This window comes from Streptomyces sp. NPDC040545 (assembly GCF_055595065.1).
On record NZ_JBVIWA010000019.1, the window covers coordinates 1 to 168,783 of the forward strand.

The window sequence follows — 168,783 nt, forward strand, 5'->3', positions numbered from 1 at the left end:
GTCCAGGCGATCGTCGCGGACCTGGAACAGGGGGGATACCTCACCCGGGTACGCCAAGGGCGCCGCAACCACTACCGCATCAGCCCCGGAGCCCAATTCCGCCACCCCGCCGAAGCGGGCCGCGACATCGCGGGACTCCTCGCCCTCTTCGCCGACGACCCGCCCACGACCCGCACACCACGGCAGAGCTGACCGGCCTCAGGGCAGCCCCGGGTCCGGACGGCGTCGGCCACAGCAACGGCGGGAGCGTTTCCGGACCCGTCGGCCGTACCGCCCGCAGGCGCCGGGAGGCGGCCCGGGCCACCCTCGCCGACGACGTGCGCTGTGCGTCACCGTGTGCAAGGGGCGGGCACATCAGCCATATGCCCTGGCGTCGGCAGGCGAGTGGATGACGCCTGTGCCGCCCTGGTTATGCGCCTTCCGCTTCGGAGCCACACCCGCTTGCTCGTACGGGCATTCAACGTTGGCAGAGCCGTGTTTCGGACATCTTCCGCGCGAAGGACGCGGAGAGGCCGTGTACGCGGCGATTGCGGGCAGGCGAAGGCTGACGACAGCCGTGCACCGCTTACGAGCCCGGCTCCGGCCGAACGCCCGGCCAAGCGGTGCTCTGTTCAAGGAGGTTTCACCATGCTGATCACCGTCACACGCACCGGCGGGTTTGCGGGCGGGGAGCAGACTGCTTCGCTCGAAACGGAGTGCCGCGGCGACAGGCTCGAGCTGGAGCAGCTGGCTGAGCGCGCGCTCAGCGGTGAGAGCCCTGCGGGGCAGGACCCCGTTCCGGACGGCTTCCGCTACGTGGTCCGCGTCGACAGCAAGCTGGTGGAGTTACAGGATCCGTACCTCACCGAGGACCAGCGGCAGCTGATCGACACCGTTCTGGCCGCTGCAGCCTGACCGTCCGCCCGAGAGAGCGTTCAGCGACCTCGTACGCAGTGACCGCCCCCTGCCGGACCCATCGGTCCGACAGGGGCTTCCCGCTCACCCCGCCCTGTACCCGCACGCCGGGACGCGAGCGCTTGATCCTTGCCGCCCTGCCCGTCACCACCACGCCCTCCCCCGCGAGACCGCCCTCACCACCGGCGCCCCGCACCCCTGGCCGGGGCGGCAGCCTGCCGGCGGGCGGGCACCACAGCGCCGGCCGGGGGCCGGGGGCCCGCCGGGAGACCGGACCGCGTACGGCCGCATGCCCGCCGACGCGGCCCGCGCTGTCGCGGGCCGCGGGTCTCCGGCGCGTTCCGGGCGTCGTACTGCGCGACCCGCTCCGCGACGGCGGAACAGTCCGCGGGCGGGAAGGCGACGTCGGGCACGTGGACCGGCGCCAGGGCCAAATCCCGGAACCGGTCCGGTGTCTTGGCCAGGCCGGCTGCTTCGTCCGTTCCGGCGCCGGGCCGGTGAGCGGCTTCTCGACGTGCTGTTGGCCACGGCGGCCGCCACGAAGATTTCCTGCTCGGTGTCGTTCCTGGGGACGTCCGGGAAGACGCTGGTGCAGAGCCGAAGTCCGCCGTCTTCACGGACCTGGAGCTCGATGGTGTGCTCGTCGCCCCGGGCGCGGCTCGGGCGTACTCGCGGCTGGGGCCGATGTCGGCTGTCGCGTTGGCTGCGCCGCGGGTACGCCGGTCGTGGGTGCCGCCGTGCACGGCCGGGGAGGGCACCGCCTGGTGCGGGTGGAGGGCGTCGTCGACCGCCGGGGTGCGGGCCCGCTCGACGAGCGGCCGTCGGCCCAGGGCTGCGGCCACGTCCTCGTCGTCGACGGCGGCCTCGCAGGCCACGCGTCGCTTCCCGCGGCGGAAGGCCCCGCCCCCGGCCGGCCGGCGGCCGTACTCCGTCTTCCTCGGTGCCCATGCCTGGCCGTCTGGGACGGTTGTCGCCGACCGCGCCGGCCGCGCGGTGTGTCCTTCGACCGGGGCAGGATCCGGCGCTGTTGAATCGAGGCATGACCAAGCGCGACGACTCGGCTCTGTTCGGTAACCGATTTCTGACGGTGCCCGCTCCCTCGGAGACCTTCCCGGAGGAAGGCATGGCCGCGACGGACGCGATGAGGCTCGTGGATGTGGATCTCGCCATGGAGGGCGACCCGCAGCGCAACCTCGCCACGTTTGTCACCACGTGGATGGAGCCGGAGGCCCAACGGCTGATCGCCGAGAACCTTCACCGCAATTTCATCGACCATGCGGAGTACCCCATTTCCGCCGAGATCGAGCAGCGCTGCGTGCGTATGCTCGCGGACCTCTTCCACGCGCCCGGCAGGACGACCGGATGCCGGACCCAGGGCTCGTCCGAGGCGATCATGCTCGGCGCGCTGTCGTTGAAGTGGAAGTGGCGCGAGCGCCGCCAGGCAGCCGGCCTTTCGACCGACCGGCCCAACCTGGTTTTCGGGGGTGACGTCCACGTCGTGTGGGAGAAGTTCTGCCGCTACTTCGACGTCGAGCCGCGGATCGTGCCGCTCGCCGAGGACAAGTACACGATCGGCCCGCAGGACGTGGAGCCCCATCTCGACGAGAACACGATCGGCGTCGTCGCCGTCCTCGGCACCACGTTCACCGGCCACAAGGACGATGTCGTCGGGATCGACGAGCTCCTGCGGGACGTCCGCAAGAAGCGGGACCTCGACATTCCGATCCATGTCGACGGCGCCAGCGGCGCATTCGTCTGGCCCTTCCTCTACCCGGACTCGAAATGGGACTTCCGGCTCGAGCAGGTCCGTTCGATCAACGTCTCGGGGCACAAATACGGGCTGGTCTACCCCGGCATCGGATGGCTGGTCTTCCGCGAAGAGGCCGACCTCGCCAAGGACCTCGTCTTCTACGAGAACTACCTGGGCAAGACCGACGCGACGTTCACGCTGAACTTCTCCACCGGCGCGTCGATGGTGCTCGCGCAGTACTACAACTTCGTGCGGCTCGGTCGCCAGGGGTACACCTACGTCATGAAGACGATGCAGGAGAACGCCCGCGCGCTGGCGGACAACCTGCGCGGCAGCGGCCGCTTCGAAGTGATCGGGAGCGACCTCGAGCAGCTGCCGCTGGTCGCTTTCCGTCTCGCCGGCCAGCACGCCTACGACGAGTCCGACATCGCCTGGCAGCTCTCGGCCGAGCGGGGCTGGATGGTGCCGGCGTACACCCTCCCGCCCAACGCGGAGCGGGTGAAGATCCTGCGCGCCCTGGTCAAGGAGACCCTGAGCCGCGAACAGATCGACCGCCTGACCCAGGACATCGCCGACGCGTGCCGCACGCTGGACGACAAGGGAGCGGCCCACGGGATCGAGCGGGCCCAGATCAAGCGCGGCACCGGCTACTGACGCACCGTTACGGAGTGGTCTTCCGGGCGACCGGCACATCGGCGGCCCGTGCCGTTACGTGTCCTGCGCGGTCAGGAGCAGGACCAGGGCCTTGGAGCGGGTGGTGCCGAGCGCGGTGGCGACCGCTTCGGCGGACATGCCGCTCGCCGCGCAGGGCGCCGGCGGTCCGCCGGCCCACCTCGTCGTGACCCTCACCTCTGACTTCCCGTGCGCCCGGACCGGCTGCGAGCAGGGGGCGGAGGTCTCCTGCGCCACCCGCCCGTACGGGCCGGCGATGATGGAGGTCATGCCCCCGAGCGCGCCCGCGCCGGGGAGCCTGTCCCCCACGATCCCGCCGGCGGAGCTTTCGGCTTTTCACGCCCGGGCGGGCGAGGCCTTCCTGGCCGCGGACAACCGCGACGGGTTCGCCTTCAAGGCGGCGCTGGGGGACACGACAGCCGACCATGCTCCGGAGGGGAAGGCGAGTTCGCGTTCGGGCAGCCGGCCCGCCATGGGGCGTCGTCCGTGCCGTGGTGCTTCGTACCCGGCCACCGGTGATCGCCGCAAAGGGAGTGCGGCAGGTTCCGGCCGGTGAATACGGCCGGCGGTCGCGAAGCGGCGCAAGATCGGCTTCCTGGCCGTGGGCCGCTCCGCGAGACTGGGGAGACGCGGTCCTCGAAGGAAAACTGAGGTGCAGGATGCCGGAATCGGAGGATGCCCTCGCCATCCGCCATGTGGCTGAGCGGCTGATGAAGGCGCACCCTCAACTCGACGCGGGCCTCGTACAGGACTCGGTACGGACGGCGTACGAAGAGCTCAGATACGCACGGGTGCGCACCTACCTGCCCGTCCTCATGGAACGCAGGGCCAAGGACTTGCTGCCCCCTGACGAGCAGACGCAGCGCAGTACCTGACCCTCGGCACGTGACCGCGTGCCGAGTCGTGCTGGTTCGGTCCGTCCGCGGCCGTGGCGAGGCGTTCGCATGCTCGGCGGCCGCCGCCCGGGTCGAACGGTGCTACCTCAACATCGCCACCGCCCTGGCCGGGGTCGGCGCTTCCTTCGACGACGTGGCGAAACCGACCGTCTGCGTCGTCGACCGGACCCCCGGCACGATGGCCTGCGGGCAGCCGGTCCCCGCGCCCCGGGAACGGACCTGGGCCTGCCAGGTACGTGCCGCGGGGCGGGGCGCCGGTCAGCGCGCTCGCGGCGTGGGGGCGGTCCGGCCGCTGCCCCGTCCGCGTGGGCCGAGGGAACGGACGTACTGGCGGTCAGTCCTCGATCGCCTGGTACAGGGTGGTCCAGAAGTCGTGCATCAGGTGGACCGAGTCGGGGACCGATGTGCCGACCTGGGTGAGGAGGATACCGACGACGTTGTTCACGGGGTCGGCGTAGGTGGAGGTGCCGGAGCCGCCGTCCCAGCCGAACTGGCCGACGGGAGCGTAGTCGCCGCGGTAGGTCCGCACCGCCATCCCGAAGCCCCAGCCGCCGTGCTGGCCCTGGCCGAAGGAGATGTGGACGTTGTTGGTGGCCAGCTCGGTGCGGGCGGCGTTCTGCGCGGGGGTGAGGCGGTTGGTGGTCATCAGCTCCACCGCCTGCCTGGACAGAACGCGCCCGCCGCCGTGCCTGCCGCCGTTCAGCAGCATCTTGAAGTAGGCGTGGTAGTCGTCCGCGGTGGAGACCAGGCCACCGCCACCGCCGTGGAACGCCGGAGGGATGTTCCAACGGCCGCCCTTGGACTCGTCCCATACGTGGAACTCGCCGGACTCCGGGTCGGGCGCGTAGAGGACCGGCAGCCGGTCGATCTTGTCGTCCGGGACGTGGAAGGCGGTGTCCTCCATCCCCAGCGGGCCGAAGACGTGTTCGCGCAGCGCCTCCTCGAAGGTCTTGCCGGTCACCCGGGAGACCAGTACGCCGGCCAGGTCGCTGGCGAGCTGGTACTGCCAGTGGTCTCCGGGCTGGTGCATCAGCGGCAGGGTGCCCAGGCGGCGCAGCCACTCGTCCTGCCCGGGCATCGGCGTGGGCAGGTTGGGCGTGAGCCCCTGTGCGAAGACCTCGTTCATGATCGGCGTACCGATGGAGGTCATGTCCATACCGAGGCCGAAGGTGGAGGTCAGCACGTCCCGGACGGTGATCGGACGGCGCGCGGGGACCGTGTCGTCGATCGGGCCGTCGAACGCCTTCAGCACCTGACGGTCGGCCAGCTCCGGCAGCCATCGGTCCACCGGGTCGTCCAGCCGCATCCGGCACTCGTCGAGCAGCACCATCGCCGCCGCTATCGAGACCGGCTTGGAGGTGGACGCCATCCGGAAGATGGTGTCCCGGCGCATCGGCGCACCGCCGTCGTGCTCCATCGTGCCCAGCGTCTCGACGTGTGTCTCGTCGTCCTTGCTGTACAGGGCGACGACGCCCGGGATCTTGCCGGAATCGACGTGGCGGGCCAGTACGTCGCGGATCTTGCGCTGCCCTGCGGCGGTGAACTGGGACATGGCGGGGTGCTCCTGGTCGGGTGGAGGTGACGGTTGAGGGGGTCAGAGGCTGCGGGCGGAGATGTCGCCGTTGCCGCTGGTGGCTCTGATCTTCAGCACGGGCGAACCGTTGTTCTTCAGGGCGTTGCTGACGCGGCCGTGCCGGGGGTCGGCGTCCAGCGTGGCGGAGGTGCCGGGGGCGGCGGCGATCGAGATGTCGCCGTACTGGGTGTGGAGCACCACCGTGCCGCGCACCGCCTCGCCGATGGTGATGCCGCCCCGCGCGATGGAGATGTCCGCGGGTCCGCCGAGGCGGCCGACGTGGACATCGCCGTCGACGGAGGTGAGGCGCAGGCCTTCCACGTCGGCGATCTCGATGCGCCGGTGGGCGCCGTGGACACTCACGTCGCCGAGCCGGCCCTCGGTGCGTACCTCTGCGGCGGCGGAGTTGGTTTCGACGCGGGAGCCGGTGGGGAGTTGAAGCGTCACCTCGACGGATCCGGGGCTGCTCAGCACCTGGTTCCTCGCCTCCGGTGCGATGACGCGCAGCACGCCGTCGGCGAATTCGACCGTGGTCCGCTCGGCGGCCTCCACATCGCGGCCCTTGCCGGCGTCCGCGGGACGTACCTCGACGGTGGTCTCGGCGCGGTCGGCAGCGAGGAGGCTGATGCGTCCGGCAGGTATCTCCACAACGGCCGCGATCGCGCCGGGGGTCTCGAACTTCTGCATCGGGCGTTCTCCTTGATGCGTGGTCAGGTGGTGGAACGGTCAGGTGGTGGGCACGGCCGGTCTCGGTCTCCGCGATTCCGGGGTGCTGGGCGCGCACGGGGTCACGGTCCGCGGTGTGGTGGCCCGGTCGGGCCGGGCGTACGTCACGGTCAGGTCGATGGCGTTGGCGTCGCTCGTCGGGCCGGACGAACGCGGCGTTCTTCACGGTTCTTCATGCGTGCGTGCATGCCTCAAACGATCTTGTGGTCCGCGCATATGATCAAGCCATACTTCTACGCGGTTCGATAACCGCTGAGTTATCGACACAGGAGGGGCGGGGCCGGTGGAGCTGCGGGACATCGAGATCTTCCTCGTACTGGCGGAGGAGCTGCATTTCGGCCGGACCGCACAGCGGCTGCACATCTCCCAGGCGCGCGTCAGCCAGGCCATCAAGAAGCAGGAACGGCGCATCGGCGCCGAGCTGTTCGCCCGTACCAGCCGCACGGTGCGCCTGACGGAGGTCGGCCGCCAGTTCCGCGACGATCTGCAGCCGGTCTACGCGGGCCTGCACGAATCCCTGGAACGCGCCCAGCTGGCGGCCCGCGGCATCACCGCACAGCTCCGCGTCAGCCTGATGCCCTTCAACGTCGCCGATCTGCACCCCTACTGGAAGGCGTTCCGCGCACGGTATCCGCACTGGGGCCTCCAGATCCGCCAGGCGACCTTCACCGATCCCTTCGGCCAGCTCCGCAGCGGCGCCATGGACGTCATGGTCGTCTGGCTGCCGGTGGAGGAGCCGGACTTCACCGTCGGGCCGACCTTGTGCACCGACCCGCGGATCCTCGCCGTGGCCGCCGACCACCGGCTCGCGGCACGGGACTCCGTACCGGTGGAGCTGCTCGCCGAGTTCCCGCACGGCACCGCCCTCGGTCTGCCGGACTACTGGGAGGACAGTTACCTGCCCTTCTCCACCCCGCGCGGCCGTTCGATCGAGCGGATCACGGCCGCGGCATCGGACAACGCCGATCAGCTGATCAGCCACGTCGGCATGGGCGACATCATCCACACCTTCCCCGGCCACGTCACCAGATACTGGGGCATGCCGAACATCCGGTTCCTCCCCGTCCCCGAGATGGGCATCCTGACCTTCGCCCTGGTCTGGCGGACCGAGGCCGAGAACGACCTCATCCGCGCCCTGGCCGGCACCGTGCGCGACCTGGGTGTGTTCCGCTTCTGACGCGGCCTGCCGACTCCACCACGCGTCGTGGGCGACGCAGCTTCGCGGATCGCTCACCAGGCTCGCTGCTCGTGGCGGGCGCCGTCGGCCCCGGGTGCGGCGCGGCGGGCAGGCTCCCGGCCCCGGCAAGCCCGGCCACCGCCGCGGCCGGCGCGGCCCGGCGCGGCTCGCCGGACTCGGCGTCGGCCGGGCGCGGCCGTGCCCGCCGGCGCACGGCGGGAAAGGATCAGATGGGGCGGACCTGCTGCGCCTGGGGACCCTTGGGGCCCTGGCCGGTGGTGAACTCCACCCGCTGGTTCTCCTCGAGCGACCTGAACCCGGACGCATCGATCTCGGAGAAATGCACGAACACGTCCGGAGTACCGTCATCCGGCGAAATGAACCCGAACCCCTTCTCCGCGTTGAACCACTTCACAGTCCCCTGAGCCATGACACGCCTTCCCTGTTCACCCCGGCCCGCGAACACCGCGGCCGGCAGCAACCCGTTACTCCCCCGCCCGGCACAGGCGAAACACCACGCGGGAGTGAAAGAGACGAGACCAGCCTGTGGTCGGACGCCCGCCCCGGGGGTGTCTCAGGCCAGGACGTTCACGGCTCTGGCGATGACGAGCCCGAGGATCATGAGGGAGAGGATGGACTGGAGGGTCATGACGCTCTTGGCCCAGGGGGCGAGTGGCATGACGTCGGTGGGGCTCAGCGCGGTGGAGTTGGTGAACCCGAGGTAGAGGTAGTCGACGTAGTGGGGGCGCCAGTGCGGGGCGTTCAGTTCGGGGCTGAGCTGTTGGGGGAAGGCGAGCGCCGGAGTGGGAGGCATGTGGTGGGCCCGGGCGGCCGGTCCGCCGCTGTCGAGTTCGAAGTACAGCAGGGAGAAGGCGAGAACGGTGGAGGCCCAGACGCTGCCGCCGGCCAGCAGAAGGGCGTTGGCGGAGCTGGTCTCCTGCCCGCCGTGGATGAGATCGTCGATCAGCCGGACGGTCGACCAGATGGCGCTGCCCGCGAGCACGACGACCAGGGCGATCGCCACCGAGCGCAGGACGGTGGAGCGGCGGCTGATCCGCCCGGGGTCTCCCGAGATCAGCGCCACGAGCAGGAGGCCTTCGGCGAGGGGAAGCGCCCATCGGGGTCCAAGACGCAGGTCGTCGGGCAGAAGCAGGGTGAGGACAGCGGATGCGATGACCGCTGCGGCCATCGGCCAGCGGCTCTCGGTGCGGACAGCAGTTCTCCTCCCCGGCTCGCGCGGGCTCGTACGACCGGTTTCGAAGGGGTTCCGCCGGGTCACGGCCGATCGCTTCCCGGGCCCGGTGGCAGCTCAGATCGCATGTGCCGCCGAGCTCATACGGCGCCGGCGTCGCGGATGCCGGCGGCCGTCCTCGGTGTCGGATTCATGTGCCGCTCCTCGCAGGTGAAGGCGTGCGGGGCGGCCGCCCCGGGCGGCCCCGGCGACCGCGCCCGGGACGCCGGCTCGGGATGACGTGGCGCCGGACCCCGGATCCACCCTAGACCGGGGTGATCAAGGCCTGGGGCCGACACGCTCCGCAGTGCCCCGCTCCTACCGGCAAGGCGGACGCCGGGCTGTCCCCGCGTAGGGACGACCCAGGGTGATACCGGCGTTGGGGACCAACGGGGCAGTGGTCGGCGGTAGCGGTGGTTCCAGTGACGACCGCTGTGACAGTGAGGAGCCGACGCACCGCCAGCTGACCGTTACCGCGACCCGTGGCGGGTAACGGCAGCTGTTTGAGTGACGGCTGCCGCTGGTGGAAGCGGACGACGCACCCAGCGTGCCCCGCCCCGCCGTCGTGACCGGGGGCGCCGCTACCGCTGGCGTAGCCCCCGGAGCCGGCGAGGCCGGCCGCGCCGCAGGAGGCGGGAGCCGGGCCGGCGGCGCTGCCCCCGGCGCCACCGCGGCCGCCAGCGCTGCCGGCGCCTTTGGTGCCGTTGCCGCCCGTGGCGCCCGGCTTGTATCCGCAGGGGCCTTCGCTGGGGCTTTGGCCGCCGGTGCCGGGTCGGCCGCTGATGGTGCCGAAGGTGGCGCCGCCACCGCCCCCCTTGCGGCCGTCATCCGAGCCACCTACGGAGGAGCTGACACCGCCGCCACCGCCGGCCGTCGATGAGGGTGACGGTGACCGTGAGTGCGCCGTCCGGCAGCTCGCAGGACGCAGCTCCTGCGGTCTTGAACGTGACGCCACTCACGCAGCGGGTTGCAGGGGACCTTCCTGAGGGTGGATTTCGCGGAGGACGCGTCCCGCGGACACGACACACCCGGCAGGGTTAAATCCAGCATGCGGGTGGGGTTAATTTTGCTACGGTTCGGGGTGGAGGTGGGCCATGCCGAGCCAGGAAGAGCTGTTCGATGCGGTGGACGCGCTGCTGGAGGGTGAGCCGCGGTTGCCGTCGCCGGCGGAGCGGGCGCGGCTGCGTGAGGCGGCCGGTGTCACGCAGGCCCGGCTCGCGGCCGCGTTGAAGTCGACTCCGCAGACGGTGAAGAACTGGGAGAACGGCCGCTCCGAGCCGAGGCCGCCGCGCCTGCAGGCCTATCTGCGGCTGCTGGAGGGCTGGGCCGAGCGGTACCCGGCGGCCGTAGCCGCTCCGGTGCCGGCGCCGGTGCCGGTGCCGGTGCCGCAGACCTTTCCCGGTACCGCCCCGCCGGCCCCGCCTGCCCCGGCCGTGTCCGCCGCCGCGCCCGTGACGGCCGCTGCCGCGGAGCCTGTGCCCGCGGCCAGGCCCTCGGCGGCGTCGCGCCGCCCGGCGAGGAAGACGGCCGCGCAGCCGGAGACCGACCCGCGGTTCCCGCACGGTCCGCTCGTGGTCCTGGACGGCGACGGGAGCGCGTACGGCGTGGACGGCATCGTGCTGGACTGCCCGGCCACCACCGTCCCGGAGTTGGCCGAGTGGACGCTGAAGGAGTCCGGGCTCGGTACGCCGCGCCTGAACCGCAACGGCAAGGACTCCGATCCCCTGGTCGTCCTCACCGCGGCGGCCGCCGTGAAGCTGGGGCTGCCCGAACGGCTGGAGGGCCCGGAGGCCCGCCGGACCCTGCGGCTGCCCGACGACCACCCGGTCCTGGCGCAGTTGGCCCGGGCGAAGTGGAAGCTGACGCAGCGCGGCTTCGGGCCGTGGGCACGCATCTACCGGCCGGCGCAGGCCGGGCAGCGCCAGTGCGTGCAGCTCGCGATCCTGCCCTGGGACGCGCTCGAGGCACGGTCCTGGCCGGGCGTCAGCGCGATGGAGCCGGCCGGCATCGCCCGTGTCCTCGGTACGTACGCGGCCCGGGTACTGACCCCGCGCGGCTCGACCGCCACCTGCGGGCTGGAGCTGATGACCGCGCTGCGGCCGCCGACCCGCGCCGTGAAGAACGAGCAGGGCGTATGGGAGTCCGGCTGCAACCCGGGTTCGCTCGGCACCGGGCCGATGGACCCCGCTCCGCCGGAAGCCCCGCAGGAGCATCCGGTCGCGCAGGGCTGGACCGGCGGGTTCCTCGACGAGGAGGCCTACCAGTGGGTGCGCGACCCTCAACTGCTGTCGGACGAGGAGTGCCTGCTCCCGTACGCGGTCGGGCTGGACATCAACACCGCGTTCCTCGCCGCCTCCGCGCGCCTGGTCGTCGGGCTGTCCGGCCCCGACCACTTCCACGGGCCGAAGTTCAGCAAGAAGATCCCCGGGTGCTGGCTGGTGGACCTGTCGGGGATCGAGCTGGACCCGCGTCTGCCGTCGCCGTTCACGCCGTCCGGCCGGCGGCCCGAGGGGCCGGCCTGGTACCAGACCCACACCCTCGCCTACGCCCAGGAACTCGGCTACGAGGTGCAGCCGGTGGAGGCGTTTCTGCGGCGGGAGACCGGAGCGTATCTGGATCCGTGGCACGACCGCCTCAAGACCGCGTACGTGGACACGCTCGCCGATCTGGGCGTGACCGCCGAGCTGGACGAGCGCCAGTTCCTGGCCGCGATGGAGCGGCACAAGCAGGCCGACCCGGGTCTGGCGGCCGTGCTCGCCGCGGTCAAGGCGACCGTCAAGGGCGGGGTCGGGAAGCTGCGCGAGCGCCCGCAGGGCCGGCACTACCGCGACGGCGAGCGGTGGCCGGCGCTGGAGCGCCCGACCTGGCGGCCCGACATCCGGGCGGCGGTCATCGCCAAGGCGCGGGTCAACATGCACCGCAAGATGGCCAACGTCGCCAGGGCCACCGGGCAGTACCCGCTCGGTGTGCTGTCCGACTGCGTCGTCTACGCGTCGTCCGGGCCGTCACCGCTCGACTTCCTGCCCTACACCGCCTCCGGCAAGCCGCTGCCCGGCTCGTTCCGGCTCGGGCCCACCCCGGGCGCGGCGAAGGTGGAGGGTGTGCAGGAGATGGCGTGGGCGGTGGACCTGATGGAGAAGGGCCTCAACCCGGCCCGGCACATCAAGGGCGGCGACGCGGTCCTGGACGAAGGGGAGTAGGCGGTGGGGGACATCGAGGAGGCTCTGCGGCGCGCGGACGGTGAGGCGTTCACGCGGGAGCCGCCCAAGACCCTCAAGGGCCGCGTCAACTTCCTGATGGGGAAGCTGAAGACGACCAGGGCCGTGGCGGCCGAGCTCGGGTTCAGTCAGCGCTCGGTCGAGCGCTACCGCACCGGGGAACGCAAGACCCCGCCGAAGGCGGTCACCGACCGGATCGACGCGGCCGTGCGCGCACGGTGGCAGCCTGTGGTGCGCGGTCGCCGGCACAAGCAGGCCGCGACCGCCACCGGCATCACCGTCGAGACCCGGGCCCGGTTCGGGTACACCGCGCCCGTGGGCACCACGGACGACGGCCGCATGCGGCGCCTCACCGTCCACCTCCCGCCCGCCTACGCCCACCGGCTGTTCGACGCCCAGCAGCGAGGCGCCCCCGACCGGGAACTGCGCGCGATCGTCGCCGAAGGCCTGCAGGAGGTGTACTTCAAGGACGGCGGAACCCGCGCCGACCGCCTCGAAGTCGAGCTCACCGGCATCGACTACATCGACGTCTCCTTCTGAGAAGGGGAGGCCGGGCGGCCTTCGGCCGGTCCCCTTCGGCCGTGTGGTCCGGTTCTGCCGGTGACGGCTAGCGGGCTTCGGGGCGAACGGGCCGGGGCGCCGACCACGTTCGTCGGCGCCCCGGCGAGGGGGTGGGTGGGGTCAGCCCGTGGCGGCGGCCAGGACGCGGGGGGCGGCCGCGTGGGCGGTGGGGGCCCAGCTGAGGACGGTGGAGCCCACCGACATGCCGCCGCCGAAGCCGGTCAGGAGCACCACGTCGTCCTCGGCGAGCAGGCCGCGGCGGTGGATCTCGTCGAGGGTGATGGCGATCGAGGCCGAGCCGGTGTTGCCGTACCGGGCCAGTTCCAGGTGGAGGGTGGCGTTGTCCAGGCCGAGGGCCGGCCATACCTCGCCGATCATGACGGCGTTGGCCTGGTGCGGGACGAAGTGGTCGACGGCGCCGGCCGGCAGGCCGGTGCGGGCCAGGAGTTCCGCGACGGCTCCGGGGAGGTTCTCCTGGACGAACGCGCGCACGCCGCGGCCGTCCATGCGGAAGTGGTGCGCGCCTTCCTGAAGGGTCCGTGCGGAGGCCGGGCGGCGGCTGCCGCCTGCCGGGACGCCGATCAGTTCGTGCTGGTCGCCCCGGGTCAGCAGGCTGGTGCCGAGCAGGCCGTGGCCGGAGGGCGAGGGGCCGAGGACGGCGGCGCCGGCTCCGTCGCCGAAGAGGATGGCGGTCTTGCGGTCGGTGTGGTCCAGGATGCGTGAGTAGATGTCCGCGCCGATGACCAGGCCGTGGACGTCGCCGGGTTCGGCCCGCAGGAGGCGTTCGGTGACGGTCAGTGCGCAGACGAAGCCGCTGCAGACGGAGTTGACGTCGAAGGCGGCGGCGCCCGCGGCGCCGAGGAGGTGCTGGACCACGGCGGCGGTGGCCGGCTGGGGCTGGTCGGGGGTGGAGGTGGCGACCACGATGTAGGAGAGGTCGTGCGGGCGGATGCCCGCCTGCTCCAGGGCCCGGCGGCCGGCGTGGGCGGCGAGGTCGGAGGTGGCCTCGTAGGGGGCGGCCCGGCGGCGTTCGCGGATGCCCGTCTTGCGTACGATCCACTCGTCGGTCACTCCGGTGGTGCTCGCCACCTCGTCGTTGCCGATGATCTGCTCGGGCAGGTAGGAGCCGGTGGCCAGGACTGCTATCGGGTTTCCTGTGGCGCTGGGTCTGTTCGTCACGTTCTCATCTCCTGGGGTCGGGGCTCGGCGGCCGCCCGGGTGCCGGGCAGCCGCTCCCATCCGGCCAGCTGCGCGTGCGCGGTGAGTACGGGGTCGGAGCCGACGACCACCGGGCGGCCGACGGCGCGGAGCAGGTCGAGGTCGCTGCTGTGGTCCCCGTAGGCCGAGCAGTGCGCGAGGTCGAGGCCGCGGACGGCGGCGACGGCGTGGGCGGTGCGGCCCTTGGCCGTGCCGATGAGCGGGGTGACCACCTCGCCGGTCAGGATGCCGCTGCGGATCACGGGCCGGGTGCCGAAGGCCCAGTCGGCGCCGAGGTGTTCGGCGAGGGGGTCCAGGCAGGCGAAGAAGGATCCGGAGACCAGGACGGTCAGGTCGCCGCGTTTGCGGTGTGCGGCGAAGCGGGCGGTGGGGCCCGGGATGAAGGGTCCGCCGGCCAGTTCGTGGGCGAACCAGGCCCGGCCGGAGGCCGCCAGGGCTGCCGCGCTCTCCCCCGCGTAGAGGCGGTAGTACCGGCGGTTGACCTCGGCGCGCGGGACGCCGTCGGCCGCGGCGCTGTGCAGCGTGCCGGAGAGGCGTTCGTAGGTGCCGGGGGCCGCTCCCCGGCGTTCCAGGTGGAACGCCAGGAAACGGAACATGCTCTTGAAGGCGATGAGTGTCTCGTCGACGTCGAAGAAGGCGGCGGTGCTCATCGCGGGGTCCGGACGCGGGCGAGGTTGAGTGTCAGCAGGCACAGGCTCTCGCCGTCCTGGTGGGCCTCGACGCGTACCGGCACGCGGTCGGTGTCCGGGGTGTGTTCGTCGCCGAACTCCACGATTCCGCCCTGGGTGTAGTAGACGGCGGGCCCGGCCGGGCGGTCGGTGTCGCGGTGTTCGCCGACGACGGCGGTGAGGGTGGCCGGGCTGTCCAGTTCGCCGAACCGGCTGAAGGTGACGGCGAGGTCGGTCGGGTAGGTGCGCGACGGTGACATGCCGCGTACGTCGAGGGCTCCGTAGAGGGCGATCTGGCGGGCGGCCTCGGCGATGACCATGCCGGGCAGGTGGTCCTGCGGGTGGTCGAACATGCTGGGGTGGCTGCCGGGGGTGCGGATCCCGGCGGTCAGGGTGTCTGCGGCGACCTCGATGCCGGTGAGGACGACGTTGTCGGCGTTGGCGCGGCCCACGCGGTACGGCTCGACCGGTGCGCCGGTGGCGGTGCCGGGTCCCGGGTGGTCGGCGGAGGAGGGCAGTGGTCTCTGGTCGCGGTTGCGCAGGCGCAGTGCGATGTAGGACTCGGGGGACTTGAAGCGCAGGCCGATGCCGGCGCGGCCGATGCTGATGTCGCCGACGCGCAGGTCCACGTCGTAGTCGAGGCCGTTGGTGCGGCCTTCGCGTACGTAGTGGTTGCTGGTGGTGACGTGCAGGGTCAGCTGGCAGGGGGAGGCGCCGACGGCTATGCGGTCGGGGCGGGAGAGGTGGACGCGCAGGTGGGTGAGGATGAATTTGTCGGTGCGGGGCACGGCGAAGTAGGCGTGGGCGCCGGCGAGTGCGGCCTGGCGGCAGGCCTCCAGCAGCAGGACCGGGTCGTAGACGTTGGGGTTGAGCAGGTGGTCGCCGTAGTAGGCGTGGGAGCGCGGCAGCTGGGCCGCGGCGACGTACGAGGCTCCGCCGAGGGGCTGGAGGTCGGTGAGGAAGACTTCGCCGAGCGAGTCCCGGTGGACCAGTGTGCGGTCGACGGTACGGCTGTAGCTCAGCTCAAGTGCGGCGAGGTCCTGTTCCAGCGGTGAGGGTGCGGTGGTCACGTGCGGAACCTGCTTTCTCGGGTGGTGTGCTGCTTCTGCTGGTGCTTCTTCGTCGTCGTCCGGGTGGTCAGCGGCGTTCCAGGAGCACTCCTGTCCAGGTGAAGCCGGCTCCCGCGCCGAGCAGGACGATCCGGTCGCCGGCGGCGAAGGTGTGGTGGCGTTCGAGGTGGTCGAGGCCGGCGATCTGGTCGCCGCTGCCGAGGTGGCCGACGGTGGCGCCGAAGTCCCACAGGGAGGTCTCGGCGCCGCCGGGGAATTCGGGGAAGTAGTTCTCCTGGAGCAGGGGCAGGCCCAGGTTGGGGTAGACGACGCGGCGCAGTTTCGGGTCCGTGCCGCAGGGCAGGAGGGCGCGGCGGATCTCGCGGACCGCTCGGCGGGTGGCTTCGCGGAGGCTGTCGGTGCCGTGGGTGGTGAGGTAGCGCTTCTTGGCGGCGCGTACGTCGTGTTCGGCGCCGAAGAGGGCGCGGGTCTCGGGGGCGGGCTCGTCGAGGCGGTGCAGTCCTTCGAGTTCGGGGTCGCTGACGCTGTGGATGGTCAGGACGTGCCAGCCGGGGGCCTGGGGGGCGGGGGTGTCGGCGGTCAGGACGGCGGCGGCCGCTCCGTCGCCGTAGACGATGCCGTAGTCGGCGGTGAAGCGGTCGAAGCCGGAGGCGGCGAAGCGGTCGGTGGCCACGATGAGGGCGTTGCGGCGGCCGCTGCCGGAGAGGAGGCCGGCGGCGAGGTCGAGGACGAGGAGCTGTGCGTTGCAGCCCTGGCTGACGGTGAAGGGCAGGGCGCGGGTGGCGCCGAGGCGGGACTGGAGCCAGGAGGCCGGGGACCACAGGCGCTGGTGGCCGTGGCGGTGGATGGCGGTGACCGCGATGAGGTCGATGTCCTGGGGCTTGGTTCCGGCGGCGGCCAGGGCGCGCTGGGCGGCGATGAGGGCCATGTCGCCGGGGTAGAGGCTCTGTTCGGTGGCGATGGTGCGGTAGCCGGTGGCGCGGATGCGTTCGGCGTCGGGGTCGGGGTGGCGGGCGGCCTCGGTGTTCAGGTCGAGGCGCTGTTCGGGGAGGTAGCTGCCGGTGCCGGCGATGCTGAGGCCGGTCGGGGGGCGGGGCGGGGTGGTGGTCATGCCGCCTCCTTCTCGGTTGGGGCGGGGGCGCCGGCGGTGGTGTCCGTGGTGGCGGGGGCGGTCCGGGCGACGTGGCCGTCGGGGCGTACGAGGACGGCGGTGGTGCCGGCCGGGAGCCAGGCGCGCTGTGCCGGGGAGAGTTCCGCGGTGTGGGTGAGCGGGGGCAGGTGGTTGTCGTCGGGCCGGGCGCCGGGCAGGTGCAGCCAGGTGTGGCGGCCGGGTTCGGGGCGGTGGCCGGGGACGCGGGCGCCGGGCTGCAGGCGGTGGCGGGCGCGGGGTGGCAGGACGAGGTGACCGGGTGTGGTGTCGGTGGGTTCGGTGGTGGGTGCGGGGGTCGCGCGGTAGTGGAGGTAGAGCTGGCTCCAGGCTTCGGCGTATCCGGTGAGCGCTTCCTGTACGGAGTTGCGCGCTTCTTGTGTGGTGGCCCGGCGCATGGCGTCGAGGAGTGCGAGGACGCTGGTGGAGCGGGCTACCTGGGCGGCTGCGGCGCGGCGTTCGCGGTCGTAGTCGGCGAGGAGGGGGGCTGGGGAGCCGTCCTGGAGGGCGGCGAAGCGCCAGGCGAGTGCCCAGGCGTCGCCGAAGCCGGTGTTCATGGCCTGGCCGCCGGCGGGTGCGTTGAGGTGGGCGGCGTCTCCGGCCAGGACGGTCCGGCCGTGGGTGAAGCGCTCGGCGAGCCGTTCGTGGACCTGGTAGTGGGCGATGCGGTCGACGCGTTCGAAGTGCAGGGCGGGGCCGAAGCCGAGGGTGTCGACGGTTTTCTGGAAGTGCTGGGTGCTCAGTTCGCTGTCGCGGTCGATGGATTCGGCCGAGACGGGTCCGGCGATGCGTACGGTGCCGTGCGGCAGTGGGAGCAGGGAGATCGCGCCGGCGGGGCCGATGTACATGGCGGAGGCGTGCGGGTCGGCGGGGAGGAGTGGGGCGCCTTCGGCGAGGAGGTAGCTCATGGGGTAGGTGATGCCGGGGAAGGCGATGTCCAGGGCGGTGCGGACGGCGCTGCCGGCGCCGTCGGCGCCTACGAGGTGGCGGGCGGTGATCGTGTGGGGGGTGCCGTCGGCGTCGGTCTCGGCGGTGATGCCGTGTTCGTCGTCCTGGTGGCGGGTGTAGCGCAGGCCGCGCAGGAGCCGGCCGCCGGCGGCGGTGAACCGTTCGGCGAGGACGGCTTCGACGTCGGGCTGCGGGACGTTCACGTAGTAGGGGAAGGCGGTGTCGAGTCCGCTGAAGTCCACGGTGAACAGGGCCTGGTGGTGGGTGTGGAAGTCGATGCGGGTGTGGCGTACGCCCTTGGCCTCGACGGCGGTGCGCAGGTCCAGGGTGTCCAGGATCTCGAGTCCGGCCGCGTGCACCATGATCGCGCGGGTGCGGGGGTCGATGTCGTGGCGCTGTTCGATGACGGTGCACTGGATGCCGTGGTGGCGCAGGAGGCAGCCGAGCATCAGTCCGGTGGGGCCGGCGCCGACGACCAGGATGTCGGTGGTGTGGTGGTCGGTCGCCCGGGCGCGCGGGGTGTTCCGGTTCATCGGTTCGTCGCTTTCTCTGCGTACGGGCGTGGCCGTCGCCGGGGGCGCGGGCGGGGGTGGGACCGGGCCCCCGGCGACGGTCGTTCGGTGCCGGGCGGGGGCGGTCAGTGCCGGCCGGCGGTGCGGCGGTTGCGGAGGAAGAGGGCGACCAGCAGGGCGACGGCGATGAGGATGAGGCCGTTGACGAGGATCGCGAGGTTGATGCCGGACAGGGTCGCTGTCTTGACCGGTTCGCTCGACAGGCTCCGGATCTGGGCGGTGGCGATGGCGCTCATGATCGGGATGCCGATGGTGATGCTGACCTGCTGGGTGAGGGTGGTGATGCCGGTGGCCAGGCCCTGCTGTTCGTTGGGCAGGCCCGAGGTGGCGGTGACCATGAAGCCGACGATGGCGGCGACGTGGGCGTAGCTGCTGAGGAAGGCGAGTCCCAGGACTCCGTAGAGCCAGCCGCGGGCGTCACCGGCGAAGTAGAGCGCGCCGACGGTGATGCCCTGGATGAGCAGGCCGGCGACGAGTACGGCCCGGCTGCTGCCGAGGACGCCGATCCAGCGGGGGGCGGTGACGCCTCCGAGGAAGGCGCCGACGCCGAGGACGCCGAAGGTCAGGCCGGTGGCGATGGCCGAGTAGCCGAGGACTTCCTGCAGGTAGAGGGTGAGCAGGAAGATCATGGCGGTGAAGCCGATGAAGGTGGCGGCGCCGCCGATGTTGCCCCAGGTGACGCTGCGGCGGCCGAGGATGCGCAGGGGTGCCAGCGGTTCGCTGGCGTTGAGCTCCACGAAGCCGAAGACGACGAGGAGGACGATGCCGACGGCGAGGGAGATCAGGGTGGTGGGGTCGCCCCAGCCGTACTGGCCTGCGGCGGAGATGCCGTAGACCAGGGCGATGAGGCCGGCGCTGACGGAGACGGCGCCGGGGATGTCGAGTTTGCCGCCGTGGGAGCGGGAGCCCTTGAGGAGCAGGGGGGTGACGACGATCAGGAGGATGCCGATCGGGATGTTGATGAAGAAGCCCCAGCGCCAGCTGAGGGTGTCGGTGAGCAGGCCGCCGACGATGGCGCCGCAGGTGAAGCCGGCGGAGAGCATCGCGCCGTTGAGTCCGAGTGCGCGGTCGCGCAGGGGTCCTTCGGGGAAGGAGGTGATGAGCAGGGCGAGGCCGGCGGGGGTGACCATGGCGGTCGCCAGGCCTTGTGCCACGCGGGCGGCGAGCAGGGGGCCTGCGGAGTCGACGAGGCCGCCCGCCAGGGAGGAGAGGGTGAGCAGGACGAGGCCGGTGAGGAAGACCTTGCGGGCCCCGATCAGGTCGGCGACGCGGCCGAAGAGGAGGCTGAACCCGGCGGCGCTGAGCGCGAAGGCCGTGGCGATCCACTGGAGGTTCTCGGTGGCGAAGTCGAGTTCGCGGCCGATGACCGGAACCGCCACGTTCATGATGGAGAAGTCCACCGCCAGGGTGAACTGCGCGCCGAGCAGCAGGAGCAGGATGAGCGTCTGCCGCTTCGTCATCCGCTCGGGCGCGGGGGCCGGGCCCGGCGAATGATCTGCCCGAGTCTCCTCGGGGCTGTTGACCGTTGACATGAGAGACCTTTCGCTTCCTGCCGGTTGGGGTGTTCCGAGCATCTGCGCGGTGTGGGGGGCTAGCCAGTACCCGCTGTTTCATAGGGCTGCGGTGGGTACCACTGGCTGGGTCTGTCTCATGGGGCCCGGCCGTGAATACGTTTCGGGGCATGACGAATTCCACACGCTCCGTAGTCGAAGAGTTCTTCGGCCGGCTCGGTGCAGGCGAGGCCGACCGGGCCCTCGAACTGCTCGCGGAGCCCCTCGACTGGTTCACTCCCGGTGACACCGCGCTGATTCCGTGGATGGGACGGCGTACCACCCGCGGCGAGGTCGCGGACTTCTTCAAGCAGGCGGGCGAGAACCTCACGCCGGAGGAGTTCGCCGTCGAGCGGATCCTGGCCGAGGAGGGCACGGCTGTTGCCCTGGGGCGTTTCCGCTACCGGGTGAACGCCACCGGCAAGGCGTTCGCCTCTGAGTTCGCGGTCGAGCTGCACGTCTCGGACGGGCTGATCACCCGCTACCGCATGCACGAGGACAGCTACGCCATCTCCCTGGCCTTCCTCTGAGCCGTCCGGCCCACTTCGATCCGGCTTCGGACGGCGAGCGCGAAAGAGGCTTCGATGACCACCCGGTACCCCATTGAAGAAGACACCGGCGCGGACGCGGCGCGGCCGGATGCCTATGACGTCCTCGTCGTAGGTGCCGGTCCGACCGGCCTGACCGCGGCGTGTGAACTGCTGCGCCGGGGGGTCCGCGTCAGAATCGTGGACGCGGCCCCCGGTCCCAGCGTCCATTCCAAGGCGATGCTGGTGTGGCCGCGCACCCTGGACATCCTGGAGGACCTCGGGCTCTCCGGGGGTGTCGGCCAGGTGGCGGTCAAGCTGCGGCAGATGACCTACTACTCGGAGAAGAAGCCGGTCACCCGTATGCGGATGGCCGATGACATGGCTCCCTACTGCCTGCCCCAGCGGCTCACCGAGGAGGTGCTGACCGAGGGTCTGCACCGGCTCGGCGGCCGTGTGGAGCGCGGTGTGCGGCTGGTGTCGCTGCAGGACGTGGACTTCAGCGGGGCGATACGCGAGGGCCGGCCGGTCACCGCGGTGCTGGAGCACGCCGGCGGGAGCGTCGAGCGGGCCACCGTGGCGTGGGTGATCGGTGCGGACGGTGCGACGAGTGCGGTGCGCCGGCAGCTGGGCATCGCCTACGAGGGCGCCACGTACGAGAACCGGTTCCTGATCACGGACGCGAAGGTGGCGGGCGACCCGCTGGAGCCCGACGAGATCCACTACTACCAGTCACGGATGGGTGTCCTGGCGATCGTGCCGCAGCCGTTCGGGCTGTTCCGTTTCTTCACCAACGCTCCCGCGGACATGGCGGACGGGACGCTGGCCGACATGCAGCGGCTGGTGGATCTGCGCGGGCCCGGCGGGCTGCGGCTGACGGATCCGGACTGGGTGACCACCTTCCGGGTGCACCGGCGCCGGGCCGCCTCGTTCCAGCTGGGCCGGGTCTTCCTGGCCGGGGACGCCGCGCACGCGCACAGTCCGATGGGCGGGCAGGGTCTGAACACCGGGATCCAGGATGCCCAGAACATCGCCTGGAAGCTGGCCTCGGTGGTGCGCGGTGAGGCGCGGACCGGGCTGCTGGAGAGCTATACGCCCGAGCGGGCCGCGGTGGCCGATGCCGTGGTGCGCGACACCGATCTGCAGACCCGGGCCGCGATGTGGACCCGGGGCAGTCAGGTCACGCTGCGGGACACGGCGATGCGGGCGCTGGACCGTACGGGGGTCCTGGACCGCTTCTACGTTCCGGTGGCCGCGGGCCGGCGCTGGGTCTACGGCCCGGTCGCGGAGGGGCCCAGGCGCGCGAGGGCCGTGCACTGGTGCTCGGCCCGGGCGGGTCTGCGCCGGCACGCCCGGGAGGGTGCGGCCCTGCCGCGGCCGCTGGCCGTGGCGCTGGGGGTGGCCGGGCCGGCTGCCGATCCGGTCCGGCTGCACCTGGTGGTGCTGCCGGGTGAGAAGGACCCGGACCGCGGCCTGGCGGATGCGGTGCGCCGGCTGGCCGGGCCGTGGGCCGGCCAGGTGCGGGTGGTGGACACCGCGGCTCTGCCCGGGCGGGGCCCGGCCGCGTCGGCCGCCCGTGAACTGCACTGCCGGCATGCCGGTTTCCATCTGGTGCGGCCGGACGGGCACATCGTCCTGCACGGGCACCGCGAGGAGCTGCGCGAGCTGTACGACACCCTCGACCGCCTTCTGGTCCCCGGGGCGGGCACCGTCCCGGAGGCCGGCCTTTCACCGACCGATGAACTCCCGCTGGAGGAAGAAGACATGTACCAGACCGCCGGATCCGTTCCCTTCGCCCACACCGTGGGCTCCGGCCCGCACAAGGTGATCGTGCTGCACTCCCTCTTCGGCGGGCACCAGTCGTTCTCGCCGCTGTGGCCGTACCTGGACGGGTCGCGTTTCACGTATGCGTTCATGGATGCCCGGGGCTTCGGGCGCAGCCTGGACGTGGCCGGTACGTACACGACGGACGAGATCGCCTCGGACGTGCTGACGCTGGCCGACGACATGGGCTGGCAGGACTTCTCGCTGATCGGGCACTCGCTGGGCGGGCAGCCGATCCAGCAGGTGCTGCTGAAGGCTCCGCAGCGGGTGCGGCGGATCGTGGGGCTGAGCCCGGTGCCGGCGGGCGGTATGCCGATCCCGGACTCGGACTTCCCGCTGTTCGCGGAGGCCGCGCACAAGGTGGAGAACCGTCGCATCGTCATCGATCTGACGACGGGGAACCGGCTGTCCCCGCACTGGGTGACCGCTTTCGCCGAGTCTTCGATGAAGGAGGTCGGGCCGGTCGCTTTCCGCAGCTACCTGGATTCCTTCCGCACCACCGATTTCGCCGACCGGGTGAGCGGTGCTCAGGTGCCGGCGCTGGTGGTGGTCGGTGAGCACGATCCGGCGGTGACGGCGGAGTCGATGCAGGAGACGTGGATGAAGCACTATCCGAACGGGCAGCTGGCGGTGGTCGGCAACGCCGGCCACTACCCGATGGTGGAGACCCCGGTCGCGCTGGCCACCTTGCTGGAGGAGTTCCTCTCCCAATAGTCCTGGCTGCCCCTCCCCCGTCCCCCGCGGGCGGGGCGCCGAGGAGGCGGAGGCGGATGTCCGGTGACTCTCCTGTCGGTTGCCCGGGCATCCGCCTTCTGCCTGTCCGGGACCGGTCCGCGGGCCGGTGCGAGAGCTTCAGGAGGGAGAGCGGATGTCCGAGGTGATGACGGCGGCGCCCGGGCCGGTGCGCGGGCCCGGGACGGGGCTGGTGGCGGTGGTGGCCGGGCATGAGCTGACCGCGTTCGTCAGCGCGGCCCTGGAGTCGGCGGGTGCCCGCCCGGCCGACGCGGATCTGACGGCCGAGGTGCTGGTGGCCGCGGATCTCGCGGGGGCGGCCCGGCACGGTGTGGTGCGGCTGCTCCCGTACGTGCAGGGGCTGCTGGGCGGGACGATCAACGGTGCGGCCCGGCCCGAGATCGTGCGCCGGTACGGGGATGTCACGGTGATCGACGCGCATCACGGGCTGGGGCAGCCCGCGCTGGCCTTCGCCGTGGACCAGGCGGTGGAGCAGGCCCGGGTGCACGGTTCGTCCGTGGTCTCGGTGCAGCATTCACGCCATGTCGGCATCACGGCCTGGTATTCCGGGCGGGCGGCGCGAGGCGGCGCCTTCGGTGTCATCACCACGCGTGCGGCCCGGTCGGGAGGGGGTTCGGGGGTGCTCCGGGAGGGGGCGGTAACAAGCCAGTTCCTGATGTGTCTGAGCGGAACGGCGGCGGGGGCCGCGCGGCCGGTCGCAATGGTCCCGCCGGCCGGCGCGGGGGCGGTGCGGCCGCGGTTGACCCTGCCGGTTCCGGTACTGGAGGAGCTCGTGCGGATCGCGGCTCTGGTCAAGGTGACGCCGGTACGGGCGCTGGACCGGCGGCGGCCCACCCGTTCCGAATACCCGTGAGTAAACACTCCGGACCTATTCTATTTACCGACCCCCCTGGAGAACGCTCCGGAAGCAGGCGGTACACACCCGGACCAAAAATCGTACACACCTCAACAACCGAGGTGGATTTACACGGTAAGTGACCAGTAACGCCGCCACCGGCAGCCCGCCCGGGAATACTGCGGCGCTGGCTGAATTGTCGTCGGTGTTCCCCCGCAGGAGGACTCGCCTGCCCCGCTCTGCTCGCCAAATCGCCTTGCTGCATGGGATCTTGGCCCCCAGTTATGGGGAGTGACGGACGTCACGGGCCGGAATTCGCCGTTCCGGGTTTCCTTTGTAAGGAGGCCCGCGTGGCGTGAATCAGCCGGGCCGCGGACGGCACTTCCCCACGTTTCCCATCGGCTAGTATTCGGCGGATGTTTCAGCGCAGTGCGCGGGCAGCGAAAGGCGAAAAAGAATGCAGCGGGCGACGGGAGTTCGAGATTCTGATCTTGGAAAGTTCCTTCAGGTACGGCGCAGCCTGCTGTCGCCGGACGACATCGGCCTGCCCAGCGACGGGAAGAGACGCCGGGTGCGGGGGCTGCGCAGGGAGGAGGTCGCCCATATCGCCCAGGTCAGCGTCAACTACTACACGCGCCTGGAGCAGGGGCAGAACCGCAGCGCATCGCCCGAGGTCCTGGACGCCATCGCCAACGCGCTGCGCCTGAACCCGGGCGAGCGGGCCCATCTGCACAACCTGTCCCGCGCCGCCGAGCTCGCGCGCCCGGCCAAGGCCGCCGAGGAAGTGCGGCCCGCGGTGGCCCGGATCTCCGCCTACCTCCAGGGGCCCGCGGTCGTGCTGGGCCGGCAGATGGACATCCTCGCCTGGAACGCCCTCGCCCGGACCATGTTCTCCGGACACATCGACATCGAGGAACTCCTCGCCCGGGACACACCGCCGAACCTGGCCGAGCTCGTCTTCCTCCACCCCGGCGCCCGCGCCCTCTACCCCCGCTGGAACGACGAGGCCGTCGAGATGGCGGGGTACCTGCGGATGATGGCCGGACGCTTCCCGGGCGACCCGGAACTGGTCGGGCTGATCGAACGTCTCTCCCACGCGAGCCCGGAGTTCACCGAGATCTGGTCGGGTCACGTGGTGTGGGACAAGACGTTCGGTACGCGCCATCTCCACCACCCGGCCGTCGGGGAACTGACCCTCTCCTTCGAGAGCCTGCGCCTTCCCGACTCCCCCGACCAGTGCATCGTTCTGTACCACGCGGAGCCCGCCTCCCTGGAGGAAGAGGCGCTGCGCATCCTCCTGGAAGGCCGCGGCGGCGGCTAGCGGCCCGCGCCGGCGGGACGCCGGTGCCGGTCCGCGGGGAGTCGAGAATCCGTCAATACCCGCTGAGGATGACCAGCAGGGGCAGGCGAGGGGATCAACGCCTCGCCGAGACTGGACCCATGGAATCCTTCGCCGACCTCAGCCACTTCCTGCGCTCCCACCGCCTGCGTACGGCCCCCGGGCGGACGGGGGTGCCGACGGGCGCGGGCCCCCGGACCGCGCCCTGTCTGCTGCCCGCCGAACTGGCCCGTGCGGCGGGGCTGGACGCCGACCGCTACACCGACATCGAGGACGGCCGGGCCGGCCGCGTGTCCCTGTCCGTGCTCCACGCGCTGGCATCGGCGCTGCACCTCGGGGCGGACGACCGGGCCGAACTGTTCCGGCTCGGGGCCTCCCCCGGCACGTCCCGGCTGCGGGGGCTCGGCCACCTGACCCGGGCCGTACCCATGCTGCCGGTCATCGCCTTCAACCACCGCTACGACATCACCGGCTGGAACCTGCCCGGGCAGGCGCTGCTCGCCTGGGACCTGGACTGGCCGGCCGGGCACGTGCGGCCCAACCTCGCCCGGATGCTCTTCCTCGGCGGGGCGACGCGGGCACTGTACGGGCCCGGGCAGCGGCAGGTCGCCGGGCTCGTCGGGGCCCTGCGGCGGGCGGTGGAGCAGCATCCGGACGAGGAGCTGACCCGCCTGGTGGTCGAACTGGCCGCCGGCAGCGGTGAGTTCGCGCAGCTGTGGTCGCGTCCGGCCGGGGAAAGGACGGACGAGGACGACTGCGGTGTCCTCTTCCGTTTCGAGCATCCCGCGGTGGGCTCCATGGAGCTCTCCCGGGTGGTGCTGGAGGAGGGGGCGCAGAACGGCGAGTGGGCCGTGGTGTTCAGCCCGGAACCCGGTTCCGCGTCCGCCGCCGCGCTGGACGATCTGCTCGCCCGGGTCGCCGGACGGTCCATCTGATGCACCACGGCCGGCCGGCGCGGCCGGGCCCGGCAGCCGCCGCTCCACAGGTGCAGGCGCCGGCGAGGGGCCCGGCCGGCTCAGGCGCGCGGCTGCGGCAGTCCCGGGTAGGCGCGGCCGGCGCGCGGGGGCACGGCGAAGGTGGCCCGGCTGCGGACGTCCATGAACGCGTTGATGCCGTTGTTGCGCCGTACGCCGATCCCGCCGTGGTGGGTGGACGCGTCGGCCGCGTTCATCATCGCCCGGGTGGCGTGGAAGTCCTCCATGGTGCGCTGCAGGGACACGAAGTGGGTGCCGGGCACCCCGTGGTCCATCGTCGCGAAGTCCCTGCGGTTGATCCGCGGACGGCCGGCGAGCCGGGCCCGCCCGGTCGCCTGGGCGTGGCCGACCCGTCCGTGGGCGGCGGCCACCGCCGCGAGCTCCGTACGGTCGCTCTCCGCGTCCTCGGCCAGGGCGTGCGCCTCCTTCGCGGTGGTCCGGGGCGAGTACATCAGGGCGGCGCGCTCGTCCTCGTGCTGCTCGTACCAGCTGTCGGTGTCCAGGACGATGTAGCTGACGTGCATGGTCGTGCCGCCGGCGAGCGGCCCCCCGGTGATCGAGACCTCCTCCTCGGTGGCCTGGTTGCGCCGCAGTCCCGAGTGGAAGCCCAGCAGCAGCGGGGCCTCGGCGGGGACGCCGGCCTGCGGCCGCCGCGCGGCCGGCAGGCCCTGCCCGACGAAGCCGCTGCGGGTCTCGCGCAGCACGAGGCGCCCGCGCTGGTCCTGCGGTCCCGGCCCGAAGAGCGAGGCGGCGGCCTCGGTGAGCGTCTCCTCCCGGTCGGAGGCCAGGTGGAGGCAGGCGTCGTACTCCTCCAGCACCGGGTTCTCCCAGCGGGCCATCGGGACGGGCCGGCCCACCGGGGAACGCAGCCGTGTGTGCCGCTCGAACCAGCCCGGGCCCCAGCCCATGCACATCAGGATGCCGTCGGGCCCGTGCCCGTAGCGCTCCTCCAGGGCGCCGAGCGCGGCCTCCAGGTGCCGGGCGTCCGCCCGTACGGGGGTGCCCGCGACGTCGAGCATGAGCAGCCGGTGGTGGCGGGGCGGCAGCGCGCGGCCGGCCTCGTCGGAGCGGAAGGTGTCCTCCCAGGCGTGCTGGGCGGCGGGGCGTACGGGCATCACAGCTCCTTCTGCGGCTCGTCGCGGCGCAGGGCCGCGAACGCCGCGGCCCAGTCGGCCACGGGGGTGCCGGGTTCGTTGAACAGGCTGAAGGTCGTGGACCGGCTGGCGGGCTGTTCGATGGCCGCGACGATCGCGGCGGCCATGTCGGAGCGGGCCACCATGCCGTCGCCGTGGGGGTGCTGGCTGAGGGTCAGGGCGTGGCTGCCGGGCGGGTCGTCGGTCATCCAGGTGGGCCGCACGATGGTGTAGGGCAGGCCGCTTGCGCGCACCAGCCGTTCGGCGGCGACCCGGGCCGGGAGCAGGGTGTCGTTGATCCGGTTGAGGGGGTGGGCGGGTCCGTGGCCGACCGCGAAGGAGCTGAACAGGACGAAGTGCGCGGCGGGCCGGTGGCGGCGTACCTGCTCCAGCAGTACGCGGGTGGCCCGTTCGGTGTGGATCCGGGCGTCGCCCCGCTTGGGGACGAGGACGACGGCTTCGGCGCCTTCCAGGACGGTAGCCGCGCCGGTCAGTTCACCGAGGTCGTCCGGCCGGGCCGGGTCGCCGAGGTCGCTGACGTAGCGGACCGTGTGGCCCCGTTCGGCGGCCGCCGAGGCGATGATCTTCCCGGTGCCGGCCCGGTAGGGCGAGCCGGCGACGACGATGCGTGCCACGCCCTCACGCCCCGTCGTGGACGAGGAGGGTGGCCTTGCCGGCGATCCGGCGCTCGCGCAGCGACTCCATCACCTCGGGGAGCCGTTCCCAGGTGTCCTGGTGGCCCAGGACCGGCCGCAGCCGGCCGAGGTCGATCAGGCGGACCAGCAGTTCCAGGTCCTCACCGACCGGCTCGCCGGACCCGAACACCCAGAAGGGGTGCAGGGTCTGGCGCACGTGGGGCACGAAGGAGGAGATGCTCAGGGAGGCCGTGCGGCCCGAGGAGGTGCCGAGGACCACGATGTGGCCGAGGGCCGACAGCCGCTTGAGGGCCGTGACCAGTACATCTCCGCCCACGGATTCGAGGATCACGTCGAAGTCGCCTTCCGCGTCGGCGAGTGAGGTGACCACGTGGTGCGCGCCCAGTGCCTTCAGGTCGAGGTCGCGGTGGGTGCCGGTCAGCGCCGTCACCTCGGCGCCCTCGGCGGCGGCCAGTTGCACGGCGAAGGAGCCGACGCCGCCGCTCGCCCCGGTGACCAGGACGCGGCGGCCCAGCAGCGGCCCGCCGCGGCGCAGGGCGCGCAGGGCGGTCAGTCCGGCGACGCCGAGGGTGGCCGCCTCGGTGAAGGCCACCGCGTCGGGGAGGACGGCGAGGCGGTCGACGGGGACGGCCGCGTACTGGGCCCAGCCGCCGAAGTCGTTCATCGCCGCGATGCGGGTCCCGGCGGCGGGGCCGCTGCCGTCGGCCGCGGCCCGGACGACGGTCCCGGCCAGGTCCTGGCCGGGCCGCCAGCCCTCGGCGCGGCGCCGGAACAGGTTGAGTTCGCCGCGGTTGACGGAGAAGGCGGCCACGCTCACCAGCGCCTGGTCCGGGGCCGGTTCGGGCAGGGCGGCGATGCGCAGGTCGGGGCCGTCGGGGGTGCCGATCCAGGCGCGCATCTGCCGGGGCAGGATCGGGGGCACGGGGTGGGCGGAGGCGGGAGAGGTGCGGGAGGAGGTCATGCACCGACCGTAGGCAGGGCCCTGGCCGGGAGGGAAAGACCAGCTCTGTCTCGGTTCATAACCCGCGGATATGAATGGGGCGGCGCCTCTACGATGGCGGGGTGACGATGCCCGAGGCGAGACTGCTGCGCTACTTCCTGGCCGTGGCCGAGGAGGGCAGTTTCACGCGGGCGGCGGCCCGGCTGCACATCGCGCAGCCGGCGCTGAGCACGCAGATCCGCCGGCTGGAGAGCCGGCTGGGTGTGCTGCTGCTGCACCGCACCACCCGCGTGGTGCGCCTGACGGAGGCCGGGCAGGCGGTGTACCAGCGTGGTGCGGGTGCGCTCGCCGCGCTGGAGGACGTGTGGGAGGCGGCCCGCCGGGCCGGGCGCGGTGAACTGGGGCGGCTGCGGCTGGTGTACAGCACCAGTACGGGGTACGGGACGGTGCCCGCTCTGGTGGAGGCGGTGCGGGCGCGGCTGCCGGACGTCCAGGTGGCCGCCGAGGTGCTGCGGACCCCCGACATCGCGCACGCGGTGCTGGACGGGCGGGCGGACGCGGGGATAGCGCGTTCGCCGGAGGCGGTGGCGGGGGTGCGGCTGCTGCTGGTGCGCAGCGAACCGCGCGGGGTGCTGCTGGCGGCCGCCCATCCGCTGGCCGGGCGGCGTGAGCTCACCTTGGCCGAGGTCGCGGCCTTCCCGCTGGTGCTGCACGAGCGGCAGGCCAACCCCGGTCACTACGACGAGGTGCTGGCCGTGTTCCAGGGGGCGGGGCTGGTACCGCGGCTGACGGAGCGTCCGATGGCTTTCGATCCCACGCAGAGCGTGCTGCGGGACGCCCGCACGGTGGGTCTGGTCGCCGCGTCGTCCGGCGAGCAGCTGCCGGGGTGGCTGCGCTGGGTGCCGCTCGCTGCGGGGACGCGGCCGCTCGCCACCCATCTGGTGCTGCCGGAGACCTCGCCGTCGCCGATCGTCACGCACTTCACGGATGCCGCGCTGGACGCGGCCCGGGAGGCGGGCTGGCTGGAGGACGGGGCCGCGGCGCCGCGGGGTCCGGGCGCGGGGCCGTGACCGGCGGACGGGTGGCGCGGCGGCCGCGGGAAACCCGCTTGGCGGACCCGGCGGGCACTGCTACGTTCCCTGAGGCCGTGCGAGAGAACGAGGAGGTGGTACCCGTGAACGCAGTATCGACATGGGTGCTCCCCCCCGGGGTCACGGTCGGACGGTAGGCAGGCTGTCCGGGAGCGCCGCTCGCGAGCACTCCCGAAAGGCACGACCATGCACTTCACTTCCGAACAGCGCCTCGACGACGGCGTCCTCGAACGCGAATTCACCCTCGGCGAGATCCCCGGCACCCTGTGGACGCCCGAATCCGCCGTACCGGTCCCGCTGATCCTGATGGCCCACAACAACGGCCTGCCCAGGGGGGCGGCCCGGCTGGTGGCCCGGGCGAGGCACTCGGCGGCGCAGGGCTACGCGGTGGCCGCCATCGACGCCGCCGGGTGCGGCGACCGGCCCCGTTCGGCTGCCGGCGAGCAGGCCCGCGGCGGGACGCAGAGCAGCAGGCGGGCCTGGGCGGCTCATCGGCCGTTCTCGGTGATCAGGTCGATCAGGCCCTGGGCCGTGTTGTGCTCGGAGTCGATCCCCGGGACCTCTCCCCCTTCGAAGGTGACCGGCTCGGCGCTGCGGGGGAACATGGCCTGCTCGTACTCGGTGAGCGCGGCCTCGACGTCGCCGGGGTGCGCGGCGAGGGCCCGGCCGAGTTCGGCGCCGTCGTACATGGCCAGGTTGGCGCCTTCGCCGTTCGGGGGCGTGAGGTGGGCGGCGTCGCCGAGCAGGGTGACCCCCGGCACCCGGTCCCAGCGGTGCCCGGTCGGCAGGGTGTACTGGGGGCGCAGGACCGGGGCCGTGTCGCCGTCGGTGATCAGCGCGGTGAGTTCCGGTGCCCAGCCGTCGAACTCGCGCGCGATCCGCGCGGTGGCCGCGGCTGCGTCGGTGAAGTCGATGGCGGCGAACCAGTCCTGCGGCCTGGTCAGCGCCACGTAGGTGTGCAGGGTGTCGCCGCTTTCCCGGTGGGCGAAGATCTCCCTGCCCGGTGAGGGCGCGATCATCATTCCGCCGCCGACCGCTTTCGCGGCGGCCGCATGGCGGGTGTCGGCGTGGAAGAGGTACGTCTCGACGAACGAGGTGCCGGCGTATTGGGGTGTGGCGGTGGAGAGCAGGGGCCGTACCTGTGACCAGGCGCCGTCCGCGCCGACCAGCAGGCCGGTGACGGCGGTGGCGCCGTCGGCGAACGTCACCTCGTGGCGGCCCGGGCCGGCGGTGCGGGTGCTGCTGACCTTGTGCCCCCACCGGACGGTGCCGGCCGGGAGCGAGTCGAGCAGGATCTGCCGTAACTCGCCGCGCTGGACCTCGGGGCGTGCGCCCGTGCCGTCGTCGGCCTTGTCGAACAGGACGGTCCCGTCCGGGTCGAGGACCCGCATGGCCTGGCGGCCCTCCAGGACGATGGCGTGGAACTCGTCCATCAGGCCGGCCGCCTTGAGGGCGAGCTGTCCGTTGTGGTCGTGGATGTCGAGCAGCCCGCCCTGCGTGCGCGCCGTCGGGGAGGACTCCGCCTCGTAGACGGTGACGGGGATTCCGTGGACGTGCAGGACGCGGGCCAGGGTGAGTCCGCCGAGTCCGGCGCCGATGACCGTGACGGGCATGTGCATGGTGGCTCCTGGGGATCGGGGCCGCCCGGTGTGCTCCGGCGGCCGTCCCTGGAAGGCTGGCGGGCCTCGCCGACAAGCCACCGACACCGGACCGGCGGCCGCCGATGGATGACCGACACCGCGTATCGGTCCCACGTGGCTGCTTGGGACTCGCCGGGTGGCGGAGCCCGGCCCGCCGACCGGCGATGATGGGCGGCGGCGGGCTCCGTGGCGGTGTCCGGCGGGTTCTCGGGGGTGGGCAGTGATCGAGGTCGGGCAGCAGGGCGCGTTCAGCGTGAACAGTGTCGGCATGGAGCGCCGGCCGTTCCCGTTGAGCTTCGGCGTGCGTGAGGCCGAGGGGGTGTGGCGGGTGACGGCCGGCGCGGCCCGGGCGGGTGAGCTGGCCGACCTGCTGGTGGCCGTGGCGGACGACACGGTCGCGGTGGTGTCGCTGGAGACCAACTCCTACCTGGACGAGGACTGGCAGCCGCTGCGGCCCTCGCTGATCGCGGCCGATCTGGGCGTGCCGTGCGCGGTCCACCCCGTCGGGTCCTGGGCGTCCGGCACGTGCGGACTCGCGGAGGAGATCCTGGTGATGGACCGCGGCCTCCTGCCGCGTTTCCTCGACGGCACCTGGTCGCCGTACGAACTGGCTCTGATCGGTGTGCCCGCCGGTGTGACTGCGGAGCGGCTCGACGAGATCGCCCTCGTGGTGGGCACGGCCGGCGCGGGCGAGCGGCTGCTGGACCGTCTGGGTGACTGCCGGGTCTGGTTCTCGGGTCACGACGACTGCTACGTGCTGCTGGAAGCCCGCGATCGCGGCCTGCCGGCCGCGGTCCTGGCCCGGCTGCTGGCCCTGCTGGCCGGCTCCGGCCTCGCCGGACTCACCGGGAGGCCCTCCGTGCGTGTTCCCGAGCCCGGGCTCTGGCTGCCCGAGCAGCTGATCGCCACCGCATCCCACTGGATCGGGGCCCTGGGCGAAGTCACCGAGGATCTGGTGACGGTCGCTCTGGCCGTCCTGCCGGGCCCGTGGCGGCTGGACGTCGCGTTCCCGCGGCGGGCCGACTTCACGGCGACGCTCGATGTCCGCGGCGGCACCTGGCGGATCACGCCCGCGCAGTAGCGCGAGGAGGCCGGCCGGGCACCGGGGCGGCGTCCTGGTCCGTGACGCGGCCCGGCTGCCGCGGCGTGAGGACGCGCGGGTCACCTGGACGGGACCCGGGGGCGGGCCGGCGGGGGGATCGGCCGTGCCGGCGTCGCGGACTTCCTGCGGTGCGCCGCGGCCGGCGGGCGGTGGGTCCGCCGGCGCGTCATCCTCACGCGCTGAGCCGTGCGGGCGGCGGGATGGCCCCGGGGCGTCAGGGGGCGGGGCAGGGCGGGTCGAAGTCGATCGCCGTGAAGTACCGGGCCCATTGGGTTCTGGTGATCCAGGGGTGGGCGCTGTCGCAGATGCGGGTGGTGACCCGGTCCAGGCCGGTGTCCCGCAGGCGGATCGTGAAGTCGTTGCCGCCGGTGGCCAGGGTGGTGCCGTCCGGGCTGAACGCCACGGCCGGTACGGGGTTGGCGTGGCCGGTGAGGATGGTGGGGGCGGGCGGGCCGCCCAGGTCCCACAGGAGGGCCTTGCCGTCCGCGGCGCCGGCTGCCAGCCGGCGGCCTTGCGCATCGAAGGCCAGCGTGTAGAGCCAGGAGCCGGAGGCCGGCAGCTGCGCCGTCTTCGCGGGGTGGTGGATGTCGCCGGCGTCGATCAGCCAGATGGTCCTGTCCGTCCGGTGGAAGGCGGCCAGTCGCCGGTTGTCGGGGCTGAACACGCCGCTGGTGAGGGGGTCGGACCGGAAGGGGGAGGGCAGTTCCCGGGGGGTGCGTGGCCGGGTGATGTCCCACAGCCGCAGTGAGCCGGACTCGCCCGTGCTGGTGACCAGGGTGTGGCCGTCCGGCCGGAACGAGGCCGTCGTGACGTTCGGCCCGTCCTCGGCGATCCGGCTCAGCGGCCGGGGGTCGGCGGGATCGGTCAGGTCCCACAGGCCGGCCGTGGCCTGGGCCCAGAGGGCCAGGAGGTGGCCGTCCGGGGCGAAGGCGGTGCCGGCGACTTCGCCGCCTTCGGGGGCGATGACCGATGTCAGGCGGGGCTTGCGGGGGTCGGTGACGTTCCAGACGCGGGCGGTGCCGTCCTCGCTGGCGGTGACGAGGGTGCGGCCGTCGGGGCTGAAGGTCACGCAGCGGACGAACCTGGTGTGTCCGTGCAGGGCCGACAGCGGCCACAGGGCGCGGCCGCCGGTGACCTGCCACAGGCGTGCGGTGCCGTCCCAGCTGGCGCTGGCGAGGAGGTGGCCGCCGGGTGCGAACGCGAGGGAGGTGACCACGTCGTCGTGGGTGGCGAGGGAGAGGTCCCGCAGGTCCAGGAGCCGGTCGGAGTTGGCGAGGACGTGGCCGTCGGGGCTGAACGCGGCTTGGTAGAAGCCGCCTTGGAGCGTGCTGGTCCGCTTCGGGTCCGCCGGGGCGGTGATGTCCCAGAACTGGGTGGAGCCGCCGACCGAGACGAGTGTGGTGCCGTCCGGGCTGAAGGCGAGCGACCAGACGATGGCGGGATGGCCGGGCAGGACGGCGGGCGGGCGGGCGGAGCGGCCGCCGGTGATGTCCCACAGGCGTGCGGTGCGGTCCCAGCTGCCGGTCGCCAGGGCCTTGCCGTCGGGGCTGAAGGCGGCTGCGGTCACGGTGTCGGTGTGTCCGCGCAGGACGTCGAGGAGGAGCGGATGCGCGGGGTCCGCGACGTCCCACAGTCGGGTGGTGGTGTCGCCGGTGGTCGCCACCGTGCGGTGGTCCGGGGCGAACGTCACCGAGGTGACGGTGCCGGAGTGACCGGGCAGGGTGGCCAGTTGCCGGGGGTGGCGGGGGTCGTGCACGTTCCACAGGCGTGCCGTGCCGTCGGTGTGGCCGGTGGCGATGAGGCCGTCCGGCCCGCAGGCCACCCATGTCGGTGCGGACCGCTGGTCCGCCAGGGTGCTCAGCTGGGCGGGCGCCCGCCGGTCGGTCACGTCCCAGAGCCGTACGGAGCGTTCGCTCGCCGTGGCCAGGATGCGGCCGCCGGGGCCGAAGGCCACCGACATCAGCCGCTCGGGCTGGGTCACGGCGGCGAGCTGTACGGGATGGTGGGGGTCGCGGGTGTCCCACAGCCGGACGGTGCGGTCCCAGCTCGCGGTGGCCAGGATGCGGCTGTCGGGGGCGAAGGAGATCGAGACCACGTCGGAGGTGTGGCCGGTGAGCCGGCTGGTGTAGGGCGTCGCGAAGGTGCTCATGAGCTGGTCGCGGACGTCGCCGGTGGCTGCCAGCCGGTAGGCGGCCAGGTTCAGCTGGGCGGCGAGCGCGGGGTCGTGGGGGCGTACCTCGGCCGCGTCGGCGGCGGCCTTGCGCGCGATGGCCACGTTGCGCTGGCGCAGGGCGGAGTCGCGCGAGCCGACGGCCAGTGCGCCCGCGGTCGCCGCGACGGCCACCAGCACGGTGAGCAGGGTGACCAGTTGCCGCAGGCGGACCGTCCGTCGCCGCACCGCCGCCGTCTCGCCGGCCTGTGCTTCCCGGCTCGCGTCGAGGAAGCGCCGTTCCTTCGAGGTCAGGCGGCTGGCGTCGGTGGCGGCCAGGTCCAGGGCGGCGGCCAGGCGGGCGCCCCGGTAGAGGGTGTGCGGGTCGTGGTCCTGCCGTTCCCAGCCGGCGGTCGCGTCGGTGAGCCGGCGGTGCAGGAGCAGCCGGTCGCGGTCTTCGGTGAGCCAGCCGCGCAGTCTCGGCCAGCACCGGATGATCGCCTCGTGGGTGATCTCGGCGCTTTCCTGGTCTAGTGTCACGAGCCTTTTGCGGGCGAGGGATTCGAGGACGTGGACGGTGTCGGGGTTCGGGTCCAGTTCGTCCCTGGTGATGCGGCGCCTGGTGTCCTCGGTGCCGTCGCCCAGGGCGGTCAGCCGCAGGAACAGCGACCTGGCGAGGTCCTGCTGCGGCGGTGAGAGTGCGGCGTAGGCGGCCTCCGCGGTGTGTGCGAGGGCGTGCTGGATTCCGCCGGCGGCGAGGTAGCCCTCCAGGGTCAGGCGGCTGCCGCTGCGCCGGCGCCAGGTCTCGACCATCGCGTGCGAGACCAGGGGCAGTGCGCCCGGCTGGCCGGTGGCGTCCGCGACGACGGCCGCGAGGAGCGGGCCGGTGACCGTGCAGTCGGCGAGGGCGGCGGGCCGGGTGATGGCCTCGCGCAGTTCCTGGCTGCTCATCGGGCCGACGGCGATCTGTGCGTCGCGGATCGCTTCGACCAGCCGGGGGTCCTGGACGCAGTGGCCGTAGAAGTCGGCGCGTACGCCGAGTACCACCCGGGTCCGGCTGGTGGCCGCCCCGGCGGCGGCGGTCAGCAGGGTGATGAACGCGCCGCGTTCGCCCGGGTCCTGGCAGAGGGTGAAGACCTCTTCGAACTGGTCGACGACGATCAGTGTGTCGGTGTCCGGGGGGTGGCCGGTCATGGTCTGCCGGATGCGCAGGTGCAGTGCCGCGGGATCGTCGTGCAGCTCGGTCAGGAGTGCGGCGGGGGCCTCGCCCGTGGCCGCGGCGAGGTGGATCGCGCATTCCTCCAGGGGGTGCGGGCCCGGGGTGAAGAGCATGACCGGCCGGCCCGCTGCCTGTGCGCGGGCGACGAGTCCGGCCCGCAGCAGAGAGGATTTCCCTGATCCGGAGGGCCCGAAGACGGCGAGGAAGCGGTGGCCGGCCACTTTCGCGAGGAGTTCGCCGGTCAGCCGCTCGCGTCCGAAGAAGCGGTCGGCGTCTTCGGGCTGGAAGGCCGACAGGCCGGCGTACGGGGCGTTCTGGCGGCCGGTCCGCGCGGGGGTCTCCGGTGGTGCGCTCGCGGCGATCTCGGCGGCGACGGCATGCCACCGGGTTTCCCATGTGCGGCGGTCGCCCTGGCAGGCGTCGACGTAGGCGAGGGTGACGGCAAGGCTCGGGAAGGTGTTGCCGCCCGCGGCGTCCGACAGTGTCGTGGACGAATAGTGTGCCTTTTTCGCCAGGGCCCGGTAGGGCGGGCGTCCCGCTGTCTCACGCAGTTTCCGCAGGTCGGCCGCGAACCGTGTCAGCGGACCGGAGTCCAGGTCGAGCGGGCGTTCGGGGCGTGGCATTGCCTTCCTTCCTGCGGATTTCCGCAGCCGTGTCGGGTGGTGTTTGTCCAGCTTTTGATGTCCGGAATCCTCGTTCCGGCGCCGGACATCGGCCGGGGGCTAGACAGGGGCCGGCGCAACCGCGCCTCGGTGATGGGAAGGGGAACTCATGAGGTCCGTACGACGACTGATGCTGCTGGCGGCGGTCACCGGGCTGCTGGCCGGCCCTGTCTTGACCGGCTCGCCTGCGTATGCCGCGGCACCGCTGCTCAAGTCCAACCTGAACGGGAGGTGCGCCGATATCTTCATGTTCCACAACGAGAACGGCGCTTCCACCGTGACGTGGGACTGTCACGGCGGGACCAACCAGCAGTGGTACTGGGACGGTGAGCAGATCCGTTCGAGCATGAACGGGAAGTGCCTGGAGATCTACGGCCCGCATCTGGGTGACCAGGGGTCGGTGAGCATGTGGGACTGCCACGGCGGTCTTCACCAGAAGTGGTACCGCAACGGCAGCGAGATCCGTAACCGGGTGAACGGGAAGTGCCTGGACATCCTGGCCGGGCGGCCCGAGAACGGCCAGCTCCTGGTGAGCTGGAGCTGCAACGGCGCGCGGAGCCAGAGCTGGGACTTCTGAGCGCGCCTGCCCGGCCCGGCACCCCGTGTGCCGGGCCGGGCCGGGGAGGGCGGGCGTCTGCTTGACGGCCGCCCTGCCCGGGATGCCGGTGTCCCTGGGCACCTGCGGCCGGGGCGCGGAGCACGCGGGCGCGGCCGGCCTTCCTGTCGGGTGCTGAATCGGTCCTGGGAGCGGTGCGCTTCTGTGCCAGCTCCCCCGCCCTGGCACCGGGTGCGGTCGGCGACGGGTCCTGAGTGCCGCGGTGCCGTACGGTCCCGTCACCTGCCGTGGGGGTGCGGGCGGCGGCCGAGGGGAAGGAGGTACTGGAGCGGCTGGTCGGGGTCGTGGAGTCCGAGCAGTTCGTGGGCCAGGTCGTCGTGGAAGCCGCCCAGCGGGGTCCCGCCCAGGCCCAGGGCCGACGCCGTGAGCAGCAGGGTCTGGGCCAGGTGGCCGGTCTCCAGCAGGGCCAGGCGCAGTGCGCGCAGTCCGTAGCGGCGGCGCAGCAGGCCGAGGTCGGCGTAGAGGGCCAGGAGTAGCGGTGCCTGCGCGATGCCGATCCAGTCCGGGTCGGCCGACGGGCGCGAGAGGTAGGTCGACAGGGCGGTGATGTCCTCCAGCGGCGCCGCCGGGCCGATGCGGCGCAGGGTCCGGCGTTCGGGGACGCAGTCGTAGGTGCCGGCGGGGAGACCGCTCACGTCGAGGACCAGGAGGCGGACGCGTGCCGTGTGGAGGGCGCCCGCGCTGGGGTAGGGGCGGTGGGCCAGGGTACGGGTCGTGCCGTCGGCGAGGTGCTGCTCGCTGCGGCCGCTCTCGGCGAGGGAGTGCCACAGCAGGGCGCCGAGCGTGCCGGTGTCGAGGGGGCCGGTGAGGGCGCCGCGCAGGGAGGAGCGTGCGGCGAGGACCTCGGCCAGGGGCACGGCGGGCAACGGGTCGGCGGGGAGCGGGATTTCGGCGGGCCCGGCCGGGCCGGCCACCGGGGCCGGGGCCGGGGTGGGGGCGGGGGCGGGCAGGGGGCGCAGTGCCGAGTCCTCGCCGCGGCCGATCTGGAACTTGCTGCGTTCCAGGTACTGCAGGTCGGGGGCGGTGTGGCCGGGCGGGAAGAAGCCCGCCGGTGTGTCCGTCTCCAGCAGGGTGCGCGCGGCCAGCCGGCACACGGCCCGTTCCTCGTCGGGGCTCACTCCCAGCCGGTTGAACAGCATGTGCAGCTGGGAGCCCCAGATCCCGGCCCGGGTCCGCTCGCCGGGGCCGTCGAGCATCGCGTCGGCCTCCCGGACCCGTTCGGCCCAGTGCGCGAGCCAGGGCGCCGCGGTGCCGGCCTCCAGGCGCTCGCGCAGGTCCGCGGCGCGCCCCGCGAGGGTCGTGCGCTGCGCGGCGTGGACGGTGTTGACCCGGGTGTGGACGGCGGCGGCGGGCAGCAGCGGCACCTCGGTGACCCAGCGCCAGCCCGCCGCGTGCGCGCGGAGCCAGCGTGCGGCGGCGAGCGGGTCCATGCCGAGCGCGTACGCCGTGGTGTGTGCCAGGTCCGCGGCCGCGGTGAGGCGGGATGCGGCCGTGGTCGTGTCGGGCAGGGCCCGCAGTACGTCGAGGGCGGTGCGGGTGGAGGCGGCGAAGAGCGCCTCGGCGACGGGCAGGGCCCGCGGTCCGCCGTAGCGCCGGGTCTCGGGTACGTAGGGCACGGCGCGGATCTCGGCGTGCCGGGAGGGCCAGGGGCCGGGGACGGCGGGTACCTGGCGGGCCCGCCGGGCCAGCAGGTCCGGCAGGTCCGGCAGGTCCGGGGGCCGGGGGAGGTCCGCGGCGGTCGCGGTCCCGGTGGTGCGGACACGGATGCGCAGGTGGGGGCCGTCCTGCCCGTAGCGGATGAAGAACCAGTCGGCGGCTTCGCCGGCGGCCACGAGGTCGTCGAGGAGGGGGGCCGCGTCCCGGGTCAGGAAGCGGTCGGTGTCCTCGGTGGTGGAGTGCAGGAAGAGGTGGTGGCTCTGCCAGGTGCCGGCGGCGGCCGTGCCGGTGCCGGTGCCGGTGTGGTTGTCGGTCGTCGTCACGTCGTGCGGTCCTCGCCTCGCGTGTCGGGTCAGGGGTCAGGGGAAGGGGTGCGGGTGCAGGGGCAGTTCGCCGTGGTGGACCGGCCGGCCGGTGCGGCCCAGGCGGTGGGGCACTTCCAGCAGCCGGGGCAGGCCGAGGGTGCGCCGGTTGACGTGTCCGAAGGTCATGGGGAGCGCGCCGGGGACGACGGCCTTCACGCAGTGCAGGCCGAACCGTTCGCGCAGCCCGGGCTCGCTCTGGTCGACGGTGATGACCTCCAGTCCGGCCCGGGCCAGCCGGGCGACGGTCCGTGTCAGGAGGCCGGAGAGGTCGGGCACCGGGGCGGGGGCGCCGGGCCAGGCCTCGGCGACCGTCGCGGCGGGGGTGTCGGCGAGGAGGAACTCCAGGCGCTGGGCGGCCTCGGGCAGGGTGTTCAGGCCGACGTGGTCGTCCAGGGTGCGGACGAGTTCGGGGTGCTCCAGCATGGGCCGCAGGCGTTCGGGGTCGCGTGGCCCTCCCTGGGCGGAGGAACGGTGCGGTGCCTCCAGCACGTTGGTGACGACCTCGGCGACGGCGGAGCGGATGGCGGCGCGCGGATCGTGGTGGGCGCCGGCCGCGAGGAACATCCGGGGTGCGTGGGGGTGGCTGCCCTCGTAGTGGCAGACCGCCAGGACGGCCGGGACGGCGAAGTCGTTGGTCGCGTCCAGGAGCAGGAGCCGGTAGCCGGCGGCGGCCGCCCGGTCCGCGAGCATCAGGGTGTCGGTGTCGCCGGCCGGCGGGTGGATGCGGCGCAGCGGGGTGGCGGTGTACCAGGCCATGAGGAAGGCGTCGCGTTCCGCGACCTCGAACAGTCCGTACAGGGCGGCTTCTTCGGGGCTGTTGCCGAGGCCGCAGCCGTTGGAGGACTCGTACACGACGCGCGGCCGGCCGGGTCCCGGCACGTCCCAGTAGGCGACGTGTTCGGGGACGGCGGTCGGCCTGCGGTGGGTGAGGGACCAGCCGTGTACCCAGTGGAGCGGCAGGTCCGGGGTGTAGGGGACGGTGGGTGAGGCGGGGTGGCCGTGGTGGGCGGGGTCGGGCAGGCCGAGCCGTGCGGGGTCCAGGGCGCGGCCCGGGCCCAGTTCGGCGAAGGAGGCCAGCAGGTCGGTGCGGCGGCCGGTGGGGCGCATGCCCGCGTACCGTTCGACGGCCTCGAAGAGGGCGATGCGTTCGCTGTCGGGGAAGGTGCGGGCCCGGCCGTGGCCGCCGTCGTCGAGGGACCTGCCGTCGGTGACGACCGCGCTGGTGAGGCTGTACGCCGAGTCCTCGAAGCGGCGCAGCAGCCGTACGGGGCCGAAGCGTTCGTCGTGCAGGGCGTCTCGCAGTGCGGCGGCGGTCGTACGGGGGTTGGGGCCGCGCAGGACGGCCGGGTCGGGCAGCGGGCGGGGTCGGCAGGGCAGGGGGTGGAGCGGTGTCTGTGTGTCGGAGGGCAGCGGGTGGCACACGTCGCAGCCGCCGACGGGGCGGACGTGGTGGGTGGACCAGGTGCCGCGGCCCTGGTGGACGACGTGGACGACGGCCGCGTCGGGGTCCGCGTCCGGGTCGGGGTGGGGGTCGGGGTCGAGGAGGTCGTGGACGAGGGCCTCCACGGCCGGGGTCAGGGCCGGTGAGGGTACTCCGGCCAGGGTCAGCTTCGGGGTCTGCCACGGGACCCGGCCGCCCGTGGTCGCCAGGCGCTGGTACTCGGTGCAGACGAGGCAGGCGGCGGCGCCCGGCCGGAGCACCGGTCCGATCACCGCCAGCGGCCCGTCGTAGCGCACCGGGACCAGGGTCACGGGCCGGTGCAGGGCGTGGCGGCTCAGTTCCCCGGCGAGGCCGAGTGTCCAGCGGGTCAGCAGGACCGCGGCCCGGCCGGTGGTGGCCGCCAGGGCTGCGGCGGCGTCCAGTACGGGGACGGGGCCCGGACCGGCCGCCGGTGCGGGGGCGGGGGCCGTGGCAGGTGCGGGTGCGGGGCGGGTCATCGGGTCTCCTCGGCAATGTGCAGCACGGTGAAGCCGAAGGAGCGCAGCAGGCCGGCGAGGGCCGAGTCCGGTGCGCGGCCGGGTGCGGGCGGTGTGGTCGCGGGGCCGGTTCCGGACAGCCGGTGCAGGGTGTCCTGGAGGGTGTCCTCGCGTCCGGCCAGGTCGGCGAGCCAGCCCCCGGTCCAGCCGGGGTCCTCCCAGGCGGCGGTGGGCACACCGGCCGCCGCCAGCGGGGCGGCCGCGCCCCCGGAGGGCGGTGGCGGGGCAGCGCCGGGTGTTCCGGCCGCGGCGGTGCAGACGGCGGTGACGGCGGCCAGCGCGGCGAAGGAGGCGGCGTCGCCGGGGGTGGCCTCGACGGCCTCGCCGAGCAGCGGGCCCGGCCCGTGCTCCGGCCCGGGCGGGGTGCGGCGGACCACGGCCCGGTACGCGTGTGCGTGGGGGGCCGCCCGGTGCACCTCCAGTTGTGCGGGGACGGCGAGCCGGCCGGTGAGGGCCGTCCACCAGTGGCGCAGCTGCGGGTGGCCGGACCAGCGGGCCGGGTCCAGCGGGGGGCGGCTGTGCGGGGCGGCGGCGAGACGGCGTGCGGCGGCGTGGCGCAGGGCGCGGCCGCGGGCGTGGCCGGGGTCGGCCCCGACGGTGAACGCGGTTTCCCCGAGGAGCAGTTCGGCGGCGCGGCAGAACAGTTCGAGGCGGGCGAGGTCGAGGCGGGGCCCGCCGCCGGTCAGGGTGCGGGGGGTGGTGGCGGGCCCGGTGGCGGGGGCGGGCAGTGTGCAGGTGGCGAGGGGGACCGGGAGTTGGGGCAGGTCCCCCGGCAGGGGTGCGGGCAGGGGTCCGCAGCGGTCCTCGCCGAGGGCGGCGATCCGCCGCAGGGCTTCGGCGAGCCCGGCCGGGGGCGCGAGGCGGACGCGGCGGTCCGCGTCGATCCGTGCGGGGCCGAGCCAGCTGTGGTGGTCGGCGCGGGCGGGGCGGGTGTCGGCGAGGAGGACGGCGGGGATGCCGGGGAGCAGCCGCGGGTCGTCGGCCTCGGTGGCCGGGTCGGGCATTCCGGCGGCCGCGCACAGCAGCCGGTGCGCGGCGGCGCCGGCCAGCAGGGCGGTGAACGTGCCCGGAAGTGTGTGGGGTTGCGGCGCGGCAGCGCCGGCAGCGCCGTGGGTGGCGTGGGTGAGCCGGGCTTCGAGGGCTGCTGCGTCGGCGCGTGCCTGGGCGGTGCTGCCGGGGGCGGTCACGTATCCGGTGGCGCCGCCCCGTCCGGCCGCGACCGCCCGGTCCGGGCCCGCGCCGCGGACGGTCAGCAGGACGCGGCCCGGGGGCAGGTCCGGGTCGGGGGTGAGGGTGACGGGCACGCCGCCGGCCGTCAGCGCCCGTACGGCGGCGGTGGCGGGCGGGGAGGCCGGGTCGCGGGCCAGGACCTCGGCCCGGGCGGTGGCGAGGAGGGCGGCCGCGGTGGCGGGGCGCGCGGCCGTGGCGTCGATCCACCGTGCGACGGCGGGGTCGGGGTGAGGGGCGGCGGATGGTGCGGGGAGGAGGAGGTCGTGGTCGGCGAGCCGGCCGAGGAGGGTGTCGGCGGCGGTACGGACGGCGGAGCCCGGCTCCAGGCCCTCCCGGAACCCGGCGAGGCCCCCGGTGCGCAGGGGTTCCTCCAGCAGGCCCCACACCACGGGAACGGCGGGGCTGCCTTCCAGCGTGAGGCTGCCGCGCCGCCCCCGCAGGTGCAGGCCGGCGCGCAGCGGTGTGACGGCGGTGCCGGGACGCAGCCGGCCGCCGCTCGCGCGGTCCCTGCCGGTGTCCTCGGTGCCCTCGGTGATTTCGGTGCCCTCGATGCCCTCGGTGTTTTCGGTGCCCTCGGTGTTTTCGGTGTCCTGGCCGGTGGGTTCGCCGGTCATGTCCGGGCCTCCACCGCGTCGATGACGGTGCCGATCTCGGTGCGCCAGTCGCAGCCGGTCAGGGCGGGCACGGCGCGGACGACGAGGTGCGCGGCGAGGTAGCGCTCCAGGGGGCGGACGTCGCAGACGGTCAGCAGCCGGTACAGGGCGTTGGTGCAGGCCCGGTGGATGAGGTAGTCGGGGCGGCTCCACATCGTGCCCTGCGGGTCGGCGCGGCGCAGCAGCCGGTGGAACTCGCTGTAGCGGGTGCGGATGTCCTGGTTCCAGCGTTCGTATGCGGCGGGGTCGCCGGTGGCGGCCGCCCGGGTCCGGTAGGCGAGGGGGTTTCCGTGGAGGTCGGCGCCGGCGGCGTGGCGGCGGGCCGTGAGCTGCCAGGCGTTGCGGGAGAAGCCGGCCCAGGCCTGTTCCCAGTCGTGCGCGTGGCCGTCGGCGATGCGTGCGACGAGGGCGGTGACGGTGTCCCCGGCGGCTTGGGCGTGCCGTTCGAAGGTGGTGCGGAGTTTTCCGTCGGGGTCGTCGTGGAGGAGGAAGTCCTCCAGGTGGGAGACGTAGGACCAGTGTCCGCCGGTCAGGCCGCCGGGGTGGGCGCAGGCGTGGGCGGCCAGGGCGGTGACCGCGAGGCGGAGCCGGGCCCGGTCGGTGTCCGCGTGCCGGCCGAGGAAGCCGGCGCCGGCCCGCAGGGCGTCCAGGCCCGAGTGCAGCAGGTCCTCGCGCAGGCGGGTCCCGTCCGCTCCGAGCAGGCCCCGTACCGGGGTCCGGTCGACGGGTTCGATCCGGGTGGTGTTGTCGGGGTGGATGGGCCCGTAGGGCGGGGGGATGAGTTCGGCGCGCCCGGCCTCGGCGGCCTGTTCGAGGAGTTGGGTGTCGGTGAGGTCGCTGTGGGAGGGGTGGGTGCGCAGCCAGGTGCGGATGTGTCGGGCGGCGGCCGCGGCGGTGTGCGCGACGGCGGCGGGGTCGGTGCCCTGCAGGCGCAGCCGCAGGTGCGGGCCGTGCAGCCAGTGCCGCTCCACGTGGGCGGTGGTGCCGTCGGCGGTGGCGGCGGTGGCCAGCGGCAGTATGACCTCGCGCAGCAGCGGGGCTTTGACCGGGTGGTGGTAGGAGACGGCGACGTCCAGCGCGCCGTGGTCGCGGGGGTCTGGTCCCGGGAGGGCTTCGGGGTCGGGGGACGGCATGTCCGGTGCGCTCCTGTCGTGGTGCTGCGGGCTGGGCGGGCGGGTCATCGCGGGCGTCCGTCCCGGTAGACCTCCAGGGCGAGTTCGACGGCCCGGGCGGGTGCGGCCAGGCCGCCGGGTGCGGGCAGGGCCTCCTCCAGGACGACGCCGTCGGTGTGCCGGGACAGCCATTTGGCCAGGCAGCGCAGGTGCAGGGCGTTGCCGAGGTCCGCGAGGTGCGGTTTGGGGCGGTTCAGGCGGTTGAGGAAGTCTTCGGTGGCGCGGCCGGTGGGGGCGGCGGCGGCCGGGTGGAGGAAGACCTGTTCGGGCAGGCCCAGGCGGGCGCGCCAGTCGGCGGTGGCGGCTGCGGGGACCCGGTGGGGGTGGGTGTCGGCGGCGAGGTCGGCGCGCAGGGCGGCCACGACGGGGGCGGCAGGAGCCAGCGGCGGCGCTGGAGGACCACGTGGCGGTGGCGGAGGCGGGAGCTGACGGTGACCGGGCCGCCGGGTGCGTCAAGGGTCCGGCGGGGGGCGAGGGGCCGGAAGTCGACGGCGCCGGCCGGGTGGTCGGCGAGGTGGGGTGCGATGCGGGCGGGCAGGAGCACGGGGGCGAGGAAGCCGGGGTAGAGCACGTCGAGCGGTTCGCCGGTGGTCCGCAGGCGGATGCGGACCTGGTCGGTGGCTTCGTCGTGGACGAGTTCGAGGTCGGCCTCGGCGATGGGGGTGCGGTCGCGGTCGGTGCCGATCTCGTCGGGGACGAGGAGGGGGTGGAGGTTGGCGTTGAACCCGCCGACGGGGCGGATCTGGGCGGGGCGGGCGCCGGGTCCCAGGCCGCGCCGGATCTGCCGGGACACCTCGGCGGTGGCGCTCGGGTGGAGGAAGTCCAGGAAGCGGCTGGTGAAGCGGCCCCAGCCGCCGTAGACGTGGTTGACGGCCAGCAGCCCGGCGGCGGGGTCGCGCTGGAGGAAGTAGGTGTAGCTGAGGGGGCGTTCGAGGCATGTGGCGGGGAGCCGTTCCCCGAGGGTTTTGAGGGTGTCCGCGGGCAGTACCGCCTCGTCGGCGGGAGCGGGGGTGTGGCTGTCTGCGGGGCTGTCGTGGCCGCGCAGGGCGGCGGTGATCTCGGCGCGCAGCCGGGCCAGGGGTTCGGTCGCGCTGGGGAACGCGTCGCGGTCGGCGGGGTCGAGCAGCGCGATGCGTCCGGCGGACTCCCAGGCGGCGGTGACGTCGGTGCCGAACTCCCAGGGGTGTGCGCAGCGTCCGCCGGGGCCGTAGCGCTCGACGAAGCGGTCCCGCAGGGCGCGGCGGACGAGATGGCCGAGGTCGAAGAGTTCGGCGAGGGCGGTGACCTCGGCGAGCGCCTCGTGGTCGGCGGCGCCGAGGAAGCCGTCGAGTGCCAGCGGGCGCGGGGCGATCACGTCCTCGGACAGGACGGTCAGCGGGGCGGAGCCGGTGGGGACGGGCCGGCCGGCGGCGGCCAGCTCGGCGGTCCAGCGCTGGGTGAGGGCGGTGAGCAGGCCGGGGCGGTCGGCGGCCGGGGCGGCGGCGAACCGGGCGGTCAGCGCGCCGAGTTCGGCGATCCGGTCGGCGCGGCGGGCGTCTTCGGGGTGGCCGGGTGCGAAGGAGCGCACCCAGGTGTCGAGGCGTTGCAGGGGGGCGGGGTCCTGCGGGGCGAGGGGGTGCTGCGGGACCAGCAGGTCCGCGCGGGTGAGCCGGTCGAGGAAGGCGGCGACCGCGGCCCGGCCGCCGCCGCCGCCGTCCCCGCCGCCGCTGCCGCTGCCGTCCCCGCCGCCGCTGCCGTCCTCGCCGTCCTCGCCGGCCGGGCAGAGCGCCGCGGCCAGGTGCCGTGTCAGGTCCGGGAGGGGTACGGGGTTCTCGGCGAGGCGGGTGAGCAGGCGCAGCGGTCCGCCGGAGGCCACCTCGGCCTGGTCCTCGCCGGGTACGAGGTAGCGGCCGCCGGCGAAGGAGGGCCGGTCGCGGGTGTAGGCGGTGCGCGGGCCGGCGGTCCGTGCGGTGCTGGTGATGCGGTGGGGAAGGGTGGTGCGCCGGTGCGGCGCGTCGAGGAGGGCGAGGGTCAGCGCGGTGGTCAGGGTGCGGTTGGCCCGTACGACGGATTGCAGGGGGCCGTCGAGGACGGGTGCGGTGCCCCAGGAGGTCACCGGGCGGGCGGGGCCGTCCGGGAGGTGACGGCCGGCCAGTGGGCCCCATCCGACCGCGGTGAACCATGACAGCGGGCTGGTCTTGGTGCTGGCCCGCAGGGCGTAGCGCAGCACGGTGGGTTCTTCCTTGCGGGCACGGCGGTCGGCCGTGCCGGTGGCGGCACGGTTCATGGCGCGCAGCAGGTCGGCACTGGTCAGGGCGGTGGCCTTGGCGAGGGCGGGTTCGCGGCAGAGGGCGGCGAGCGCGGCGCGTTCGGCGTCGAGGGCGGGGCCGCAGGCCGTGTCGAGGGCGGTGAGGAGGATGTCGCGGTCGGCGCGCAGGGCGAGCCAGGCCGCGAGGCGGGGCAGGCGGGCCGGCAGGTCGCCGAGGCGGGCGAGGAGGGCGGGGCGGGGTTCACGGCGGTTGTGCAGGGCCCGGCGCAGGGGCAGGACGGTGTCGCGGTGGAAGCCGGCGGGGTGGCAGTCGCGGGCGGCGTAGAGGTCGTCGCAGAGCGGTGCGGCGGTCAGGGCCAGTTCGGTGTCGAGCCGGTGGAGGCGGGTCAGCAGGTCCCGGAAGGCGGCCGCCGCGGGAGGCTGGGCCGGGTGGGCGAGCACGGTGGCGCGGGCCAGGGCGTAGGGCGCGGACCGTACCCGGTACCCGTCGGTGCCGGGGGCGGACTGCGGGCGCGGGCGCGGCTGCGGCATGGGTTCCCGTCCTGTGGGTGGGGGCGGCGCGCGGCTTCCCGCCGGGCGCGGGGGCGCGGCGGGAAGCGTCTGGCGAGCGGTCATGCGGTGGCGCAGTGGTGCGGTGGCGCAGTGGCGCAGTGGCGCAGTGGCGCAGTGGCGCAGTGGCGCAGTGGCGCGATGGTGCGGTGGCGCTGTGGTGCGGTGGTGCGGTGGTGTTCCCCGGTTACAGGGGGAGTTCGGGCAGCTGCGGGTGGGCGCAGGAGGACGAGCCGCAGGAACAGGAGCTGCCGCCGTTGGACGCGCCTCCCTCGGGCAGCGCGACGGTGTCCCGCATGGAGGTCACGGTGAGTTCACCGAGGTCGAGGTCGTCGAGGTCGAAACCGGCGGACTGCGTGGCGTCGTTCATGGGTTGCCTCTCGTGTAGGGGGTCAGACCTCGAGGGCGGTGACGTCCTGCGGCTGGGCGCAGGACGAGGATCCCTGGCAGGAGCAGGAGCCCCAGGACGCCCCGCCCTCGGGCAGCGCGGCGGTGTCCCGCATCGAGGTGACGGTGAGGTCGCCGAGGTCGAGCTCCAGGTCGTGGAGTTCGGCCCCGGGGGTGTGTGCGGTGTCGGACATAGCTGTCTCCCGGGATGTGGAAGCGGAAAGCCGAAAGTGCACTGGATGTCGGTCGGCCGGACCGTCGGGAGAGTATTGCGATGCCGTCCGGACGGCAGCAAGTGCCCGGGGGTTATGTGCGCCGTCCGTCCGGGTCCGGTTCTGATCGGTGCTGCCGGCGTCGGCCGAAACCGGCCGCAGAGGATTTCCGGCCGTTTCCCCGGTATCGCGTCCGCTCCCCCGGTATGGCGCGGGGCCGGCCGGGGTCTGTGGGAGCGGGGGATTCCGAATTTCCCGGCGGGGGTGCGGAATGCGCGGCGTGCGGGCCGTCCGCGCAGGGTGCCGTGCACGGTTGCGTCCGGGTGGCTTCCGGCGGGGCGGGAAGCGGTGGCCCGCGGTGCGGACCGTCCCGGTGGGCGGCTTGCCGTGCGGAGGCGATTCGCGGAGCACCGGAATCCGCGCCCCCTCTTTTTCCCGCAGGTGTTTTCCCGTCACGCGGCGCAGGGGGCGGAGGCCGTTTCCCGCCATTTCCGGGAACACTCCCGACCGGATTCATTCGTCATGCATTTATCGCGTGCCGGCATGTGCGGGGTGAGTTGAACCGTCCGGTTCGGACACCGACATGACGGAGTGTTTTCTTGACCCCTCTCCTCGGACAACGGCGCCGGCCCGCGGATGCTCCTGGCGCTGCTCTCGGTCCTGTGCGCGATCACCGGCGCCGCCGCGCTCGCTACGGTCCCGGCGGCGGCCGGCCGGCGTCACCCGGTCTGCGCCATCGCGCACCGCGTCGACACCCTGGACGGCGTGGACGCCGCGATCAGGCACGGTGCCCACAGCGTCGAGATAGATGTCTGCGCGTGGTGGAACCCGAACGGATGGCGGGCCTACCACGGCTGTTCCTCGGCCGGTGACAGCCGGCTGGGCCCCGGCTTCGGCGGCATGGTCGGCCGCATTCTCTCCCACGCGGACCAGGGCGCAGGCTGTCGCTGGTCTGGCTGGACATCAAGGACCCGGACTGCTGCGGGGAGCGGGAGAACCGCGGGTGCAGCGTCGCCGGGCTGCGTGATGGGGCGCAGCGGCTGACGGCCGCCGGGATCCAGGTGCTCTACGGGTTCTACGAGTATGAAGAAGGGCGCCGCGGACCGTGACGCGGGACAGCTCGCGGCGGCCCTGTCCTGGACGGCCGCCTCCAACGGCCCCTGGTACGTGGACAGGCTGCTGGGCGACGGGCGGGTGGACGGCATCGTCGCGGGCTACGGGGCCGTCACCGGAGTGCGTGAGTACGACGACAGCCGGCAGTGCGCCAGCTCCGTCGGCCTCATCCGTGACTGGGTGAACGGGCACGGCGGCACGCCTTGCATGGCCGCGCCCGGCGACCGTCTGTTCAGGTAGGGCACAGGCACCGCCGGGCCGGCCGTGGTGCGCCCGTGCCTCGGCCGGCCCCGCCCGCCTGCCGGGCCGGGGCCGGAGCGGGCGTGACGTACTGCGCTCGGGGTCGTTGAACCGGTAGGTCAGCGAAGTGCACGAAGGCCCCGGGCCGATGCCGGGGCCTTCGTGGTGTCCGCCGGTGCACGGCCGGCGGGCCGGCCGCGGGCCGGGGTCCTCGCCGCGCGTGCGCCCCGGTGGGGGCCGGTGCGGCGACCGGGCTCAGCCCCGTACGGCGGCCGCCGCCCCGAGGAAGGTCCAGCCGTCGGCCTTCGTCTCCCGTTTCTCCTCCGGTCGCCACCCGCGGGCGAGCGCCGCGTCGAGCAGGACCCGTACGGTGCCCGGTTCGTGCAGGTTCAAAGCGCCGGTCCCGTTCTCCCCCACCTCGCCCGAGCCCGTGGTGAAACCCGAGACGTACCGGCCGGGGCCCTCGTCGAAGACGAAGCGCAGCAGGCCGCCGGTGCCCGGCGGGTGGCATGTCAGGGTGAGGGTCTTGCGGCAGCCGCCGTCTTGAAGGACGTGGTGGCCGTGACGGACCGTCCACATGTAGCTGCGTCCGCCGGCGACGAGCAGGCGGGGCTTCTTCGGGGAGCGGGGCATACGGGCGAGCCTACGGTGGCGGCCCGGGCGGCGCCGGCTCCGGCTGCGGCTGCGGCTGCGGCTGCGGGGTCTGCGGGCGGGGCGGGGCGGTGGGGCCGGGACCGGGGTGGGGTGTCAGGTGCGGCCGTGCGGGGCGATCGCGAGCATCGCGACGTCGTCGTGGAGGTGGGGGGTGTGGCGGGGCAGGTCGGTGTTGAGGAAGTCGACGACGTCGGCGGGGCCGGGGGCCGGGCGGCCTTCGAAGCGGTGGCGGAGCCGTTCCACGAGCGGGTAGAAGTCGCCGCCGGTGTCACGGGCCTCCACCAGTCCGTCCGTGACCAGCAGCAGTACGTCGCCGCGGGTGAACCGGTGGCTGCACGGCACCGGCCGCTCCCCCGCGGCCAGAGCGCCCAGCCCGAGGGGCAGCGCCGGCGGGCCTTGCAGTGTGCGGACCTCGCCGCGGGAGATCAGTACCGGCTCCACGTGCCCGTGGTTGGTCACCGTCACCCGTTGCGCGAGGCTGTCGTACTCGACGAGCACGGCGGTCGCGAACAGTTCGGGATCCCGGATCTCCCCGGCCTCGCGGACCAGCCCCCGTTCCAGCCGGGCGGCGATGGCCGGCAGGTCCCGCGCCTCGTAGGCGGCTTCGCGGAAGGTGCCCAGGATCGCCGCGACCGTGCGGACCGCCGGGAGCCCCTTGCCGCGTACGTCGCCGATGACGGCGCGCTCCCCGGCCGGGGTGGCGCGGATGTCGAAGAGGTCGCCGCCCACCATGGTCCCGGCCTCGCTCGGCCGGTACAGGCCGGCCGCGAGCACGTTGCCGACCTGGTGCGGCACCGGGCGCAGCAGGGCCCGCATCAGGGCTTCGGCGACGGAGTTGGCGTGGACGAGGTGGCGTTCTTGGCTGCGGCGGTGCGCGGCGAGGGCGGTGGCGAGGATGCCGACGACGGCGGTGGCGATGTCGGCGGTGACGTGGTGGGTCTCGCCCAGGTGGTGGGAGACCGCGGCGAGGGAGCCTTCCAGGAGGATCGCGAGGACGGTGAACGCGGCCACGGCGGCCGGGCCGTAGGCGTACGCGGCGATGGCGGGCAGGGCGACGAGGAAGAGGCTCACCGCCCATTCCTCCTGCTGGGCGGCTTCCAGGAGGAGGACGAAGGCCACGTAGACGAAGGGCAGCCACCGCGTCCACGCCGGCGGTGCGGCCGGCCGGAAGCCGTCGTCGGTGCCGGCCGTCAGGGAGGTGTCCGGGCGGGTGGTGCCTCTCACCGCCCGCCCCCGGGCGCCGTGCGGAGGGCCGCGCACCCATGGGAGTTGTGCACACGGGCCTCCTGACCTGAGTGTGATCGACTGTCACAGCGTGGGGAGGAAGCCGGGCCGAAGCTGCGATTACGCCGACCGCGGCATGTTGCCCGGCGGCCCGCGGCGGCACCTGCGGGGGGTTCGGCGCCGCCGGCCCGCCGTGTCCGCGCCGCCGCCGGGGAAGGCGCCCGGCCGGCCGTTCCCCCTCGGACCGCCCCCGGTTCCGCGCCGGTCGGGCGCCGGTCGGGCGCCGGTCGGGCGCCCGGGGGGCGCTGTGGGGCTGGTCGGCCCGCAGTGCGGCGAGGCGCTGTCCGAACGGCACCACCGTCCGGAGGCCGTTCGCCGGATCCGCCGGTGTGATTCGCCCCGGTCGGCGAGCGGGGTGCGGGCGCGGCGGCGGTGTCGGGGGTGGGGGCGGTGTGCGGGGCGGCGGGGGGTTGCGCCCGCGGTATTCCCGGCGGCCGGGTACGGGGCCGCCCCCGCCGCGCCGGGCCGCGGGGGCCGGGTGCTGCGGGGGCGGCGGGGCGCCGGGAGGCCGGGGACCGGGGGGCCGGGGGCCGGGGGGCCGGGGGGCCGGGGGGTCAGGCCTGGCAGAGGCCGCGGGTGTAGTCGTAGGCCGCGGTGGCCTGGGAGTAGCGCCACTGCGGGTCCAGCAGGTCGCTGCTGATCTGTCCGGCCGCGGCCGGGCTCTCGACGACGTACCCGAAGTCCTGGAGCCAGGACGGGTACAGGTTCTTGGAGCCGATGTAGAAGGCCGATCCGTCGACCGAGACCAGCTTGTGGTGCTGGGCGTAGGGCTTGCCGTCCGCCCAGGTGGGCCGGTCGGACGCGCGGAACGTGGCCAGCTGGAGGTTCTCGCACATCGCCGTGCGTGCCCGGCCGCCGTCACCGGTCAGGGCCGTCAGGCGGCCGCGCAGGGCGTCACCGACCTCGGAGAGCGACTTGATCTGCGAGTAGCCGCCGCTGCCGATCGTGCCGCGGTTGGCCGGGTCGCTGACGACGATGCGGACCTTCACGCCGGAGGCGAGCTTCGCGGCGAGGGCGTCGTAGAGGCGTACGTCGTAGCGGGGCAGCGGCGGGCAGGTGGCGTGCACGTCCTGCTGGGAGATCTCGATGTGCGAGGTGGCGCTGGAGACCAGGGCGCGCAGGGCGCTCTCCTCGGGGTTGACGGTGTCGTAGTCCCGGTCGGCGTTGGTGTTGTCGTGCACCCCGATCCCGCACTTGGTGTCGCCGGCGGTGGGCAGGACCGGGCGGAAGGAGGAGGCGGGGTCGCTCTGGCGGATGCCCACGCCGAGGCCGCCGACGGCGAGCGCGGGCACGTCCCCGCCGCCCGCCGGGGCGGCCGGGCGGGGCAGGGAGGGCATGCAGTCCGCGCCGGGCGAGGCGGCGAACCAGACCGAGGCCCAGTTGCTCCTGTTGCGGCAGGTCCAGTCCCACAGGGAGTCCAGGTAGCGGCCCGCGGAGCCGGCGGCGGGCCCGGCCAGCGCGAGGTCGACGTCGGCGACCGGGTGGGCGGTCTCGAGGTAGTCGTCCTTCCAGCTGTTGATGCCGCCGGTGATCACCGAAGTGCCGTCCACGACGACCAGCTTGGAGTGGTTCCAGGAGAACGCGGTCTTGGAGGTGGTCATCGAGGCCACGTTGAGGGTGATGCCGGCCGCGGCGGCCGGGCCCAGCTTCGCGAGCAGCTCGTCGCGGTAGGACGAGGGGATCACCGTGGAGTGGTATATGGGTGCGGCGCCCACCATGATGCGCACCTTCAGCCGGTTGTTCTTGTGGGCGGCCTCCTTCAGGCCCGCGACGATCGCCTCCTGGTAGCCGCCGTTGGGGAAGGGCGCCAGCGTCGATATGTCCACCGTTTCCCGGGCGCCGGCGATGTCCTGGCGCATCTTGTCCAGGAGGCGGCGCGTTCCGGGCCGGTCGGCGCAGGCGGCGTCGCCCCAGCAGCCGGGGGTCTGCAGCAGCCAGTCGGCGCCCCCGGGGACGGAGGAGCCGAGCCGGTTGCCGGCGGTGCGTTCCCACACCGAGCCCTCCAGGCCCGGCGAGACCTGGCGCAGGGTCTGCTCGACCGAGTCCAGGTGCGGTGTGGGCGCGTCCGCGGCGGACGCGGGGGCGGCCGTGAGGAGGGAGAGGCCGAGTGCGAGGGCCGTGGCGGGGACGAGGGCCGCCGCGGCGACGGTGCGTGCCAATGTGGTTCCTTGACTGGGGTGGGGGTGGCTCCGGCCGGGAGCGTGGCCGGCCACACCCCGACCTTGATCAACTCGCGTAAGTTACCAGCACGTAGCCCCCTGTTCACCCGCGCCGGGCGAGTTCCGGCCACCGCGGGCCGGACCCCCCGCCGCGCGGGGGCGGGGGGCGGCTGCCGGGCGGGGGCGGGGGGCGGGGGCGGCTGCCGGGCGGGGCCGGGGGGCGCCGACCGGGCCCGGGTCCGGGGGGTGGCCGGGGCCGGGATCCGGGGGGGGTGGCCGGGGCCGGGGTCCGGGGGGGGGTGGCCGGGGCCGGGGTCCGGGGGGGGTGGCCGGGGCCGGGATCCGGGGGGGGTTGGCCGGGGCCGGGGTCCGGGGGGCCGGGCCCGGGATCCGGGGTTGGCCGGGGCCGGGGTCCGGGGGTTGGCCGGGAGAGCGTCTCGCGGACGGCTCCGTCCGGTGGCCGGGCCGTCGCCTGCGGCGCGCTGCGGGGGTTGTCCGGGCGGTCTCGTAGCCTGTGCCCAGGAGTACCGCTGAGCCGGAAGCCGTCCCGGACGAGGCGCCCGGGCGATACCTGCCGGTCATCGACTCGATGATCGCGCAGCCCTTCCCGGCGACGGGCCTCGTGGACGCCGCCGGCTACGGCGGCCCGGACCATGACGTCCGTGTGCTGCGCGCGAGCGGGGACTTCCGAGCGGGGACTTCCGGGACGACGAGGACCACCGGGCCCTGCACCGGGCCGACGCGCAGATGAGCGCCGTCCCCGGCGCTCCGGCCGCGGCGGCTCTCACGGTGCGCTGGGGTGATCCGCTCACCGTCGGCCTGGGGCCCTACCTGGAGGCCGGCTTCGACGGGAGGCGGGTCCCGGAGCCGGCCGGGAGCCTCCTCCCAGAGCGCCTGCGGCATGCAGGCGTGGACCGTCGCGGAGCGCGGCCGCTGGATCGGCCTCACCGTCGGGCAGCACGACAGGCTCACCGTCGGGCAGCACGACGGGGAACTCCCGCTCGAACTCATGGCCGTGGTCGGCCGCACCCCCCTGCCCGCCCCGGGCGCCGACGGCGCGGGCTGAGCGCGAAGCCGCGTACGGCCCCCGCCGCAGGGGGTGCGGGCGGGGGCGGTGTCGGGGGCGGGGTCCGTGCGGCCGTCCGGCCCGGGCCCGGCGGCCGTACGGACCCGGTGCGCGCTGCTCAGGAGGCGGCCAGGGCCTCCAGGGCGGGGACGGTTTCGGCCGGGGTCGGCAGGGCCTGGTTCTCCGCCCGGAGGCGGGCGGCCCCCTCCCGCAGGGCCGGGTCGGCGGTGAGGCGGGCCAGGAGCGGGGCGTCGACGCCGTCGGAGGCGGAGCGCAGGGCGGCGCCGGTGGCGGTCAGGGCGTCGGCGTTGGCGAAGTGGTCGGCGCCCTGGGGAAGCAGGAGCTGGGGCAGGCCGGCCTGCAGGGCGGTGAGCAGGGTGCCGGAGCCGCCGTGGTGGATCAGTGCGTCGGAGGCGGTCAGCAGCTCGGCGAGCGGGACCCAGGGCAGCGGGCGGACGTTGTCGGGGAGGGTGCCGAGCGGGCCGAGGTCGGCGTCGCCGACGGCGAGCAGGAACTCGGCGTCCACCGACGCGGCGGCCTCGACCAGGCGGACGATGGCGCGGACGCCGTCCAGCGCGGTGAGCACGGTGCCCAGGGTGATGGCGACGCGCGGACGGCTCGCGCGCCGGAGCAGTGCGGCGGGGACGGTGCCGCCGCCGTTGTAGGGGAGGTAGCGCACGCGCAGGCCGCCCGGGTCGCCGCCGAGCGAGGCGGGGACGATGTTCAGCGCGGTGGGCTCGGCCGGGGCGTCCACCCCGTACGCCGCGTACGCCTCGGTGAAGTTGGCGGCGAGCCGGGCGACCATGTCCAGGCCCGAGGTGACGCCGAAGTTGTGGACCACCGACGGGATCCCCAGTTTGGCCGCGACCAGCGGGGCCGACGCCTGGAAGGAGTCGTAGACCAGCAGGTCGGGGCGCCAGCTTTCGGCGGCCTCCAGCAGACCGTCCACGGTGGAGCGGGAGACGAGCGCGAAGCCGTGGGCCGCCCGGTCGAGGATCTGGTCCGTGGTCATGTCCGGGGCGACGTAGCGCACTTCCCGGTCCGGGGACTGCTCGAAGACGTCCCGGATGCTGCGGCCGTCGCCGATCTCCACGATCGGGAAGCCGGCCTCGCGGAGCTGGCCCAGGGGCTGCGAGCCCGCGAACAGCACCTCGTGGCCGGCGGCGCGCAGGGCCTGGGCGGTCGGGATCATCGGGAAGAGGTGGCCGGCTGCGGCCGGTCCGGTGAAGAGTATGCGCACGGTGTCTCCTTGCCATCGGTCTGCCTGCCGGTCGGGGCGGGCCGGCCCGGCCCGGCCCGGTTCCCTCCGGTGAACCGACGTACACGCACGCCGCGTTCCCCCCGAAGGGTCGATAATCGGACGTTCTTGGGCGCGGCTGTCCGGGAAGGGTGCGACGCACCCCGGGGCGGCGGCCGCCGTCCCGGGGGCGGGCCGAGGCGGGCCGGGGGCGGGCCGGGGCGGGGCGGGGGGCGGGGGGCGGGCCGGCTTCCCTCGCCGCCGGGCCGCCGGACCGCCGGGCGGCGGCTGCCGGGCGGCGGCTGCCGGGCGGCGGCTGCCGGGCGGCGGCTGCCGGGCGGCGGCTGCCGGGCGGCGGCTGCCGGGCGGCGGCTGCCGGGCTGTGGAGCGGCACCGGTACGATCCCGGGACGGGCGGGGCCGTAGCGCAGAGGTCGACGCGCGCGGTCTCCAAAATCGCGAGGACGCCGGTTCGATTCCGGCCGGCCCCGCCCGCCCCGGGCCCGCCCCGGGCCCGGGCCGGCCCCGGGCCGGTGATCACGCGGTCGGAGGCGGAGAGGGGGCTTCGGTCCGCCCGCCGGGGCATCAGGACGGCAGCGTGTCCGGGCCGGCCGGGCCGGCGTCCGCGCTTTCCGCGCAGCGGGACCGGCAGCCCTCGTACCCGAGACCGTTCGCCGTGCCCGGGCGGACCGGGCGGACCGGGCTGGCGGGCTGGCGGGCGGTCAGGCCACGGGCGGGCGCCGCGTCGTGCGGGAGGCGCCCGGCGGGCAGTGGGAGGCGGCGGTGGAGCGCCGGCGGCGTGCCGCAGTGCGCGGAGCCGGCGGTACAGGTGCGCTCAGGACCCCGGTGGCGGCGGCCGGCCGTGACGCGGCGGGCACGGCCGTGACGCCGCCGGCGGCGGCGGAGGCGGAGGCCGACCGGGCACGTGCGGCCGCTTCGCGGACCGCCTGAGCTCCGCGGCCCCGGACCTGGTGGTCCGGGTCCGGGCGGGAAGGCACGGCGGCCGGGGCCCGAGGGGCCGGTCAGGTACACGTTCACGTTCACGTTCGCGTTCATGCACGGGGTGACCGGTCCGCGGCCGCCCGTGCCGAAGGCGGACGACGGTACGCCGCCGGTCACGCGCCCGCTCCGGTGCGCGCAGCGCGTGAAGGGCAGGTGCTCCCCTTCCGCCGGCGTCCCGGGCCCGGCCGGGGCGGCGGGGTGCCGGCCTGCGCCTGCCCGCGGCCGCGCAGGCGGTCCGCCCGGCGGGTGCCGGTCCCCCGGGGCCTGTTCCCTGTCAGGATGGGCCCGTGACCGAATCTCATGCGCGGACGGACTCGTGGTGCGGGGGTGAGGGGTCCGCCCTCTCCCTCTGGTCGAAGGACTCGCTCCTGTCGGTCGGCTCGGTCGGCTCGGTGCTGTCGGTCGGCTCGGTGGGCTCGGTGCTGTCCATCGGCTCCGTGGGCTGCGCGCTCTCCGCCGCCTCCATCGGTTCCTCCCTGTCCGTGCTCTCCGCGGCCTCCTGGCTCAGCACGGGCTCGCTGCTGTCCGCGCGCTCGCGCTGGTCGGTGCTGTCCTGGCGCTCACGCGACGGCTTCATGGCGGCCGGCGTCGCCGCCGCGACCGCCGCCGCCGGGCTCGCCCTGCACTTCGGTACGCGCCGCGGCGGCCGCCGCAGGGGTGTCCGCCCCTCCTGACGCGGGGCACCGCCGCGCGGGCCTCGCGGGTTCCGGCAGGCCCTTAGGCTGCCGGGATGATCAAGCCGGTTGAACTCGTGATATTCGACTGCGACGGAGTGCTCGTCGACACCGAACGCATCGCCATGCGCATCCAGATGGCCCTGGGAGCGGAGCTCGGCTGGCCGCTGACCCACGAGGAGGTCGTCGACCGGTTCATCGGGCGTTCCAAGGAGTCGATCTGCGGGCAGATCGCGCAGCGGCTGGGCCAGGAGACGGCCGCCGTGTGGTGGGAGCAGCTCCTGCGGCGCCACCGGGACGCGGTGGACAGCGGGCTGGAGGCGGTCGACGGGCTGCCCGAGGCTTTGGCGGAGATCACCCTGCCGGTGTGTGTCGCCTCCAGCGGCTCGCACGACAAGATGCGCCACACCCTTGGTGTCACGGGGCTCTACGAACGCTTCGCGGGCCGTGTCTTCAGCGCTGCCGGGGTGGCCCGCGGCAAGCCCGCCCCCGACCTCTTCCTCCACGCGGCACGGCGGATGGGCGTCGACCCCGCCGCGTGCGCGGTCGTGGAGGACAGCCGCCCCGGCGTCCAGGCCGCCCGCGCCGCCGGGATGCGCGCCTTCGGCTACGCGGGCGGACTCACCCCGGCACAACGGCTCGCGGGCCCGGGCACCGTCGTCTTCGACGACATGCGCGAACTGGCCGGCCTCGTCACCGGCCGGCACTAGGCCGTCTCTTGCCGATCAGGCCGGATCAGGGAGCGGGGTCCGGTGCCATGGGGTCCCCCCGGGCCCGCAAGGCCCGGGGGATGGGAAGGAACGCAAGGGCCCGGGCCTGGGGGAAGGGTCGCAAGGCGGAGGAGGGAGTCGGCGCGGAGCGTCGGCGGCCGAGGACAGTGCGGCGAGGGCGCGGTGCCGGGCGCCGCGAGCCCGGCCTGAGCGGAGCGCACACCTGGGCCGTCTCTCCCGATCACCCGGCGGCGTCAGCTGGCGGGCGGGGGCCGGCCGGGGGCGGCCCGGGGGCCTGGGTCCCTGCGGTCCGGACGGCCCGGGGGCCGGACAGCCCGGGGGCCCTGGGGGTCCGGGTACGCGAGAACGCCCGGCCGGGAGATCCCGGCCGGGCGTTCTCGTACGTCTGCCGCGCCACGCGGTGCCGCGCGGTCGGTGCCGCGCGGTGCGGTGCGGTGCTGGTGCCGCGCGGTCGGTGCGGTGCTGGTGCGTGCTGGTGGCTTAGTACCAGTGGTTGGCGGACCAGAAGTTCCAGGCGCCGACAGGGCTGCCGTAGCGGTCGTTCATGTAGTCCAGGCCCCACTTGATCTGGGTGGCCGGGTTGGTCTTCCAGTCCGCGCCCGCGGAGGCCATCTTCGAGGCCGGCAGGGCCTGCGCCAGGCCGTACGCGCCGGAAGAGGCGTTGGTCGCGGTGTAGTCCCAGCCGCTCTCGTGGGAGATGATCTTGTCGAAGGCGGCGAACTGGGCCGGGTCCTTGATCATCTGCTGTGCGATCGCCTTGGCGCTCACCGGGGCCGCCTGGGCGGGCACCGTGGCGAGCATGGAACCGGCGACACCCAGGGCGACGACGGTGCCCGCGAGGGCCTTCTTGGAGGTGGCGATACGGCGGATGACGGCGTTGGACACGGATTGACCTTCCGACGGGGACAAGGGCGGTCGCAGGCATGCCGGAGCATGCGTGAGCCACTCACGCGGTGGAGAGGGGTTCGTCGGCGGCGGGTGAACTACCCCGTGCCGCCTGGCGACTCATCCAGTTCTACAGACACCCCGACCCCCTGGCAACGACCCCTGGTACTAAAGACCCTCGCAGAGACCGACCCACGCCCCCACCCCCCGCGGAGCGGGATCCGCGCAGGTGAGAGCTGGCACCGGAGACCGATACACGGCCCTTCAGGGGCTCCTATCCCGGTTCGTATGTGACCTACGCCCTATGGGACGCCTCACCCCCGCAACCCCCACACCTCACCCACTGTCACCACCCGACCCCCCACCCCGGACCACCGAGCCAAAAACCCGGACCCCCCAAGGGGCGCCAGAAAACAGGGTCCGGCAAAAAAGGGGGGGCGGGCCGCAGGCCATGCACAGCCCGAGCCAGCCCATACAACACCCCCGACACGCCCGCCCGACACGGCCGACCGGTACGGCACGGCCCCAGGCCCGGCACACCCGCAGGCCCGGAGCGGGCCGGGTCCGGCCCCCCGGCCCCGGCCCGGCACGACCCCAGGCCCGGCACGGCCGGAACGGACCCGGGTCCGGCACGGCCGGAACGGACCCGGGGTCCGGCCCCCCGGCCCCCGACCCGCCACGGCACCACCAGCGCGGACCCGGGCCCCACCCCCACCGCACCCGCACTCCCCCGCTGGGCCCGTCCGCGGCCATGGGACGAAACCACGGGCGAAACACCCCCCATGCCCGCAGGACGGCCATGATCCCCTCACAGACACCCCGGAAAAGGAAACCAGACGCTGCCGCTCGGGCACACGGAAACACTCCTGACCCCGGCCGCCCCGAACACCCTGACCCTGCAGACAACCCCGACCAGCACCCACGCCCCGGCCACCTGCAAGGGGGACAAGGGAAGTGCCATCACCCTGTCCAGTAGGAATGCCACAGGGCGTCGCGAGCCGATGTCACCAACGGCCACTGAAAACTGCGCCTCACTGCGGGCGCGGGGCCGGCGGGCCTCGATCTGTGGTGGTCCGCCGGCACACCCTGAACTCCACAACCGGCCGCAGAATGCACCGGACCGTGCGGGCGTCGGGTTCGCGGCAGCCGTCAGGCCGCTCGCGCGTCCCGCAGGAGGATCTGCCTCGCGAGGCGTTCCCGGGCCCAGGCGGGGCTCCCGCCTCTACGGGCGTGCCCTGGGCCAGGCCCGCGCGTCGGACGCCCAGGTCATTGAGCCCCGCCCCGCCCCGCCACCAGCCGGCCGTGTGCTGGCCTCCAGCCCGGACGGGCTGCGCTTCGCCGAGCGGCACGGCTTCATCGAGGTCGAACGCTATCTGCTGCGCGAGGGCGGCACCGTGCCCTGGATCGGCCTGCGCCTGACCCGACCCGCAGGCCGGGGCGCAGTACGCCGGGCTGCCCCTACGCGGGGCCGGCCCCGGCCGTACCGCGTCCCGCAACGGGAGACTGGAGCCGGTCCCGCACACTCCATTCCGGTGCGGGGCCGGGTGGAGCCTTGCCCGTCCGGGTGAGAGAACAGGAGGCATTTCCGTTCGGCCCGCGACCGGCACGGCGGCTGGGTCGGTTCAGGTGAGGAAGGCGGCGAGGGCGCCGGCCATGGCCGTGGCGAGGGTGATGACCGCACCGAAGGTGGTGGCGGCGCGGGTGAACGCAGCGGGGTAGGAGGCGCCATCCAGGCGGGCGAGCTTGCCCGCGCCGGCGGCCGCCAACAGCGCGACGACGATCACGAGGGCGAGGAACAGGAGAACGACAGCGACAGTCACGGCAAGCTCCCGGTAGACGATGGGGTGTTGACATGACCGAAGGTCGTGGAAGGGGCGTGCGCCGGGGTTCGCCGGGACGAAGATGAACACCGGCGAACACACCACCTTCGGGGACGGCGACGTGAACGACGAGCAGGACAGCCGAAATCCGGCACTTACCGAACCACGCGCGAGGCTGGAGGCCGAGCTGCGCCGCAGACGGCTGAACAAAACGGAACTCGCCCGCCGGGCCGAGCTCGGGCGGACGACGGTGTCGGAGGCGTTCCAGAGCGATGGGCCCGTGCCCTCCACGGAGACGGTGACGGCGCTGGCGCGCACTTTGGGCTTGCTGAAGTGACGGCAGGACGTGGCGGCTGGAACGGCCGCGTAGGACGGCCGGGGCCGGGCCGGGATCTGGCTCGCCAACCAGGAACGACGCCGCGCCAAGCTGGACGCCGGGCAGCTCGCCGCACTCACCACTGCCGACGTGGAGTGCGCTGCAGGGTAGCCCCGGAACAATCCCCCGCCAGCGGAGGTGGCAAGGACCGTCGCGGGCGCAGGGGGTCGACACCCTCGGCGCACCAGGTGCCGGTATGACAAGCAACTGGTCGTCCCAGAATGCCTTACGGAGTCGCCGAAGGCAGCTGAAGCTGCACAGGCCTTGGTGAAGGTCGGCTGGTCCGCCGCTCGATGGCCCGGCGAGTGCGCCCGGCCCGGAGCCGCGTGCGAAACCCGGGCGATGAGCGGCACGACGCAGGTCCGCCTGGCTCATCCCGCAAGGCGCTTCTGCGTGCCTCGCGCTGCCACCGGACCGGGCCCGCGGTGCGGGCCGGTTGCCCAGGTCAGGGATGGTTCCGGGGGTGGCCGGAGCATCCGATCGCCACGTCCGTACGATGCGTGCACACCATCACGTGAGCACGAAGGGCATCCTCTTGTCTGGCCCACTCCCCGCCCCCCAGCTGTCGAAGCCCCCACACCCACCGCAGAACTCGTCCCCGACGGGGTGGTGGCGGACGAATCCGGCCCGCATCGGGTTCATCGCCGCCGTGCCCGTCTGCGGGCTGATCGCGCCCGGGCTGGGCCTGGTCGCGCTGATAGGCGCCCTGGTCGCACTGTGGCTGGAGAATCCGTGGCCGAAGCAGGGCAAGGTGGTGGCGACGATCGCCGCCGGGGCGCTGCTGGGCGCGGTCGCCCCGGCTCCTGCGAAGAACGGGCCACAGGACCATCCGGCAGCCGTGCAAGGCACGCCCGCCGTGGCCGCCCCCTCCGTGTCCGCTGCACCCGTGGTGTCGAGAAAGCCGCTGCAGGACTTTCGGGGCCAGAGCCTGGAAGTCGCGTACAGCAGGATCACCAAGACCGGTGCCAGGGTCATCTTCCACGACGCGTCCGACGGGGACGAAACCATCAAGTTCAGCTCCCGGGGACTGTGGACGGTCTGCTTCCAGAAGGAGGCAGGGACCGGGATCGATGCGCACCCCACGGTCGAGCTCGGCGCGGTACACCGGGGCGATCCGTGCCCGGCCCAGGACGGCGGCCCCCTTCCCCTGCCCACCCTGCCCGACTTGGTGTGGAAGACCTGGCCGCAGGCACGCACGGAGGTCGTCGCCCTCGGGGTGCCCGCCGAGCACGTCCGGGCCCGGGCGGCCTACGTCAACGACACACTGCCCGAGGAGGGAAAGTACGACGCGTGGCGCGTGTGCGCCCACGACCCGGCCGCCGGCGAACCGGTCCGCAGCAACACGGACGTGACGCTCTCCCTGTCTTCTCCCGCCAACGGCTGCCCAGAATCCCAGCGCGGAACCAGCACCTCGGCGATGCTCCCCGACCGCGACGACGACGGCGACCCCGACTACCGCGACCCCTATCCCGGCGACCACGACCGCAACAGCACCTTCCCCGACGGCCTCCCCGAAGACTCGGGCGACTCGAACCATTCCAACGGCCACGGCTGGAACGCGTGCCGCCACACCCGCTGGTGCTGAGACATGAATCAGACGTCATCGTGGTGAGTCTGCGGTAGCAGGATTCCTCATGCCGTCAGGCGGCCCGTGGTCACCGTCCCGGCGGGATCCGGCCGCGAGGCCGCCGCCACGGCAGGGCGTGAACCGGCCACTGCTCTCAGCACGCCCTTGCGGCCTACGGGGCCGGGGTGAACTCCACTCCGGTGCCGCCGCAGCCGGCCGCGATGTCCAGCGGCCAGTCGCGTTCCAGCTCATCCACCGCAAGGCCCCCAACGGAGCTTGGTCGCGGTCCACTCCGCCCCGTACCGGCACAGCGCATCCGCGGTCGGCGGCAGCCACGCGGCCCGCGCCAGCCGCACGCGCACGCACCGCGCAGGAGGGCGGCCCTCTGGCGTCCGAACCGGCCGTCTTGAACGTGCCACTCCGTGAAGGACGGCATGCCCGGGCCGGAGCGCGAGCGGGGCGGGTGCGCTCCCCCGGCTCCGTCCGGATCACGCATGGCTGAGGATGACCACCAGCGCGGTGGCCTCGGCGAAGAGCTGGACAGCGAGCGCGGCCTTGCGCACCCGCACGGCCGGCGCGGCCAGTGCGACGAGGAGCGCCACCGCACCGAGGCCGGCTCCCCACTCGAACAGCCAGCCGGGCAGTCCCGGGGCGCACTGCTCGCCATACGTCAGGCACCGGGAGGCATGCTCCGAGGCCAGCGTCAGGATGCCGGTCGCCACGGCCGCCGGCACGAACAGGAAGGCGGCCACGGCGGCCCACAGCCGGGTACGGTCTGTCGGCGAAGGGGACTGCACCGGGCGGGCGGAGACGGGAGCGGATGCGTTCATGCCCTCATCCAACGCGGGTGGCCGGCGCCGCACAGCCGCTGGGCTACTCAGATCCGGGTGACCGCGTACTCAGACGTCGGCAAGTACGAGACAGCACCGGTTGCCGGAGCCCGGGCTCGCACACCAAGCGAGCAGCCGAACGACTGTCCGTCGAGGGCGTGGCGTACCCGCCGCGTCAGCTGCGGCAGCCGTCGCTCGCGGCCATCCGTCGCGCCGGCGAAGGCCGGGGTCACCCAGGGCCGGATTGCCGTCCGGCGCCAGGCGGCGGATGCGGGCGGGCGGGCGCGCGGCCGACCTTGCCGATGTCGCGGGTACGGCCCGCGATGCGGGGTCGGCGATCGAGGTGGAGGGGGTGCTTGCGTGCGTGGCGAAGCACGTCTCAAGACCGGTCAGGAATCGAGAAGCCCCGGCCGCCGCCCAGCCCCTAGCGTGATGGTCATGGCAACCACCGCTTCCACCGCAGCCCACACGTCCCTCGCGTCCGTCACCCTGGAGGTGACCGACCCCGAGGCCGCCCGCCGCTTCTACACCGCCTTCGGCGTGGACACGTACCTACGCCTGCGGGCGTCCGATGCGCGCTCCACCGGATTCCGCGGCTTCACCCTGGCGCTCACGGTGGCCGGGCCGGCCACCGTCGACAGCTTCGTCGGCGCCGGCGTGGACGCCGGCGCCACCGTGCTCAAGCCCGCCGCGAAGTCGTTGTGGGGCTACAGCGGCGTCGTCCAGGCTCCGGACGGGACGATCTGGAAGATCGCGACCTCGGCCAAGAAGGACACCGGCCCCGCCACCCGCGAGATCGACGAGGTCGTCCTGCTGATCGGCGTCGAGGACGTGAAGGCCACCAAGCAGTTCTACGTCGGCCGGGGCCTGACCGTGGCCAAGAGCTTCGGTGGCAAGTACGCCGAGTTCGCCCCCGGCCAGGCCGCCAGCCCCGTCAAGCTGGCGCTGTACAAGCGCCGTGCCCTTGCCAAGGATCTCGGCGTCCCCGCCGACGGCACCGGCTCGCACCGCATCGTCCTCGGCGGCACCGCCGACGCCTTCACCGACCCGGACGGGTTCGCCTGGGAGGCTGCCGCGTCGCTCGCCCCCATGCCGTTCTGACGGGTCGAGGAGATCATGGCAGTGCTTCATGACCTGCCATGACATGTTGAGCAGATCTTCGGCAGCAACCTGACGGAGGGGCCGGAGAACCGGCGCGAACTGTTCGAAACCGCAGCTGCCGGACTCCCGCGATCGGCGGTCTCCGAAATCTGGAGGGCGAGGTTCCAAGCAGCCCCGCCTCACCGGATGGCCGGCCGCCGAGGCGATCGCCCTCGGGCAGCAGCGGCACGGGGCTGAGCCGTCACGGGTTCCAGCCGCAGCCGCCGGGCCGGCCAGGGTGGCGACTCCGGCGGGCCGAACCAGACCCGGACGTCCTCCCCGGTGCGGACGGGCAGGAGAGGGTAGTCGTTCTCGGCGTGCTCGGTGCGGTGCAGCGCATGGCCTGCGCCCAGGTGCCGGGCGGCGTAGGAGTCGAAGGCGGCGGCGTCGGACGGATGGCAGACGGTCGCGATCACCTCACGGGTACCCGGCTCCGGTGTGAAGCCCGGGCCGCGCAGCAGCAGGACGTCGTCGCTGTCGATCATGGTGGCGTTGGCCGCGTCGCGGTGCTCCCGCCAGACCGGGCCGGTGTAGAAGGCCTCCAGCGAGCGCCGGCGGCGCGTCATGTCGGGGAACGCGCGCAGCCAGACGAAGCGGTCCGGGTCGTCCAGGTCGCGGAACCGGCCCCCGACGGTGATGCCGACCGACTGCTGGCCGGTCACGAACTCGCGCTCGAACAGCTCGATCAGCGTTTCGCGGGCTCCGGGGTGGAGCGTGTACTGCCGGAGTTCGACGATGCTCATGCGCCGGCGCTCCCGGTGCGGGTGAGGTCCATGGTCCAGTTGAGCTCCCAGGTGCGGCCGTCGTCGCAGGAGAACTCCTGCTCCCAGCGAGCGGTGTCCGAGCCGAGGCGATACCAGGTGAAGTGCACCCTGATCGGGCGGCCGTCGTAGGTGTCCTCGCCGTGGAAGTCCCCGCGGTCGCCCGTGAAGCCGCCGACCACCGGCGGATCAAGACGGCCTGTCCGGCTGTCGGACCAGTGGATCGACCAGCGCCCCGTCCCGTGGTCGAAGAGCCGCAGGGTCACGCCCTGGCGGCCGAGCGTGGGGAAGGTGATCTCGTCGATGTTGCCGGCACCGCCGAACAGCGGCCGGACCACCGCGTGACCGGGGAACTCCACCCAGGTGGCCGGACCTGAGCCGAGCGGTGCGGTGAGGCGGCGGTTGGCCACGTCCCAGGAGCCGTGCAAGAAGTCGAAGTCGTCCATGCGCCGCACGCTAGGGGCACTCCCCTGACATCCGCTGTCAGTGGATACTGGGCGGCATGCGCGCGAGCCGGCTGGTCACCCTGCTTCTCCTGCTCCAGAACCGGGGCCGGATGACGGCCCAGCAGCTGGCCGAGGAGCTGGAGGTCTCCGTCCGCACGGTCTACCGGGACGTCGAGGCGCTCGGCGCCGCCGGTATCCCGCTGTACGGCGCGGCCGGACACGCGGGCGGCTACCAGCTGGTCGACGGCTACCGGACCCGGCTCACCGGACTGACCCCGGACGAGGCGCAGGCCGCGTTCCTCGCCGCACTCCCCGGCGCCGCCGCCGAGCTCGGCCTCGGCGGGGCGCTCGCCACCGCCCAGCTCAAGCTGCGGGCCGCCCTTCCGACCGGGCTGCGCGAGCACGCCGGACGGATCCAGAAATGCTTCCTTCTCGACGCCCCCGGCTGGTACGGCGACGCCGACCGTACGCCTCACCTGGCCTCGGTCGCCGCCGCGGTGTGGGCGCGGCGTGCGGTGGTACTGAGGTACCGGCGCTGGCGGGCGCCGGAGGAGATCGAGCGGCGGGTGGAGCCGTACGGGCTCGTACTCAAGGCCGGCCGCTGGTACTCGGTCGCGGGCGGGCCGTCCGGGATCCGCACCTACCGGGTCGACCAGATCCTCGGAGTCCGGCCGCTGGAGGAGCAGTTCGTCGTTCCGGACGGATTCGACCTGGCCGGGCACTGGAACGGTCATCTGGCCGGCTTCCGAGCCCGGCTGCACACCGGGGAGGCCCTGGTGCGGCTCACCCCGGAGGGCGCCCGCCGCCTCGGCGTGACACCCACGGGTGACGGATGGTCGGAGGCCCGGGTGCCCATCGAGTCGATCGACCACGCCCACGGGGAGTTCCTGCGCCTGGGCGCCGACGTCGAGGTCGTGGCACCGGCCGAACTGCGCGACCGCATCACCGAGACCGTACGAACTCTGGCTACCCGCTACCAGGGTTGAACCTGGGCAGAGGGTTCTCCCGACCGGGAGGGCCCGTATGACCGTCGCGGCGATGGGACCACGAGCGACATCGGGATGCGCCGGCCCCACCTGACTTCGGTCTGACCCCGGCCCTTGGTGGGTCAGCGGGCGAGGGACACGGCGAAGGGTTTGAAGCCGTGTCGGCGCAGGATGTGGGGCACGATCAGGATCATGGCCTTGGTGGCGCGGGCCGTGGTGACGCCGCCGAGGTCTTCGAACCGTTCGGGCTGCCAGCCCAGGTCTCCGAGCAGGCCGGTGACGGTCTTCTTCGCATGTTCGTCGTCGCCCGAGAGATAGGCGGTCGGTGGGGTGGACAGGGTTCTGGGGGCGGTCATGACCATGAAGAGCATGGTGTTGAGGGTCTTGACCACATGAGTGTCGGGGAGGGCGGCCTGGAGCTTCTCGGCAAGACTGCTGTCGGGGTAGCAGAGGTCGCCGGGCAGGCCGTCAGCGGCGTCGCGGGTTGCGTTGGAGACGGCGAGTTCGGTGCGCAGGTCGGTGAGGCGGTCCAGAGAGCTGTCGCCCGGCGGCGCGTTGATCACGATGTCCGTGGTGCGGGCAGTGGTGCGTAGGTCGGCGAAAGCGATCCGCGGGGCGAGCCCACTGGCGCGGGCGGCGGTGGCTTCGGGGTTCCGGGGACGTGGTTGATGTTGCCCTCGGCGGGGTCGACGACCCACCACTCGCCGGGCGGGAGCGCGCCGCCCGCCAGCTCGTCCTCGGCCCACTGCGACCCCGGCCGGGCCTGCAGCAGCGGTTCCCGCAGCACGTCCAGGACCGCGTCGTCGCTGGCGTGGATCTCGCCGACGACCTCGTCCAGGCTCACGCCGCGGGGGTGCGGGGTGTAGCGGTCGCGGAGCGTGAGGCCGGCGGCCTTCACTGCGGCGGTCACGTCGGACAGGAACGCCGCATCGGCGTCCTGGGGGTCTGTCGAATCTGTCGGTGCGGGGCGGTGTTCTCGCCCCGCCCCCGCACTTCGAAGGTAGGCCGCCCGATCATTAACAACAAGTGCATGCTTGTCACTTGTAGAGTTACCGACATGCAACTGGATCTGAATCTGCTCACGGCCCTGGACGCCCTACTGGAAGAGGGCAGCGTCGCCGGCGCCGCAGCACGCCTCCACGTCACCCCACCGGCGATGAGCCGCTCCCTGGGCCGCATCCGCAAGGCCACCGGTGATCAGATCCTGGTCCGCACCGGCCGCAGCATGGTCCCCACCACCCGCGCGCTGTCCATGCGCGCCCAGGTACACGCCCTCGTGCAGCAGGCCCAACACCTTCTCTCCGCGCAGCAGGAGCTCGACCTGGCGGCCCTGGACCGGGTGTTCACGGTGCGCTGGCACGACGCGCTGACCGCCGCTTGCGGCACGGCCCTGATCACCGCCGTCCACCGCAAGGCCCCCGGCGTGCGGCTCCGCCTGTCCGCCGAGCCCGGGACCGACGACGCCGAGCTGCGCCGGGGTGAGGTCGACCTCGAATCGAGCTCCAGCGCTCCGACGCTCCCCGACATCCGCCACCGCCTCGTCGGGAGGGACCGGCTGATCGTCGCCGTCCGACCGGGCCACCCGCTCACCGAGGGGCCGCTGGGCCTCGAGCGCTACGCGGCCGCCGGACACCTCACCGTCTCGCGGCGCGGAAGCCTGCGTGACCCGATCGACGACGCCTTGACCACGCGCGGCCTCGGACGACGCGTCGCCGCCGCCGTGCCCACCGCCGCCTTCGCACTGCAACTCGCCCTCGACACCGACCTGGTCGTCACCCTCCCCGACGCGGTCACCCGCACGGCCCGGGAACAGCTCGGCCTGGCCACGCTGTCGCCGCCACTGCCGCTGCCCGAGGTCCCCCTGTACCTGCTGTGGCACCAGCGCCACGACGACGACCGCGCCCACACCTGGCTGCGGGACCTGGCCGCGGAAACCGTGCAGGCACTGTTCGCACCACCGGGCACTTCTCAACAGCCGTCACCAACCGGCCCGGCCAGTGACGGATACATCGGGAAGAGGCCGATCGCATGAACCTGCGGACCGGGGCCGAGGCCGGGGTCTCGAGGTCAGAGTCTCGGAGCCGGGGTCTCGGGGTGATCAGAGGGGGCTTTTCGCGGGGTGAGGAGAGTGTTGGCATCGGCGTAGGGCAGGGCGTCGGCGCCGAAGCCGAAGGTGCCCGACTCGGTGATCTCGCGGGCTGCCCTCGTCAGGGCACCCAGAGCGGCCCGGGACAGCGCCGAGCCGGTGCTGATGCGGCGCACCCCGAGGGCTCCGAGGTCGGCGACGGACAGGTTCAGGGCGCCGCCCATCAGGACGTTGACCGGGCGGGTCAGCGATGAACAGACGGTGCGGATCGCGTCGGCGTCGGGCAGGGCCGGTGCGTACAGGACGTGGGCGCCGGCTTCCTGATACGCCTTCAGGCGGACGATGGTGTCGTCGAGGTCGGGCCGGTCGTGGAAGAAGTTCTCCGCACGGGCGGTGATGGTGAAAGGGAAATCGAGCCGTTCGGCGGCTTCGACGGCTGCGGCCACCCGCTCCACAGCTTCGGGTAGGGGGCGCACGGGGTCCTCCGGGTCTCCGGTGGAGTCCTCGATCGAAGCGCCCACCAGGCCGATCGCGGCGGCGGCCCGGATGGTGTCGGCGACGTCCTGAGGGGTTGGGCCGAAGCCGCTTTCCAGGTCGGCCGTGACGGGAAGACGGGTGGCCTCCACGATGCTGCGGGCGTTGTCGAGGACCTCTGCGCGATTGAGGGCGCCCGCGCCGTCGGGGCGGCCGAGGCTGTGGGCCAGGCCGGCGCCGGTGGTGGCGAGGGCCGGGAATCCGAACCCGGTCAGGATGCGGGCGCTGCCCGCGTCCCACGGGTTGGCGACGACGAACGGGCCGGAGCCCTCGTGCAAGGCCCGGAAGGCAACAGCCCGCCGGTACCTGGCATCAGCGGAAGCGGAGGAGGGGGCGGGGGTGGCAGAGGCGGCGTCCATACCCTGATCTTCGCAGGGAACCCTGGCCTTCGAGGGGTTGTCGCGCCCCGGCCGCCCCTGCGGGAAGGGAACGTGCCGAGGCACGCGGCTGCCACGGCGAGCGGGCGCAGCAGGGTCGGTCAGCGGTGCCGGGGCACGCGCACGGGGCGGAACCCTACGGCCCCCCGCGCCCAGCCCTGCCCGTCGGCCGCCCACGCCGATTCCCTCTCCCGGAGGCCATCTGCGCTCCCCTACCGAGCCGCCCACCGGTGACGGGATGTCGAGGGAGACGGAGCCCGGCTGCACGGACCGGGGTTTCAAAGGCGTCATAGCGGCCACACGCGCAGGAGGAACGGACTACGAGGGAAGGAACGCTCCCATGACGACGATGGTCCTGCTGATCGCGCCGATGGCGTTGGCCCTGCTGCTCGTCCACCGCAGGGGCGGGCACCGTGCCCGGCACCGGGCGAGCCGGTCCTGACAAGCGTCCCGCGTGCCGGCCCGCCCGGGCCGGTCCGGCGTCACACGAGAGCGCAAGCGAGGTGAGCGCGGTGTCCATACGTGCCAAGGGGTGGGCCACTTCCTTCCCCCTACACCGAGGGGTACGCGAGGCCCGCCGGTGGACCGCGGAACGCCTCGACTCCCTGCAGTGGACGAGGGACGCCCCCGACACGGCGCACTCGGTCCTGCTGACGGTGTCGGAGCTCGTCACCAACGCGCACGTCCACGCCCACAGCGGTGCCGGGCTGGTTCTCACCTGGGACGGCCGGTGCCTGCACGTCAGCGTCGCCGACGGCGACCCGTACCTGCCGGCCCCGCGCGACCCCTCAGGCGAGGCCACTTCCGGTCGGGGACTCGCCATCATCGACGCCCTCGCCGATACCTGGGACGCCCATTCCTTCCACGGCGGCAAGACGATCACCGCCTGTTTCCACCCCGGGGTGACACCCGCCCCGCACGCCGTCGAATCCCCCGACGTGTGACGGCCCGTTCCCGCGCGGTGGAGCAAGCCCCCCGCCGACGTCGCTGGTCCGGTGCACGCCGAGCGCGACGCGCGCCGGCCCTCGTCCTTCGCCGGGCCTGTTCCGTACCCTGGCTGCATGCGTACGCGTCCCACCCTGAGCTGGACCCCCAGCGAGGACCTACGGCCAGGCACCACGGATCCGGAGCCGGTCGCCGACGCGCTGAGGGCCGGCGGCGTGCTGGTGCTCAGCGGGGCGGGCCTTTCCACGGAGTCGGGCATCCCGGACTACCGGGGCGAAGGCGGAAGCCTGCGTCGGCACACCCCGATGACCTACCAGGAATTCACCACGAGCCCCCAGGCGCGGCGCCGATACTGGGCGCGCAGTCACCTGGGCTGGCGCACCTTCGGCCGCGCCCGGCCCAACGCCGGGCACCGGGCCGTGACCGCGTTCGGGCGGCACGGCCTGCTCTCAGCGGTGATCACCCAGAACGTCGACGGCCTGCACCAAGCCGCCGGCAGCAAGGACGTGGTGGAACTCCACGGAAGTCTGAACGCGGTGGTCTGCCTTTCCTGCGGCGCCTCCAGCACGCGCCGGGAACTCGCCCGGCGGCTGGAAGAAGCCAATGCGGGGTTCGAGCCCGTGGCCGCCCGGCTGAATCCGGACGGTGACGCCGACCTCACCGACGAACAGGTCGGAGACTTCAGCGTCATGCCCTGCGCGGAGTGCGGCGGCATCCTCAAACCGGACGTGGTGTTCTTCGGCGAAACCGTTCCCCCGCGCCGGGTCGAGCGCTGCCGCGAACTGGTCGATGCGGCGACCTCACTCCTGGTCCTGGGGTCCTCGCTGACGGTGATGTCCGGCCTCCGGTTCGTCCGCCAGGCAGCCCAGGCGGGAAAACCCGTACTGATCGTCAACAGGGACCCGACCCGGGGCGACCGCCACGCCCTCACCCGCGTGGCGCTCCCCCTGGGGGCGACCCTCACCGCCGTCTCCGCCGCACTGAACATCCCCGTCGACGGCCGGACGGCGGACTGAAGCCGTGAGCACGCACCGCTGCCGAGCGGCATCGGCAGCAAGCTCGCCAGTGGCGGGCGGACGGCGCCGGCGATGGGCCCGCGAACGGCGAGGCGCCGGCCGACTTCGATCCGCGCGGGCGGCCGGGGCCAGGCCGAGATTCACCCCGCCGCCGGGCAGTTTCACGACCGACGACCGGATCACGGTGCCTTCGATGACGGCAAGGGGCCTTCGGGTGATGACCCCGTGCACATCACCAGGGCACTTCGCCGGTGTCTGCGAAGAACTGGCCGGTCGGGCCGTCGTCGGGCAGGGTCGCGAGTTTGATGGCGATCGCCGCGCCCTGTTCGGGGGTGCGCACGCCGCGGAAGCCGTTGAGGTCGGTCGCGACGTAGCCGGGGCAGCCGGCATTGATCAGGATGTTCGTGCCGGCCAGCTCCCGGGCGTACTGGAGGGTGACGGCGTTCAGGAACGTCTTCGACGGCGCGTACGCCACGGCGATCGGACCCGCCGTCTGCTGAGCAGCGGTTCCTGACTGGCGGGTGAGGGAGCCGACGCTGCTGGACATGTTCACGATCCGCGGTGAGGCAGAGCGGCGTAGCAGCGGCATCATCGCGTTGGTGACGCGGATGACGCCGATCACGTTGGTCTCCACGACCGTCCGGATGGTGGCGGGATCGACGCGGGTGGGCTCCTGCGGCGCGCCGCCGGCGATGCCGGCGTTGTTGACGAGCACGTCGAGGCGCCCGGCCTGTTCCTCGATCAGCCGTGCGGCGGCGGTCGCGCTCGCGTCGTCGGTCACGTCCAGAGGTACGCCGAACGCGTCGACGCCGGCCGCGTGCAGTCTCTCCACCGCGGCCTTACGGCGCTGATCGTCGCGGGCGCCGACGCCGACGCTCCAGCCGAGGGCGCCCAGGCCCGCGGCGATCTCGTAGCCGATTCCCTTGTTCGCGCCGGTGACCAGCGCAATCGTTCGTTCACTCATGGGGATCATGCTGCCCTCGGAACCAGGCGGGGGTCCAAGACCGATCGGGTGGGCGACGATACCGTCAGGGTATGGATCCGGGGTAGCGTGGCCGGATGGAGACCCGGGAACTGCGCTACTTCGTCGCTGTCGCCGAAGAGCTGCACTTCGGGCGCGCCGCGCAGCGGCTCGGGATCGCACAACCGCCTCTGTCCCGGGCGATCCAGCAGCTCGAACGCCGGCTCGGGGCGGTACTGCTGGATCGGACCAGCCGCACCGTCGCCCTGACCGAGGCCGGCTCGGTGCTGCTGGCCGAGGGCCGGGCCGCCCTCGACGCGGTCGACGCCGCCGAGCGCCGGACCCGCCGCGCCGCCCTTTCCACGACCGGCCGACCCGGCCTGGTCCTGGTGACGAAAGCCAGCGCGGCCAGAGAACTGCTGGCGAAACTGCTCGACGCGTACGCCGCCGAACCCGGCGCGGTCCCTGTCGACGTCATCCTGTGCGGCCCGGCCGAGCAGGAACGGCTCCTGCGCGAGGGCCGGGCCGACGTGGCGCTGCTGCACCGTCCGTTCGACTCGACGGCCGGGTTCCACACCGAAGAACTCAGCACGGAGGGCCAGGTCGTGGTCCTGCCGGCCGGGCATCCGCTCACTGTCCGGGCCCATGTGCACATGGCCGACATCACCGGGCTGCCGGGCCTGCCCCTGCCACGCTGGCCCGACCGCAACGGCACCTACCCGCCCGGCCCCGGCCCGCAGGTCCGCGACCACGCGCAGTTGTTGCAGCTCGTCGCGCTCGGCCGGGCCTGCGCGGTCTCACCGGATTCGTGCCGAGCCCAACTGCCCGGTGACCTCTCCGCCGTGCCCGTGCTGGACGCGCCGAAGGTCACCACCGTGATCGCCTGGCCACCGCACAGCCGGTCCAGAGCCGTCGCCGACCTGGTCCGGACCGCGACACGTCTCCAGTAGTTCCGACACGCCTGGCCAGGTTCCACCTTTCGTGGCCCGGCTCAGTTCTGCGCGCCCCGTCCGGCTCCCTGGTGCGGCTATGCCGTGCCGCTGACGACGGATGGGGTCGCTTCGCATCGACTCCCTTTTGCACGAGCACAGTTGGGGTTCAGGAACACCGCACCCGACGGCACCGCCGATGAGGGCCGCATGCGACGCCCATCGACTGCATCGGCGTCTCCTTCCGGGCGGGTCAGCGCAGTCCGGCGAAGAGGTCGTTCTCGGGTACGGTCGCGCCGGTGGCGTCTTTGACGCGTACGAATGTCTCCGTGCCCATCAACTCGCCGAACCTCTCCTTGCCCATCTTGAGGAAGAAGATGTTCTCGCCCTGACTGGCGTGTGCGGCCAGCGCATCGAACTTCTGACCGCTGAACGCGGTGGTGTCCACCCAGGTGGTGATCTCATCGTCGGGGAGGCCGATCTTGGCCATCGCGGCGGCCTCGGCGGGATCCGGCTCCGGCATGTCCTCGTGGAACTCGCGCATGATCTCCCCGAACCGCCGCATCCCCGAGCGGGGCATCGTCGTCCAGTAGACCTTGGGCGTCAGCGTGGTCATCTCCAGCGCCGCCATCGTGAGGCGGTGGGCCTGGATATGGTCGGGGTGGCCGTAGAAGCCGTTCTCGTCGTAGGTGACGACTACATCGGGTCGGTAGTGCCGCATGAGTTCCGCAAGCCGGGTGGCGCCTTCCTCCACGGGAGCCTGCCAGAAGGATCCGGGGGCGTCGTTGCTCGGCCAGCCCATCATCCCGGAGTCGGCGTAGTCCAGCATCTCCAGATCGCTGATCTTCAGGACCTCACAGCTCGCTTCGAGTTCTTGACGGCGCATCAGGGCGACGGTCGCCGGATCGTGCCCGGGGTCACCCGGCTTGACGCCCCCAGGTCCGTCACCGCAACGGCCGTCGGTACACGTCACGAGAACCGTGCGGATGCCTTCCGCCGCGTACCGCGCGAGGACCCCTCCGGTTCCGGTGGCCTCGTCGTCGGGGTGGGCGTGCACTGCCATGAGCGTCAAAGGCCGGTCTGTCACGGAACAATCCTCCTGCAGAAGTACTTCTCGGTCCGAGTGCGCGGCGCGGCGCACCACGATCATGGGGCCCGGGTTCTGGTGGGGCGCAGACCTTGCGGTCTCCGTGTTCCCCGCCGGTGCGGCGCCGGTCCCTCGGTCGGTACAACCGCGCCGACCGGACCGGCTGTTCCCCGCACTGCCGCTCGGCCTTCCGGACGGCTGTCGGTAACCCCGTCGACGGGTCCGGGAAGGGGCTGAGAGGCTCAGGGTCGGCCGAGCTGCTCATGGGGGATCGAGCGGTCCGGCGACTGATCGTAGTCAAGGAGTCGCGCAGGGCGGCATCCGGACCGGCCCAGGCACCGGGGAGTGGTGGAGCGCCGAGGGTGGTACGGGTGTGGCGTGGAATGCGAACGACTGATGTTCGACGGCTGGATCGCTGCCGTCGGCACGGCATCCGGCACACGCGTGATCGTGGGCCACTGGCCGCGGTCACCCTTCGGACCGTTCAGTGACGTGATGCTGGAGCGCGCCGACGGGTGGCGCACGCTGCTCGCGCCCACCCCTCGGACGGCGGAGTACATCGCCGGCACCTACCACTTCGACGAGGTACGGACGGACCCCGTGAGCGTGCGGACTCGCGGCAGCGCGTGGGGCGTCACGGCGGGACCCCTGGACCTGCGCTTCCGGGTCGGGCATCAGGGAGCCCTCGGCCTGGCCCTGCGGGCTGTCCCCCGGCCGCTCGCTCGACGGCCGCTGTGGGCGGCCGTGACCGACGTTCCCGCACGCCTGATGTCCGGCGTACGGACCCGGGGCAGCTCGCGCCCAGGATGTCGCCAGTGGTACGCGGCAGGCGGCCTGTGGCCGATCGTGACCGCGCGGACCTCCTTCGACGGGACCGACCTCGGCGCACTGGCTCCTGTCGTGCCGCCCGTGCGCTTCGGCTTCGCGTCGGCCCCCGCGTCACCGGCACTGGTGCGGGTGGTCTCCACAGTCGAACGCGCCGTCACCTGAGCCCGCAGCAAACGCCGCGCGCTCACCCCCGTGCGCGCACAGACAGCAGGGTGGCCGGCGCAGCGCCGCGACGGCCGCGGCCGCGGTGGTCGCGGGTCAGCTCCACCGACCGGACCGTGGGAGACGGGGGCTCCTCCGTCGAGGCGCCCCCGTTCAGGTGCTCGGCACCTGGACCGGCCTGGCCAGTACCTGGTCCAGGACCTCGGTGAGGAACCGCGCCGGATCCGTCGCCGACTCCGTGGCGCGCATCGCGACGATCCCGTCCGGACGGACGAGCAGCGCCCCTTCGTCGGGAAGCCACGGGACCGCGACGCGATGCGCGGGGAGTCCGGCGTCCGCCGCGGCGGTGAGCCAGCGGTCGCCGGCGACGCCCGTCAGCACGGTCCACCGGGACGCCACCAGGTCGAGCGTGGAGACCCCGTCGATCCATGCGTGGGGCACCCGGGAACCCGGCGACCCGTCCAGCACCAGGTCCAGGTCCACCGTGGAGGGGAGTTCCGGCTGCGGATCGACGACGGCGGCCGAGTCGTACCTCTGCCCGAGGTGCACGACCGGCGCCGCCCACACCCCCGCCGCCGCCCTGGCGGCGTCGGCCTCGGGTCCGCGTCCCCAGTGCAGCTGCGGGTCGGCAAGCCTGCGCATCGCCTGGTCCAGCGTCGCCGCAGCGACCGGCTCGCGTTCGTGTGCGTAGGTGTCGAGCAGAGCGGCACCGGCCTCGCCGTGGTGGACGGCGGCCAGCTTCCACGCCAGGTTGTGCGCGTCGGCGACCCCGGTGTTGAGGCCGAACGCGCCCAGGGGCGACACCGTGTGCGCGGCGTCGCCCACGAGGAACACACGGCCGACTGCGAAGCTTTCGGCCGCTGCGCTCCGGGGCCGCCACGGGAGCACGCTGCGCACCTCGACGTCGAGTTCGGGATCGCCGACCGCCAGCCGGACGACCGCCGCGCAGCGCTCGTGCGTGAAGTCCTCGGGGCGTTCGCCGGCGTCGAGGTCGCAGGGGACGTGGTAGACCCAGTTCGTCTCACCGTCCACGGTGGCCAGCAGGCCGGGTGCCTCCGGCGTGGTGATCGTGCAGGTGGCGAAGGACATTCCACGCAGGTGCGGCCGGAGGTCGGCGCGGAACAGGATGTTGATCATCGACTTGCCCAGGTCGCCCGGCCCCGAGGTGCCCACGCCGAGCGCGGTCCGCACGGTGCTGTGGGTGCCGTCGGCGGCGACGACGCGCGCGCACCGCAGCGAGTAGCGGCCGTCGGGGCCCTCCAGTTCGACGTCGACCCCCTCGGCGTCCTGCGCGATGCCGACCAGGCGGGTCGACCACCGCAGGTCCGCTCCGCGGCGTTCCAGGTCTGCCGCTACGACGGCGTCGAGCCGGTCCTGGGCGCAGACGCCGCGCAGTCTGAACGGCGTCACGTCCGGTTCGCCGGCGGACGGGGCCGGCATGGGCACGGTCACGACGTCGCCAGCGCCCATCTCGACGACGGTCCGGGCCACCGCCTTGCCCACGGCGCCCCGGAGGTCGACCGCGGCGGCGTCGACGGCGGCGTCGAGCCCGAGTTCGCGCAGGACCTCCACGCTGCGCGGTCCGATGCCGGTGGCACGTGGGTGCACCGAGGGTCCGGAGCGGCGTTCGACGAGCACCGCGGGTACGCCGTGGTGGGCGAGCAGCGCCGCGGTGAGCAGGCCGACGCTGCCGCCTCCGACCACGAGCACCGGAACTTCTGGATACGTTGTCTCCATCATGGATACACCGTAGCCAGAAGGTAGGATGCAGGTCAACGAGGAAAGGAACCTCCCCCATGACCGAACCCGTCCCCTCGTCGGTGTGGACCCGGCCGCGCCCCGAGCCGCGTCGACGCGCGCCTGGGGTGGACCAGTACGTGGCAGCCGCGCTGGCCGTCGCGGACGCGGAGGGATTGGCGGCGGTTTCGATGCGGCGGGTCGCGGGGGATCTCGGGTCCGGGACCGCCTCGCTCTACCGCTACATCACCAACCGCGACGAGCTGGTGGACCTGATGGTCGACGCGGCGCAGGGCGAGGATCCGCTGCCCGAGTCCACCGGGGACTGGCGTGCCGATCTGGGGGCGGTCGCGCTCGCGTTGCGTGCGACGCTGCTGCGGCATCCTTGGCTGGCGGGTGAGCTGGCGGGGAGGCCCGCGCTCGGCCCCAACTCGTTGAGGCGGTCCGAGTCCGCGCTGCGCGCCGCCGTGGCGCTCACGCCCGACATCACCCTGGCCTCGCAGGCGCTCGGCGCCGTGCACGCGTACGTGCTGGGTTCGGTCGCCGCCCAGCAAGCCCTTCGACGCGCGGAGCAGCGCACGGGGCTCAGCGAGGAGGAGTGGCAGCGCAGCGTCGGCCCCTACATCAGCGAGGTCCTCGCGGCGGGCGAACACCCGATGCTCGCCCGCCGCGTCCTCGAAGCCGAGGAACCCGACCCCGACGTCGAGTTCGCGTTCGGCCTGGACTGCGTGCTCGACGGGCTCGCGGCCCGGCTGGGTCGCTGACGGGGGCGACCACCGCCGCCGAACGGTCGCTCAGGGCAGGGTGGCCCGGCCCTCCCCACCGCCCGGCACTGCTCCGATCGGGTGGAGTGCGGGTGACGCTCCGGCGCGCCGCAGGTGCCTCCGCATCCGCAGAAACGATCGGGCTCTGGTACGACGGGCGCGTTCCCACGCGACCGAAAGGTGCTCGCCCATGCCTCCCCCACCCCGCAACGCCCCAGAGCCAGGAACGCCCCGGCGGCCGAAGCCCCGCCGTCGGCGCGGCTTGGCGGCCCTGATCACCGGCATCCTGCTGGCCGCCGCCCTGCCCCTGGCCGCCGGGGCCCCGCCGGCCTGGGCCGCCGTCGGCATCGCCGAATACCCCGTCCCCACCCCCAGCACCCCGGTCGGCATCACCACCGGCCCCGACGGCAACCTGTGGTTCACCGAGGCGGTCGGCAACAAGATCGGCCGGATGAGCCCGGCGGGCACCCTCATCGCCGAGTACCCGCTGCCCGGCGAGTTCAGCACCCCGCACGACATCACCACCGGCCCGGACGGGAACGTCTGGTTCACCATGCAGCACTTCGACTCCCGGGTCGGAAAGATCGACACGAACGGCACGGTCACCGAATACCCCCTCCCCGAACAGTTCGTCGAACCCACCGGCATCACCGCCGGCCCGGACGGGGCCATGTGGTTCACCGAGCAGAACGGCCACCGGATCGCCCGCATCACCACGTCCGGCGCCGTCACCGAGTACCCGCTGCCGGCCGGCTCCGGACAGCCGTCCTACATCACCACCGGCCCTGACGGAAACCTCTGGTTCACCGAGATCGGTGACAACCTCATCGGCCGCATGACCCCGTCCGGCGTCGTCACCGAGTTCCCGGTCCCCGGCGGCGGCGGCCCGACCGACATCACCACCGGCCCCGACGGGAACCTCTGGTTCACCGTGTTCGGCGGCAACCGGATCGGCCGGATCACCCCGTCCGGCGTGATCACCCAGTACGACGTACCGTCGAACGGCCTCGGGCCGCAGCCCCAGGACATCGTCGCCGGACCGGACGACAGCCTGTGGTTCACCGATCGCAACAGCGGGCAGATCGGGCGGATCAGCACCTCCGGCGTCATCGCCATGTTCCCCCTGCCCTCCTCGGAGCGCGGTCCCTGGGGCATCACCAAAGGTCCGGACGACGACATCTGGTTCGCCGAGACCTCCAGCTTCATCGGCCATCTCCACCTGACCGACGCCGACTTGGCCGTCACGAAGTCCGACACGGGCTCCGATCCCGTCGCGGAGGGCCAGAACGTGACGTACACGCTCACCGCGACGAACAACGGCCCGGAGACGGCCGAGGGCGTCGTCCTCCAGGACACCCTTCCGGCCGGACTGCAGTTCGTCTCGGCGTCGCCCGGGTGCACCGCGGCCGGCACCACCCCGGACGTCGTCACGTGCGGCGTCGGCACCCTCACCGCCGGAGCGAGCGCCGCGCGAACCGTCACCGTGACGGCCACGACCGAGGACATCGCCGTCGACACGGCGGGGGTGGCCGGGGCGGTCTCCGACCCGGCCCCGGCCAACGACACCGCGACGGAGACCACCACCGTCGACGCGGTCACCTGCTTCGGAGAACAGCCCACCATCACCGGCACCCCCGGCAACGACAACATCAACGGCACGCCCGCACGCGACGTCATCCTCGCCCGCGGCGGCGACGACACCATCAACGGCCTCGCGGGCGACGACCTCGTGTGCGGCGGCCCCGGCGCGGACCGGGTCACCGGCGGGCCCGGCAGTGACCGCATCGCGGGCGGCGCGGGCGACGACGTCCTCCGCGGCTCCCCGGGCAACGACACCATCACCGGCGGCCCCGGCGACGACTTCCTGTTCGGCGACGTCGGCAACGACAACCTCGACGGCGGCCCGGGCACGAACAGCAACAACGGAGGCCCCGGCACCGACGTCTGCGCCAACCCCGGAACGGGCGCCGGCTGCCCGTGACCTGATCCCGACGGCGTGCTCCGGAGGCCCGGACCGGGACCCGGACCCGGAGCACCCCGCCCTTTCGGTCTCAGCCGGCCGACGGCGTCACCGCCCGGACGATCCGAGGGTCTGATCGGCCGTCTCGAATCGGTGTTCCGCCGGTTGCAGCTCTTCGTAGAGGTGGCCGAAGTAGACCGTTTCCGCCGTTCCTGCGAGTACCGCCAGGAGGAAGGCGAGGCACCCCATGGCGTGGTGCTCCCACAGGGGGCCGCGCCCCTCGTTGTAGAGCACGGTCCACTCGTCGGGATGCTGTCCGGGCCGCACCAGCCAGTACAGGAACGCCCCCGTGCCCTCCTCGAACGCCCACGGCACGACTCTCGCCCCCGCCTCCAGCAGTCCGGCAGGCTTCGCCTCGAACTCCCACAGGCTGGTCAGGATCTCGTCCCGTTCCGCCGTCTGCGCATGCAGGTCGCAGTCGTCGTAGGCGGAGCCGGGAACGAGCAGCCAGATCGTCTCGTCGAAGAGACCGTCGCCGTACGTCTCGACGAGTTGCTTGTAGTCGGCGGGCAGAGCCGCACCCAGGGCACGCTCGGCCTGCGCCCAGTCCACCGCGGGCGGCGGATCGGCGGGTGGCGGGCAGAGGCGGACGAGGGCATCGAGGGCATCGAGGACGATCATGGAAACGACCCTACGGGACCGCCGGCGTCGGCGATCCACGGCGTCGCCGACACCGTGCGCGGGGCGGGCTTACGCGATCAAGCCGATCACGGCGGTGACGAGGTTCGCGATCGGTGCGCCGACGTCGCCGACGAAGTCGGCCGCCTTCTGGAGGGAATCGCCGAAGACCTGCAGTACGTTCCGGCGCGGAGTACCGGACATTGAGGTCCCTGCTCACCTGCTCGGCCTCTGCGGCGGGCAGCTTGCTCGCCGTCAGTGCGACGGCTTCCGTGAGCTGCTTGAGCAAGGCCTTGGCCTCGTCGGCCAGCTGCGAGCTGTCTATGCTGTTGAAACTGCTCGTCAGGACGTTTCCGCTGCCGATGACACCGTGGATGTCTCCGCCTGCGCGTGTGGGAACTCGTTCACGGTCCCGCCTCTCCCTGCCACCACGATCCGGTCCGCGATGTAGACCGGCTGTGAACCGGCACCTGTGCCCATGGTGCTGTCCAGGCGGGCCCATCCGTAGGTGGCGTTGTCGATCCGGGCCACGCCGTCCGCCCTTTTCGTGCTCAGCAGGTGCACTACGGTCCGCCATTCGTCCGCGGTCACGAGCTGCTCTGCCTCGTATGCGGCAGCCAGGATCGGATCCTGGTCGAAGCCGTACTTTCGCGGGCTCGTCAGCAGATCGAGTCCGCGATCCAGGAAACGGGCCACCGTTTCGATTCCCTTCCGGGTTCGTAGCCACCGGCCCGCAGACGGAGCGTGCGGGGGCGTTCCCTTGTCTGACGGTCACCCAGGACGCGCGGCCACCTCCCGTCGCCAGGAAGGGTCGGGCCGCGCCGTGGCCGGGCAGCGCACGCACCGCACGCACACGGCCTGGACCGGAAGCGGGGCTTCCTCCCCAACGGCTCCGCCGGGGAGGGCGAGGACGCCGGCGGCGCCTCCCGTCTTGCCTGCCATTTGCTTGCGGCCCTGCAACCGTGCACACTTGCGCGAATTCCGATCGGGCGCAGCGTCGCACCCTCAAGACGAACGTGCCCGGAACCGATGCCCGGGTCATCAGAAAGCCACACGGGAGCACGTGTTGAGTACACCAGGTACCGCCCGTCAGCAGCATCTTCGGAGCCTCAGCGACGGGGAACTCTGTGCCCTGTTGCGCGGGCACATCCCGGAGTCCGACGCGGCGGTCAGCGACGTGATGGATGAGGTGTTCGCCCGTCACCATTCCTCGGTGCTCGCCTACGCCCGTACGTGCTGCCGAGACCTGTCCACCGCCCAGGACCTCGCCGCCGAGGCCTTCGCCCGTACCTACCGCGCCATCGCCTGGGGTGCCGGACCGGAGTACGCCTGGCGGCCGTACCTGCTGACCTGTGTGCGCCGTCTGGCGGCGACATGGGCGCGGGATGCCGCCCGTACACGGCTGTCCGACGACTTCGAGGAATGGGCCGCCCAGCTCTCGGACGGCCAGGACACCGAGGACGCCGTCTTCTCGGCGGAAGAGGGGTCGCTGGTCCTGCGGGCCTACCGGACGCTGCCGGAGCGCTGGCAGGCCGTGCTGTGGCACTCCGTCGTCGAACACGAGCCGGCGGCCGAGACCGCGGCACGCCTCGGGATATCGGCCGGAGGCATCGGCTCACTGGTCGCCCGTGCACGGGAGGGCTTGCGGGAGGCGTACTTGCGCGCTCACCTGGACCAGAGCGCGAGCGACGAGTGCAAGCACTACGGTGGGCAGATCGCCGCCAGGCTGCGCCGACCGGGCAAGCGCCTCACCCGGGACCTGGGCCGCCACCTTCAGGGGTGCGACGACTGCGCACGCGCCGAGCGCGACCTGCGCGATGTCAACGGCCGTCTGGGCGTGCTGCTGCTGGGTGGAATCCTGCTGTGGAACCCCGCCTCCTTCCTGTCGGCCCTGGGTGGGGGCGGCACGCAGCTCGCCTCGGCCACAGTGAACGGGACGCAGCTCGCCGGAGCCAAGGTCGGCCCCGTGAAATGGGCCGCTGCGGCAGCCGTGGCGGGAACGGCGGCCACCGTGGTCGTCCTGCTGCCGGCCGACTCCGGGAGCGACGGGCCCGGGCAGGTCGCAGCTCCTGCCAGAACGTCCGCGGCCCTGGCGGGCCCGCTCCCGGAGACCGCGCCGATCGTGGCCATCGGTCCGGCGGCTTTCGCCACCGCCCCCACCACACCGCTCCCTTCCGCGTCCGCGTCGGCGTCCGCTTCGGCCTCCGCCGTGCCGCCTTCCGCGTCGCCCTCGACGGATCGCACGGGCGACGCCCTGGTCAACGTGGCGTCGGGGCTGTGCGTCGGCCTCGGCGGCGACGGTTCCGCCGGCCCGCCGCAGCTCGAGAAGTGCACCGGAAAGGCCAGCCAGGGATGGCAGCGGCTGCCTGCCCATCAGAACACGTACCAACTCCGCAACGCGGACACCGGCACCTGCCTCGACGGAACCACCGGCGGGGGGAATCTCGTCGCGGTCACCCTTCGCCCCTGCCGGAACGGCGCGGACCGCGCGACGCAACTGTGGCGGTTCGAGCCGGACGCCCGACGCGGCGCGTTCCGCGTCTGGTTCGTGCCGAGGGTCCCGCACACCGACTACTGCGACCATCTGCTGGGCCCGCGGAACTGGCCGAAGGCCGACCCGCCGCGTCCGGGATCGGAGATGGCGCACCTGCCCAACTACTACAACTCGGTGAACCTGCTCTTCGCCCTGAGGTGAGCGCCGGGCAGACACGGGGGGGGCGGCTCGCCCGGGCCTGAAGGCGGTCTCCGGCAACGGTGAGGGCGTTCCAGGCGGAGCGTGACAGCTGGCAGGGCGGCACTGAGGAACACCACTGACCTGCGGCCAGCTCGGTGATACTCGCGACTCGCATCGCGTTCTGCCAGGCGGGCGCAAGCTACCCGCGTCCGACAGACGACACTGGACCCATGAGCGAGCACCGCTTCACCCGCGACGACACCAGCGCCGGCATCGCCCCGGCCGCCGGCCGCCCACCCCACTACCGGCACAAACTCCGATACGAAAGGCCGGCGGTGGCGGCCCGGACCAGTCCCGAGGGGCACACGCTGCGCGCTCTGTCCGACCTCACGGTGGTGACCTGTGCCTGCGGTCTCACCACCCCAGCGCTCCCGGACGACGACGCGCGACTCGCCTACGAGGCGCACCGCAACGAGATCCGTGACGAGATGGCCTGAGCACCGGCACGCATACATGGGAGCGGCCGCGCCCCGGGTTGGACCCGCCTGGTGTGGAGCACCCGTTGCGCCCGTGCATCCGCTCCTGCCGCACCCCAGGGCGACACACACCACTCCGCCCTTATGATCAACGGAACCCCTCCGCCGCGCAGCACAGCACCAGCCGCCGGGCCCGGCTCACACCACCCGCCGGGCCCGGCCGAGCCCCCGGAGACCACCGGCACAGCACGGCACGGCACGACCTGCCGGCCCCGCACGGCACCACTGGCACCACCCCTGGCACGACCCGGCACGGCACGGCACCTACCGGAACACCAGAGAGGAACCCACGTGGAAACTGCACGAACCGCAACCCTGGTCGCCGCGACCATCGCCGCCGGACTCATCAGCGGCCTCTTCTACGCCTTCACCGTCGCCGTGATGCCCGGCCTCGCCCGCAGCAGTGACAGAACCACCGTCGAGACCATGCAGAACATCAACAAGGCCATCCTCAACGGGTGGTTCATACTCGCCTACCTCGGCGCGCCCCTCCTGGTCGCGGCCACCCTGGTCCTCCACGCCGCCGACCCCGACACCCGGGACGCGGTCCTCCCGCTCGCCGCCGCGCTCGTCACCTGCCTCGCCGCCCTGATCATCACCGCCCGCGTCAACATCCCGCTCAACAACGCCCTGGAACAGGCCGGGCCCCCCGAACAGCACACCGGCCCCGCCGTCCACACCACCCGCACCGCCTACGAAACCCCCTGGGTCAAGGCGAACACCTGGCGCACCGTCCTCACCACCCTCACCCTCGCCCTCCTCGCCTACGCCCTCACCCTCCACTGACCCTCACCACCCGCGATACGGTCTGCCCGGGTGAACCGGCCAGGCCCTGCGTCACTGCGCAGCAGGCCCGCCCGGCTCACCCGAGTGCGGCGTGATCGTCGGATCAGATGACGCCCTGGGCCAGCATCGCGTCCGCGACCCGCTCGAAGCCGGCGATGTTCGCGCCGGTGACGTAGTCGCCCGGGGCGCCGTACCGCTCCGCGGTCTCGTGCGCGACGGCGTGGATCGAGCGCATGATGGCGGCGAGCTCGTCCTCCACCCGCTGTGCGCTCCAGGCCACCCGGCCGGCGTTCTGGCTCATCTCGAGGGCGCTGACCGCAACTCCGCCCGCGTTGGCGGCCTTGCCGGGACCGAACGCGACCCCGGCCTCCTGCAGGATCCGTACGGCCTCGGGGGTGGTCGGCATGTTGGCGCCTTCGGAGACCGCCTTGACCCCGCCCGCGACGAGCGTACGGGCGTCCTGGGCATCCAGTTCGTTCTGCGTGGCGGAGGGGAAGGCGACGTCCGCCGGCACCTCCCAGACCCGCCCGCCCGGCACGAACCGCGCCGAGGATCCGCGCCGCGCCGCGTAGTCGCTCACGCGCCCGCGCTCGACCTCCTTGACCTGCTTGAGCAGTGCGAGATCGATGCCCTTGTCGTCGACCACGTAGCCGCGGGAGTCCGAGCAGGTCAGCGGGTTCGCGCCGAGCTGCTGGAGCTTCTCGATCGTGTACAGCGCGACGTTGCCGGAGCCGGAGACGACCGCTGTCAGTCCGTCCAGCGACTCGCCCCGGACCTTCAGCATCTCGGCGGCGAACAGCACACTGCCGTAGCCGGTCGCCTGCGGCCGGATCGCGGAGCCGCCCCAGCCCTGCCCCTTGCCGGTCAGGACGCCGGCCTCCCAGCGGTTGGTGATGCGCCGGTACTGGCCGAAGAGGTAGCCGATCTCACGGCCGCCGACGCCGATGTCCCCGGCGGGCACGTCGGTGTGCTCTCCGATGTGCCGGTGCAGCTCGGTCATGAAGGACTGGCAGAACCGCATGACCTCGGCGTCCGACCGGCCGTGCGGGTCGAAGTCGCTGCCACCCTTGCCGCCGCCGATCCCGAGGCCGGTCAGGGCATTCTTGAAGATCTGCTCGAAGCCGAGGAACTTCACCACACCGATGTCCACCGACGGGTGGAAGCGCAGGCCGCCCTTGTACGGACCGAGCGCACTGTTGAACTCGACGCGGTAGCCGCGGTTGACGTGGACCCGGCCCCGGTCGTCCTGCCACGGGACACGGAAGACGATCTGCCGCTCGGGCTCGGTGAGCCGCTCCACCACGGCCATGGCCGGGTCGGCGTACTCGGGCCGGGCGGTGAAGACGGGGGCCAGGGTCTCCAGGACCTCCCGTACCGCCTGGTGGAACTCGGGCTGTGCGGGATTGCGGCGCTCGATCTCGGCCCGCAGTGCTTCCAGCCTGTCCTTCGAGTCCTTCACGTGTGTCCCTCCAGGGAGTGCGCGGTGCGCAGACGACGGCAGGTCCATGGTGTCCGCGGGTCCGCGGATACCGGTTGATTTCGGGTGCGGCGCGCTCCGAACATTCGCTTTCGGAAAAGTTTTTCCGGAGCGTGCCCCTCTTGCGGAGGCTACCGCGCACGGTGCTGCTCTGGGGAAGGCTTCTGCCCTGCGGACAAAAACGCCTGCGTCGTCGGGCCACGGCTGACGGTCAGACCGCGGTCGCGGAGTCGTCCCCGAGTCGTCGGGCGAATGCCCGGGCGGCGATCGGATCGCCCTCGTGGGACGTGCGCCGTTGCGCCCCACGGGGCCGCCGGAGCGAGACGCCCCGACCGTGCGAGTTATCCCATATCTGACGTTTTGTGGGGCAGGCTGGTTCCCGCCAGGAGCATCAGCACGCGGTCGGCCTCGGCCGGCCTTCGACCGGCAGGAGCAGAGCCAATGGCGGAGAGCCCCGAGGTGTCCGACAGCCCCACGCAGCCACCCCCGCGCGACTGCGTCAACGAGCCGATCGCCGGGATCATGGCCGAGTTCGTCGGCGAGCGGATGGGGGACCGCGTCGCCCAGGGGCAGGATCCCCTCTTGCGCCCGGTCTTCGTCAAGTTCCACGGGGCGGCCCGCGGCGTGCTGACGGTCGCCCCGGATCTGCCGCCCGAGTTCCGTATCGGTTTCCTCCGGGCCGCCGCGGAACAGGGGGGCCTGACCGCCTGGGTGCGCATCTCCAGCGACACCCAGCCGGAGCGGCCGGACCTGCGCAGGACCGTCGGGTGCGGCATCAAGCTGTTCGGCGTGCCGGGGCCGAAGCTGCTCGCGGACGACACCGGGGCCGACACACAGGACCTCGTGCTCCAGAACCACGACGTCTTCTTCGTCGACACGGCCCGGGACATGTGCGAGTTCCAGCTGGACCAGGCGGTCTACCAGCAGCAGCACCCCCTCACCCGGCAGATCCTCACGGACATGCGCAAGCCCGTCGAGAGCACGCTCACCTCGACGTACTGGGGCGTGCTGCCGTACTCCTTCGGGCCGGACCGGCACGTGAAGTACAAGCTCGTCCCGGCCGGCTGCGCGGACGGGGACCCCCTGGCTGCGCCGCCGGACGAGGACCCCTCCTTCCTGCGCGGGGACCTGCGCCACCGTCTGGCCGCAGGCCCGGCCGTCTTCGACCTGCTGCTCCAGTTCCGAACGGACCCGGACCGGATGCCGCTGGACCGGGCCACCGTGCGCTGGGAGGAGGCCGAGAGTGCGCCCGTGAAGGTGGCGCGGCTGACTCTGCATCAGCAGGACACGACCGCACGGGGGCAGGAGCAGTACGGGGACAACCTCGCCTTCAACCCCTGGCACAGCCTCTCCGAGCACCAGCCCGTCGGCAGCATCGCCGAGGCCCGCAAGGTCGTCTACCACGCCTCGGCAGCCCGGCGCCGCGACGCCAACGGCATTCCGGCGGCGGAGCCCGGTCCCGCGCGGCCGGCGGCCGCCGAACCGCACGGACGCGACACCCGGATCGTACGGGCGGCCGTGCACCCGGCGATCGGGGTGGCCCGCGTCGGCGACAGCGCGGAGGAGTTCTTCCTCGCCCCGGAGGTCGACGGGGCTCCCCCGCCGGCCACCGGTACGTACAAGGACGCGACGGGCGCGCTCAAGCGGCAGGCCGTCCGGTTCCGGGTGTACGGCTACAACGCCGCCGGTGAGGCGGTGGCCGAGCTGACGGCGGACAACGCCGACCTGCGGTGGACCGTGGAGGTGGCCAACAAGAAGGCCGCCTGGTACCAGTTCCAGCTGGCCCTGGACATCCCCGAGGCGGAACAGGCCCCCGCGACCACACTGCGCAACGTCTCCACGGTGCCCGCCGGGGAACGCCACCGGCTGGCCATCACCCCCGGGCGCCGCTCGATCCGGGGCCGTGACCGCGCGGGGAAGCCGGAGTACGCGTTCGACTCGGGCAAGTTCCTGGGGCATCCCGTCTATCTGGGCGAGCTGCGTACCGATGGCGCGGGACGCCTGCTCTTCCTCGGGGGGCGCGGGGTGTCCGCCTCGTACCCCACCGCCCAGGCGACACACTTCGCCAACAACGACGGTTGGCACGACGACACCTGCGACGGCCCGGTCACCGCGCAGGTCCGCATCGACGGCAGGAGCGTCCCGGTCGATCCGGCCTGGGTGGTGGTCGCTCCCCCGAATTTCGCACCGGAGCTGAAGTCCGTGCGCACGATGTACGACCTGATGCGCGACACCTTCGTGGCCGCGGGCATGCTGGCGCCTCCGGCGCGGGTCTCGTTCACCCACGACGTGCTGCCGGTGCTGCGCCGGCTGTGCGATCTGCAGTGGGTCAACCGTGGCTTCGCGGCCCTGTTCGGTCACGGTGGCCGCGAGCACTTCCTGACGCCCCAGCGGCTGGCGGAGCTGGCCGGCCACGGCACCCGCCGCGACGAACTGCGCCGGCAGATCTGGACGATGATGCGCGATCCCGACCGCGACGGGCTCTCCCCCGTGCCCTGGCCGCCGATCTACGGCGACTCGATGAGCGTGCGGCCGGTCTCCGCGCGGCAGCACCTGGCGCTCTCCCCGCTGCAGTACGACATGCTGGCCCGCTGGGCCGCCGGGGACTTCGACGCCGACTACGATCCCGAGGCCACGGCTCCCACGGCGCTCGACGGCCTGCCGCTCGCGCAGCGCCCGGCGGCCCTCGACCGGGCCGCCCTGTCGTACTGCCTGGCCGACGCCTTCCACCCGGGCTGTGAGCTCACCTGGCCGATGCGTCACGCCACCTTGTACTCCGCGCCCTTCCGCGTGCGCCACCGCGACCCCGCCCGGCCCGAACCCGGTCACGGCACCACGCTCACCCCGCAGACGGCGCTCGCCGTCGACGGTCCGGTGTACGGCCAGGAACCGGGCGGTCTGACCCGCTGGATGGCCGTGCCCTGGCAGACCGACACCGCCCGCTGCCGCTCCGGCTACTACCTGGGTTTCGGGCCGCGCTACGACCCGTACCTGCCCACCTTCTGGCCGGCGCGGGTGCCCAACCACGTGCTGACGGAGGAGAACTACCGGACCGCCGTCGACCCCGCCGCCGACCCCGAGGACCGTCGCAGCGCCTTCGAGGACAGGGCGGTGTGGGACCGATGGCTGCCCTCCGACCGCATCGCCCAGATGAACGCCATGGTCAAGGACTTCGGCAAGCTCGGCATCGTCGCACGGCGGGAGGGCCCTGCCGCCGATACCGGTGCCGGCTCCGGTGCCGGCTCCGGTGCCGTGGTGAGTCTCCCGGCAGCCATGCTGGTGGAGTCCGAGGTGAGCTTCCATCCCGAAAAGGCTCCGCCCCCGCTGCGGAACCTGGTGTGTCTGCACGTGCCCGAGGCCGCCGATCCCGCGGTGCGGGAGGAAGCGGTGGCCGCCGCCATCGCCGCGGCCGGCCGGCCCGGCGAGGAGGTGCTGGCGGGGTACTTCGAGAAGGTCGCCCGCTTCCCGGAGACCCCGTGACCGCTCGGACCGGCCCGGTTGCCCGCGCCGGGCGCTTCGAGGCCGTCGTGGCCGGCGGCGGCCCGGCCGGGGCCGTCGCCGCTCTGGTCCTGGCCCGGGCCGGCCGACGCGTCCTGCTGGTGGACGGTGGCCCGCCGGGCGCACCCTCCGCCGCCTTCACGATCGGGGAGACCCTGCCGCCCGCGGCCCGGCCGCTCCTCGACGACCTGGGGCTCCGGGCCGCCTTCACCGCCGACGCGCACCTGAGCTGCCCGGGCACCTACGCGTCCTGGGGATCGGCCCGGTTGCACGGCCGCAGCCACCTGCTCGACCCGCACGGCCACGGCTGGCACCTCGACCGCGACCGGTTCGACGCCTTCCTGCGCGAGGCCGCGGTGGCCGCGGGCGCGCAGGTCCGGCGAGCCGTCGTGATCGGCCACCGCCGCGCGGCCGGGGAGCAGCACCTGCTGGTGCGGGAGCGGGGCGGCGCCGTACGGGAGTTGGGCGCGGGCTGGGTCGTGGACGCGACCGGCCGCCGCGCCCTCATCGGCCGCCGTCTGGCACGGCGCCGCCGGCAGGACCGGCTCGTGGCCGCGTACACGCTGCTCGGCGGCCGGGGGGTGGGCGGGCACTGCGGGGACCTGGAGTTGCGTACCCTCGTCGAGGCGGTGCCCGAGGGCTGGTGGTACACCGCCAGGGTCCCCGCCGGGCGGGTGGTCGCCCATCTCACCGACGCCGACCTCGCCGATGCCCGGCTGCGCACGGCGGACGGATTCCGGTACGCGGCGTCGCGTACCCGGCACGTACGGGAGCGCCTGAGCGGCTACGACCCGGCCGACTCCCCCGCGCCGCGCTGGACGGCCGCCCACGGACTGCGGCTGTCCCCGCCGGCCGGCCCCGGATGGGTCGCCGCCGGGGACGCCGCGATCGCCTTCGACCCGCTGTCCTCCCAGGGCATCCTCACGGCGCTGCACACCGGGGCCCACGCCGGCCGGGCCGTCGACCGGTGCCTGGCCGGCGACACGGGCGCCCTCGCGTCCTACGCCTCGTTCCTGGACGGCGTCGCGGACGCCTACCACCACCATCACGCCCGGTCGTACGCCGAGGAGCAGCGGTGGCCGGAGCACCCGTTCTGGCGCCGCCGCAACGGGTGGCCGCACTGACCCGGCGCCGCCGCCTGTTCCGGTGGCAGCCTCGGGGTCCGTCCGCAGGTGGCGTGAGCGACCCGACCCCTCAGCCCGGGCCGGGGTTCCGGCCCACGTCACCGTGCTCTTCCCCTTCCTCGCCGAGAGCCGAACAGATGAGCTCGTCCACTCCGCTCTCACGGACGTGCTGGGCCGCCATCGGGGGGAGGATGCGCCACAGCCGCCTACGGCCGCTCGAAGAGCTGCAACACGCCGCCGAACGAGAAGCACAGTGCGCCGGTCAGCGTCGCCCAGTTGGCGATGTCGACGTTGACCAGGCTTCCGGTGGCGGGGCGGGTGAAGGCCGCCAGCGCCGAGACCATGAAGAGGACCGAACCGAACTGGTTCACCGCCACGACCCACCAGCCGAGACTGCGAGAGCGCACACACGGCCAGTGCCGATGGCAGATCTCGGCGAACGCGAGATGCCCCGAGACGAGGAACAGCACGCACCCGATCACGTCAGGAGTCCAGATCAGCCGATTGACCTCCCGGACGGTGAGGCCCTCCAGGAAGGAGTCCAGCAGATTGACACCGAACACGAGTGTCCCGGCGAACAGGACGAACGTGCTCAGCCAGTCCAGCCGCATCGGCTCGTACCCCCACCACCGCCAGCCGGCCGTGACCAGGAAACCGCCGCCCTCGGCGTGCCGGGGCGCGTTCAGCACCTGCAGAACCGAGACATAGCCCCCGGTGCTGAAGAACAGACCTCCGACGAGGTACACCCACGCGCTGACGAGCGGATCGCCCGAACCGAACTGCGAGACCGCGGCGCCGACGGCGAACAGCGCCCCACCGACGACGAACGCACCGGAAGCGACGCCGTTGAGTCTGCGCAGACGGCGCAGTGCCCCGGGATCGGCGGTCGAGACCCGGCCTGCGGTGTCCCCCGGGCCCCGGACCGACAGCGTGCCGCGCTTGCGCGCCGACCGCGAGTCCCAGACCACGGTCTCCCCCTCGGAGCGCCGCCAGGTACGCCGGGTGATGAAGGGTCCTGCGCCTTCGACGCTCTCCAGAGGCTGTCCCACGAGCCGAGACTAGTGCCGAGGGCCACCCCCGGCCGTCAGCGAAACGGACCCGCCGCCCACCGCGCGCCCGGGCGGGAGGGAGCCGCGTCGCCGTGACACGGGTGGTGGAATCCCGGGTGCCGGATGTGTGGTGAACACGCACAGTGGGTGCTCAGGGCGGTGCGACCGCCCGGAACGGAAGTGCGGCGCATGGCCTCGGGCACAGCTGTGCACCTCGTACGAGTCGGACTCGGGCGGATGGACGGCGGTCCCGTACGTCGTGCCATGGAGCGCCCCGGCGCCGACGCGTGAGGATGCCCGCCATGACCCAGCCCGAGCAGCCCGACCGGTCCGACCGGTCCGACCGGTCCGACCGGTCCCCCGGGTCGAGCCCGGCCGACCACGTCATCGTCCTGTTCGGCGCCACGGGGGACCTGGCCCGGCGCAAACTGCTGCCCGGCCTGTTCCATCTCGCCATGGCGGGTCTGCTGCCGCGGCGCTACCGCATCGTCGGCTCGGCGCCGGCGGCCGAGGCCCTGAGCGACCAGGCTTTCCGCGCCCACGCACGGCAAGCGGTGGAGGAGTTCGGACGCTCGCGCCCCGAGGGTCCCGTATGGCAGGAGTTCGAGTCCGCCCTGTCCTTCGGCTCGGCCGACCCGCAGGCCCCGGAGCCCCTGGTGGGGGCGGTACGCGCGGCCGAGCAGGCCGTCGGCGGCACGCCGCGGCGGCTCTTCCACCTCGCCGTCCCGCCCGTGGCGTTCGCCTCGATGGTCGAACTCCTCGGCGCCACGGGCCTCGCCCAGGATGCCCGTGTCATCATCGAGAAGCCCTTCGGGACCGACCTCGCGTCCGCCCGCGCACTCAACGCGACCATCCACGCCGTGTTCGACGAGTCCCGCGTGTTCCGCATCGACCACTTCCTCGGCAAGGAGGCGGTGGACAACATCCTCGCCCTCCGGTTCGCCAACGGCTTCTTCGAACCACTCTGGAACCGCGAGCACATCAGCCATGTGCAGATCGACGTGCCCGAGAAGATCGACATCCAGGGCCGTGCGCACTTCTTCGAGGGCACCGGAACCTTCCGCGACATGATCGTCACTCATCTCTTCCAGCTGCTCGGATTCGTCGCCATGGAGCCGCCGGTCGTCCTCGACGCCCAGTCGCTCCGGGACGAGCAGGTCAAGGTGTTCCGCAGCATGCGGCCGCTGGATCCCGCGCACGTCGTCCGCGGACAGTACACGGGCTACCGCGCCGAGCCCGGGGTCGATCCGGCCTCGGACACCGAGACCTTCGCCGCCCTGCGCGTCGAGATCGACAACTGGCGCTGGGCCGGTGTCCCGTTCATCCTGCGCTCGGGCAAGGCACTGGCCGAGGGCCGGCACGTCGTCACGCTGGGGCTGCGCGAGCCCGTCCTCGGCATGTTCCCTCTGAACGCGCGTGCGGCCGTCGACGGCCGGGGCAACGAAGTCGTCATCGACTTCGCCGATCCCGGCTCCATCACCGCCCGGTTCCTCGTCAAGGAACCCGGCCCTTTGATGCGGTTGGCGGAGGCCGACATGGTCTTCGGCTACCGGAGCTCCTTCACCGCCGACAACTCCCTTGAAGGCTACGAGCACCTCCTCCTGGAGGCCATGCTCGGCGACCAGTCCTTCTTCACCCGGTCCGACGGCATCGAACGCCTGTGGGAGATCTCCGCCCCGCTGCTGGACGCGCCCCCGCCCGTGGAGCCGTACGCCCCCGGAACCTGGGGGCCCGACAGCATCGACGCGCTCGTCGCCCCGTACCGCTGGCACCTGCCCGACCGGCGGCAGTGACAGGGGCGATCCGGAACGAGGTGATCGCCGATGCGCGGGGTACCGGGCGGGGGAACGGTACTCGTGAAGGCGCGGCCAAGAGTGCCGACACCGGTCTGCGGGACCGCCGGCTGCCCGATCTGGTTGCGGGCCGCCACCGCCTGCGTGGCGGCGACCGGCGGGCGCGCCGTGCGGTACGGGAACACAGCGGGCAGGCTGGCCCGGGAGGCCCTGTTCCATCTGGTCCAGGCGCAGACCCAGCAGCTACGGGAAGCCACCGCGGAGGTGACGCTCCGCGGCATCTGAGGACCGTAGGGCTGGCAGCACCGCCCTGTCGTGGCGCCGGGGGGCGGGGTCCGCGGCGTCGATGACCAGCTCACTGATGCGGCATGCCATGACCGTCAGTCTACGGACAGAACCCGGGAGTCGGCCGCCGGTGGTGCGCTCGGATCCTCGCCCCGCAGCGAGAACATGACGGCGCGGGGCGAGGATCAGGACCCGCTGCTACAGGGAGGCCGGGGCCACGGGGTGGAAGTTGACGCGCTCGCGGACCACGGGGAAGCCGGCCTTGGCGAAGTTCGCGGCCATGGGGAAGTTGCCCCGGTCCGTGGCCCCGGTGACGGCCTCGGCGCCGTGCTCCACCAGGAAGTGCGTGCACTCCGCGAGGAGGTCGTAGGCGTAGCCGCGGCCGCGGTGTTCCGGGAGGACGCCGATGAAGCCGATGGTCGGTCCGGAGGGGTTGTGCGCCGGGATGTGGATGCCGGCCAGGTCGCCCTCGGGCGTACGGGCGGTCTGCCACCACTCCCGCGGAGACGGGCACCAGTGGAAGAAGTCGAGCTCCTCCTGGGCGGCCTGATCGAGGCCGCCCTCCGCTATGGCCTTCAGCGCGTGGGCGTCGAGGGTGGCCGAGTGGATGCGGCGCAGTGCGTCGAAGAAGACGGCGTCGTCGGGTTCGGCGCCGAAGACGAGGCGGCCGGGCCGTTCGGGGAGTCCGCGCTCCGGGGTCCAGCGGTAGAGGAAGCGTTCCACCAGGAGCTCGTAGCCGGCCGCCCGGGCGGCGGCGAAGCGGGTCTCGGTGGCGGCGGCCAGGTCGGGGTGGTCCCGCCAGTCGCCGGGGAGGTTGAGCTCGAGCTCGACCTGCCAGGGTGCGGAGCGCAGGAGTTCGGCTCCGGCCTCCACCTCGCCCTCGGCGACGTCGAACCAGTTGACGTTGACGGGTTCCTTGTCATCGGTGCCGCCCCACCAGGCGCCACGGGCGACGACCGTGCCGTCGCGCAGGGCCACCCGCTTCCACTCGGGGCGGTGCGTGGTGCGCTCGTGGGCGGCACGGGCGTTCAGCGGATCGGGGTGTGCGTCGAACAGGTGGGCGTCGCTCTCGTCGAGCGCGCGGATGACCAGATCGGTCATGGAGTCCTCCGGGACGTGTACTGCGTGAGGCGCTCCCGGTCTCGGATCAGACGAACCACACCGGGGTAACGGGGAGGGAGCGCTGGATACTTGTGATCTGCACGGGGCTCGCCTCCTTCCGTTCGGCTCGCGCGACGTGGTCCGAGCCCGGACGATACTTGGTCATCAACAGGCTCGTCCACGCAATTGCGAGCCGGTCGCGGTGGAGGCTTGGGTAACCTACGCGCACAAGAGCAGCGCCCACGGGCGGCGGGCGGCGCCGCACCGTATGACCGTCATCGCCACGGCCGTCCTCGCCCTGGAGAGGCCATGCCAAAAGGGTTTACTGGGTTGATGCCGAGCTGAGGAGGGGTGAATTGGCCGCTGTGGTGCTCGTTCACGGGCTCTATCACCGACCTGAGCACTTTGCCGGGGTGGCGGAGCGTTTGCGGGCTTCTGGGACCGAGGTCGCCGTTCCCGAGCTGCACCGGGGTTCGTTGCCCGCCGATACCTGCGCGGTCCAGGCTGCCGTCGACGCGCTGCCGGCGCCTGCGGTCGTGCTCGGCCACTCCTACGGCGGTTCGGTGATCACCGGGGTGCGCGGGGCAGGGCACTTGGTGTACCTGGCGGCCTTCGTTCCCGACACCGGTGAGAGCGCGGCCGGTCTAGGTGGGGCGTCCGCGCAGCTCCGGGAGGCGATCCGCCCTGAGCCCGACGGCTCGACCAGTCTGCGCCCCGGCCTGGCCGCCGCCACCCTCTACGGCGACTGCCCAAAGCCTCTCGCCGCCCGGGCGGTCGGCCTGCTGCGTACCCAAGCCCCCGGCTGCGGGCGCGGAGTTCCGGAGCACCACAGCTGGAAGGACACCCCCTCCACCTACGTGGTCTGCGCGCAGGACCGGGCCGTCGACCCGGCCCTGCAGCGGAGGATGGCCTCGCGCTGCACCGACGTGCGCGAGTGGCGGACCGGCCACTCCCCGTTCGTGGGCCGGCCCCGACTCGTCGTCGAACTCCTGCAGGAACTGCTCGCGTCCACGCTCCGGCGCGGGTGAGCGTGTGAGATCCGGGGTGCCGGTGCCGGCGTCCGCAGGGCGGCGTGCGCGGGCCTGGGCGGTCGCCTCCGGAATCCGTTGGCCTGTGCGGTGTTGACCTGCGACTATCTGCGGATGCCTATCCTTGCCGACGATCTCGGCCACCTTTCCTACACCGTCACGGGCGAAGGTTCGCCCGTGGTGCTCGTGCACGCCGGCGTCGCCGACCACACCATGTGGGACGCGGTCGCGCCCGCCCTCGCGGAGCGGAACACCGTCATCCGGTACGACCTGCGGGGCTTCGGCGAGTCCGCGCCCCCGACCGGGCCGTTCAGTGAGACCGATGACCTGTGCCGGCTCCTGGACCACCTCGGTCACGAGAGCGTCCGCCTCATCGGCGCGTCCTGGGGCGGGCGGGTGGCCGTGAACTTCGCTCTCGCCCACCCCGGCCGGGTCCGGTCGCTGACGCTGCTCGCCCCGCCGTGGCCCGGCTACGGCTGGTCGGCGGACATGGTGGCCTATGACGAGGCCGAGACGGCGGCCCTGGAGGCGGGTGACCTGGATGCCGCGGTCCGCGTGAACCTGGACATGTGGCTGCGCGGGCCCGGCCGCGGCTGGGAGGACGTCGCTCCGGGGCTGGCCGAACGGCTCCGTACCCCGATGCGGACGTCGCTGGTGAACCAGGACGCGGTCGGGGAGCACTCCGTGGGTGGCGCGGCGGGTGACATCGCGACGATCGCCGTTCCCACCCTGGTCGGGATCGGCCTGCTGGACGGCGCCGACTTCCAGGACATCGCCCGCCGGTACGCCGCCGAGATTCCCGGCGCCGCCCTGGTCGAGTTCCCGGCCGCGGCCCACCTGATCGCACTCGACGCGCCCACCGAACTCGTCGCGGCGCTCCGGCCGTTCCTCACCCGCTGACGCGGGGACGCGGGAACGCGGGGACGCGGACGGGCCGAAACCCAAGTGCCGCCGCGTCCCGGGACGGTGCAGCCACATGTCCAGGTTCACGCGGACCGCGTCCACCGCTCGGCGATCGGGGGCGCGGACCGGCTCGACGGTTTCGTCGTCGGTACGGGCGCGGCGTGGACCCTGATCGCCCTGTGCAGTGACGTCCAGCTCGACGGCCGGGCGGCAGTGCGTACCGCGGACGTCACCAAGGTCCGGTGGCGGGGCGGTACGGACTGCCTGACCGTCCGGGCGCTGCGGCGGCGCGGGCGCCGGCCGGCCCGGGCGCCCGAGCCGGGGATTGCCCTGGACGATTCGGCGGACCTGACGGAGGGCGCCTCCCGGGCTTCGGGTCGGTGTCCCTGCACGTCGGGCGGGACGCGCCGGATGCCTGCTGGATCGGCGAGGTGGCCGCGGTACGGCCGAAGTCGCTGCGGCTGCGGGAGGTCGACACCGAGGCGCGGTGGCGCCCGGAGCTGTCGAAGTTCCGGTTCGAGGACGTCACGCGGGTGGGCTTCGGCGGGCGCTACGAGCGGACCCTGCTGGAGTTCGCCGGGCCGCAGCGCTGACCGAGGCTCCTCAAGGCGCGCTCAGGCTGCACCGGCCGGTGGTGCGGGTGCTGTGATCCGGCGGACGGATTCCACCACCGCCGCGCGGTGCTCGGCGAGCCGCTCGGCGGCCCAGCCGGTGTCCGTCGCGCCCGCCGCCGGGCCGCCCACCGCGGCGAACCAGGCCTGCGACAGGCCCATGACCAGCGTCAGCACATCCGCCGCGGGCACTGCGGGATCGATCCGGCCCGCCTCCTGGGCCCGCCCGACCGCCGCGATCTTGGCGTCGTAGGACGCGGACTCCTCGTCCGTGGACCCCGGGCGCTCCAGCTGCTTCCACAGGACGAGGCGCATCAGCGCCGGCCGCTCGACGAGGTGGTCGAAGACCGCCCCCGCATAGCCGGGCAGGTCGTCGACGTCGAAGGGGACGGACTCCGATCCCGTCGCGAGGGCCCGCTGGAGCACGGCGTCGAAGAGCTGCTCCTTGTTGCCGTAGTAGACGTAGATGAGCCGCTTGTTCGCCTGCGCCGCCTCGGCGATGCGGTCGACGCGCGCACCCGCGATGCCGTAGGTCGCGAACTCGGTGAAGGCCGCGTCGAGCAGGCGCGCCTTCGTCGCGTGGGAATCCCGTGCCATGGACCGCAGCCTAGCAAGTAACTATCCAGTTATTGACAAACGAGGCCGACGCGTCGCAGACTCGAACTATCCAGTTAGTTACTTTCTTGTGAGGAGCACACCATGGAGATCCGCGCACTGGGCGGCCAGGGACTGAAGGTCGGCGCCGAGGGCCTTGGTCTGATGGGGATGAGCGCCCACTACGGCGCCACCGACGAGACCGAGTCCCTCGCCACCATCGACCGCGCCCTGGAGCTGGGCGTCACCCTCCTCGACACCGCCGAGGGCTACGGCCCCTTCCGCAACGAGCAGCTCCTCGGCAAGGCCCTGGCCGGCCGCCGCGAGGCGGCCGTCGTCGCCACCAAGACCGGGGTCGAGTTCACCGACGACGGCTCCTTCGTCGGACACAACGCGACCCCCGAGTACATCCGCCGCTCGGCCGACCGCTCCCTGCGTCACCTGGGCACCGACCACATCGACCTCTACTACCTCCACCGCGTCGACCCGAACGTACCGATCGAGGAGAGCGTCGGCGCCCTGGCCGAGCTGGTCGAGGCCGGCAAGGTCCGCCACATCGGACTGTGCGAGGTCTCCCCCGCCACGATCGCCCGCGCCCACGCCGTGCACCCGCTGGCCGCCGTACAGACCGAGTACAGCCTCTTCGAGCGCGGCATCGAGCACGACGGCGTGCTCGATGCCCTCCGCGAACTCGGCATCGGGCTCGTCGCCTACTCCCCGCTCGGACGCGGATTCCTCTCCGGTGCCCTCACCAGCCCGGACGACTTCGCCGCCGACGACTTCCGCCGCACCGACCCCCGGTTCCAGGGCGAGAACTTCCACCGCAACCTCGCCGTCGTGGACCAGGTGCGCCGGATCGCCGCCGAGAAGGGCGTCACCCCCTCGCAGCTCGCCCTGGCCTGGACCCTCCACCAGGGCGCCGTCCCCATCCCGGGCACCAAGCGCCGCAGCTACCTGGAGGAGAACATCGCCGCCACCGCCGTGACGATCACCCCCGCTGAGCTGGCCGCCATCGACGCCGTGGCGCCGCACGGCGTGGCTTCCGGCGACCGCTACGCACCCGAACTGATGGCCTCCCTGAACGGCTGATCTTGTTACGGTGCGGAAACCGGGCCCGGGGGGCGGCACCGGCGCCCGAGCCGGTGCCCCGGAAGCCGTACGAGCCCGCGCGATCCACCTGGGTGCCCGGGTGAAGCCGCCCGGCGACACCGGCCCGCTCGGGGAGACCCGCGTCAGAGGTGGACGGTCGTCCTGGCCCGCATCCTGCGGAGCATGCTGCCGACCGACGCGCAGCTGCGCCAGGACTGGAAGCTCTGGCAGGAATTGTGGGTGCGGGCGCAGCGCGACACGGCGGCCCGGCACTTGGCCGTCGACCTGTGCGACCAGCTCCACGCGTGGGTCGGCGGGGCCGTGGAACGGGGTGTCCGCTCGGGGGAGTTCGCCGACTGCGACGTCGCCGCGCTCGGCACCCTGGTGCTGGCCCTGTGCGACGGCCTCGGGATCCGGCTGATGCTCGACGATCCCCGGGTGGACCTCGCGGCGGCCCGGTCGACGATCTGGCGGGCCATCGCCCCCACGCTGGGCATCGCCCCGGAGTTCCCGGACGTGTGACCGGGCCGGCCGGTCCGGGTCAGCCCGGGCCGTGCACGGTCTGGACCTGGCCGGTCCGGGCGACGGTGAGGGCGACGCGTTCCGTCCTGTTCCCCAGGGCCAGCACGACCCACACGACGCCCCAGAGCAGGCAGGTGAAGAGGGTCAGGATCGCGTGCAGGAGGTGGTTGACGTTCCCGCCGCGCACCAGCACCGCCTGGGTCGGGGAACGCGACTCGACGCGCCATCCGAGGGCGACGTACTGGTTGACGGTCCAGTCGAGGATCGCGGTGCGCCGCGCGTCGTCGAGGGGCTCGCCCGGGGGCGCGTAGAACAGTTCCGGGGGCGGGTTCGGAAGCGGCCCCCAGCCCTTCGGTTCGTCGGACCTGGCCATAGGTGCTGCCTCCCCACGCTTCGGGGCCGCCGGCGGGCGGCGCCGGGGCCGGGACGGTTTCGGTACGGTCGGGTCCCGCGTATCCCCAGAGTGCGCCGGACGGCCGGGGCCGGCATTCCGAGCCCGCCTGACCAGGCCGTCCATCGCATGTACGTTCGAGTTCGAGCCTGGTCTTCCGGGCATTGTCAGTGGCTCGTCCTACAGTCGGAGCATTCCCATTCAAGGGTTGAGGCGGGCTGCCTCGCTGCACGATCCCGCCCCACCGGACCCCCTCGGGGGACAGCGCCCGGTGGGGTGGAGCGCGGACCTGCCGGGGGCTCGGGGGTGGCCTGTCCGGGGTTCTCAGTCCCAGAACTCGCCGTCGTGCGGCAGGGCGGCGAAGTGCTCCGGGTCGTGGGAGAGGAAGACCGGGATGCCGGACCGGGACAGGACACGCAGGCGCCCGTAGGTCAGCATCTTCTCCTCGGTGTTCCAGTCGCTGAGCATGGGCACGTTGTGCTCCAGCCCCTGCTGGAGGTGCGCCGCGTCGCCCATGAGCGCGATCCGCCCGTGGTGGTCGAGGTCGAGGATGAGTCCCTGGTGGCCGGGGGTGTGGCCGGCGGTGCGCACGAGGGTGAGCGTGCCGTCCCGGAACAGGTCGGTGTCACCGCTCAGTTCGAGGAAGTCGTAGTTCCGGCCGCCCGCGTAGTCCTCGAAGGCGTAGCCCCGGGCCGTCCAGCGGTCCGGCCACCAGGCGTGGCGCAGTTCGTCGTGCTGGGCCACGTGTACGGCGTGCGGGAAGTAGGTCATCCCTCCGGCGTGGTCGAGGTGCAGGTGTGAGTAGAGGACGTACCGGACGTCGGCGAGCCGGTAGCCGAGGCGCTCCAGCTGGGCGTCGACGGCGTGTGCCCGGGTGAACCCCTCGGCGCCGTACGCCGCCCGCAGGCCCGGACCCCAGTGGGCCTCGGCCGCCTCCGGGTCCGCGACGCGGTGGTTGACGCCCGTGTCGAAGAGGATCGGTCCGTGGGTGGCGTGCTCGATGACGGCGACCGTCGAGGGCACGGTGACGGTGCCGCTCGCCCCGTACAGGAGGTCGCTCTTCGGCAGGGTGAAGGGTCCCGCGTCCAGTGTGGTCACGCGCAGTCTCGGGGTCACCTCGGGGACCTCCCTCCCCACGTGCCGGCGGGCGGATTCCTCCCGTCCAGGCTAGACCACGCTGCGGAGGGCCGCCTCGAGGTCGGGCGGCGAGTCCACGCAGATGTACACGGTCGCCGCCTCCACCGGCCCGGCCGGGCCCAGGTCGAGGCGTACGGGCGGGTCCAGGTGCACGGCCACGTTCAGTGCGCTCTCCACCGAGCAGGCCACCGCTCCCGGTTCGCCGGGCACGGGCCTCGGGCCGCGGCCCGGAACGGTGCGGACCACCGGGGAGGTGGAGCGGACCGCCGAGCGCGGCAGGGTCAGGTCACCGAGGAAGGCGGTCCGCAGGACCACCCGCTCCTCGTCCACCTCGTGGGGGTGCCGGACCAGCGCCGCCACCAGGCCCAGTCCGCCCAGCACCAGCAGGAGCTCCAGTGCCGCGTGCACCGGCCGGACGGCGGGCGGCAGCATCGAGGAGAGCAGGAAGGCCACCACGATCTCCGTCGCCGCCAGGACCAGCACCACCTGCCGCGTCCCGGCCGAGTGCCGCGGCCCCGGTGCCGGCGGGCGCCGCAGCACCACCGCCGTCAGCGACCGGGCCCATATCCGTACGGTCCCGGCCCGGGTCGGCCGTGGTGTCACGGCCCCCGTCGTCGGTCCCGTCGTCGGTCCCGTCGGTCCTGTCACCGTCATGGCCGCCCCCTGCCCGTCGTCGCCCGTTGCTTCCGCTCCTTCAGGCTCGCGCGTATCCGGCGGGACGGACAGTGACGAATGTCAGGGGGTGTGCCGGGGAGATGCCAGGGGTGCGCGGACGGTACCGCCCCCGGGTCCCCCGGGGCTGGGGAATCGGCGAATCGGGGGCGGTGCCCGGCACCGGTCGGCAGGATGGGGCCATGGACCGTGGGGACATGAGGCCGCGCGGGTCGCGGCCGGTGGTGGTGCGGGTGCCGGTGGAACCGGTGGAAGCCGCAGTGGAAGCCGACGCGCTCGACGCCGTGGCGCGGGCGGGCGATGTGGTGGTGCGCGGCCCGCTGTTCGGGGTGGCGGCGCAGTCCGCCGGGGACGGGCCGCGGTGGCGGGTGGTGCTCGAAGTGACGGCCGGCTGCCCGCAGCAGGCGCGCGACGGGCTGAACTCGCGGCTGTGGTTCCACGCGAAGGACGAGGCGCAGGACCGGGCGGAGCGGCGCGAACTGCTGGCGGCGGTCGCCCGGCTGGAGAGCGAGCGGGTCGACGAACTCGTCGTGTCCGGGACCCGGTACCGGGTGGTGCGCGCCGAGGAGTACGCGGCCTCGGGCCCCGGCGGTATGGAGGCGCCCCGCCCGACGGACCCGGAGCCCCTGGTCCGTGACTGGGACCGGGCCGTCCGCGAGCCCGGGATCGATGACGGTCTCGTCATGGATCCGGACGCGCCGGTCACCCCGACCCAGGCGTTCGAGCAGCTGGCGCTGCGCGGCCTGTGCTACACGGGCGAGCGGTTCCCCGAGGAGGTGCGCGCCGACTCGCGGCGGGCCCTGGAGACCCACCCGGACGTCCTGCTGATGCCGCCGGCCTTCGGCGTCGTGGAGCGGACCACGGACGGCTGGCGGCCGGTCAGCGGCCCGCACCCGACCCCGCACGCCGCCCGCAAGTCGCTGGACTTCGCGCTGACGTGGATGTGGCCGCGGATGCGCGGTCACATCCCCCACGACGCCGACCCGCGTACGGACGCCCGTACGTGGACGGCCGCGGGCGGCGGGGAGTCCGCGGACCTGCGGGCCGCGAAGCTGGCGGCGTACGCCGGGGCCGCCGACACGCTCCGGGTCGGACGTGTGGACCGGCTGGAGTTCCAGGGCGCCGTGTACCAGATCGTCCGTACCCGCCGCCTGCTGCGGTGGGGGCCCGACGGGCCTGAGGGCCCGCGGCCGTCCGACGTCAACAGCCAGGAGCCCGCGCGGATCCACCTCTCGCTCGACGAGGACGGCCGCGTCCTGCCCGACGACTGACGCACGGCACGCGTCCGCCCTTCCCGCAGAAGTCGGCGCCCGCCGGGCGTTTCGGCGTGCGCCACCAGACCTCATGGGGAACGGTGGACCCGCCCCGCTGTGCGACCCGCTGATGCCCCGAGGGAGACACCCATGAACTGGACGCTCGAAGTCGTCCCCGTCCCTGTCACCGACATGGACCGCGCGAAGAGTTTCTACGCCGACCAGGTCGGCTTCGGCGTCGACCTCGACGACGAGGTCTCCCCGGGGGTGCGCGTCATCCAGCTGACCCCGCCCGGTTCCCGGTGTTCCATCGCCATGCTCCAGGGGATGCCCGGGGCGCCCGGCGGACAGACCATGGCGCCGGGCACCCTGCACGGTCTTCAGCTGTGCGTCACGGACATCGAGGCGGCCCGCGAGGAGCTGGTGGCCCGGGGCGTGGACGTGTCGTCCGTCCGGAACCTCGGCGCATCGGGCTGGGAGGAGGGCAAGGGCGGCGCCTGGAACTCGTTCATGACCTTCGAGGACCCTGACGGGAACAGCTGGGTGGTCCAGGAGGCGCCCTCGGAGCTGTCCGAGCGCTGACCTGGGCGGCGCCCCCTCGGCCGCGACGGCGGGCAGATGTACCAAGCCCGCCCCCTGCGGGGAGGAATCCCGGCGCGTCCGGCCCGGCCGCTCGCACGCGGGGCCAGTACATTCCCGATCTCAGCCGGTCCGTTCTATTCCGGGGATGTGCCTTGCGTCGTATCGCTGTCGCTCTGACCCTGCTGACCGCCCTCTCCTGCGGTTCCTTCGCGGGTTCCCAGGCCGTCTCGGCCGCGAGTGCGTCGGCAGGCGGTGGCGGTGGCGGCGGCCGGGGCACCAACATCCTGGTCGTGGGCATCGACAGCCGCGCCGGGCTCTCCGCGGCCGAGAAGCGGCGCCTGCACGTGGGCGGCAAGGGGTGCAACTGCACCGATGTGATGATGCTCGTCCACCTGTCCCAGAACCGGCGGCGCGCGAGCATCGTCTCCATCCCGCGCGACTCCTACGTCGAGTACGCGGGCACCACCGCCACCGCCCCGGCCCGTAGCGGCAAGATCAACGGTGCGTTCGCGCTCGGCGGCGGCCCGCTCACGGTGGCCACCGTCGAGAAGGCCACCGGCCTGCACATCGACCACTATCTGCAGACCGATTTCAGGGGCTTCGAGCAGACGGTGAACAACCTCGGCGGCGCCACCGTGTGCACGGACAGGCCGCTCAAGGACGAGAACTCCGGACTCGACATCGGCGCCGGCCGCCACCTCGCCGACGGGAACGGTGCACTGCGCTACGTCCGGGCCCGGCACGTCGACCTCCGGCCCGGCGACCTCGGCCGGGTCCGCCGCCAGCAGCGTGTGGTCGACGACCTGCTGGCCCGGCTCACCGCGGAGGGCGCCCTGGCCGGCCCCATCAGCACGGCACGGACCGTGCGCACCCTGCTGAAGACCGTACGCACCGACGAAGGGACGGGCCTGGACGACCTGGTGCGCATCGGCTGGGCGCTCGGTCACCTCCGGTCGGACCGGACGGAGTTCGCGACCGTCCCCATCCGGCTCTTCGACCACCGCGTACCCGGAGTGGGTTCCACCCTGGTGTGGGACGAAGCCCGCTCCGCCGCTCTGTGGCAGGCGCTCGGCGCGGACCGGCCGATCACGGGCGACACCCGGATCCAGCCCGTCGCGGAGAACCCGGCCCCGACCGACCCGGCCCGGATCGCCGTCCGCGTGGACGACGCCGAGGTCGCCGCCGCCCTGCGCGGAAACGGGTTCGCCGTCACCGACACCTCGGCGAGCGCACCGGCGGTGCGCCCGTCCGGGCCCCCGCTCATCCGGTACGCCACCGGCCAGGAGGACGACGCGGCGACCGTCGCGGCCGCCCTGCCCGGCTCCCGCCGGCAGGCGGACCCGGATCTCGACGCGGTCGTCGAGGTCACCGTCGGCGCACGGCCCGTCCAGGTCAGGAGCGTCACCTACGACCGCAACGTGGCCGACGGCGCCCCCGTGACCGCCGACCGCCTCCGCTGCGCCGAAGCCCCGGCGGCGGCCGGGGCCGCGCAGCCGGGGAGCGCCGTGGAGCCATCCGGGCGACGATGAGAGATGTGGACCACGCACAGTCGCAGCATGCACCAGGTGAGTGGCCGCAGGAGCGGACCGTGGTGCGGCCGCGGCGCCGGGCCGGCGGTGGCGCACGCCGCACCGGTGGGGCTGCCGCGGCGCGAGGCCGGCGCCGCCCCGGAGGAGCGGGTGCAGGATGCATGAGGAGATGCCGCTCGACGACCTGATCAGCAGCGCCGCCCAGGATGCCGGAGGATGGCTGGGCGCCCTGCCGGTCGCGCTCGTGGCGACCAGCAGCGACGGGATGATCGTGCGCTGGAACCACGGCGCGCAGCAGCTCCTCGGCTACGCCCCGCCCGAGGTGCTGGGGCGGCACATCTCCGATCTCCTGCATCCGGGAGCCGATCGCAGCCTGGGCCGTTCCTTGTGGGAGACGGCCGCCACCGGGCGCGGGGTCATGGGTACGGTCACCGCCTGGCACAGCAAGGGTCACCCGCTGGAGCTGGAGATCTGGGCCTGTCCGGTCCCGGACCGCCGCCACGGTGCCTCGGCCGTGCTGGTCTTCGCGGCGGACGCGCACGCGGCCCGCCGGATCCGCGGGTCGTCGGCCGTCTGGGACGGGCTGTTCGCCCGCTCGCCGGTCGGGATCGGGGTCCTCGACACGGAGCTGCGGTTCCTCCAGGTCAACCCGGCCCTCGAAGCGATGAACGGTCTCGCGGAGTCCGCCCATGTGGGGCGGCGGCTGGCCGAGTTGCTGCCCGAGGTGAACGCCGACGAGATGGAGCAGGCGATGCGCGAGGTCCTGGCCACTGGTGAGCCGGTCCTCGACCGGCGCCGTACCGGCCGGACCCCGGCCGACCCGGACCACGACCACGTGTGGTCGTGCTCGTACGTGCGCGTCGAGGATCCCGGCGGCCGGCCGATCGGCGTGATCGCCTCGCTCCTGGACATCACCCTGCAGCAGCGTGACCACAGCGAGGTCGAGGCGGGCCGCCGCCGCCTCGCCCTGCTCAGCGAGGCGAGTTCCCGTATCGGCGCCAGCCTCGACCTGGAGCGGACGGCGCAGGAGCTCGCCGACCTCGCCGTCCCGCATCTCGCGAGCGCCGTCACGGTCGATGTCCTGGATTCCCTCGCCCGCGGTATCGAGCCCGGCACGGGGCTGGCCGGGGGCGTCGCCCTGCGCCGTCTGGGCAAGGCGCCGCTGACCGGTTCCGCCGTCACGCAGACCCTGGCGCCCCTGGGCCGGACCATCATCTTCCCCGCGACCGCCCCCTACACCCAGGCCCTAGCGGCCCGTCAGTCGTTCCTGATCGCCCAGCTCGACGACCGGACCGTCGCCACCGCGGCCCGGCACTCCCCCAAGCCGGCCCAACTCCTGGAGCTGGGCGTGCACTCGTTCATGATGACGCCGCTCATCGCCCGCGACATGGTCCTCGGCGTCGCCACCTTCTACCGCACCGGGCACACCGGCCCCTTCGGGTCCGACGACGTCACCCTTGCCGGTGAACTGGCGGCCCGCGCCGCCATCAGCATCGACAACGCGCGCCTCTACCACCACGAGCACGAGACCGCGGTCGTCCTCCAGCGCAGCATGCTCCCCCAGCACGTCACCCCGCCGGCCGGTATCGAGATCGCCCACCGCTATCTGCCGGCCAGCGACGTCAACGAGGTGGGCGGTGACTGGTACGACGTCCTGCCCCTCAGTGGGGGCCGGGCCGCGCTCCTCATCGGCGACGTCATGGGCCACGGCATCGCGGCCGCCGCCGTGATGGGACGGCTCTCCGCGACCGTCCGCGCCCTCGGCCGCCTCGACATGCCTCCCACCGCCCTGCTGCACCAGCTCGAAGCCACCCTCGCCGACCTGTCCGACCCGATGCTCGCGACCTTCCTCTATGTGGTGTGCGACCCCGCCACCGGCCATTGCACGGTCACGCGCGCCGGACATCCGCCCCCGGCCGTGGTCCAGCCCGACGGCACCGTCTACCTCGTCAAGACCCCGCCGGGCGTCCCGCTGGGCGTCGGCGGAATCTCCTTCACCACCACCGACATCGCCCTTCCGCCGGGCAGCACCCTGGTCCTGTACACCGACGGCCTCATCGAGGCGCGCAGCCGTGACATCGACGAACGCCTCGACGAGCTCACCGGTCTGCTCGCCGCGCCCGAGCAGTCGCTCGACCACCTCTGCGACTCCCTCATCGCCCATCTGGTGCCCGCCTCCGCGGACGACGACATCGCTCTCCTCGCGGCCCGTATCGGCGTCCCCGCCCACCGGCCACCCGTGTGAATCGGGCCATCGGCTGTCGGGTGCTGTCACTGCACACGTCTGTCCCCGTACAGTCCGTGATGCCGACGTGCCCTCGGGCACCGTCCCGACAGCCGGACAGGAGAAGAGCCGTGGCCATCGACGCCAGCAGCGGGCCGCCCGCCGCGCAGCGGTCCCAGGCGGGGCGACCGCTCCCCGAGGCGGACGCCGGCTGTGTCGAGCGGTGGCGCACCCACCGGGGTGAACTGGTCGACCTGTTGGCTCAGGTACGCGAACGGCTCGGCGGCGTCGCCGCGTTCGGTCCGGGGCCGCAGCCCACCGTCCTGGTCACCGCGCCCGAGGCCGTGCAGCACGTGCTCGCCCTGCACCCCGACCGGTACGTCAAGCGCTCGCACCGCGCCCGCCTGCTCATCGGTGACGGGGTGCTCGCCGCGACCGGCGAGGCCTGGAAGCGCCAACGGAAGCTGCTGCAGTCGCAGTTCACCGGGAAGGGGATGCGCCGCTACGAGGCGCGGATCGCCGGGGCGGCCCGGACGACGGCCGCGCGGTGGGCCGGCCACGCGCACACCGGGCGGACCTTCGACCTCGGCGAGGAGATGCGCCGCTTCGCCCTCGACACCATCTGGCGGGCGCTCACCGGGCATCCGCTGGACGACGTCACGGCGCACGAACTGACCGCCGTGGCCACCGTGGTGGCCGCGCTGCCGAGCCTGCCCGCCGACCAGGTGGACGCCCGGGACGCCGTCGCGGGCGACCTGGCCAGGATCGACGAGGTCGCCCGGCGTGCGGTGGCGGCGGCGCGGGACGGCGCGCCGGGACCCGACGGGCCGGGGCTGCTCCAGGTGCTGGTCGACGCCTCGGCCGAGCGTCCCGAGTACACCGACCGGCTGGTGCGGGACGAGCTCGTCACCCTGCTGGTGGCCGGCCACGAGACGACCGCGACCACGCTGACCTGGCTGTACCTGCTCCTCGACCGCCATCCCGCGGCCCGCGAGCAGGCGCTCGCGGCCGGTCCCGAGGGCTCGGCGGAGCGGCGCGAGGCCATCCAGGCCCTGGTCGGCGAGACGCTCCGGCTCTACCCCTCCGCGTGGATCCTGCCCCGGCACGCCGCCGAGGACGACGTCCTGGCGGGCTACCGCGTCGAGGCGGGCACGGATCTGCTGGTCTGCCCCTACCTCACCCACCGGGACCCCGAACTGTGGCCGGATCCGGAGCACTTCGACCCCCGGCGTTTCACGGTTGCGGGCGGCCGTCCCACCCGGCCGGGCGCCTACCTGCCGTTCGGCATCGGCCCCCGTGCCTGCCTGGGCCAGCAGTTCGCCCTGCGGGAGTCGGTCGCCCTGCTCGAACTCCTGCTGCCCGCCCACATCCCGGTCTTCCGGGCCGTCCCCACCGGGGCGGCGTACAGCATCACCGTCCGCCCCGACGGCCCGACGCCCGTCACCCTCAGCCGCGGCGGGACCGAACGGCGTGTCATCCAAGATCGGCACGGATAGGCTGAGGGCGGCTCCTGCCTTGGCCGGCAGACCAGTTGGACGTACTGGGGAGCGGGGGAATCAGGGATGGCCGGCATGCGCGTACGGATCGGATCCGGTGAGGGGGATCCGGCTGCGGCCGGGACCGCCGGGCTGACGGGCGATTTCGCCGACTGGCTGACGCAGGACCGGGAGGTGTCGCGGCACGCGGCCGTGCAGCGGGTCCGCGCGGCGGCCCCGAGGGGTGCCATGTCGGGCGATCTGGTCGAGTGGATCAATCTCGCGGTCTCTTCCGGGTTCTCCGCCACGGCGCTGGTGTGCGCGCACCGGACGTTCCGCGCCTCGCTGCCGCCCCGGCTGCGTTCCGAAGCACGGCTGGTGGTCGAGTACGACGGGGTTCGTGTCGTCGTCGAGGACGGTACGGCGATCGCGCGCGCCCTGGCGGCCGGGCAGAGGCGGAACTCCGCGCTTCCCATGTGGTCGGCATCAGGGTGAACCTTGCGCCGGCCGCTGCGGCGAACCGGCTCAGCGTGGGGCTCGGCGCCCCCGTGCACGTCAGGCGGCCGGGCTTCGACAAGGCACTGCCCGGCAGTTGGCTGGCGGACCTGTCCCGCATCACCCTCGACGGGTACCTGCCCTCCCCGTTCACGCCGCACGGGCGGCCTCCGTCGGGCGCGGCCTGGTACACCACCCCGACCCTCGACGCCATGGCCCGCCGGCACCGGGGCGATCCCGGGGCGGTGGCCGTGCTCGGCGTGATCGAGGCGACCGCCGAGGGCGGCGTGGCCCTGCTCGGCGAGCAGCCGTGGCCGGTCCCGCAGCGCCCCACCTGGCGACCCGACATCCGGGCCGCCGTCGCCGCGAAGGCCCGGGTCAACATGCACCGCAAGATGCTCACCTCGGCGCGGCGGACCGGCCTGTTCCCGCTGGCGGTCTTCGGCGACTGCGTCGTGTACGCGTCGGACGGCCCATCGCCGCTGGACCTCCTCCCCCGCACACCGGAGGGCGAACCGCTCCCCGGGGGCTTCCGGCTGGGTGTCTCGCCGGGGATGGTCACGTACGCGGGTGTGCGCACCACGAGGTGGTTCGAGAAAATGCGCGCGGAGCACGGCCCGGACTTCAACGTCGCGCAGGACATCGCGGCCGGTGGCGGCGACGAGCCTTGACGTGCCCTCACGCACCGTCGGATGCGCGGCGGATCGCGTCCAGGGTGCGTGCGACGTCCTCGTCGGTCGTCGACCAGTTGCTCACCGAGATGCGCATGATGCGGCGGCCGTGCCAGGTGGAGCCGCTGATCCACGCCTCGCCCTCGTCGAGGAGGCGGGCCAGTACCCGGTCGGTGCGTTCGTCGTCGCCGAACTCGGCGCAGACCTGGGTGAAGACCACGTCGTTGAGGACGGTGGCGCCGTCGATGGCGGCGATGCCGGTGGCGAAGGCGCGGGCGTGCCGGCACAGCCGGTCGACGAGGTCGGCCACGCCCTGGCGGCCCAGGGATCTGAGGGCGGCCCATACGGTGAAGGCGCGTCCGCGGCGGGAGAGTTCGGGCACCTTGTCGACGGGGTCGCCGTGTTCGTGCTGGATGAGGTAGTCGCCCCGCTGGCCCATGGCCGACCGGAGGGCGGAGGGGTCGCGGACGATGGCGAGGCCGCAGTCGTAGGGGACGTTCAGGGTCTTGTGGGCGTCCGTGGCCCAGGAGTCCGCCCGCGCGCAGCCGTCGGTGAGGTGTGCGTAGGCCGGGGAGGCGGCGGCCCACAGGCCGAAGGCGCCGTCCACGTGCACCCACGCGTCGGCCTCGCGGGCGGCACGGACCGCCTCCGCGAAGGGGTCGAAGGCGCCGGAGTGGATGTCGCCGCCCTGGAGGATCACGAGGGTGGGGCCGGGGCCGCGGGCCGCCAGGGTGCGGCGCAGGGCCTCGGGGTCGATGCGTCCTTGCTCGTCCGCGTCGACGAGCTCGGGCCGGCCGAGCCCGAGGTAGCGCAGGGCCAGGTCGACGGCCATGTGGCGGTCCCGGCCCGCGACCACGCGTACGGGCGGCCCGCCGGCGAGTCCGTCCTGGGCCACGTTCCAGCCGGTGCGCCGCAGCACCGCGTCGCGCCCGGCCGCGAGGCAGGTGAAGTTCGCCATGGTGGCGCCCGTGGCGAAGCCGACGGCGCTGTCGGGCGGGAGGCCGAGCAGGTCGAGCAGCCAGTCGCCGGCGATCTCCTCCGCGGCGGAGTAGGCGGGCGAGACCGCGCGCATCACGCAGTTCTGGTCCCAGGCGCTGACGAGCCAGTCCGCCGCGAGCGCGGCCGGCTCGGTGCCGCCGATCACGAACCCGTAGAAGCGGCCGCTGGGGAAGGCGGTGAGCCCCGGCTCACAGGCCGTGGCCAGCAGGTCGACGACATCGGCGGGCGTGCTCGGCGCGTCGGGCAGCTCGGCGCCGAGCGCGCCCACGATCTCGTCGACCGAGGCGCGTGCGGGAACCGGGCGGTCGGACAGGCTGGCCAGCCAGCGGACGGCATGGCCGTGCGCCTGTCGGAGCGCCGCCTCGCGCTCGTCCATACCTCGGACTATGGGGCAGGCCCGGCCCGCCCGCAAGCGGCGGGCGCAGGGCAGGAGGGCGCGGGGTCAGTGGATGACGCTGAAGCTGCGCCAGGGCAGGCTCACGGGGGCCGTGACGTTCGAGAGGGTGGTCGCCACGTAGATCCCGTCGGCCTTGTCGGTCTTCTGGCAGTCCGGCGTCCGGTACAGCACGATGTCGACGAGGGTGTTGTTCTCGACGTGCGTGGCCCCCTTCGGGATGCCGATCTTGTGGCAGCCGACGACCAGCGTGTTGGAGTAGCTCAGCTCGACCGGTGAGTCGTGTCCGCGGAAGGTCAGCATGCCGACGGTGCTCCGGCCCAGACCCGAGCAGGCGCTGGCCGTCAGCAGCAGTGCTGCGACGCCCACGATGGTGCTGATACGTCGGCTGTGGGACATGGGCTCGGTCCTCGTCTGTGCGGTGGTGACGGTCCTTGTCCACAGCCTGACCCGGCGCGGCGCGACCGGCCTGCGCTGCTCGGCCGACCGGATGAACGCGGACGTGCCGGGACCGTCACCCCAGACCCGGGGGGCGGGCCTACAGGCTCAGCGCGTCCTCGGCGTTGTTCATCCAGGCGGTGACGGAGTTCTTGGCGGGCGAGACGTACAGGCCGGGAGTCGACGCCTTCAGCGGTGTCTGCTTCAGGTCGGATTCGGTGTTCATGGTCAGCGCGATCGAGTTGACGGTCTTGCCCTTGCCGTCGCCCGCGCCGCCCATGAGCCCGGCGTAGGCCGACTGGCCCGGTTCCAGCCGGAGTGCGTCCTCGATGCCGGGAGCCGCGCCCCGCTCCGTGGCCTGGCCGTCCAGGTCGCCGAAGGTGACGATCGGGTGCCCGAGTGCCCTGCAGGCCTTGGTGCCCTTGTTGGTGATCTTCAGCAGGTAGCTGCTCGTCGTGGGCTCGGCCAGGGTCGCGGTGAACGTCACGTCGAACGTGCTGCACGGGAACACGTCGAAGTCGGGGTCGGTCGATCCCGGCTTCGGCGGCTTCGACGCGGTCGCGGTCTTCTTCGGCGCAGCGGACTTCGACGCGGTCGCGCTCGGGCCGGTGGTCGCGCTCCCGGTGGGGCTCGCGGTCGTCGGGCTCGCGCTCGGCGTCCCGGACCCGCCCGCCGCGCCGTCCTCGGTGGGTCCACAGGCCGTCAGGGCCAGTGCGGATACGGCGGCGAGGGCGATGGCTGCCTTGCGTACGGTGCTCATGATGGTGTCCCCCTGGGGAATGCGCGGAACGCGCCGGGCCGGGCCGTGCTGGGAGCACCAGCGTCCCGTAGAAGCTTCACAGGTTGGTGACGGTGTGTCGTCGGATCGACCACGGTTGCCGTCCCCTCGAAGACGGCGGGTCCGGTCCGCGCAGCCCTTAACATCGGGCTCCATGGGGATATCGGAGGAGAACGGCCGGGCGGGCACGTGGCGGGCCGCGGTGCGGGCGCGGGGGCGCAAGGCCGGTCTGCCGCCGGGCGGTCCGTCGCGTCCCGCGGGCCGGCCGCTCGCCCGGCGGCAGGACCTGCGGATCCACGGCACCGCCGGGAAGATCAGCTGCGTGGACGACTCGGGCCGCACCCGCTGGACCGCCCTGTGTTCCGGCATCCCCAACGCCGCCCACATCTCCGGCGGCCGGGTCCTGGTCACGACGGACTCCCTCGCGTACACGCCCTGGGGCAACCTCGGCCCGGCCGTGCTGCTGGACCTGGCGGACGGCAGCCGGATCGCCGAACTGCGCGGCGCACGCGGCGCGGCCCTGGGCGGCGGCCGGTTCGTCCTCGGCCTGGAGGGCTACGACGTCTTCGACACCTGGGCGTACGACCGTGACGGCACCCTGTACGACTCCTGGCGCAGCTACGGCCACTACGTCGTCGGGACCGGCATCCGCGTCGTCGAGACCGACCGCAACATCCCCACGGCCGGCCGGGTGGTGCGGCTGCTGCCGGGTGGCACGGTCGAACGCGGACCGTCGCTCACCGACCCGCAGGCCCCGGAGCCGCTCGTCCTCGCGGACGGCACCGTCCTGGTGCTCGACGCCGGAGTGCTGCGCGCCGTCGGCCGCCGGCTGGAGGAAACGGTCCTCGCCGAGCTGCAGGCCATCGACCCCGCGGAGGCCTGGCGTCACCACGGCGCGCTCCACCGCACCGGCGACGAGATCACCGTCACCATCACCGAACAGCACCCCGACCGGCCCGGCGAGCACAGCTACCGGACCTGGACGCTCACCCTCCACCAGGGCGGATGAGCGCGCGGACACGGCCGCGGACCCGGGTACCGCGGGGCAGGCCGGGCAGGCCGGGCAGGCCGTCAGTTCGCCACGACGGTCAGGACGGCCGAGACGACCGTGACCGCGGAGGCGGCCACCATCCAGTTCCGGGCCCGGCCCGACAGCACCGGGATCCCGTCGGGATCGGCCTCGCTGTCGGCGTCGGCGTCGGCGTCGGCGTCCTCCGATTCCTCTCCCGGCCCCCGCAGACGCGGACACGACCGGCAGGCCGGATCGTGGACCAGTGTGTCGAGCCAGACGACACCGTCGAGCGGCGCCCGAGCGAACAGCATCCCGTCAGTTTCCATAACCGGACAACGCCATGATCCGCATCAGGCCACTGCCGGTGGCCGGACCGAGGCCCAACCGTTGCCGACCAGCCGATCACACAATGAGGTGAACGCACCGGACAGCCGCGGTGCGTGCCGGGGTCAGAGGCCGCGGCGGTTGTCGTAGATGGTGAGGCAGAGCGCCTTCATCGCGGTCTCCGCCCGCCCCGGGTCCGCGCCGTGGTCGATGGCTTCGAGGGCGGCGGCCGCCGAGCTCCGTACCGGGTACGGCAGGCCCTCGTAGGCGGAGATGCGGTAGGCCATCGTGCGGCGGGCCTCCCGCTCGGCCTCGCTCACCCCGTCGGGGGTGAGCGGAAAGACGGCTGCCTGGTAGGTCGCGATGCAGACGAGCGCGGCGTCGGCGAGCCCCTCGGCGTAGCCGTCGGCGGGGACCTCCTCGTGGTCGGGCTCGAAGAGGGCGAGGACCTGCCTGCGGGAGAAGAACGAGCCCAGCCCGGCGCCGAGTCCGGCCACGGCCGCGAAGACCACGGCCGTCAGCCGCCCGGACAGGAGCAGGCCGAGGCAGCCTCCGGCGACCGCACCGCAGGTCACCAGGACGAAGGTGATCATCAGGTGGATGCGCGCGCCGGGCGGGGACTTCATGGCAGCAGTATGCACAGTGCCGTTGGCGCCGGCGGAATCCGGCGGGCCGCCCCCCGCGACGGGGGTGTCAGGCACGGCGGTCGGCGGCGTCGAAGCGGGCCAGGGTCAGGGCTCCCGCGTGCAGACATTCCTCCAGTGCGCGGAACGTGGCCCCGTCCAGGCCGCCCAGCGCCTGCGCCACCTCCTCGGTGGCGTCCCGGGCGATCTCGGTGGCCAGGTCCGGCGGCGGGGTGCGGGGTCCCAGCTTGCTCACGGCGGATGCGGCCCGGGCCGGGGTGAGCAGGCCGGTGCCGTGGGCGAGCAGCCAGCCGGGGACTCCTGCCGCGCCTTCGGCCGGCGCCTGGTAGGGGCGCGAGCCGTCGAACCGCTCGTCCTCGGCGAAGGCGGGCTGCTTGAACTTGGCCATGGGCCGGCCGGGTTCGCGGGATCCGTCGGCGGGTTTGACGACGAGGCCCTCGGCGAGGTTGTCGGGCAGCGCGGGCAGGCCCAGCAGTCCGGGCAGCCGGGTGGGAAAGACCGCCGGCAGTTCCTGGAGGCGCCCGAGCGGGCCTTCGGCGAGCAGCGGGACGCACAGCAGCCCCGCCCCGGCGGCCGCCGCGCGCAGCACCCGGTCCCCGACCCAGCAGGTGCCGTCGTCGTCGGTGACGGTGGCGTCGAAGGGGAGCCAGAGGAGTTCGGGCGCGTACCAGACGCCGGTCTGGACGGGCTCGGCCCCCGGCGTGGCGGGTACGTCGGGGTGGGGATAGCGGCCGCCGGCGAGTTCGCCGTAGACGGTGACGACCGCGGAGGCCGGGGCTCCGCTGTGCTCGCGCAGGCCCTGCGCACAGCGGGTCGCGGCGACCGCCAGCGCGGGCCAGATCCGGCCGACGCCGAAGAAGTCGTCCAGCCCGCCGTCCGCGAGCAGTTCGCGCCGTTTGGCGGGGTGCGCGCCCGACGCGTCGCACACCACGGCGAAGTTGGCGCCGTGGATCTTCTCGTGGGCGACCCAGTTCCGCCCGCGGGCCTCTCCCAGCCGGGTGTTCGCGGGGATCTTCGGATACGGGGTCCAGGGGCGGGGTTCGGGGTGCACCGGACGATGGTAACGAGGGCGTCGGCGAAGATCCCGGGTTTGTTCTCCGCCTGCCCGGCATGATCGGCAAGAGATCCCCTAAGGTGACCGTGAAGATCCACATCCTGATGCGGGAGGAATCCGGTCGTGTTCGCCGTGATCTACCGGTGGCGGCTCCGGCCGGGCATGGAGCAGCAGTTCACCGACGGCTGGCACCGGGTGACGGCCGCCATCCACGCGCGGTGCGGCAGCTACGGGTCCCGGCTGCACCGTGCGGACGACGGTACGTGGGTGGCGTATGCCCGCTGGCCCGACGAGGAGGCCCGGGAACGCTGTTCGGGGGCCGACCCGCAGGGGGTCGCGATGATGGTGGAGGCGATCGCGGAGCGGCTGCCGGAGACCCGGATGCAGATCGTCGACGACATGCTCGCGGAACCCGCCGGCGGCCCGGTCCCGGCGCCCGGACCGCGCGCCGGCTGAGGCGAAACCCTTTGGTCACCGGGGTGTTCGCGCTTTAGCATCACGCCTCATGCCTATGAACGAAGAGATCGTCGAACGTGCTCTGGACCGGATCGGTGAGGGCTATGTGTTCCCCGACAAGGCCGTTGTCATCGAGGCCGCGATACGCGGCCGTCTCGCGGCGGGTGCGTACGAGGGCCTGGACGGCCCGGCGCTCTGCGAGGTGGTGACGGCGGACCTCCAGGAAGTCTGCCCGGACAAGCACCTGCGCCTGCTGTGGACGGACGAGCCGCAGTCGCTGGACCCGGTGGACGAGGACGGTGGGGAGGCCGCGTTCCTGGCGCTGCTCCGGGCGGAGAACCAGGGGATCCAGCGCGTCGAGCGGCTGGAGGGGAACATCGGGCTCATCGAGATCCGGTGGATCGCGAGCGCCGTCGAGGGCGCGAGCGCGATCGGCGCGGCCATGCAGCTGGTCGCGCACAGCTCCGCCCTCGTGCTGGACCTTCGCGGCTGCCGCGGCGGGGCTCCGGAGGGTGCCGCGATGTGGTGCAGCTACTTCTTCCCCGACGACCAGGTGCACCTGAACGACATCTACGACCGGACCTCGGACACGACCCGCCAGTACTGGACGGTCGGGCATCTGCCGGCTCCGCGCTATCTGGACCGGCCGGTCCGCGTCCTCACGAGCGAGCTCACCTTCTCCGGCGGCGAGGACGTGGCGTACACCCTCCAGGCGCAGGAGCGGGCCGTTCTGGTCGGTGCCACGACCCGGGGCGGCGCCCATCCGACGGCCCGGCACGCGGTCGCCGAGCACGTGCTCGTGACGGTGCCCACGGCCCGCACGATCAACACCGTCACGGGCGGCAACTGGGAGGGCGTGGGAGTCGTTCCCGACGTCCGGGTCCCGGCGGAGCAGGCGCTCGAGACGGCGCTCAAGGCCCTGCGGCCGGCCGTCTGACCCTCGGGGCGCGTCCGACCCTCGAGGCCCGTCAGGCCCGTCAGGCCCGTCAGGCCCGTCAGGCCCGTCAGGCCCGTCAGATCGGGTCCACGTCCAGGAAGGCCGCGAGGGCGGCCTCCGTGCCGCCCGTGGCGCCGGGCAGGGCCAGCTCAGCCCAGATGACCTTGCCCTCGGGCGTGTACCGGGTGCCCCAGTGCTCGCTGAGCTGGGCGACCAGGAAGAGGCCGCGTCCGCCCTCGTCGGTCGTGGCGGCGTAGCGCAGGTGGGGGGCGGTACTGCTGCCGTCCCACACCTCGCAGGTCAGGTTGTGGTCGTGCAGCAGGCGTACCCGTACGGGCCCGCTGCCGTGCCGCAGGGCGTTGGTGATCAGCTCGCTGAGGATGAGTTCGGTGGCGAAGCCGAGGTCGGTCAGGCCCCACTCGTCGAGCTTCTTCGCCGCGGCGTTGCGCATGGCGCCCACCGCGCTCGGCTGGAACGGTACCTCCCACTGGGCGACCCGGTCCGGGCCGAGCGTCCGGGTCCGGGCGATGAGCAGGGCCACGTCGTCGGTGGGCCGGGGCGGCAGCAGCATGTCGAGAACGGCCCGGCAGCTCTCGTGCGGGTCCCGGTCGGGGTGGCTGAGGGCCGCGCGCAGCAGTTCCAGCCCCTCGCTGATGTCCCGGGTCCGCTCCTCGATCAGTCCGTCCGTGTAGAGGACGAGCTGGCTGCCTTCCGCGAGGTCCAGCTCCGCCGTCTCGAAGGGCATGCCGCCCAGCCCCAGCGGGGGTCCGGCCGGCAGCTCCACGATCTCGGTCGTGCCGTCGGGGGCGACCACCAGGGGTGGCAGGTGGCCGGCCCGTGCCATCGTGCAGCGCTGGGACACGGGGTCGTAGACGGCGTACAGGCAGGTCGCGCCCAGGACGCCGCCGTTGACGTCGTCGCCTTCCCCGTCGTGGTCGATGCGCTGCACGAGGTCGTCCAGGCGGGCCAGGATCTCGTCGGGCGGCAGGTCGAGGGAGGAGAAGTTGTGCACGGCCGTACGCAGGCGCCCCATGGTGGCGGCGGCGTGCAGGCCGTGCCCGACGACGTCTCCGACGACCAGCGCGACGCGGCAGCCCGCCAGCGGGATCACGTCGAACCAGTCCCCGCCGACCCCGGACTGGGCGGGCAGGTAGAAGTGGGCCACGTCCATGGCGCTCTGCTCGGGCAGGGCGCGCGGCAGGAGGCTGCGCTGGAGGGTCACGGCGAGGGCGTGTTCGCGGGTGTAGCGGCGGGCGTTGTCCATGCTGACCGCCGCGCGGGCGACGAGTTCCTCGGCCAGGGACAGCTCGTCCTCGTCGAAGGGCTCCTGCTTCTCCGACCGCCAGAAGTTGACCACGCCGAGTACGACGCCCCGGGCCATGAGGGGGGCCGCGATGAGCGAGTGGATGCCGTAGTCCACGATGGCTTCGGCACGCGGCGGGTCCTGGGCCTTCCAGCCCGGCGCGTCGGCCAGGCTGGGCACCAGCTCGGCCCGGCCGGTGCCGTAGCCGCGCGCCTGGGGGGTGGAGGGCAGGAAGTCGATCAGCCGGCCGACGGGGTAGAGCGGATGGTCGGAGCGGATGCCGCTGACGGCGGTGCGCCGCATGTCGGAGCCCGCGCGGGGCTCCTCCCCGTCGATGACCTGGTCCGCCAGGTCGACGGTGACGAAGTCCGCGAAGCGGGGGACGGCCACGGCGGCGAGCTCCTCGGCCGTCCGCACCACGTCGAGGCTGGTACCGATGTCGCCGCCCGCGTCGTACAGCAGTTTGAGCCGTCTGCGGGCCGTCTCGGCCCGGCTGGTCAGGACCTGCATCTCGGTGGAGTCGCGGATGGTGATGGCGGCGCCTTCGGGCCGGCCGCGGGGGTGGGTGGGCCGCTGGTTGACCACCAGCAGCCGGTCGCCGCTCTCCAGGACCTCGTCGGTGGCCTCGCGGCCGGAGAGCAGCAGGTCCGCCATCCGGCGGTCCAGGCCCGGTACGTCCGCGATGTGGCGTCCGTCGGCGTCCTCCGGCAGCCCGAGCAGGCGTTTGGCCTCGTCGTTCGCCAGCAGGAGCCGGCCTTCACCGTCGGTGATCAGCACCCCTTCGCGGACGGCGTGGAGCACCGCGTCGTGGTGCTCGTACATGCGGGTCATCTCCTGCGTGCCGAGCCCGTGGGTCTGGCGGCGCAGGCGTCTGCTGATGAGCGCGGTCCCCACGGTGGCCAGGGCGAGGCCGGTGGCGATGGCCAGGAGGATGACCGGGAGCTGGCGGTCGACGACGCCGGTGACGTTCTTGACGGTGAGGCCTGCCGAGACCAGCGCGTTGACCTTGCCGTCGGGTCCGGTGACCGGCACGACCGCCTGGATCTCCTTGCCGAGCGGGCCGTCCACGCTCTCGGTGTGGACCTGGCCCTTCAGCGAGGGCTCGATGTTGCCGACGAAGCGTTTTCCGATGCGGTCCGGCTGGGGGTGGCTGTACCGGATGCCGTTGGTGTCCATCACCACGATGAAGTCCACCCCGGCGGCCTTGCGCGTGGTCTCGGCGAGGGGTTGGAGCGTCTTGGACGGGTCGGACGTCTTGAGGGTGTCCTGGAGGCCCAGGGAGTGGGCGAAGGTCTGGGCCACGGACACCGACCGGTTGCGTGCCTCGCGTTCGGTGTCGTGCTTCGACTGGAGGACCAGGGCCAGCAGGGCCCCGGCCGCGAGCAACACCACGATCGCCACCTGGAGGACGAATACCTGTCCGGCGACGCTCTTGTTCCGGTTGCCTAGAGGTGACCGCACCGACGTGCCCGGCACGGGTGGCGAGGAATGGTCACGAACCCAGTTGTAGCACTTCCGGGCGCCCACGGCCCCCGACATGCACGGTGAGCGCCCGGATTGTCACACCTGGTCCCCCGCTGACGTCAGTCGGCGTGGCGCGGGGCCGCGGCCTGGACGCCGTTCGCGGCGGCCGAGGACGGGGTCCCCGAGGGCCCCGGGGCCGCGGGGGTGGCTCCGGGGGTGGCACCCGGCGTGGCTCCGGGGGTGGCTCCCGGAGAGGCCTCCGGCGCGCCCTCCGGGGTGCAGGTGACCTCGTCGCGCGGCGTGTAGTGGGTCTTGAAGTCCTCGTGCTTGACTTCCTTGCCGCCCTGGACGAAGGTCCGGCCGACGGTGACGTCGAAGCCCTCCAGAGGCGTCTGGACCTCACAGGTCTCGCCGCTGCCGGTGCGCTTCCCCGGCGGCGTGATGTTGGTGCGCGGTCCCTTGGTCGCACGTATCTCGTCGTACTTCTTCGTCCCGAGGAGGGAGATCGTCAGCGACGTGTCGGTGGACCGGGCCTGGATGTACAGCGGGTGGCCGGAGTCGTTGATCCAGCGCAGGTCCAGGGTGCCCCAGGCTACGGTGGCCTCCCGGCCCTCGGGGTAGCGCTCGATGTAGAAGGAGTGCGCGCCGTGCTCGACGGGCTTGACGCCCGCGAAGAACGCGGCGTTGTACATGGTGGTGGCGACCGCCGAGACACCGCCCCCGGGCGATTTCACGTACTGGCCGTCGTTGATCATGATTCCGTCGACGAAGCCGTTCTCGGGGGTGCGCTCGCCGACCGTGCGGTTGAAGCTCCACTCCTGCCCCGGCATGACGACGGAGCCGTTGATGAGTTCCACGGCGCGGCCGATGTTGGTGGTGCGGTACGGGGCCGCCGGGAATTCCACGGTGAAGGAGGAGACCTCCTCCTTGATGCCGAGGCGCCGCGCTTCGCCGGCGGTGAGCTCCGGCTGGACCGCGACGGTGGCGACCTCGCCGCTGCGGGCCGCGCCCGAGCGGGTCAGCAGCGGCAGCACGGCCTGGCCGAGCGCCTCCTGGGTGACCTGTCGTCCGGTACGGCCCTGGTCGGCGACCACCACGCGGCCGTCGGCGGCGAGGCCCGGCGCCGCGTTGCGCGGCGTACGGGTGACCGCGTCGATCGTGGGCGCGACGGCGGGGTCCTTGAGCAGGCTCTTGGAGTCGAGGGCGGGCACGAGGCGGCCCTGTGCGTCGGCCCGCATCTTCAGGTGCTCGCCGAGGACGGCGGGGGTTATGGACATGTGCCGGCCGGCGACGGTGAGCGTGACGGGCCCGGACATCGCGGGCTCGGCGAACTGCCGCATGGCCCGTCCCGTCTCCTCGGCGCCGACGCGCGGCTCGGTGCGCGTGACCGGCAGGACGACGGGACCGGTCGCCGGCCGCAGGTAGGCGTCGCGGAGGGTGTCCAGGGCCTTGTCCTCGACGAGGGAGACACCGGGGAGCGGGGCGACGGCCTTGGCCGTGCCCTGCTCGAACGCGACCGCCCCGTCGCGGACGTGCTGCTCGGTGGCTCCACGGAGGCGGTCCACCGCGGCGCGGGCGGTCTGCTCGTTCACGGTGATCACGGGCGCCACGTCGTGGCTGCCCGAGGCGAAGAGGCTGCCGACGACGGCGACCGGACCGGCTCCGCTCCGGGCGGCGCGGTCGACGGTCGCGTCGGTGTCGAGGGAGAGTCCCAGCGCGGCGGGACCGGTCTTCTCCACCCGGTCGCCGATCTTCACCGTGATCGGCGCCGCGGCGGCGGGCCCGAGCTCCCGGGTCAGCGCCTGGCGGGCCTCGGCCCGGCTCATGCCGCCGAGGTCCACCCCCAGCACCCGGGTCCCCTGGTCGATGTCGCCTCCGACCGCGAGGGCGGTTCCGTAGAGGCCGCCCAGTCCGAGGACGAGGGCTCCTGCCACTGCTACCGGCAGAGCGATCCGTCGGTTGACCGTCCAGCTGCGCGCGCGTCCCATATCTCTCCCGTGGCGCCCACCGGTCCCTCAGGTGGCGCGGGCCGCAATGGCAGCCATATACGACAATTACGGGAAATAATGATCCCCGCTGAGCGCTCAATTTGGGGATGAATGTAATCGTTGTCACGATTCTGGCTCGGCGGGTCTCGTGGGGAGGGGAGGCTCTCAGACCTCCGTCACGGGTCTCCCGCCCGCAGCGTCCGTGCCGTCCGGTCCGGCGACGACGAAGACGTCGGACAGCGGGGCCGTATCGGCTCCGGCGCTGATCGGCAGGTCGTACGTACCGGCGGGCAGCAGGCCGATGTCGACCCGCTGCCGCCGCCGCGGGACCGTGAGGTCGCGGGCGACCACCGCCCGGCCGGTGGCCCGGTCGGTCACCGAGAGTCGCGACGGCACCTCGGGCAGTTCACTCTCGCTCAGCGCGCTGACTGGATCATCCCACCGTTGAGGGGGGCGGCCAGCGGGGCCGGGAGGGCAGTCCGCCGCGGGTCGGCAGAGCGATCGCGCGGGGCGGTTCGGGAGCGGGCCGGGCCGAGGCCGGCCGGCCGACCGGCCGCCGAGCGGCGAAGGCGTGGTTCACGGGGGCGAAATCAGGATCAACTCGGCGTTCAGAGGCCCGCATTGCCGTCTCGGGATCATCAGGGTTAGATTCCTGGAAACTTCTCCAATTCGAGCGGGGCTGACGTGTTAGAGCTGACGGGCAGCGGGGCCGAACCGCTGGAGCCGGGGGATCCGCGCCGGATCGGGTCGATCCCGCTGGCGGGAAGGCTCGGGGCCGGCGGCATGGGACGCGTCTACCTCGGCATACGCGAGGGCCGGTACGTCGCCGTCAAGCAGCTCCTGTCCTCCGTCGTCGGCGAGGACCAGGACTTCCTGCGCCGTTTCGGGCACGAGTTGGACAACCTCGCCCGCCTGCCCGCGGACGCCACCGCGCCGCTCCTCGACAGCGACCGCACCGCCACTCCCCCGTGGTTCGCCACCGCGTACATCCCCGGGCTCACCCTGAGGGAGGCCATCGCCCTGCACGGCGGCCCGCTGCCCGCGCGGGCGCTGTGGCTGCTGCTGCGGGAAGCCGCGGCGGGGCTGGCTGCGGTGCACGCGCTGGACATGGTGCACCGGGACCTCAAACCGTCCAACGTCATGCTGACGCTCGACGGTCTGACCCTCATCGACTTCGGCGTGGCCCGGGCCGCCGAGCAGAGCCAGCTGACCCGGACCGGCATGGTCGTGGGTACGCCCGCCTACATGGCACCCGAACAGGCTTCGGGCCGGCGGCGGTTGAGCGGCGCCACCGATGTGTTCGCGCTGGGCTCCGTACTCGCCTACGCGGCCTGCGGCCAGCCGCCGTTCGGCGACGAGTCGGGGCACGGGGTGCTGTACCGCATCGTCCACGAGGAGCCCGACCTGGAGCCGCTGCGGGAGCTGGAGCCTGACCTCGCCGAGCTCGTCGCGGCCTGCCTCGACAAGGACCCCGGGGGACGTCCCACCGCCGCGCAACTCCTCGAACGCGCCGCCGGGCACGGCCCGTTCACCGCCCCGCTGTGGCCTGAAGCCGTCACCGAGCGCCTGACCGAGCGGGCCGCCTTCGCCGCGAACGTACAGGAGGCCGACGTACCGACGATCCCGCTCACCGGCGAGCAGCCGGAACCGGGGCCGGGGCCGGAGCCTGAGCCGGAGCCCGGGAAGGCCCCGGCCCCGGTGGCGCCCGCCGCTCCCCCGGTCACGGCCCGTCCGGAACGGGCCGCGCGCCGCCGCCGCACCCGCGTCCTGCTCGCCGTCGTGCCCGTCGTCGTGGTCGCGGGCGGTACGACGCTCGCCATCCAGCACCTGCCGTACGTCTCCGCGCCTCAGGCCCGGGCCGGGAACTCCCCGTCCGCCCCGGTCACGGCGCCGGCCGGCCCGACGGCGTCTGCGGCGGCACCGGGTACGGCGGATCCGGCGGGCGGCACCCCGTCGGGCACGGCATCACCCGCGCAGCCGCCCGCACAGGACCCGGGACAAGCGGCGGCCGCCGGGGGCGCGGGCGGAACCGGCACCGGCGCCGGACCCGGATCCGGCGCCCTCCCCGGCGGCGGTGCACAACCGGGCTCGGGCAGCGCCGGGAACTCCGGGAACCCCGCGAACGCGGGCGGCTCCGGCAGCACGCGCCCCTCCAACGGCGGGACGTCCACCGCACCCCCGGCCCCGGTACCCCCGGCACCGCCCGCGTCCGGTACCTCCCGCTTCCGCAACGGCAACAACGGCAAGTGCATCACGCAGGTCTTCGGGGCCTCGGACTACGGCGACTGCGCGGACGCGAGCGCCCGCTGGACCGTCCAGAGCGGGCCGGACGGCAGCTTCAAGCTCGTCAACCAGCAGGGCGGCGGCTGCCTGTACGCCAACATGCTCGGCCAGGCGGTCTTCGTCGGCGACTGCTCCCAGGGCACCGCCCGGCTGTGGCGCACGGGGTCGGGCGGCAGCCTCCGCAACGACTTCAGCGGGGGCTGCCTCGACCTGGGCATGAGCGGCGGCCTGGTGACCAAGACGTGCGGCGGAGAGGCGTCGCAGCGCTGGACGAAGCAGAGTTAGGGGGTGGCGGACGGCGCGGTGCTGGGGCAGGCTGGGGCGCATGGTTTCGGTGGTGCAGAATGTGGCGATCGACTGTTCGGACGCGTATGAACTGGCTCGGTTCTGGAGCGAAGTGACCGGTAGTCCGCTGTATCCGGACGCCGAACGCGGCGACCAGGAGATCCCGGTGATGCTTCCGGAGGGCCCGCTCCTGTACTTCAACCAGGTGCCGGAACCGAAGACGGTCAAGAACCGGATCCACCTGTGCCTGCGTCCGACGACCTCGCGCGAGGAGGAGGTCGAGCGGCTGTTGCGTCTCGGAGCCACCCTGGTCGCTGATCGCCGGCAGCCCGACGGTACGGGCTGGGCGGTCCTCGCCGATCCCGAAGGCAACGAATTCTGCGTCCTGCGCGGCGAGTCCGATCACGCCGCGACGCCTTCCTGAGGCTCCGGCGCCCGGACCGGGAGCGTCCGACGGCGTCACCGGTCGTCCGTGCCCAGCCATTCTGCGAGGGTGTCCCGCCGGCGCTCGACCTGGGCCCGGCGTGCAGCCGCGTCGCCGTCCTCGGTGAGCAACAGCCAGGTGGCAAAGATCGACATCGGTCTTCCCTCGGCAGGTCCCGGTTGGCAACCGCCGCAGGCCGCGTCAATCCCAGCCACCGGCCTCGTGGGTGCCGGGTGACCGGTCGGGTGGATGATCTAATCTGCGCGCTATGTGGTCTCCTCTCCTCCGCTTCCTCGCCGTTCCCGGCAGGGCGGCGGTCCTGCTGCGGTCCCTCGCAGCCTGTGTGCTCGCGGCCGCGGCCTGGGTGGACGTACGGGCCGGGACGTTCGCCGGACCGGCGTCACAGGCCCGGCTCGCGCTGTCGGCCGCTGTCGTGGGCGCCGTCCTCGTCGCCCTGCCCCTGCTCAAGGAGGCCCGGTCGTACGCCTGCGCCGGGGGCGCCGCCGCCACCGCCTCACTGACCTGTTCCGTGGCCGTGCTCCTGAGCCACCCCGCCAGCGGCGCCGCGTCCGCGTACGGTGCGTTCGAGCCGGTCGCCCTCCTGATGGTGCTGGCCTTCGTCGCCCGGCGCGGGCCGGCGGCCCCCACCGCGCCGATCGCCCTGCTGCTGGCGGCGGCCGTCGTCCTGCGGCCCCTGTCCATCGGCGTGCAGGAGGGGAGCCTCACCGTCGCGTTCGGCCTCACGCTGGCCACCGTCCTGGTGGCGGGGGCGAGTGTGACCGCCCGGATCGTGGAGGCGGACCGGCGGCAGCGCGCACACCGCGTCCGGCTCGAACAGCGGATCGAGCTGGCGAGGGATCTGCACGACCACCTCGCCCACCACGTGACCGGCATCGTGGTGCAGGCACAGGGCGCCCGGGCGGTCGCCGCCAGGCGGCCCGACCTGGTCCTTCCGGCCCTGCAGCGCATCGAGGAGACCGGAGCGGAGGCGCTCGCCTCCATGCGGCAGATGGTCGCCGGGCTCCGGGCCGGGGAGAGCGACGCACCGCCGGCCGCGCCCGCCGGCATGGACGACCTGCGGGCCCTGGTTCGGGGGTTCGCCCTGAACGGGGTACCGGCGTACCTCACCGAGGAGGGTCCGACGGACACCGTTCCGCCCGAGGTGGCCGCCACCTTGCACCGGGTGACGACGGAGTCCCTCACCAACATCCGCAAGCACGCCCGCCACTGCCGCCACGTCAGCGTCCACGTGCAGGTCCGTCCGCACGAGGCCGCCGTGCGGATAACCAACGACGGGACGGCCCGCCCGACCTCCCGCCCGGGCTACGGGCTGAAGGTCCTGCGCGAACGCGTCACCCTGGCGGGCGGCACCTTCCGGGCCGAGGCCACCGCCGAGGGCGACTGGCAGGTGCGGGCCCGGATGCCGCTCACCACCGGCACGATTTAGGCGGAGGCCTTGCCCCGGCCGCCCTTGGGCCCGCGCCCGCCGTACGTCGGCGGGTATCCGGGCTTCGCCGGTATCGGGGGCCGGGCCGGGGCCGGCAGGGGCGGGAGGGCCGGCTCGTGCAGCCAGGCGGTGAACAGGTCGTCCAGCGGATCGGCCGCGTAGCGGGCCACGTGGTGGGTGAAGGCCACGGTGGACACCACCCCGTGGCGGTGCACGGTGGCCCAGTCCCGCAGCATGCGGAAAAATGCGGTGTCGCCCAGCGCGCAGCGGATCGCGTGCAGGGTGAGGCCACCGCGCTGGTACAGACGGTCGTCGAACATCAGCTTGCGGCCGGGGTCGGACAGCCGCAGGTCCCGTGACTGCGAGGCCAGCAGCCGGTGTGCGGCGGTCGCCAGCTCGTGTGCGGTGCGGCCGCCGGAGCGTTCCGACCAGAGCCATTCTGCGTACTTCGCGAATCCCTCGTTCAGCCAGATGTGCCGCCAGTCGGCGATGGTCACGCTGTTGCCGAACCACTGGTGCGCGAGCTCGTGGGCGATGAGGCGTTCCGAGCCCCGGACGCCGTCCACGTGGTTGGCGCCGAAGGTGGACAGGCCCTGCGCCTCCACGGGGACGTCCAGTTCCTCGTCGGCGACGACCACCACGTACTCGCCGAAGGGGTAGGGCCCGAAGAGCTCCTCGAACAAGCGCATCATGGCGGGCTGCCGGGCGAAATCGCGGGAGAACCGCGGCAGCAGGTGCGCCGGCACGTGGGCGCTCTGCGGTACGCCGCCGAGTCCCGGGTCGCCGAGGAGCACCGTCTGGTACATGCCGATGGACAGGCTGACCAGGTAGCTGGAGGTCGGCGCGGACTGCTCGTAGACCCACGTGGTCGTGCTGGCCTTCGTGGTGCGCGTGAGCAGTCGCCCGCCGGCCACGACCGTGTAGGGGGACGGCGTGTTGACCGAGATGTGGTACGAGGCCTTGTCCGCGGGCCGGTCGTTGCACGGGTACCAGGAGGGCGCGCCGACGGGCTGGCTGGCCACCAGCGCGCCGTCGGTCAGTTCCTCCCAGCCGATGCCGCCCCAGGGGCTGCGCACCGGCTTGGGGTTGCCCGCCCAGTGCACTTCCACGGTGAAGGCGGATCCGGCGGGCAGGGGCTTGGCCGGGCGGATGCGGAGTTTGCCGCCGCGGTGGGTGTAGTGCGGCGCCCGGCCGTTCACCAGGACGCGGCCTATTCTGAATTCGGCCAGGTTCAGGTGGAACTCGGTGAGCGGCGCCCGCCCGGCGATCGCGGTCAGCCGGGCCGTGCCGGCGAGCCGGTTGGGCCCGGGACGGTACTCCAGAGCGAGTTCGTACCGGTGCACTCGGTAACGGGAGTCGCCGTTGGCCGGGAAGTACGGGTCCGATGACTCTGTTCTCTGGCCGCTCACTGCCGCTTCCGCTCCCTGCGCTGTGCTCGTACGACGTGCTGGTGTGCCGGTGTACCGGGGTTGCCGGTGCCGCCCTGCTGCCTGCCGCGGCGCGGACGGCCGGTCAGGACCGCCACGCCTCGATCGGATTGCCCAGCCAGCGGGTGTCGGCGGGGACGGATTCCCCGGCCATCACGAGGGATGCGGGGCCCAGTGTGCTGCGGGCCCCTACCGTGCTCCCGGGCAGGACGATTCCGCCCGGGCCCAGGGTGGCGCCCTCACGGAGCACCACAGTATCCGTCCTCAAGATCCGGTCGTGGAAGAGGTGCGTCTGCAACACACAGCCGCGGTTCACGCTGACCCCGTCGCCCAGCACGACCAGGTCCGTCTCGGGCAGCCAGTAGCTCTCGCACCACACGCCCCGGCCGATCCGGCCGCCGAGCGCGCGCAGCCACAGGGCCAGCACCGGCGTGCCGGGCACCGATCCGGCCAGCCACGGCACGGCCAGTACCTCGACGAAGGTGTCGGCCAGCTCGTTGCGCCACACGAAGCCGCTCCACAGCGGGTGCTCCCCCGTCCGGTGCCGGCCCACCAGCAGCCATTTGGCGGTCACCGCGACCGCGCAGGCGGCCGCTCCGGCGGTGAGCAGGACCGCTCCGGAGAGCAGCGCGGCTCCCCAGATCCCCGCACCGCTCCACGTGATCAGCGCGCAGAGCGCCGCCGCGGTCAGCACGGCCAGGGCGACCGAGCAGAACACCGGGACGAGCCGGCACAGCTCCACCAGGCCGCGCGCCCACAGCAGCCGCGCGGGCGGCTCGTACGTCCGGCTCTGGTCGGCGTCCGCGGTGGACCGGGGCAGCCGGACGGGCGGGAGCCCCAGGTAGGAACTGCCCTTCTTGGCCTTCTTCGGGGTGGCGGACAGGACGCCGACCAGCCCGTCGTCCGGCACGCTGCGGCCCGGGGCGGTCATGCCGGAGTTCCCGAGGAAGGCGCGGCGGCCGATCTCGGAGTGTCCGATGCGCATCCAGCCGCCGCCGAGCTCGTAGGGGGCGGTCAGGGTGTCGTCGGCGAGGAAGGCGCCCTCGCCGACGGTGGTGAGGCTGGGCAGGGCGAGCACGGTGGACACCTCGGCGCCCCGGCCGATCTTCATGCCGAGCAGCCGCAGCCATACCGGTGTGATCAGCCCGGCGTACAGCGGGAAGAGCGTCTCGCGCGACAGGTCCATCAGCTGGGTGACCGTCCAGGCCTGCCACCCGACCCTGCTGTGCGTCGGGTGGGTTCCGGTCCGCAGACCGAGGCTGAGCAGGCGTACGGAGATCAGCAGCAGGGCCGCGTAGGCGAACCCGAAGGCGAGTGCCCCGGGCACCACGGCGAGCAGCGCTCCGCGCAGTGCTTCGGTGAGCCCGGCACCGGCGGGCACGAAGCGGCCGGCCACGAGCAGGGCGGGCAGGGCGGCGAGCACGGGCAGGGCCGTGAGGGCGAAGCCGGCCGCGCCGTAGGCGGCCCGCCAGGGGAGTCCGCGCGGCGGGCGTTCCCCCGGCCAGTTGTGCTTGGCCTTGCCGAGCTTTCCGGCGGGTGCGCCGGCCCAGCGCTGGCCGGTCGGGATCTGTCCGACGACGGCGGAACCGGGGGCCACCTCGGCGCGCTTTCCGACCCGCGAGCCGGGGAAGAGGATGCTGCGGGTGCCGACCACCGCGCCCGCGCCGACCTTTATGGCGCCGATCTCCAGGTGGTCCCCGTCCAGCCAGTGGCCGCAGAGGTCCACCTCGGACTCCACGGCGCAGCCGCGGCCGAGTTTGAGCATGCCCGTGACCGGGGGCAGGGAGTGCAGGTCCACCTCGGGGCCGATCTTGGCGCCGAGGGCCCGGCCGTAGCGTTCCAGCCAGGAACCGGTGAGGGACGTGGCGCCGGCACATTCGGCCAGCCGCTCGGCCGTCCACAGCCGCAGGTGCACGCTGCCGCCGCGCGGGTGGCGTCCGGCCTGCACGCCGCGCAGCAGGAGGCGGGCGCCGCCGGCCGCGATCGCGAGGCGGCCCGGCGGGCTGTACAGCAGCAGCGCACCGCCGGCGACGAGCCACCAGGAGGCGGTCGGCGCCCACGGGAAGGCCCCCAGGCCGTGCAGGACGTTGCCCACGGCCAGCAGGGCGACGGTCCAGCGCAGGCCCACCAGGGTGAACAGCGGGAGCAGCAGGAGCGACTGCGCCACCTGGGAGCGCAGCCGGACCGGTGCGACGGTGCGGGCCGCTCCGTCGCCCTGGGCGGACTTCTCCAGGTGCCGGGCCAGCTTGCGCAGGGTGGGCTGCTGATAGATGTCGAGGACGGCCGCGCTCGGGTAGCGGGTGCGCAGGCGGGTGGTGAGCTGGGCGGCGGCGAGGCTGCTGCCCCCGATCGCGAAGAAGTCGTTGGCGGCGCCGGTGACGGTCACACCGAGGGTCTCGCTCCACTGTTCGGCGAGCCAGGCCTCGGTCCCGTAGAGCTGCTCGGTGGGGCCGGAGGTCTCCAGGCCGGGGAGCGGCCAGGGCAGCGCGTCGCGGTCGACCTTGCCGGAGGTGCGGGTGGGCAGTTCGGCGACGGGTGCGAGCAGCGGTACGAGGGCGGCGGGCAGCTCGGCGCGCAGCCGGGTGACCGCCGCCGCGTGGTCCCAGCCGTCCTGGGTGACGAGGTAGCCGACGAGCAGCTGGTTGCCGCTGCGCGCGGTGCGGACGGCGGCGGCCGCACCCGCGACGCCGGGCAGCGCCTGGAGCGCGGCGTCCACTTCGCCGAGCTCGATCCGGCGGCCGCCGAGCTTGATCTGTTCGTCGGCGCGGCCGAGGAAGACCAGGCCCTCCGGTTCGGCGCGTACGAGATCGCCGCTGCGGTAGGCGCGCTGCCAGCCGAGGGACTCGAGCGGGGCGTACTTCTCGGCGTCCTTGTCGGGGTCGAGGTAGCGGGCGAGGCCGACGCCGCCGATCACGAGCTGGCCGCTGCCGCCCATGGGTACGGGTTCACCGGACTCGTCGACGACGGCCAGTTCCCAGCCGTTCAGCGGGAGGCCGATACGGATCGGCTCCTCACCGGTCAGGAGGGCGGCGCAGGCGACGACGGTGGCCTCGGTGGGCCCGTAGGTGTTCCAGACCTCGCGGCCTTCGGTGACCAGGCGCTGGGTGAGCTCGGGCGGGCAGGCCTCGCCGCCGAAGATCAGCAGCCGGACCTCGTTGAGCGCCTCGGGCTCCCACAGCGCGGCCAGGGTCGGCACGGTGGAGACCACGGTGATCTCCTGGTCCACGAGCCAGGGGCCGAGGTCGGCGCCGCTGCGCACCTGGGAGCGGGGTACGGGCACGAGGCAGGCGCCGTAGCGCCAGGCCAGCCACATCTCCTCGCAGGAGGCGTCGAAGGCGACGGACAGTCCGGCCATGACCCGGTCGCCGGGGCCGATCGGCTCCTCGGCGAGGAACAGCGCGGCCTCGGCGTCCACGAAGGCGGCGGCACTGCGGTGGCTGACGGCGACGCCCTTGGGCTTGCCGGTGGAACCGGAGGTGAAGATGATCCACGCGTCGTGCTCGGGGCCGGGGCGGGAGGCGCCGGCGCGGGGGCCGGGCTCTGCGGGCCGGCCGGCGTGGATGCGCTGTCCGCCGCCGAGCACCGCCCGGACCCCGGCCTCGCCGAAGACGAGGTCGGCGCGCTCGTCCGGGTCCTCGGCGTCGACGGGTACGTAGGCGGCGCCTGCGGCGAGGACGGCGAGGACGGCCACGTACAGCTCGTTGGTCCCGGACGGTACGCGGACGCCGACGCGGTCTCCGAGGCCCACTCCGGCGGCCGCGAGGGCCCGGCGCCGGCGCTCGACCTCGACGGCGAGCGCCCGGTAGGTCAACCGGGTGGTTCCGTCGTCGAGGGCGAGCTCGTCGGGGTACGTCCGTACGGTGGCCTCGAAGATGTCGACGAGGGTGCGGGTGGGGGCGGCGGGCCCGGCGGTGAAGCGGGCGGACTTGCCGGACTCCTCCAGCGTCTGCGCGTCGTCGAGCAGAGTGAGTTCACCGCGCTCAGGTGTGACTGCCATCGGCCCTCGCGTCTCGTTCCCGGCATGATCCGGGTCGCGGGCGGAGCCCGGGTCTGCCCAGGTTGTTCCGGCCCAGCGCCAAACAACCCACCAGTCTAGTGCGGTATCAAGGATTTTCTTGTTGAAGCCTTGCGCGTGGCCGGTAAGAGACGGTATTGCGGCTTCTCCGCGGCGGCGCCGGGACCACGCGGACGAGGAGGACCGGGGCGCGGGCGCCTGCGTACTACGTCCTGCCGGCGCAGTCGGGGCACAGGCCGCGGTAGGTGACCTCGGCCCCGGACACCGTGAAGCCGAAGCGCTCGTCCGCCGGGAGACCGGCCAGGGGGTCGTCCGTCGGGTGGACGTCGCGGATGAGTCCGCAGGCGGAGCACACCAGGTGCTGGTGCGGGTGGTGCGCGTTGGGGTCGTAGCGCTTCGCCCGGCCGTCGGTGGTGACCTCCACGACCTCCCCGAGGGCGACCAGCTCACCCAGGGCGTTGTACACCGTCGCCCGGGAGATCTCCGGCAACCGCTGGGCGGCACGCGCGTGCACCTCGTCCGCCGTGAGGTGCACATGGTCGCCGTCGAGGACCTCCGCGACCACGCGCCGCTGGGACGTCATCCGCCAGCCACGCCCGCGCAAACGCTCCAGCAGGTCACTCATATCGGCCCACCTGTTCAGGTTCGACGGGGGTGCCCCGAAGTGTGTCGGCGGACATCCGGGATCCGATCGAATGTGGACCTGGTGTCCTTCTTGACTTGGATTCCGTCCATCGTAGGATCTGTTTCGTAGCTGGCCAAGAGACAGGAAGACTCCAGAGCGGCAGGTGACGAAGACGTGACGGATCACCGCCGTGGAGCTGCCCGGTGCCGTTACGTGTACACCGGCCGCCGGCGTCCCACCGCGCGCAACCGTCCGGGACGGTGACCCCTCGGCGTCGAGGCGATCGACGGGCGCCGAGCCCCTTCATCTCGGGGCCCCGCGCCCCGGCTGTTCCATCGCATTCAGTCGCATTCAGTCGCATTCAGTTCCTGAACACCGTGATCCGCCTGGTACGGAAGGATTCCCATGTCTGAGAACCATGATGCAATCGTCACAGATGCCAAGTCGGAGGGTGGGGACGGCTGTCCGGTAGCCCACGGACGGGCCCCGCACCCGACCCAGGGCGGCGGAAACCGCCAGTGGTGGCCTGAACGGCTCAACTTGAAGATCCTCGCCAAGAATCCCGCCGTCGCGAACCCCCTCGGGGAGGAGTTCGACTACGCCGCGGCCTTCAAGACCCTCGATCTTCCCGCCGTCAAGCGGGACATCGCGGACGTGCTGACGACCTCCCAGGACTGGTGGCCCGCCGACTTCGGCCACTACGGCCCGTTCATGATCCGTATGGCCTGGCACAGTGCGGGCACCTACCGGATCAGCGACGGCCGCGGCGGCGCCGGGGCCGGCCAGCAGCGTTTCGCCCCCCTCAACAGCTGGCCGGACAACGGCAACCTCGACAAGGCCCGCCGTCTGCTGTGGCCGGTCAAGCAGAAGTACGGCCAGAGCCTCTCGTGGGCCGACCTGATGATCCTGACCGGCAACGTGGCCCTGGAGTCGATGGGCTTGGAGACCTTCGGCTTCGGCGGCGGCCGCCCGGACGTCTGGGAGCCCGACGAGGACGTCTACTGGGGCCCCGAGACCACCTGGCTCGACGACGAGCGCTACACCGGCGACCGCGAGCTGGAGAACCCCCTCGGCGCGGTCCAGATGGGCCTCATCTACGTCAACCCGGAGGGCCCGAACGGCAACCCCGACCCGATCGCCGCGGCGCGCGACATCCGTGAGACCTTCCGCCGGATGGCGATGAACGACGAGGAGACGGTGGCCCTGATCGCGGGCGGCCACACCTTCGGCAAGACCCACGGCGCGGGCCCGGCGGAGAGCGTCGGCGCCGACCCCGAGGCCGCGCCGATGGAGGCGCAGGGCCTGGGCTGGGCGAATTCCTTCGGCACCGGAAAGGGTGGCGACGCGATCACCAGCGGTCTCGAGGGTATCTGGACCAACACCCCGACCACCTGGGACAACACCTTCTTCGAAATCCTGTTCGGCTACGAGTGGGAGCTGTTCAAGAGCCCCGCCGGGGCGCACCAGTGGCGGCCGAAGGACGGCGCCGGGGCGGGCACCGTGCCCGATGCCCACGACCCGTCCAAGACCCACGCCCCGACGATGCTGACGACCGACCTGTCGCTGCGGGCCGACCCGGCCTACGAGCAGATCTCGCGGCGCTTCCTCGCGAACCCCGCCGAGTTCGCCGACGCGTTCGCGCGCGCCTGGTTCAAGCTGACCCACCGCGACATGGGCCCGGTCGTCCGCTACCTCGGCCCGGAGGTCCCGGCCGAGACGCTGCTATGGCAGGACCCGCTCCCCGCGGTGACGCACGAGCTCGTCGACGCCGCCGATGTCGCCGCACTCAAGCGGCAGGTCCTCGCCTCGGACCTGTCGGTGTCCCAGCTCGTCTCCGTCGCTTGGGCCTCGGCCTCGTCCTTCCGCGGCAGCGACAAGCGCGGCGGCGCCAACGGCGCTCGGATCCGCCTCCAGCCGCAGAGCGGGTGGGAGGTCAACGACCCGGACCAGCTGGCCGGGGTGCTGCGCAGCCTGACCGGCATCCAGGAGTCCTTCAACTCCGCCCAGAGCGGCGGCAAGCGGATCTCGCTCGCGGACCTGATCGTGCTGGCCGGCGCGGCCGCCGTCGAACAGGCGGCCAAGGACGCCGGGTTCGCCGTGCAGGTGCCCTTCACCCCGGGCCGCGCGGACGCCACGCAGGAGCAGACGGACGTGGAGTCGTTCGCCGCTCTGGAGCCGGCCGCCGACGGGTTCCGCAACTACCTCGGGAAGGGCAACCGGCTGCCGGCCGAGTACCTGCTGCTCGACCGGGCGAACCTGCTGACCCTCAGCGCTCCCGAGATGACGGTCCTGGTCGGTGGTCTGCGCGTGCTCGGTGCGAACCACCAGCAGACGCCGCACGGTGTCTTCACCACGACGCCCGGCTCCCTCACCAACGACTTCTTCGTCAACCTGCTCGACCTGGGCACGACGTGGTCGGCGACGTCCGAGGACGCGAACGCGTTCGAGGGCCGGGACGTGGCCACGGGCCGGGTCAAGTGGACCGGCACCCGCGCCGACCTCGTCTTCGGGTCGAACTCCGAGCTGCGCGCCCTCGCGGAGGTCTACGCGAGCGACGACGCGAAGGCGAAGTTCGTGAAGGACTTCGTCGCGGCGTGGACCAAGGTGATGAACCTCGACCGGTTCGACCTCGCCTGATCGTGACGTCCGGGCCGGCCCCACCGGCCGGCCCGGACGTGCGGCACCGGTGGCCGGTCGACGGCTCCGCGCGGACGCGGCCCACGACGAGCCGGACGGCGCTGATTTCGGTGTCGCATCAGCTCTCCCGGTCCCTGGCCGGTGGCCCTCCCCCGTCTCCCCCGTTCATCCGGCACGAGGGGCCGCGCCCGGCATCGCCGAACGGGGAGTCGCGGACCCTCGCTCCCGGCCTAGGCGCCGGCGCCGGAGGCCACCAGGGCCATCTCCCGTTCCACGGCTTCGAGTTCTTCCTTCCGGTCCATGAGCACCAGCTGCTCCCGGTAGCGGTCCAGCGCCTTGATGAGCAGGAGGTCCCTGACCGGCTCCATGGCGTACATGCGGCGCGCGGCGGCGACGGCCTCGGCCCGCAGGGCCAGTGCGGTCTCGGGCAGATGCGCGAAGTCCTGTCGGCTGTATTCGTACAACGCCTCGGCGAGCAGCGGCAGATACGCCAGCGGACTCACCTGGACGAGCACGCGGTAGGCGGCGACCTCCTGCCGGGCCGGCAGGGTCTGGGACCCCAGGAGGGCAACTCGGGCTCGGAGTACTGCGTCGTGACTGGCGTGCGCTGAGTAAGTCATGACGGTGATTCTGAAAGCCGCACAGGGGTCCGAACAAGGGCAATCCGCTGTGCCCTTGGTCCTACGAAAACGGCCTCTGACCTGTCATGATTGATACGTGTTCACCCCTGCGCCCCCCAGGGCGGGTCAGCAGCCGAAGAAGGACAGCCGGACCTGTCGCCGGGGGTTGTCGCGGTTGGTGTCCACGAGAGTGACGGACTGCCAGGTTCCGAGCTCCAGCAATCCGTCGATCACGGGCAGCGTCGCGTGGGGCGGGACGATCGCGGGCAGTACGTGGTCCCGGCCGTGGCCGGGGGAACCGTGCCGGTGCCGCCAGCGGTCATCGGCCGGCAGCAGGGAGGCCAGGGCCTTCAGGAGGTCGTCGTCGCTGCCCGCTCCCGTCTCGATGACGGCGAGTCCGGCGGTCGCGTGCGGCGTGAAGACGTTGAGCAGTCCGCTCCGGCCCCGCGCCACCTCCCCGAGGAAGGACGCGCAGGCGTCGGTCAGGTCATGGACGGTCTCCCGGTCGCCGGTCGTCACGTCGATGGTGCGTGAGGCAAAGATGTCGGCCATGGCCTCATCCTTGCGCGCGGTCTCCCCGCCGGCCCGCAGCCTCGGCCGGTGTCGGCCGACCCGGCCGGGCTTACGATGATCACAGGGGGCGCGGTCCGCCCGTCCCCGCTCACGCTCCGGGGGGATTCGTGACCGAGGTGACCGACCGGCCCGTACGCCGTGCACCGCCCGTCCAGGACGAGCTGTGACGGAGGGGGAGATCAGGGCCTTGGCGCAGGAGCTCGTCGCGCTCGACGTGGCGGCCGGGGCGCGGTGGGCGGTGGGAACGGCGCTGGGGGCCGTGCGTACGGTCGGCCGGAGTCGGCCGCTGCCGCAGGACGGCGCGGAGCGGGCGGCGCGTGCCGAGCTGTACCAGGTCGCCGCGTGGATCGCCTTCGACGCCGAACGGCACGGCGTTTCGCGGCGGCTCCACCTGCGGGCCCTGGAGCTGGCCCGCAGCGACCGGGCGGAAGGTCCGGACGCCGCCGTGGAGCCGTTGATCCTCGCGGTGCTGGCGATGCAGGAGGAGCACCTGGGGCGGCCCGGGAGCTCCTTGCGGATCGCCTCGTCCGTGCTGGCCCGCGAGGGGCTTCCGGGCCGGGTCGCGGCGATCTTCCACGTACGGGCGGCGCGCGCGCTGGCCCGCATGGGGAACGGGCCGCGAGCCCGGCGGGCCCTGGGGAGCGCCGCAGAGCTCCTCGCCGACCCGCCCACGGACCGGGATCCGGCCTGGGCGTGGTGGTTCGACCGGCACGAACTGGACGGCCACCACGGCCTGGCGCGGGCCGCGCTCGGCGACCTGGGCGGGGCGGCCGCCCTCCTCCACGACGCGGCGCGCGCGGGCGGTGACGGCGGCCCCGCCTACCGGGTGCTGTTCGCCGCGGAACTCGCCCGGGTGCAGGCCCTGGCGGGTGACTGGCGCGGGGCCGACACGGCCATGGCCGCCCTGATGGACGGGGTGCCCGCCGTCGGGTCCGTGCGCGCGCTGCGGGTCATGGGCCGGGCCGCCCGGCTCGTCGGGGACGGCCGTCGCGTCCCGCGCCGTACCCGTGACACGGCCCGCCATCTCGCCCTGGCCCTGCGCGACACCGGTACCGGCGCCGACGCCGGATGAGCCGGTCAGTCGACCCCCAGCAGCCGCCGGCGGTCGCCTGGACTCGCTGCGAACGCGGCGCAGGCCGCACGGTGGACGATGCTCCCCTTCTGCATGACGGCGACGTGTTCGGCGACGGAGAGGGCGAGCCCGAGGTTCTGCTCCACCAGGACGACCGTCATGCCCTCGGCGCTCACCTCCCGGATCACCTCCCCCACCTGGGCGACGATCGCGGGCGCCAGGCCGTCGGACGGTTCGTCGAGGAGCAGCAGGCGCGGATTGCCCAGCAGGGCCCGGGCGATCGCGAGCATCTGCTGTTCGCCTCCGGAGAGTTCGTCGCCCCGGTGTCCGAGCCGCTCCCCCAGTCTCGGCAGCAGGCCGAGGATCCGCGCCCTGGTCCACGGCCCGCGCGCGGGGCGGCGCCGTGCGGCGATCGCGAGGTGCTCGGCCACGGTCAGCGGGGCGAACACCCGGCGTCCCTGGGGTACGACGCCCACTCCGGCCCGGGCGATGACGTCGACGCGGGCCCCGGCGATCTCCCGGCCGTCGAGGGTGACGCTGCCTTCGTAGGGCCGGACGAATCCCATGACGGTCGAGATGAGAGTGGTCTTCCCGACCCCGTTGCGCCCGAGGACGGCGATGATCCCGCCCTCCTCGGCGTCGAGGTCGACGCCGCCGAGGACCACGCCCCCGGCGTAGCCGGAGCGCAGGCCGCGTACGCGGAGGAACGGCTTCACGAGGTGACCTCCGTCGTGCCCAGGTAGGCCTGCTGGACCTCGGCGGAGGCCCGCACGTGATCCGGTGTGCCGGTGGTGAGGTGTCGGCCGAGGTGCATGACGGTGACGGTGTCGGCGAGCTCGAAGACCATGTCGAGGTCGTGTTCGATGAGCAGGACGGTCACCTCTTCGGGCAGGGCGGCGATCAGCCCGGTGAGCCGCTCCGTCTCCGCCGGTGACATGCCGGCGGCGGGTTCGTCCAGGAGCAGCAGCCGGGGTTCGGTGGCCAGGGCGACCGCGACCTCCAGTTGCCGCCGTTCGCCGTGCGAGAGGGCGCCCACCGCGAGGTCGTGCCGGTCGGGCAGGCCCACGCGTTCCAGCAGCGTGCGGGCCCGGGCGAGCTCCTTGGTTCTGGCACTCACCTTCCGCCATCCGCCGAGCCCGTTGCCGGTGCGGAGCAGCACGGCGAGGAGGACGTTCTCCAGTACGGTCTCCCGCATGAAGAGGCTGGAATGCTGGAAGGTCGCGGCCGTGCCGAGTGCGACCCTGCGGTGCACGGGCAGCCGGGTCACGTCCCGCCCGTCCAGGAGGATGGTTCCGGTGCCGGCCGCCAGGGTTCCGGAGATGAGGCCGAACAGGGTCGACTTTCCGGCGCCGTTGGGTCCGATGATCGCGTGCCGCGCGCCGGGGCGCACGGTGAGGGACACCTCGTCGACGGCGGTGAAGGACCCGAAGTGCTTGGACACCCCGCGCAGTTCCAGTAGGTCGGGATCGCTCACGCCGTCCTCTTCCGGCTCGGCTGGTGCGGGAGCCGTACGCTGGCCAGTCCGCGGGGCAGGGTGTACACGGCGGTGACGAGGAGCAGTCCGAGCAGCAGGGGGCCGCGCCCGGCGACGGCTTCGAGGTTGCCGAGGTAGTCGCGGGTGAGCCAGATGAGCGCGGCCGCGGCGCAGGCCCCCCGGATCGAGCCCGCGCCGCCGATGACCACGGCCAGCAGCGCGAGGGCGGAGACCTCGAATCCGGCGTCGCCGGGCGAGACGAAGCGCTGCACCGAGACCCACAGCGAACCGGCGGCGCCGGCGAGCGCCGCGGCGCCGCAGTAGACGGTGAGGGCGTACGGCCGAGTGGGGTAGCCGATCGCCTTCATGCGGGGCTCGTTGTCGCGGATTCCGCGCAGGGCGAGGGCGAAGGGGGTCGAGCCCAGGCGGGTGACGGCCGCGAGCAGGAGCAGGAAGACGGCCAGTACGTAGAAGTAGACCAGCCCGTCGAGCTCCAGCGCGGGGGTGCCGGGCAGGGGCACGACGGCCGGGACACCGGATATGCCGTCGGTGCCGCCGGTCACCGGCTTCCAGTTGACGGCGGCGCTGTAGACGATCTCGCCGATGGCCAGGGTCAGCATGAGAAAAACCACGCCGCGGGCCCGGACGGCGAGCCATCCGGTCGGTACGGCCACCAGCGCGGAAGCCGCCGCGGCGATGAGGAGTTGGAGCGGTCCGACGTCGGTGAGGCTCTTGGCGGTGATCGCCGCGGCGTAGGCGCCGACACCGAAGTAGGCGGACTGGCCGAGGGTCGGCAGCCCGGTCAGCCCGGTCAGCAGGTTGACGCTCAGCGCGAGCAGGGCGAACACCAGGATCCGCGACAGGGTGGCGACGGCGTACGGGCCGAGCAGGAAGGGGGCCAGGGTGAGGCCGAGGAGTACGGCGCTGCCGATCGCCCGGGATGTCAGGGGTGTGCTCATGTGCGTACCGCCGAGGCGACCAGGCCGTGCGGGCGGACCACGAGCACGGCCAGCATGGTGCCGAAGAGGAGGAAGGGCGCGTACTGCGGGAGCAGTGCCACCCCGAGCGTCTGGACCTGGCCGATGAGCAGGGCCCCGGCGAGGGCGCCGCGCACCGATCCGAGGCCGCCGACGACCACGACGACGAGCGAGAGGACGAGCACGCTCTCGTCGACGCCCGGCCCGGGGCCCAGGATCGGCGCGCCGAGGACGCCGCCGACCGCTGCCAGGGCGGCCCCGAGCGCGAAGACCCCGTAGAGCACCTTGCGGATGTCGACGCCCTGGGCGCGGACCATGTCCCGGTCGGCGACGGTGGCCCGGACGAGGGCGCCGAGCGAGCTGCGCTCGAAGACCAGGTGGACGAGGACGGCGAGGCAGGCCGCGACGGCGATGAACACCAGCCGGTACACCGGATAGGTGTGGCCGAGCAGTTCCACCGTTCCGCGCAGCGGTGCCGGCGGGTCGGTGGGCAGCACCTCCCCGCCGAAGGCCGCCGCGAGGAGGTCGGCGACGATGAAGGTGATGCCCAGGGTGAGCACGGCCTGGTCCAGGTGCCCGCGCCGGGCCAGCGGCTGGGTGAGCCAGGTCAGGGCCGCTCCTCCGAGGGCGCCCACCAGCGCGCCGGCCACAAGGGCGAGGAGCAGGCCCGGAAGGGTTCCGTCGGAGAGTGCGTAGGCGGTGTAGGCCCCGCCGAGGTAGAGCGTGCCGTGCGCCAGGTTGAGGACGTCCATCATGCCGAAGACCAGGGAGAGGCCGACCGCGATCGTGAACAGCAGCAGTCCGAAGGCGATCCCGTCGACGACGCCGACGAGGTTGCCGTCCAGCCATCCGGCCATGTCAGCCGCCCAGCCGGCCGAGGTCGCCGGCGACGGTGTTGGCGCCCAGCTTCACCTCGCGCAGGTACCAGGGCTGGATCGGCGTGCCGCCGTTGCTGAACCGCCAGGTGCCCCGCGGGCTGTCGATGTCCCCCACCGTGGAGATGGCGGCGTTGACGGTCTCCGGGGTCACGGTTCCGCCGGCGGCCTCGATCGCCTTGTCGAGCACCTGCGCCGCGTCCCATGAGGCCATCGCGTAGGTGGTCGGGTCCGTGCCGTGGGCGGCCCGGTAGGCCGGTGCGAACTGCCGGTTGGCGGTGTTGTCCAGGTCGGCGCTGTAGTTGAGGGCCGTGAGGATGCCTTCGGCCGCGTCTCCCTGTCCCTTGAGCACGCCGCCCTCGGTGAGGAAGCCGGGTGCGTAGAGCGGGATCTTTCCGGCCAGTCCGAAGTCGCGGTACTGCTTCACGAAGTCGACGGCCGCGCCGCCGGCGTAGAAGCAGAAGACCGCCTTCGCCCCGGAGTTCTCGATCTGGGAGAGGTAGGGCTGGAAGTTCTTGGTGCCCGGGAACGGCGTGTACACCTCCTCCCCCGCGATCTTGCCGCCGGCGGGCAGGAAGGTGGACTTGAAGCCCTCGATCTCGTCCTTGCCGGCCTGGTAGCCCGCGGCGACGAGGAAGACCGGGCCCCCGGCCCGCTCGGCGACGTGTTTGCCGAGCGCCTTGCCCGGCTCGTCGTTGACGTACGAGGTGCGCCAGATGTATTTGGTTCCGGTCAGGGTCGTGGGCGAGGCGTTCGAGCCGACGAGCGGGATCCGGCTGGTCTCGAACAGGTCCTTCACCCCGTTGACGGTGGCCGAGCTCACCACTCCGCTGACCGCCAGGACCCGGTCCTGCTTGACGAGTTTCTCCGCCGCCGCCTTGCCCGATTCGGCCGTCTCCCCCTCGTCCGCGATCACGATCTGCACCTCGCGGCCGCCGAGCCTGCCGCCGTGCTGCCGGAGGTAGAGCTCGAAGCCCTGCTTCATGTCGTCGCCGAGGGCTTTGTAGGTCCCGGACTGCGGGACGAGGAGCCCGATCTTCACGGGCCCGGTCTGCTTGTTGTCGTCACCCGTACCCAGGCTCGCACCGCCGCATCCCGTGGCCAGCAAGAGGCCTGTGGTGACGGTGATCAGAACCAGGGGGCGAAACCGACCTGCCATGGAGACTCCGTACGTTGTCGACCGGTCTTCGCGGACCGGATGGTGCTCCCGAAGTGACACGTGTCTATCGCGTAATTGCGACGCTCGTCAAGACTTCGCAAGATAGATGCCGGAGAGTCGCCGCACCCCTTGACCCGCGCCGCGCGTGTGCCGTAGCACTAGCCATCGTCAATTTCGCGCCATACCACTTCGGTGGGCGAATCCACGATCCGTCAGGGAGTGAAGCCATGACCGACGATCCATCACGGCGCAGAATCCTCCGGAACACCGGGGTGCTGACCGGCGCCGCACTGCTCACCGGCGTCCCCGGCGGACCGGCCGGCACGGCGCAGGCCGCGCCGCCCGCGGGCGGGTCCTCGCCCGTCGTCGAACTGCCCGCGGGCCGGCTCCGCGGAGCCGTCGAGGGCGGCCTCACCGTGTTCAAGGGTGTCCCCTACGCGGCGCCCCCCGTCGGAGCCCTGCGGTGGCGCCCCGCCCAGCCCCATCCCGGCTGGGCGGGAACGCGTGACGCGACCGCCTTCGGGCCGAGCGCACCTCAGCTGTACCGGGAGGGCGGCGACGCGGTGCTCGGTACGCACGGCGCTCCCCCCTTCAGCGAGGACTGCCTGACGCTCAACGTCTGGACGCCCGGAGCCGATGACGCCCGGCGGCCGGTGATGGTCTGGATCCACGGCGGCGGGTTCATCTCCGGATCGGGCTCCCTGCCCAACTACTCGGGCGAGACCTTCGCCCGCGACGGCGACCTCGTCGTCGTGACGCTCAACTACCGGCTCGGACCGCTGGGATACCTCTACTTCGGTGAGGACGGCGCGGGCGGGAACTTCTGGTTCACCGACCAGCTCGCCGCACTGCGCTGGGTACGGGAGAACATCACCGCGTTCGGCGGCGACCCGGACGACATCACCCTCGCCGGACAGTCCGGCGGAGCCCTGTCGGTGGCGGCGCTCGCCGGGGCCCGGCCCGCCGGCCGCCCGCTGTTCCGGCGCGCCATCCTGCAGAGCCCGCCGCTCGGCCTGCAGATCCCCACCCGCGCGGAGTCGCTGGAGCGCAGCGCCACCTACCTCGACGTCCTCGGCGCCAAGAACGTGGCGGAGCTACGGGCCCTCCCCTGGCCCCAGCTGATCGGCGCCACGATCGAGATGTTCCGCAGGACCGGACGCTGGGGGTACTGGTCGACCCCGTTCCTGCCGGTGCTCGACGACGTGACGCTGACCCGCGGCCCGGCCGATCTGCTGCTGACCGGCCCCGGGGCGGACGTCGACCTCCTGATCGGGTGGACCAGGGAAGAGGCCGCCTTCGCGTTCGCCCTGAGCGAGCCGTACGCCGCCGCCACCAAGGAGCAGGTGCTCGCCAGAGCGCGCGACAGCTTCGGCGCCCGGGCGGCCGAGGCCTACACCGCGTACGAGGAGGCCCGGCCGGGGGCCCGCCCGGTCGACGTGCTCATGGACCTGATCGGTGACGATCTGTTCCGCATGCCCGGCATCGACCTGGCCGAGCGGCGGGCGGCCCGCGGCCGGCCGGTCTGGGCGTACCAGTTCGACCTCCCGACGCCCGCGCACGGCGGCCAACTGGGCGCGGCCCACTGCCTGGAGCTGCCGTTCGTGTTCGACAACTTCGACAAGTGGTCGCAGGCACCGTTCCTGGCGGGGCTGAACCCCCGGATCCGTGACGGACTCGCCGGGGCCGTGCACGCGTCCTGGATCTCCTTCATCCGGACCGGCGATCCCAACCACCGCCCGATGCCGAACTGGCCACGCTACGAACGCGGTTCACGGACGACGATGAGCCTGGACTCGGTCACCGGCCCCGTCGACGACCTCGCCGGGTACTGGCGGCGCCTGCACCGTCCGGCGGCGCGGTAGTCCGTCTCTTCCGGTCCCGCTCTTGCGGTCAGGCCTCGGCCAGGCCGGTGATCTCCTGCACGTGGCGCAGGCTGGGCGGAGCGAGCACCTCGTTCAGCTGCTGGAAGATCTGCCGCGCGGCCACCGCGTTCCAGTCCTCGGGGAGCAGCTCGGCGGGCAGCCCGGGGTCGAGGTAGGGCAGGCGGCGCCACTGGGTGAGCATCGGGACGTAGTGCCGGAAGGCCTCGGCGCCGCCGACGCCGGGCCGCTCGGCCAGTCCCGCGGCGACCGGGCCGTAGGCCTCGGTGAATCCGGCGTACTGCTCCTCGATCGCCGGGAAGTCCCACCACGAGCTGACCGTGCCGGGCAGGTCGCTGAAGGCCGCGTATTCGGCGGCGAACAGGTGCACGTACTCGCTGAGTCCGAGCCGGACGAGCATGTCGCGGGCGTCGCCGAGGAGGCGGCCGGGGGCCAGCCACACGCCCGGGGCGATGTTCCCGAAGCCCAGCCAGGTCAGCCGGGTGCGCAGCTGGTAGCGGTAGGAGCGCTCGGACTCCGGTACGGAGAAGACGGCCATGGCCCAGCCGTCGCTCAGCTTCGCCGGTTCCAGGCTGCCGAAGATGCGCCGGTCGCCCTCGTCGAAGACGGGCTGCGCGCCCGGGCTGAGCCGGTACCCGGTGGCGCCCCGGCGCTCCGGTTCGAGGACGCCCTTCTTCTTGAGCCGGGAGATCGCCGAGCGCGCCGCCGGGCCGTCCACGTCCAGCTCGGACATCAGGGTGATCAGGTCGGCGACGGAGATCCAGCCGCCGAGGCGTCGCAGGAACGCCCCGTAGACCGTGTTGATCAACGAGCTGGGCCTGAGGGGACTGTCCGCCATGATCGCCTTCCGTCGTATGCGGTGGTGATCCTATCGACCTGGGCGAACGCGGCGCCGCCCAGGTCACGGCAGGCGGAGTCGGAGGCGGGCGGGGTCGGAAGCGGGCGGGGTCAGAGGCGGGCGGCCCGCTTCAGCCGGCCCAGGTCCACGAACTTGAAGTCGGTGTCCGTACGGGCCTCCCCGTCGGGCCCCGTGGTGGCGGGGGTGTTGTGGCCGTCCTGCACGACCAGCAGGCCGTCCGGGAACCTCTTGCCCAGTGGTGCGCTGGTGACGGCGGCGCCGTCGCACTCCTGCGAACCGTCCGGCGAGCCGGGCGTCGCACCGTCACCGACGCGGAAGCCGCGGACGTACGCGTTGCCGTGCTCGCGGTCGAAGACGGCGAAGGTGTCGTCGCCCTGGCTGGACGCGAGCAGGTAGCCGCCGTGGCCGGGGTTCTTCGGGTCCCGCCAGATGGTCAGGCCCTCCACGTCGGCGGAGACGTGCCGGCCGCCGAAGCCGGGGTCCGCGCCCGCGTCGCACTCCTCCGTCCCGGGGTTCCAGGTGCCGGGCACGCCGAAGGAGCGGACCTTCTCGATGAGGCGGGCGGGCGAGCGCAGGTCGGCGTCGAGCTTCCAGATGCCGACGTCCTCCTGACCCGCGTAGAGGTCACCGGTGTCGGGATCGACGACCATGCCCTCGACCTGGGGCCGCTCGCCCGGTTCGCCGCACGGCGTCCAGCTCTTCCCGTTCGGCAGGGTGAAGGAGGCGGGCAGCGAGGTGGTGCGGACGGTGCGGTAGCCGACCTTGCCCTGGGCGTTCGGCAGCAGTTCGGCCAGTGCGAGGTCGGTGGCGTGGCGCCGGCTGGTCACCGCGTACGAGCGGCCGCTGCGGCGGTCGGTGTAGGCGGCGAGGCCGTAGGCGGTCCGCTGGTCGTTGACCTCGTCCTGGCCGCTGGAGAAGACCTGCGGGGCGGCGGCCTCGTCGGTGACGTCGACCAGCGGGGCGGCGGGCCGCTTCGGGTCGATCCGGTAGACGCGCAGCTGGTCGCGGCCGCGGTCGGAGACGACGGCCACGTCGTGGCGGCCGTCCGGGAAGCGGAGTCCGGTGATCAGGTCGACGTTGTTGAAGCGTCCGGGCTTGTCGCCGTCCCGGGGCGGCGCGGGGGCGGGGAGGGCCTGCACCTGGCGTCCGTCCAGGTCGTAGACGCGCAGACCGCCCTCCTTGGCGGTGGCGATGACCAGACTGGCATCAGGGTTCTTGGCATTGCGCCAGATCGCCGGGTCGTCGGCGTTCGCGTTGCCGCCGGCCTCGTCGTCGAAGAGGGAGGGCGTCTCGACGGAGGCCGCCACCCGGGGCAGCGACGGTGCCGTGCCGCCGTGGGCCGCCTCGGCGTGCGCCGGTCCGGCGATCACGCCCAGGGCCACCATGGCCGCCGCGGCCACGGCCGGGGTCCGCCTGCTCGGGATGACGCGCATCTTGCCTCCTGTTGGTGGGGTACGGGGTGGGGCCGGCTGCGCGGTGGCCGGGGTCTTCCGGCGTTCCGCGGCGGGCCGCCCCCACCGTGGGCCACGTGCGGGAGACGACCATGGAGCGGGCGTGACGTGCGCATGACTGAACGGTGAAATCCGGCGGCTCCGGGACGGCCGCGGGGCTTTCCCAGGAGCTTTCTTAGCGGAACGTTAGATCTGCGTGGCGGACCTTGTCCGGGTACGGCGGCCGCCGCATGCTCTGGACACTCCCCCACCGCCGGGGCAGTTCTACCGTCCCCCATCAGGGAACTTCCGTCTGGAGCCGCCATGTCCCCCTCCGTCGTCATGCCCGCGCCGCCGCCCGGGGACGAGCGCAGGAAGCGCCGTCTCGCCCTGGTCGGCGGCTCGCTCGGCAATCTCGTCGAGTGGTACGACTGGTTCGTCTACGCGAGCTTCGCGATCTACTTCGCCGATTCCTTCTTCCCCGGCGACAACCCGACCACCCAGCTGATGAACACGGCGGGGATCTTCGCCGTCGGCTTCCTGATGCGTCCCGTCGGCGGGTGGATCCTGGGCCGTGCCGCCGACCGGCACGGGCGCAAGAGCGCGCTCACCCTCACCGTCACCATGATGTCGGTGGCCGCCCTGCTGATCGCCGTCGCCCCGACCTACGGCCAGGCCGGGTACTTCGGCGCCTTGGTGCTGCTGCTCGCCCGGCTCCTCCAGGGCATGAGCATCGGCGGCGAGTACGCGGCCAGTGCCACCTACCTCACGGAGGCGTCGGCCCGGAACCGGCGCGGGCTGGGCTCCTCCTTCCAGTACGTGTCCATGACCTGCGGCCAGCTGCTCGGACTGGGCATCCTGATCACCCTTCAGCACACCCTGACCACCGCCCAGTTGCAGAGCTGGGGCTGGCGGCTCCCGTTCCTCCTCGGGGCGTTGTTCGCGGTGGTCGTCTTCTGGCTTCGGCGCCGCCTGCAGGAGACCGACGCGTTCAAGGAGGAGTCGTCGGCGTCGGGCGAGGACGCCCACGACGACAGCACGCGCGGCACGCTGAAGGCCCTGTGGCAGTACCGGCGGCAGGCGGGGCTGGTCATGGCGCTCACCCTGGGCGGCACCGTGGCCTACTACACCTACACCACCTACCTCACCAAGTACCTGGTCGGCAGCGCGGGCATGGAGAAGACCACCGCCACGCTCGTCAGCTTCACCGCGCTGACCCTCTTCGCCGTGCTGCAGCCCTTCGCAGGCATGCTGTCCGACCGGATCGGCCGCCGGCCCCTGCTGATCACCTTCGCGGTGGGCTGCACCGTCGGCACGTACCCGATCATGACCGCGCTCGGATCGGCGTCCTCGTACTGGTCCGCGCTCGGGCTGTCCCTGCTGGCCCTGGTCATCATCACCGGCTACACGTCCATCAACGCGGCGGTCAAGGCCGAGCTGTTCCCGACCCGGGTGCGCGCGCTGGGCGTGGCGCTGCCGTACGCGATCGCCAACGCGCTGTTCGGCGGCACGGCGGAGTACGTGGCGCTCTGGTTCAAGAACAGTGGGCACGAGACCATGTTCTTCTGGTATGTCTCCGGATGCGCGCTGATCTCCCTCGTGACGTACGTGCTCATGCCGGACACCCGCAATGCCGCACTCAGCCGCGCCGAGGCCGAGGCTGAGGCTGAGGCCGAGGCCGACGGCAAGACCGGGCAGGAGCGGCCGGCGGCGGCTCCCGCCGAGGCGGCACGCTGATCCGGCCCCGTGGCCCGGAGCGCCGGCTCCCGTAAGCTGCTGCGCCGGGTCACGGGGATCCGGACACGGAGGCTCCGGTCATGGGCCCCCGTCATGGGGCCTCCGTCACGGGGCCTCCGTCATCGGGGCTCCGGTCACAGGTCGCGAGGGACTGTCTATGCACGCGCTTCTCGTCGAGGACGACGATCGCATGGCCCAGGCCCTGGGCACGGCCCTCGCCCAGCGCGGGCACACCGTCCGCCGGGTCGGGCGCGCCCTGGACGCCCTGCGGCACGTCCGCGAGGCCGAGTTCGTCCTGCTGGACCTGGGCCTTCCCGACCTCGACGGGCTGGAGCTGCTGCGGCGGCTGCGTACCGTCTGCGACGCGCCGCTGATCGTGGTGACCGCACGCTGCGAGGAGCGCGACATCGTCCAGGGGCTGCGGGCGGGGGCCGACGACTACGTGGTCAAGCCGTTCCGGATGGCCGAGCTCATGGCCCGGATCGACTCCGTACGGCGCCGGACGGAACCGCACCCGGGCCGTCCGGAGCCCGCCCCGACCGGGTCGCGGCCCGTGCGCGCCGGAGATGTCGAGGTGGACCTCGCGGGCCGCACCGTCACGGTGGCGGGCGCCGGTGTGCGCCTCACCCGACGCGAGTTCGACGTGCTCGCCTTCCTGGCCGCCCGCCCGGACGAGGTGCATTCCCGCGAGGTGATCCTGGACCGGATCTGGGGTGACGCCTTCCTCGCGGCCTCCCGCTCCCTGGACGTCCATGTGGCGGGCATCCGCGCCAAGACGGGTCGCTCCGGCCTGGTGCGTACGGTCCGGGGGTTCGGCTACCAGCTCGGCTTCCCGGCCCCTGCCCGGGACCCGGCCGCCGGCCCGGACCCGGTCGCCGACCCGGACCCGGAACCCGCCGCCGGGCCCGCCCCGGACGTGCGGAGTGGCGAGCGGGGTGGCGAGCGGTGAGGCGCAGGCTGCTGGCGGTGCTGATGGTGCTCATGGGGGCGGCGGCGCTGCTGCTCTGCATCCCCCTGGCCGATGCCTACGCACGCGGGCGCACCGAGCACCTGCTCCTGCAGCGGCGCTCGGAGGCCGTACGGTTCGCCGACCTCGCCGACCGGATGCGTACCGCCGCCGACCGGGCGGAGCTCTCGGCCGAGATCGGCCGCTACGCCCAGCTGTACGGAGCCGGGGTGGCCGTGGTCGACTCCGCGGGGGCGACGGTGGCCCGGGCCGGGACCGGAGCGGCGGCGGAGGCCGCCACGGACGCCGCCACCGACGCGGACGCGGCCACCGACGCCGGTTCCGCCGCGGGCGGCCCCTCCGAAGGGGCGGAAGCCCGTCGCCGCGCCCTCACCGGCCGCTCGACCGACCGGCTGCCCACCCTTCGCCCGTGGGGACCGCGCACCGTCGTGCTGGCCGAACCGGTGGGCCGGGACGAGCGGGTGAGCGGGGCCGTCCTGATGGCCGTGCCCACCGAGGCCGCCCGCCGGGACGTGGCCGTCCGCTGGTCGCTCATCGCCGCCGGGGCCTTGGGCGCGTTCACGGCGGCCGCCCTGGTCGCGGCCGGGATCACGCGCTGGCTGATGCGCCCGGTACTGGACCTGGACCGGGCGGTCGGGCGGCTGACCGCCGGCAGCCTGCAGGCCCGGGCCGTGTCCGACACCGGTCCGCCGGAACTGCGCCGTCTGCGGCAGCACTTCAACACCATGGCGGAGGCGATGGCCGACTCCATCGGCCGCCAGCGCGACTTCGTCGCCGATGCCTCCCACCAGCTGCGCAATCCGCTGGCCACGCTGGTGCTGCAGCTGGAGAACGTCGAGCCGCACATCGCGCCCGGGCCGGGCCTGGCCGAGCACGGCCGCGCGCTGGACGAGGCGGAGCGCCTGGAGGAGCTGCTCGACGGCCTGCTGGCACTGGCCCGGGTGGAGTCGGGCACCGCGGAGCTGGGCGACGAGGACGTGTCGCGGGCGGTACGGGAGCGGGTGACGGCCTGGAGCCCGGTCTTCCGGGCCGCGGGAGTGGAACTCGTGGCGACCGGCCTCGCCGACGGCCTGCGGGCACGCGCCCTGCCCGACGCGGCGGGCCGGATCCTCGACGCGCTCCTCGACAACGCCGTGAAGTTCGTCCCGCGCGGCGGTCGCGTCGAGGTGGGCGCCACGCACGCGGCCGACGCGGGCGCCGTCGCCGTCGTACGGGTCGCGGACGACGGCCCGGGTGTACCGGAGGAGCAGCTGCCGCTGCTGCTGCGCCGTTTCGCGCGCTCCCCGGAGCACCAGAACGTGCCCGGCAGCGGCCTGGGGCTGGCCATCGCCGACGAGATCGCCCGGATCAGCGGCGGCCGGCTCGACGTCCGCGGCAACGAGCCGCACGGCCTGGTCGTGGAACTCCGGCTGCCGCCCCCTCCTCCCGGGTGAGGTCTCAGCCGTATACCGACCGGTAGTGGCCGGCCGCACCCGGGTGGAGCGGCACCTCGCCGGTCGAGATGGCGAAGCGGGGCTCCAGCCGGGCCCCCGCCGTCACCTCCCGCAGCAGGTCGCGCCACCGCTCGAACACCACCTGCAGCAGGTCACGCACCGCGCCCTGCGGTACGTCGGCCCGGGCCAGGAGGTAGTTGCCGACCCCGATGGTTCCCACCGGCTCCGTCAGCCCGTACACGCCTGCCGGCAGCGTGACCGCGGTGTAGACGGGGCCGTAGCGCTCCCGCAGCGCCCCGACGTGGGCGTCGAGCGGCAGGAAACGCAGCGGCAGCTCGCGCGCCAGGTCCGCCAGGGCCGGGGTGGGTACTCCTCCGGACCAGAACAGCGCGTCGACCGAGCCCCCGCGCAGGGCGCTCACCGAGGCGGCGAGGCCCAGCTGCCGCTCGTCCGCCGCCGACGGCGGTGCGGGGGCGGGGGCCGGTGCCGGTGCGGGTGCGGGGGCCGGTGCGGGTGCGCCGCTCAGCCCGGCCGCCCGCAGGACCCGTTCCGCCACCACCTGCACCCCCGAGCCCGCCGCGCCCGCCGCGACCGGACGGCCGGCGAGATCCCGCACCGAGCGCACCGGCCCGTCCGCCGGAACGAGCAGGTGCGTGTAGTTCACGTAGACCCTGGCCAGGGCCGTCGCGGTGGTCGGCCGGGGGAACGGCTCCCGCCCCAGCACCGCGTCCTCGGCCACGTCCGCCATGGCCAGGGCCAGCTCCACGGAGCCGTCGTCCAGCTTCCGCAGGTTGTCCACGCTGGCCGCGGTGCTCACCGGGACGATCTCGATCCGGCGGCCGCTCGCGGCCACGGCCTGCGCGAGGGCCTGCCCGAACGCGTTGTACGGCCCGCCCTCGGGGCCCGTGGCGAGCCGTAGCCTCCGTACCGGTCCGGAATCCCCCGAGCAGCCCGCCGACACCCCCGCCAGGATCCCGAGGCCGAGGCCCATCACCCGCCGTCTGGTCACTTCTGCGCTGGTCACGGCGGAAGCCTAGGCCGGATGTCAAGCCACGGGATTTCGGGCCGTGACGTGTTCTGCCCGATCCCGTTCCCTGGAAGGGGGAATGGGCAGGGAAGAACGGGGAGAATCTCATGCACGTCGCGACGATCATCACTGCCGCCGCCATCGCGGCATTCACCAGCATCGTCTACATCCGGCATCTCTCGAAAATCGGCTGCCGAGATCGATATATTCGCCCGACATTTCTCAACCACGGAGACGTTCCATTCTGGATCGAAATGTCCTACGGGTTCGTGCAGGGCGTGTGCCTGGTCGTGCTCAACAATGTGCTGCCGCTCTGGGCGAGTCTCGCCGTCTTCCTGGCAGCGGTAGTGCCCTCCACGGAACTGGCGCGCCGCCACCACAACCGCCGGGTCGAAAGCCTCACCTCCTCGGCCTCCCGGAAAGACGCCCCGTAGACCCGGCCCGGTGCCGCCGCGCCACGCCACGCCACGAGAGAGCTGAAGCCGGGTCTCCGTGATCAATGCGTTGGCGTCGGGACGTCCCGAGGAGCGGGTTCTTCGGGACGGACGGCATTCGGCATGTCCGAGCGTCGCGCATGGACCGCGCAGGCCGATGCCTATGCGGGCAGCTTCGGCAAGCTCTGCGCATATCCGGTGTCCCGCTTGCTCGACGCCGCGGGGATCGAGGCGGGCACGCGTGTGCTCGACGTGGGGACCGGTACGGGGACCGCCGCCGCGGCCGCGTGCGGGCGAGGGGCGAAGGCGGCGGTGGACGCCGAACCGAGCATGGTCGCCGTCGCCACCCGGAATGCGCCGACGGCCGATGTGCGCCTTGCCGTTCTGCCGGAACTGCCCTTCGCCGACGACGCGTTCGACGCGACGAGCGGGGCCTCGCCGCGCTGCCGGCCGGAGCCGGCCTGCGGGATGCCGGCTGCGAGACCCTGGTGGTGTGGGAGTACCGGACGACTCCCGAGGAGTGGTGGAGCGGCCCCGCCGCCGGCATCGCGACGATCGGGCAGATCGTGCGGAGCCAGCCGCCCGAGGTCGTCGGGACCATCAAGGCGCACTTCGAAGCACTGTGCAGCGAGTTCACCGACCGTGACGGTGCGCTCGTGCTGTCGCACACCGCCCTGCTGGCGCGCGGCCGCGCCTAAGGGCTGTCCCGTTATCCGGTGCCGGGCTGGTACGTCACTGCCCCAGGATGGGCGGTGTCAGCTGGTGGACTTGGTGCTTGCGCTTGACGCCCGCCCGGGGAAGAGTTCCGTCCTGCGGACACTGTTCCGGGTGATGTCGGATAGCAAGGCGGGGCAGAGAGATGTGCGTGATGGATGCGACGGCCAAAGAGGCTGCCGTCGCCCAGTTTCTCCACGAATATCCGCAGATAGAGCGAGCTGCATGCGACCACCCTGCGCTGCTGGGCTGCGCCGATGTCGACTGGTCGCAGATTCCCGGGTGCCCTGCCGGGATCCCGGTCCTGCTGCGAGGTCTCCTGGATGCGGTAGCCGGCCCCGAAGCCTTGCGCGTGCTGGGCAATGCCTTGATGAACAGCATCTTTCATGCTGGTGCCGCGATGCCGGCTGCACTGCCCTTCCTGATTGGCTTGGCTGGTGTCCCTAACACCACGGTGCGGCCTGGCCTGGTCGAGCTCTTGGTCGTTGCCGCAGAGGTGTCTTCGCCCGTCGACTCAGGCGACGAACGCCAGGTGCTGCTACTCGGGAACGACTGCGATCATCCGGAACGCGAAAGAGTCAGGGCCGCCTTCGCCGCACACGCCTCTGCGCTGAGCGCGTTGTTGGAGGACGAGGCTCTTCCGGACGGACTGATCAGCGCAGACGACCGCGAGTGCCTGCTCAAGGCTGTGGAACCGCAGCGGCACCCCTCCTGACTACCCATAGGCCAGCACTGCGACGCGTGAAAAGGTCTTGCAGTGTCTTGTGTGATAACGGCATCGGAGCCGTCTTGGATAGCCCCGTTCACCGGGCTGAGCCCGCGGCAGTTCGGAAAGCTCGTGACGGTTCTGCGGCGTCAGGGCGCGGATGCGATCCGAAGGGGCCGGCCGTGGAGCCTGTCCCTGGAGGATCGGAGCCTGCTGGTCGCGGCGTACTGGCGGACGAATCTGACCATGCGGCAGCTCGCTCCGCTGTTCGGAGTGTCCAAGTCGGCGGCGGACCGGATCATCGATCACCTCGGGCCGATGCTCGCCCTCCGGCCGCGCAGGCGGTTCGCGAAGGACACCGTGCTCATCGTGGACGGCACCCTGGTGCCCACCCGCGACCACGCCGTCGCCGAGCAGTCGAAGAACTACCGGTACTCAACCAACCACCAGGTCGTCATCTACGCCGACACCCGCCTCGTAGTGGTCGTCGGCCGGCCCCTGCCCGGTAACCGCAACGACTGCAAGGCGTGGGAGGAGTCCGGCGCGAAGGCCGCCGTCGGCCCGACCACGACGATCGCTGATGGAGGCTATCCGGGCACGGGGCTCGTGATGCCCCACCGGCGCCGCAAGGGCGAGGAGCTGCCCGACTGGAAGCAGGTCCACAACAAGTCCCACAAGCAGGTCCGCGCCCGCGTCGAGCATGTCTTCGCCCGGATGAAGGTCTGGAAGATCCTCCGCGACTGTCGCCTCAAAGGCGACGGCGTCCACCACGCCATGCTCGGCATCGCACGGATGCACAACCTCACCATCTCCTGATAGACCCCACGCCACGCAGCAGCCCACCGTGCCTGAGGCACTCCGAGAGTATTTACGGGACAGCCCTTAGGGCCGATGTCGCCGCGCCTCCGGAGGTGCTCCACACCTTCGTGCCCGGCGGCCCGCTGTCGGTGACCGCGCTCCCGGTGCGGGAGGTACGGCGCATGCGCAGCCACCACGGGATCACCCCGCGCTCCGCGTTAGGCCGGTGACCGCCCCGTACGGACACGGCCTGGCGGGCGGCGCCCGGTAGCGTCGCTGCCATGCGCTACCACCACGTCGACGTCTTCACCGACCGCCCCTACAGCGGCAACAGCCTCGCGGTGTTCCCCGACGCCGATCCGCTGGCCGGCGCCCAGATGCGGACGATCACCCAGGAACTGCGGCACTTCGAGTCCGTCTTCCTCATGCGCGACGGCTCGCCCGGGCGGCCGCGCACGTGGCGGGCGCGCGTCTTCGACCTCGCGGGGGAGCTGGACTTCGCCGGGCACCCCCTCATCGGCGCGGCCGCGGTGCTGCACGCCCTCCACGGCGCGGCGGACCACGAGGCCTGGACCCTGCGCCTGCCCGGCCGACCGGTGGAAGTCACCACCGAACGCCGGGGCCCCGGCCGGTACGCGAGCCTCCTCGACCAGGGCGCTGCCGCCTTCCTCGGCCGTCCCGACCCCGAAGGCGTGGCCGCCCTCTTCGCCCTCGGCCCCGGTGACCTGGACCCCGGCCTGCCCCCGGAGGTGGTCTCCACGGGCCTGCGCTACCTGGTACTCCCCGTACGCGGCGACGCGCTCGCCCGCGCCCGCGTCACGGAACCGCTCGATGTGCCCCTGGCCCGCCTCGGCGCCGATTTCGCCTACCTGCTGGACGCCGCGGCCATGGAGGGGAGGCACTGGAACAACGACGGGATCCTGGAGGACGTCGCCACCGGCAGCGGTGCGGGGTGCGCCGCCGCGTATCTGCGCAGCCACGGCCGGATCGGCGCCGCGGAGCGTCGTCTGCTGCGCCAGGGCCGCTTCACCGGGCGCCCCAGCGCCATGACCGTCAGCGCCGACGGCCACGGCCGGGACATCCGCTCGGTGCGCGTCGGCGGCGGTGTCGCCCTCGTCGGGGAGGGACGCCTGCGCGAGCTCCCGCCGTCCTGAGGCTGCCCGGCGCCCGCCGCCGGGGCGGCGGACGGCTCACCTCGCGACCGGGGGCGCGGGGACCTAGCCTGATGGTGTTGCCCGGGGCCCTCGGACGGCAGGAGACCATGCCGTGAAGCCAACCCACCTCCGGCTGCGCCGGGCCTGCGCGGCCGCCGCCGCGACCGGAGTGCTCATCGCCCCGGCCGCCGCGGGCTCCGCATCCGGGGCGTCGGTCGCCGGGCGGTCCGCTCCCGTCTCCGCGACCGCGGCCACACCCACCGCCCCCACCCCCACCTCGGCCCCTTCCCCGGACGCCGGTACGGGCTTCACACCCCTCACACCGGCCGTCGCGGCGCAACTGGACGCGGCCGTGCGCCGGGTCATGCGCGAGGCGCAGGTGCCGGGTGTGACGGTCGGGCTGTGGGCCCCCGGCAAGGGGAGCTACGTACGGTCCTTCGGTGTGGCGGACAAGGCGACCGGCGCGCCGATGGCTCCCGACCTCCACGTGCGCATCGGCAGTGAGACCAAGACGTTCACCGTCACCGCCCTCCTCCAGCTGGTCGACCAGGGGAAGGTGGGCCTGGACGACCACATCGGCGCCTACGTCACAGGGGTTCCGAACGGCGACCGCATCACCTTGCGGGAACTGGCGGGCATGCGCAGCGGACTCTTCAACTACAGCATGGACGGGGACTTCATCACGCAGCTCGAGGCCGATCCGGAAAAGTACGTCTCACCAAGGCAGTTGCTCGACTACTCCTTCAAGCACCCCGTGCAGTTCGCGCCGGGAGCGGAGTTCGACTACAGCAACACCAACCTGATCCTGCTCGGCCTGGTGGTGGAGAAGATCACCGGCCGGCCGCTCCACGAGGTCATCGCCAAGGACGTCCTGGGACCGGCCGGGCTCCGCAGCACGGTGTTCCCGACGAGCCCGGCCCTGCCGGTGCCCTACGCGCACGGCTACACCGACCAGACGGCCTCGGGCAAGGTCGAGGACTCGACCCGTTGGAACCCCTCCTGGGCCTGGGCCGCCGGAGAGATGGTCTCCGACCTCCAGGACCTCCGCAGCTGGGCCCACACCCTCGCCACCGGCACGCTGCTGAAGCCGGCGACCCAGGTCGAGCGCCTGAAGACCACCCCGATGGACATTCCGGGTGCCGGCTACGGACTGGGCATCTTCGACGTCCAGGGCTGGATCGGCCACAACGGCTCGATCCCCGGATATGAGGTTTTGCCCGTCTACCTGCCGTCGGCGCAGGCGACGATGGTCATCCTCTTGAACACCGACAGCCAGTACAAGGGCCAGGAGCCCAGCACGCTCTTCGGCGAGGCGGTCACGAGCATCGTCACCCCCGATCACGTGTATCCCGGCCACAAACCGGTCGCGCCCAAGACCGGCTGACGGCGGCCGGCGGACGGCGACCGGCGCCGGCAACCGGCGACCGGCGACGACCTGAGGACAGGAGCAGCCGTGAGCGTGGTCATCGGTACGTGGAACCTGGAGAACCTCTGCCGCCCCCTGCCCCCGGGCGGCCCGCCCTCGAACCGCTGCGCCGCCCGGGACGAGGCGTCGTACCAGGCGAAGCTGGCGGGTCTCGCGGCCACCATCGGCCATCTCGCGCCCGATCTCCTCGGCGTCCAGGAGGTGGGCAGCCACGAGGCACTGACCGATCTGGTCGACCGGCTCGACGGCGACTGGCACATCGCCCTGTCGACGCACCCCGACCGCCGCGGCATCCGGGCGGGCTTCCTCAGCCGCCGGCCGCTCACCGTGGTCGAGGACCGCACGGCCTTCCCGGACCACCTCCCGCCCGTCCGGGTCGAGGACGACGGGACCATGATCAGGAGAATGGGCCGCGGCGGCCTGGTCGTGCGCTGGAGTCCCGTGCCCGGCCACACCGTCGGGGTGGCCGTCTGCCACCTCAAGTCGAAGCTGCTGACCTTCCCCGGCAACCGTCACAGCACGGACGACGAGCAACTGCGCGCCCGCTACGCCGCGTACGCCCTGTACCGCCGGGCCGCCGAGGCCGTCACCATGCGCTTCGTGGCCGACCAGCTCCTGCAGGGCGACGGCCGCACGCACGAGGTGATCGTGATGGGCGACCTCAACGACGAGTTCAAGGCGGCCACCACGCAGATCCTGTACGGTCCGCCGGGCTCGCAGATCGGTACCGGCGGCTTCCAGGACACCGACCTCGGCGACCCGCGGAGGCTCTGGAACCTCGCCCCGCGCATCCTCGAACAGGGCGGGTTCTCCCGCGTCTTCGAGGGCCAGAAGGAGCTCATCGACCACATCCTGGTGAGCCAGGCGCTGCTGCCCCGGCTGGCGCGGGTGTTCACCGGCCCGCAGGAGCTGCCGACGGTGGACGGTGCGCACCCGGCCGCGCCGCACGACAGTCCCTCCGACCACGCGCCGGTCCTCGCCGTGCTCGACTACTGAACCGGGCTCCCTTTTCCCCGCGGTTCACCACCGGCCCGCCCTTGCGGGCGGGCCCGTCCGGAAATGCCCGTATCTCCACCGGAACTTGAGGGCCCATCACCGTCGGATCTCGGCCAGAATGGGCCGGGATGAATTCCGGTCGGCCGACCGATTTCTCACCGGTGGCCGTACCGGAAACGCCCGGTGAAACACGGCCGACAGGCCGCCACGAGGGCCGGATCGGCCACGTTCGAAAGGTGCCCGGGTCAACTGTGTTGTCCGACAGATGAGTTACTACCCAGAAGACATGGAACGTCGCTCACAGTTCGGGTAGCTTTCCATCACGTCGCCGCCACACCCGGGGCACAGGGCCCCACGGGACTAGCGGCACAAAGGACCCGACCCCTGTTGACGACAGCAACCGAAGTCTTCACAGTCCGGCCGTACACCCCGCATTGCCAGGTGATCAGCACCGAAGGCGATCATGCCGTCATAGGTATTTCCCCGGGGAACAGTTACTTCTCGGCCCAACGTGTCAATGACCTTGCCCACTGGGGCCTGCGCAACTTCGAGCAGGTCGACCTCATCTACACCGACATGCACGTGGCCGAGATGTACGAGGCTCTCGGCTACGGCGAGGACGAAGCGCGCCGGAAGGCGGTGAAGAACCTGCGCGGCGTCCGCGCCAAGGTGAACAACGCCGCCGAGGAGGCCGACCCCACCGGCACCCGCCTCCGCGCCCGCCCGATGTCCTCCCTCACCGACATCCCGGCCTACCGGGCGCTCCACAGTCACCTGACCACCCTGCTGGACACCGACCCGGAGTTCCGCAAGACCAGCAACTCGCTGGTCGACGCCTTCCTCTCGTCCAAGGTCCTGAACGGGAAGGCCGCCACCACGCGGCAGCGCGACGTGTGCCTGGAGTACGTCTGCGCCGAGATGCCGCTCTTCCTCGACACGCCGGCCATCCTCGGCGTGCCGTCCTCCCTCAATTGCTACCACCAGCTCCTGCCCATGGCGGAACTGCTCTACTCACGCGGCTCGGGCCTGCGCGCCTCGCGCAACCAGGGCCACGCCATCATCACCCCCGCCGAAGGAGCTCCCGATGTCCACTGACACCCTTCTCGACTTCCCCTTCTCCGCGCGCGGCGACCAGCTCCCGCCCGAGATCGAGGAGCTGCGCGCCGAACCGGTGAAGCGGGTCCGCACGATAGCCGGGGACGAAGCCTGGCTCGTCTCCTCCTATCCGCTGGCCAAGCAGGTCCTCGAGGATCCCCGGTTCAGTCTGAAGGACACCTCGGCCCCGGGTGTGCCCCGCCAGTACGCGCTGACGATCCCGCCCGAGGTCGTCAACAACATGGGCAACATCACCGGCGCGGGACTGCGCAAGGCCGTCCTCAAGGCGATCAACCCGAAGACCGACGGGCTCACCGACTGGATGCGCGCCCAGGCCACCAGCCTGGTCGACAGCCTCCTGAGCCAGGGGGCGCCGGTCGACCTGCGCGGCCAGTTCACCAACCCGTACGCCGAGAACCTGCACTGCCGCATCCTCGGCATTCCCGAGTCCGACGCGCCGCGCCTGGCGGCCAGCCTCGACATCGCGTTCATGAACTCGGCCTGCCCGGTCACCGGCGCCAAGCTCAACTGGGACCGCGACATCGCCTACATGGTGGAGCGCCTCGACGACCCCACCACCACCGGCCTGATCGCCGAGCTCGCCGCCCTGCGCAACGACCCCGACTACGACCACCTGACGGACGAGATGCTCGCCACCGTGGGCGTCACGCTGTTCGGTGCGGGGGTCATCTCCACCATGGGCTTCCTGACCATGGCGCTCTTCTCCCTGCTCCAGAACCCCGAGATGTGGGAGCGGCTGCGCAAGGAGCCGGAGAAGATCCCGGCCGCGGTGGATGAACTCCTGCGCATCAACCTGTCGATCGCCGACGGTCTGCCCCGGCTCGCGCTGGAGGACGTCACCCTCGGCGACGTCGAGGTGAAGAAGGGCGAGCTGATGCTCGTCCTGGTCGAGGCCGCCAACACCGACCCGGACGTGTACCCCGACCCGCACGTCGCGGACATCGACCGGCCGAACGCCGGTACGCACCTCTCCTTCGGCGGCGGCCAGCACTACTGCCCGGCCACCGCGCTCGGCAAGCGGCACACCGAGATCGCCATCGAGGTGCTCCTGGAGAAGATGCCGAACCTCGCTCTCGCCGTGCCGGTCGACCAGCTCGTGTGGCGTACCCGCTTCATGAAGCGCATCCCGGAGCGCCTGCCCGTGCTCTGGTGATCGCGTAGGCGCTCGGGACGACGCGCCTGCCCTGCGATGGCCCCGGCCGGGGGGAATCCGGCCGGGGCCATCGCCCTGTCCGCACCGCACCGCACCGCCCCGCGGCCGGGCCACGTACGTGTCGCTACGCCAGGAACGCCGCGACGGCCGCCACGAACCGGCCGGCGTCGTCGAGCCAGGGGTAGTGGCCCGCGCCCGGCTGTACGGCGAACGTGGCGCCCGGGATCAGGTCGGCGAACTCGGCCACCGACTGAGGGGGGCTGTTCAGGTCGAACTCCCCCGCGAGCAGCAGCACGGGGCTCCTCGAGGCGGCGAGCGCGGCGCACGTGGCCCGCGGGTCGAAGGCGCCGTCGGCCGCGAAGAGGGTGACGGCGTCCGGGTTGTCCGGGCGGGCCGCCGTCCGGTGCGCCCGGGCCGCGTCGTCCCACCGGCCGTGGAAGAAGGGGCTGATGGCATCCCAGTCGCTGCCCGTGCCCTCGGTGATCGCCTCGAGCGCCGCGAATGCCGCGGGGAACCAGGGCTCGTCCTTTCGCAGCCGCGCGAGCTCCCGCCGGCTCTCCCCTGTGATGACCACGCCGACGGCCCGGGTGCCGGGGGTGATCAGGGCGAGCCTGCGGACCCGGTCCGGATACCGGGCCGCGTACTGCGTGGCGAGATTCGCCCCGGCCGAGTGGGCGAGCAGGTCGATCCGGGCGAGGCCCAGATGCTCGCGCAGGGCCTCGATGTCCCCGACGAGGCGGTCGCAGCGGTAGGAGGAGGTGTCCTCGGGGACCGCGGACCGGCCGGTGCCGCGCAGGTCCAGGACGATCAGTCGGCGGTGCGCGGACAGACCCCCGAGGTCGCCGAGGTAGCCGGAGTCCGCAGGGCCCCCGGGGACACAGACGACCGGGTCGCCGCTCCCCAGGATGCGGTAGGCGAGCCGGGTTCCGTCAGGTGCGGTGAAAGTGGGCATGACACGGATCCTGACAGTCATAACCTGGTTGTACAACCTGGTTATGACCAGGAGTGTGCGGCGGTGTATAACCGAGTCGTGGCAGACCGAGAGAGTGCGCAGCGGACACCGGGCACGCTGACCGAGGAGCAGGCCGTGCGGATGCTCGCCGGGATGAACGAGGTCATCCGTGCGGGTGAGGAGATGCGGAAGCTGCGCTCCGAGATGATCAAGCTGTTCGCCGGCCTCGGCTGGACCCAGGACACGATCGCCCGGATCACCGACATGAGCCAGCCCGCCGTGTCCAAGCAGGTGGCGAAGTACGCGGTCGACACCGCCGCGCCGGCGATGGGGTTCGCCCTCGGCCAGTACGACACCCCGTGGCTCGAAGGACGCCTGTGGGGGCTGGCGGAGGCGGTCGCCGAGACCCTCGACGCCGCACGCTGCGCCCGCTGCGTCGACGCACTCGCCCGGGGCCGGAAGCGCTTCACGCCCCGGACCGTCGACGAGCTGCGGCGCCTCCTCGAAGACGACCTGACGCTCCATCGCGCGGAGCTGCCCCCTGGCTTCCGCGCCGCCTACGACGAGATCAGCCGCGGTCTCGACGTCCCGCCGAAGGCGACGGCCGGCACGCCGGTGACGGTTTCGGCCTCGGTACGCCGCACGCTCGCCCACCAGTTGCAGCGCGACCGGCTCCAGGACGAGCGGCCCCCGGGCGAGCGCTGATCCCTCCACCTGCGCCGATGGGACGATCCGCCCGGTGTGGCCGGGCGCGCCCGCCACGCCCTGCGGGAGCGGCCGACCGTCCCGTACCGGACAGATGCCCCCTTCGGCCTGCGCAGCCCCGGCCCCCGCTGCTGAAGTGTGGGTGGTCAGCACTCCGATCCGGAGAAGGGGAAGATCCTCATGCGCAGTCGACTCCGCGGCACCCTCGCCACCGGCCTCGCCGGCACCACGGCGGCCCTCGCCGTCCTGCTCGTTCCCGGCACCGCCCACGCCGCCCCGGCGAAGCTCAGCCACGCGTCGGCCGTGAGCCAGCTGAACGCGACGGGCGGCATCGGCCTGTCCTCCAGCGGTGGTTGCAGCAACCGGAACAACGCCACCTGCACCTCGCTGGAGCAGGTCAACGCCGCCACCATCAGCGACGTCCGCACCCTGCGCAACGCGAGCCACTGCGTCCTCACCATCACGGGCGGCACCGAGGTGGGACACGCCTCGGGCACCTACAGCCACTGGAACGGCTACAAGATCGACTTCAGCCCGACCAGCTGTGTCAGCAATTACGTCACCGGCAGTTTCACCCGGATCGCCGACCGCGGCGACGGCGCCGCCCGCTACCGGTCCGCCGCGGGCAACGTCTACGCCCGCGAAGGCAACCACTGGGACGTCACCTTCTGCGGTGGCAGCGCGGCCTGTACCTCCGCGGCCAGTTCCTGAGCGAGCGCAGCCGACCGCCGGGGACGGCGGGCCCGGGCCCGGCACGCTCCCCGGCCGGGCCCGGCGCACCTCCGCCGGGCCCGGCCGGGCGCCTCACCGCCGGCCCTCTCCCAGCACCTCCTGGATCACGTGCCGGGCGTTGGCCGCCATCACCCGGTTCGTCGTGCGGTAGTAGGGCAGCGCGTTCAGCGCCTGCGAGAGCGTCCGCCCCCGGCCGCGGCGCCAGGTCGCCTCGTCCACCCCGAGCTCCTCGCGGAAGACCGCTCTCGCGCCGGCCGGCAGCAGGTTCCATGCCGGGAACAGATCGCAGGCGGGATCTCCCACCCCCATGCAGCCGAAGTCGATGACCGAGGTCAGCCTTCCCCCGTCCACCAGCAAGTTGCCCGGCGTCAGATCGGAGTGCAGCCACACCGGCGGCCCGTCCCACTCCGGGGCCCGCAGCGCGTCCTCCCATACGGCGGCCACGGCATCGCAGTCGACGCCCTCCTCCGGGAACCCCCGCAACTGCTCGATCGCTGCCCGGGTCGGCGCGTCGAGCAAGGCGAGCGGCCCCCCGCGGTAGGCCTTCGGCGCCCCCCGCAGGTTGATGCCCCGCATCGCCGCCACGAAGGCCGCGAGGTCACGGGCCAGCGCCACGGGTTCCTGCAGCGCCCCGGCCTCCGGGTTCTCCCCCGCCAGCCACCGGTACACCGACCACGACCACGGATACCCGTGCGCGGGCTCCCCGGCCCCGAGGACCTCGGGGACCGCCGTGGGCAGCCGCCGTGCGAGGCGCGGCAGCCACTCCCGTTCCATCGCCACGTCCTCGGCCCCGCCCGCCAGCATCGGCAGCCGTACGACCATGCCGTCGCCCAGCCGGTACATCTCGTTGACCGTGCCGCCCGACGGCAGCCGCTCCACGGCCAGCCCGGCCCACCGGGGGAACTGACCGGCGATCAGACGGCGTACGAGGTCCTCGTCGACGGGGTGCGCGCCTGGATGCATCATCTGTGCGGTGCTCATGGTGCGCCATCCGACCGCCGACCGCCCACGGGGTCAAACCCTTTTCCCAGATCCTTTTCCCACCGCACCCGCGCGGCACCGTTGCCCGACCGGGGTCGTGATCGTTCGTGTGGCTGACGGGACATCCGGGGCAGTCATCGACGGACGGGGCGAGTGGTCGGGTTGCGAGTTGCGCGAAGGACCGTTCTGCAGGCGGCTTCGGCAGGCGCCCTGACGGCGCTGCTCGGCCGCGCATCCGCGGCAGCGGCCGCCCCGGGCGGCGCCGCCGGGGACCTGGTCAGGCTGCGCTTCACCCGGGCGACCAACGGAGCGGCCACCGCCACCGCCACCGGGGACCGGGTCGTCGCCGAGGTTCAGGGCGTTCTCTGGTCGCTGCCTCCGGACGGTTCGCCCGCGACGGCGCTGACACCGCCGGACCTCGAGCCCGGCCGCCCGGTGTTCTCCCCCGACGGCCGCCAGGTGGCGATGAGCGCCTACCGCGGCGGCGCCTTCCACATCTGGGTGATGAACGCGGACGGCTCGGGCCTGCGCCCGCTCACCGACGGGCCGTTCGACCACCGCGCGCCCGCCTGGTCGCCCGACGGCCGCTCCCTCGCCTTCTGTTCCGAGCGCGGTGGTGATCCGGTGGCCGGGAGCCCGTACCGGATCTGGACCGTCACCGTGGCCGGCGGACGCCCGCGCCGGCTGACGGGTCTGCCCGGGCAGGGCGGCCCCGGCCAGGACGGGGAGTGGGAGGACTTCGACCCGGTCTGGTCGCCGGACGGCTCGCGCGTCCTGTTCGTACGCGGCACGCCCACCGGGGAAACCCTGACCGCCCGCACCCTCGCCTCCGTGGCCGCGAACCCCGGTACCGGCGGCCCGGTCCGGGTCGAGCACACCGTCGCCGACGGCAGGCTGCTGGCTCCCGCGCTCTCCCCGTCCGGACGTACCGCCTGGCTGTACGCCACCCCGGGCCCCCGCAAGGCCGAGAACCTCTCCCTCGTCGCCGACGGCCGTCCGGTCCCCCTCGACGGTGATCTCGCCCCCGCTCCCCCGCGCTGGATCGGCGACGACCGGCTGCTGATCACCCTCGACGGCCGGTTCCGGGTGATCCGCCCCCACCGGGACGGCGGCGACGCCGGCCGCGAGATCCCCCTCGACGCCACCCTCGAAGTGCCCCGCCCCCGCTACCGGGTCAAGGAGTACGTCCTGGAGGCCGAACGAAGCCTTCCGGTCCGGGGCATCCACCTGCCGGCCCTCTCCCCCGACGGCCGCCGTGTCGCCTTCGCCGCACTGAACGCGCTGTGGGTCGCACCCGTCTCCGGAGGCCCGCCCCGCAAGATCGTCCAGGCCCCCGTCACGGCGTACGTCCAGGGGCCGGTGTGGAGCCCGGACGGCCGCGCGCTGCTCTACACCGACGACCGCGACGGCCTGAACACCGTGCGCCGCCGGGAGCTCGACAGCGGCCGGGAGAGCGTCCTCGCCCCGGGCGGCCGCGTCTACGGGGTGCTGTCGCCGGACGGCAGGAGGCTCGCCGCCCTCGACCTCGCCGGGCGGCTCCTCGTCCGCGACCTCGCGACCGGCATCGAGACCCCGCTGGTCGCGGCCCTCGGCGGTGGCGGTCTGCCGGGCCCGCCCAGCTGGTCGCCGGACGGCCGGTATCTGGCCCTCTGCGACCGCAACCGGCTCAGCCGGCGCTTCCGCGAGGGCTACAACCTCATCCGGATCGTCGACACCGCCACCGGCGCCGGCCGCCTGCACGCGCTCGCCCCGCACGCCTCGCTCGCGGACCGCTACGCCTCCGGCCCGGTCTGGTCCCCCGACGGCCGCTTCCTGGCCTGCGTCAGCGAGTCGGCCCTGTGGCTGCTTCCCGTCGGCCCCGACGGCGCCCCGACCGGACCGGCCCGCCAACTGACCGACGAGCCCGCCGACCACCCTTCGTGGTCCGCCGATTCCCGCACCCTGCTCTACCAGTCCTGTGCCCGGCTGCGCCTGCTCGCCCTCGACCGAGCCGGAGCACCGGCCGGAGCGCCCCGGACCGTGCCCGTCTCCCTGAACTACCGGCGCCCCGCACCCGTCGACACCGTCGTGCACGCGGGACTGCTGTGGGACGCCACGGGCTCCGCGCCCCGCGCCGACGTCGACGTCCTGATCGACGGCGGCCGGATCACCGGCGTCGAGCCGCACCGGCCCGGCCGCCGAGCCGCCCGCACCGTGGACTGCTCCGACGGCACGGTCCTGCCCGGCCTGTGGGACGCGCACGTCCATCCGTACCCCTACACCTACGGGGCGCGCCAGGGTGCGCTGCACCTCGCGTACGGGGTCACGACCGTGGTCTCGCTCGGCGGTTCCGCCTATGAACAGGCCCGGCTGCGCGAGGACATCCGGGCCGGGCTGCTCGCCGCTCCCCGCCTGCTGGCGGGCGGGGAGCTCCTCGACGGCTCGCGGGTCGCCTACAGCATGGGGCGCGCCCATCGCACGCGAGCCGGGTTCGCCCGCTCGCTGGCCCGGGCCGCGGCGCTGGACTGGGACTTCGTCAAGACGTACGTACGAGCCCCCTACGAGCAGATGGCCGAGGCGGCCCGCTTCGCGCACGAGCGGCTCGGCGTCCTGGCCGGCTCCCACCTGTGCGCCCCCGGCATCCGCTCCGGCCAGGACCTGACCACGCACCTGGTGGCGACCGAGCGTGCCGAGTACGGGCACGGTGCGACCCCGCGGGGGCACACCTACCAGGACACCCTGGAGGTCTACACGCACGGCGGTTTCGACCTGATCGCCACCCCCTTCACGGCCGTCCCGCTGATCGGCGCCGATCCGGCGCTCGCCGACGATCCGCGGGTGACCTCCCTGATGCCGCCGTGGGACGTGGCGGCCGTCCGGGCTGCGGCCGCCGCGCCGCCGAGCGCGGAGCAGAGCGCGGCGCTGGAGCGGGAGGTCGGCGTCTACCGCCGTGTCGTCGAAGGCGGCGGGCGCCTCGCCCTGGGCACCGACGCGCCCCTCACCCCGGTCGGTCTCCATCTCCACCTGGCCCTGCGGGCCCTGCACCGGTACGGGCTGACGCCCGCGGAGGCCCTGACCACGGTGACCCTGGCCCCGGCCCGGATGTTCGGCGTCGCCGACCGGCTCGGCACGGTCGAGCCCGGCCGGATCGCCGACCTCACCCTGGTCGACGGCGATCCGTTCACCGACTTCGACGACCTGGTGCGCGTACGGGCGACCGTCCGCGGCGGGAACCCGCGTGAACGCCCGGCCCTGGAACGTGCCTTCACCCCGTCCGCCGCGCCACCGGTCCCGGCCCCGGACCCGGCCGACTGGCGCGCGGTCCTGGACCAGATGCTGCGCGACGGCTGCTGCACCCCGAACGGCTAGGGGCCCGGAGCCGCCCGCCTGGCCGGCGTACGGGTGGACGAGCGGGCGCGGCAGTGCTTCTGCGCGCCCCACCCCGGGGTGCGGGGCTCGGCCGCCGACCGGCTCACCCGACTCCGCACCGCACTGGCCCCGGCTGCGGCGGCGGCCCGGTAGGGGGCCGGGGGCGGAGGCGGCCGTCCTCGGCGAGGCCGTGATCAGGGCCGGTCGTACCAGGCGAAGGCCGCGATCCGCCAGCCGTCCGCGGTGCGGACGAACTGGATGGTCTTGGTCCCGGCCCCCTCGAACGGCTTGCCGTCCAGGATCCCTGACTTGCGGTACTCGCCGAACCGCGACGCGATGTCGCCCGCGATCTCGGTCCGTTCGGAGGTCTCCCACTCGGAGAACTCGGCCAGGCGCCCCCCGGCGGCCAGCAACAGGCGGCGCGGCTCGATGAATTCCTCCACGGTCCAGACCGTGAACTGCGGACCGGTCATGGTGATCACTCCGCCCGGGAGGACCAGCCGCCGGATCCGGTCCAGATCGGCGGCCTTGCCGCCCCGGTTGTCGAAGGCGCCGAAGAACTCGGCGGTCACCACGTCTATTTCGGCCTTGGACGACATGGCGCGACATTAACACCGAGGACCCGTCCTGGGCGTGGCCGCGAGCGCTGTGGTGATCACCAGGGGCGGTGCCGCCCGCTCCGCCGACCACGCGCGGCCGGCCGCGAAGTCCGCGTCGGCCACGGTCAGGGCCTCGTCGACGGTGGGCCGGTGCTGGACGACGTCCCGGAATCCCGCACGTTCCAGCAGGGCGGGGAGGACGCCGGCGGGCCACGCGTGGTTGCGCACCTCCTGCCAGGATCCGTCCGTGCGCCGGAGCCGTACGGTCAGCTCGTCGCCCGGCCCGTACACCTCGCCCGGTTCACCGATCCGCAGCGAGGCGTACTCGGTGCCGCTGCACGCGGGATCGGTGGCCAGCAGCACGAACGGGGCGCCCGGCCGCAGGAGTCGGCGGATCTCGGTGAACACGCCGAGCACGGCCTCCTCGGTCGGCAGCGACGCCAGTACGTGGTTGCACATCACCGCGTCCGCGCAGCCGTCCGGCAGGCCGGTCACGCGTCCGTCCTCGACCAGGTGGTACTCGGCCACCGCGGTCGCCGAGCCGCGGGCGAGCGCCAGCATCTCCGGGGAGGTGTCCACCCCCAGCACCCGCGCCCCCAGCCGCCGGGCCGCCTCGTCGGCCACCTTGCCCGGACCGCATCCGTAGTCCACCAGGACCTCGCCGGCGCCGATCCGGCGAGCCAGGGCCCGGAAGACGAACGGGTACCCGAGCAACCAGTCCGTGGCCGCCTCCACCGCCGCGAATGCGCGCGCCCCTTCACGTCCGGACCAGGCGGTGCCGTCCTCGGCACCACCGGGCCCGGGTCCCTGCGGCCTGTCGCTCACCCTCCCACTATCGACCCACCGCGGCCGTACGGCCGCGGAACGACACGGGGTACGTACCCGCCACGGTGGAGAGGCGACCGGATCCGCCCCTTCCTTCGCCTTGCCGGTGCCGCGCTCGCCCCGCCGGCCCGTCCTGTCGCCGGTGCTAGAGGTCGATCCAGTAGCGCCGCTTGGGGCCGATCAGGGTTTCGCGGACGTCCTCGAGCACTCCGCCGTTGCCCTCGATCGTACGGATGGACGCCTCGTTGTCCGGGTCGCAGGTCAGCAGGACCCGGTCCATCCCCAGGACCCGCGCCTCGTGCAGGACGGCTCCCAGGGCCCAGGTGGCCAGGCCTCGGCGACGTGCCGAGGGCCGGACGCTGTAGCCGATGTGGCCGCCCGCGTCGAGGAGGAACCCGTTGAGGTAGTGCCGCAGGTCGATCGCGCCCAGGTACGTGTCGCCCTCGGCGATCCACCAGTACGTCGCGTGGACCCGGCCGTGGTCGACCGGCAGGGTGCGGTCCGAGTACCGGCGCAGTCGCTCCACCCAGGCCGCGAAGCCCTCCGGGGTGTCCACTTCGTCCTCGGAGCTGAGCCCGCCGCCGTCGATGTGGGCGTCCGGTCCCCCTTCACGCTGCGCGGCGAGCCAGGAAGTGTGCAGGTGGGGGGTCGGGGCTATGAGCTCAGGCATACCTCGGACGATAACAGTCGGCCGGTCCGGTCAGCCGTGACGCGGGCCGCTAGGTCCTGTCGTCAAAGTGGCGTCGGTAAGGCCCGCGGCGTCCGGTGCCGTGCATCGCAAGGCGGAGGGGCGCCCGTGTACTGGACGTACTCG

Annotated in this window: 147 protein-coding genes, 1 tRNA gene and 4 pseudogenes; 78 read left to right on the top strand and 74 right to left on the bottom strand. The window is 73.1% G+C overall.

What is annotated here, in order from left to right:
* The 3 genes and pseudogenes from ACZ573_RS29460 to ACZ573_RS29470 form a co-directional block, all read left to right on the top strand.
* Positions 1-192, top strand: a pseudogene (locus tag ACZ573_RS29460) (AsnC family transcriptional regulator); the annotation flags it as partial.
* Positions 193-627: 435 nt separating this feature from the next.
* The gene (locus ACZ573_RS29465) at positions 628-894 is read left to right on the top strand and encodes a protealysin inhibitor emfourin (protein ID WP_471309733.1); all 267 of its coding nucleotides are present in this window, start codon (positions 628-630) and stop codon (positions 892-894) included.
* Between the two features lie 1,039 nt (positions 895-1,933).
* Entirely contained in the window at positions 1,934-3,298 is a 1,365-nt protein-coding gene (locus tag ACZ573_RS29470; RefSeq protein ID WP_471309737.1) for a glutamate decarboxylase, read from the top strand.
* Positions 3,299-3,352: 54 nt separating this feature from the next.
* Here the strand turns inward: ACZ573_RS29470 and ACZ573_RS29475 are convergent, their stop codons facing one another.
* Positions 3,353-3,586 carry a hypothetical protein gene (locus ACZ573_RS29475; protein WP_471309740.1) on the bottom strand — a complete coding sequence of 78 codons (234 nt, stop codon included), beginning with the start codon at positions 3,584-3,586 and terminating at the stop codon, positions 3,353-3,355.
* 389 nt (positions 3,587-3,975) lie between these two features.
* Here ACZ573_RS29475 and ACZ573_RS29480 point away from each other — a divergent pair, with 389 nt between their 5' ends.
* A complete protein-coding gene (locus ACZ573_RS29480) occupies positions 3,976-4,191 on the top strand; it encodes a three-helix bundle dimerization domain-containing protein (RefSeq protein ID WP_471309744.1) in 216 nt (71 codons plus the stop codon).
* An 82-nt stretch (positions 4,192-4,273) separates the two neighbouring features.
* Positions 4,274-4,393: pseudogene (locus tag ACZ573_RS29485) on the top strand (RidA family protein); the annotation flags it as partial.
* 153 nt (positions 4,394-4,546) lie between these two features.
* On the opposite strand, the gene ACZ573_RS29490 reads toward ACZ573_RS29485, so the two are convergent.
* Both ACZ573_RS29490 and ACZ573_RS29495 read right to left on the bottom strand, forming a co-directional pair.
* Positions 4,547-5,764 (bottom strand): serine hydrolase domain-containing protein, encoded by a 1,218-nt coding sequence (locus tag ACZ573_RS29490; RefSeq protein WP_471309747.1) that lies wholly within the window; start codon positions 5,762-5,764, stop codon positions 4,547-4,549.
* Between the two features lie 42 nt (positions 5,765-5,806).
* Entirely contained in the window at positions 5,807-6,472 is a 666-nt protein-coding gene (locus ACZ573_RS29495) for a DUF4097 family beta strand repeat-containing protein (protein WP_471309750.1), read from the bottom strand.
* Between the two features lie 322 nt (positions 6,473-6,794).
* On the opposite strand from ACZ573_RS29495, the gene ACZ573_RS29500 reads away from it, so the two are divergent.
* The gene (locus tag ACZ573_RS29500; protein WP_471309753.1) at positions 6,795-7,688 is read left to right on the top strand and encodes a LysR family transcriptional regulator; all 894 of its coding nucleotides are present in this window, start codon (positions 6,795-6,797) and stop codon (positions 7,686-7,688) included.
* Positions 7,689-7,914: 226 nt separating this feature from the next.
* Here the strand turns inward: ACZ573_RS29500 and ACZ573_RS29505 are convergent, their stop codons facing one another.
* Positions 7,915-8,118, bottom strand: coding sequence for a cold-shock protein (locus ACZ573_RS29505; protein ID WP_030832902.1), 204 nt, complete (start codon positions 8,116-8,118; stop codon positions 7,915-7,917).
* 144 nt (positions 8,119-8,262) lie between these two features.
* On the bottom strand, positions 8,263-8,877 hold the full coding sequence (locus ACZ573_RS29510; RefSeq protein ID WP_471309756.1) for a hypothetical protein: 615 nt from the start codon (positions 8,875-8,877) through the stop codon (positions 8,263-8,265).
* Between the two features lie 1,136 nt (positions 8,878-10,013).
* On the opposite strand from ACZ573_RS29510, the gene tap reads away from it, so the two are divergent.
* Both tap and tpg read left to right on the top strand, forming a co-directional pair.
* Positions 10,014-12,119, top strand: a complete 2,106-nt coding sequence (gene tap / locus ACZ573_RS29515) for a telomere-associated protein Tap (protein ID WP_471309758.1) — start codon at positions 10,014-10,016, stop codon at positions 12,117-12,119.
* Between the two features lie 3 nt (positions 12,120-12,122).
* Positions 12,123-12,677: a telomere-protecting terminal protein Tpg gene (tpg, locus tag ACZ573_RS29520; protein ID WP_471309763.1), complete on the top strand. Its 555-nt coding sequence runs from the start codon at positions 12,123-12,125 to the stop codon at positions 12,675-12,677.
* Positions 12,678-12,818: 141 nt separating this feature from the next.
* Here tpg and ACZ573_RS29525 read toward each other — a convergent pair whose 3' ends face one another.
* From ACZ573_RS29525 to ACZ573_RS29550, 6 genes are all read right to left on the bottom strand, one after another.
* Entirely contained in the window at positions 12,819-13,877 is a 1,059-nt protein-coding gene (locus ACZ573_RS29525; RefSeq protein WP_471309766.1) for a 3-oxoacyl-ACP synthase III family protein, read from the bottom strand.
* Positions 13,874-14,566, bottom strand: a complete 693-nt coding sequence (locus ACZ573_RS29530) for an HAD family hydrolase (protein WP_471309769.1) — start codon at positions 14,564-14,566, stop codon at positions 13,874-13,876. Before ACZ573_RS29530 ends, ACZ573_RS29525 begins: the two co-directional genes overlap by 4 nt.
* Positions 14,563-15,654 carry a ScbA/BarX family gamma-butyrolactone biosynthesis protein gene (locus ACZ573_RS29535; protein ID WP_471309772.1) on the bottom strand — a complete coding sequence of 364 codons (1,092 nt, stop codon included), beginning with the start codon at positions 15,652-15,654 and terminating at the stop codon, positions 14,563-14,565. The genes ACZ573_RS29530 and ACZ573_RS29535 overlap by 4 nt, the downstream gene beginning before the upstream one ends.
* A 67-nt stretch (positions 15,655-15,721) precedes the next feature.
* Positions 15,722-16,765: a ketoacyl-ACP synthase III family protein gene (locus tag ACZ573_RS29540; RefSeq protein WP_471309775.1), complete on the bottom strand. Its 1,044-nt coding sequence runs from the start codon at positions 16,763-16,765 to the stop codon at positions 15,722-15,724.
* Positions 16,762-18,282, bottom strand: a complete 1,521-nt coding sequence (locus tag ACZ573_RS29545; protein ID WP_471309778.1) for an FAD-dependent oxidoreductase — start codon at positions 18,280-18,282, stop codon at positions 16,762-16,764. Before ACZ573_RS29545 ends, ACZ573_RS29540 begins: the two co-directional genes overlap by 4 nt.
* Before the next feature lie 104 nt (positions 18,283-18,386).
* Positions 18,387-19,781 (bottom strand): MFS transporter, encoded by a 1,395-nt coding sequence (locus tag ACZ573_RS29550; RefSeq protein WP_471309782.1) that lies wholly within the window; start codon positions 19,779-19,781, stop codon positions 18,387-18,389.
* A 221-nt stretch (positions 19,782-20,002) separates the two neighbouring features.
* Between ACZ573_RS29550 and ACZ573_RS29555 the strand changes: the two genes are divergently transcribed.
* The 5 genes from ACZ573_RS29555 to ACZ573_RS29575 all read left to right on the top strand — a co-directional run bounded on the left by ACZ573_RS29555 (position 20,003) and on the right by ACZ573_RS29575 (position 26,084).
* Complete coding sequence (locus tag ACZ573_RS29555; protein ID WP_471309784.1) at positions 20,003-20,401, top strand: nuclear transport factor 2 family protein; 399 nt, start codon at positions 20,003-20,005, stop codon at positions 20,399-20,401.
* Positions 20,402-20,455: 54 nt separating this feature from the next.
* The gene (locus ACZ573_RS29560; RefSeq protein ID WP_471309786.1) at positions 20,456-22,936 is read left to right on the top strand and encodes an alpha/beta fold hydrolase; all 2,481 of its coding nucleotides are present in this window, start codon (positions 20,456-20,458) and stop codon (positions 22,934-22,936) included.
* 154 nt (positions 22,937-23,090) lie between these two features.
* Positions 23,091-23,828, top strand: coding sequence for an Ldh family oxidoreductase (locus tag ACZ573_RS29565; protein WP_471309789.1), 738 nt, complete (start codon positions 23,091-23,093; stop codon positions 23,826-23,828).
* Between the two features lie 439 nt (positions 23,829-24,267).
* Positions 24,268-25,131, top strand: a complete 864-nt coding sequence (locus tag ACZ573_RS29570; RefSeq protein ID WP_471309793.1) for a helix-turn-helix domain-containing protein — start codon at positions 24,268-24,270, stop codon at positions 25,129-25,131.
* A gap of 119 nt (positions 25,132-25,250) precedes the next feature.
* Positions 25,251-26,084 carry a helix-turn-helix transcriptional regulator gene (locus tag ACZ573_RS29575; RefSeq protein ID WP_471309797.1) on the top strand — a complete coding sequence of 278 codons (834 nt, stop codon included), beginning with the start codon at positions 25,251-25,253 and terminating at the stop codon, positions 26,082-26,084.
* Positions 26,085-26,164: 80 nt separating this feature from the next.
* On the opposite strand, the gene ACZ573_RS29580 is transcribed toward ACZ573_RS29575, so the two are convergent.
* Genes ACZ573_RS29580 through ACZ573_RS29590 form a run of 3 tightly spaced genes read right to left on the bottom strand, consistent with a single transcriptional unit; the run spans position 26,165 to position 28,873 of the window.
* A complete protein-coding gene (locus ACZ573_RS29580) occupies positions 26,165-27,238 on the bottom strand; it encodes a DUF7405 family protein (RefSeq protein ID WP_471309799.1) in 1,074 nt (357 codons plus the stop codon).
* Positions 27,238-27,891 (bottom strand): NAD(P)-binding oxidoreductase, encoded by a 654-nt coding sequence (locus tag ACZ573_RS29585; RefSeq protein ID WP_471309801.1) that lies wholly within the window; start codon positions 27,889-27,891, stop codon positions 27,238-27,240. Before ACZ573_RS29585 ends, ACZ573_RS29580 begins: the two co-directional genes overlap by 1 nt.
* Positions 27,892-27,895: 4 nt before the next feature.
* The gene (locus ACZ573_RS29590) at positions 27,896-28,873 is read right to left on the bottom strand and encodes a zinc-binding dehydrogenase (RefSeq protein WP_471309803.1); all 978 of its coding nucleotides are present in this window, start codon (positions 28,871-28,873) and stop codon (positions 27,896-27,898) included.
* Between the two features lie 107 nt (positions 28,874-28,980).
* On the opposite strand from ACZ573_RS29590, the gene ACZ573_RS29595 reads away from it, so the two are divergent.
* Positions 28,981-29,922: a LysR family transcriptional regulator gene (locus ACZ573_RS29595; protein WP_471310131.1), complete on the top strand. Its 942-nt coding sequence runs from the start codon at positions 28,981-28,983 to the stop codon at positions 29,920-29,922.
* A 207-nt stretch (positions 29,923-30,129) separates the two neighbouring features.
* Positions 30,130-30,433 (top strand): annotated as a pseudogene (locus ACZ573_RS29600) (alpha/beta hydrolase family protein); the annotation flags it as partial.
* Here ACZ573_RS29600 and ACZ573_RS29605 read toward each other — a convergent pair.
* Entirely contained in the window at positions 30,432-31,562 is a 1,131-nt protein-coding gene (locus ACZ573_RS29605) for an FAD-dependent oxidoreductase (protein WP_471309806.1), read from the bottom strand. The pseudogene ACZ573_RS29600 and the gene ACZ573_RS29605 overlap by 2 nt on opposite strands.
* A 241-nt stretch (positions 31,563-31,803) precedes the next feature.
* On the opposite strand from ACZ573_RS29605, the gene ACZ573_RS29610 reads away from it, so the two are divergent.
* Positions 31,804-32,664 carry a hypothetical protein gene (locus tag ACZ573_RS29610; protein ID WP_471309808.1) on the top strand — a complete coding sequence of 287 codons (861 nt, stop codon included), beginning with the start codon at positions 31,804-31,806 and terminating at the stop codon, positions 32,662-32,664.
* 235 nt (positions 32,665-32,899) lie between these two features.
* On the opposite strand, the gene ACZ573_RS29615 is transcribed toward ACZ573_RS29610, so the two are convergent.
* Positions 32,900-36,676 (bottom strand): WD40 repeat domain-containing protein, encoded by a 3,777-nt coding sequence (locus ACZ573_RS29615; RefSeq protein WP_471309811.1) that lies wholly within the window; start codon positions 36,674-36,676, stop codon positions 32,900-32,902.
* Between the two features lie 148 nt (positions 36,677-36,824).
* Here ACZ573_RS29615 and ACZ573_RS29620 point away from each other — a divergent pair, with 148 nt between their 5' ends.
* Entirely contained in the window at positions 36,825-37,292 is a 468-nt protein-coding gene (locus ACZ573_RS29620; RefSeq protein ID WP_471309813.1) for an RICIN domain-containing protein, read from the top strand.
* A gap of 257 nt (positions 37,293-37,549) precedes the next feature.
* Here ACZ573_RS29620 and ACZ573_RS29625 read toward each other — a convergent pair whose 3' ends face one another.
* The 7 genes from ACZ573_RS29625 to ACZ573_RS29655 all read right to left on the bottom strand — a co-directional run bounded on the left by ACZ573_RS29625 (position 37,550) and on the right by ACZ573_RS29655 (position 47,762).
* The gene (locus tag ACZ573_RS29625) at positions 37,550-39,310 is read right to left on the bottom strand and encodes a thiopeptide-type bacteriocin biosynthesis protein (RefSeq protein WP_471309817.1); all 1,761 of its coding nucleotides are present in this window, start codon (positions 39,308-39,310) and stop codon (positions 37,550-37,552) included.
* Positions 39,311-39,346: 36 nt separating this feature from the next.
* Positions 39,347-41,290 carry a TOMM precursor leader peptide-binding protein gene (locus tag ACZ573_RS29630; protein WP_471309820.1) on the bottom strand — a complete coding sequence of 648 codons (1,944 nt, stop codon included), beginning with the start codon at positions 41,288-41,290 and terminating at the stop codon, positions 39,347-39,349.
* Positions 41,287-43,173 (bottom strand): hypothetical protein, encoded by a 1,887-nt coding sequence (locus ACZ573_RS29635; protein ID WP_471309826.1) that lies wholly within the window; start codon positions 43,171-43,173, stop codon positions 41,287-41,289. The genes ACZ573_RS29630 and ACZ573_RS29635 overlap by 4 nt, the downstream gene beginning before the upstream one ends.
* Positions 43,170-44,345, bottom strand: a complete 1,176-nt coding sequence (locus ACZ573_RS29640; protein WP_471309829.1) for a lantibiotic dehydratase C-terminal domain-containing protein — start codon at positions 44,343-44,345, stop codon at positions 43,170-43,172. The genes ACZ573_RS29635 and ACZ573_RS29640 overlap by 4 nt, the downstream gene beginning before the upstream one ends.
* 232 nt (positions 44,346-44,577) lie before the next feature.
* Complete coding sequence (locus ACZ573_RS29645; RefSeq protein ID WP_471309832.1) at positions 44,578-47,163, bottom strand: lantibiotic dehydratase; 2,586 nt, start codon at positions 47,161-47,163, stop codon at positions 44,578-44,580.
* Positions 47,164-47,368: 205 nt separating this feature from the next.
* Positions 47,369-47,551, bottom strand: a complete 183-nt coding sequence (locus ACZ573_RS29650) for a thiazolylpeptide-type bacteriocin (protein WP_030774781.1) — start codon at positions 47,549-47,551, stop codon at positions 47,369-47,371.
* Between the two features lie 22 nt (positions 47,552-47,573).
* A complete protein-coding gene (locus ACZ573_RS29655; RefSeq protein ID WP_382539548.1) occupies positions 47,574-47,762 on the bottom strand; it encodes a thiazolylpeptide-type bacteriocin in 189 nt (62 codons plus the stop codon).
* Between the two features lie 1,101 nt (positions 47,763-48,863).
* On the opposite strand from ACZ573_RS29655, the gene ACZ573_RS29660 reads away from it, so the two are divergent.
* On the top strand, positions 48,864-49,133 hold the full coding sequence (locus tag ACZ573_RS29660; RefSeq protein WP_471309838.1) for a hypothetical protein: 270 nt from the start codon (positions 48,864-48,866) through the stop codon (positions 49,131-49,133).
* Positions 49,134-49,388: 255 nt separating this feature from the next.
* Here the strand turns inward: ACZ573_RS29660 and ACZ573_RS29665 are convergent, their stop codons facing one another.
* The 3 genes from ACZ573_RS29665 to ACZ573_RS29675 form a co-directional block, all read right to left on the bottom strand.
* Positions 49,389-49,766, bottom strand: coding sequence for a hypothetical protein (locus tag ACZ573_RS29665; protein WP_471309841.1), 378 nt, complete (start codon positions 49,764-49,766; stop codon positions 49,389-49,391).
* Between the two features lie 114 nt (positions 49,767-49,880).
* A complete protein-coding gene (locus tag ACZ573_RS29670) occupies positions 49,881-51,011 on the bottom strand; it encodes a PP2C family protein-serine/threonine phosphatase (protein WP_471309844.1) in 1,131 nt (376 codons plus the stop codon).
* A 614-nt stretch (positions 51,012-51,625) separates the two neighbouring features.
* The gene (locus tag ACZ573_RS29675) at positions 51,626-53,230 is read right to left on the bottom strand and encodes a phospholipase D-like domain-containing protein (protein ID WP_471309847.1); all 1,605 of its coding nucleotides are present in this window, start codon (positions 53,228-53,230) and stop codon (positions 51,626-51,628) included.
* Positions 53,231-54,131: 901 nt separating this feature from the next.
* On the opposite strand from ACZ573_RS29675, the gene ACZ573_RS29680 reads away from it, so the two are divergent.
* Complete coding sequence (locus ACZ573_RS29680) at positions 54,132-54,296, top strand: hypothetical protein (RefSeq protein WP_471309850.1); 165 nt, start codon at positions 54,132-54,134, stop codon at positions 54,294-54,296.
* A 118-nt stretch (positions 54,297-54,414) separates the two neighbouring features.
* Here ACZ573_RS29680 and ACZ573_RS29685 read toward each other — a convergent pair whose 3' ends face one another.
* Positions 54,415-55,536, bottom strand: coding sequence for a glycosyltransferase (locus ACZ573_RS29685; RefSeq protein WP_471309855.1), 1,122 nt, complete (start codon positions 55,534-55,536; stop codon positions 54,415-54,417).
* A gap of 412 nt (positions 55,537-55,948) precedes the next feature.
* On the opposite strand from ACZ573_RS29685, the gene ACZ573_RS29690 reads away from it, so the two are divergent.
* The 3 genes from ACZ573_RS29690 (at position 55,949) to ACZ573_RS29700 (ending at position 57,918) form a co-directional block, all read left to right on the top strand.
* Positions 55,949-56,023 (top strand) — tRNA-Trp (locus ACZ573_RS29690).
* A 798-nt stretch (positions 56,024-56,821) separates the two neighbouring features.
* On the top strand, positions 56,822-57,208 hold the full coding sequence (locus tag ACZ573_RS29695) for a hypothetical protein (RefSeq protein WP_471309857.1): 387 nt from the start codon (positions 56,822-56,824) through the stop codon (positions 57,206-57,208).
* Positions 57,209-57,264: 56 nt separating this feature from the next.
* Entirely contained in the window at positions 57,265-57,918 is a 654-nt protein-coding gene (locus ACZ573_RS29700; RefSeq protein ID WP_471309860.1) for an HAD family hydrolase, read from the top strand.
* Positions 57,919-58,419: 501 nt separating this feature from the next.
* Here ACZ573_RS29700 and ACZ573_RS29705 read toward each other — a convergent pair.
* On the bottom strand, positions 58,420-58,824 hold the full coding sequence (locus tag ACZ573_RS29705) for an aggregation-promoting factor C-terminal-like domain-containing protein (protein ID WP_471309864.1): 405 nt from the start codon (positions 58,822-58,824) through the stop codon (positions 58,420-58,422).
* 1,622 nt (positions 58,825-60,446) lie between these two features.
* Entirely contained in the window at positions 60,447-60,644 is a 198-nt protein-coding gene (locus tag ACZ573_RS29710; RefSeq protein ID WP_471309867.1) for a hypothetical protein, read from the bottom strand.
* Positions 60,645-60,726: 82 nt separating this feature from the next.
* On the opposite strand from ACZ573_RS29710, the gene ACZ573_RS29715 reads away from it, so the two are divergent.
* Both ACZ573_RS29715 and ACZ573_RS29720 read left to right on the top strand, forming a co-directional pair.
* Complete coding sequence (locus ACZ573_RS29715) at positions 60,727-60,981, top strand: helix-turn-helix domain-containing protein (protein ID WP_471309869.1); 255 nt, start codon at positions 60,727-60,729, stop codon at positions 60,979-60,981.
* A gap of 574 nt (positions 60,982-61,555) precedes the next feature.
* The gene (locus ACZ573_RS29720) at positions 61,556-62,605 is read left to right on the top strand and encodes a PASTA domain-containing protein (RefSeq protein ID WP_471309872.1); all 1,050 of its coding nucleotides are present in this window, start codon (positions 61,556-61,558) and stop codon (positions 62,603-62,605) included.
* A gap of 470 nt (positions 62,606-63,075) precedes the next feature.
* On the opposite strand, the gene ACZ573_RS29725 is transcribed toward ACZ573_RS29720, so the two are convergent.
* The gene (locus ACZ573_RS29725) at positions 63,076-63,417 is read right to left on the bottom strand and encodes a hypothetical protein (RefSeq protein ID WP_471309875.1); all 342 of its coding nucleotides are present in this window, start codon (positions 63,415-63,417) and stop codon (positions 63,076-63,078) included.
* Between the two features lie 432 nt (positions 63,418-63,849).
* On the opposite strand from ACZ573_RS29725, the gene ACZ573_RS29730 reads away from it, so the two are divergent.
* On the top strand, positions 63,850-64,518 hold the full coding sequence (locus ACZ573_RS29730; RefSeq protein WP_471309877.1) for a glyoxalase: 669 nt from the start codon (positions 63,850-63,852) through the stop codon (positions 64,516-64,518).
* A 179-nt stretch (positions 64,519-64,697) separates the two neighbouring features.
* Here ACZ573_RS29730 and ACZ573_RS29735 read toward each other — a convergent pair whose 3' ends face one another.
* Positions 64,698-65,300, bottom strand: a complete 603-nt coding sequence (locus ACZ573_RS29735; RefSeq protein ID WP_471309879.1) for an NIPSNAP family protein — start codon at positions 65,298-65,300, stop codon at positions 64,698-64,700.
* A complete protein-coding gene (locus tag ACZ573_RS29740) occupies positions 65,297-65,764 on the bottom strand; it encodes a hypothetical protein (RefSeq protein ID WP_471309882.1) in 468 nt (155 codons plus the stop codon). The genes ACZ573_RS29735 and ACZ573_RS29740 overlap by 4 nt, the downstream gene beginning before the upstream one ends.
* Positions 65,765-65,820: 56 nt before the next feature.
* Between ACZ573_RS29740 and ACZ573_RS29745 the strand changes: the two genes are divergently transcribed.
* Entirely contained in the window at positions 65,821-66,750 is a 930-nt protein-coding gene (locus ACZ573_RS29745; protein WP_471309885.1) for a helix-turn-helix transcriptional regulator, read from the top strand.
* Between the two features lie 122 nt (positions 66,751-66,872).
* Here ACZ573_RS29745 and ACZ573_RS29750 read toward each other — a convergent pair whose 3' ends face one another.
* Positions 66,873-67,496 carry an NADPH-dependent F420 reductase gene (locus ACZ573_RS29750; protein WP_471309889.1) on the bottom strand — a complete coding sequence of 208 codons (624 nt, stop codon included), beginning with the start codon at positions 67,494-67,496 and terminating at the stop codon, positions 66,873-66,875.
* 311 nt (positions 67,497-67,807) lie between these two features.
* Here ACZ573_RS29750 and ACZ573_RS29755 point away from each other — a divergent pair, with 311 nt between their 5' ends.
* A complete protein-coding gene (locus ACZ573_RS29755; RefSeq protein WP_471309891.1) occupies positions 67,808-68,782 on the top strand; it encodes a LysR family transcriptional regulator in 975 nt (324 codons plus the stop codon).
* Between the two features lie 35 nt (positions 68,783-68,817).
* Here the strand turns inward: ACZ573_RS29755 and ACZ573_RS29760 are convergent, their stop codons facing one another.
* Positions 68,818-69,729, bottom strand: coding sequence for an isocitrate lyase/PEP mutase family protein (locus tag ACZ573_RS29760; RefSeq protein WP_471309897.1), 912 nt, complete (start codon positions 69,727-69,729; stop codon positions 68,818-68,820).
* A gap of 530 nt (positions 69,730-70,259) precedes the next feature.
* On the opposite strand from ACZ573_RS29760, the gene ACZ573_RS29765 reads away from it, so the two are divergent.
* A complete protein-coding gene (locus tag ACZ573_RS29765; protein WP_471309900.1) occupies positions 70,260-70,691 on the top strand; it encodes an ATP-binding protein in 432 nt (143 codons plus the stop codon).
* Positions 70,692-70,808: 117 nt separating this feature from the next.
* Positions 70,809-71,708, top strand: a complete 900-nt coding sequence (locus ACZ573_RS29770; RefSeq protein ID WP_471309902.1) for an NAD-dependent protein deacetylase — start codon at positions 70,809-70,811, stop codon at positions 71,706-71,708.
* A 232-nt stretch (positions 71,709-71,940) separates the two neighbouring features.
* Here the strand turns inward: ACZ573_RS29770 and ACZ573_RS29775 are convergent, their stop codons facing one another.
* The gene (locus ACZ573_RS29775; RefSeq protein ID WP_471309904.1) at positions 71,941-72,672 is read right to left on the bottom strand and encodes an SDR family NAD(P)-dependent oxidoreductase; all 732 of its coding nucleotides are present in this window, start codon (positions 72,670-72,672) and stop codon (positions 71,941-71,943) included.
* 95 nt (positions 72,673-72,767) lie between these two features.
* Between ACZ573_RS29775 and ACZ573_RS29780 the strand changes: the two genes are divergently transcribed.
* Positions 72,768-73,619, top strand: coding sequence for a LysR family transcriptional regulator (locus ACZ573_RS29780; protein WP_471309906.1), 852 nt, complete (start codon positions 72,768-72,770; stop codon positions 73,617-73,619).
* Positions 73,620-73,851: 232 nt separating this feature from the next.
* Here the strand turns inward: ACZ573_RS29780 and ACZ573_RS29785 are convergent, their stop codons facing one another.
* Entirely contained in the window at positions 73,852-74,685 is an 834-nt protein-coding gene (locus ACZ573_RS29785; protein WP_471309909.1) for a PIG-L family deacetylase, read from the bottom strand.
* A gap of 378 nt (positions 74,686-75,063) precedes the next feature.
* Between ACZ573_RS29785 and ACZ573_RS29790 the strand changes: the two genes are divergently transcribed.
* Entirely contained in the window at positions 75,064-75,675 is a 612-nt protein-coding gene (locus ACZ573_RS29790; RefSeq protein ID WP_471309912.1) for a hypothetical protein, read from the top strand.
* 153 nt (positions 75,676-75,828) lie between these two features.
* On the opposite strand, the gene ACZ573_RS29795 is transcribed toward ACZ573_RS29790, so the two are convergent.
* Positions 75,829-77,415, bottom strand: coding sequence for an FAD-dependent monooxygenase (locus tag ACZ573_RS29795; protein WP_471309914.1), 1,587 nt, complete (start codon positions 77,413-77,415; stop codon positions 75,829-75,831).
* 56 nt (positions 77,416-77,471) lie between these two features.
* Here ACZ573_RS29795 and ACZ573_RS29800 point away from each other — a divergent pair, with 56 nt between their 5' ends.
* The gene (locus ACZ573_RS29800) at positions 77,472-78,176 is read left to right on the top strand and encodes a TetR/AcrR family transcriptional regulator C-terminal domain-containing protein (RefSeq protein ID WP_471309917.1); all 705 of its coding nucleotides are present in this window, start codon (positions 77,472-77,474) and stop codon (positions 78,174-78,176) included.
* A gap of 190 nt (positions 78,177-78,366) precedes the next feature.
* The gene (locus tag ACZ573_RS29805) at positions 78,367-80,157 is read left to right on the top strand and encodes a virginiamycin B lyase family protein (RefSeq protein WP_471309920.1); all 1,791 of its coding nucleotides are present in this window, start codon (positions 78,367-78,369) and stop codon (positions 80,155-80,157) included.
* 87 nt (positions 80,158-80,244) lie between these two features.
* On the opposite strand, the gene ACZ573_RS29810 is transcribed toward ACZ573_RS29805, so the two are convergent.
* The 3 genes from ACZ573_RS29810 to ACZ573_RS29820 all read right to left on the bottom strand — a co-directional run bounded on the left by ACZ573_RS29810 (position 80,245) and on the right by ACZ573_RS29820 (position 81,510).
* Positions 80,245-80,817, bottom strand: a complete 573-nt coding sequence (locus ACZ573_RS29810) for an SMI1/KNR4 family protein (protein ID WP_471309923.1) — start codon at positions 80,815-80,817, stop codon at positions 80,245-80,247.
* Positions 80,818-80,886: 69 nt separating this feature from the next.
* Positions 80,887-81,018, bottom strand: a complete 132-nt coding sequence (locus tag ACZ573_RS29815; RefSeq protein ID WP_471309926.1) for a hypothetical protein — start codon at positions 81,016-81,018, stop codon at positions 80,887-80,889.
* Positions 81,019-81,156: 138 nt separating this feature from the next.
* Complete coding sequence (locus ACZ573_RS29820) at positions 81,157-81,510, bottom strand: hypothetical protein (protein ID WP_471309931.1); 354 nt, start codon at positions 81,508-81,510, stop codon at positions 81,157-81,159.
* A 439-nt stretch (positions 81,511-81,949) separates the two neighbouring features.
* Here ACZ573_RS29820 and ACZ573_RS29825 point away from each other — a divergent pair, with 439 nt between their 5' ends.
* The 3 genes from ACZ573_RS29825 (at position 81,950) to ACZ573_RS29835 (ending at position 84,810) form a co-directional block, all read left to right on the top strand.
* Positions 81,950-83,509: a sigma-70 family RNA polymerase sigma factor gene (locus ACZ573_RS29825; protein WP_471309933.1), complete on the top strand. Its 1,560-nt coding sequence runs from the start codon at positions 81,950-81,952 to the stop codon at positions 83,507-83,509.
* A gap of 209 nt (positions 83,510-83,718) precedes the next feature.
* Positions 83,719-83,985, top strand: coding sequence for a hypothetical protein (locus ACZ573_RS29830; RefSeq protein WP_471309937.1), 267 nt, complete (start codon positions 83,719-83,721; stop codon positions 83,983-83,985).
* 330 nt (positions 83,986-84,315) lie between these two features.
* Entirely contained in the window at positions 84,316-84,810 is a 495-nt protein-coding gene (locus tag ACZ573_RS29835; RefSeq protein ID WP_471309940.1) for an anthrone oxygenase family protein, read from the top strand.
* A gap of 103 nt (positions 84,811-84,913) precedes the next feature.
* Here the strand turns inward: ACZ573_RS29835 and gdhA are convergent, their stop codons facing one another.
* Positions 84,914-86,269, bottom strand: coding sequence for an NADP-specific glutamate dehydrogenase (gene gdhA, locus ACZ573_RS29840; RefSeq protein ID WP_471309943.1), 1,356 nt, complete (start codon positions 86,267-86,269; stop codon positions 84,914-84,916).
* Between the two features lie 459 nt (positions 86,270-86,728).
* Between gdhA and ACZ573_RS29845 the strand changes: the two genes are divergently transcribed.
* Positions 86,729-89,767, top strand: a complete 3,039-nt coding sequence (locus tag ACZ573_RS29845; protein ID WP_471309946.1) for a LodA/GoxA family CTQ-dependent oxidase — start codon at positions 86,729-86,731, stop codon at positions 89,765-89,767.
* Complete coding sequence (locus tag ACZ573_RS29850) at positions 89,764-90,909, top strand: tryptophan 7-halogenase (protein WP_471309949.1); 1,146 nt, start codon at positions 89,764-89,766, stop codon at positions 90,907-90,909. The genes ACZ573_RS29845 and ACZ573_RS29850 overlap by 4 nt, the downstream gene beginning before the upstream one ends.
* Before the next feature lie 206 nt (positions 90,910-91,115).
* On the opposite strand, the gene ACZ573_RS29855 is transcribed toward ACZ573_RS29850, so the two are convergent.
* On the bottom strand, positions 91,116-91,958 hold the full coding sequence (locus ACZ573_RS29855) for a hypothetical protein (RefSeq protein ID WP_471309952.1): 843 nt from the start codon (positions 91,956-91,958) through the stop codon (positions 91,116-91,118).
* 302 nt (positions 91,959-92,260) lie between these two features.
* Here ACZ573_RS29855 and zwf point away from each other — a divergent pair, with 302 nt between their 5' ends.
* Together zwf and ACZ573_RS29865 are read left to right on the top strand one after the other, a co-directional pair.
* Positions 92,261-93,751 carry a glucose-6-phosphate dehydrogenase gene (zwf, locus tag ACZ573_RS29860; protein WP_471309955.1) on the top strand — a complete coding sequence of 497 codons (1,491 nt, stop codon included), beginning with the start codon at positions 92,261-92,263 and terminating at the stop codon, positions 93,749-93,751.
* A gap of 81 nt (positions 93,752-93,832) precedes the next feature.
* Entirely contained in the window at positions 93,833-94,036 is a 204-nt protein-coding gene (locus ACZ573_RS29865; RefSeq protein WP_471309958.1) for a hypothetical protein, read from the top strand.
* A gap of 198 nt (positions 94,037-94,234) precedes the next feature.
* Here ACZ573_RS29865 and ACZ573_RS29870 read toward each other — a convergent pair whose 3' ends face one another.
* Positions 94,235-95,137: a GNAT family N-acetyltransferase gene (locus ACZ573_RS29870; protein WP_471309960.1), complete on the bottom strand. Its 903-nt coding sequence runs from the start codon at positions 95,135-95,137 to the stop codon at positions 94,235-94,237.
* A 356-nt stretch (positions 95,138-95,493) separates the two neighbouring features.
* Between ACZ573_RS29870 and ACZ573_RS29875 the strand changes: the two genes are divergently transcribed.
* The 3 genes from ACZ573_RS29875 to ACZ573_RS29885 all read left to right on the top strand — a co-directional run bounded on the left by ACZ573_RS29875 (position 95,494) and on the right by ACZ573_RS29885 (position 97,661).
* Entirely contained in the window at positions 95,494-96,165 is a 672-nt protein-coding gene (locus ACZ573_RS29875; RefSeq protein WP_471309963.1) for an alpha/beta hydrolase, read from the top strand.
* 114 nt (positions 96,166-96,279) lie between these two features.
* Positions 96,280-97,065, top strand: a complete 786-nt coding sequence (locus tag ACZ573_RS29880; RefSeq protein WP_471309965.1) for an alpha/beta fold hydrolase — start codon at positions 96,280-96,282, stop codon at positions 97,063-97,065.
* Positions 97,066-97,448: 383 nt separating this feature from the next.
* Positions 97,449-97,661 carry a hypothetical protein gene (locus ACZ573_RS29885; RefSeq protein WP_471309968.1) on the top strand — a complete coding sequence of 71 codons (213 nt, stop codon included), beginning with the start codon at positions 97,449-97,451 and terminating at the stop codon, positions 97,659-97,661.
* A 21-nt stretch (positions 97,662-97,682) separates the two neighbouring features.
* Here the strand turns inward: ACZ573_RS29885 and ACZ573_RS29890 are convergent, their stop codons facing one another.
* Positions 97,683-98,276 (bottom strand): TetR/AcrR family transcriptional regulator, encoded by a 594-nt coding sequence (locus tag ACZ573_RS29890; RefSeq protein ID WP_471309971.1) that lies wholly within the window; start codon positions 98,274-98,276, stop codon positions 97,683-97,685.
* A gap of 102 nt (positions 98,277-98,378) precedes the next feature.
* Here ACZ573_RS29890 and ACZ573_RS29895 point away from each other — a divergent pair, with 102 nt between their 5' ends.
* Both ACZ573_RS29895 and ACZ573_RS29900 read left to right on the top strand, forming a co-directional pair.
* The gene (locus ACZ573_RS29895; protein ID WP_471309974.1) at positions 98,379-99,362 is read left to right on the top strand and encodes an aldo/keto reductase; all 984 of its coding nucleotides are present in this window, start codon (positions 98,379-98,381) and stop codon (positions 99,360-99,362) included.
* A gap of 174 nt (positions 99,363-99,536) precedes the next feature.
* Positions 99,537-99,884, top strand: coding sequence for a TetR family transcriptional regulator C-terminal domain-containing protein (locus ACZ573_RS29900; RefSeq protein ID WP_471310136.1), 348 nt, complete (start codon positions 99,537-99,539; stop codon positions 99,882-99,884).
* A 19-nt stretch (positions 99,885-99,903) separates the two neighbouring features.
* Here ACZ573_RS29900 and ACZ573_RS29905 read toward each other — a convergent pair whose 3' ends face one another.
* The 3 genes from ACZ573_RS29905 to ACZ573_RS29915 all read right to left on the bottom strand — a co-directional run bounded on the left by ACZ573_RS29905 (position 99,904) and on the right by ACZ573_RS29915 (position 102,015).
* A complete protein-coding gene (locus tag ACZ573_RS29905; RefSeq protein WP_471309977.1) occupies positions 99,904-100,257 on the bottom strand; it encodes a hypothetical protein in 354 nt (117 codons plus the stop codon).
* Between the two features lie 342 nt (positions 100,258-100,599).
* On the bottom strand, positions 100,600-101,391 hold the full coding sequence (locus ACZ573_RS29910; RefSeq protein WP_471309983.1) for an N-acyl homoserine lactonase family protein: 792 nt from the start codon (positions 101,389-101,391) through the stop codon (positions 100,600-100,602).
* 51 nt (positions 101,392-101,442) lie between these two features.
* The gene (locus tag ACZ573_RS29915; protein ID WP_471309986.1) at positions 101,443-102,015 is read right to left on the bottom strand and encodes a hypothetical protein; all 573 of its coding nucleotides are present in this window, start codon (positions 102,013-102,015) and stop codon (positions 101,443-101,445) included.
* 251 nt (positions 102,016-102,266) lie between these two features.
* On the opposite strand from ACZ573_RS29915, the gene ACZ573_RS29920 reads away from it, so the two are divergent.
* From ACZ573_RS29920 to ACZ573_RS29955, 8 genes are all read left to right on the top strand, one after another.
* Complete coding sequence (locus ACZ573_RS29920; protein WP_471309989.1) at positions 102,267-103,355, top strand: DUF5954 family protein; 1,089 nt, start codon at positions 102,267-102,269, stop codon at positions 103,353-103,355.
* Between the two features lie 132 nt (positions 103,356-103,487).
* On the top strand, positions 103,488-103,919 hold the full coding sequence (locus ACZ573_RS29925; RefSeq protein WP_471309992.1) for a VOC family protein: 432 nt from the start codon (positions 103,488-103,490) through the stop codon (positions 103,917-103,919).
* Between the two features lie 152 nt (positions 103,920-104,071).
* Positions 104,072-105,448: an LCP family protein gene (locus tag ACZ573_RS29930; RefSeq protein ID WP_471309994.1), complete on the top strand. Its 1,377-nt coding sequence runs from the start codon at positions 104,072-104,074 to the stop codon at positions 105,446-105,448.
* Positions 105,449-105,475: 27 nt separating this feature from the next.
* Positions 105,476-105,613, top strand: coding sequence for a hypothetical protein (locus ACZ573_RS29935; RefSeq protein WP_471309997.1), 138 nt, complete (start codon positions 105,476-105,478; stop codon positions 105,611-105,613).
* The gene (locus ACZ573_RS29940) at positions 105,606-107,693 is read left to right on the top strand and encodes a SpoIIE family protein phosphatase (protein WP_471309999.1); all 2,088 of its coding nucleotides are present in this window, start codon (positions 105,606-105,608) and stop codon (positions 107,691-107,693) included. The genes ACZ573_RS29935 and ACZ573_RS29940 overlap by 8 nt, the downstream gene beginning before the upstream one ends.
* Positions 107,694-107,809: 116 nt before the next feature.
* Positions 107,810-109,168, top strand: coding sequence for a cytochrome P450 (locus ACZ573_RS29945; protein WP_471310138.1), 1,359 nt, complete (start codon positions 107,810-107,812; stop codon positions 109,166-109,168).
* A 75-nt stretch (positions 109,169-109,243) separates the two neighbouring features.
* Positions 109,244-109,642 (top strand): effector-associated constant component EACC1, encoded by a 399-nt coding sequence (locus tag ACZ573_RS29950; RefSeq protein ID WP_471310003.1) that lies wholly within the window; start codon positions 109,244-109,246, stop codon positions 109,640-109,642.
* Positions 109,639-110,313 (top strand): hypothetical protein, encoded by a 675-nt coding sequence (locus ACZ573_RS29955; protein WP_471310005.1) that lies wholly within the window; start codon positions 109,639-109,641, stop codon positions 110,311-110,313. The genes ACZ573_RS29950 and ACZ573_RS29955 overlap by 4 nt, the downstream gene beginning before the upstream one ends.
* Positions 110,314-110,320: 7 nt before the next feature.
* On the opposite strand, the gene ACZ573_RS29960 is transcribed toward ACZ573_RS29955, so the two are convergent.
* The 3 genes from ACZ573_RS29960 to ACZ573_RS29970 all read right to left on the bottom strand — a co-directional run bounded on the left by ACZ573_RS29960 (position 110,321) and on the right by ACZ573_RS29970 (position 112,904).
* Positions 110,321-111,688, bottom strand: coding sequence for a pyridoxal phosphate-dependent decarboxylase family protein (locus ACZ573_RS29960; protein ID WP_471310007.1), 1,368 nt, complete (start codon positions 111,686-111,688; stop codon positions 110,321-110,323).
* A 66-nt stretch (positions 111,689-111,754) separates the two neighbouring features.
* Positions 111,755-112,105, bottom strand: a complete 351-nt coding sequence (locus ACZ573_RS29965; protein ID WP_202197609.1) for a hypothetical protein — start codon at positions 112,103-112,105, stop codon at positions 111,755-111,757.
* A gap of 139 nt (positions 112,106-112,244) precedes the next feature.
* Positions 112,245-112,904: a DUF4232 domain-containing protein gene (locus tag ACZ573_RS29970; RefSeq protein WP_471310009.1), complete on the bottom strand. Its 660-nt coding sequence runs from the start codon at positions 112,902-112,904 to the stop codon at positions 112,245-112,247.
* Positions 112,905-113,076: 172 nt separating this feature from the next.
* On the opposite strand from ACZ573_RS29970, the gene ACZ573_RS29975 reads away from it, so the two are divergent.
* The gene (locus ACZ573_RS29975; RefSeq protein ID WP_471310012.1) at positions 113,077-113,931 is read left to right on the top strand and encodes a hypothetical protein; all 855 of its coding nucleotides are present in this window, start codon (positions 113,077-113,079) and stop codon (positions 113,929-113,931) included.
* Between the two features lie 62 nt (positions 113,932-113,993).
* On the opposite strand, the gene ACZ573_RS29980 is transcribed toward ACZ573_RS29975, so the two are convergent.
* The 3 genes from ACZ573_RS29980 to ACZ573_RS29990 form a co-directional block, all read right to left on the bottom strand.
* The gene (locus ACZ573_RS29980) at positions 113,994-114,245 is read right to left on the bottom strand and encodes a hypothetical protein (protein ID WP_471310015.1); all 252 of its coding nucleotides are present in this window, start codon (positions 114,243-114,245) and stop codon (positions 113,994-113,996) included.
* A 138-nt stretch (positions 114,246-114,383) separates the two neighbouring features.
* Positions 114,384-114,884, bottom strand: a complete 501-nt coding sequence (locus tag ACZ573_RS29985) for a hypothetical protein (RefSeq protein ID WP_471310018.1) — start codon at positions 114,882-114,884, stop codon at positions 114,384-114,386.
* 67 nt (positions 114,885-114,951) lie between these two features.
* Positions 114,952-115,953, bottom strand: coding sequence for an RNA ligase family protein (locus tag ACZ573_RS29990; protein WP_471310021.1), 1,002 nt, complete (start codon positions 115,951-115,953; stop codon positions 114,952-114,954).
* A gap of 126 nt (positions 115,954-116,079) precedes the next feature.
* Here ACZ573_RS29990 and ACZ573_RS29995 point away from each other — a divergent pair, with 126 nt between their 5' ends.
* Together ACZ573_RS29995 and ACZ573_RS30000 are read left to right on the top strand one after the other, a co-directional pair.
* Positions 116,080-116,412 carry an antibiotic biosynthesis monooxygenase family protein gene (locus ACZ573_RS29995; RefSeq protein WP_471310024.1) on the top strand — a complete coding sequence of 111 codons (333 nt, stop codon included), beginning with the start codon at positions 116,080-116,082 and terminating at the stop codon, positions 116,410-116,412.
* A gap of 49 nt (positions 116,413-116,461) precedes the next feature.
* Positions 116,462-117,349: a S41 family peptidase gene (locus ACZ573_RS30000; protein WP_471310026.1), complete on the top strand. Its 888-nt coding sequence runs from the start codon at positions 116,462-116,464 to the stop codon at positions 117,347-117,349.
* A gap of 76 nt (positions 117,350-117,425) precedes the next feature.
* Here ACZ573_RS30000 and ACZ573_RS30005 read toward each other — a convergent pair whose 3' ends face one another.
* The 3 genes from ACZ573_RS30005 to ACZ573_RS30015 all read right to left on the bottom strand — a co-directional run bounded on the left by ACZ573_RS30005 (position 117,426) and on the right by ACZ573_RS30015 (position 122,500).
* Complete coding sequence (locus ACZ573_RS30005) at positions 117,426-120,053, bottom strand: SpoIIE family protein phosphatase (protein WP_471310141.1); 2,628 nt, start codon at positions 120,051-120,053, stop codon at positions 117,426-117,428.
* Between the two features lie 182 nt (positions 120,054-120,235).
* Positions 120,236-122,104: a VanW family protein gene (locus tag ACZ573_RS30010; RefSeq protein WP_471310029.1), complete on the bottom strand. Its 1,869-nt coding sequence runs from the start codon at positions 122,102-122,104 to the stop codon at positions 120,236-120,238.
* Between the two features lie 165 nt (positions 122,105-122,269).
* The gene (locus tag ACZ573_RS30015; RefSeq protein WP_471310033.1) at positions 122,270-122,500 is read right to left on the bottom strand and encodes a hypothetical protein; all 231 of its coding nucleotides are present in this window, start codon (positions 122,498-122,500) and stop codon (positions 122,270-122,272) included.
* 288 nt (positions 122,501-122,788) lie between these two features.
* On the opposite strand from ACZ573_RS30015, the gene ACZ573_RS30020 reads away from it, so the two are divergent.
* The 3 genes from ACZ573_RS30020 (at position 122,789) to ACZ573_RS30030 (ending at position 126,543) form a co-directional block, all read left to right on the top strand.
* Entirely contained in the window at positions 122,789-124,672 is a 1,884-nt protein-coding gene (locus ACZ573_RS30020) for a serine/threonine-protein kinase (protein ID WP_471310035.1), read from the top strand.
* Positions 124,673-124,712: 40 nt separating this feature from the next.
* Positions 124,713-125,096: a VOC family protein gene (locus ACZ573_RS30025; protein WP_471310041.1), complete on the top strand. Its 384-nt coding sequence runs from the start codon at positions 124,713-124,715 to the stop codon at positions 125,094-125,096.
* A gap of 268 nt (positions 125,097-125,364) precedes the next feature.
* A complete protein-coding gene (locus ACZ573_RS30030; protein ID WP_471310044.1) occupies positions 125,365-126,543 on the top strand; it encodes a sensor histidine kinase in 1,179 nt (392 codons plus the stop codon).
* Here ACZ573_RS30030 and ACZ573_RS30035 read toward each other — a convergent pair.
* From ACZ573_RS30035 to ACZ573_RS30045, 3 genes are all read right to left on the bottom strand, one after another.
* Complete coding sequence (locus ACZ573_RS30035; RefSeq protein WP_471310047.1) at positions 126,540-127,952, bottom strand: M1 family metallopeptidase; 1,413 nt, start codon at positions 127,950-127,952, stop codon at positions 126,540-126,542. The genes ACZ573_RS30030 and ACZ573_RS30035 overlap by 4 nt on opposite strands.
* Before the next feature lie 103 nt (positions 127,953-128,055).
* Positions 128,056-131,967, bottom strand: a complete 3,912-nt coding sequence (locus ACZ573_RS30040; RefSeq protein ID WP_471310050.1) for a Pls/PosA family non-ribosomal peptide synthetase — start codon at positions 131,965-131,967, stop codon at positions 128,056-128,058.
* A gap of 223 nt (positions 131,968-132,190) precedes the next feature.
* Positions 132,191-132,610, bottom strand: coding sequence for a Fur family transcriptional regulator (locus ACZ573_RS30045; protein ID WP_471310053.1), 420 nt, complete (start codon positions 132,608-132,610; stop codon positions 132,191-132,193).
* A gap of 405 nt (positions 132,611-133,015) precedes the next feature.
* On the opposite strand from ACZ573_RS30045, the gene katG reads away from it, so the two are divergent.
* Positions 133,016-135,247: a catalase/peroxidase HPI gene (katG, locus tag ACZ573_RS30050; RefSeq protein ID WP_471310056.1), complete on the top strand. Its 2,232-nt coding sequence runs from the start codon at positions 133,016-133,018 to the stop codon at positions 135,245-135,247.
* Between the two features lie 230 nt (positions 135,248-135,477).
* On the opposite strand, the gene ACZ573_RS30055 is transcribed toward katG, so the two are convergent.
* Positions 135,478-135,867, bottom strand: a complete 390-nt coding sequence (locus tag ACZ573_RS30055; protein WP_471310058.1) for a hypothetical protein — start codon at positions 135,865-135,867, stop codon at positions 135,478-135,480.
* A 126-nt stretch (positions 135,868-135,993) separates the two neighbouring features.
* Positions 135,994-136,419 (bottom strand): secondary thiamine-phosphate synthase enzyme YjbQ, encoded by a 426-nt coding sequence (locus ACZ573_RS30060; RefSeq protein WP_471310060.1) that lies wholly within the window; start codon positions 136,417-136,419, stop codon positions 135,994-135,996.
* 208 nt (positions 136,420-136,627) lie between these two features.
* Between ACZ573_RS30060 and ACZ573_RS30065 the strand changes: the two genes are divergently transcribed.
* On the top strand, positions 136,628-137,512 hold the full coding sequence (locus ACZ573_RS30065) for a hypothetical protein (protein WP_471310064.1): 885 nt from the start codon (positions 136,628-136,630) through the stop codon (positions 137,510-137,512).
* Positions 137,513-137,517: 5 nt separating this feature from the next.
* On the opposite strand, the gene ACZ573_RS30070 is transcribed toward ACZ573_RS30065, so the two are convergent.
* Genes ACZ573_RS30070 through ACZ573_RS30090 form a run of 5 tightly spaced genes read right to left on the bottom strand, consistent with a single transcriptional unit; the run spans position 137,518 to position 141,997 of the window.
* Positions 137,518-138,228, bottom strand: a complete 711-nt coding sequence (locus ACZ573_RS30070) for an ABC transporter ATP-binding protein (protein WP_471310067.1) — start codon at positions 138,226-138,228, stop codon at positions 137,518-137,520.
* Positions 138,225-138,986, bottom strand: coding sequence for an ABC transporter ATP-binding protein (locus ACZ573_RS30075; RefSeq protein ID WP_471310070.1), 762 nt, complete (start codon positions 138,984-138,986; stop codon positions 138,225-138,227). Before ACZ573_RS30075 ends, ACZ573_RS30070 begins: the two co-directional genes overlap by 4 nt.
* Positions 138,983-139,945, bottom strand: a complete 963-nt coding sequence (locus tag ACZ573_RS30080; protein ID WP_471310073.1) for a branched-chain amino acid ABC transporter permease — start codon at positions 139,943-139,945, stop codon at positions 138,983-138,985. Before ACZ573_RS30080 ends, ACZ573_RS30075 begins: the two co-directional genes overlap by 4 nt.
* Entirely contained in the window at positions 139,942-140,820 is an 879-nt protein-coding gene (locus ACZ573_RS30085) for a branched-chain amino acid ABC transporter permease (RefSeq protein ID WP_471310075.1), read from the bottom strand. The genes ACZ573_RS30080 and ACZ573_RS30085 overlap by 4 nt, the downstream gene beginning before the upstream one ends.
* Before the next feature lies 1 nt (position 140,821).
* The gene (locus ACZ573_RS30090) at positions 140,822-141,997 is read right to left on the bottom strand and encodes an ABC transporter substrate-binding protein (RefSeq protein WP_471310078.1); all 1,176 of its coding nucleotides are present in this window, start codon (positions 141,995-141,997) and stop codon (positions 140,822-140,824) included.
* 227 nt (positions 141,998-142,224) lie between these two features.
* Between ACZ573_RS30090 and ACZ573_RS30095 the strand changes: the two genes are divergently transcribed.
* Positions 142,225-143,859: a carboxylesterase/lipase family protein gene (locus ACZ573_RS30095; protein ID WP_471310080.1), complete on the top strand. Its 1,635-nt coding sequence runs from the start codon at positions 142,225-142,227 to the stop codon at positions 143,857-143,859.
* 28 nt (positions 143,860-143,887) lie between these two features.
* Here ACZ573_RS30095 and ACZ573_RS30100 read toward each other — a convergent pair whose 3' ends face one another.
* Positions 143,888-144,715, bottom strand: a complete 828-nt coding sequence (locus tag ACZ573_RS30100; RefSeq protein ID WP_471310082.1) for a PaaX family transcriptional regulator — start codon at positions 144,713-144,715, stop codon at positions 143,888-143,890.
* 110 nt (positions 144,716-144,825) lie between these two features.
* On the bottom strand, positions 144,826-146,169 hold the full coding sequence (locus ACZ573_RS30105; RefSeq protein ID WP_471310085.1) for a phytase: 1,344 nt from the start codon (positions 146,167-146,169) through the stop codon (positions 144,826-144,828).
* A gap of 339 nt (positions 146,170-146,508) precedes the next feature.
* On the opposite strand from ACZ573_RS30105, the gene ACZ573_RS30110 reads away from it, so the two are divergent.
* The 3 genes from ACZ573_RS30110 to ACZ573_RS30120 all read left to right on the top strand — a co-directional run bounded on the left by ACZ573_RS30110 (position 146,509) and on the right by ACZ573_RS30120 (position 150,303).
* Complete coding sequence (locus ACZ573_RS30110; RefSeq protein ID WP_471310147.1) at positions 146,509-147,903, top strand: MFS transporter; 1,395 nt, start codon at positions 146,509-146,511, stop codon at positions 147,901-147,903.
* Positions 147,904-148,060: 157 nt separating this feature from the next.
* The gene (locus ACZ573_RS30115; RefSeq protein WP_471310087.1) at positions 148,061-148,852 is read left to right on the top strand and encodes a response regulator transcription factor; all 792 of its coding nucleotides are present in this window, start codon (positions 148,061-148,063) and stop codon (positions 148,850-148,852) included.
* Entirely contained in the window at positions 148,849-150,303 is a 1,455-nt protein-coding gene (locus ACZ573_RS30120; RefSeq protein ID WP_471310089.1) for a sensor histidine kinase, read from the top strand. Before ACZ573_RS30115 ends, ACZ573_RS30120 begins: the two co-directional genes overlap by 4 nt.
* A gap of 4 nt (positions 150,304-150,307) precedes the next feature.
* On the opposite strand, the gene ACZ573_RS30125 is transcribed toward ACZ573_RS30120, so the two are convergent.
* Positions 150,308-151,327 (bottom strand): TAXI family TRAP transporter solute-binding subunit, encoded by a 1,020-nt coding sequence (locus ACZ573_RS30125; RefSeq protein WP_471310091.1) that lies wholly within the window; start codon positions 151,325-151,327, stop codon positions 150,308-150,310.
* Between the two features lie 110 nt (positions 151,328-151,437).
* Between ACZ573_RS30125 and ACZ573_RS30130 the strand changes: the two genes are divergently transcribed.
* The 10 genes and pseudogenes from ACZ573_RS30130 (at position 151,438) to ACZ573_RS30175 (ending at position 159,827) form a co-directional block, all read left to right on the top strand.
* Positions 151,438-151,764: a hypothetical protein gene (locus ACZ573_RS30130; RefSeq protein ID WP_471310095.1), complete on the top strand. Its 327-nt coding sequence runs from the start codon at positions 151,438-151,440 to the stop codon at positions 151,762-151,764.
* Positions 151,765-151,887: 123 nt separating this feature from the next.
* A pseudogene (locus ACZ573_RS30135) lies at positions 151,888-152,130 on the top strand (50S ribosomal protein L11 methyltransferase); the annotation flags it as partial.
* Positions 152,131-152,255: 125 nt separating this feature from the next.
* Entirely contained in the window at positions 152,256-152,462 is a 207-nt protein-coding gene (locus ACZ573_RS30140; protein ID WP_471310152.1) for a hypothetical protein, read from the top strand.
* A gap of 167 nt (positions 152,463-152,629) precedes the next feature.
* On the top strand, positions 152,630-153,193 hold the full coding sequence (locus ACZ573_RS30145) for a hypothetical protein (protein ID WP_471310154.1): 564 nt from the start codon (positions 152,630-152,632) through the stop codon (positions 153,191-153,193).
* Between the two features lie 42 nt (positions 153,194-153,235).
* Positions 153,236-154,000, top strand: coding sequence for a transposase (locus ACZ573_RS30150; protein ID WP_471310098.1), 765 nt, complete (start codon positions 153,236-153,238; stop codon positions 153,998-154,000).
* Between the two features lie 263 nt (positions 154,001-154,263).
* Complete coding sequence (locus ACZ573_RS30155; RefSeq protein WP_471310101.1) at positions 154,264-155,136, top strand: PhzF family phenazine biosynthesis protein; 873 nt, start codon at positions 154,264-154,266, stop codon at positions 155,134-155,136.
* 112 nt (positions 155,137-155,248) lie between these two features.
* The gene (locus ACZ573_RS30160; RefSeq protein ID WP_471310103.1) at positions 155,249-156,520 is read left to right on the top strand and encodes a serine hydrolase domain-containing protein; all 1,272 of its coding nucleotides are present in this window, start codon (positions 155,249-155,251) and stop codon (positions 156,518-156,520) included.
* 75 nt (positions 156,521-156,595) lie between these two features.
* Positions 156,596-157,558, top strand: a complete 963-nt coding sequence (locus tag ACZ573_RS30165; protein WP_471310149.1) for an endonuclease/exonuclease/phosphatase family protein — start codon at positions 156,596-156,598, stop codon at positions 157,556-157,558.
* Positions 157,559-157,945: 387 nt separating this feature from the next.
* Positions 157,946-158,653, top strand: a complete 708-nt coding sequence (locus tag ACZ573_RS30170; protein ID WP_471310106.1) for a cyclodityrosine synthase — start codon at positions 157,946-157,948, stop codon at positions 158,651-158,653.
* Positions 158,643-159,827, top strand: a complete 1,185-nt coding sequence (locus tag ACZ573_RS30175; RefSeq protein ID WP_471310108.1) for a cytochrome P450 — start codon at positions 158,643-158,645, stop codon at positions 159,825-159,827. Before ACZ573_RS30170 ends, ACZ573_RS30175 begins: the two co-directional genes overlap by 11 nt.
* A 124-nt stretch (positions 159,828-159,951) precedes the next feature.
* Here the strand turns inward: ACZ573_RS30175 and ACZ573_RS30180 are convergent, their stop codons facing one another.
* Positions 159,952-160,779: an alpha/beta fold hydrolase gene (locus tag ACZ573_RS30180; RefSeq protein WP_471310112.1), complete on the bottom strand. Its 828-nt coding sequence runs from the start codon at positions 160,777-160,779 to the stop codon at positions 159,952-159,954.
* A gap of 78 nt (positions 160,780-160,857) precedes the next feature.
* Here ACZ573_RS30180 and ACZ573_RS30185 point away from each other — a divergent pair, with 78 nt between their 5' ends.
* On the top strand, positions 160,858-161,484 hold the full coding sequence (locus ACZ573_RS30185; protein ID WP_471310114.1) for a sigma-70 family RNA polymerase sigma factor: 627 nt from the start codon (positions 160,858-160,860) through the stop codon (positions 161,482-161,484).
* 180 nt (positions 161,485-161,664) lie between these two features.
* Positions 161,665-162,195, top strand: coding sequence for a hypothetical protein (locus tag ACZ573_RS30190; RefSeq protein WP_471310116.1), 531 nt, complete (start codon positions 161,665-161,667; stop codon positions 162,193-162,195).
* A 93-nt stretch (positions 162,196-162,288) separates the two neighbouring features.
* On the opposite strand, the gene ACZ573_RS30195 is transcribed toward ACZ573_RS30190, so the two are convergent.
* Complete coding sequence (locus tag ACZ573_RS30195; protein ID WP_471310119.1) at positions 162,289-163,197, bottom strand: aminoglycoside phosphotransferase family protein; 909 nt, start codon at positions 163,195-163,197, stop codon at positions 162,289-162,291.
* Positions 163,198-163,350: 153 nt separating this feature from the next.
* On the opposite strand from ACZ573_RS30195, the gene ACZ573_RS30200 reads away from it, so the two are divergent.
* Positions 163,351-166,545, top strand: coding sequence for an amidohydrolase family protein (locus ACZ573_RS30200; RefSeq protein ID WP_471310122.1), 3,195 nt, complete (start codon positions 163,351-163,353; stop codon positions 166,543-166,545).
* Between the two features lie 194 nt (positions 166,546-166,739).
* On the opposite strand, the gene ACZ573_RS30205 is transcribed toward ACZ573_RS30200, so the two are convergent.
* The 3 genes from ACZ573_RS30205 to ACZ573_RS30215 form a co-directional block, all read right to left on the bottom strand.
* Positions 166,740-167,144, bottom strand: coding sequence for a Cif family virulence factor (locus ACZ573_RS30205; RefSeq protein ID WP_471310124.1), 405 nt, complete (start codon positions 167,142-167,144; stop codon positions 166,740-166,742).
* Between the two features lie 9 nt (positions 167,145-167,153).
* Entirely contained in the window at positions 167,154-167,969 is an 816-nt protein-coding gene (locus tag ACZ573_RS30210; protein WP_471310128.1) for a class I SAM-dependent methyltransferase, read from the bottom strand.
* Between the two features lie 145 nt (positions 167,970-168,114).
* Complete coding sequence (locus ACZ573_RS30215) at positions 168,115-168,639, bottom strand: GNAT family N-acetyltransferase (RefSeq protein ID WP_471310129.1); 525 nt, start codon at positions 168,637-168,639, stop codon at positions 168,115-168,117.
* Positions 168,640-168,783: the final 144 nt, after the last annotated feature.

Bases quoted from the DNA above. Each gene is read 5' to 3' on its own strand.
- ACZ573_RS30040 (WP_471310050.1), bottom strand. From the start codon at position 131,967: ATGGCAGTCACACCTGAGCGCGGTGAACTCACTCTGCTCGACGACGCG.
- ACZ573_RS30085 (WP_471310075.1), bottom strand. From the start codon at position 140,820: ATGGCCGGATGGCTGGACGGCAACCTCGTCGGCGTCGTCGACGGGATC.
- ACZ573_RS29480 (WP_471309744.1), top strand. From the start codon at position 3,976: ATGCCGGAATCGGAGGATGCCCTCGCCATCCGCCATGTGGCTGAGCGG.
- ACZ573_RS29725 (WP_471309875.1), bottom strand. From the start codon at position 63,417: ATGAACGCATCCGCTCCCGTCTCCGCCCGCCCGGTGCAGTCCCCTTCG.
- katG (WP_471310056.1), top strand. From the start codon at position 133,016: ATGTCTGAGAACCATGATGCAATCGTCACAGATGCCAAGTCGGAGGGT.
- ACZ573_RS29660 (WP_471309838.1), top strand. From the start codon at position 48,864: ATGAAGAAGGGCGCCGCGGACCGTGACGCGGGACAGCTCGCGGCGGCC.
- ACZ573_RS29540 (WP_471309775.1), bottom strand. From the start codon at position 16,765: ATGACCACCACCCCGCCCCGCCCCCCGACCGGCCTCAGCATCGCCGGC.
- ACZ573_RS29580 (WP_471309799.1), bottom strand. From the start codon at position 27,238: ATGCCCGTACGCCCCGCCGCCCAGCACGCCTGGGAGGACACCTTCCGC.
- ACZ573_RS29810 (WP_471309923.1), bottom strand. From the start codon at position 80,817: ATGATCGTCCTCGATGCCCTCGATGCCCTCGTCCGCCTCTGCCCGCCA.
- ACZ573_RS29495 (WP_471309750.1), bottom strand. From the start codon at position 6,472: ATGCAGAAGTTCGAGACCCCCGGCGCGATCGCGGCCGTTGTGGAGATA.
- ACZ573_RS29565 (WP_471309789.1), top strand. From the start codon at position 23,091: ATGTCCGAGGTGATGACGGCGGCGCCCGGGCCGGTGCGCGGGCCCGGG.
- ACZ573_RS29965 (WP_202197609.1), bottom strand. From the start codon at position 112,105: ATGTCCCACAGCCGACGTATCAGCACCATCGTGGGCGTCGCAGCACTG.
- ACZ573_RS30025 (WP_471310041.1), top strand. From the start codon at position 124,713: ATGGTTTCGGTGGTGCAGAATGTGGCGATCGACTGTTCGGACGCGTAT.
- ACZ573_RS30010 (WP_471310029.1), bottom strand. From the start codon at position 122,104: ATGGGACGCGCGCGCAGCTGGACGGTCAACCGACGGATCGCTCTGCCG.
- ACZ573_RS29760 (WP_471309897.1), bottom strand. From the start codon at position 69,729: ATGGACGCCGCCTCTGCCACCCCCGCCCCCTCCTCCGCTTCCGCTGAT.
- ACZ573_RS29545 (WP_471309778.1), bottom strand. From the start codon at position 18,282: ATGAACCGGAACACCCCGCGCGCCCGGGCGACCGACCACCACACCACC.
- ACZ573_RS29510 (WP_471309756.1), bottom strand. From the start codon at position 8,877: ATGGCCGCAGCGGTCATCGCATCCGCTGTCCTCACCCTGCTTCTGCCC.
- ACZ573_RS29570 (WP_471309793.1), top strand. From the start codon at position 24,268: ATGCAGCGGGCGACGGGAGTTCGAGATTCTGATCTTGGAAAGTTCCTT.
- ACZ573_RS29795 (WP_471309914.1), bottom strand. From the start codon at position 77,415: ATGATGGAGACAACGTATCCAGAAGTTCCGGTGCTCGTGGTCGGAGGC.
- ACZ573_RS30215 (WP_471310129.1), bottom strand. From the start codon at position 168,639: ATGCCTGAGCTCATAGCCCCGACCCCCCACCTGCACACTTCCTGGCTC.
- ACZ573_RS29800 (WP_471309917.1), top strand. From the start codon at position 77,472: ATGACCGAACCCGTCCCCTCGTCGGTGTGGACCCGGCCGCGCCCCGAG.
- ACZ573_RS30190 (WP_471310116.1), top strand. From the start codon at position 161,665: ATGCGCAGTCGACTCCGCGGCACCCTCGCCACCGGCCTCGCCGGCACC.
- ACZ573_RS29740 (WP_471309882.1), bottom strand. From the start codon at position 65,764: ATGGACGACTTCGACTTCTTGCACGGCTCCTGGGACGTGGCCAACCGC.
- ACZ573_RS29715 (WP_471309869.1), top strand. From the start codon at position 60,727: ATGAACACCGGCGAACACACCACCTTCGGGGACGGCGACGTGAACGAC.
- ACZ573_RS29615 (WP_471309811.1), bottom strand. From the start codon at position 36,676: ATGCCACGCCCCGAACGCCCGCTCGACCTGGACTCCGGTCCGCTGACA.
- ACZ573_RS30180 (WP_471310112.1), bottom strand. From the start codon at position 160,779: ATGCCCACTTTCACCGCACCTGACGGAACCCGGCTCGCCTACCGCATC.
- ACZ573_RS30175 (WP_471310108.1), top strand. From the start codon at position 158,643: ATGTCCACTGACACCCTTCTCGACTTCCCCTTCTCCGCGCGCGGCGAC.
- ACZ573_RS30055 (WP_471310058.1), bottom strand. From the start codon at position 135,867: ATGACTTACTCAGCGCACGCCAGTCACGACGCAGTACTCCGAGCCCGA.
- ACZ573_RS30130 (WP_471310095.1), top strand. From the start codon at position 151,438: ATGCACGTCGCGACGATCATCACTGCCGCCGCCATCGCGGCATTCACC.
- ACZ573_RS30205 (WP_471310124.1), bottom strand. From the start codon at position 167,144: ATGTCGTCCAAGGCCGAAATAGACGTGGTGACCGCCGAGTTCTTCGGC.
- ACZ573_RS29815 (WP_471309926.1), bottom strand. From the start codon at position 81,018: ATGTCCGGTACTCCGCGCCGGAACGTACTGCAGGTCTTCGGCGATTCC.
- ACZ573_RS29650 (WP_030774781.1), bottom strand. From the start codon at position 47,551: ATGAACGACGCCACGCAGTCCGCCGGTTTCGACCTCGACGACCTCGAC.
- ACZ573_RS29595 (WP_471310131.1), top strand. From the start codon at position 28,981: ATGCCCGAGGCGAGACTGCTGCGCTACTTCCTGGCCGTGGCCGAGGAG.
- ACZ573_RS29755 (WP_471309891.1), top strand. From the start codon at position 67,808: ATGCAACTGGATCTGAATCTGCTCACGGCCCTGGACGCCCTACTGGAA.
- ACZ573_RS29950 (WP_471310003.1), top strand. From the start codon at position 109,244: ATGCGCGTACGGATCGGATCCGGTGAGGGGGATCCGGCTGCGGCCGGG.
- ACZ573_RS29985 (WP_471310018.1), bottom strand. From the start codon at position 114,884: ATGAAGTCCCCGCCCGGCGCGCGCATCCACCTGATGATCACCTTCGTC.
- ACZ573_RS29620 (WP_471309813.1), top strand. From the start codon at position 36,825: ATGAGGTCCGTACGACGACTGATGCTGCTGGCGGCGGTCACCGGGCTG.
- ACZ573_RS29605 (WP_471309806.1), bottom strand. From the start codon at position 31,562: ATGCACATGCCCGTCACGGTCATCGGCGCCGGACTCGGCGGACTCACC.
- ACZ573_RS29845 (WP_471309946.1), top strand. From the start codon at position 86,729: ATGGCGGAGAGCCCCGAGGTGTCCGACAGCCCCACGCAGCCACCCCCG.
- ACZ573_RS30110 (WP_471310147.1), top strand. From the start codon at position 146,509: ATGCCCGCGCCGCCGCCCGGGGACGAGCGCAGGAAGCGCCGTCTCGCC.
- ACZ573_RS29590 (WP_471309803.1), bottom strand. From the start codon at position 28,873: ATGACCTCCTCCCGCACCTCTCCCGCCTCCGCCCACCCCGTGCCCCCG.
- ACZ573_RS29970 (WP_471310009.1), bottom strand. From the start codon at position 112,904: ATGAGCACCGTACGCAAGGCAGCCATCGCCCTCGCCGCCGTATCCGCA.
- ACZ573_RS30105 (WP_471310085.1), bottom strand. From the start codon at position 146,169: ATGCGCGTCATCCCGAGCAGGCGGACCCCGGCCGTGGCCGCGGCGGCC.
- ACZ573_RS30060 (WP_471310060.1), bottom strand. From the start codon at position 136,419: ATGGCCGACATCTTTGCCTCACGCACCATCGACGTGACGACCGGCGAC.
- ACZ573_RS29805 (WP_471309920.1), top strand. From the start codon at position 78,367: ATGCCTCCCCCACCCCGCAACGCCCCAGAGCCAGGAACGCCCCGGCGG.
- ACZ573_RS30045 (WP_471310053.1), bottom strand. From the start codon at position 132,610: ATGAGTGACCTGCTGGAGCGTTTGCGCGGGCGTGGCTGGCGGATGACG.
- ACZ573_RS29640 (WP_471309829.1), bottom strand. From the start codon at position 44,345: ATGCCGTCCCCCGACCCCGAAGCCCTCCCGGGACCAGACCCCCGCGAC.
- ACZ573_RS30090 (WP_471310078.1), bottom strand. From the start codon at position 141,997: ATGGCAGGTCGGTTTCGCCCCCTGGTTCTGATCACCGTCACCACAGGC.
- ACZ573_RS29575 (WP_471309797.1), top strand. From the start codon at position 25,251: ATGGAATCCTTCGCCGACCTCAGCCACTTCCTGCGCTCCCACCGCCTG.
- ACZ573_RS29735 (WP_471309879.1), bottom strand. From the start codon at position 65,300: ATGAGCATCGTCGAACTCCGGCAGTACACGCTCCACCCCGGAGCCCGC.
- ACZ573_RS29920 (WP_471309989.1), top strand. From the start codon at position 102,267: ATGGACCGTGGGGACATGAGGCCGCGCGGGTCGCGGCCGGTGGTGGTG.
- ACZ573_RS29960 (WP_471310007.1), bottom strand. From the start codon at position 111,688: ATGGACGAGCGCGAGGCGGCGCTCCGACAGGCGCACGGCCATGCCGTC.
- ACZ573_RS29775 (WP_471309904.1), bottom strand. From the start codon at position 72,672: ATGAGTGAACGAACGATTGCGCTGGTCACCGGCGCGAACAAGGGAATC.
- ACZ573_RS30195 (WP_471310119.1), bottom strand. From the start codon at position 163,197: ATGAGCACCGCACAGATGATGCATCCAGGCGCGCACCCCGTCGACGAG.
- ACZ573_RS29550 (WP_471309782.1), bottom strand. From the start codon at position 19,781: ATGACGAAGCGGCAGACGCTCATCCTGCTCCTGCTGCTCGGCGCGCAG.
- ACZ573_RS29975 (WP_471310012.1), top strand. From the start codon at position 113,077: ATGGGGATATCGGAGGAGAACGGCCGGGCGGGCACGTGGCGGGCCGCG.
- ACZ573_RS29505 (WP_030832902.1), bottom strand. From the start codon at position 8,118: ATGGCTCAGGGGACTGTGAAGTGGTTCAACGCGGAGAAGGGGTTCGGG.
- ACZ573_RS29465 (WP_471309733.1), top strand. From the start codon at position 628: ATGCTGATCACCGTCACACGCACCGGCGGGTTTGCGGGCGGGGAGCAG.
- ACZ573_RS29925 (WP_471309992.1), top strand. From the start codon at position 103,488: ATGAACTGGACGCTCGAAGTCGTCCCCGTCCCTGTCACCGACATGGAC.
- ACZ573_RS29730 (WP_471309877.1), top strand. From the start codon at position 63,850: ATGGTCATGGCAACCACCGCTTCCACCGCAGCCCACACGTCCCTCGCG.
- tap (WP_471309758.1), top strand. From the start codon at position 10,014: ATGCCGAGCCAGGAAGAGCTGTTCGATGCGGTGGACGCGCTGCTGGAG.
- ACZ573_RS30030 (WP_471310044.1), top strand. From the start codon at position 125,365: ATGTGGTCTCCTCTCCTCCGCTTCCTCGCCGTTCCCGGCAGGGCGGCG.
- ACZ573_RS29745 (WP_471309885.1), top strand. From the start codon at position 65,821: ATGCGCGCGAGCCGGCTGGTCACCCTGCTTCTCCTGCTCCAGAACCGG.
- ACZ573_RS29980 (WP_471310015.1), bottom strand. From the start codon at position 114,245: ATGCTGTTCGCTCGGGCGCCGCTCGACGGTGTCGTCTGGCTCGACACA.
- ACZ573_RS29665 (WP_471309841.1), bottom strand. From the start codon at position 49,766: ATGCCCCGCTCCCCGAAGAAGCCCCGCCTGCTCGTCGCCGGCGGACGC.
- ACZ573_RS30080 (WP_471310073.1), bottom strand. From the start codon at position 139,945: ATGAGCACACCCCTGACATCCCGGGCGATCGGCAGCGCCGTACTCCTC.
- ACZ573_RS29655 (WP_382539548.1), bottom strand. From the start codon at position 47,762: ATGTCCGACACCGCACACACCCCCGGGGCCGAACTCCACGACCTGGAG.
- ACZ573_RS29935 (WP_471309997.1), top strand. From the start codon at position 105,476: ATGCACCAGGTGAGTGGCCGCAGGAGCGGACCGTGGTGCGGCCGCGGC.
- ACZ573_RS29890 (WP_471309971.1), bottom strand. From the start codon at position 98,276: ATGGCACGGGATTCCCACGCGACGAAGGCGCGCCTGCTCGACGCGGCC.
- ACZ573_RS29895 (WP_471309974.1), top strand. From the start codon at position 98,379: ATGGAGATCCGCGCACTGGGCGGCCAGGGACTGAAGGTCGGCGCCGAG.
- ACZ573_RS29645 (WP_471309832.1), bottom strand. From the start codon at position 47,163: ATGCCGCAGCCGCGCCCGCGCCCGCAGTCCGCCCCCGGCACCGACGGG.
- zwf (WP_471309955.1), top strand. From the start codon at position 92,261: ATGACCCAGCCCGAGCAGCCCGACCGGTCCGACCGGTCCGACCGGTCC.
- ACZ573_RS30100 (WP_471310082.1), bottom strand. From the start codon at position 144,715: ATGGCGGACAGTCCCCTCAGGCCCAGCTCGTTGATCAACACGGTCTAC.
- ACZ573_RS30115 (WP_471310087.1), top strand. From the start codon at position 148,061: ATGCACGCGCTTCTCGTCGAGGACGACGATCGCATGGCCCAGGCCCTG.
- ACZ573_RS29555 (WP_471309784.1), top strand. From the start codon at position 20,003: ATGACGAATTCCACACGCTCCGTAGTCGAAGAGTTCTTCGGCCGGCTC.
- ACZ573_RS30095 (WP_471310080.1), top strand. From the start codon at position 142,225: ATGACCGACGATCCATCACGGCGCAGAATCCTCCGGAACACCGGGGTG.
- ACZ573_RS29880 (WP_471309965.1), top strand. From the start codon at position 96,280: ATGCCTATCCTTGCCGACGATCTCGGCCACCTTTCCTACACCGTCACG.
- ACZ573_RS29780 (WP_471309906.1), top strand. From the start codon at position 72,768: ATGGAGACCCGGGAACTGCGCTACTTCGTCGCTGTCGCCGAAGAGCTG.
- ACZ573_RS29630 (WP_471309820.1), bottom strand. From the start codon at position 41,290: ATGACCCGCCCCGCACCCGCACCTGCCACGGCCCCCGCCCCCGCACCG.
- ACZ573_RS29770 (WP_471309902.1), top strand. From the start codon at position 70,809: ATGCGTACGCGTCCCACCCTGAGCTGGACCCCCAGCGAGGACCTACGG.
- ACZ573_RS29680 (WP_471309850.1), top strand. From the start codon at position 54,132: ATGCAGGCGTGGACCGTCGCGGAGCGCGGCCGCTGGATCGGCCTCACC.
- ACZ573_RS29700 (WP_471309860.1), top strand. From the start codon at position 57,265: ATGATCAAGCCGGTTGAACTCGTGATATTCGACTGCGACGGAGTGCTC.
- ACZ573_RS29870 (WP_471309960.1), bottom strand. From the start codon at position 95,137: ATGACCGATCTGGTCATCCGCGCGCTCGACGAGAGCGACGCCCACCTG.
- ACZ573_RS29490 (WP_471309747.1), bottom strand. From the start codon at position 5,764: ATGTCCCAGTTCACCGCCGCAGGGCAGCGCAAGATCCGCGACGTACTG.
- ACZ573_RS29830 (WP_471309937.1), top strand. From the start codon at position 83,719: ATGAGCGAGCACCGCTTCACCCGCGACGACACCAGCGCCGGCATCGCC.
- ACZ573_RS29530 (WP_471309769.1), bottom strand. From the start codon at position 14,566: ATGAGCACCGCCGCCTTCTTCGACGTCGACGAGACACTCATCGCCTTC.
- ACZ573_RS29470 (WP_471309737.1), top strand. From the start codon at position 1,934: ATGACCAAGCGCGACGACTCGGCTCTGTTCGGTAACCGATTTCTGACG.
- ACZ573_RS29940 (WP_471309999.1), top strand. From the start codon at position 105,606: ATGCATGAGGAGATGCCGCTCGACGACCTGATCAGCAGCGCCGCCCAG.
- ACZ573_RS29905 (WP_471309977.1), bottom strand. From the start codon at position 100,257: ATGGCCAGGTCCGACGAACCGAAGGGCTGGGGGCCGCTTCCGAACCCG.
- ACZ573_RS29635 (WP_471309826.1), bottom strand. From the start codon at position 43,173: ATGACCGGCGAACCCACCGGCCAGGACACCGAAAACACCGAGGGCACC.
- ACZ573_RS30000 (WP_471310026.1), top strand. From the start codon at position 116,462: ATGCCTATGAACGAAGAGATCGTCGAACGTGCTCTGGACCGGATCGGT.
- ACZ573_RS29475 (WP_471309740.1), bottom strand. From the start codon at position 3,586: ATGACCTCCATCATCGCCGGCCCGTACGGGCGGGTGGCGCAGGAGACC.
- ACZ573_RS30155 (WP_471310101.1), top strand. From the start codon at position 154,264: ATGCGCTACCACCACGTCGACGTCTTCACCGACCGCCCCTACAGCGGC.
- ACZ573_RS29560 (WP_471309786.1), top strand. From the start codon at position 20,456: ATGACCACCCGGTACCCCATTGAAGAAGACACCGGCGCGGACGCGGCG.